188 protein-coding genes and 1 pseudogene (2 of these 189 running past the window's edge) are annotated in these 230,686 nt (G+C 30.0%); 84 read left to right on the top strand and 105 right to left on the bottom strand.

Annotation, left to right across the window (positions count from 1 at the left end):
• Together CXF68_RS10845 and CXF68_RS10840 are read right to left on the bottom strand one after the other, a co-directional pair.
• Positions 1–575: the 5' portion of an ABC transporter ATP-binding protein gene (locus tag CXF68_RS10845; protein ID WP_101044587.1), read on the bottom strand. The gene continues 190 nt to the left of window position 1, outside the view; only the first 575 of its 765 coding nucleotides appear in the window; its start codon is at positions 573–575; the stop codon falls past the left edge of the window.
• Entirely contained in the window at positions 576–1,316 is a 741-nt protein-coding gene (locus CXF68_RS10840; RefSeq protein ID WP_101044585.1) for an ABC transporter permease, read from the bottom strand. It abuts the gene before it with no gap.
• A gap of 117 nt (positions 1,317–1,433) precedes the next feature.
• Between CXF68_RS10840 and pafA the strand changes: the two genes are divergently transcribed.
• Positions 1,434–3,074 carry an alkaline phosphatase PafA gene (gene pafA, locus CXF68_RS10835; protein WP_101044583.1) on the top strand — a complete coding sequence of 547 codons (1,641 nt, stop codon included), beginning with the start codon at positions 1,434–1,436 and terminating at the stop codon, positions 3,072–3,074.
• Between the two features lie 183 nt (positions 3,075–3,257).
• Here the strand turns inward: pafA and CXF68_RS10830 are convergent, their stop codons facing one another.
• From CXF68_RS10830 to CXF68_RS10785, 10 genes are all read right to left on the bottom strand, one after another.
• Positions 3,258–3,413, bottom strand: a complete 156-nt coding sequence (locus CXF68_RS10830) for a YqaE/Pmp3 family membrane protein (protein WP_081411203.1) — start codon at positions 3,411–3,413, stop codon at positions 3,258–3,260.
• A gap of 183 nt (positions 3,414–3,596) precedes the next feature.
• The gene (locus tag CXF68_RS10825; RefSeq protein ID WP_101044581.1) at positions 3,597–7,274 is read right to left on the bottom strand and encodes a reprolysin-like metallopeptidase; all 3,678 of its coding nucleotides are present in this window, start codon (positions 7,272–7,274) and stop codon (positions 3,597–3,599) included.
• Between the two features lie 91 nt (positions 7,275–7,365).
• On the bottom strand, positions 7,366–9,870 hold the full coding sequence (locus CXF68_RS10820; RefSeq protein WP_101044579.1) for a M14 family metallopeptidase: 2,505 nt from the start codon (positions 9,868–9,870) through the stop codon (positions 7,366–7,368).
• Positions 9,871–10,114: 244 nt separating this feature from the next.
• Entirely contained in the window at positions 10,115–10,942 is an 828-nt protein-coding gene (gene lgt / locus CXF68_RS10815) for a prolipoprotein diacylglyceryl transferase (protein WP_101044577.1), read from the bottom strand.
• Positions 10,943–11,033: 91 nt separating this feature from the next.
• Positions 11,034–11,270, bottom strand: a complete 237-nt coding sequence (gene yidD / locus CXF68_RS10810; protein ID WP_101044575.1) for a membrane protein insertion efficiency factor YidD — start codon at positions 11,268–11,270, stop codon at positions 11,034–11,036.
• Between the two features lies 1 nt (position 11,271).
• Positions 11,272–11,787, bottom strand: coding sequence for a GNAT family N-acetyltransferase (locus CXF68_RS10805; protein WP_101044573.1), 516 nt, complete (start codon positions 11,785–11,787; stop codon positions 11,272–11,274).
• Between the two features lie 7 nt (positions 11,788–11,794).
• Positions 11,795–13,276, bottom strand: coding sequence for a cysteine--tRNA ligase (gene cysS / locus CXF68_RS10800; RefSeq protein ID WP_101044571.1), 1,482 nt, complete (start codon positions 13,274–13,276; stop codon positions 11,795–11,797).
• A gap of 93 nt (positions 13,277–13,369) precedes the next feature.
• Positions 13,370–14,887, bottom strand: a complete 1,518-nt coding sequence (locus tag CXF68_RS10795) for a hypothetical protein (RefSeq protein WP_101044569.1) — start codon at positions 14,885–14,887, stop codon at positions 13,370–13,372.
• Positions 14,844–15,389 (bottom strand): hypothetical protein, encoded by a 546-nt coding sequence (locus CXF68_RS10790; protein WP_101044567.1) that lies wholly within the window; start codon positions 15,387–15,389, stop codon positions 14,844–14,846. Before CXF68_RS10790 ends, CXF68_RS10795 begins: the two co-directional genes overlap by 44 nt.
• Entirely contained in the window at positions 15,382–15,930 is a 549-nt protein-coding gene (locus CXF68_RS10785) for an RNA polymerase sigma factor (RefSeq protein WP_101044565.1), read from the bottom strand. The genes CXF68_RS10790 and CXF68_RS10785 overlap by 8 nt, the downstream gene beginning before the upstream one ends.
• A 100-nt stretch (positions 15,931–16,030) precedes the next feature.
• Here CXF68_RS10785 and meaB point away from each other — a divergent pair, with 100 nt between their 5' ends.
• From meaB to CXF68_RS10745, 8 genes are all read left to right on the top strand, one after another.
• Positions 16,031–17,113, top strand: coding sequence for a methylmalonyl Co-A mutase-associated GTPase MeaB (meaB, locus tag CXF68_RS10780; protein ID WP_101044563.1), 1,083 nt, complete (start codon positions 16,031–16,033; stop codon positions 17,111–17,113).
• Complete coding sequence (locus CXF68_RS10775; protein ID WP_101044561.1) at positions 17,103–17,444, top strand: tRNA-binding protein; 342 nt, start codon at positions 17,103–17,105, stop codon at positions 17,442–17,444. The genes meaB and CXF68_RS10775 overlap by 11 nt, the downstream gene beginning before the upstream one ends.
• A gap of 84 nt (positions 17,445–17,528) precedes the next feature.
• Entirely contained in the window at positions 17,529–18,050 is a 522-nt protein-coding gene (locus tag CXF68_RS10770) for a GNAT family N-acetyltransferase (protein ID WP_101044559.1), read from the top strand.
• Between the two features lie 155 nt (positions 18,051–18,205).
• Positions 18,206–19,429, top strand: coding sequence for a hypothetical protein (locus CXF68_RS10765; RefSeq protein ID WP_101044557.1), 1,224 nt, complete (start codon positions 18,206–18,208; stop codon positions 19,427–19,429).
• Positions 19,430–19,447: 18 nt separating this feature from the next.
• The gene (locus CXF68_RS10760; RefSeq protein WP_101044555.1) at positions 19,448–20,224 is read left to right on the top strand and encodes an alpha-ketoglutarate-dependent dioxygenase AlkB; all 777 of its coding nucleotides are present in this window, start codon (positions 19,448–19,450) and stop codon (positions 20,222–20,224) included.
• A gap of 25 nt (positions 20,225–20,249) precedes the next feature.
• Positions 20,250–20,753 carry an endonuclease V gene (locus tag CXF68_RS10755; RefSeq protein WP_101044553.1) on the top strand — a complete coding sequence of 168 codons (504 nt, stop codon included), beginning with the start codon at positions 20,250–20,252 and terminating at the stop codon, positions 20,751–20,753.
• A gap of 207 nt (positions 20,754–20,960) precedes the next feature.
• A complete protein-coding gene (locus CXF68_RS10750) occupies positions 20,961–21,752 on the top strand; it encodes a DUF6597 domain-containing transcriptional factor (protein WP_101044551.1) in 792 nt (263 codons plus the stop codon).
• 72 nt (positions 21,753–21,824) lie between these two features.
• Positions 21,825–22,199 (top strand): VOC family protein, encoded by a 375-nt coding sequence (locus tag CXF68_RS10745; protein WP_101044549.1) that lies wholly within the window; start codon positions 21,825–21,827, stop codon positions 22,197–22,199.
• A 141-nt stretch (positions 22,200–22,340) separates the two neighbouring features.
• On the opposite strand, the gene CXF68_RS10740 is transcribed toward CXF68_RS10745, so the two are convergent.
• Positions 22,341–24,869, bottom strand: a complete 2,529-nt coding sequence (locus tag CXF68_RS10740) for a DEAD/DEAH box helicase (RefSeq protein ID WP_101044547.1) — start codon at positions 24,867–24,869, stop codon at positions 22,341–22,343.
• 61 nt (positions 24,870–24,930) lie between these two features.
• On the opposite strand from CXF68_RS10740, the gene CXF68_RS10735 reads away from it, so the two are divergent.
• The gene (locus tag CXF68_RS10735; RefSeq protein WP_101044544.1) at positions 24,931–26,142 is read left to right on the top strand and encodes an RsmB/NOP family class I SAM-dependent RNA methyltransferase; all 1,212 of its coding nucleotides are present in this window, start codon (positions 24,931–24,933) and stop codon (positions 26,140–26,142) included.
• A 323-nt stretch (positions 26,143–26,465) separates the two neighbouring features.
• Here the strand turns inward: CXF68_RS10735 and CXF68_RS10730 are convergent, their stop codons facing one another.
• Positions 26,466–29,486: a glycosyl hydrolase family 18 protein gene (locus tag CXF68_RS10730; protein ID WP_198553797.1), complete on the bottom strand. Its 3,021-nt coding sequence runs from the start codon at positions 29,484–29,486 to the stop codon at positions 26,466–26,468.
• A 288-nt stretch (positions 29,487–29,774) separates the two neighbouring features.
• On the opposite strand from CXF68_RS10730, the gene CXF68_RS10725 reads away from it, so the two are divergent.
• Entirely contained in the window at positions 29,775–30,176 is a 402-nt protein-coding gene (locus CXF68_RS10725) for a hypothetical protein (RefSeq protein WP_198553796.1), read from the top strand.
• 187 nt (positions 30,177–30,363) lie between these two features.
• Here the strand turns inward: CXF68_RS10725 and CXF68_RS10720 are convergent, their stop codons facing one another.
• From CXF68_RS10720 to CXF68_RS10710, 3 genes are read right to left on the bottom strand one after another with little or no spacing between them, the layout of a single operon-like run.
• A complete protein-coding gene (locus tag CXF68_RS10720; RefSeq protein ID WP_101044540.1) occupies positions 30,364–30,984 on the bottom strand; it encodes a trimeric intracellular cation channel family protein in 621 nt (206 codons plus the stop codon).
• A complete protein-coding gene (locus CXF68_RS10715; protein WP_101044538.1) occupies positions 30,985–32,103 on the bottom strand; it encodes a DEAD/DEAH box helicase in 1,119 nt (372 codons plus the stop codon).
• 30 nt (positions 32,104–32,133) lie between these two features.
• A complete protein-coding gene (locus tag CXF68_RS10710) occupies positions 32,134–32,526 on the bottom strand; it encodes a thioesterase family protein (RefSeq protein WP_101044536.1) in 393 nt (130 codons plus the stop codon).
• A gap of 101 nt (positions 32,527–32,627) precedes the next feature.
• On the opposite strand from CXF68_RS10710, the gene CXF68_RS10705 reads away from it, so the two are divergent.
• Genes CXF68_RS10705 through CXF68_RS10695 form a run of 3 tightly spaced genes read left to right on the top strand, consistent with a single transcriptional unit; the run spans position 32,628 to position 35,413 of the window.
• A complete protein-coding gene (locus tag CXF68_RS10705; RefSeq protein ID WP_101044534.1) occupies positions 32,628–33,974 on the top strand; it encodes an MATE family efflux transporter in 1,347 nt (448 codons plus the stop codon).
• Positions 33,975–34,034: 60 nt separating this feature from the next.
• Positions 34,035–34,613, top strand: a complete 579-nt coding sequence (locus CXF68_RS10700) for a TetR/AcrR family transcriptional regulator (protein ID WP_101044532.1) — start codon at positions 34,035–34,037, stop codon at positions 34,611–34,613.
• A gap of 50 nt (positions 34,614–34,663) precedes the next feature.
• Complete coding sequence (locus CXF68_RS10695; protein WP_101044530.1) at positions 34,664–35,413, top strand: SDR family NAD(P)-dependent oxidoreductase; 750 nt, start codon at positions 34,664–34,666, stop codon at positions 35,411–35,413.
• A 114-nt stretch (positions 35,414–35,527) separates the two neighbouring features.
• Here the strand turns inward: CXF68_RS10695 and CXF68_RS10690 are convergent, their stop codons facing one another.
• Positions 35,528–36,202 carry a DUF2461 domain-containing protein gene (locus tag CXF68_RS10690; protein WP_101044528.1) on the bottom strand — a complete coding sequence of 225 codons (675 nt, stop codon included), beginning with the start codon at positions 36,200–36,202 and terminating at the stop codon, positions 35,528–35,530.
• A 96-nt stretch (positions 36,203–36,298) separates the two neighbouring features.
• Complete coding sequence (locus CXF68_RS10685; protein WP_101044526.1) at positions 36,299–37,198, bottom strand: DMT family transporter; 900 nt, start codon at positions 37,196–37,198, stop codon at positions 36,299–36,301.
• Between the two features lie 457 nt (positions 37,199–37,655).
• On the opposite strand from CXF68_RS10685, the gene CXF68_RS10680 reads away from it, so the two are divergent.
• Positions 37,656–40,826, top strand: coding sequence for a T9SS type A sorting domain-containing protein (locus tag CXF68_RS10680; RefSeq protein WP_101044524.1), 3,171 nt, complete (start codon positions 37,656–37,658; stop codon positions 40,824–40,826).
• A 66-nt stretch (positions 40,827–40,892) separates the two neighbouring features.
• Here the strand turns inward: CXF68_RS10680 and ychF are convergent, their stop codons facing one another.
• Complete coding sequence (gene ychF, locus CXF68_RS10675) at positions 40,893–41,984, bottom strand: redox-regulated ATPase YchF (RefSeq protein ID WP_101044522.1); 1,092 nt, start codon at positions 41,982–41,984, stop codon at positions 40,893–40,895.
• A 173-nt stretch (positions 41,985–42,157) separates the two neighbouring features.
• Between ychF and CXF68_RS10670 the strand changes: the two genes are divergently transcribed.
• The 5 genes from CXF68_RS10670 (at position 42,158) to CXF68_RS10650 (ending at position 53,210) form a co-directional block, all read left to right on the top strand.
• Positions 42,158–45,127, top strand: coding sequence for a TonB-dependent receptor (locus CXF68_RS10670; protein WP_101044520.1), 2,970 nt, complete (start codon positions 42,158–42,160; stop codon positions 45,125–45,127).
• Positions 45,128–45,403: 276 nt separating this feature from the next.
• A complete protein-coding gene (locus CXF68_RS10665) occupies positions 45,404–45,970 on the top strand; it encodes an RNA polymerase sigma factor (protein WP_101044518.1) in 567 nt (188 codons plus the stop codon).
• Between the two features lie 79 nt (positions 45,971–46,049).
• Complete coding sequence (locus CXF68_RS10660; RefSeq protein WP_101044516.1) at positions 46,050–47,039, top strand: FecR family protein; 990 nt, start codon at positions 46,050–46,052, stop codon at positions 47,037–47,039.
• Between the two features lie 102 nt (positions 47,040–47,141).
• On the top strand, positions 47,142–49,979 hold the full coding sequence (locus CXF68_RS10655; RefSeq protein ID WP_232771638.1) for a TonB-dependent receptor: 2,838 nt from the start codon (positions 47,142–47,144) through the stop codon (positions 49,977–49,979).
• Positions 49,980–50,231: 252 nt separating this feature from the next.
• Positions 50,232–53,210 carry a TonB-dependent receptor domain-containing protein gene (locus tag CXF68_RS10650; protein WP_101044514.1) on the top strand — a complete coding sequence of 993 codons (2,979 nt, stop codon included), beginning with the start codon at positions 50,232–50,234 and terminating at the stop codon, positions 53,208–53,210.
• Between the two features lie 136 nt (positions 53,211–53,346).
• On the opposite strand, the gene CXF68_RS10645 is transcribed toward CXF68_RS10650, so the two are convergent.
• The gene (locus CXF68_RS10645) at positions 53,347–53,697 is read right to left on the bottom strand and encodes a 4Fe-4S dicluster domain-containing protein (RefSeq protein ID WP_101044512.1); all 351 of its coding nucleotides are present in this window, start codon (positions 53,695–53,697) and stop codon (positions 53,347–53,349) included.
• Positions 53,698–53,768: 71 nt separating this feature from the next.
• Between CXF68_RS10645 and CXF68_RS10640 the strand changes: the two genes are divergently transcribed.
• The 10 genes from CXF68_RS10640 (at position 53,769) to CXF68_RS10595 (ending at position 63,264) form a co-directional block, all read left to right on the top strand.
• The gene (locus tag CXF68_RS10640; RefSeq protein WP_101044511.1) at positions 53,769–54,830 is read left to right on the top strand and encodes an acyl-CoA reductase; all 1,062 of its coding nucleotides are present in this window, start codon (positions 53,769–53,771) and stop codon (positions 54,828–54,830) included.
• A 54-nt stretch (positions 54,831–54,884) separates the two neighbouring features.
• Entirely contained in the window at positions 54,885–55,949 is a 1,065-nt protein-coding gene (serC, locus tag CXF68_RS10635; protein WP_101044509.1) for a 3-phosphoserine/phosphohydroxythreonine transaminase, read from the top strand.
• A gap of 86 nt (positions 55,950–56,035) precedes the next feature.
• The gene (locus CXF68_RS10630; RefSeq protein ID WP_101044507.1) at positions 56,036–56,992 is read left to right on the top strand and encodes an NAD(P)-dependent oxidoreductase; all 957 of its coding nucleotides are present in this window, start codon (positions 56,036–56,038) and stop codon (positions 56,990–56,992) included.
• Between the two features lie 10 nt (positions 56,993–57,002).
• The gene (locus CXF68_RS10625) at positions 57,003–58,241 is read left to right on the top strand and encodes a DUF1015 domain-containing protein (protein WP_101044505.1); all 1,239 of its coding nucleotides are present in this window, start codon (positions 57,003–57,005) and stop codon (positions 58,239–58,241) included.
• A 30-nt stretch (positions 58,242–58,271) separates the two neighbouring features.
• Positions 58,272–58,931, top strand: a complete 660-nt coding sequence (locus CXF68_RS10620; protein WP_101044503.1) for a YggS family pyridoxal phosphate-dependent enzyme — start codon at positions 58,272–58,274, stop codon at positions 58,929–58,931.
• A gap of 29 nt (positions 58,932–58,960) precedes the next feature.
• Positions 58,961–60,058: an exonuclease domain-containing protein gene (locus CXF68_RS10615; RefSeq protein ID WP_101044501.1), complete on the top strand. Its 1,098-nt coding sequence runs from the start codon at positions 58,961–58,963 to the stop codon at positions 60,056–60,058.
• 24 nt (positions 60,059–60,082) lie between these two features.
• Positions 60,083–60,901, top strand: coding sequence for an ion transporter (locus CXF68_RS10610; protein ID WP_101044499.1), 819 nt, complete (start codon positions 60,083–60,085; stop codon positions 60,899–60,901).
• The gene (miaA, locus tag CXF68_RS10605) at positions 60,902–61,804 is read left to right on the top strand and encodes a tRNA (adenosine(37)-N6)-dimethylallyltransferase MiaA (protein WP_101044497.1); all 903 of its coding nucleotides are present in this window, start codon (positions 60,902–60,904) and stop codon (positions 61,802–61,804) included.
• A gap of 130 nt (positions 61,805–61,934) precedes the next feature.
• The gene (locus CXF68_RS10600; RefSeq protein ID WP_101044494.1) at positions 61,935–62,438 is read left to right on the top strand and encodes an OmpH family outer membrane protein; all 504 of its coding nucleotides are present in this window, start codon (positions 61,935–61,937) and stop codon (positions 62,436–62,438) included.
• Between the two features lie 10 nt (positions 62,439–62,448).
• A complete protein-coding gene (locus tag CXF68_RS10595) occupies positions 62,449–63,264 on the top strand; it encodes a DUF1853 family protein (protein ID WP_101044492.1) in 816 nt (271 codons plus the stop codon).
• Here the strand turns inward: CXF68_RS10595 and CXF68_RS10590 are convergent.
• From CXF68_RS10590 to CXF68_RS10570, 5 genes are all read right to left on the bottom strand, one after another.
• Positions 63,239–64,162 (bottom strand): EamA family transporter, encoded by a 924-nt coding sequence (locus CXF68_RS10590; RefSeq protein ID WP_101044489.1) that lies wholly within the window; start codon positions 64,160–64,162, stop codon positions 63,239–63,241. The two genes, CXF68_RS10595 and CXF68_RS10590, sit on opposite strands and share 26 nt — an antisense overlap.
• A 338-nt stretch (positions 64,163–64,500) precedes the next feature.
• Complete coding sequence (locus tag CXF68_RS10585) at positions 64,501–65,283, bottom strand: type 1 glutamine amidotransferase domain-containing protein (protein ID WP_101044487.1); 783 nt, start codon at positions 65,281–65,283, stop codon at positions 64,501–64,503.
• Positions 65,284–65,354: 71 nt separating this feature from the next.
• Positions 65,355–66,011 (bottom strand): NAD(P)H-binding protein, encoded by a 657-nt coding sequence (locus CXF68_RS10580; protein ID WP_101044485.1) that lies wholly within the window; start codon positions 66,009–66,011, stop codon positions 65,355–65,357.
• Positions 66,012–66,015: 4 nt separating this feature from the next.
• Positions 66,016–66,588, bottom strand: a complete 573-nt coding sequence (locus tag CXF68_RS10575; protein WP_101044483.1) for a Crp/Fnr family transcriptional regulator — start codon at positions 66,586–66,588, stop codon at positions 66,016–66,018.
• Positions 66,589–66,842: 254 nt separating this feature from the next.
• The gene (locus CXF68_RS10570; RefSeq protein ID WP_101044481.1) at positions 66,843–67,994 is read right to left on the bottom strand and encodes an SAM-dependent methyltransferase; all 1,152 of its coding nucleotides are present in this window, start codon (positions 67,992–67,994) and stop codon (positions 66,843–66,845) included.
• A 178-nt stretch (positions 67,995–68,172) separates the two neighbouring features.
• On the opposite strand from CXF68_RS10570, the gene CXF68_RS10565 reads away from it, so the two are divergent.
• The 4 genes from CXF68_RS10565 (at position 68,173) to CXF68_RS10540 (ending at position 72,010) form a co-directional block, all read left to right on the top strand.
• On the top strand, positions 68,173–68,640 hold the full coding sequence (locus tag CXF68_RS10565; RefSeq protein WP_101044479.1) for a hypothetical protein: 468 nt from the start codon (positions 68,173–68,175) through the stop codon (positions 68,638–68,640).
• Positions 68,641–69,159: 519 nt separating this feature from the next.
• Positions 69,160–69,906, top strand: a complete 747-nt coding sequence (locus tag CXF68_RS10560; protein ID WP_101044477.1) for a hypothetical protein — start codon at positions 69,160–69,162, stop codon at positions 69,904–69,906.
• 491 nt (positions 69,907–70,397) lie between these two features.
• Positions 70,398–71,030 (top strand): hypothetical protein, encoded by a 633-nt coding sequence (locus CXF68_RS10550; protein WP_101044473.1) that lies wholly within the window; start codon positions 70,398–70,400, stop codon positions 71,028–71,030.
• Positions 71,031–71,452: 422 nt separating this feature from the next.
• Positions 71,453–72,010, top strand: a complete 558-nt coding sequence (locus CXF68_RS10540; RefSeq protein ID WP_101044471.1) for a lipoprotein — start codon at positions 71,453–71,455, stop codon at positions 72,008–72,010.
• A gap of 65 nt (positions 72,011–72,075) precedes the next feature.
• Here the strand turns inward: CXF68_RS10540 and hisIE are convergent, their stop codons facing one another.
• From hisIE to CXF68_RS10485, 11 genes are all read right to left on the bottom strand, one after another.
• Positions 72,076–72,660, bottom strand: a complete 585-nt coding sequence (hisIE, locus tag CXF68_RS10535; protein ID WP_101044469.1) for a bifunctional phosphoribosyl-AMP cyclohydrolase/phosphoribosyl-ATP diphosphatase HisIE — start codon at positions 72,658–72,660, stop codon at positions 72,076–72,078.
• The gene (gene hisF, locus CXF68_RS10530) at positions 72,657–73,409 is read right to left on the bottom strand and encodes an imidazole glycerol phosphate synthase subunit HisF (RefSeq protein ID WP_101044467.1); all 753 of its coding nucleotides are present in this window, start codon (positions 73,407–73,409) and stop codon (positions 72,657–72,659) included. Before hisF ends, hisIE begins: the two co-directional genes overlap by 4 nt.
• A gap of 82 nt (positions 73,410–73,491) precedes the next feature.
• Entirely contained in the window at positions 73,492–74,211 is a 720-nt protein-coding gene (gene hisA / locus CXF68_RS10525; protein WP_101044465.1) for a 1-(5-phosphoribosyl)-5-[(5-phosphoribosylamino)methylideneamino]imidazole-4-carboxamide isomerase, read from the bottom strand.
• An 11-nt stretch (positions 74,212–74,222) separates the two neighbouring features.
• Positions 74,223–74,804, bottom strand: coding sequence for an imidazole glycerol phosphate synthase subunit HisH (gene hisH / locus CXF68_RS10520; RefSeq protein WP_101044463.1), 582 nt, complete (start codon positions 74,802–74,804; stop codon positions 74,223–74,225).
• A gap of 4 nt (positions 74,805–74,808) precedes the next feature.
• Positions 74,809–75,942 (bottom strand): bifunctional histidinol-phosphatase/imidazoleglycerol-phosphate dehydratase HisB, encoded by a 1,134-nt coding sequence (gene hisB, locus CXF68_RS10515; RefSeq protein WP_101044461.1) that lies wholly within the window; start codon positions 75,940–75,942, stop codon positions 74,809–74,811.
• A gap of 59 nt (positions 75,943–76,001) precedes the next feature.
• Positions 76,002–77,033, bottom strand: coding sequence for a histidinol-phosphate transaminase (gene hisC / locus CXF68_RS10510; protein ID WP_101044459.1), 1,032 nt, complete (start codon positions 77,031–77,033; stop codon positions 76,002–76,004).
• Positions 77,026–78,312 carry a histidinol dehydrogenase gene (hisD, locus tag CXF68_RS10505; protein ID WP_101047462.1) on the bottom strand — a complete coding sequence of 429 codons (1,287 nt, stop codon included), beginning with the start codon at positions 78,310–78,312 and terminating at the stop codon, positions 77,026–77,028. Before hisD ends, hisC begins: the two co-directional genes overlap by 8 nt.
• A 10-nt stretch (positions 78,313–78,322) precedes the next feature.
• Positions 78,323–79,180 carry an ATP phosphoribosyltransferase gene (gene hisG, locus CXF68_RS10500; RefSeq protein ID WP_101044457.1) on the bottom strand — a complete coding sequence of 286 codons (858 nt, stop codon included), beginning with the start codon at positions 79,178–79,180 and terminating at the stop codon, positions 78,323–78,325.
• A gap of 301 nt (positions 79,181–79,481) precedes the next feature.
• Positions 79,482–81,011, bottom strand: a complete 1,530-nt coding sequence (locus tag CXF68_RS10495; RefSeq protein WP_101044455.1) for a tetratricopeptide repeat protein — start codon at positions 81,009–81,011, stop codon at positions 79,482–79,484.
• Between the two features lie 557 nt (positions 81,012–81,568).
• Complete coding sequence (locus CXF68_RS10490; protein ID WP_101044453.1) at positions 81,569–82,969, bottom strand: aminotransferase class V-fold PLP-dependent enzyme; 1,401 nt, start codon at positions 82,967–82,969, stop codon at positions 81,569–81,571.
• A gap of 29 nt (positions 82,970–82,998) precedes the next feature.
• Entirely contained in the window at positions 82,999–83,559 is a 561-nt protein-coding gene (locus CXF68_RS10485; protein ID WP_101044451.1) for a cysteine dioxygenase family protein, read from the bottom strand.
• Between the two features lie 263 nt (positions 83,560–83,822).
• Here CXF68_RS10485 and CXF68_RS10480 point away from each other — a divergent pair, with 263 nt between their 5' ends.
• Positions 83,823–85,361, top strand: coding sequence for a sodium/proline symporter (locus CXF68_RS10480; protein WP_101044449.1), 1,539 nt, complete (start codon positions 83,823–83,825; stop codon positions 85,359–85,361).
• Between the two features lie 128 nt (positions 85,362–85,489).
• Here the strand turns inward: CXF68_RS10480 and CXF68_RS10475 are convergent, their stop codons facing one another.
• From CXF68_RS10475 to CXF68_RS10460, 4 genes are all read right to left on the bottom strand, one after another.
• Positions 85,490–85,867 carry a hypothetical protein gene (locus CXF68_RS10475; RefSeq protein WP_101044447.1) on the bottom strand — a complete coding sequence of 126 codons (378 nt, stop codon included), beginning with the start codon at positions 85,865–85,867 and terminating at the stop codon, positions 85,490–85,492.
• 65 nt (positions 85,868–85,932) lie between these two features.
• Positions 85,933–87,705 (bottom strand): translational GTPase TypA, encoded by a 1,773-nt coding sequence (gene typA, locus CXF68_RS10470; RefSeq protein WP_101044445.1) that lies wholly within the window; start codon positions 87,703–87,705, stop codon positions 85,933–85,935.
• A gap of 67 nt (positions 87,706–87,772) precedes the next feature.
• Positions 87,773–88,075 (bottom strand): LETM1 domain-containing protein, encoded by a 303-nt coding sequence (locus CXF68_RS10465; RefSeq protein ID WP_101044443.1) that lies wholly within the window; start codon positions 88,073–88,075, stop codon positions 87,773–87,775.
• Complete coding sequence (locus CXF68_RS10460) at positions 88,075–89,238, bottom strand: proline dehydrogenase family protein (RefSeq protein WP_101044441.1); 1,164 nt, start codon at positions 89,236–89,238, stop codon at positions 88,075–88,077. The genes CXF68_RS10465 and CXF68_RS10460 overlap by 1 nt, the downstream gene beginning before the upstream one ends.
• Before the next feature lie 105 nt (positions 89,239–89,343).
• On the opposite strand from CXF68_RS10460, the gene aroB reads away from it, so the two are divergent.
• Positions 89,344–90,402, top strand: a complete 1,059-nt coding sequence (gene aroB / locus CXF68_RS10455) for a 3-dehydroquinate synthase (protein ID WP_101044439.1) — start codon at positions 89,344–89,346, stop codon at positions 90,400–90,402.
• Positions 90,403–90,437: 35 nt separating this feature from the next.
• Here aroB and bshA read toward each other — a convergent pair whose 3' ends face one another.
• Positions 90,438–91,568, bottom strand: coding sequence for an N-acetyl-alpha-D-glucosaminyl L-malate synthase BshA (gene bshA, locus CXF68_RS10450; protein WP_101044437.1), 1,131 nt, complete (start codon positions 91,566–91,568; stop codon positions 90,438–90,440).
• Between the two features lie 187 nt (positions 91,569–91,755).
• Positions 91,756–92,601: a transketolase gene (locus CXF68_RS10445; protein ID WP_101044435.1), complete on the bottom strand. Its 846-nt coding sequence runs from the start codon at positions 92,599–92,601 to the stop codon at positions 91,756–91,758.
• A 319-nt stretch (positions 92,602–92,920) separates the two neighbouring features.
• Here CXF68_RS10445 and CXF68_RS10440 point away from each other — a divergent pair, with 319 nt between their 5' ends.
• Positions 92,921–94,636 (top strand): helix-turn-helix domain-containing protein, encoded by a 1,716-nt coding sequence (locus CXF68_RS10440; RefSeq protein WP_101044433.1) that lies wholly within the window; start codon positions 92,921–92,923, stop codon positions 94,634–94,636.
• 6 nt (positions 94,637–94,642) lie between these two features.
• On the opposite strand, the gene CXF68_RS10435 is transcribed toward CXF68_RS10440, so the two are convergent.
• Together CXF68_RS10435 and dnaB are read right to left on the bottom strand one after the other, a co-directional pair.
• On the bottom strand, positions 94,643–95,902 hold the full coding sequence (locus CXF68_RS10435; protein ID WP_198553795.1) for an asparagine synthetase B: 1,260 nt from the start codon (positions 95,900–95,902) through the stop codon (positions 94,643–94,645).
• 70 nt (positions 95,903–95,972) lie between these two features.
• On the bottom strand, positions 95,973–97,499 hold the full coding sequence (gene dnaB, locus CXF68_RS10430) for a replicative DNA helicase (RefSeq protein ID WP_101044431.1): 1,527 nt from the start codon (positions 97,497–97,499) through the stop codon (positions 95,973–95,975).
• Positions 97,500–97,626: 127 nt separating this feature from the next.
• Between dnaB and CXF68_RS10425 the strand changes: the two genes are divergently transcribed.
• The 4 genes from CXF68_RS10425 to lysA all read left to right on the top strand — a co-directional run bounded on the left by CXF68_RS10425 (position 97,627) and on the right by lysA (position 102,002).
• Positions 97,627–98,697: a DUF3810 domain-containing protein gene (locus CXF68_RS10425; RefSeq protein ID WP_101044429.1), complete on the top strand. Its 1,071-nt coding sequence runs from the start codon at positions 97,627–97,629 to the stop codon at positions 98,695–98,697.
• An 11-nt stretch (positions 98,698–98,708) separates the two neighbouring features.
• On the top strand, positions 98,709–99,263 hold the full coding sequence (locus tag CXF68_RS10420; RefSeq protein ID WP_101044428.1) for a hypothetical protein: 555 nt from the start codon (positions 98,709–98,711) through the stop codon (positions 99,261–99,263).
• A 29-nt stretch (positions 99,264–99,292) separates the two neighbouring features.
• Positions 99,293–100,531, top strand: a complete 1,239-nt coding sequence (pepT, locus tag CXF68_RS10415; RefSeq protein WP_101044426.1) for a peptidase T — start codon at positions 99,293–99,295, stop codon at positions 100,529–100,531.
• A gap of 262 nt (positions 100,532–100,793) precedes the next feature.
• Entirely contained in the window at positions 100,794–102,002 is a 1,209-nt protein-coding gene (gene lysA, locus CXF68_RS10410; protein ID WP_101044424.1) for a diaminopimelate decarboxylase, read from the top strand.
• Positions 102,003–102,185: 183 nt separating this feature from the next.
• Here lysA and rplI read toward each other — a convergent pair whose 3' ends face one another.
• The 3 genes from rplI to rpsF are packed head-to-tail and all read right to left on the bottom strand — an operon-like array spanning position 102,186 to position 103,298.
• Positions 102,186–102,635: a 50S ribosomal protein L9 gene (gene rplI / locus CXF68_RS10405; protein WP_101044422.1), complete on the bottom strand. Its 450-nt coding sequence runs from the start codon at positions 102,633–102,635 to the stop codon at positions 102,186–102,188.
• A 15-nt stretch (positions 102,636–102,650) separates the two neighbouring features.
• Complete coding sequence (gene rpsR / locus CXF68_RS10400) at positions 102,651–102,953, bottom strand: 30S ribosomal protein S18 (protein WP_028889754.1); 303 nt, start codon at positions 102,951–102,953, stop codon at positions 102,651–102,653.
• Between the two features lie 3 nt (positions 102,954–102,956).
• Positions 102,957–103,298 (bottom strand): 30S ribosomal protein S6, encoded by a 342-nt coding sequence (gene rpsF / locus CXF68_RS10395; protein ID WP_101044420.1) that lies wholly within the window; start codon positions 103,296–103,298, stop codon positions 102,957–102,959.
• A gap of 132 nt (positions 103,299–103,430) precedes the next feature.
• Between rpsF and CXF68_RS10390 the strand changes: the two genes are divergently transcribed.
• Positions 103,431–104,327 carry a sterol desaturase family protein gene (locus CXF68_RS10390; protein WP_101044418.1) on the top strand — a complete coding sequence of 299 codons (897 nt, stop codon included), beginning with the start codon at positions 103,431–103,433 and terminating at the stop codon, positions 104,325–104,327.
• A gap of 17 nt (positions 104,328–104,344) precedes the next feature.
• On the opposite strand, the gene CXF68_RS10385 is transcribed toward CXF68_RS10390, so the two are convergent.
• The 4 genes from CXF68_RS10385 to mqo form a co-directional block, all read right to left on the bottom strand.
• Positions 104,345–105,406, bottom strand: a complete 1,062-nt coding sequence (locus CXF68_RS10385) for a hypothetical protein (protein WP_101044416.1) — start codon at positions 105,404–105,406, stop codon at positions 104,345–104,347.
• A gap of 68 nt (positions 105,407–105,474) precedes the next feature.
• Positions 105,475–106,281, bottom strand: coding sequence for a hypothetical protein (locus CXF68_RS10380; RefSeq protein WP_101044414.1), 807 nt, complete (start codon positions 106,279–106,281; stop codon positions 105,475–105,477).
• Entirely contained in the window at positions 106,262–106,822 is a 561-nt protein-coding gene (locus tag CXF68_RS10375) for an RNA polymerase sigma factor (RefSeq protein WP_101044412.1), read from the bottom strand. Before CXF68_RS10375 ends, CXF68_RS10380 begins: the two co-directional genes overlap by 20 nt.
• Before the next feature lie 155 nt (positions 106,823–106,977).
• Positions 106,978–108,453: a malate dehydrogenase (quinone) gene (gene mqo / locus CXF68_RS10370; protein WP_101044409.1), complete on the bottom strand. Its 1,476-nt coding sequence runs from the start codon at positions 108,451–108,453 to the stop codon at positions 106,978–106,980.
• 144 nt (positions 108,454–108,597) lie between these two features.
• On the opposite strand from mqo, the gene CXF68_RS10365 reads away from it, so the two are divergent.
• From CXF68_RS10365 to CXF68_RS10355, 3 genes are all read left to right on the top strand, one after another.
• Complete coding sequence (locus tag CXF68_RS10365; protein ID WP_101044407.1) at positions 108,598–110,814, top strand: bifunctional (p)ppGpp synthetase/guanosine-3',5'-bis(diphosphate) 3'-pyrophosphohydrolase; 2,217 nt, start codon at positions 108,598–108,600, stop codon at positions 110,812–110,814.
• Positions 110,815–110,889: 75 nt separating this feature from the next.
• Entirely contained in the window at positions 110,890–111,339 is a 450-nt protein-coding gene (locus CXF68_RS10360) for a Fur family transcriptional regulator (RefSeq protein ID WP_101044404.1), read from the top strand.
• Between the two features lie 30 nt (positions 111,340–111,369).
• Entirely contained in the window at positions 111,370–112,641 is a 1,272-nt protein-coding gene (locus CXF68_RS10355; RefSeq protein ID WP_101044402.1) for an adenylosuccinate synthase, read from the top strand.
• Between the two features lie 60 nt (positions 112,642–112,701).
• Here CXF68_RS10355 and CXF68_RS10350 read toward each other — a convergent pair whose 3' ends face one another.
• Positions 112,702–114,129: an aspartate aminotransferase family protein gene (locus CXF68_RS10350; protein WP_101044400.1), complete on the bottom strand. Its 1,428-nt coding sequence runs from the start codon at positions 114,127–114,129 to the stop codon at positions 112,702–112,704.
• 138 nt (positions 114,130–114,267) lie between these two features.
• On the opposite strand from CXF68_RS10350, the gene CXF68_RS10345 reads away from it, so the two are divergent.
• Positions 114,268–115,902, top strand: coding sequence for an OstA-like protein (locus CXF68_RS10345; protein WP_101044398.1), 1,635 nt, complete (start codon positions 114,268–114,270; stop codon positions 115,900–115,902).
• Between the two features lie 11 nt (positions 115,903–115,913).
• Positions 115,914–117,092 (top strand): aspartate aminotransferase family protein, encoded by a 1,179-nt coding sequence (locus tag CXF68_RS10340; protein ID WP_101044396.1) that lies wholly within the window; start codon positions 115,914–115,916, stop codon positions 117,090–117,092.
• Here the strand turns inward: CXF68_RS10340 and ilvA are convergent.
• From ilvA to CXF68_RS10310, 6 genes are read right to left on the bottom strand one after another with little or no spacing between them, the layout of a single operon-like run.
• Positions 117,089–118,351: a threonine ammonia-lyase IlvA gene (ilvA, locus tag CXF68_RS10335; RefSeq protein ID WP_101044394.1), complete on the bottom strand. Its 1,263-nt coding sequence runs from the start codon at positions 118,349–118,351 to the stop codon at positions 117,089–117,091. The two genes, CXF68_RS10340 and ilvA, sit on opposite strands and share 4 nt — an antisense overlap.
• A gap of 4 nt (positions 118,352–118,355) precedes the next feature.
• Positions 118,356–119,861, bottom strand: coding sequence for a ketol-acid reductoisomerase (gene ilvC, locus CXF68_RS10330; protein WP_101044392.1), 1,506 nt, complete (start codon positions 119,859–119,861; stop codon positions 118,356–118,358).
• A 3-nt stretch (positions 119,862–119,864) separates the two neighbouring features.
• Positions 119,865–120,389 (bottom strand): acetolactate synthase small subunit, encoded by a 525-nt coding sequence (gene ilvN, locus CXF68_RS10325; RefSeq protein ID WP_198553794.1) that lies wholly within the window; start codon positions 120,387–120,389, stop codon positions 119,865–119,867.
• A gap of 2 nt (positions 120,390–120,391) precedes the next feature.
• Positions 120,392–122,125 carry a biosynthetic-type acetolactate synthase large subunit gene (gene ilvB, locus CXF68_RS10320; RefSeq protein ID WP_101044388.1) on the bottom strand — a complete coding sequence of 578 codons (1,734 nt, stop codon included), beginning with the start codon at positions 122,123–122,125 and terminating at the stop codon, positions 120,392–120,394.
• A gap of 11 nt (positions 122,126–122,136) precedes the next feature.
• Positions 122,137–123,816, bottom strand: a complete 1,680-nt coding sequence (ilvD, locus tag CXF68_RS10315; RefSeq protein ID WP_101044386.1) for a dihydroxy-acid dehydratase — start codon at positions 123,814–123,816, stop codon at positions 122,137–122,139.
• Position 123,817: 1 nt separating this feature from the next.
• Entirely contained in the window at positions 123,818–124,705 is an 888-nt protein-coding gene (locus tag CXF68_RS10310) for a branched-chain amino acid transaminase (RefSeq protein ID WP_101044384.1), read from the bottom strand.
• An 872-nt stretch (positions 124,706–125,577) separates the two neighbouring features.
• On the opposite strand from CXF68_RS10310, the gene CXF68_RS10305 reads away from it, so the two are divergent.
• From CXF68_RS10305 to argH, 9 genes are all read left to right on the top strand, one after another.
• A complete protein-coding gene (locus CXF68_RS10305; RefSeq protein ID WP_101044382.1) occupies positions 125,578–126,198 on the top strand; it encodes a GNAT family N-acetyltransferase in 621 nt (206 codons plus the stop codon).
• Entirely contained in the window at positions 126,195–127,373 is a 1,179-nt protein-coding gene (locus CXF68_RS10300) for an argininosuccinate synthase (protein WP_101044380.1), read from the top strand. Before CXF68_RS10305 ends, CXF68_RS10300 begins: the two co-directional genes overlap by 4 nt.
• A gap of 3 nt (positions 127,374–127,376) precedes the next feature.
• A complete protein-coding gene (gene argC, locus CXF68_RS10295) occupies positions 127,377–128,354 on the top strand; it encodes an N-acetyl-gamma-glutamyl-phosphate reductase (RefSeq protein WP_101044378.1) in 978 nt (325 codons plus the stop codon).
• A 94-nt stretch (positions 128,355–128,448) separates the two neighbouring features.
• Positions 128,449–129,249: a pyrroline-5-carboxylate reductase gene (proC, locus tag CXF68_RS10290; RefSeq protein WP_101044376.1), complete on the top strand. Its 801-nt coding sequence runs from the start codon at positions 128,449–128,451 to the stop codon at positions 129,247–129,249.
• A complete protein-coding gene (locus CXF68_RS10285; protein ID WP_101044374.1) occupies positions 129,246–130,376 on the top strand; it encodes an aspartate aminotransferase family protein in 1,131 nt (376 codons plus the stop codon). Before proC ends, CXF68_RS10285 begins: the two co-directional genes overlap by 4 nt.
• Before the next feature lie 118 nt (positions 130,377–130,494).
• Complete coding sequence (locus CXF68_RS10280; RefSeq protein ID WP_101044372.1) at positions 130,495–131,430, top strand: acetylornithine carbamoyltransferase; 936 nt, start codon at positions 130,495–130,497, stop codon at positions 131,428–131,430.
• A gap of 92 nt (positions 131,431–131,522) precedes the next feature.
• The gene (gene argB / locus CXF68_RS10275; RefSeq protein WP_101044370.1) at positions 131,523–132,299 is read left to right on the top strand and encodes an acetylglutamate kinase; all 777 of its coding nucleotides are present in this window, start codon (positions 131,523–131,525) and stop codon (positions 132,297–132,299) included.
• Complete coding sequence (locus tag CXF68_RS10270; RefSeq protein WP_101044368.1) at positions 132,299–133,369, top strand: M20 family metallo-hydrolase; 1,071 nt, start codon at positions 132,299–132,301, stop codon at positions 133,367–133,369. Before argB ends, CXF68_RS10270 begins: the two co-directional genes overlap by 1 nt.
• 100 nt (positions 133,370–133,469) lie before the next feature.
• A complete protein-coding gene (gene argH / locus CXF68_RS10265) occupies positions 133,470–134,744 on the top strand; it encodes an argininosuccinate lyase (protein WP_101044366.1) in 1,275 nt (424 codons plus the stop codon).
• A gap of 113 nt (positions 134,745–134,857) precedes the next feature.
• Here the strand turns inward: argH and CXF68_RS10260 are convergent, their stop codons facing one another.
• From CXF68_RS10260 to CXF68_RS10240, 5 genes are all read right to left on the bottom strand, one after another.
• On the bottom strand, positions 134,858–136,993 hold the full coding sequence (locus tag CXF68_RS10260; protein WP_101044364.1) for an OmpA family protein: 2,136 nt from the start codon (positions 136,991–136,993) through the stop codon (positions 134,858–134,860).
• A gap of 13 nt (positions 136,994–137,006) precedes the next feature.
• Positions 137,007–137,927 carry a type IX secretion system membrane protein PorP/SprF gene (locus CXF68_RS10255; RefSeq protein ID WP_101047458.1) on the bottom strand — a complete coding sequence of 307 codons (921 nt, stop codon included), beginning with the start codon at positions 137,925–137,927 and terminating at the stop codon, positions 137,007–137,009.
• Between the two features lie 52 nt (positions 137,928–137,979).
• Positions 137,980–154,440, bottom strand: a complete 16,461-nt coding sequence (locus CXF68_RS10250) for an Ig-like domain-containing protein (RefSeq protein WP_198553793.1) — start codon at positions 154,438–154,440, stop codon at positions 137,980–137,982.
• Positions 154,441–155,032: 592 nt separating this feature from the next.
• On the bottom strand, positions 155,033–156,172 hold the full coding sequence (locus CXF68_RS10245) for a cysteine desulfurase family protein (protein ID WP_101044360.1): 1,140 nt from the start codon (positions 156,170–156,172) through the stop codon (positions 155,033–155,035).
• Positions 156,173–156,187: 15 nt separating this feature from the next.
• On the bottom strand, positions 156,188–156,736 hold the full coding sequence (locus CXF68_RS10240; protein WP_101044358.1) for a Smr/MutS family protein: 549 nt from the start codon (positions 156,734–156,736) through the stop codon (positions 156,188–156,190).
• An 82-nt stretch (positions 156,737–156,818) separates the two neighbouring features.
• Here CXF68_RS10240 and CXF68_RS10235 point away from each other — a divergent pair, with 82 nt between their 5' ends.
• On the top strand, positions 156,819–157,451 hold the full coding sequence (locus tag CXF68_RS10235; RefSeq protein WP_101044355.1) for a hypothetical protein: 633 nt from the start codon (positions 156,819–156,821) through the stop codon (positions 157,449–157,451).
• Between the two features lie 9 nt (positions 157,452–157,460).
• Here the strand turns inward: CXF68_RS10235 and ppk2 (CXF68_RS10230) are convergent, their stop codons facing one another.
• Positions 157,461–158,240, bottom strand: a complete 780-nt coding sequence (gene ppk2 / locus CXF68_RS10230; protein ID WP_101044353.1) for a polyphosphate kinase 2 — start codon at positions 158,238–158,240, stop codon at positions 157,461–157,463.
• Between the two features lie 3 nt (positions 158,241–158,243).
• The gene (gene ppk2 / locus CXF68_RS10225; protein ID WP_101044351.1) at positions 158,244–159,101 is read right to left on the bottom strand and encodes a polyphosphate kinase 2; all 858 of its coding nucleotides are present in this window, start codon (positions 159,099–159,101) and stop codon (positions 158,244–158,246) included.
• A 66-nt stretch (positions 159,102–159,167) separates the two neighbouring features.
• Between ppk2 (CXF68_RS10225) and CXF68_RS10220 the strand changes: the two genes are divergently transcribed.
• Together CXF68_RS10220 and dnaN are read left to right on the top strand one after the other, a co-directional pair.
• Complete coding sequence (locus CXF68_RS10220) at positions 159,168–160,118, top strand: lipid A deacylase LpxR family protein (protein WP_101044349.1); 951 nt, start codon at positions 159,168–159,170, stop codon at positions 160,116–160,118.
• 84 nt (positions 160,119–160,202) lie between these two features.
• Positions 160,203–161,321: a DNA polymerase III subunit beta gene (dnaN, locus tag CXF68_RS10215; RefSeq protein WP_101044347.1), complete on the top strand. Its 1,119-nt coding sequence runs from the start codon at positions 160,203–160,205 to the stop codon at positions 161,319–161,321.
• 74 nt (positions 161,322–161,395) lie between these two features.
• Here dnaN and CXF68_RS10210 read toward each other — a convergent pair whose 3' ends face one another.
• Positions 161,396–162,358 (bottom strand): hypothetical protein, encoded by a 963-nt coding sequence (locus tag CXF68_RS10210; RefSeq protein ID WP_157821905.1) that lies wholly within the window; start codon positions 162,356–162,358, stop codon positions 161,396–161,398.
• A gap of 346 nt (positions 162,359–162,704) precedes the next feature.
• Here CXF68_RS10210 and CXF68_RS10205 point away from each other — a divergent pair, with 346 nt between their 5' ends.
• The 8 genes from CXF68_RS10205 (at position 162,705) to CXF68_RS10170 (ending at position 169,459) form a co-directional block, all read left to right on the top strand.
• Positions 162,705–163,469 (top strand): ParA family protein, encoded by a 765-nt coding sequence (locus CXF68_RS10205; protein WP_101044343.1) that lies wholly within the window; start codon positions 162,705–162,707, stop codon positions 163,467–163,469.
• Positions 163,470–163,478: 9 nt separating this feature from the next.
• On the top strand, positions 163,479–164,366 hold the full coding sequence (locus CXF68_RS10200; protein WP_101044341.1) for a ParB/RepB/Spo0J family partition protein: 888 nt from the start codon (positions 163,479–163,481) through the stop codon (positions 164,364–164,366).
• A gap of 42 nt (positions 164,367–164,408) precedes the next feature.
• A complete protein-coding gene (locus CXF68_RS10195) occupies positions 164,409–164,945 on the top strand; it encodes a DUF5683 domain-containing protein (RefSeq protein ID WP_232771637.1) in 537 nt (178 codons plus the stop codon).
• A 1-nt stretch (position 164,946) separates the two neighbouring features.
• Positions 164,947–165,648 (top strand): 4-hydroxy-tetrahydrodipicolinate reductase, encoded by a 702-nt coding sequence (gene dapB, locus CXF68_RS10190; protein ID WP_101044337.1) that lies wholly within the window; start codon positions 164,947–164,949, stop codon positions 165,646–165,648.
• 79 nt (positions 165,649–165,727) lie between these two features.
• On the top strand, positions 165,728–167,311 hold the full coding sequence (gene lepB / locus CXF68_RS10185) for a signal peptidase I (protein ID WP_101044335.1): 1,584 nt from the start codon (positions 165,728–165,730) through the stop codon (positions 167,309–167,311).
• Positions 167,311–167,925, top strand: a complete 615-nt coding sequence (locus CXF68_RS10180) for a WbqC family protein (protein ID WP_101044333.1) — start codon at positions 167,311–167,313, stop codon at positions 167,923–167,925. The genes lepB and CXF68_RS10180 overlap by 1 nt, the downstream gene beginning before the upstream one ends.
• Before the next feature lie 144 nt (positions 167,926–168,069).
• Positions 168,070–168,642, top strand: coding sequence for a Crp/Fnr family transcriptional regulator (locus tag CXF68_RS10175; RefSeq protein ID WP_101044331.1), 573 nt, complete (start codon positions 168,070–168,072; stop codon positions 168,640–168,642).
• A gap of 229 nt (positions 168,643–168,871) precedes the next feature.
• Positions 168,872–169,459 (top strand): Crp/Fnr family transcriptional regulator, encoded by a 588-nt coding sequence (locus tag CXF68_RS10170; RefSeq protein WP_101044329.1) that lies wholly within the window; start codon positions 168,872–168,874, stop codon positions 169,457–169,459.
• Positions 169,460–169,506: 47 nt separating this feature from the next.
• On the opposite strand, the gene CXF68_RS10165 is transcribed toward CXF68_RS10170, so the two are convergent.
• Genes CXF68_RS10165 through CXF68_RS10140 form a run of 6 tightly spaced genes read right to left on the bottom strand, consistent with a single transcriptional unit; the run spans position 169,507 to position 176,192 of the window.
• Entirely contained in the window at positions 169,507–171,006 is a 1,500-nt protein-coding gene (locus tag CXF68_RS10165; protein ID WP_101044327.1) for a lipopolysaccharide biosynthesis protein, read from the bottom strand.
• 1 nt (position 171,007) lies between these two features.
• Positions 171,008–172,093 (bottom strand): non-hydrolyzing UDP-N-acetylglucosamine 2-epimerase, encoded by a 1,086-nt coding sequence (wecB, locus tag CXF68_RS10160; protein WP_101044325.1) that lies wholly within the window; start codon positions 172,091–172,093, stop codon positions 171,008–171,010.
• Positions 172,090–173,370, bottom strand: a complete 1,281-nt coding sequence (locus tag CXF68_RS10155) for a glycosyltransferase family 4 protein (protein ID WP_369800499.1) — start codon at positions 173,368–173,370, stop codon at positions 172,090–172,092. The genes wecB (CXF68_RS10160) and CXF68_RS10155 overlap by 4 nt, the downstream gene beginning before the upstream one ends.
• Position 173,371: 1 nt before the next feature.
• Positions 173,372–174,586, bottom strand: coding sequence for a glycosyltransferase (locus CXF68_RS10150; protein ID WP_101044321.1), 1,215 nt, complete (start codon positions 174,584–174,586; stop codon positions 173,372–173,374).
• Positions 174,583–175,671 carry a non-hydrolyzing UDP-N-acetylglucosamine 2-epimerase gene (gene wecB, locus CXF68_RS10145; RefSeq protein WP_101044319.1) on the bottom strand — a complete coding sequence of 363 codons (1,089 nt, stop codon included), beginning with the start codon at positions 175,669–175,671 and terminating at the stop codon, positions 174,583–174,585. Before wecB (CXF68_RS10145) ends, CXF68_RS10150 begins: the two co-directional genes overlap by 4 nt.
• 2 nt (positions 175,672–175,673) lie before the next feature.
• Complete coding sequence (locus CXF68_RS10140; RefSeq protein ID WP_101044317.1) at positions 175,674–176,192, bottom strand: methyltransferase; 519 nt, start codon at positions 176,190–176,192, stop codon at positions 175,674–175,676.
• A 464-nt stretch (positions 176,193–176,656) separates the two neighbouring features.
• Here CXF68_RS10140 and CXF68_RS10135 point away from each other — a divergent pair, with 464 nt between their 5' ends.
• Positions 176,657–178,246, top strand: a complete 1,590-nt coding sequence (locus CXF68_RS10135; RefSeq protein WP_198553792.1) for an AraC family transcriptional regulator — start codon at positions 176,657–176,659, stop codon at positions 178,244–178,246.
• A 4-nt stretch (positions 178,247–178,250) separates the two neighbouring features.
• On the opposite strand, the gene CXF68_RS10130 is transcribed toward CXF68_RS10135, so the two are convergent.
• Together CXF68_RS10130 and CXF68_RS10125 are read right to left on the bottom strand one after the other, a co-directional pair.
• Complete coding sequence (locus CXF68_RS10130) at positions 178,251–180,653, bottom strand: YfhO family protein (protein ID WP_101044313.1); 2,403 nt, start codon at positions 180,651–180,653, stop codon at positions 178,251–178,253.
• A 2-nt stretch (positions 180,654–180,655) separates the two neighbouring features.
• On the bottom strand, positions 180,656–180,937 hold the full coding sequence (locus tag CXF68_RS10125) for a DUF4834 family protein (protein ID WP_232771636.1): 282 nt from the start codon (positions 180,935–180,937) through the stop codon (positions 180,656–180,658).
• Positions 180,938–181,073: 136 nt separating this feature from the next.
• On the opposite strand from CXF68_RS10125, the gene CXF68_RS10120 reads away from it, so the two are divergent.
• The 7 genes from CXF68_RS10120 to CXF68_RS10090 all read left to right on the top strand — a co-directional run bounded on the left by CXF68_RS10120 (position 181,074) and on the right by CXF68_RS10090 (position 188,365).
• On the top strand, positions 181,074–182,468 hold the full coding sequence (locus CXF68_RS10120) for a transporter (RefSeq protein WP_198553791.1): 1,395 nt from the start codon (positions 181,074–181,076) through the stop codon (positions 182,466–182,468).
• Positions 182,469–182,486: 18 nt separating this feature from the next.
• Positions 182,487–183,605 (top strand): GNAT family N-acetyltransferase, encoded by a 1,119-nt coding sequence (locus CXF68_RS10115; protein ID WP_101044311.1) that lies wholly within the window; start codon positions 182,487–182,489, stop codon positions 183,603–183,605.
• Positions 183,605–184,315, top strand: a complete 711-nt coding sequence (locus CXF68_RS10110; RefSeq protein ID WP_101044309.1) for a 16S rRNA (uracil(1498)-N(3))-methyltransferase — start codon at positions 183,605–183,607, stop codon at positions 184,313–184,315. Before CXF68_RS10115 ends, CXF68_RS10110 begins: the two co-directional genes overlap by 1 nt.
• A 41-nt stretch (positions 184,316–184,356) precedes the next feature.
• Positions 184,357–185,517 (top strand): AraC family transcriptional regulator, encoded by a 1,161-nt coding sequence (locus tag CXF68_RS10105; RefSeq protein WP_101044307.1) that lies wholly within the window; start codon positions 184,357–184,359, stop codon positions 185,515–185,517.
• Positions 185,518–185,776: 259 nt separating this feature from the next.
• Positions 185,777–186,418, top strand: a complete 642-nt coding sequence (locus tag CXF68_RS10100) for a DUF4159 domain-containing protein (RefSeq protein ID WP_101047454.1) — start codon at positions 185,777–185,779, stop codon at positions 186,416–186,418.
• On the top strand, positions 186,402–187,319 hold the full coding sequence (locus CXF68_RS10095; RefSeq protein WP_101044305.1) for a bile acid:sodium symporter family protein: 918 nt from the start codon (positions 186,402–186,404) through the stop codon (positions 187,317–187,319). Before CXF68_RS10100 ends, CXF68_RS10095 begins: the two co-directional genes overlap by 17 nt.
• A complete protein-coding gene (locus CXF68_RS10090; protein ID WP_101044303.1) occupies positions 187,319–188,365 on the top strand; it encodes a lysophospholipid acyltransferase family protein in 1,047 nt (348 codons plus the stop codon). The genes CXF68_RS10095 and CXF68_RS10090 overlap by 1 nt, the downstream gene beginning before the upstream one ends.
• 41 nt (positions 188,366–188,406) lie before the next feature.
• Here the strand turns inward: CXF68_RS10090 and CXF68_RS10085 are convergent, their stop codons facing one another.
• The 4 genes from CXF68_RS10085 to CXF68_RS10070 all read right to left on the bottom strand — a co-directional run bounded on the left by CXF68_RS10085 (position 188,407) and on the right by CXF68_RS10070 (position 193,614).
• On the bottom strand, positions 188,407–191,325 hold the full coding sequence (locus CXF68_RS10085; protein WP_101044301.1) for a glycoside hydrolase family 3 N-terminal domain-containing protein: 2,919 nt from the start codon (positions 191,323–191,325) through the stop codon (positions 188,407–188,409).
• Positions 191,326–191,360: 35 nt separating this feature from the next.
• Positions 191,361–191,846, bottom strand: a complete 486-nt coding sequence (locus CXF68_RS10080) for an ABC transporter ATPase (RefSeq protein ID WP_101044299.1) — start codon at positions 191,844–191,846, stop codon at positions 191,361–191,363.
• Positions 191,847–191,917: 71 nt separating this feature from the next.
• Positions 191,918–192,745, bottom strand: coding sequence for a 3'-5' exonuclease (locus CXF68_RS10075; RefSeq protein ID WP_101044297.1), 828 nt, complete (start codon positions 192,743–192,745; stop codon positions 191,918–191,920).
• A 14-nt stretch (positions 192,746–192,759) separates the two neighbouring features.
• On the bottom strand, positions 192,760–193,614 hold the full coding sequence (locus CXF68_RS10070) for a PPK2 family polyphosphate kinase (RefSeq protein WP_101047452.1): 855 nt from the start codon (positions 193,612–193,614) through the stop codon (positions 192,760–192,762).
• 147 nt (positions 193,615–193,761) lie between these two features.
• Between CXF68_RS10070 and CXF68_RS10065 the strand changes: the two genes are divergently transcribed.
• Entirely contained in the window at positions 193,762–194,271 is a 510-nt protein-coding gene (locus CXF68_RS10065; protein ID WP_101044295.1) for a flavodoxin family protein, read from the top strand.
• 40 nt (positions 194,272–194,311) lie between these two features.
• Here CXF68_RS10065 and CXF68_RS10060 read toward each other — a convergent pair whose 3' ends face one another.
• From CXF68_RS10060 to CXF68_RS10030, 7 genes are all read right to left on the bottom strand, one after another.
• Positions 194,312–195,235 carry a GyrI-like domain-containing protein gene (locus tag CXF68_RS10060; protein ID WP_101044293.1) on the bottom strand — a complete coding sequence of 308 codons (924 nt, stop codon included), beginning with the start codon at positions 195,233–195,235 and terminating at the stop codon, positions 194,312–194,314.
• Positions 195,236–195,364: 129 nt separating this feature from the next.
• Positions 195,365–196,366 carry an NADP-dependent oxidoreductase gene (locus CXF68_RS10055; RefSeq protein WP_101044291.1) on the bottom strand — a complete coding sequence of 334 codons (1,002 nt, stop codon included), beginning with the start codon at positions 196,364–196,366 and terminating at the stop codon, positions 195,365–195,367.
• Between the two features lie 93 nt (positions 196,367–196,459).
• Complete coding sequence (locus CXF68_RS10050) at positions 196,460–197,197, bottom strand: AraC family transcriptional regulator (RefSeq protein ID WP_101044289.1); 738 nt, start codon at positions 197,195–197,197, stop codon at positions 196,460–196,462.
• A 247-nt stretch (positions 197,198–197,444) separates the two neighbouring features.
• Complete coding sequence (locus tag CXF68_RS10045) at positions 197,445–197,861, bottom strand: DUF2147 domain-containing protein (protein ID WP_101044287.1); 417 nt, start codon at positions 197,859–197,861, stop codon at positions 197,445–197,447.
• A 290-nt stretch (positions 197,862–198,151) separates the two neighbouring features.
• Positions 198,152–200,170: a T9SS type A sorting domain-containing protein gene (locus CXF68_RS10040; protein WP_101044285.1), complete on the bottom strand. Its 2,019-nt coding sequence runs from the start codon at positions 200,168–200,170 to the stop codon at positions 198,152–198,154.
• A 346-nt stretch (positions 200,171–200,516) separates the two neighbouring features.
• On the bottom strand, positions 200,517–201,200 hold the full coding sequence (locus tag CXF68_RS10035; protein WP_101044283.1) for a hypothetical protein: 684 nt from the start codon (positions 201,198–201,200) through the stop codon (positions 200,517–200,519).
• A gap of 208 nt (positions 201,201–201,408) precedes the next feature.
• Positions 201,409–202,284, bottom strand: a complete 876-nt coding sequence (locus CXF68_RS10030; protein WP_101044281.1) for a LysR substrate-binding domain-containing protein — start codon at positions 202,282–202,284, stop codon at positions 201,409–201,411.
• A gap of 108 nt (positions 202,285–202,392) precedes the next feature.
• On the opposite strand from CXF68_RS10030, the gene CXF68_RS10025 reads away from it, so the two are divergent.
• Both CXF68_RS10025 and CXF68_RS20985 read left to right on the top strand, forming a co-directional pair.
• Positions 202,393–203,022 carry a LysE family translocator gene (locus CXF68_RS10025; RefSeq protein ID WP_101044279.1) on the top strand — a complete coding sequence of 210 codons (630 nt, stop codon included), beginning with the start codon at positions 202,393–202,395 and terminating at the stop codon, positions 203,020–203,022.
• An 83-nt stretch (positions 203,023–203,105) separates the two neighbouring features.
• A pseudogene (locus tag CXF68_RS20985) lies at positions 203,106–203,242 on the top strand (IS110 family transposase); the annotation flags it as partial.
• On the opposite strand, the gene CXF68_RS10015 reads toward CXF68_RS20985, so the two are convergent.
• The 9 genes from CXF68_RS10015 to CXF68_RS09975 form a co-directional block, all read right to left on the bottom strand.
• Positions 203,239–203,682, bottom strand: a complete 444-nt coding sequence (locus tag CXF68_RS10015) for a hypothetical protein (protein WP_157821904.1) — start codon at positions 203,680–203,682, stop codon at positions 203,239–203,241. The pseudogene CXF68_RS20985 and the gene CXF68_RS10015 overlap by 4 nt on opposite strands.
• A gap of 70 nt (positions 203,683–203,752) precedes the next feature.
• Complete coding sequence (locus CXF68_RS21095) at positions 203,753–203,881, bottom strand: hypothetical protein (protein WP_255398686.1); 129 nt, start codon at positions 203,879–203,881, stop codon at positions 203,753–203,755.
• 44 nt (positions 203,882–203,925) lie between these two features.
• A complete protein-coding gene (locus CXF68_RS10010; protein WP_101044275.1) occupies positions 203,926–204,558 on the bottom strand; it encodes a hypothetical protein in 633 nt (210 codons plus the stop codon).
• A 121-nt stretch (positions 204,559–204,679) separates the two neighbouring features.
• Positions 204,680–206,188 carry a type VI secretion system tube protein TssD gene (gene tssD / locus CXF68_RS20570; RefSeq protein WP_157821903.1) on the bottom strand — a complete coding sequence of 503 codons (1,509 nt, stop codon included), beginning with the start codon at positions 206,186–206,188 and terminating at the stop codon, positions 204,680–204,682.
• A 731-nt stretch (positions 206,189–206,919) separates the two neighbouring features.
• On the bottom strand, positions 206,920–208,083 hold the full coding sequence (locus tag CXF68_RS10000; RefSeq protein ID WP_101044273.1) for a hypothetical protein: 1,164 nt from the start codon (positions 208,081–208,083) through the stop codon (positions 206,920–206,922).
• Positions 208,084–208,652: 569 nt separating this feature from the next.
• Positions 208,653–209,174, bottom strand: a complete 522-nt coding sequence (locus tag CXF68_RS09990; RefSeq protein ID WP_101044271.1) for an alpha/beta hydrolase — start codon at positions 209,172–209,174, stop codon at positions 208,653–208,655.
• The gene (locus CXF68_RS09985) at positions 209,171–209,530 is read right to left on the bottom strand and encodes a hypothetical protein (protein WP_101044269.1); all 360 of its coding nucleotides are present in this window, start codon (positions 209,528–209,530) and stop codon (positions 209,171–209,173) included. Before CXF68_RS09985 ends, CXF68_RS09990 begins: the two co-directional genes overlap by 4 nt.
• 1 nt (position 209,531) lies before the next feature.
• Positions 209,532–209,840 carry a hypothetical protein gene (locus CXF68_RS09980; RefSeq protein WP_101044267.1) on the bottom strand — a complete coding sequence of 103 codons (309 nt, stop codon included), beginning with the start codon at positions 209,838–209,840 and terminating at the stop codon, positions 209,532–209,534.
• Positions 209,841–209,843: 3 nt separating this feature from the next.
• Positions 209,844–211,139: an NAD(P)/FAD-dependent oxidoreductase gene (locus CXF68_RS09975; protein WP_101044265.1), complete on the bottom strand. Its 1,296-nt coding sequence runs from the start codon at positions 211,137–211,139 to the stop codon at positions 209,844–209,846.
• A gap of 110 nt (positions 211,140–211,249) precedes the next feature.
• On the opposite strand from CXF68_RS09975, the gene CXF68_RS09970 reads away from it, so the two are divergent.
• Positions 211,250–211,681 carry a hypothetical protein gene (locus tag CXF68_RS09970; protein WP_101044263.1) on the top strand — a complete coding sequence of 144 codons (432 nt, stop codon included), beginning with the start codon at positions 211,250–211,252 and terminating at the stop codon, positions 211,679–211,681.
• Positions 211,682–211,685: 4 nt separating this feature from the next.
• Here CXF68_RS09970 and CXF68_RS09965 read toward each other — a convergent pair whose 3' ends face one another.
• Both CXF68_RS09965 and CXF68_RS09960 read right to left on the bottom strand, forming a co-directional pair.
• Positions 211,686–212,216, bottom strand: coding sequence for a hypothetical protein (locus tag CXF68_RS09965; protein WP_101044261.1), 531 nt, complete (start codon positions 212,214–212,216; stop codon positions 211,686–211,688).
• Positions 212,217–212,972, bottom strand: coding sequence for a helix-turn-helix domain-containing protein (locus CXF68_RS09960; protein WP_101044259.1), 756 nt, complete (start codon positions 212,970–212,972; stop codon positions 212,217–212,219).
• 239 nt (positions 212,973–213,211) lie between these two features.
• On the opposite strand from CXF68_RS09960, the gene CXF68_RS09955 reads away from it, so the two are divergent.
• From CXF68_RS09955 to CXF68_RS09935, 5 genes are all read left to right on the top strand, one after another.
• Complete coding sequence (locus CXF68_RS09955) at positions 213,212–213,607, top strand: molecular chaperone Tir (RefSeq protein WP_101044257.1); 396 nt, start codon at positions 213,212–213,214, stop codon at positions 213,605–213,607.
• A 5-nt stretch (positions 213,608–213,612) separates the two neighbouring features.
• Positions 213,613–214,326 carry a PspA/IM30 family protein gene (locus CXF68_RS09950; RefSeq protein WP_101044255.1) on the top strand — a complete coding sequence of 238 codons (714 nt, stop codon included), beginning with the start codon at positions 213,613–213,615 and terminating at the stop codon, positions 214,324–214,326.
• 2 nt (positions 214,327–214,328) lie between these two features.
• The gene (locus CXF68_RS09945; protein ID WP_101044253.1) at positions 214,329–215,051 is read left to right on the top strand and encodes a hypothetical protein; all 723 of its coding nucleotides are present in this window, start codon (positions 214,329–214,331) and stop codon (positions 215,049–215,051) included.
• An 18-nt stretch (positions 215,052–215,069) separates the two neighbouring features.
• Positions 215,070–217,139: a flotillin gene (locus CXF68_RS09940; protein WP_101044251.1), complete on the top strand. Its 2,070-nt coding sequence runs from the start codon at positions 215,070–215,072 to the stop codon at positions 217,137–217,139.
• 155 nt (positions 217,140–217,294) lie between these two features.
• Entirely contained in the window at positions 217,295–222,154 is a 4,860-nt protein-coding gene (locus tag CXF68_RS09935; protein WP_101044249.1) for a DNA repair ATPase, read from the top strand.
• An 83-nt stretch (positions 222,155–222,237) separates the two neighbouring features.
• On the opposite strand, the gene CXF68_RS09930 is transcribed toward CXF68_RS09935, so the two are convergent.
• The 8 genes from CXF68_RS09930 to CXF68_RS09895 form a co-directional block, all read right to left on the bottom strand.
• Positions 222,238–222,669 carry a secondary thiamine-phosphate synthase enzyme YjbQ gene (locus CXF68_RS09930; protein WP_101044247.1) on the bottom strand — a complete coding sequence of 144 codons (432 nt, stop codon included), beginning with the start codon at positions 222,667–222,669 and terminating at the stop codon, positions 222,238–222,240.
• A 107-nt stretch (positions 222,670–222,776) separates the two neighbouring features.
• On the bottom strand, positions 222,777–223,094 hold the full coding sequence (locus CXF68_RS09925) for a hypothetical protein (protein WP_101044245.1): 318 nt from the start codon (positions 223,092–223,094) through the stop codon (positions 222,777–222,779).
• A gap of 125 nt (positions 223,095–223,219) precedes the next feature.
• On the bottom strand, positions 223,220–223,960 hold the full coding sequence (locus CXF68_RS09920; RefSeq protein WP_101044243.1) for a LytTR family DNA-binding domain-containing protein: 741 nt from the start codon (positions 223,958–223,960) through the stop codon (positions 223,220–223,222).
• Positions 223,953–225,182, bottom strand: coding sequence for a sensor histidine kinase (locus CXF68_RS09915; protein WP_101044241.1), 1,230 nt, complete (start codon positions 225,180–225,182; stop codon positions 223,953–223,955). The genes CXF68_RS09920 and CXF68_RS09915 overlap by 8 nt, the downstream gene beginning before the upstream one ends.
• A gap of 129 nt (positions 225,183–225,311) precedes the next feature.
• Positions 225,312–225,626: a sensor histidine kinase gene (locus tag CXF68_RS09910; RefSeq protein ID WP_101044239.1), complete on the bottom strand. Its 315-nt coding sequence runs from the start codon at positions 225,624–225,626 to the stop codon at positions 225,312–225,314.
• A 138-nt stretch (positions 225,627–225,764) separates the two neighbouring features.
• Positions 225,765–228,194 (bottom strand): histidine kinase, encoded by a 2,430-nt coding sequence (locus CXF68_RS09905; protein ID WP_101044237.1) that lies wholly within the window; start codon positions 228,192–228,194, stop codon positions 225,765–225,767.
• A gap of 112 nt (positions 228,195–228,306) precedes the next feature.
• Entirely contained in the window at positions 228,307–230,196 is a 1,890-nt protein-coding gene (gene dnaK, locus CXF68_RS09900; RefSeq protein ID WP_101044235.1) for a molecular chaperone DnaK, read from the bottom strand.
• Between the two features lie 130 nt (positions 230,197–230,326).
• On the bottom strand, positions 230,327–230,686 hold the 3' portion of the coding sequence (locus tag CXF68_RS09895; protein WP_232771635.1) for an NUDIX hydrolase. 249 nt of this gene lie beyond the right edge of the window; 360 of the gene's 609 nt are visible here — the last part of the coding sequence; its start codon lies beyond the right edge, outside the window; the stop codon is at positions 230,327–230,329.

The raw sequence follows: 230,686 nt of genomic DNA, 5'->3' as shown, positions 1-230,686 counted from the left end.
ATTGTTGTTATTTTATACTCATCCGTAATTTCTTGGATTAAATTATCTATTACGATTGATGTTTGTGGATCTAACCCTGAGTTAGGTTCATCACAAAACAAATATTTAGGATTCATAACAATCGCCCTTGCAATAGCAACCCGTTTTTGCATTCCTCCTGATAATTCAGCTGGAAATTTTTTATTCGAATTTTCTAGATTTACACGTTTTAAAACAAAGTTAACTCTATCTAGCATTTCGCTCTCTGGCTGCTTAGTAAACATCTTTAAAGGAAACATTACATTTTCTTCAACAGTTTGTGAATCAAACAATGCACTTCCTTGAAAAACCATCCCTAATTCTTTACGAAAGTTCCTTTTATCTTCAATAGTCATTTCTGTATTCACACGACCATCATAAATAATAGTTCCTTTTTCAGGGATATGCAATCCTATTAGGGATTTTAAAAAAACTGTTTTACCCGAACCACTTTGCCCAATAATTAAACTTGTTTCACCAGGTAAAAAAGAAGTTGTAATTCCTTTTAAAATTTCAACACCACTAAACCCTTTATGTAAATTATTTACTTCTATCATTTATGTTAACAACATTTGAGTTAATAAGTAATTAGCGATAACAATAAGAACCGTTGTCCAAACTACCGATTGCGTACTAGCCTTACCTACTTCTAACGACCCCCCTTTTACATAATATCCATGATATGAGGGCACAGTAGCTATTAAAAAAGCAAAAATTAATGTTTTTATAATTGCATAGGTTAATAAAAAGGGATCAAACTCCATCTGCACTCCTGTTATATAATCAACACCAGAGAACAATCCTGAAAGTACACCAGCTATCCATCCTCCAAAAATCCCTAAAAACATTCCAAGAATGATTAAAAAAGGATAAAAAAATACGGTTGCTATTATTTTAGGTAACACTAAATAATTTAAAGAATTAATTCCCATTACCTCTAACGCATCTATTTGTTCTGTAACCCGCATAGCACCAATACTAGAAGTAATGTATGAACCTACTTTACCTGCTAAAATAATAGAACAAAATGTAGGAGCAAACTCTAATATAATAGACCGCTTCGCTGCAAAACCTATTAATGATCTTGGTATAAAAGGGCTTTCTAAATTTAAAGCTGTTTGTAAAGCAATTACTCCACCAATAAAAAATGAAATAAAAGATATGATTCCCAATGACTTAAGCCCTAGTTCATCTATTTCTCGAAACAAAGCTTCTCTAAAAACACGTGCTCTTTGTGGTCTGGTAAAAACTTGTTTTAACATAAAAAAGTACTTACCTATATGCTCAATGTAATTCATTAAACTAATTTATTTTTTCTTTTCTGCTAAAGTATTAAAAAACCATTAACTCTTCGCTTTATTATATCTTTTAGTATACGTTTCCTTACCTTTGATTTTATAATTTTAAAATTTAGAATGAAAAAAATCATCCCTTTAATAGCTTTAGCTATAATTTGTTTGTGTAGCTTTATCCCTAATAATAAAAAGAATATTAAAAAACCTAAACTAGTTGTTGGTGTTGTTATAGACCAAATGCGTTATGATTACCTTGCACGATTTGCTAGCAAATATGGTACAGATGGCTTTAATCGTTTATTAAATAATGGATTTTCATTAGAAAACGCTCACTACAATTACATACCTACATATACTGCTGTTGGTCATACATCTATTTTCACAGGTACAACACCTACAAACCACGCCATTATTAGTAATAACTGGTATGATAAATACTTAAAAAAAACTATTTATTGTGTTGATGATAGTAATTACAAAACTGTTGGTAATAATGGTGGTGGCGGTAAAAAATCACCTAAAAGAATGCTAACCACAACTATTACAGACCAATTAAGGTTAGCACAAAATATGAATGGAAAAACCATTGGTATAGCTATTAAAGATCGTTCTGCTATTTTACCTGCTGGCCATACCGCAAATGCTGCATATTGGTTTGATGGTGGAGATCAGGGAGATTGGATCACTTCTTCTTACTATATGAATGAACTTCCTAATTGGGTTAAAAAATTTAACAACGCTAAAATTGTAGATACTTATTTAAAGCAACCATGGGAAACATTATATGATATTAACACGTATAGTGAAAGTATTGCTGATGACAATAATTTTGAAGCTCCTTTTAAAGGTGAAGATAAACCTGTATTTCCTCACAATATACCTAAATTAAGAAGTAAGAATAACAATTACAGTATTATAAAAGCCATTCCTGCCGGAAACTCTTTAACTACAGATTTTGCTAAAGCGGCTATTATTGGAGAAAATTTAGGAAAATCATCATATACCGATTTCTTAACTGTTAGTTATTCGTCTACAGATTATGTTGGACATCAGTTTGGTGTTGCTTCTAAAGAAATTGAAGATACTTATTTACGTTTAGACAGAGATTTAGCTAATTTATTTCAATTTTTAGATACTCAAGTTGGCAAGAATAATTATACATTGTTTTTAACAGCAGATCATGCAGCTGTACAAGTACCTTCCTACTTACAATCGGTTAAGATTCCTGCAAATTATTTCAGTTATAAAAAATTTAAAGATTTTGTAAATAATATCACCAAAAAATATTTTAACTCTGACGCTTTAGTCGAAAACATTTCTAATTTTCAGATTTTTTTAGATAAAGAAAAAATAGAATCGTTAAATTTAAATTCAAGTAAAGTTGCTCAAAAAATTGCTGATGAAGTTATTAACTATAAAGGTATTTATAAAACTGTAACCGCAAGAACTTTACAAACAACTTCTTTTACTTCTGGTATTTTAAACTCATTACAAAATGGGTATAATCAAAAATTTTCAGGGGATGTTTTGTTAATTCCAAATCCTTCAACTATTAGCCATCCTAAAAAAGGAACAACTCATGGGTCGGGGTACTCTTATGACACACATATACCTATTATTTTTTATGGTAATGGTATTAAACAAGGTTCATCTAAAGAAAAATATGAAATTATAGATATTGCTCCTACTATTTCTAATTTACTTCAAATAGAGTTTCCTAATGGTGCTACTGGTAAAATTATAACAGAAGTTTTAAACTAAAGAAAGGCGCTCAATGAGCGCCTTTTTTATTCAAACAATATACATCATAAGGCGAGTTATATTTTTTATTTACTCTAAAATAAATATTATTTCATTTTAAAGTTTATAAACTATAATATATAATTAAAAACATAAAACTATCCTCTAAAAAATTAGAAACATTTATCTATAAAAAGTCACTTTTTAATTCGGGTTATTTAATATTATAAGTGCTGCAATAACACCAGGAACCCAACCACAAAGGGTTAATAAAAAAACAATTATTACTGATCCACATCCTTTTCCTAAAACGGATAATGGTGGAAAGAAAATTGCTAATAAAACTCTTAATAAACTCATAGTATTTTTATTGGTTAATATACTATAAAGACGAGTTTATTAATAATTTGTTACAGAAAATTATTGTCATAACTAATTAAACTACCAATAATTAAACAAGCGTTTAGAAATTAATTTCTAAACGCTTGTTTTTTTAAATGTAATTTCACTAAAAACATAAAAAATTAGTGAGAACTTATTTTATTATTTTTTAATGAACCTAATACTTTTAGCACTTTTATATTCTTTAAAAATAATTGTATAAATAGAAGATTGTAAATCACTCACATCAATACTATTGAATGTTTTTCCTTTTTTCACTTCCTGTCCTAAAGAATTATAAATACCATAATTAACAGTTTTTAAACCTACAGGCTTAATAATATTAATTTGATTACTAACAGGGTTAGGATAAACAGAGAATCTTATAACTTCTTCGTTTTTTTCGTTTTCTCTACTTACAATTGATGCAGTATTTACTGCAGTAATTTCAAATTTATCTATAGCTATATCAGCTTTCCAACTACCACCTGTTACACGGTTAAAACGTAATTGAACTCCTTTTTCTACATAATCATTTAAACTAATTGAAGCCGACAACCATGAGTTTCCTTTATTCCCTGACTGATTCCAAATAGAATTCCAACTTACTCCATTATCTTCACTAATTTCTAAAGCAATTGTTCCCATATCATCCGCTCCATACATATGGTATTGAAAAGAGATAGTCGCCGAACTTAATCCTGATAAATCATAACATGGTGAGTTTAAAATAGCTTTTTTATTAGGGTAGCCTGTCTTTCTTACTGAAGCTTCAACATAAATATAACGTGCTCCATCTGTTGCAGATGTGGGCCCAGTTCCTCCTGACGGAGTAGCTCCTTTTTTTCTTCTCCAATTTACGTCATCATTAGATGATTGTGTCCATAAACCAAAAGAATTATCAAAAGATTCTGCATATGGGTAGCTATTTATTCCATTAACACACCCAGTAAATACTTCATTTACATTAACTGTTCTAATTATTGAAACTGCTACATTATCTGCTGCATCAGAAACATTATAAGTAAGTGTATACGTTCCTGCCGCGTTTACATCTACTGCCCCTGTTGTAACAATATTACCACTTATATCTCCATCGATATTATCTAATGCTGAAGCACCTAAATCGGTGTAGGCATCTCCAATATTTAAGCTTACAACACTATCTCCTAACAAGGTTAAAACAGGTACTTCTGTATCCACAATTGCATCCCCTGTAATATTTACCGTATAATCTTCAACTTCTCCATAATTTAAATCTCCACAAGGGCTTGGTATTGCATCATATTGCATTGCTACTCTCATTCGAGTATCTCCCAATACAGCTGTTGTTGGTACTGTGAAGTTACCCACTACTGGAGTATCTTTTGATTGGCTTTTACTCCATACTAATTCTCCTGTATCACTAAAACTACCATTCTTATTATAATCTATCCAAACAGCATAGCCTTCGTTATAACTACCTCCTGTCCATGTAGGAGTTATCGTAATTTCCTGTACCGCTCCTCGAGCAACAGTTGTAGATATACTAGTAAAGTCTGAGTAAAATTGCCCACTTGAAGTATTATCAATAGTATTTAACTTTACACTACCAATAAATTCATCATTTATATTAGTACTTTTTGCGTCGCAATACGTTATTTGAACTTCTGTCGTTGTAAAATCAACTATACTCGTAAAATCAGACATATTACCGTCGCTACATACCGCTTTCACTCTTACTTCATAATTTGTAGTTGCCTCTAAATTCGCCATAACAAAACTTGTTCCTGAAGTATTACTAGAGCTCCAAGATGAATCTGTTATTTTTTTATATTCTATTTGGTAAGCGGCTCCTAAAACCTCATTCCAAGAAGCTATTGCTCCAATATCACTCACATTACCAACTAGTAAACCAGTAGGCACAACAGCCGTACAAGACTGAGGGCTACTAATTGTAAAATTAGCATTAGAAATATCAAAAAAGATATGATTACTTCCTTTTACCATGATTCTATTTTCAGTACCTAAAACATTAGGAATTATCACATTATGTGAACCATCATTTGTTACATTACTAGCTAATGTAATTGGATAAGTATCTCCACCATCGGTAGATAATAAAATATCTACCGTAGCAGCATTAATCCCATTTCCTGTTGTACCTGCAACACTCCACGCAACTGTTTCTGTTACTCCACTACTTAAAGTTACATTACTATTAGGAGAATTTACAACAAAAGGACCTGCACTTCCATTTACAGTCACTTTCATATCATCACTATTATTACTTCCTCCTCCTACTCTATTATCTCTAACTGATAACCTAAAATTTAAAACACGTGCTACACTTGGCACTGCTTCCCATTTCCATGAAGTATTTCCACTTTTTATTGTTTCCAACCTAGGGAAATAGCGAGAAGGGTTAGTTGTTGGTGAATATGACCTGAAAGCTACACCTGAAGTTGCTGTAGTACTTGGATATGTAGAACTTGCACCATTTTCGTCCATTTGTTCCCAAGAGTATGTTAATATATCAGCTGCATCCGCATCAGTTCCTACACCGTTCAACACAAATGAAGTTCCTTTAGGAATCGTATAATCACTCCCTGCATTCGCTACAGGTGTTGTATTTCCTGTTGGTGTATTTGTTTGACAAGATGTCGATTTTATATAATCTGTTACTTGCGCTATCGTAGCTGCATGAAAATACGGGTCACTATGCGGCTGTACGTCAGTAGCTCCTGTAATACCAGCATACCCCATAATAGTTGTTCCACTACCAGGTTCCATTTGTACATTTTTCCCTTCATTTCCTCCATGGGTCCAAGTATGGTTTCCACCAAACTGATGCCCCATTTCGTGAGCTACAAAATCAACATCAAAGGCATCTCCAGCAGGTATAGTATGTGAAGTAAAACCGCTTCCTTTATTTCCATCAACACAAACACAACCTATACAGCCTGCGTTTCCATTGTTTCCTGCTTTCGCAAATAAATGACCTATGTCATAATTTGCCTCACCAATTACACTTGTTAAAGTTGCCTGTAATTGAGAGTTAAAACTCCCCGTGTATGGATCAGTTGCTGCATCGGTATAAATAACAGCATCGGTATTTGCGATAAGAACCATTGTTACATTAAAATCAGATTCATATATTGCATTAACCCTTGTCATTGTTGCATTCATAGCTGCTAAAGCTTGCGCCTTTGAACCTCCATGGTACGCTGTATATTCACCTGTCGTAGAAATTGCAAGACGATACGTTCTTAACATTCCGTCATCTGCATTTTTTTCAGAAGTATTGGTACCTTTTCTAGATTTTCTATCACCTGGTTTTACATCACATTTAAACCCTTCTACATCTTTAGGTTTATCTAATCGTTTATATATAGTATATTTTTTTAAGTCTTTTGAATATGGCTCAATAAAGACTGCTGGTTTATCCGCAACCAAACGAATACTTTGCAATCCTTTTGGAGATATACTAAATCTAATTTTTTCTAACGGGTTATCAACACCTGTACCTGAATAAGATTTGATATTTGGGAATTTTTTTGCCAAATCAGGATGCAATACAGAGGCTTCAGAAACATAATAACGTTCTAACCTTCCTTCTGAATTTGGAAAGGAAATAATTAATGTTGACTTCTTATTAAAATTTCTTTTAGGAGCTTTTACTAAAGCTTTTTTAAGACCTTTTAAATCTAGGTTATAAATTTCTTTATCTGGTAATTTTTTTTCTAAAGCTGATTTACTAGCATTACTTCTTTGTGAATTGTCTTGCTTCCAAAAATTACTATTTTGAGAAAATAAAATAGTACTAGCCATGCACATGGCTAAAAATAACTTGTTTTTCATACTGAGGGACTTTAATTAATTTACCTAAAGGTAAAAAAAAACATCAACAAAAAAACAATAACACATTAAAAAACAATTAATTGCAAAAAAATTACATTATCCTTCCAAAAAATATTGAATTCATTAGCAACTTATTTGTACCGAACCAAAAACCTCTAAAATTTGTATTATCTGTAAAAACAATTACTCTACCACCCCCTAACCTTTCAACTTTAAACGGAACTGTATTTTTTAATTCGTTTAAATTTTCTTTAGATATATAACCACTCAACAAAGGATTGTTTGTATATTGAATTGGGTTATTATAACTCTTAACATCAGATTGAATAAACTGACGCGTGTTTCTAAATAATGCTATTTTATCGTTCTTATACCCAAAACTTACAGGATGTGAACGATCAATATTTGCTTCAAAAATAGCACCTCCAATTATTTGTGCTCCTGATTGTAACCCTTTATTCTCAAACGAAATATTTTCGATTTTATTAATCTTAGTTTTATTAAATTTTAAATTAATAAAATTCTTATTGGCTAACCAATTAACTGCATTTCTATATCCTATTAAAACTCCACCGTTACGAACCCATTTTTTTAACTTACCCTCTAAGTTCTTATGTATAGAAGAACTATTTGGTACAATAATCGTTGTGTATTTACTCAAATTAATTCGCGATGCATATGAAACATCTAACTTTGTTAGTTTCATATTAAAACGTTGATCTAATAAATGCCAAATTTCACCAGCATCATAACTCGTAATTCCATTACCTACTAGCATTGCTACTTTTTGAGGTTTTATTGCTCTAAAATTCCTACTTCCTAAATCAATTCCATCATTTAATCCTGTAGCAACACCTTTTATTTGAATATGATTTTCTAAAGCAATTTTATCTAAAAAATTAAACAACTCTAATTCTGTTAACTTTTGATTTTGTGCAGGAATAAAAATTGTTCCATAGTCAAATGATTCATTTTCATTTATAAATTGCTTCATTGCTACTTTTGCTCTCAAACCTTTTACTAAAATGCTATTTAATGCTTTTGGGGCTTCATATTCATTCCAAGAAAACAAATAGCCTACACTACTTCTATTCTTTATAACTCCTTCTTTTTTCTTTAATTCAACAACCTCTTTTCCTGCTTTTGACAATGAAATATTGTCAGAAAAATCTACTCCAAATGCATGATTAAATGTCCATGCAGAAACATCGTAAAACAAACTATCTTTAAAAGTTGTTCGAACATCGAACATTGCTTTTACCAATCGATTATTTTTCTGATTCATTGGTACAACATAACTATACCCTTTTTTAAATTTTTTTCCTTTAGATGAAAAATCTTCTTTTAGTTCATGTATTTTAATTTTATGTCTTTTTAAAACCTTTGCTAAATGATACGTTTTTACTGCATCTTTTTCATCACCAAAAATAATTGCTTTATTTTCACCTGAATTTCGTGAGTTCTTATAAAAGTCTTGCTGGTACTTTAATATTTTTACTCGCATGTTCTTAGCTGCCTCTAAAGTTGATAAAGTAGCTGTAAATTGATTACGAATGGTGAATGGAAATGTTAATATCCCGTTTTCACTTTCTTGTGCATGACCGCGAGAACTACCTTGTTCAAATAAAATTCCGATACTTCCATTTATATCTGGAAATGTTGATCCTTTTCCGTAATAAAAGTCATCAAAACTTTCTTCTGAATAATAAATAGAACCTATCTTATCAAAAGCTTTTGCATGATATGCTCCTATTTCCCTTGTTAAATCTTGATTTATTTGTGGTGTTAACGGATTCGTTCTACTAGGAATTCCTGGCTGAAAAAAGAACGTTGAGTTTGTTCCCATTTCATGATGATCTGTTAAAATATTTGGTAACCATTTATGAAATGATGCTATTCTTGCTTTAGATTCTGGCAATTGAACAGGTAACCAATCTCTATTCATATCAAACCAATAATGGTTTGTTCTTCCTCCGGGCCAAACTTCATGATATTCTCTATCATTCGGATCTGGATTAATATTATCTGCTTTATTTGTATTTGCCCAATATGCGAAACGCTGTAATCCATCTGGATTTAATGACGGATCAAATAAAATTATCGTATTAGCTAATAACTCATCTATTTTTTCTCCCTCAGCTGATGCTAAATAATACGCTGATGCTAATGCAGAATTTGTTCCACTTGCTTCATTTCCGTGAATAGAAAACCCTTGATACACAATTATAGGCTGTTTAGAAACATCTATAGCAGCATTATCAGTTGCTTTTATATGTTGTTTTCTAATTTCTTCTAAATTTTGTTGATTTTTAGATGAAGTAATTGTTAACAGTAATAAAGGTTTTCCTTCATATGTTTTACCCCTATTTTCAATAGAAATCCTATCTGAAGCTTTTGCCAAAGCCTTCATATATTCTACTAACTTATCGTGTGTAATATGCCACTCACCTATCTCATGGCCTATTACAGACTTTGGTGTTGGTATTTTTTTATTATAAGATACATCTTTTGGTAAATAATATGATAAATCTATTTTTTGTTGAGCAACTATTTTTATCGATGTAAAAATCAATAATAATAAAAAAACTTTCTTCATTAATTTAAGTTATTTGATAAGTTAACAAATGTATTAAAAACGTTATTTTATATAACATAGGCCTACAAAACAACAACTTAAAAATTCAGATAAAAAAGAGCTGTTAAAATAGCATCTAATTTATTAATCTAAACCTCAATTATACGTAAGTTAAAAGGTAAATTACAACTCTTTATACTACTATAGTTAACACTTAAAAACTATAAAATATTATTTTCTTTTATAAAGCATGTAATTAAAATAGTTATTTCGTTTTTCTAAACATTAACCAAAAACCGATTAAAACTAAAGGAATACTTAATACTTGCCCAGTATTTAATGAATTAAATACCCAATCTTCTCTTCCTTCAACTTGCGCTTGTTTTAAAAACTCGATGAAGAAACGTAGCGACCATAACACAACCATAAACAAACCAAATAAAAATCCTGTTTGATTTTTTTTATCTGTCTTCCAATAAAAATACCAAAGTGCAAAAAACAATGTTAAGTAGCTAAATGCTTCATACAATTGAGTTGGATGGCAAGCTACTGTTTCACCAGCTCTTTTAAAAACTACACCAAAACTACTTCCTGTAGGTTTACCATAAATTTCAGAATTAAAAAAATTACCTAAACGAATAAAGAATCCTGCTAAGGCAACTATTATTCCTAATCTATCTAAAATAAACAACCAAGATTTTTGTAAATGTTTTTTATTATAAAAATATAAGGCTATCGGAATACCAATGGCAGCTCCATGACTTGCAAATCCAGTAAAACCAGTAAATTTCCACGAACCATCAGCCATTTCTTTCATTGGTAAAAATATTTCCAATAAATGATTTTGGTAATAACCCCAACTATAAAAGAAAACATCTCCTAAACGCATTCCTACTAACATAGAAATAAATACGTACATAAATAGAGGGTCTAATTTTTCGACAGCTATTTTATCATTTATATAAATTTTCTTCATTAAATGAAGCCCTAACACAAAAGCACCTACAAACATTAAACTATACCAACGTATACCAAAGCTTCCTATTTTCAGGATTTCAGGATCTAAATCCCATACTATAGATAAAAAATTCATTTACTTTTAATTATATGTCAGGTCGATCGCAGTCGAAACCTATTTATTAATTTATTATTCTAAAACCTCTCGACTGCGCTCGAAGTAACGGTTACTTATTCTTTTTTTCTGGCACAGGATCATATCCGCTTCCTCCCCATGGGTGACAGCTAAATATTCTTTTTATTGCCAACCAGCCTCCATAAAACAAACCATGTTTTTGTAAAGCTTGAATTGTATAACCCGAGCATGTTGGGCTATACCTACACGTGGCTGGTGTAAATGGTGATATTGCTGTTTGATAAAAACGAACCAATAATATGAATGGATATGTTAGTGTTTTTTTCAAATTAAATCCAGTCTTTTTTTAATAACTCATACCTCTTATCAGTACAATCATCATTTTCGTTATAAAACTCTTTTACTGGTTTTAAAAACTTACTAAGCACTTTAATAGATGCAATATTTTTTACCCACACATCAGCAGTAATTTTCTCTATTTTTAAAATATTAAAAGAATAATTAATCATTTCCTCTGCTATTTCAGTTGCATAACCTTTTCCCCAATACGATTCTCTAAAACGATAACCTAACTCTCTATCTAAATCATTATTAGTTAAAAAAGCTGCTAAACCTATTAATTCATTTTTATCTTTTTCAAAAATTCCTAAAATCGTTTTTTTGTTAACTTTTATATTCCCTTCAAAAGAAAGTGCTTGCTGAAATTTTATTTCAACATTCTCATCTGATGGTCTTTTTTGAGGTATTGTTGCTATAATTTCATTAGCAGTTAATAACTCTGTAAATTCATTTTTATGAACCTCATCGATAGCTTTAACAAAAAGTCGTTTTGTTTGAAAAATCATCTAATTTTTAGTTTATAGAAAAACTTGTACCATCTTTACCATCCTTTAATTGAATATCTAATGTTAATAACCTGTCACGTATTTCATCAGATAATGCCCAATTTTTATTTTCTCTTGCTTCTTTTCGCATTTCAATTAACATTTCAACAACTCCGCTTAGTTTACCTGAATTGTTTCCTTCGGATTTTTCATTCATCAATCCTAAAACATCAAAAACAAAAGCATTCATTGTTTTAATAAACACTTCTAAATCTTCAGCAGTTAAACTAGCATTTCCTTCTTTTATTTGATTAATATTTTTTACAGCTTCGAATAAATATGAAATTAGTACTGGTGTATTAAAATCATCATTCATTGCCGCATAACAATCATTTTTCCAACTATTAATATTAAAGGTTGATGTTTTGCTTGCTTCAATTTTATTTAAATAATTAACAGCTTCCATTAGTTTTGTATGTCCTTTTTCTGAAGCTTCTAAAGCTTCTCCAGAAAAATCTAAAATACTTCTATAATTAGCTTGCATGTTAAAAAAACGAACTACACTTGCTGAAAATGCTTTTCCTAAAACATTATTTTCTCCTGTTAAAATTTCGTTTGGAAGAATGAAATTACCTGTTGATTTAGCCATTTTTTGACTATTTAACAGCAACATATTAGTATGCATCCAATAATTCACAGGGCTTACACCACTACATGTTTGAGATTGTGCGATTTCACATTCGTGATGTGGGAATTTTAAATCCATTCCACCACCGTGAATATCAAATTTCTCTCCTAAATATTTTGTACTCATTACTGAACATTCTAAATGCCACCCCGGAAAACCATCGCTCCAAGGAGAAGGCCAACGCATAATATGGCGTTCGTCTGCTTTTTTCCAAAGGGCAAAATCTTGTGGATTTTTCTTATCTGACTGTCCGTCTAAAACTCGTGTATTATGAATTGCATCTTCAATTTTTCTACCAGAAAGAATTCCGTAGTTACCAGTTTCATTATATTTTAATACATCAAAATATACTGATCCATTAACTTCATACGCAAAACCTTTCTCCATGATCTCTTTAATCATTTCAATCTGCTCTACAATATGGCCTGTTGCAGTTGGCTCTATACTAGGTGGTAAAAAATTGTAATTTTTTAAAACATCATGAAAATCTACAGTATAACGCTGTACTACTTCCATTGGCTCAATTTCTTCTAAACGGGCTTTCTTAGCGATTCTATCTTCTCCTTCATCTGCATCATTTTCTAAATGACCTGCATCGGTAATATTACGTACATAGCGCACTTTGTAACCTAAATGTAATAAATAACGATATACCACATCAAAGAACATAAATGTACGTACGTTTCCTAAATGGGCATTACTATATACTGTCGGACCACAAACGTACATACCTACATATCCGTCGTTTACAGTTTTAAAAAGCTCTTTGTTTTTTGATAAAGAATTATATACCTTTAATTGATTTTCTTTGTATAATTTCATAGGAAAAGTGACTATTTACAGATGCTAAAGATAGGCACTTTATAAGGAATAATGAAATGTAATTTTAGTGAAGTTTTTGTTAAAATATAAAACTTATTTTAGCTTTATATTGCTATAATTAGCAGTTAAAATAAATTTATTCTTAGATGTTTTTGATGGATGTGTAAACTTTACTGATAAATCTCGTTTTTTAAGTATTTTATTAAAATCCCCAATTACATCGTCATATTCAAATTTCCCTTTTTCACTATCAATACTTATTGTTGTATCTAAATCTGATACTTTAATCGTACTATTCGAATAATTTAAAAATATTTTTAATAAGTTAAAATCAGAGGCCACTTTATTTATTGACAACTCCCCAAATTCACTATCTATTTCTGTATTTTCACGAACAACATCAATAGTTAATCCTGATGAATTAGCTTTTAAAGTTGTATTAGCAACCGATGCTACATGAGCATCGGTTACGTTATTTAAAAACACAGTACATGTGTTTAATGAATTTATGTTTACTGGCGAAAACGAAATATTTAATTTACCTCCATTTAATACATCAGCTTTAAAAGTACCATAACTTACTTTTCCTGAAGCTTTTGTTTTTGGTAATTTAACTTTACAGTGACGTGTATTTAAATCGAAAGTAGCATTTTCGGGTACTTTAATAACAAGTTTCTTAGTTACTTTAACTTTTTTACCATCAACCATAAAATTATTACTACCTGTTGAATAAGAATAATGAACATTTTTAACTTCTTTTCTCACTCTCTTAATCTCCTCTCTAGCTTTTAACAATTCTCTTCTTACTTCCTTTCTATTCACTCTCTTAATCTCAGCTTTCGCTTTTGCTATTTCTCTTTTTAATTCTTTTTTATTTAGTGTAGCTCTAACTTCTTTTAATTCTTTTTTAAGCGCTATTTTTCTTTTTTCTTGTGCTTTTTTAAATTTCTTATATTTTTTTGTTTTTTTAAACTTCTCCCACTCTTTTTTAGATTTTATAGTAATATCATTAACGCCATCTTTCCATTGAAAAAAATAACTCCCTCCATCTTTTGCATATTTATCAAAATCGAATTCTATATGATCTAAACCAGATACTATTTCTTCAAAATTAATTTCAGGAATCACTATTTCTGGTAATTCGGGCATTTCTGGTATTTCAATTTCTGGTATCTCAGGTATTACAATAACCTGACGATCTTCTGTATTATACTGATATACGTTAGGATGATTGTTTTTGGATGAATTAAAAAACACAATATTATCATTACCAAAAGAATGAACGCTACTATTATTTGCATTAATTTGGACTTTATTCTTATTCCCTAAAGCTTCAAATCTCCAGTTTTTTAAATATTTTTCTGCTGCTTTTTTATCAAGTCCTTCAACTTCTATAATCGCCTCAACAGATACTTCATTTTTATTCCATGTTGTTACATCAATAGTTGCATTCGATGCATTTATGGTAACTACAGCATCTTTATTTGTTTTAAAATTTTCATTAAATTTCTTATCATATTTCTGAGCGAATACAACACTTGTTACAAGTACTAAAAAAGTACTTATTTTAAATTGCTTGAATGTCATTTTGGTTTGTGTTTTTAAGTTCATTTAATTGTTTTTGCATACGTTTTAACAGCTGTAAACGCAATTGCAGATTTCCAATCAATGCATTGATGGTATTGTCGTTAATTCCTTTGGTATTGAGCTCTTCGGTTAACGATTTATATTCTTTGGTTAATTCGCCAATTTTCGCAAAATAACCGTCAAAAAATTCTTTAGTATCATCAGTTAATTCTAACTGACTTAGTTCATAGTTTATAGTATTTATATAATATGATTCTATTGTTTTTAACTCGGGAGAAACACTTCCTAAACTAATTTCATTTTTATATTCATTTGGAGCAACACTTGTTGGATAAAATTTTACACATAAACCTAACAGCATTACAATTGATGCTGCAATATATAGCCATTGATATGATTTTTTATTTGATGGTTCGCTATGTAATTCTTTCATCAATTTTTGTTGAAATTTTTTTCGATGATCTTTAGATATCTCAACTGGTTTATCACTCCTATTTTTTAAAACTTCTCTAATATCTTTAAACATGATATACTACTTTTAATTGTTCTTGTAATTTCCTTTTTCCTCTTAACAAATGTGTTCTTGAGGTTGCTTCTGAAATTTCTAATATTTGAGAAATTTCTCCATGATCATATCCTTCTAACAAAAACAGGGTTACTACTATTCTATATTTATCTTTTAATTGCTGAATACAATTTATAATTTCTTTATGAGAAATTACAGGAGCTATACTCCAATCCTCTTCATCTACTATCGCGCTTGTTTCTTCATTTATAGAAACGAATGCTATTTTTTTCTTTTTTAACCAGTCAATACTTTGATTAATTACAATTCGTTTTAACCAAGCTCCAAATACTACTTCTCCTTTATAATTTCCTATATGCTTAAACGCTTTTAAAAACGCTTCCTGCATTATATCTTCAGCTAAAAATTTATCATTTACATAACGATACGCTATTGTAAGCATCGCTTCGCAATACAAATCATACAATTGCATTTGTGCTTTTGCCTCATTGTTTTTACATGCATCTATAATTGATTGATGTAACTGTTTGGTTGACTTCATTTTTTATTTCTTACACTAAAGACGATACTTTTTATGCTTCGTTGCACTTTGCTTAATTTTTTATTTTTAAATTTACCTTATTATTTCGTTTTCACTTTACATGACTCATAAAAAAAAATCTGCTCTTTCTGAAAAAGATGGTATTTCTCAACCAGAAACTACTAGCAAATCTTCTGCTGAAAAAATAAAATTAAGCAGAAAAAAAAGAATAACTACTCAAGAATTTGTTTCTCAAATATTAACAGGAAATATTACGTTTTTAAGTAGAGCTATTACCTTGGTTGAAAGCACCAATACAAAACACCAACAACAAGCTAATGAAATTTTAGAAGCTTGTTTACCATACGCAAACAAATCAATAAGAATAGGAATTACAGGTGTTCCTGGCGTTGGTAAAAGTACTTTCATTGAAGCTTTTGGTAAGCACTTAACCTCATTAGGTAAAAAAGTAGCTGTTTTAGCTGTAGATCCAAGTAGCTCTGTAAATAAAGGAAGTATTTTAGGTGACAAAACTAGAATGGAAGAATTAGTTACTGATAAAAATGCATTTATTCGTCCTTCTCCATCAGGGTCTTCACTAGGTGGTGTTGCTCAAAAAACAAGAGAATCTATTATATTATGTGAAGCCGCAGGTTACGATACCATTATTATAGAAACTGTTGGTGTTGGCCAGTCTGAAACAGCTGTACACTCTATGACCGATTTCTTTTTATTATTGAAACTAGCAGGTGCTGGTGATGAATTACAAGGTATAAAACGGGGTATCATTGAAATGGCTGATGCTATTGTTATTAATAAGGCAGATAGTGGTAATGAAAAGAATGCAAAAATTGCAAAAGTTGAATTTAATAGGGCTTTGCATTTATATCCGCCAAAAGATAGTGGATGGCAGCCAAAGGTTTTACTAGCAAGTGCACTTCACTACAAAGGTATTAATGCTATTCACAAAATGATTAATGAGTATATAAATTCAGCAAAAAACACTTCTTTTTTTCAACAGAAAAGAAATGATCAAAATAAATATTGGCTATTAGAAACCATTAATCAACAACTAAAAAACAATTTTTATAACAATTCTGATATAAAAGAATTATTAAAAGATGAATTTAAAAATTTAGAAGACGGGAAAACAACTCCGTTTACAGCCGCCACTCGATTACTAAACAAAAACTATGAACGATAACTCTTTAACTTGGAATGATTTTGCAAAAGTAGAAATGCGGATTGGTACAATTATTTCTGCAGACATATTTGAAGAAGCAAGAAACCCTGCTTATAAAATGCAAATTGATTTTGGTGAATATGGTGTTAAAAAAACTTCTGCTCAAATAACCAAACTGTACACTCCTAAAGAATTAATAGGCAACCAAATTGTTGCTGTTATTAATTTTCCGAAGAAACAAATAGCGACTATAATGAGTGAATGCTTGGTTTTAGGTGGTATTGGTGATAATAAAGAGGTTACACTTATTTCTCCTGAAAGGAAAATTAAAAACGGAACAAGGATTGGGTAATTTTTAACTTAATCTATAATTTTTTTATCTTATTTTTCTCGAAGCAAACCACACTATTTACTAACTCTTTTAATTACTAAATCAATGTATTTAAAATTTGAAACAGAAAGATTATTTATAAGACCAACTTCTGAAGAAGATGCTGAGTTAATTCAGCAAATAATGAGCACTCCTAAGTTTATTAAATATGTAGGAGATAGAAAAATTAATTCAATTGAAGATGCTAAAAAGTATATTCAAACTAAAATGCTCCCGCAATTACATAAGCTTGGATTTTCTAGTTATACATTAATTACAAAAACCGATGGTAATAAAATTGGTACTTGTGGGCTTTTTAACAGGGAGGGAATAGATGGTATTGATATAGGTTTTGGCCTTTTACCTCAATACGAAGGGGTAGGTTATGCCTATGAAGCATCAAACAGGTTAATGAAAGCAGCATTTGAAGATTTTAAACTTAAAGCTATTAAAGGTATTACATCAAAAGAAAACATTTCTTCTCAACGTCTTCTAGAAAAACTAGGCTTAGAAATGACAGGTACTACAAAGCTTCCAGATGAAAATGAAGAGATATTGCTTTATGTAAAAGAGAACAAATCTGTATAGTTTTAATTAACAATGATTAGAAAGTAATTAATAAAAAACAAACATCGAAGTTCCTTTTTTTAATAGAAAAACTAACTTTAGAATATAAATTGTTAAAACGAATTCATATTCCCAATAACATTAGTAATAAATTTAAAAATTAGACTCTAAACATAATGAATAAATTTAGCTTTGAAAATAGCATATCAAGAAATAAAAACTTCTTAATAAACTTATCAAATGAAAATAACAGTTCTGATGATTTAGATTACTTAATTAATAATTTTTGTGGTGCTGTAGTTCATAGTATTTCAGAAATTTCAAGTAATTATGGAATTAGATTGTATGTAATTGGAGATATCAAACATATAAAAGACGACACAAGGACGGTTTTCATAATTAAAGATTTATCTTCTAATTATGAAAACTTAACGAATGACAATTTTCATTTAATTCAACTTGGTCAAGTTCCGATAAATATTCATAATGCAGGAGTATTTTACAGAAGGTATTTTGATACTGATAACTTCTTTAGCAATATAGAATCTGAACATAAGTTTCAAAATTTAACAGAGTCAAATAAACAATCTACGGCTTTAAGAAAAGGAATTTATTTAAGTAATGTTATCAAACAAAAGAAAGGTGAAACAGAATTATTACATTTCCATTTATTAAGGTGCTCTAGTAACTTAACAGGACCTACTGATAATTTTAGACCAACAGACAATCAAATTATTGATTCTCTAAACGAAGCTATAAAATTTGATTTTGAAAAAGAAACAAAATTAAACCATGTTTTAGCACAAATTTATCTAAATAAAAAAAACGAATTAAATTCAAAAGAAATTAAAGCTAAAATTGGTGCACATTCTGATAAAACTAAAGACATGGCACAAGAGGGGCTTATTACTTTTTGTACTTTTTATGATAAAACAAATTTTGAACACTTAGCTCCTTCTAAAACAGTTAAGTTTGACTGGGTTTATAAAAAAAATAGTGGATTAACACGACTCCTTTTTAAATTAAAAAACACAGTTAATAATAATTCTTTAGTAAAGGAATTTAGTGTAACATTATATCCTAATTCTGTTTTTTCCATACCACTTTCTACTAATAGGCTATATACACATGAGATTAGACCTTCAGCACTAAATATCGATAAAATACCTGTTAGAATGGGCTATGTAATTCGTTGTTCAAATTTAGAAGCTGTATATGAAAATAACGAAACCTTCATTAAAGAAAACGGGTATTTAATCAAATTAAAGCAAATGAATAATGAAAATATGGAGAATTTAAGAGATTCTTATTATAAAGAAAATAAATTTGAGAAAAATGTAGATTATGGAAAAATTCATTTTAGTATGAATTCTGGGGATTATAAAGAGCCAATATTTTAAATAAAAAATATTTCACCAATGAACCTAAGTGAATTTACAAAAATAACATTGCCTTTTGAGCAGAACTTATTCAATGAATTATCTAACCAAATCAGTTTTGAAAATGTTGGAAAAGGAAGGTTTGGTAATCATTTAATTAAAATTAGCGATAATGGTATTCCTATTGTTAGAACAACCACTCAATATAATATTCCTGCTCATAATTTTTCTTCTACTCACAATACAATTATAAAAAGTATAAATGACAGTCTTGAGGATTTAACACCTATTAATTTCAATAATGCTTTAATAGAGATTTACGACTCAAGTTATACTAAAATGAAATATCATTCAGACCAATGTTTAGACTTAGCTCCTAACTCTTATATAGCTCTTTTTTCCTGCTATGAAAAACCGAATGAATTAACAGAACAAAGCATTAGAAAACTAAAAATTAAAGACAAAATAACTGATGAAGAATTTGAAATTCTCTTAACTCATAATTCTTTAATTTTATTTTCATTACCACTTAATTCTAGATTTTTTCATAAAATTGTTTTAGAACAAATTCCAAAACAAAAACCTTTGAAATCTGAAAATAAATGGCTTGGAATAACTTTCAGAGAATCTAAAATTTTTATTCAATTTAAAAATAATCAACCATACTTTACTAATGGCAAATTATTAAAATTAGCAAATGATATTCAAAGAAAAGAGTATTATACACTACGAGGAGAAGAAAACAGGAGTCCAAATTTTACTTATCCAAAAATTGATTATACGCTTAGTAAAGCAGATACTATTATGCCTAAATAAATTACAAAAAATAATAACACAACTTATGATTATTGCTTTTGATACTTACTACTACGAAAATAAAGCCAAAACTATTGGTGTTAGTTTTAATAAATGGGAAAATGATAAACCTATTGAAATTTATAGCGAAATAATTGAAGGAATAGCAGAATACGAACCTGGTTCTTTCTATAAAAGAGAAATGCCTTGTATAATAAGCTTATTAAAAAAAATAGATTTGAATGATGTTCAATTTATTATTGTTGATGGCTATGTTATATTAGATGACGATGGAAAGTATGGTTTAGGAGGACATTTGTATGAAAAACTAGGTGAAAAGATTCCGATTATTGGAGTTGCAAAATCAGGATACGATTCGAACAAACTTAATTCCAAAGCACTTTTAAGAGGAGAAAGTAAAAAACCTCTTTATATATCGGCAATAGGAATTGAACTAAACTTAGCTTTTGAGTATATAAAATCAATGCACGGAAATTACAGAATGCCTACGCTACTGCAAATAATGGATACAAAAACAAAAGAAAATTAACACATATAATAAATATAAAACACAGTATTACTTTTGCTTTTATCACCAAAACTAAAAGACTGAATTACATTAACTAATGAATAAAATTTAAACTTATCTATTTTAACTTATAGAAAGCCTTTAAGTAATAATTCTATTTTTATAGACTTTTTTAAAACGAATTCATATTCTTAATAAAATTGTGAGTTACCTGATAACAAAACCTAAATGAACCCAAAAATATTTAAACCCAAACAAGAATTAATAGAATTTGTTAAATCTTATTGGACGTTAGAAGGTACTAAAAACACAACACCAAAAAAAAACACGATTGTTCCAGACGGAACCATGAAGCTAATTTTTCATTATGGAGACTTGTATTGGCATCACCCTGAAAAAGGAAATTGTTTTTTACAACCAAGGTGTTTTTTAATTGGTCAACTTACCAAACCTTATATTGTAGAACCTGACGGAGATACTGGAACATTTGTTGTTCGGTTTCATCCAAATGGTTTTTTACCTTTTACCACAATTCCCATCAAAGAAATGGAAAACACACCTATTTCGCTAGAAAGGTTATTTGGAAAAGAAGGACAAAAGCTTGAATTTGAAATTTTGAACGCAAATGGTATTTTAAAAAGAATAGAAATCATTGAATCTTTTTTATTAAATATATTAAAAAATAAAGAATTGATGGACAAAGTTGTAAAATCGACTATTAAGACAATTACAACAGCTAACGGACAAGTTTCAATTAACGAGCTTTCTAAACAAGGTAATCTTAATAGAAGAGTTTTATTGCGGAAGTTTAATACAACCGTTGGATTAAGCCCTAAACAACTTTCAAAAATTATACGACTACAATCCTCACTTAAAACCTTATTAAATAAAGACATTTCTAAACTTACCGATTTAGCTTATGAAAATGATTATTTTGACCAAGCACACTTTATAAAAGATTTTAAAGAATTTTACAAAGACCATTTAAAAATGTCATTAATTTTCGAAAAACTAAATTAATACTGTCCCATTTTTACAATTTTAAAGATTAATCGATTTGCAACTTTGTACTCGAATTTAAAATAGTTTAAAATGAAGAATGCAAATCCTGTATGTTGGTTTGATATTAATGTAGCAAACCTAGAGCGAGCAAAAAAGTTTTATGAATCAGTTTTTAACATAACACTTGTTGATTTACCAATTGAATGGGAAAAACAGTCAACTTTTCCTTTTGAAAACAACGGAACTAACGCTACTGGTGCTTTAATTGAAAAAGAGAACTACATTCCTAATAGTAATAATACTATCGTTTATTTTTCTTCAAAAAATTGCGTTACAGAAGAGTCTAGAGTAGAAAAATTTGGTAGAAAACTAATTAAACAAAAAATGTCTATTGGAGAATTTGGGTTTGTTTCAATTTTACAAGACTCTGAAGGCAATACGATTGGACTTCACTCAAGAGAATAAAGATAAAAAGTAACAATAGCGGTTTAAAGATGGAATTAAACCGTTATTGATTTTAAGTTAATGCATCTTTTTCAGAAAAACAAGAGTCATTTAGTCTCAAATTACTTTTACTGTAAATCATTATAAAAACCTTATGCTATATTAACTAATATTGCTCCAAAGCCCACTCGTTTTTTGCAACTGCCTATATACCTTTAATAAATTAGCATTTTCTGGTTTAGAAAAAGCTGCATCTTCTTCTAAAACACTTATTGCAATTTGGCGTGCCTTCTGTAAAATACCTGAATCTTTTACAACATCTGCTATTTTAAGGTTTAATACTCCACTTTGTTGTGTCCCCATAATATTACCAGGTCCACGTAATTTTAAATCTACCTCAGCAATTTTAAATCCATCGGTAGTTTCAACCATCGTTTGTAAACGGGTTTTACTATCTGAAGATAATTTAAAACTCGACAATAAAATACAATAACTCTGTTCTCCTCCACGCCCTACCCTACCACGTAATTGATGTAATTGACTTAATCCAAAACGTTCAGCGCTTTCAATAACCATTACCGATGCATTTGGTACATTAACTCCTACTTCAATTACGGTAGTTGCTACCATAATTTGAGTTTCTCCTTTTACAAAACGATTCATTTCATACTCCTTATCCGCAGGTTTCATTTGTCCATGAACAATACTAATTTGATATTTTGGAGAAGGGAAATCACGTGAAATACTCTCATAACCATCCATTAAATCTTTATAATCCATCGCTTCCGATTCTTGAATTAACGGATACACTACATAAGCTTGACGTCCTTTGTTTATTTCATCTTTTAAAAACTTAAATACACTTAAACGATTGCTATCATAACGATGTACTGTTTTAATTTCTTTACGTCCTGGAGGTAATTCATCAATTACAGAAATATCTAAATCACCATAAACCGACATTGCTAATGTTCGTGGAATTGGTGTTGCCGTCATTACCAATACATGTGGAGGTACAGATTTTTTAACCTTTATTAAAGGAAGACTTTTTAATTTAGCTTCTATCCTTGCTATCGTGTTTTCTATAGCTCCTGAAACTTCCTCATCACTTAATCGAATAATCTCGTAACCAAACTCATTTAAAATTGTTGATCGTAAATTAGCTGCTTCTTTCTGCTCAGGTGTAGCGTAGTACTTTCCATTAACCTCTACAATCAGCTTTTTCTCTAAGCAAATAAAATCTACCATAAACTCATCAATAATATAATATCTTCTAAATTTAAATCCTGTTTGTTTTGTACTTAAAACCTCCCATAAAGCTCTTTCTTCTTTCGTTGTTTTATTTTTACGTTTTAATGCTATTTCTTTTAATAGTTTATATTCTGAAGGATGTGTTGTCATGTATTTTTCACGAACGACTTTTCCTTTTTCTTCAGAAACTCCTTGAACTGGATTTTTCTCCCATAATTTTGATCGCTGCGCAACTCCAAAACGATGTTGCTCATCAATAATCGAAATTCCTAAATTTTTAAACTGTACTTTATCCTCTAAAACTGCATGTGTACCTATTAAAATATGCAATGAACCATCTTCTAACCCTGTATGAATTTCACGTCGTTGTTTTATTTTACTCGAACCTGTTAATAGTGCAATTTTTAAGGGTGTTTCAGCTAATAATTCTACCATTCCGTTATAATGTTGAATTGCTAAAATTTCAGTAGGTGCCATAATTGTTGCTTGGTAGCCATTATCAATAGCTAACAACATCGTTAGTAAAGCAACTATGGTTTTACCAGAACCAACATCTCCTTGCAATAAGCGATTCATGTGCACACCAGAACCTATATCTTTACGTATTTCTTTTAAAACTCTTTTCTGTGCATTCGTTAATTCAAAAGGTAAATAATTGTTATAAAAGTTAGTAAAATGATCTCCTACTTTTTCAAAAATATACCCTTTAATTTTTGACTTCCGAATTAGTTTTTTCTGTAATAATTGAATTTGAATAAAAAACAATTCTTCAAATTTTAATCGATTTTGCGCCTTTGCTAATAATTCTTGACTTTTAGGAAAATGGATATTTAATAAAGCATCTTTTTTACTTAATAATTGATTTTCATTTAATAGATATATAGGCAGTGTTTCATCTATTAACCCAAAAGTTTGTTGAAACAAATTCTGAATAAAACCACGTAAAATCTTATTACTAATTCCCTTATTAGCTAACTTTTCGGTAGATGGATATACAGGTTGCATAGATGTTTGCAACTTACTTTTGTATTCTTTTACCGTCTCCATTTCTGGATGCGGCATACTTGCAGTACTGTTATACCAATTCAACTTTCCGTAAATTACATAAGGAACATCAACTTTTAAACTATCTTTTATCCATTTTGCGCCTTTAAACCAAACTAATTCTATCGAGCCTGTTGCATCAGAAAAAGTAGCGACAACTCTACTTCCTCTTTTTTGCTGTACTTCTTTTATCCCTGTAATCTTACCAACCACTTGAACTTCAGAAGAATTTTGCGCTAATTTATTAATCGTATAAAACTGTGTTTTATCAATATATCTAAACGGAAAAAGATGCAACAAATCATTGCATGTTTTTACACCTAACTCGGTATACAACAATTCTGCCCTAGCTACACTAACGCCTTTTATATATGTTACAGGATGATTTAAATTCATTGAGAACGAAAATACAAAAAGACATTAAATTGAACTATCTTTGCACTTTTAAATTCATCAAATGAGGTTACATAGAAATTTAGTTTATGCAGTAATAGATAGTTTACGCGACGTTTTTAACGAAGGTGTGTATGCAGATAAAGCTGTTCAGAAGGCATTACAAAGAGATAAAAGATGGGGAGCACGTGATAGAAAATTTGTTGCTGAAACTATTTATGACATTGTACGATGGAAACGTTTGTATGGTGAAATCGCTAATGTAAAAACTCCATATTCAAGACCTGATTTATGGCGTTTACTAGTAGTTTGGTGTGTTTTAAGAGGTATTAAATTACCCGATTGGAACCAAATTGAAGAAACTCCTACTAGAAGAATTAAAGGAAAGTTTGATGAACTTTCTCAAACAAGAAAATATAGAGAATCTATTCCTGATTGGATAGATGAATTGGGCGTTAAAGAATTAGGTGAAGCTGTTTGGACAAAAGAAATTGCTGCTTTAAATAAACAAGCCGATGTTATTTTACGTACCAATACTTTAAATGTAACAAAAGAACACTTACGAAACGATTTAAAAGCTGAAGGTATAGAAACTGAATTCATAGAGGGATGTGATGATGCTTTACGTTTAATTGAACGTGCTAATGTTTTTAAAACAGAAGCTTTTCATAAAGGTTTTTTTGAAGTGCAAGATGCTTCTTCTCAATTAGTAGCTGCATATTTAGATGTTGAACCAGGTATGAAAGTAATTGATACTTGTGCTGGTGCTGGTGGTAAAACATTACATTTAGCTTCTTTAATGAAAAATAAAGGGCAAATTATAGCGATGGATATTTATGAAAGTAAATTGAAAAAGTTAAAAGTTAGAGCTCGTAGAAACGGAGTTAGTAATGTTAACTTAAAAGTTATTGATTCTACTAAAGTAATTAAAAAACTACATGGTAAAGCTGATAGAGTTTTAATTGATGCTCCATGTTCTGGCTTAGGTGTTATTCGTAGAAACCCAGATAGTAAATGGAAATTACAACCTGAATTTATAGAAAACATCAAAAAAATTCAACAAGACGTTTTACAACAATATTCTAGAATGGTAAAACCTGGAGGTAAATTAGTATACGCTACTTGTTCTGTACTACCTTCTGAAAACCAAGATCAAGTTAAAACATTTTTAGCTTCTGAAGATGGTACAGATTTTACCTTTGTAAAAGACAGCAAAGTATTGGCTCATAAATTTGGGTTTGATGGTTTTTACATGGCTCAGTTAATAAGAAAATAATTTTTACTTTTTATATAAAACAAAAGGCTCGTGATTTTTAAATCACGAGCCTTTTCAATCAACTATTAAAAACTAATTAATCACTAAAACTTTTTGTTAAGTAATTACACTTATAAGACGATATATTTATTGATTCGTTACACCTACATTTCTAGTTTAACATTTTTTTATGATATTCTTTATTTAAAAAAGAAGTGCTCCTTGCTTTAAAAAATTAACTACCAAATAATTACCCCTTTTACTTAACCACATTACATTATTCCATAAAAAAAACCCCATACAACCAATACAGTTATATGAGGTTAGTAATAAGCTAAAAAAGATTATTTTACTTTAATAAATCTTCCTGTATGCTTTTTTCCATTTTTTTCAAACCCGTAAAAATAGATTCCATTCTTTAAAGAACGAACGTCAAATGTATTTTTCTTGTTACCTAGATTAATCTTTTTACTAAGAACAACAACACCATTAATATCAAAAATCTGTATTGTAGATTTTGATTGTACATTACCTCTTAAATTTAAATCACTTAAGTTAACAATAATCAAATCATCTACTACTGGGTTAGAGAATACTTTAATTTTATCTTTATTTTTTGTTACTATGTTTTGTTTTGGTAAAGAAGCTACCGTAGCACTACAAACACCTGTCTTTTTCCATGCTGCCTGCCAATGAGTTCCAGTTCCTGGCGCATATGCCCATGCCGCACTTGAAGAACACCAACCTGCTACACTACAACTAAACTGCTCTCCATTATTTTGTACTTCTGCATTTTGCTTATATGATGTTCCTACTACATATTGTACTACTCCATTACACTCCCCTGTATTTCCTGCAGATTCTACTGTAACAATTACACTACTCGATGTAGTTTTAGCCATATCATTATCTGTAGCAACAACCGATAACTCATAGGTACCAACTTTTAAATTATCTACAGAATAAGTATAAGGACTTGTAGTATCTTGTCCTAACTTTATAGTTCCTCTATAAAACTCAACTAAAGTAACTGTTCCATCACTATCCGCTGCATTTGCTGCTATATTTAATATGTTTCCTTCTGTGATAACACTATTATTAGTTGGTGCAGAAATACTTACTGTTGGAACGACATTTTTATCTCCACCTCCTGTATCACCTTCACATTTTTTAATTTTTTCCCAAACTCCTGATTTACCTGGAGTCTCATTTTTTGTCCACCATTTAGCTCTATAATGCACATTATTATACTGAACATCATCTTCGTTAGTATACACTTTTGTTGATGACCATACAGGGTAATTTACACATAAATCGGTACTAGCTTTTGTTATTGAAAATGCTACTTGGCTTTCACTACTTTTATTTTCACTATTAGTCGCTTTAACTTTAAATACATATTCTCCTACTGCAGAATCCGTATAGGTTGCCGTATAATTACCACCTGTATTTGTTGCTGAAACGATAACTCCATTTACATCAAAAACAACACTGGTTATATTTCCTATAGCGTTTGTTACCGTTGCTGCTAATGTTACATTTAAACCAATTTCTGAAGAATAATTATTCTCAGGACTTGTTATGGTTACCACTGGTGAAGCTGTATTAGCTTCTACCGTAATATTTACTCCTAAAGATACTGCTGAAGCATTATCATTGTCAAAAGCCTTTGCTGTAATTGTATGAGCTCCTAAACTTGGCGTTGCCCAATTATATTCATACGGAGAACTTGTATCCTGTCCTAATAAAACAGTTCCATCATAAAATTCTACTTTAGTAACAGTTCCATCAGAATCAGCTGCTTTTGCTGATATCGTTACTGCTGTTCCTGCTGTAAGAGTACTATTATTTACTGGTGTTAAAATACTTACTGTTGGAGCCTCATTATTTGGAGGTGTGGTAATTTCTGCAAAGACTTCATTAATTTTATTAACTAATGGAGATTTTACATTAGACCATCTTTTAAGTTTTCTACCAAAAGAAGTTACTGATCCTGAAATTTCAAGATCCCCAAAAACAGTCCATACAATAGTACCGCCTAATCCATTATCATTAATAAATTTAGCTTTTATAGCTATTGATTCCTCATCGTCATAACTAAGAAAAAAATTATCTTTTACCAAATATGGTACTTTAGCTTCATCATCCCATTTCCTTGTCCATCCACTATTTGCCGATAATGCTTTTTGTTTGATGAAAAAATAATTTGGAGTTCCATCATACACTTCTTTAGGCCAGTTAGTGTAATCTGCTGCTGTTTGAATTGGACCATCTGGCTGTAAATTTTCTGCTCTTTTTACTGTTTTTTTATTAAGAGCTGCAGGACCATCTGTAATTACCCCTCTTCCATAAAAAGGTGCTCCAAAACAAATTTGCTTTTTTGGAACCCCTACCTCTACTAATTTATTTAAAGTACTTTGCCAATTAAAAAAATCAACCTCAGCTCCTGAATAAGGATATACTGGTGAGTTATGTCCTGCTTTATTAGACCATCCACCATTATAATCATAAGTCATAATATTATAGTAATCCATATTCTTAGAAAGTTTTGTCCAGTTGAACCCTTCTAACTTTCTTGGATCTGCAGCCATCGCAGAAGTAATTAATTTGTCTGTTCCAATAGCATTTCTTATATCTTGTACTAAAGTTTCAAAATTTGCAAAATCTGCCTGTGAACCTGTAAAATTCATTCCTGCATATGGTCCTGGGTATTCCCAATCTAAATCAATTCCATCAAATCCAATAGCTATTAATTTTTTACAGCCTTCGATAAACTTAGCTTTTTTTACAGGATCTGCAGCCATTTCAGGAAAATGCTTACACATACTCCATCCACCAATAGATGCCATTACTTTTACACCATTCTTGTGTGCCATATCTAATAAACCAAGAGCTCCATTCTCTTTCTTAAGTGGTAATGGTAATCCTCCGCTTAGTCCCCAAACAGGGTGCGTCCAAGTACTAGCTCCTACTTCTACTTGAAATCCTTGTGCTTCTGCACGAACCTTTATAGATTCATTAACATAATTTACATATTCTAATTCTCCGAATAAAAGGTGTAAATCCCAGCTACTGTATAAATCTGTGTAAAATAAATCTGCTGGTTCTTGCGATTCACTTGCTTGGTAAATTTTCTTATTTCTATGATCTCCACTATGTAAAGAACCATCACGTGCTACTCCAAAAAAAGAATAGTTTAAAATAGTGTACTTAGAGTAATCAATATTTAAATGTGTTAAAGCGCCTGCTTGAGGAACACCTGCTTTTGTGTCTTTCCAAGCGTCCCAATTACTAATATAGCCAATAACTTGCTTTTGATGATCGGCTGTTGTTGCTTTTCCACCTGTATTTACCTGTGAAAACATAAATGCAGTGATAAAGAAAAAAACTATTTTCAGTTTTTTTCTAACGAATTTGAAGGGTGTCATAAGTTTTATTTTAAATTAATTAATTCTTTTTAAAATTATGACGAATATATTTTACCTTAAAAAAAAATAGCTAAACAACCAAAAAACAACACTTAAATACATTTTTCATCACTTAAACACACTTTTATAAGTTTAAAAAACATTAATTTAACCCATCTTTATAAAGTAATTTTTAGTTCTAATAATTTACAAGTATTTTTATAACTACTTAACTATATACAACTTATGTCTAATTCAAACAAACCGAATGCCTTATTCTGGATAATTGGTATTATCTCTTTATTATGGAATGCAATGGGTGTTAACCAATACATTCAACAAGCTTATAATACTGATGCCTTTAAAGCAATGTATCCTGATAAAAAAGTAATGGAACTAGCATTAAATACCCCATCATGGGTAATGGCAGCTTTTGCAATAGCTGTTTTTGGAGGCGTTTTTGGCAGTATTTTTTTATTACTTCGTAAACAAATAGCAAAACCTATATTTTTGGTTTCGTTAGTAGCCATTATTATACAAATGTTTTATAATGTATTTATGAGTCGTGCTATGGATGTTTACGGACCAGGCGTTTATAATGCCTATTATGGTTATTGGTTTTGCTCTATTTATACTTTGGTATACTAAAAAATGTAAAGTTAAAGGCTGGCTTTCTTAATATTTTTAAATCATAAAACCACTGTTTAGCTTATGTAGATTTAAAAATAATTAATCATTTTTTAACTAACCGTAAACAATTACCCTATTTTTAGCTATTTACCTTCTAAACTATGTAATGCTCTCAAATTTTTAAAAAAAATATTTCAACAATTAATTACTTACCAAGTACATCGTTTTTTACTTTAGGTAATTCTAATTTATATTTAACTACAACTGTTCTTATTATAAAAATAACAATAGCTGGAATAATAAAATGAAGGTTTTTATTTACATTAAAATTCATTAAAATAAGATATACAACTCCGCCTGCTAAACAAGCAGAGGCGTAAATTTCTTTTTTAAATATCAAGGGAACTTTTCGGGTAAGTACATCTCTAATTACGCCTCCAAAAACAGCAGAAATCATTCCCATAACTAAAGCTAAAAATGGATGTAAATCATATGTCAATGCTTTTTCTAACCCCGATAAAGTAAATACACTTATACCAATAGTATCGAATAAAAACATAGTTTTACGTAAAGGAGCTATTCTACTTCTAAATAAAAATGTAATTCCTACTGCAGCTAAAATTGTCCAAATATAATTTATATCACCAATCCAATTTATTGGATGTGCATTAATTAAAACATCTCGCATCATACCTCCACCTACTGCGGTAACAAAGGCAATAATAACGACTCCAAATATATCAAAGTCTTTTTTTATAGCAACCAACGCTCCGCTTATAGCAAAGGCAAAAGTTCCTGCGATGTCTAAAGCATAAATAATGTTCACCTATATACTTATTTCAGAAAATTTTATTTGTAATGTTTTTTCAACTTCTTTAATATTATTTCTTTCATTATTAAGAATTAACACCAATGAAACCCCTTTTTTACCTGCTCTTGCAGTTCTTCCACTTCTATGTGTGTAATATTCAATTTGTTCTGGTAATTGATGATGTACAACAAATCCTAAATTATGTACATCAATACCTCTTGCTGCAACATCTGTTGACACTAAAATTTGAAGGCTTTCATTTTTAAAAGCACGCATTACTTTTTCACGATCTCTTTGTTGCATATCTCCCTCTAAAGCTTCAACAGAAAAACCTTCTTCTTTTAACTCTTTCGTTAATTTTTGAGCTCCAGCTTTTGTTCTAGCAAAAATAATTCCTCTTTCGGAATGTCTTTTTTCTAAAAACTTAACAATTACATCAACTTTTTCTGGAATTGTAGTTTGCACAAACTGATGCGTAATATTTGCGTTTACCAATGAGTTTTTATTCACTTCAACCTGTTTTGCTGAAGCATCCATATATTTTTTAATAATACTTCTTATTTCATCTGGCATTGTTGCCGAAAACAACCATGTTTTTCTTGTACCTGAAGTATATTTTAAAATACGGTTTATATCTAATTTAAACCCCATACTCAACATTTCATCAGCTTCATCAAGTACCAAGGTGTTAATTTCTTTTAAATCAACTTCACCTCTTTCTATCAAATCAATCAAACGACCTGGAGTTGCTACTACTACATGTGTAGTTCTTTTTAAATTATTAATCTGACGATCAATTTTTTCTCCACCATAAACAGCTTCTATAAAAATCTTATCGTCTACATATTTTGTAAACTTAAATAATTGTTTTTTTATTTGTTGCACCAACTCTCTTGTAGGCGATAATATTAACGCCTGAATTGTGTCTTTTGAAGTGTCTATTTTATGTAAAGCAGGCAAACCATATGCAGCAGTTTTACCTGTACCTGTTTGTGCTAACCCAATAAAATCAGCATCATTTTCTAACAAATATGGTATCGTTTCTTTCTGTACTTCAGTAGGAGTTGTTATTCCTAACTCCTTCAATCCTTCAATATATTCCTTTCGTACTCCTAATGCTCTAAATGTTGTCATTCTCTTTATTTATAAATGCAAAGATATTGCTTATTTTTTGCCTAAAAGTAAGTTTGTTACTTCTTTAGTTATTCTTTTTGGTTTTTGTGAGGTTGCATCTAATAAGCAAAATGTGGTTTGTGATTTTACTAAAAGTACCTCTCCTCTATGCATTTCAAAGTGACGAATAGATTTTATTCCTGCCGTTTCTCCAACCCATGTTTTCACCGTTATTTCATCTCCTAAAACACCTTGCTTTTTATAATCTACTTCATGGCGAATTACAAACCAAACATAATCTAATTTAGGAATATCTTTTGTGAGTAACAACCAATGATCATTAGATACATTTTGCATCCATTGTACGTATACTACATTATTTACATGTTGGTATTCGTCAATTTCATTTGAAGTGACTATATATTTTTTTTCATAAAAATTCATGCTACAAAATTACATGAATGATGTTAATTATTACTTAAATCGACTGTTGATTTTGTCGTTGTAACATAATATTTCTGATATTCGAATGTTTAAAATTATTTATGAATAAAATTACTAGCAAATTTGGTACAGAAAAAATAAGTAAATTGCTTTTAAAGCAAGCAATACCTGCATCTATAGGTATTTTAGTAATGTCTTTAAATATGATTGTTGATACTATTTTTGTTGGACGCTGGATTAGCGTTATGGCTATAGCTGCTATTACTGTAGTATTGCCTATCGCTTTTTTAATTTCTTCTATAGGTATGGGAATTGGTATTGGTGGAAGTTCCATAATTTCCAGGAATTTGGGTAAAGGAAATACTTTAAAAGCCTTTAATGTATTTGGTAACCAAATTAGCTTAACTGTTGGTTTATCCTTACTATTTGTAGCAATGGGAACTTTATTCTGCTTTCCTATTCTTCAATTGTTTGGAGCTAATGGCAATATCGTAGCTCCAGCTACCGAATATTTTCATGTCATTATTTGGGGAGTTCCTTTTTTAGCATTTGCTATGATGGGAAACCCAGTAATAAGAGCTGTTGGGAAACCTAATTACGCCATGTTTACCATGATTTTACCAGCCATAGGTAATATTATTTTAGATATTATTTTCATAAAGTTCATGAACTTAGGAATGTATGGAGCTGGTTTAGCAACTTCAATTTCTTATGGAATAAGCGGGTTATTTGTTTTATGGTTTTTTCTATCAAAAAATACGGAACTTAAAATTATTCCAAAATATTTAAAAATTAATTTTTTAATTTTAAAAGAAATAATTGCTTTAGGAGGTATTACTATTGTTAGGCAAGGAACTATTAGTATTCTAATTATCATTCTAAATTATACATTATTTAAATATGGAGGAGAAGTATCAATAGCTGTATACGGAATTATTAATAGAGTAATGATGTTTGCTCTCTTTCCTGTATTAGGTGTCACCCAAGGTTTTTTACCAATTGCTGGATATAATTATGGAGCTAATGATTCAAAAAGAGTTAAAGAATCTATTAAAGTTGCCATCCTATTTGGAACAGTAATCGCAACTTTCATTTTTATTTTAATAATGGTATTTCCTACTCAATTGGTTAGTTTATTTACTAATGATAAAGAACTATTAAGTCGCACACCTAATGCTTTAATTATAGCATTTTTAGCTATTCCCGTAATTACAACTCAATTAATTGGTTCAGCTTATTTTCAAGCAGCAGGAAAGGCTTTACCTGCTTTACTATTAACATTATTAAAACAAGGTTTTTTCTTAATTCCATTGGTATATATTTTACCCAAATATTATGGAATAAACGGCGTATGGATGTCTTTTCCCATAGCTGATATTTTATCGACTATCGTTACTTTTTTTTTCCTACAAAAAGAAATCAAATTAAACCTAAAATGTAAAATTTAACATTTCTTTTTAATTGTCTATTAAAAAAAGTTATACATTTGAAACGTTCATTCCAGTAAGATGCCAAAAGTAGAAACATTTAATAAAGAAGCTGTAATAAAACAGGCAACTGAAGTTTTTCATCGTAAAAGCTACAGTTTAACATCTATGCAAGATCTAGTAGATGCCACTGGTTTAAACCGTTCGAGTATATATAATTCTTTTGGTAGCAAACTTGACCTTTATATGGTTTGCTTAAAGGATTATCAAGCTTCTTTTAAATGTACTGTTGAAAAAGTATTAAGTAATGTAAATTCTCCTATTCAAGCAATAGAAGCTATTTTTAACTTAAATATTAAAAATAATAAAGTAAATAATAACATAGGTTGCTTAATTAATAATTGTACTTCAGAAATGGCCAATCAAGAAGTTACAATTAATAACTTTTTGAATAATAATCATAAAAATATGATTCAATTATTTCAAGAACTTATAGAAAAAGGACAACAAGAAGGTTCTATTAATAATAATAATTCTTCTCATGGATATGCATTATACTTACTAAACGCTATTCAAGGTTTAAGTATTTCTGGTATTTTAATGAACGATTATAATAAACTAGAGGGCATAGTGAAAACAACCCTTTCTATATTAAAATAATTTTTTTTAACTTAATTTGAAACGAACGTTTCAAATAAAAACAAATAATAATGAATAAATTACAAAACAAGGTAGCTGTAATCACAGGTGCAAATAGTGGAATTGGTTTAGCAACAGCTAAACTGTTTTTAAAACACGGAGCAAAAGTTGTATTAGCAGGCAGAAGAGAGAATGCTTTAAAAGAAGCAACAAAAAACTTATCTGGTGATTTTATAACTATTGTTGCAGATGTATCTATAGAGGAAGATAATATAACACTAATCCAAAAAACTATTGAGAAATATGGTAATATAGATATTCTATATTTAAATGCTGGAGTTGCTCCTGTTGCTCCTACTACTGACATTACAGCTGCGCATTATAATGAAGTTTTTGACATTAACGTTAAAGGACCAATGCTAGCGACAAAAGAAGCTTTACCACATATGAATGATAAAGGTAGTATACTATTTACAAATTCTATTGTTCATCAAAAAGGTTTTGATGGTTTATCTGTTTACTCTGCTAGTAAAGGTGCGTTAAGAGCGTATGCTAGAGTACTAACTTCTGAAGTAAAATCGAGAGGTATACGTGTAAATTCAATTGCACCAGGTCCTATAGATACTCCTATTTATGGAAAAATGGGGTTACCACAAGAAGTTGTTGAAGAAATGGGTAAAGGGTTTGCTAGCCAAGTACCTTTAGGTAGATTCGGAACTGCTGAAGAAATTGCTAATACAGCATTATTCTTAGCTTCAGACGATGCTTCATATATTAACGGGGTTGAGTTAGAAGTTGATGGAGGTTTAAGTCAAATATAATTTCAAATTAATGAAAACTATAAACCCTTGTGAATTTAAATTCACAAGGGTTTTATCAAAAAATAATATGAATAATTTTTAATCGATTCCTAATTATTCAGAAGATAAGTATCGTTACTCTATTAAACTTTCTCCATTTAAATTAGTAGTAAGTATATCGCTCATTAAATTAAAATAAGGTCGGAGTGCTTTAAATGAGGCGTCAATTTCATTTACAAAATTTTTAGACATTACTTCTTTATCTGTAAACCTACGAATAGCTATAAAACCTTTCTTCTTTATTAAATCGATAGATTTATGTTCTTTATCAAATCCTTTAGGAGCCGTTTTCAATTCATCTCCTTCTAATTTCCCACCAAAGTGCTTCACAAAATCTTCCTCTGCTAATATCTCTCTTATTTCAGTAGCATCTAATTCAAATTCTTTACGAATACGAAGTAAATCTTCTTTTTCAGGCTGCCAAAACCCTCCTCCTAAAATAGTGTCTCCAGGTTTTATTTGTAAAAAATAGCCACCACGCAAATGCTTTCCTCCTCTTGAATATGAAACTGCAAAACGAGGGTTATAAGGAGTTTTATCTTTTGAAAAACGTACATCTCTGTATATTCTATATATTTTTTGTTTTTCAATTTCATCATGTAATTCTACATTTTGATGAATATTAGAAAAAACTTCTTTTGCATTAAGTAAAGAAAGATCATACAAACTCTTACTTTCTGCAAACCAATCACGATTATTATTTCCCTTTAAGTCTTTTAAAAATTGAAAAGTAGATTTTTCTATTTGCATTACTATTGAATTTTAGGAAGTGGAAGATACTAATTTTAGCGGAATAATAATATCGATTAAGTTTTAATAAAAGCATAAAACCGTATATTTATAAAACTACTTTTTCTTGCTTTTTGAAATTAATAAAATTCCTGATATGACTATTATAATCCCTCCTACTTGTAGCATCGTTACTGTTTCATTTAAGAAAATAGTAGCAAGTATAATTGTTGATATTGGCCCTACTCCTGCAACAATGGCAAAGTTTGACGAATTTATTAATTTTATAGATATTGAAACCAAAAATGACGGAATAACCGTCGCAAAAACGGCTATAAGAAAACCCAAAGCATATACCTGCCATGAAAAGCTAAAAATATTTACATTTGAGGTAATTCCAAAATGTATAAAAACGCAAATACATGATATTAACATTGCAAACGCCGTAAAACGCATAACACCAAATTTCGGAATTAACCAACCACTTCCTACCAAATATGAGGCATAAGTTATTGCACTTAACAACACAAAGAAACCTCCTAAATAAGTATTGCTTCCTGAAATACTTACTTCGCTTCCAAATGTAATTACGATACCTAAATAGGTAATAAAAATGGCGAGTCTTTGTTTTTTATTTATAGGTTGTTTAAAGAATAACTTATTAAACAACAATACAATTGTTGGGTATATAAATAAAATGATACGTTCTAAACTCGCTTTGATATATGTTAAGCCTACAAAATCAAAAAAACTAGCTAAGTAATAACCAACAAAACCGAAAAAAAAGATCCATAAATAATCTTTTCTTGTATTCGTTATCTCTTTATTTTCATTCCTATAATAATACGCAATTAGTATATAAAAAGGAAAAGAAAAAAGCATTCTCAACAATAAAGCACTAATTGCATCTACATCGTATCTATATACGAGTTTTACCATTACAGCTTTAGAAGAAAATAAAACGATTCCTAAAATCCCTAATAATACACCATACGTAAAGTTATTTTTTAATCTCATTATACAAACATAACACTACTTCTTTTTTTTTGATATATTAAAAAATTATTATTTACGATGGTCAACTTTCTTTTCTTTAAAAAATAATATATAAATAAAAAAGCTCCTATCAATACGCGATTTTAATGTGTCAGTATATGTTTTTTAGTTTTTTGATTCGTGTATGTCCCCCTATTTGTCCACCTATTCTCCCCTTATTTGTCCACCTTTAAAAAATAGCTAAAACATAGTGATAATGTATTTTTGACAAAAATATCATAAGGTTTAAAGAGCATCGTAGTTAAGGTACTCAAGTGAGTACTGCAATAGGTTTTACGTATCGTATTTTTTGTGAATTAACAGAACGCTGATTCTTAAAAAGAACGTAAACACAATGGTTAATTTAATAATGATTCTCTAAGTCTTATAAGATATTGTTAAAACAATCAATTAGCAATAGCTAATTAAACACCCTCTTATGTACAAAAAACTACACCTTCAGTTAATTTTATTCCTCTTTATTACTTCAATAAGTTTTGCTCAAAACACCAATCATTTTTCTGGGGACAACACAGGTCAAGGCGCGGAGTACAATACTTTTTACGGCGATTCTATAGCAAATGGTGCTGGAGGTACTGGAAGTAAATACAATACATTTATGGGTTTTGCTGCTGGTAAAAAAATAACAACATCATCACTTTGGAATACTTTTATAGGCTATAAAGCTGGTTTTAATAGTACAACTGCAGATGGTAATATTTTTATGGGATATGAAGCTGGTTATAATAATACAACAGCTGTAGATAATATTTTTATAGGTTTTAGGGCAGGTTATGCTACTGTAAATAGAAGTGACAATACATTTATAGGTGATGCTGCAGGGTTTTCTAATTTTGAAGGGGACGATAATACTTTTCTAGGTGAAGTTGCTGGAGCACAGAATTACTCAGGAGATGATAATACATATATAGGTCATAAAGCAGGTGCAGGAGGAGTCTATGATATTTCATCAACTAAAGCACCGAATACAGATACTGAACACTCAGGATCAGATAATACATTTGTAGGTTCAGAAGCTGGTTTTAACATAACAAGTGGTGACAGAAATACTGCTATTGGTAATCAAGCTGGTTATGATCTAAATAGTCGCTCAGGTGTTACTCTTGCCCTTAGAAAAGAAGCCAGTTATAATACATTTGTAGGAGATTCTTCTGGTGTTGATGTTGGTAGTGGCTCTTATAATACTTTTATTGGTCAAGCAGCAGGTGCAGCTACTGAATATGGTAGTTACAATACATTTGTTGGTGCCAGAGCGGGATGGGATAATAATAGAACAAATGATGTAGGAGGAGCCAATTACAATACCTATTTAGGTTTTGAAGCTGGTTTTTCGAACAGAAAGGGCCACGATAATATAGGAATTGGTTCTAAAGCAGATTATATTTATAGTGGAAGTTCTATCAATGTTAGTAGAGCTTTGTTTATTGGTACCAATACTAAAGTTAAACGAGATGATGCTATTTTAATTGGGCATGAAGCTAAATCAGAACATTATAGAAATATGACTATTGGTAATTATGGGTATAATAATGGGCTAGAAACCATAAGTATTGGTCATAAAAATTACGCGCCAAATGGATCACATTATTCCGTTTTAATAGGTGCTAATGATACCATTACTAAGGCTAACTCCGTCGGTTTAGGATATAAAGTAAGTGTTAAAGGAGATTTTTCTACCGCTATTGGTAACAATGTTCGTATTGAGGATGGCTTAAGTTATGCCTCTGCTATAGGTGCAGGATCTAAGGCAACACTAAGTAATACCATGATTTTAGGTGGTATTACAGCTACCGATAGAGTTACTGTAGGAATTGGAACGAATGCTCCAAATATAAAATCGAGTATTCATTTAGCTGATACTGATAAAGGTTTTTTACTAAATAGATTAACAACCGCTCAAAGAACCACATTAACAAGTAGTTTAAGTCTAGTCGAAATTGGTATGTTAGTGTATGATTCTGAAGAAAAATCGCTCCTAGCATGGAATGGTACAGCATGGGAATCTGCAATTAATACCGATAATCAAGATTTAACTATTAATACAACTTCTAATGTATTAAGTTTAACAAACGATACTTCAACCATTGACTTGTCTGCTTATAAAGACAATACGGATACCCAAAATTTAAGTTTGTCTGGAAATAACGTTTTAATCTCTGGTGGAAATTCTTTAGACCTTTCTGATTTTAAAGACAATACGGATAATCAAGATTTAGCTATCAATACAACTTCTAATGTATTAAGTTTAACCAATGATGCTACAACTATTGATTTATCTGCTTACAAAGACAATACGGATAATCAAGATTTAACTATCAACACAACTTCTAATGTATTAAGTTTAACCAATGATACTACAACTATTGATTTATCTGCTTACAAAGACAATACGGATAATCAAGATTTAACTATCAACACAACTTCTAATGTATTAAGTTTAACCAATGATGCTACAACTATTGATTTATCTGCTTATAAGGACAATACGGATAGCCAAAACTTAAGCTTCTCTGGAGATAACATTGTAATTTCAGGAGGGAATTCTTTAGACCTTTCTGATTTTAAAGACAATACGGATAATCAAGACTTAACTATTAACACAACCTCTAATATATTAAGTTTAACTAACGATGCTACAACTATTGATTTATCTGCTTATAAGGACAACACAGATAGTCAAAACTTAAGCCTCACTGGAGATAATATTGTAATTTCAGGAGGGAATTCTTTAGACCTTTCTGATTTTAAAGACAATACGGATAATCAAGACTTAACTATTAACACAACTTCTAATATATTAAGTTTAACTAACGATACTACAACTATTGATTTGTCTGCTTATAAAGACAATACGGATAATCAAGACTTAACTATTAACACAACTTCTAATATATTAAGTTTAACTAACGATACTACAACTATTGATTTGTCTGCTTATAAAGACAATACAGATAATCAAGACTTAACAATTAATACAACCTCTAATATATTAAGTTTAACTAACGATGCTACAACTATTGATTTATCTGCTTATAAGGATAATACAGATAATCAAAATCTTACTTTAACAGGAACATCATTAAGTATTGCTGATGGAAACTCAATTGACTTAGCTGTTTTAAAAGATGGTATTGGAACAGATAATCAAGATTTAACAACTGTTTTAACAGGTAATATACTACAAATAGATATTCAAAATGGAAATTCAGTTTCAGTAGACTTATCTCCTATTTTAGCAGCTCATGAATCTAAAATAAATAACTTAATAGAAAGAATAGAAAGAATAGAAAGCTGTGCTTGTGATGGTAATATCCCTCAAAATAGAAATCCAGAAGCAGCTCTTTATCAAAATGTTCCTAATCCATCTTCACTAGAAACTAAAATAGCTTTCTATATTCCTGAAAACGTTACTACAGCATACTTGAAAATACATAATAATATTGGTCAATTCATCCAAAAAGTAATGATTAATAATAGAGGTGAAAATAGTATTATCTACGATAATGAATTTTTATCTTCAGGTGTTTATATATACACATTATATACTGATGGAGTAAAGATTAACTCTAAAAGAATGATTGTAAAATAATAAAAAAAACGCTCCATTGAATATAATTCAACGGAGCGTTTTAATTTTGAATCTTTATTTATAATATTACACGTTGAATCTAAAATTCATAATATCACCATCTTGAACGATGTATTCTTTTCCTTCTACGCCTAATTTACCAGCTTCTTTTACTTTTTGCTCTCCCCCTAAAGAAGTATAATCCTCATATTTAGTTACTTCTGCACGAATAAATCCTTTTTCAAAATCCGTATGAATAACTCCAGCTGCTTGCGGCGCTGTATCACCAACATTTATAGTCCAAGCTCTTACTTCTTTTACTCCTACCGTAAAATAGGTTTGTAGATTTAATAATTTATAAGCAGCTCTAATTAAAACAGAAGCACCAGCTTCTTTTAACCCCATATCGGCTAAAAACATTTCACGCTCTTCATAATCATCTAATTCAGTAATATCAGCTTCTGTACCTACAGCTAAAACAATTACTTCTGCATTTTCATCTTTTACAGCTTCTCTTACTTTAGTAACATAGTCATTACCGTTAACAGCAGCACCTTCATCAACATTACAAACATATAATACTGGTTTTGCAGTAATAAACTGTAATGATTTAACAATTTCATTATCTTTTTCTGAAAACTCAATAGCTCTTACAGAAACTCCTTGTAATAAAGTTTCTTCAACTTTTAATAAGATTTCTAGTTCTATTTGCGCTTCTTTATTCCCTGTTTTAGCTGTTCTTTTTACACGTTCTAAACGTTTTTGAACAGTTTCTAAATCTTTTAATTGTAATTCAATATCAATAGTTTCTTTATCTCTAATAGGGTCTATTGAAGCATCAACATGAATAATATTATCATTATCAAAACAACGTAATACGTGAATAATTGCATCTGTTTCACGAATATTTGCTAAAAATTGGTTTCCTAAACCTTCACCTTTACTTGCTCCTTTTACCAATCCTGCAATATCAACAATCTCAACTGTTGCCGGCATTACTCTTTCAGGATTAACCATCCCCTCTAAAACCTGAATTCTAGGATCAGGTACATTTACAACACCGATGTTTGGCTCAATAGTACAAAACGGAAAATTTGCACTTTGCGCTTTTGCATTTGATAAACAATTAAATAATGTTGATTTTCCTACATTTGGTAACCCTACAATTCCTGCTTTCATTCTATTCTTTTATTGAAAATTTTGCGAATGCAAATATAATGTTTTGATTTCTAAAAATATTAGAAATTAAAATTTTTAAAGAATTACCTAATTAGATACTAATTAGGTATTTTTATTACATTTTATATTTGATTTCACTACTTTTAGTAAATATTAACAAAAAAACTCTTCATATGAAAAGACAACATTTTTTTTTAATTTGTTTTTTATTCTTAGGCATACAACTAATAAGTGCCCAAGTACAAATTAAAGGAACAATCAAAGACATCAGTAATAATCCTTTACCAGGCGCCAATATCCTAGAAAAAGGGACTAACAACGGTGGTTCATCTGATTTAGATGGTAATTTTAACATTAGTGTAGCTCCTAATGCAGTATTAATTATTAGTTTTTCTGGTTTTGAAACTCAAGAGGTTGCCCTTAATGGAAAAATAAATTTTAGTATTATTCTTAAGGAAGGCTTAGAGCTAGATGAGATTGTAATTATAGGTTCTAGAAACCCCAGTAGATCAGCCATTGATTCTCCAGTACCTATTGACATTGTCGATATAAAAGAATTAGCGGCTTCCTCGCCACAAGTAAATTTAAACCAAATTTTAAATTTTGTAGCTCCTTCATTTACCTCTAATACACAAACAATTTCAGATGGAACAGATCATGTTGATCCTGCTTCATTAAGGGGGTTAGGGCCTGACCAAGTATTAGTCTTAATAAACGGAAAAAGAAGACACACTTCTTCTTTAATAAATGTAAATGGTACTTTTGGTAGAGGTTCTGTGGGTACAGATCTAAACGCAATACCTGCTTCTGCTATTAAAAGATTAGAAGTATTAAGAGACGGTGCTGCTGCACAATATGGTTCTGATGCTATTGCGGGTGTTATTAACATTGTTTTAAACGAAACTGTCAATGAATTATCTATGTCTGTTACTACAGGTGCAAACTTTAGTAAAAACGCGAATTCTCAAACAGGTGGTGTAGATGGTGAAACGACTAACGTTAGCGCTAGCTACGGATTACCTTTAGGTGAAAAAGGTGGTTTTATTACTTTCTCTGGGGATTTTGATGTACGTAAATCATACAACAGAATGAAAGAATGGGAAGGCGGTATTTTTAATGGATTCAATGCTGTTGAAAGATTAGCAAATACAACTGGTTACAATTCTTCAGATTTTTTATCTTTAGGAACCATACCTTCTAGAGGATCAGACTTAACAATACCTGATTATGTTATGAATAGTGATGAATTAGCTTTGTTTTCTGACCTACAAGGATTTGCTAGTACAGCAGGATACGTAACACCAACTACAGGAACAGATACAGAAAGATTCAGAGCTTTACAAAGTTTATTAGAAACAGATGCTACCTCTTCTGAATTAGCAGCAAGAGGTTTACAAAGAACTGATTTTAATATGAGAGTAGGTCAATCTAAAGTACGTGGAGGTCGATTCTTTGCGAACTTTAAACTCCCTTTAGATGACAATGCCACAGAATTATATTCTTTTGCAGGGATGAGCTCTAGAGATGGTAATTCTGCTGGTTTTTACCGACTACCAAGCCAAAGTAGAACATTTACCCCTGCGTATATTAATGGTTTTTTACCAGAAATTAACTCAACGATTTCTGATCAATCATTAGCTATAGGTATTAAAGGTAAAATTGGTGAATGGAGTGTCGATTTTTCAAATACCTATGGTAAAAATGCTTTTAATTTTATAATTGGTAATACGTACAATGCTTCTCAAGGAAATGCATCAAGAACAACTTTTGATGCTGGTGGATTTGCTTTTTCTCAAAATACGACTAATTTAGATATAGCTAAGTTTTACGAAAATACCTTTGATGGTTTTGGTGTCGCTTTTGGTGGTGAATATAGGCTTGAAAATTACGAAATTATTTCTGGTGAAGAAGCTTCTTATACACAATATCAAGCTGACGGTTCGGCCTTTAATGGTGTTACTGGTACAACTCCTTTAAAAGACTTTTTTGGAAACTCAAGACCAGGAGGCTCTCAGGTATTTCCAGGATTTGGTCCAAAAAATGAATTAGATAGAGCTCGTAGTAGTGTTGCTACCTATGTAGATTTAGATGCTAAGTTTTCTGACGTATTCTCAACTACTTTTGCAACACGTTATGAAAATTATTCAGATTTTGGTTCTACGCTGAACTTTAAATTAGCCTCTATATATAAAGCTTCTGACAATTTTAGAATTAGAGCGTCTTTTAATACTGGCTTTAGAGCTCCATCATTACATCAATTAAACTACAATTCTACTTCTACGATTTTCCAAGACGGTGTACCTGTTGAAGTTGGTACTTTTTCGAATGATAGCAAAGCAGCGCAATTATTAGGGATTCCTAAATTAAAAGAAGAAACATCAAATAGTTTTAGTGCAGGTTTTACAGCGAAGTTACCAGAATCTAATCTTTCATTTACCGTAGATGGTTATATTGTAAATATTGCTGACAGAGTAGTATATACAGGTCAGTTTAAACCGACACTTGATGCTAGCGGTGTACCAGTTGATGCAGCAAATGCAGAATTGCAAACTTTACTAACTCAAGCAAATGCAACAGCAGCTGCATTCTTTGCAAATGCTATAGATACAAAATCTACAGGAGTAGATGTTGTAATTACGCACAAAGCAACTTTTGGAGAAAACACAAAATTAAAAACTGACTTATCAGGAACTTTTTCTCAGACAAGACAAGAAGGCGGAATTAACTCTTCACAAATTTTAAAAGATGCAGGACAAGAAAGTACTTATTTTCCTGAAGATAGTAGAATTTATTTAGAAGAAGCAGTACCAAGAGCTAAAGTAAACTTAACCAATAATTTAACTACAGGTAAATTTAATATTTTCTTTAGAAATGTGTATTTTGGCAAAGTATCTGAAGCAACAAGTTCAATAGCTAATCAACAAGAATTTAGTTCTAAAATTGTTACTGATTTATCCGTTGGTTACAAAGCTACAGAAAACTTAACGTTAACAGTAGGTGCTAATAATTTATTAGATATTTACCCAGATAGAGCTATTGAAGCTAACCGTAGTGGAGGTCGTTTTGATTGGTCTAGAAGATCTCAACAATTTGGTATTAGTGGTCGATTCTTATTTGCTAGAGTTAGCTTTAATTTAAAATAAAATTACTAAAAATAAAAAATGAAGACGTCTAAAATAATTTTAGACGTCTTTTTTATATACAAAACTAGTTCCTCTAACTAAAAAAGTAGATGCAAATAACGTGCACACAATTTTAAGTTAACATCTAAATTTAAAGCAAGTGATAACTTATCATTTAAATTTTCATTTTTAACTCAATTTAAGTTGAATTGCATTAAACAAAAAGGAAATAAAAAAACATTTAAATATTTTTTATTATATTTCAAGAACATTTAAACCAAACATTCTCTTTTGTTTATGAAAAAATTGTCTGATGAAATTTTATGGAAATCCTTAAAAGAGGGCGATTTAAAAGCTTTTGGGGCCCTTTTTAAAAATTATTATTCTAGTTTATTTAATTATGGATTAAAAATTTCTGGTAACAAAACAGTTACAGAAGATTCTCTTCAAGATTTTTTCATGTACATTTATGAACATCGAGAAAACTTAAGTAATTTAGATCATATTGCTCCATATCTATTTACTTCTTATAGAAGATTTATTATTAAAATAATTCAGAAAAATCAAAAAACAAAAATGGTACGTAATATTAACGAGAATATTGTTGATATTCAATTTACTCCTGAAGAACTTATTACCCATCAAGAATCAACTACTTTTAGAAACAAAAACTTAACCATCTTATTAAATAAACTTCCCAAAAGACAACGTGAAGTTTTATATTTAAAATATAATTGTAATCTTAAAACTCAAGAAATAGCAGATGTAATGGATATCAACTACCAAAGCGTAGTAAATAACATACATAAAGCTATAAAAGGATTAAGAGATGAAATTAAAATATTACAATTATTTAATTCTTAAATTTGCAATCTTAAAAGAGTATATATTCTAATTTAAGTACTTATAAGTATATAAGCATACGTTTTTCCTACATTAAATAATGACGAATAAAACATACAATAACATTAACGACTTTTTAAACGATACCTCTTTTAAAAATTGGGCGTTGAATACAAAATTGAGCGATGTATCATTTTGGAATTATTGGTTAGAAAACAACCTTGATAAAAAAGAACTTATTAAAGAAGCAAAAGATATTATTATTGGCCTCCAATTTAAAGAGAATCTTGTTCCTGAAAAAAAAATAAATTTTGAATGGAATGCTTTTGAGGAAAAAGTTTTAGAAAAACAAAAAACACCTAAAAAAATTTCTTTTAAAAAAAGTAAATGGATTGGAATTGCTGCAACTATTGTTTTATTTCTATCTATTGGTTTTTATGCTTCTAATAATACAATCACAACATATACAACTGGTTTTGGAGAAACATTAAACTTAAAACTTCAAGACGGAAGTACTGTTACCTTAAATGCTAATTCAACCCTTTCTTACTCAAAAAATAACTTTAGAAAAGTTTGGTTAAAAGGTGAAGCGTATTTTCAAGTAGATAAGAAAAAATCTACAAATGCAAAGTTTTGGGTACTTACGAACGATCTAAAAGTTGAAGTTTATGGTACTATGTTTAATGTAAATTCTAGAAAAGAAAAAACTCAAGTTTTCTTAGAAGAAGGCAATATTTGGTTATCATTAAAAAATGGAAAGTCAAAAAAAATGCTTCCAGGTGACTTTATCTCTTTCTCTGCAAAACAAAATAAAATTTTAGAAGATCATACCAAAGTAATAGCTATAGAAAAAACTTCTTGGAAAAATGGTACCTTAACTTTTAATAACACCACATTAACTAATGCTTTAAAAAAAGTTACCGAAACCTACGGTTATAAAATTATTTTTAAGAACACAAAAATTAAGAATACCATAATTACAGGAACAGTACCGACTACGAACCTAAATATTTGTTTGAAAGCTATAGAAAAGTCTGCAAATGTTATAATTACAAAAGAAAACACTAAATTAGTTGTTTCTAAAAAATAACTTATACCATTCATCAAACTATTAAAACTACTAAAAAACCGCTTTTCATCTAACATAATTATCTTTGGATTCTTATGCTTTTTTACTACAGTACATAGCCAAGTGTTTAAAAAAAACAAAACACCTATTATACAACTTATCAATCATTTAAGTAAAAAGCATAATATATACTTTACATACAACCCTACCGACTTAAAAGAAAAATTCATTAATAAAACGAATTTTGAAACGCTCTCTCTAAAAAAAGCTTTACGTCTTTTAAAAAAAAGCACCTCTTTAAAATTAGATTACCTAGGTAACAATTATTATGTTATTTATAACAATACAAAAACCGAAAAAACAAGAATTACAAACACTTTAGATTCGGTAAATAATTATATAAAAATTACTAAGAGAATAGTTACTGGAGTTGTTTTAAATACTAATTATAGCCCTATAAAAGGAGCAAGTATTATAGAAAGTGAAACTAATAACGGTACTGTTACTTTATCTGATGGTTCTTTCTCTTTAAAACTAAACAAGAATAACCCTATAATCATAGCACATGTTGGTTACGAATCTCAAACTATTACCTCTTTTAATAATCAACTAAAAATAATATTACAATCAGGTTTACAATTAGATGAAATTCTAGTTGTAGGTTCTAGAAATAGCTTAAGAAAAAAGAAAGATGCCGCCATTGCTACCGATATTATTGATATTAATAAAATTTCATTAAAAAGTGGGTTATTAGAAGTTAATCAATTTTTACAATATAGTATTCCGTCTTTTAACGCCACAAAGCAATCTGGAGCCGATGGGGCCGATCATATTGTGCCTGCTACTTATAGAGGTTTAGGTCCTGATCAAACATTGGTACTTATCAACGGAAAAAGAAGACATCAAGCATCGCTTATTAATTTATACGGAACAAGAGGAAGAGGTAATTCTGGTACAGATTTAAACACAATTCCTGTTTCTGCTATTAAAAGAATTGAGATTTTAAAAGATGGTGCTTCTGCTCAATATGGTTCAGATGCTATCGCTGGAGTAATTAATATTATATTAAAAAAAAATAAAAATTCTCTTAAAGTAAATACAACTTTAGGTTTTAATAATGCTACGGTAAACAATAAGCCAAAAAGAAACAATATTGATGGACTTACCTACAAGATTGACATAAACTATGGTACAAAAATACTAGAAAATGGTTTTTTAAATATTTCAACTGATTTTTTATCTAAAGATCATACCTTTAGAATAGGCACAAATTTAAGAGAAAAGTTTGGAGATGCAGCTATAAAAAACATGAGTACTTTTTTTAATTCTGAAATCCCTATTACAAGTAAATCTGTTATTTATACAAATGGAGGTTATAATTTAAAAAACACAAATGCTTATGCTTTTACAAGAAAACCAAACGGAGAAAGAAATATAACTGATATTTATCCTAATGGGTTTAACCCTTTAATTACTTCACAAATTTCAGACAAATCTTTTTCTATAGGACTAAGGTCAAACTATAAAAACTGGAATATCGATTTTAACAATACTTATGGGGCTAACAACTTTCATTACTTCATTAAAAACACATTAAATGCGACATTAGTTAATAAATCTCCAACCGAATTTGATGCAGGTGGCCATTCATTAAGTCAAAACACAACTAGTATTGACCTTTCTAGAAACTTCAAAAAACCACTTAAAGGAATAAATGTAGCTTTTGGAGCGGAACATAGACTAGAAAACTATGAAATTTTTGCAGGAGAAAAAGCTTCATACAACTCCTATGATATATACGGTAATACTGTTACTCCTTCTACTCCTATAACAGATTTGGTTACTTTAAACAACAAAATTCGTCCTGGAGGTTCACAAGGTTTTCCTGGATACTCTCCTAATAATGAATTAAAAAGGGTTCGTACAAACTCAAGCTTGTATATAGATAGTGAATTTGATTTTACAAAAAATTGGATGATTGCTACTGCTTTAAGATATGAAAACTATAGCGATTTTGGAAGTACTCTTAATTCTAAATTGGCTACCCGGGTAAAACTTACCCCTAGCCTTAGCTTAAGAAGCTCATTTAGCACTGGTTTTAGAGCCCCTTCATTAGCTCAAATATATTACAATTTAGCCTTTACAAATTACATGGGTAACAAACCTACAGAATCTTTATTAATTGCCAATAACAACCCTATTACAAGGCTATTTGGTATTGGTAAATTAAAAGAAGAAAAAGCTAAAAACATAAGTATTGGTCTTGCTTATACTCCATTTACTAATTTTAACTTCAGTATTGATTCTTATTATATTTCTATAAAAGACAGAATTATATTGAGTGGAAACTTTACCCCTTCTACATTAGGGTTGAATGTTGAAAATATACAATTCTTCGCAAATGGAGTAAATACAACAACTCGTGGTATAGATCTTAAAATAAATTGGTTTAAAAAATTTAACAAGTCTAAATTTTCGATTAGTTTTTTTGGGAATATTAATTCTATGAAAATAGATAATGTAAATAACAAAAACTTAGATAAAGAAACCTTTTTTGGAATTAGAGAACGTCATTTTCTATTAGCATCTGCCCCTAAAAATAAATTTAGCTTAAACTTTAATTATCAGAAGGAGAAATTTAATTTAAACGCAAACATTACCAGATTTAGTAGTGTTCAACTAATAGATTGGCAAATAAGTAAAGACCTTAGTTTTTTTAACAATTCAGAAGCTAATCGTATTACAGCTGCTACTGATACTTATGAATCAAAATACACTGTTGATTTACACTTAAGATATCATTTTTTAAAAAATATAAGTTATCAAACAGGAGTTACCAATCTTTTTAATACCCATCCAACTGTACAAGATAAATTTACCGATAGCGGTGGCTTGTGGGATGCTACACAAATGGGAACTAGTGGTGCTTTTTACTACACAAAAATTCAGATTTCATTCTAAAAACCCTAGTTCGATACATTTAAATCTCCCATTTATAAAAGTTTTGATTTTGCTTAAAAACTTTAAATAAATATTTTTTATGTTATAAAACAGCTATCCAAAATAGCTTTTTTTTATTTTTTCTAAAAAAAATGTTAAAATTAAAGAGTATAAAAAAGCAACCTATCCCTTATTAATAATATACCCAGTAATCTACATAACCAAATTAACTGTAAATTATTGACTTAATAATTATTAATTAAATGATTTTTTATGAAAAAAATTAAACTTTTACTTATTGCAATATTATGTACTAGTGCTATGTGGTCACAATCACAAATCTCTGGTACTATTGTAGATAGCGATAATCAGCCTTTACCTGGTGCCAATATTATCGAAAAAGGCACTTCTAATGGTGCAAACTCCGATTTTAATGGGGCTTTTAAACTAACAGTTAAAGCAGATGCCACATTAATCGTTAGCTTTTCTGGTTTTGAAACTCAAGAAATAATCGTAAACGGAAAATCAAAATTTAAGATCACTTTAAAAGAAGGTTTACAGTTAGATGAAGTTGTTATTACTGGATCAAGAACCCCTTCTAGAAGTAATACAACAAGTGCTTTACCAATAGACATTGTATCTTCAAAAGATTTACAATCTACAGGACAAGCTAGTTTTGATAAAGCTTTACAATACAAAATACCATCGTTTAACACAGTACAAACACCTGTAAATGATGCAACTTCTTTACTAGATCCATACGAAATTAGAAATATGGGACCAAGTAGAACTTTAATTTTAATTAACGGTAAACGTAAAAATTTAAGTGCATTACTGTATACACAAACATCTCCTGGGCGTGGTGAAACAGGTTCTGATATTTCTGGTATACCAACAGATGCTATTAAAAGTGTACAAGTACTTAGAGACGGAGCTTCTGCTCAATATGGTTCTGATGCTATTGCTGGTGTAATTAATATTATTTTAAAGGATGATTACAAAAATGGCTCTGCAACTTTTAGATCGGGTATTACAAGTGAAGGAGATGGAGAAATGCTTGGGGTAGCCATTAATAATGGATCTACTATTGGTGATGATAAAGGTTTTGTTAATTATACTGCTGATTTTTCTAAAACAGCGATATCAAATAGGCCTGGAAAAGTAGATGCTGATGGGGATTATGCCGATTTCGTACACACAAACCCTAACAGTTATAGTAGTTATCTTAATGGTAGCTCTCTAGGAGGTACAGATTTAACAGGAATGAGTGAAGATCAAGCAAATGCTCTTTTTACAAATTCGTATGTTGGTACCCCTGAGTATAACACTAAATTATCTACTATTACAGCTGCAAATACGGCAGGTAAAGCAGATGTTAATGAATTTCTTGGAAGAAGGCCTGATGCAGGTAACATTAATGGTTCTCCCGAAAATGCTGTTGCCAAATTTTCTATAAATGCTGGTTTTAATATTAGTGATAATACCGAAATGTATGGAAACGCAGCCTATGTATATAAAAAAGTAAATTCTTTTGCTAACTATAGAACTCCATATTGGAGAACAGTAGAAAGCATGGATTATTTAGCAGATTTTTTCCCAGGTAATAACCCTAATAATCCAGGAGCAAAAAAAGGATATGATGGTTATGTTCCAACCTTTGAAGGAGAATTAAATGATTATAATGCTACTATTGGTTTTAGGACTAAAAAGAATGAGTGGAATATTGATGTAAGTTTTACAACTGGAGGTAATTCACAAACCTATAAAGTAAGTAATTCTCACAACAGAAATGTAGTATACTCTCCTTCTACATGGATTGATTCAAATAATAACGGAACAGTAGATACAGGTGAAATTACTCAAGGATCTCAATTATATAGAAAAAACAGTAAACGTTCTTTTGATCCAGGAGGAACTTCTTTTTCTCATAACGTTGGTAATATGGATATTTCAAGAATACTATCAGAAAAAGTAAGTATTGCTTTTGGTTCTGAATTTAGAGCAGAACTTTTTGAAGTAATTGAAGGAGAATTAGGTTCTTATGATGGTGGAGGAGCAGATTCTTTTGCTGGAAATAGCCCTGAAAACTCAGGAAAGTTTAGTCGTTATAATTTAGGAGGGTATGCTAGTTTAGATTGGGATATTTCAAAAGACTTCCTTGTTAGTGGAACAATAAGAGCTGAAAACTATTCTGACTTTGGTAGTACATTTATATGGAAACTAAGTTCTAGGTACAAGATTTCAGATAAATATACCTTAAGAGGGTCTGTATCTACAGGATTTAGAGCCCCAACATTACATCAAATTTATACGCAAAAAGCACAGTATAGCTTTATTCCTGGTCAAGGAATACAAGTTGGTGGTTTAATAAATAATGTATCATCTCAAGCTGAACTTTTAGGAATTCCTAAATTAGATGCTGAAGAATCTACAAACTTTACAATAGGTGTAGGTGGAAAAGTAAACAAGCACTTAAGTTTTACGGTAGATTATTATAATATCGCCGTAAAAGATAGAATTGTTTTAAGTACTGAAATAGGTAAAACGGCAACGGATGCTGTTGGAAATAGTATTGGTAATACTGCATTAGATCAAGTTTTAAATGCAAATAATTTAAGTGACCTGAGTTTCTTTGTAAATGCTTTAGATACTAAAACATCAGGTTTAGATGTTGTGGTTGGTTATAAAGCTATTGAATTAGGTTCTGGCAAATTAGGCTTTAATTTATCTGGTAATTACACTATTGAAAATGAAAGAGATGGCGCTGTTAAAAACCCGAAAATAGTTTCTGATGCTGGCCAATCTGTAGTGAATGACACACAAGAAGCTTTATTTTTCACTTCTAGACCAAAAACAAAATGGATCTTAGGAACAACTTATGATATTGGTAAATTCGGTGTATCTTTAAACAACACATACTTTGGTAAAACTACATTTAAACAACAAGGAATGGATTCTAATTTAAGAACAGAATTTACACCTAAAATTGTTACAGATTTAGGAATAAACTTTAACGTAGATAGTCACTGGACAGTTGCTTTAAACGTAAATAACTTACTTAATGTATTACCAGAGTGGTCTTTTAAAGCAGAAAATGCAGCTGGTTCAGCAATATTAGCAGATCCTGTACAAGTTAAAAACCAATCTAACTTAATTACATTCAATCAGCGTTATTCTCAAATGACATATGATGGATATCATTTTAGTCAATTAGGTACAATGTTTAATTTGTCTGTTAATTACCAATTTTAAATTATAAACTCTCGTTTATTTTTATTTGAAAATTGACCGAAACGTATACGTTTCGGTCTTTTTTTTACAGAAAAATTAAACAAAAAAACCGAGCTCTAGCTCGGTTTTTAATATTTATTTTTTAAAAAAATATACCTTATTCGTTATGCATAAAACGTTGCTTAGCAAGTAACTCTTCTTCTGTTTCTACATTATCATCATCAGGTACGCAACAATCTACAGGACATACTGCTGCACATTGAGGCTCTTCATGAAAACCTTTGCACTCAGTACATTTATCTGCTACAATATAATATATCTCATCAGAAATAGGCTCTTGAACATCCTCTGCATTGGCTTTTTCACCATTAGGTAAAACAACATCTCCTTTTAAATCGGTTCCATCTTCATATTTCCAATCATCCGCCCCTTCATATATTGCTGTATTCGGACATTCTGGTTCACACGCCCCACAATTTATACATTCATCAGTTATTATAATAGCCATAATTAATCTGTTTCAGTTTTGTAACTTTGCAAATGCAAAAATAGTTCCAAATTAATTTAGAAACAAAATAAATGGATACAATCCAAAATAGAATTTCAGCTTTTATAGAATTAGGGAAGTTTTTAAGTCAATTTACTGAAACAAATACAATTCAAAAAGACAATATTCAATTTAATGATTTGTTTTTTGATGGATTTAACCATCAATTAAAAATTTCTGAAGAGAATAATAGGTGGTTTACTAAACAAAATTTAATGTTTGCCATAAAAAGCTGGTCTGAAGCATTAACAAAAGAAAACATTCAACAATGGGTTTCTAGTGAGAGTTTAGGTAATAACAACTCGAAAAAAGTTGCTATCATTATGGCTGGAAACATACCTCTTGTTGGTTTTCATGATTTTTTATCTGTTTTAATATCAGGACATGCTGTTTTAGTAAAACAGTCATCAAACGATAAACATTTATTACCTTTTTTAGCAAAATATTTAGAATATGTTGAACCTAAACTAAAAGGAAACATTGTATTTACTGAAGAAAAACTAGAAGGTTTCGATGCTGTAATTGCTACAGGAAGTAACAATACAGCTCGTTATTTTGAATATTACTTTAAAAACAAGCCTAATATTATTAGGAAAAGTAGAAATTCAGTTGCTGTTTTAACAGGAAATGAAACTAAACAAGATCTTGAAAACTTAAGTAACGATATATTTCGTTATTTTGGTTTAGGTTGTCGTTCTGTTTCTAAATTATTTGTTCCTAAAAACTATGATTTCGATGCCTTTTTTAAAGGAATGTATAATCAACATGAAATTATTAACAACGCTAAATACGCAAATAATTACGATTATAATAAAACCGTGTATTTAATGAGTGAATTTGATATTTTAGAAAACGGATTTTTAATGATTAAAGAAGATGAAAGTTATACTTCACCTATCGCCTCTATTTTTTATGAATATTACGACAATATTGATGATTTAAAAATAAAACTTTGGGAAGATAGAGAAAAAACGCAATGCGTTGTTGCTCGTAATTGTATTGAAAGCGAAATAGCTTTCGGTCAAACTCAGCATCCTCAATTATGGGATTATGCAGATAGCGTAAACACTTTAGCTTTTTTATCAAAAATTTAAAGATGAACTCCCTATAAATTTTGCACCTTTGTTCTAACGAAATACCACTTACTAATGAAAAAGCACAACTTTAGCGCAGGTCCTTGTATTTTACCAGAAGAAGTTTTAAAAAAAGCTTCTGAAGCCATTATAAACTTTAATAACGATGATCTTTCTTTAATTGAAATATCACATCGTAGTAAACCTTTTGTTGATGTAATTGAAAACGCAAGAAGTTTAGCTTTAGAATTGTTAGGTTTAGAAAACAAAGGTTATACTGCCTTATTTTTACAAGGTGGAGCTAGTGCTCAGTTTTTAATGACTGCCTATAATTTATTAAATAAAAAAGCGGCATATTTAAACACAGGTACTTGGAGTTCTAAAGCGATTACGGAAGCTAAATTATTTGGAGAACTAGTTGAAGTCGCTTCGTCAAAAGATAAAAATTTTAATTATATACCTAAAGGATATCAAGTTCCTAGTGATGTTGATTATTTTCATTGCACAAGTAATAACACTATTTACGGAACACAAATGAAGAATTTCCCAAAAGTTAATGTTCCATTAATATGTGATATGAGTTCTGATATTTTTTCACGTCAGTTAGATTTTTCAACGTTTGATTTAATCTATGCAGGTGCACAAAAAAATATGGGTCCTGCAGGTACTACCCTAGTCGTTATTAAAAATGATATTTTAGGAAAAGTAGAACGTGTTATCCCTTCAATGTTAAACTATCAATCTTTTATAGATAAAGATAGTATGTTTAACACTCCTCCTGTTTTTGCAGTTTATACTTCAATGTTAACGTTAAAATGGTTAAAAGATTTAGGTGGAATTAAATTTATAGAAAAAGTAAACGAACAAAAGTCGGCACTTTTATATAATGAAATAGATAGAAATTCTCTTTTTAAAGGAGTAGTTGTTAAAGAAGACAGAAGCCATATGAACGCTACGTTTAACTTAACTGACACTAATTTAAAAGATAAATTCAATACGATGTGGAAAGAAGCCAATATTAATGGTTTAGATGGTCATAGAAGTGTTGGTGGATATAGAGCAAGCATGTACAACGCATTACCTTTATATAGCGTACAAGCTTTGGTAGATGTAATGCAAGAACTAGAAAGAAAAGCATAAAAACGTCATTCCGAACAAAGTGAAGGAATCTGTTTATAGAGATTGCCTCGTCATTTTATTCCTCGGAATAACATTATAAAATAAAAATGAAAATATTAGCAAACGACGGAATATCAGAAAGTGGAAAATCTACTTTAGAAAATGCAGGATTTGAAGTAATAGCAACTAAAGTTGCTCAAGAGCAACTAGATAATTTTATTAATGATGAAGGAATTAACGCAATCATTATTAAAAATAACACAGAAATTCATTCTGAACTTATAGACAATTGCCCAAGTTTAAAATTAATTGCAAACGCAAGTAGTAACAACGATAATATAGATGTTGCCTATGCCCAAGAATGTGGTGTACAAGTAGTAAATATTTCTGATGCTAGTGCCAATGCTGTTGCAGAACTTGTTTTTGCACATTTGCTAGGTATGGCTCGTTTTTTACATCAAGCAAACCGCGAAATGCCTTTAGAAGGTGATATGAATTTTAATAACCTTAAAAAGCAATTCTCTAACGGTACTGAATTACGAGGAAAAACATTAGGTATTATAGGAATGAGTACCTCAGGACAACAAGTTGCTAAAATAGCCTTAGGTTTAGGAATGAAGGTTGTTGGTTACGACGTTAATTATGAAAATACGATAACAATTCCTGTTGAATTTTATAACGGACAAATACTTGATTTTGAAATTGATTTAATTAGTTCAGATGAACTTTTAAAAGAAGCACATTTTATAAGTTTACATTTAGAAGCTCAAGAAAACCATTTAATTGGAGTTAAAGAATTTGAAAAAATGAAAGATGGTGTTGGCTTTATTAATGTTGCGCAAAGTGGTTTAGTAGATGAAATTGCTTTAATAAAAGCTATCGAAAGTGGAAAAGTACAATATGCTGCTTTAGATACTTTTGAAAATCAGCCAAAACCTGAAATTCAGTTATTAATGAATCCTGAATTATCTTTAAGTCCCAATATAGCTGCAAATACAATCGAATCACAGCATAAAACAGGTGTAGAGTTAGCTAACAAAATCATAGAATCGTTACACATATAAATACATTTTAATGGCTATTGTAAAACCTTTTAAAGCAGTAAGAGCTACTAGAGATAAAGTAGCCATGGTTTCGTCTAAATCATATGAAATTTATTCCCAAGAAATGTTAAATGCAAAATTAGCATTTAACCCATATACATTTTTACATGTTATAAACCCTGGTTATAAATATCATAAACAAGACATTACAGGCGATCAACGTTTTAAACTGGTGCACAATCGTTATTTAGAATTTAAAGAAGATGGTATTTTTACAAAAGATAAAACTCCTGGTTTTTATATTTATCAAAAAACAACACCAACGAATTCTTTTTGCGGAATTATTGCTGCGACTTCAGTAGAAGATTACCATAACAATAATATTAAAAAACACGAAGGTACACTTAAAGAAAGAGAGTTATTATTTGAAACCTATTTGAAAAACACAGGGTTTAACGCAGAACCTGTACTACTTACCTACCCTGACAATGATAGCATTACTTCAGTTATTGAAAAATATCGAGCTAATAGAGCTGAATACGAATTTTCAACTACCGATAAAGATGCTCATTTACTTTGGCTTGTTGATGATAAGAATGATATTGAACAAATAACAAACGCTTTCGCTGAAATAAACACCTTATATATTGCCGATGGGCATCATCGTTCTACCTCTTCTTGTTTATTAGCTAAAAACTTAGCTAAAGAAAATTTAAAACACACAGGTAATGAAAATTATAACTTTTTTATGAGCTATTTATTACCCGAAAGTCAACTAAGTATTTATGAATTTAATCGTTTTATAAAAGATTTAAACGGACTAACTCCTGAAGAGTTTTTAATTGAATTAGATGCTTTTTTTAGAATAGAAAACAGAGGGCAAGAGTTATACAGACCTAAAGAGAAACATCAATTCACCATGTATTTAAATGGTGAATTTTACGCCTTGCATTTACGTAAATCAGCTTATGAATTTACAGATACTTTAAGTAAATTAGATGCTCAAATTTTATATCAAACAATTTTAAAACCAATATTAGGTCTTAAAGATATAAGAAACGCATCTAAAATACTATACTCACAAGACAAGTCTGATAGTTTAGAATTAAAAACAAAAGTTGATAGTGGGGATTTTAAAGTTTCTTTTGGAATGCTACCAACAACAATAAATGAACTGAAAGAAATTGTTGATGCAGATATGTTAATGCCTCCAAAAACAACCTATATAGAACCTAAGTTAAGAAGTGCTTTAACTATTTATGAATTTTAGTACAACCTTTGTACTCACATACAACCTACTATGATTGCTCAGAATTTACTTACTATAAAAAACGAATTACCAGAAAACGTAACACTAGTTGCTGTTTCTAAAACCAAACCTATTGCTGATATTCAAGAAGCATACGATGCAGGACAACGCGTGTTTGGTGAAAACAAAATTCAGGAAATGGTTACAAAGTTTGATGCTTTGCCAAAAGATATCAAATGGCATATGATTGGGCATTTACAACGTAACAAAGTAAAATACATGGCCCACTTTGTTAATTTAATTCACGGTGTAGATAGTTTTAAAACACTTAAAGAAATTAACAAACAAGCAAAAAAACACAATCGAGTAATAAACTGCTTGTTACAGGCTCGTATTGCTAAAGAAGAAACTAAATTCGGATTGTCCTTTTTAGATATTGATGAAATTATATCTTCTGAAGAATTTTCTGAATTACAGCATATAAAAGTTGTAGGCTTTATGGGAATGGCCACTTTTACTGACAATCAAGAACAGTTACAGGACGAATTTACCTCATTAGCTAACTTTTTCAGTAAAAACCAAGAAAAAAATTCAAAATTATCTATTCTTTCAATGGGAATGAGTGGTGATTATCAATTAGCTATAAAAAATGGTAGTAATATGGTAAGAATTGGTAGTGCTATTTTTGGAGTTCGAAATTATATTGTTTAAATTTACATTAATCAGCTAAAAAAAAAAAATTGTACGCAGTTTTAGATATTGAAACAACAGGAGGTAAATTTAATGAAGAAGGAATTACAGAAATTGCTATTCATAAATTTGATGGTCATCAAGTTGTTGACCAATTTATTAGTTTAGTAAATCCTGAGAGAGAGATTCAAGAGTTTGTTGTTAAACTAACAGGTATTAATAGTAAAATGCTTCGAAACGCACCTAAATTTCATGAAGTTGCAAAACGAATTATTGAAATTACTGAAGGCTGTATTATCATTGCTCACAATGCTAGTTTCGATTATCGAATTTTGCGGACAGAATATGATCGTTTAGGTTTTGATTTTCAAAGAAATACGCTTTGTACCGTAGCACTTAGTAAAAAACTAATTACTGAAGCTCCTTCACACAGTTTAGGTAAATTATGTAGATTCATTGGAATTCCTATGTCAGATAGGCATAGAGCAAATGGCGATGCCCTAGCAACTGTGCAATTATTTAAATTACTTTTAGAAAAAGACGTTGATAAAAGTATTGTTCAACAATCTATAAAATATTCAGACGGTAGGCAACAAAAGCAACGTTTAACAAAAATATTAGACAAATTACCAGAAAAACAAGGACTCTTTTATATACATAGTGAACATGGTACTATTATATATGTAGGTAGAGGTAAAAACATAAAACAAGAAGTAAATAAGCTCTTTTTAAAAAGTACTCCTAAAGCTCTAAAAATAATAAAAAGAGTTAATGAAGTTACTTATGAAGAAACAGGAAACCCTCTTTTTACGAGATTAAAATATCATTTAGAACTTACGAACTTAAAACCTAAATTTAATGTTATTCGTAAACGAAAAATTTCTGATAAAAATTTTAATCATGATAATTTATTAATTATAGATAAAGGAAGAACACCTGAAGAGCATGCCGTTATTTTAATCGAAAAAAACATCGTTTTAGGATACGCTTATACCAGCTTTGCTTTTCAAGAAAATCAGTTAAACATCTTAAAACCGATGTTAACTCCTATTGAAAATGCTGATTTAGCTAAAACAATAATTAAGAATTACTTACTTAAAAATAAAGTAGGGAAAATTGTACGCTTGCAAACTGAAAATGATTTATAACAGTATCTAAACAACTTTCTTTACTTGAAAAAAAACACTAAAAATTGGAAAGAAAAACTTCATGAGGTAATTTATGAAGCCGATACACCTGCTGGTAAGTTATTTGATGTTATTCTATTAATTGCAATAATAGCAAGTATTGTATTAGTAATGCTCGAAAGTGTTAATAGTATTAACTCACAATATGGTGCTATTTTAAATATATCTGAATGGGTAATTACTCTCCTATTTACAGTCGAATATATTGTTCGTATCGTTTCAATTAAAAAACCTACTAAATACATTTTTAGCTTTTATGGTATTATTGATTTATTATCAACCTTGCCAAAATATTTAGCTATTTTCTTTACAGGAACGCACAGTTTAGTTGCCTTAAGAGCTTTACGTTTATTGCGTGTTTTTAGAATTTTAAAACTAGCTCGTTTTGTAGGTGAATCAAACAATTTTATGAAAGCCTTAAAGGCAAGTAAAGCCAAAATTGCTGTCTTTTTATTCTTTGTACTAATTTTATGCATCATATTAGGAACTATAATGTATTTAATTGAAGGTGGTGAAAACGGTTTTACAAGTATTCCTAGAAGTGTATATTGGGCAATTGTAACACTAACAACTGTTGGTTATGGTGATATTGCACCTCATACACCATTTGGCCAGTTTATAGCTAGTATTGTTATGATTTTAGGATATGGTATTATTGCTGTTCCTACAGGTATTGTTAGTTCAGAAATGGTAAAAGTAAATGACATTAATTTAAACACTCAATCTTGCCCTAATTGTTCTTATGAAGGGCATGATGATGATGCTATTTTTTGTAATCACTGCGGAAATAAACTACACGATTAAATGAAAAACACATTAATTACCATTGTTGGAGCAACAGCCATAGGAAAAACAGCGCTTAGTATTAAGCTTGCTCAACATTTTGGTTGTGATATAATCTCATGTGATTCTCGTCAATTTTATAAAGAAATGAGCATAGGAACTGCTGTTCCCGATTCTGAAGAACTAGCAGCTGCTACACATCACTTTATTCAAAATAGAAGTATTTTAGAAGACTATTCCGTTGGTCAGTTTGAAAGAGATGCTTTAGCCAAATTAAATGAATTATTTGCCAAAAACCCAATTCAGATTATGGTTGGTGGTAGTGGTTTATATGTCGATGCTGTTTTAAAAGGCTTAGATTATTTTCCTGAAGTAGATCCAGTAATAAGAGCTACGCTTACCCAAGAACTTGAAGAGAAAGGAATAGTACCTCTTCAAGAAAAACTAAAAGAGTTAGATATTGAAACCTATAATTCAATAACTATTGATAATCCTCATCGAGTACTTCGTGCCTTAGAAATTTGTATTGGTAGCGGAAAAACCTATGCTTCTTTTAAAAATAAACCAAAAACACCTCGTAACTTTCAATCCATTAAAGTTGGATTAACTGCTGATAGAGAAATTATGTACGACCGCATTAATCGCCGTGTAGATATTATGATGCAAAATGGTTTATTAGAAGAAGTTAGAAGTTTTTATTCTCATAAAAAACTGAATGCTTTAAAAACGGTTGGTTATCGAGAATTATTCGAATATATTGATGGTAATTTTACCAAAGAATTTGCGATTGATGAAATTAAAAAAAATACCCGACGTTTTGCTAAACGACAAGGTACTTGGTTTCGAAAAGATAAAGATATTATTTGGTTTGATTTTAAAGAAAAAACTGAACACATTATCAAATCAATAGAAAATAAATTTTAACGCTTTTTAAAGAGTTCTTTTTTTCCGTTTTCTATATTTGCCGCCACTCATTAAGTTTTTATAAAACTAAGATAATCCCTTATATTTGAGTTCTTAAATTATACTGTACTATTTTAACTAAATAATAAACATGAAATCAAAAATTACATTTTTAGTAGCCATTCTATTAACAACGATATCATTTGCGCAAACAAAACTAGGTACTGTAGATACCGATTTTATTATTGGTAAAATGCCACAAATGAAAAATGTTATGCATAGACTTGATAAGTATGCAAAGAGATTAGATTCGTCTTTTCAAGTAAAAGCAAAAAATTATCAAACAAAAATTAAGGCATACAAAACAGTAGAAAAAACAATATCAGATGCAGATAAAAAAACTAAAATACAAGAAATTGCTGTTTTAGAACAAGAGATGGCTAAATTTCGTAAAAATGGTAGTACAATGATGCAACTTCAAAAAGATGATAATATGCGTCCTTTATATAAAAAATTAAGTGAAGTTATAGCCGAAGTTGCCAAAGCAAATGGATATACACAGGTTTTAACCACCAACGGAAATCAGTTTGGATATATCGATGAAAATTTTGATATCACTAAATTGGTTTTAGCTAAGTTAGGTATTAAAGAATAGTAACGCTTTGATGGACAAAAAATCAAAAGATTTACAATTACAATACGAAGGATATTTAAAAACACCTTTTCTATGGAATGGAAAAGGTGTTTTTGGTTTGCAACAATTTAGCAATAGCATACCTAAAACAACTTCTTATTCCAATAAAACACCGCAAAAACTTCGTTTAGGTAAACTTGTTGAACGTTTTGTATCTTATGAATTACAACAAGACTCATCAATTGAAATCATTGTAGAGAACATTCAAATTCAGCAAGAAAAAATAACATTAGGCGAGTTAGATTGCATTTTATTTAAAAATAGAAAACCAATTCATTTAGAAATTATTTATAAATTTTATTTGTACGATAGTACTGTTGGCAACTCAGAAATTGAACATTGGATTGGACCTAATAGACGAGATAGTTTACTTCAAAAACTAACTAAACTAAGAGAAAAACAACTCCCACTACTCTACACGAATGAATGCTTAACGTACTTAGAAAGTTTAAAATTAATTGCTTCTGAAATTGATCAACAATTATTTTTTAAGGCACAATTATTTGTTCCTTTAAAAGATTATGGAAATGAATTTCCTTTGGTAAATAATGAATGTATAAACGGGTTTTACATCAATTTAAAAGAGCTCAATGATTTTAACGAATCTAAATTTCACATTCCTAACAAACATAATTGGTTAGTAGAACCTCATACAAATATTGATTGGCTAAGTTTTACTGATTTTATTACTGAGCTTCAAATTTATTTGGATGCTGAAAAAGCGCCACTCTGTTGGTTAAAAAAATCGAATGGAGAACTTTTTAAATTTTTTGCGGTTTGGTGGTAACTTTATTTTTAGATATTCTTTTTCTTGATGTTATAAAATAAACACCTGTTAATAAAACAATAGACGCTACTACTGATTGCGTTGTTAATTGCTCATTTAAAAATTTCCAACCTAATATTAAAGCTATTACCGGATTTACATAAGCTGATGTTGCTACTTTTTCTGGTGATACTACTTTTAATAAATAATTAAAGGCCGTAAAAGCAATGATTCCTCCAAAAATAATTAAAAATAATACTGATCCTTGTATTTTATATGCCCAATTTAATGGAGAAACCCATGTTTCTTTAAATATCAAACTTGATATTCCTAGTAAAAACCCCGCAATTAACATTTGATAGCCAGTACTAACCAAATAATTTTTAGGTAAATCGGCTTTCGATACAAAAACAGTACCGTAGCTCCAACTTAATACACATGAAAGAATCATAAAAATACCTAAAACACTTCCCTCAGATGTTGAAATTTCATTTTGACTTACCAATAAATACATTCCGAAAATGCCAAATAAAACTCCAATAATAGATTTTCTTTGCATTTTTTTTCCATCTATTAAGCGTAATAGAAATAATACAAATAATGGTTGTGTTGACGCTAATAAAGCAGCAAAACCACTATCAACATACTTAAGAGCCCATACAAAAACGCCGTTTCCATATACTAAAAACAAAAAAGCAGCTATTATCGAATTTATAAATTGACGCTTTGTTAATTTTATAGATATTTTCATTGCTTTTGCAATCATCATAATTAAGGTACCTGCTGTAAGAAAGCGTATCCCTCCTAAATATAATGGAGGAATCTCAGTAACTGCTATTTTATTAAATAAATAGGTAGATCCCCATATTACATATATAGATAAAAATGCTCCTACAATTAATAATTTTGAATTTTTCATACTGCTTTTTATTTCTTCGATAAAAGTACGATAATGTTTTAGTTTTAGTCACAAAAAAAAATCGTCTAAAATAATTTTAGACGATTCTTATATAAATAATATGGAGGTCAATAAGTAATTACGTATTGTAAACATATCTAATACGTTTATTTCTAATACATAATAAATAAATTACTTGTCTGTTCAAGCACTGTTGAAATCAAATGACAATTTGATTGAAAGTAGTAAACGAACTTTCGAGAACTTTTAAATTATAATGAAGAGATCTCGACTACGCTCTACCTGACATAGTTAGTTTAAAAATACGTATTTATATACTGACCTCTAAAATAATTTTTCTACAATTTAGCAAATAACTTTTCTGCTACTAATTCAGATGAAGCAGGGTTTTGACCAGTAATTAAATTACCGTCTTCAACCGCGTGAGGTTGCCAATCTAATCCTTTAGTGTAAACACCTCCGTTAGCCTTTAACATATCTTCCACTAAAAAAGGAACTACGTCTGTTAATTTAACTGCAGCTTCTTCAGAATTTGTAAATCCTGTTACTTTTTTACCATTTACTAACGGTTTCCCATCAGTTCCTTTTGTGTTTTTAAATATTGCTGGGGCATGACAAACTGCTGCTACTGGCTTATTATTCTTGTAAAAAGATTCAATCAAAGTAATAGAATTCTTGTCTTCAGATAAATCCCATAAAGGACCGTGACCTCCTGGATAAAAAACAGCATCGTAATCTGCTTCGTTTATATCTGCTAATTTTAATGTTTTTGCTAAAATAGCTTGTGTTTCTTTATCATTATCAAAACGTTTTGTCGATTCAGTAGCTGCAGTTTCAGCGGCACTGTTTGGGTCAATTGGTGGCTGTCCTCCTTTTGGAGATGCCAATGTAATTTCTACACCTTTGTCTTTTAAAGTATAATATGGTGTTGCAAATTCTTCAATCCAAAAACCTGTTTTATGTCCTGTATCTCCTAAATTTTCATGAGATGTTAAAACGAATAATACTTTTTTAGTTTTGGTAGCTTTTTCTATAGTATCGCTAACTTTTTTAACTTCTTTTTTATTTCCGCAAGATGCAAGTAAAGTAATTGCAAAAATTGCTGTTATAATTTTTTTCATTTTTAATATTTATAATTCTTGTCAAAAGTACTACAACTACTAAACGTAAAAATTGATGTATGGTAAGAAATTTACAACTTCGAAATTTCTTTGATTTTATTAGAAAAAATTATAGTTTCTGCTGGTTTTAACACCACAATATTTTTCAAAGCAGTAGCTATTGTTTCCCCTTTTATACTTCTATATTTTCTTAAACTACCAATTAAAAAAAGGTTCATAAAATTGGCTATAAAATTACCGATATCTTCTCCTAACCTACTTTCTTGTCGATTTCCTTTTATTAAAGATGGACGAAGAATATAGGTGTGTTTTATTTTTTGTTCTAAAACTGAAGCTTCCATTTCTCCTTTGGTTTTATTATAAAATACGCTGCTTTTTAAATTTGCTCCCATAGCCGAAACAACAGTAAAAACTTCTATTCCATTCGCTTTTGCTAATTTTGCAGCAGTAACCGGAATACCATAATCTATCGATTTATAAACAGTCTTATCTTTCGTTTTTTTCGCCGTTGTACCAATACAACAAAACACTTCATCTGCAATAAAATCGGTTGTAAACTGATCTAAAAGAAGCAAATCAATTATAAATTCTTTAACCTTTGGCGATTTATTACCAGTTGTTCGTCTCGTAAAAACTTTAATAATTTTATAATTATCGTCTTTTACCAACTTATCTAACAACAAACCTCCTGTTAAACCTGTTGCTCCTAATACAATTGCCGTTTTCATAAAGTTATTTTGCTATTTCTTTTCGTATTCTACTTAAACTTTCGGTTGTAATTCCTAAGAAAGAAGCAATATGATAATTTTTTACATGCTGTTCTATATTAGGATATGTTTTTATAAAATTCTGATATCGTTCTTTAGCCGATTGAGATAAGTTAGCTAAAATTCTCTTTTGAAAACTTACAAAAGAGCGTTCCATCTTCTTTCTAAAAAAACGTTCTATTTTAGGTATTTGATTGTAAGTATCTTCTATACTTTTCTTTGATACTCTTAGTAAAACAGCCTCTTCTATACATTCAATCGTTAACACCGATTTTGTCTCAGAAAAGTAGCCTATATAGTCACTAATCCACCAATCATTAACAGCAAACTGTACTGTATGTTCTTTCCCTTTTTTATCAATAAAAAATGCGCGTAAACAACCACTTAAAACATAGTATTGATATTTTACATCTTCATTGTTTCTTAAAACAATAGCTCCTTTCTTAAAAGTAACCTTCGTAAAACCTGCTTGAATACTGTTTATTTCTTCGTTAGAAATTTCTAAACCTTTAAAAACTATTGATAATTCATTTTCCATTACTTGTAAAATTAAACTAAAAAAATCACCAATATTGGTGATTTTTATTATTTATAATAGAGTTCAGTAAATAGTTACTTCTATTTTAATTGAAACATCTTAAAAATGTCTGGTTGAGCGCAGTCGAAACCTATCTTTAACAAGCTAATAGTTCTCGGCTGCGCTCGAACAGACAATAAGAATTATTTTAAACTTCATAAAATTAAATACCCATTAGCATTTATTGATAGATACCTAACTTCTATATCATACCCCTATAAAAGCGTTTCTAAATAATGATTCTCAATTAAATATGCATCTTTTAAGCTTGATATTCTATCATCAATTTTAGAAATATCATTCTTTTTTGAAGACTTACTTCCCACCAACATTACATTTTTACGTGTATGTTCGTTGCTTATAAATTCAAATACTTTCGTATTGTAATTGTTCTTTTCTAAAATTAAAGCTCTAATGGTATCTGTTACCATTTCAAACTGACGTTCTTTAAAAATTCCGTATTTTAAAAGTGGACTTTCCTGCTCTTTCCCTTTTACTTGCTGACGAATTTGTTTATGACAACACGGTGCACAAATTATTAATTCAGATTTTGCTGATAAACCTTTATAAATTGCATCATCGGTTGCTGTATCACAAGCATGTAATGCAATTAGAATGTCTATTTTATTATTATCATATTCTTGAATTGGTTGAGCAACAAATGACAGTTTTTCAAAGTTCGATTTCTCTGCGATGTCATTACAGTAATTTACCAATTCTTCACGTAACTCAATACCAGTAACAGTAGCACTGTATTTTTTTTGATTTACTAAATAATCATATAAAGCAAATGTTAAATACCCTTTACCTGAGCCCATATCAACAATATTAATATGTTTTGGCAATTTTGTCGATTTTAATAAGCCTTCAATAATCTCTAAATACTTATTAATTTGACGGTACTTATCTGCCATTTTATGAATAACCTTTCCTTCTTTATCGGTAATTCCTAAATGATGTAAATAACTTCCCGCTTCGGCTAAACGCTCTTTTGGTTTATCGTGTGTTACAGGTAATTTATTTTTAAAACTTGCAGCATTTTCACGGTAAGAAACTTTTTTCTTTTTTGAAATAAAAATCAACAAATCTTTAGATAAAGTAAACAAGGTTGCAGCTCTAAAATTGTCCATCAATAAGATTTCTAATTCAGATAAGGCATCTGTTATTGTGTAATTTTTAACCTTATCATTTGTTGTATAATGGTACGTAAACTGAAACATTTCTGTTCCTTTTATTGCTACTAAACGAATATATATATTTGGTAAACCATCGCTCTTTTTGATAGGCTTACTTAAAGTCATTTTTACAAAATTGGTATCTAAAACACTTTTACTTAGTGTATCTCTTAATTGCTGGAATTCATTCATACTGCAAAAATAAATAAGATTGTTTTTAAAAACACCATAATTAAAAATTAGTTTTTCTCCTCTTGATTTTCAACCTAAAAAAAACGAACTTCGCTAACGCTGGATCTAAATCATAAACGGATTCATATTCTTAAAAAAAGTTGACCATCATTCCAAAATTAAATTACTAATTAAATACATGGAGTATAGAATTCCTACGAATAAACTGTTTAGTCTAACAATAATCTCTTTCATTATTTTTTTTCTTGCTGGGCGAGATGCCTCAAAATATACAAAGCTATACAATGAAATAGATTTGAATAATAATCTCACATTTAAGATAATTGATAAATACAATAAAAAGAGCCCTAATGAAAAATTTCCTGATTTAAATTTTAATGGTCAGATAATTGAAAATAACGAACATATTGAAATTAAAATTAGTAGAGGTGATTTTGATAAGCATCAAATTGAGCAAATAATTAAAATCTATAAATCTCCCAACAATGAATATATGACAGAATATGAAATAAATAATCAAATGATTATTCATATTGGAAAAAAAGGATATTCATTTGTATACATTCCTGTTATGATATTTGTAATTATCGGGTTATTTTCTGGAATAAGTTTATTAAAAAGATTTTATTTAGTATACTTTATATAAAAAAAACGCTCAACACCTTATAATCTTAATTTGTTTATCTCAAAACCGATTCTATTTCTACTAACCTAAAACCTTTTGCTTCTAAAAGCAATTATAACATGATAAAACAAATTCGCTGCTTCATTTTTATCTTTTTAGTAATGAATTTTAAGTATTTCTTTAAACCCACCAAGTAATTAGCACTTTTATTTTGTACAATACAAAAAAATTAAATTCTAGGATTGTACATGCTCGTACAATATTAAAAATAAAATTTAAAAACTGTACAAGCTTGTACAATTCTAGAAATACACAACTTAAAACTGTACAAAAAAAGCATTGTATATAGTTACTTATTTTTTAATTAAAATATATTTAAAATGTCTAGTTAGGTATTGCTTTAGTTAAGATAGAACAAAAAAATTGCGTAACATAGGTGTTATAGTTTTACTATCTTAGCACACATATGATACATATATCGTTAATAGTAACTATATGTATTTGTTGTAGTACATTAGAAAAACACGAAAATAATTATTTATGAATTTACTTTTAGTAGAAGCCGCTAAACGATTAGGTTCTGATAAAGAAATTATGGATTCCTATTGGGCTTATCACGAGCGAGAACAAAATTGGTTTTTCTCACCTAATTCAAACTTAGAAGGTCGGACATCAAAACCTCATGATCTTCCAAATAGTGATTCTTGGAAAAAGAAAACATCTAAAGAAAGAAAACAAATATGGAGCAGATTGTCTCTCAAACAGCGAATGACTATTTCTACTTTGGCTGGTTTTGGATATGAAGGAAGAGGAATTAATTTGGATAGTTCCACTCACTTTTCAAAATTACGAGAAGCTCTTGTAAGTAGACGGAGAAGTGATTTGTATAGTGTTTTTTGGAGTGATGCTAGTAATGGGAAACGTTGGTTGTGTAATGTTTTTGTGGGGGATGCAATTTATTTGTATAATCGTAAAAATTTCACTTCTGGAAATAACCACTATTACGACCCATCACAAATTTATATGGGTAAATCCTCTCTAAGAAAGCGAAATAATTATAAAGATGTACAAAAAGGCGATATAGTTGTCTTTGGTTCTTCACATGTAGAAATTATAACAGATATCGAAAATAATTGGATAGCTGACAATGGTTTTTGTTCCATAGGAGCAGGTAGAGGAGGCAATAGATATGATATGGGTGATGTTAGATGTGATAGTCATAAATGGTACATAGGTGGCAGTAGAGAATTAAAAGATTCTAATAACACATATTACAGTATATTATGACAGATAAAGTGAAATTTCATTTCTTAGCTAGCCTATTAAATATTTTTTTAATTTTCTTATTAATGAATCTCCATGAATATGTAATTGAAAAATATATTGATTCTCATGCTTTTTTTGCTAGAATAGGAGATTATTTTTATAAGATATATGCGCTGTCATTATTTTTTATTTCATGGGTTGCTCCTTTTTCTATATATAAGTTTAAAAATTATAAAAAACATTTTTATCTTTTTATATCCTTTTTTTTATTGGTGATAATACTATTAATAGTGTATAACATCTTGTTACACATTACATCATATCAAGAATACTATAATGATATTTCGCATTATATTATTGAAAGAAGTATTTTTATAGGGATAAAAGAAGAGACTTTAATTGCGTCTTTTTTTATTTCTATTATAATATACTTTAGTCAAATGATAATTGGAAAAAAACTGCTACCAAAACGCTATAACAATCATTTACACTAGCTATTACTTAATTTGAAAATGATCAAAATTTTAAAAAAATATTTAGTTATTAAATGGTGGATTCCACTTCTACTACTTGGAGTATCATTCATACTTTTTATAAAAGATACAATACTACCAAACACTAATTTTTCGCTTTACCTCCTACTATTTTCTGCACTAATTCTATTTATATCTTCTATTTGGCAATTATTTAAAGGAAGTAAAATAATTGGTTTTTTACAATTTTCTGTTTTGATAATACCTACTCTTTTTTTTGGGTTTATGATTTATCTTTTTGCAGAAATGATGTATAAACCAGACAGCAAGTTAGCTTTAAAAAATATTGAACCAGTAATTAAGGAAAAAACTGATTTAACTATTCCAAAAGAATTTGAGATTTTAAAGAACCTAATAAAACATACAGAAGAGGCTTTAGATTCTGATTACTCTATTCAATTGACAATTAAATATAAAGAAGCTGAAGAAAAATATATAACGGAACAAATACTCGAAAAAATGGATTCCAAATCGGAAAAAGGAATTTGGAAATATTGTGAAAACGGATTTGACTTTGAGCCTAGCGAAAACGAAAATAATCGTGCTGAACCTTTTTACTTTAAAGTTGATACTTTGTCGAATAAAATTGAGTTGAACTTATTTCATTTATGAATAAAAACTACAGGAAACAAAGAACTGAGGTAAAAAACCGAACAAATTCTTCATTAAATTTACGCAATACTAAGTTTCATATAATTACTATTTATTTGGGAAATATAGAAACGTTACGTTTCATTATATACTAACTCCGATTTTTCAATTACAAAACTTTGCTTTATTGTATTTACACACATTAAATGAGTACAAAAATAAAAGGTCTCGAAGCTTTCTATTTCCTACTAAACTTATGCTACTTTTTCCTCTTACACTACTCCAAGATTATCGTTTGTAGATTTTACACCAACATAATTAAAAATTAGTTTTTCTCCTCTTGATTCTCAACCTAAAAAACACGAAATTTGCTAACGTTGAATATAAATCATTAAAACGGATTCATATTCTTAAAAAAAGTTATAAGTAATTTAAAAGAGCATATGAAAAAAACATTTATTTTCTTTATTATCACAGCTATACTAACAAGCTGCAGTGTATTAGGCACAAGAACAATTTACAAATCAAATTCAGGAATTGAAAAAGCAACTAGAATTGGATTTAGTCAATTAGCTCATGAGGATGTAATTGAACAAATAGCTAAGGGAAGTTCACTTGTTTATAGAAACATAATGTCAAGTGAATTAAGTAGTCGCAACATGCTTTCTAATGTAATATTAATCAAGGATTTTAATAGACTTGAATCTGTTAATCCAAATATTATTGAAAAAATTTGCCGTGAAAATATGCTAGAAGGAATAATAATTACTCAGCTAAGATTTTTAAATATAAAATATAGTAATCTATTTATTCAACCAGGAAAAAGTTTCGATACAGAGGTAGAAATGCAATACTATAACTCTAATGGAAAATTATTATTACATACAAAACATAATACAAAAAAAGGAAATGCATATTTTGACTTTCCTAAAGTTGAGAGAACGGTAAAAGACGGAATAGTTGGTGCCTTGACAAGAATCACGGAAGAATTAGACAAATAAAACAACTTATAACAGCTCATAAACCCCATTAAAAATGGGATTTATGAGCTGTTAGCAAAGAAACTCTAATTCCTCTCTCTCAAAACTGCTTCTATTTCAGCTAACGTAAACCCTTTTGCTTTTAAAAGAATTATAATATGATAGAACAAATCGGCAGCTTCATTTTTAAATAAATCAGCATCATTATCTTTTGCTTCAATAACTAACTCTACGGCTTCTTCCCCTACTTTTTGTGCTACTTTATTAATACCTCTTTTATACAATTTGTTTGTATATGATTTTTCATCGTTAGTATCTATACGATCGCTAACAATTCGTTCTAATTCATATAAAAATCCTTTTGGAGTTTCATCTGCAAAACAAGAAGTAGTTCCTTTATGACAAGTTGGTCCTGCTGGTAACGCTTTTATTAAAATAGTATCGTTATCACAATCGATTTGAATATCTTTTACTTCTAAAAAATTACCAGATTCTTCTCCTTTTGTCCATAACCTATTTTTACTTCTACTAAAAAAAGTTACTTTTTTTTCCTCTTTTGTTTTTAAGAAAGCTGCTTCATTCATATACCCCAGCATTAAAACTTGTAATGTGGTATTATTTTGAATTATTACAGGTACTAATCCGTTTCCTTTTGTAAAATCTATATTCATCGTACTGGTATGTTTTGTTCTTTTAAGTATTCTTTTAATTTTGGTACTGGTATTTCTGCAAAGTGAAAAATACTTGCTGCCAAACCTGCACTTGCTTCTGTTTTTGTAAACACCTCTTTAAAATGCTCTTCCTTCCCTGCTCCGCCTGATGCTATTACAGGAATATTTATCGCTTTACTAACATTGTTTGTAATATCAATTGCAAAACCTGCTTTGGTACCGTCATTATTCATTGATGTTAGTAAAATTTCACCTGCTCCTAGTTTTTCAACTTCTTTAGCCCAAGCTACCGTTTCTAAAGTAGTTTCATTTGTACCTCCTTTTGTAAACACTTTCCATTCATTATTTACATTTTTAGTATCGATAGCAACTACTACAAACTGACTTCCGAAACGATTTTTTAAATCGGTTATTAGTTGCGGATTTTTAACTGCAGATGAATTAACACTAACCTTATCTGCCCCTGCTTTAATTAAAGCCAACGCATCATCAACAGAACTTATACCTCCACCAACGGTAAAAGGGATGTTTATCTCTTGCGCTATTTTTTCAACCAAGTCAACAAGTGTTTTTCTATTTTCTAATGTTGCAGTAATATCTAAAAAAACCAACTCATCAGCGCCGTCTTTTACATACTGCTTTGCTAACTCAATAGGGTCTCCTGCATCTTTAATATCAATAAAATTGACACCTTTTACAGTTCTTCCGTTTTTAATATCTAAACAAGGTATTATTCTTTTTTTTAACATGTTTAATAATTATTGCCATTATGAATGAAACAATCTTTAATTATAGAAAGATTACTTCGTTATTCTTCCTCGTAATGACGTATTAGTTTATTATAAAATTTTTTAGTTGTTTTAATGAAATTCTATTTTCATAAATAGCTTTTCCTAAAATAGCACCTTCACAACCTATTTCTTTCAATCGAAGTAAGTCTTCTATTTTAGAAACACCTCCACTTGCTATTAAATTTATAGCGCTTTTATTTAAAATTTCTTGGTATAAATCAACTGAGGCACCTTGTAACATTCCGTCTTTAGCTACATCTGTACAAATAGTGCTTTTTAAACCTATTTTTTCATATTGCTTAATAAAATCAATAACATCTACTTCTGATGTTTCTAACCATCCGTGGGTCGCTATTTTTCTATTAATACAATCAGCTCCTAAAATAATTTTATCAGCTCCGTACTTAGCAAACCATCCTGTAAATACCTCAGAATTTTTAACAGCAATACTTCCTCCTGTTATTTGATTTGCTCCGTTATCAAAAGCAATACGTAAATCTTCGTCAGATTTTAATCCGCCTCCAAAATCAATTTTTAAATTGGTTTTAGCAGCGATCTGTTCTAAGATTTTATAGTTTACAATATGTTGCGATTTTGCACCATCTAAATCTACTAAGTGTAAATATTCAATTCCGTTGTCTTCAAACTCTTTAGCTACTTCTACAGGGTTCTCATTATATATTTTTTTGGTTGCATAATCACCTTTTGTTAAGCGTACACATTTTCCTTCAATAATATCTATAGCGGGTATAATTCTCATTTTTTCTAGTTTTATAACTCTAAAAAGTTTTTTAATAATTTTTCTCCTATGCTTGCCGATTTTTCTGGGTGAAACTGCATTGCATAAAAATTATTTTTTTGCATAATTGAACTAAATGGCTGAATGTAATTACAGCTTGCAATGGTGTTTTTACAGATATCAGCATAATAACCATGTACATAATATACATCATCAGAGATGGTTAAATTTTCTGTTATTTTTGATGCTTTTATTTCCTTAAAATTATTCCACCCCATGTGTGGCACTTTTTTTAATGGTGGAAACTGTTTTGTTTGCGTATCAAAAATTCCTAGACATGTTGTATTTCCTTCTTCTGAAGAGTTACACATAAGCTGTAACCCTAAACAAATTCCTAAAACAGGTTGTTTTAAAGATACTAAAAGTTCGTCTAGTTTTCGTTCTTTTAAATATGCCATTGCCGAACTAGCTTCACCAACACCAGGAAAAATCACTTTTTCTGCTTGCTGTATTTCAAGAGGATCATCTGTAATTATACTCTCATATCCTAAACGAGTAATGGCATTTTGAACCGACCGTATATTACCAGCATTGTATTTTATAATTGCAATCATCTTATTATAAAGTTCCTTTAGTTGATGGTAAAATCATTTTACTACTATCTCTTTTTACTGCTACTTTTATTGCTTTTGCAAATGCTTTAAAAATCGCTTCTATTTTATGGTGCTCATTTGCACCTTCTGCCTTAATGTTTAAATTACACCTAGCTCCATCAGTAAACGATTTAAAAAAGTGAAAAAACATTTCAGTTGGCATTTTACCGACCATTTCTCTTTTAAAATCAGCTTCCCAAACTAGCCAATTTCTACCTCCGAAATCGATAGCTACTTGTGCCAAACAATCATCCATTGGCAAGCAAAATCCGTATCGTTCAATACCTAATTTATTACCTAACGCTTTATTAAAAACTTCCCCTAAAGCAATCGCTGTATCTTCAATTGTGTGGTGTTCGTCAACCTCTAAATCTCCTTTAACTTGTATGTTTAAATCCATCTGTCCGTGACGCGCAATTTGATCTAACATGTGGTCAAAAAAAGCGATTCCTGTATTAATAGTACTTTTACCTGTACCATCTAGATTTAATTGAATATCAATTTTAGTTTCATTAGTATTTCTAACAATTCCTGAAGTTCTTTCTTCTAATTTTAAAAACTCGTAAATAGCATTCCAGTCACTACTTTCTAAAGCGATAAATTCATCTAATTCACTTCTTTTTACAGTTATTTCGTCTGTTCCTAAAAAGGTTTCATCATTAATATAAATTCCTTTAGAACCTAAATTTTTAGCTAGTTCAACATCTGTTAAACGATCTCCTATTACAAATGAATTCGCTAAATCATATTCCTCAGAAAAAAACTTCGTTAGCAAACCTGTATTTGGTTTTCTAGTAGGTTGATTGTCTTTTGCAAAAGTTCTATCAATAATTTCTTCTGAAAAAATAATTCCTTCTTCTTTTAAAGTTTTCATTACAAAATTGTGAACTGGCCAAAAAGTTGTTTCAGGGTATACTTTTGTTCCTAAACCATCTTGATTTGTTACCAATACCAATTCAAAATCTAACTCGCTTGCTATCTTACTTAACCCTTGAAATACCTTCGGATAAAATTCTAATTTTTCAAATGAATCTGTTTGCTCATCTGCTGGTTCTTTAATTAAGGTTCCATCTCTATCTATAAATAATACTTTTTTCATGTTTCTTGTTTTAAATCAAATACTTGTTAAAAATCTCTTATTTGCTCTAGAGATAACTATTAACTTGATATTGATTTTAATGCTTTAATTAGTTGTGCGTTTTCTTTTGAACTACCAACAGTAATTCGTAAACAATTATTTACCAGCGTATTTCTATTACGAATTATAATTTTTTCAGCAACTAATTGGTTATATATTAAATCTGCTTCTGTTACTTCTATTAAAATAAAATTAGCTCCTGATGGGTATATTTTTTTGACCAATTCAATATTTCCCAACTCACTGATCAACTTTTCTTTTTCGTTGATAATACTGTTTTTATTTATCTCAAATTCAGCTAAATTATTTAATGCTATTAATACAGCTTCTTGATTTAAAGTACTTACGTTGTATGGTGGTTTTACTTTATTATACAAATTAATTATAGCTGAATTAGCATATGCTGCTCCCACTCTAACACCCGCTAATCCCCAAGCCTTACTAAAAGTTTGGCTCACAATTAAATTTGGATATTTAGCTATCTTTTTTATAAAAGATTCTCTTGAGCTAAAATCTATATATGCTTCATCTATAATTACGATTCCATTATAATTATCTAAAATATATTCGATGCTTTCATCTTCAAAACAATTACCTGTAGGATTATTAGGAGAGCAAATGAAAATAATTTTTACATCGTCCATATCTAAATATGGTTCTAATTGGTTTAAACTTATTTGAAAATCGTTTACCAAAGGTTGCTTAATTAATTCAACATCGTTAATATTTGCTGATACATCATACATACCATAAGTAGGAGAAAAAGTTAACGCTTTATCTTTTCCAGGCTCACAGAAAATTCTGAATGCTAAATCAATTATCTCGTCACTTCCGTTTCCTATAAAAACTTGATTTTTAGCAATGCCTTTTATCTCAGTTAATCGCTCTTTAATTTTTGTTTGCTTAGGATCGGGATACCTATTTAATAACCCAAAAGGATTTTCATTTGCATCTAAATATACTTCAGCAGTTCCTTTAAACTCATCTCTTGCTGATGAATATGCTTGAAGTTTTTGAATATTTGGACGAACTATTTTATTTAAATTAAACATTATTAATTTCTTTTAATCTTAGTGTAACTGCATTTTTGTGAGCTTCTAAACCTTCTGCTGTCGCCATTAACTCAATTGTTTTACCTATATTTTGAATACCTTCTTTAGATATTTTTTGAAACGTAATACTCTTCGTAAAACTATCTAAATTTACACCTGAATAGGCTTTTGCAAATCCGTTTGTTGGTAATGTGTGGTTTGTTCCCGAAGCATAATCTCCTGCACTTTCAGGTGTGTAATTACCTATAAATACCGAGCCCGCGTTTATTATTTTATCAATAAAAAAATCATCATTTTCTGTTGCTATTATTAAGTGTTCTGGCGCATAATCGTTCACAAAATTAATTGCTTCCCCTTCATCTCTAATTAAAATAGCTTTTGTGTTTTTTAAAGCTTCTTCAATAATTTCTTTTCTTGGCAGGTCTAAGACCTGTTTTTGTATCTCACTAGAAACGTTATCAATTAATTCTTTAGAATCAGATACTAAAACTACTTGACTATCTGCTCCGTGTTCTGCTTGACTTAGTAAATCTGAAGCTACAAATGTTGGATTCGCTGAATCATCAGCAATAACCAATAATTCGCTTGGTCCGGCAGGCATATCAATAGCAACTCCGTATTTAGTTGCTAATTGTTTTGCTACAGTTACATATTGATTCCCTGGTCCGAATATTTTAGACACTTTGGGTATTGTTTCTGTACCAAATGTTAAACCTGCTATCGCTTGTATTCCGCCAACTTTATAGATTTTAGTTACTCCGCAAATACCTGCTGTATATAAAATAGCTGGATTTATTTCTCCGTTTTTATCTGGTGGAGAGCATAGAACAACTTCTTTACATCCTGCTATTTTTGCAGGAACTGCCAACATTAAAACGGTAGAGAATAAAGGAGCTGTTCCTCCAGGAATATATAATCCTACCTTTTCAATTCCTCTTTTTTCTTGCCAGCACAATACGCCACTTGTTGTTTCGACTGCTACTCTTGCCGTTTTTTGAGCTGTGTGAAATACTTCAATATTATTTTTTGCTTGTTCAATCGCTACTTTTAATTCTTCTGATACGAACTTACTTGCATTTACAACTTCATCAGAAGTAACTTCTATCGTTTCTAAATTAACACCATCAAAAAGAGAAGTGTATTTATTTATAGCAACATTCCCACTAACTTTAACTTCTTTGAATATTTTATTAACAGTTTCTTCTATATCTTCTACCGTCTTTGTTGGTCGCTGTAATAATGACTTCCAATTATTTTTATTTAATTCTATCGCTTTCATCTCTCTTTTTTTAAACAACCATTTTTTCTATTGGACAAACTAAAATACCTTCTGCTCCGTTATTCTTTAACTCATCAATAATTTCCCAGAATTCATTTTTATCTAATACTGAGTGTACCGAACTCCAACCTTCTTCTGCCAATGGCAATACAGTTGGACTTCTCATTCCTGGTAAAATATCTATAATTTCAGCTAGCTTATTATTTGGAGCGTTTAAAAGAATATATTTTGATCTTCTTCCTTTTAAAACCGATTGAATTCTAAACTGTAATTTATTTAAAATTTCTTGTTGTATTGTACCTAATTTAGGTGAAACAGCTAAAACAGCTTCCGATTTTAAAATTACTTCAACTTCTTTTAAGTTGTTTTTAAATAGTGTAGAACCGCTAGATACAATATCACAAATACCATCTGCAAGTCCAATATTCGGAGCTATTTCTACAGAACCATTTATAATGTGTAATTGAGTTGTTATATTTTTTGAAGCTAAGAAATTTTGAACAGTATTCGGATATGAAGTTGCTATTCTTTTATCTTGAAAATATGATAACCCATTATACTCTTCTCCTTTAGGAACGGCTAAAGATACTTTACATTTAGAAAAGCCTAGTTTTTCTATAAATTTAATATCTCCTCCTTTTTCTACTAATAAATTTTCTCCAATAATTGCTGCATCAACAACACCGTCATTTAAATACTGAGGAATATCACCATTTCTTAAATAAAAAATTTCTAATGGAAAATTACTTGCTGAAGCTTTTAATTGGTCTTTTCCATTGTCTATAGAAACTCCACAGTCTTTTAAAAGTTGTAATGAATCTTGATTTAATCTACCTGATTTTTGAATTGCTATTCTTAATTTACTCATATTGTTTGTTAATTAATTTGAGTAAACCGTAGCGTGAAGATAATTTCCTTTTATTTGGAAATAAAAAACCCGTTTGATTTACTCAAACGGGTTTAAAATATATTTTGATTTTATTCAATACATCTTCAGTTCGCTTGAGTGCAAATATGATGATGATGGTGATGTAATTGATTAAAATTCATGTTCTTACTTTTATTACTGCAAATGTTTGTCTTTTATTTTAAATACACAACCTTTTTCATGAAAATTTAAAAATAAATATTTTTAGTAGTTTATTTATGCTTAGAATTCTAATATATGCCTATAAGTCAATTAAAAAATCATACAAACTATCTTCTTTTTCTAAGCCCATTTTTTTCTTCAACCTATACCTCGTAGTTTCAACACTTCTTGGTGATACACTTATTAATTGTGAAACTTCTTTACTCTTTAAATTAGATACAATATAAGTACAGTGTTTTAAATCGTTAACTGATAAATTAGGAGATATTTTTTTTAATTTACTAAAAAAATTTGGTCTGATTTTCTCAAATTGAATTTTAAAATCATTCCATAATTCTTCTTCAGAAATTAAACTTAATAATTTTGTATTTATGTTAATTAAATAACTAGATGCATTTGGAATATTTTCGATATCATCAGTAATTTTTCGAATAGCATCATTATACGTTGATACTTTTAAAACTCGAGAAAACAATGCTTGCTCATTTAAATTTAGAAGAATTTCAATTTCATTTTTTTTATCAAGTATAACTTCATTATTTATCTTTAAATCAGTTATTAACTGGTTTAAATCGGTATTTAAATTTTCAATTTGTTTATTTTTTTTGTTATTATTTCTACGTAAGAAAATAAAAAAAATGGTTAATCCAATAAAAAAAATCGCGATTATACCACTTACAATAAGTTTCGTTTTTTGATTATTAATAATAAGGTTTTGTTTATTCTTTAATTCACTTTCTAGTTCCAATTCATTTACAAAAGATTCTTTGATTCTTAAATTATCACTAATAATCTTTTTTTCTAAATCATTATTTACCTCTTTATATTTTTGTAAAGCTAATATATAATCTCCTTTACTTTCATAGTATTTTGCATACGCACTGTTAATTAAACTATGGAATTTACTATTATCTGTAGGAACAAATTTTTCTGCATTTTCTAAATTTATTAAAGCTTTTTCACTCATTCCTAGTTCAAAATAACTGTCTGCAATAAAGTAATATATTTGACCTATCCCATCAGTTCTTTTACTGTCTTTTAAAATTAACTTTAAAAAACTTTTTGCATAAGTTATAGATTCATCCCATTCCCCACGTAACCTCGCATTTATAACTAAATTATAATATGTGTTAATTAATTGTAATAAGTTACCAACCTCACTATAATTTGCAATTGCTTTTTTATAATACAATGCAGCTTTAACAACATTTTTATATTCTGATGAAAAAATAAGCCCTCTAGCATTATATATAGAACCGATTAAAAATATATCGTTTGTGTTTTTTGCTAATTCAAATGATTCAATGAATAAATTTTCCGCCTTTTTAAATCTTTTTAATTCAAGATTATTAACTCCTTTTAAGTATAATATTTTACTATTGATTGAATCTTCCTTTACAGTAAACTTATTAAGTTTTATGATTGTTAATAAGCTATCTAAAAACTGTGATTTTTCATTATTTTGAAATTTATAAAAGCCTTTAACGATTATTTTCTCGTATTCTTTTTCTGAAATATTTTCTTTTTGCTGCCCATTTATGTTTATAACAGAAAACAGAAAAAATACAAATACTAAATATCTTTTACTTTTAAAAAAAATGCTCCTCATACACTTCATAATATTTTCACGTAGAAATTCAATTAAATTCCTCGTATAATAACCCTCTAAATATACGTCAAATATACTACATAAAGTATAAATACCTCTTTAGTGGTTTTATAAAGAAAAAACAGTAACAAAATATTTTTTTAAAAAAAATGACAATTTAAAAACACACAAAACACTCTAAAACAAAAACATAGACTCGTTCATATCTATAATTACATATTAGTTAATTGGCATAAAATATACATCAAAATCACTACAATCAATTTATGAGCTCTTTACCCTTATATATTTGCACCGAAGTTATTACCCCCTTAATTAAATAACTTCTTTAATTAATCCCCCTTTTATTAATTATACCCTTCCTTATTAATTAATTTTTATAAACTACCAAAAACATTATTCCCTATAGATGTTATGGTAGTTTTTTTATTTAAAACAAACACAACAACACACTTTTTTAAAAAAAATAAAACCACCTTTAAAGGTGGTTTTATTTTTTTTAATTTAAATTATTAAGATTATTTATCTTAATAATTTAAAAGACAAATAGTAATTTTTTATGAAGTAACTTTTTCCTTTTGTGTTGTTAAAATCATTGTATTCTCCACAAATTCTTCTAATACTTTAAAGAAATTCAATATATCTATTTTTTCGTTATTTGCATTAATAGTTACCAACCTAATAAAACTATTTTCTTTAAAAGCTCCAAAACCTACAACTGTAATTTGATGTTCATACAATGCTGTACAAAGTACTGTTGGATCAATATTCTTATAATTAAAACAGATAGAAATGGAATCATCAAAACTATACAAAGTATAATCAGGATTATTTTTAAGATAATCAAGTGCTACATTTGCTAAACTAAATTGTTGCTCTACAATTTTCTTTAATCCGTTTGTTCCAATAGACTTCCATAATGTCCAAAATTTTAAAGCATCATTTCTCCTTCCACATTGAAAAGATGTTTTTCCTAAGTTAAAATCATCTCCGTCTGTTTGATATAAGTACTCAGCATCATTACTAAATGAATCGTATAAATGCTTTTTATCATTCACTAAAATAATCGAACAAGTTAATGGTGTGCCTAGCATTTTATGCGCATTATAGCTAAAAGAATTAGATCTTTCAACTCCTTTTATAAGGTGTTTATATTTTTCGCTAAAAATTACACTACCGCAATACGCTCCATCTACATGAAGCCATACTTTATATTTTTCTGTAATATCTGCAATTTTATCTATTGGATCAAAAGCTCCTAAAACAGTTGTTCCAGCAGTAGCATTTACATAGGTTGGAATACCTCCCTTTTGTATATCTTCTTTTATTTGTGCTTCTAATTTTTCAGGAATCATTTTCCCTTTGTTATCAGCTTGAATATAACGAATATTATTTCTTCCAATTCCTGCAAAACTAGCGTTTTTTGCATTCGAATAATGTGATTCTTTAGAAGTATAAACAATCAATGGTTTGGTCATCCCGTCAAACCTACAAGTTGGGTCCTTAGCATCACGAGCCATTATTAACGCCATATAGTTACTCATAGAGCCTCCTGTAGGAAATGTACCATTGCTATCTAACCCGTACCCCACTAAATCACAAGATTGTCTTATAATTTCTTGCTCAATACCAACTTGCGGACCTGCGACTTTGTAAGTATACATACTATTGTTAAGTAAAACAGCTAATAAATCTCCTAAAACAGCTTTACTTTGTCTGCCTCCAAAAAGTTGGTTAAAAAATAAATTTGTTGCTGTTTTTGGTGTTGAAGCAAGTATTTCTTTTAATAAAAATTTAAACTCATCATCAATCATTGCTGAATCATTTAGCGAAAGATCAATAGTATCGTACAATTTATTTGAGTCTATTCTTTTAGCTACAGGATTTTTTTCTTCTTCAGTAATTAAAGCTTCTGCAAGTTCGTTAAACAAAGCTAAATCGTTACTTATATCAGACATTTTTTTTATTCTTTTAAGTTTATTACTAATTACACTGTCGTACAATAAGTAAGTTTTCTATTTATAAATGTTTTTGTCTTCTCGTCGAACGCTCTACACTTACGTATCGGTTTTGCATACAAATGAAGAGACATACTTCTTTTTTTTGATATATTTTCTAAACTATGAAACCCCATAAAGTCCTTCATGTAAGTAACTCCATTCGTTTTTGAAATAGTAGACTTAACAAAATTAAGCTCTCCCATATCATCTTCTTTATAAATCGTTTCTCTAAATTCTCCTTCAACAACTTTTACCCAACACTCTTCACCTCCATGATCGTGAATTGGTGTGATTTGTCCTTGCTCCCAACAAAGCAGTATTAATTCAAACTTTTCATTATTAATTATGCAATTTCGAGTATAACAGTCGTTAGACCATGAACTATAACCTTCAAAAACGTTTGCTGGAAATTTTATTGAGTGTATTATGTGATTGTAAGTCGTCCTCTCTCCTTCTGAAAGGGCTGTGACTAATTCGTCTAGTGATTGAAGTGTTGTAGGTGTGTGTTCGTTTGAATTTAAAATAATGTTTTGCTTTTTTTTATTCATTTAATGTACAAATCCAAGGTCAATCCCTAAATCCAACTAAAGAACTTGATATGATTATTTCAATCATACAAGTTTTGCAAATATAAGTTTTTTATGCCGTTTTTGAACCATTTTCGAACCATTTTTAAGCTTTTTATCATAAAAAACACCCTTTATCACATATTATTTAGTACTTTTAAAATCATTAAAACTCTTTATTTTTCGATTTATTTTAGATTATAGACCAACAAAATTGCCTTAAAACGAATCAATAATCAACCACTATGCAAGACCAAAACTTTATAATAAAAATAGCTGTATTAGCTGTTTATGTTGCGATTTTATTTCTAATTGGAATTTTTGCTTCTCGCCGAATTAAAGGAATGAGTGATTATTATGTAGGTGGAAAAAAAATGGGCTTTTGGGCTGTTGCTTTTTCAGCAAGAGCAACTGGTGAATCTGGTTGGTTGCTGATTGGTCTTACCGGAATGGGTGCTATCGCAGGTTATTCTGGATATTGGGTTGTTGCAGGAGAATTACTTGGAGTATTTGTTTCCTGGCAATTTATGGCAAAACGTTTTAAAAGAAGATCTGATGCATATGGAGCTATTACAATTCCTGATTACCTTCAAAGTCATTTTAAATCATCAACACACACACTAAGAATTATAGCAGCATCTGTTCTCGTAATTTTTATTGTAATATATGTTGCTTCACAAATAGATGTTACTGGCGTTGCTTTTAAATCGATGCTTGGAATCGACTATAAAATAGGAGCTTTAATCGGTTTTTTAATTGTTCTTACTTATATATTTATTGGTGGTTTTGTTGCTGCGGTTTGGTCAGACTTATTTCAGGGGTTACTTATGTTTTTCGGATTGGTCTTATTACCTATCGTTGTATGGTTTTCTATGGATCATGGCGCAGGAATTACTGAAGGGTTAAATGCTATAGACCCAACACTAACACAAATTATGGGTAGAAGTACTGATGACTGGATGAATCTTTTTACAATTTTAGGGTTCTCAATGATTGGTTTAGGATTTTTAGGTTCTCCGCAAGTATATGTTCGATTTATGTCTATAAAAAATGAACAGGAAGTAGACAAAGGTAAATGGGTAGCCACTGCTTTTACATTACTAACAGATGCTGCTGCTGTTACTATTGGAATACTTGCTCGTATTTATTTCACAAAAGAAGGACAAAACCCAGAGGCAATTTTAGGTAATAATGGAGAGAATGTTTTAAGTATGATTACTGAAAGTTTTTTACCTACAATTTTGGTAGCGATTTTTGTAGCCATCGTTTTATCTGCTATAATGTCTACCATTGATTCTCTTTTAATATTAGCTTCAAGTGCCATTACAAGAGATTTTTATCAGAAAATATTTAGACCAGAAATAAAAGATGAAAGCCTTACCAAAATATCTAGAATATCAACAGTTATTATGGCTTTTACAGCTTTAATAATTGCCATGATTATGAATTATGTATCTCCAGACAGGCAAGTCTTTTGGGTCATAATTTTTGGTTGGTCTGGAATTGCAGCTACATTTTGCCCTGTAATTATTCTATCGCTCTTTTGGAAAGGTTATTCTGAAAAAGGAGCTATTGCCTCTATGATATCAGGATTTATAGCTGTGATATTATTCAACTTTGTTTTTAAAGAAATGGATAGTGTTGGTGAATATTTCGTTGCTCTTGATGTACTCGCGCCTTCTTTTGCGGTGGCAATGATCGCTGGTTTAATCGTATCTAAAATGTATCCTCCAAGGATTGAGGCTATAAAAATGATTGAAAAAATTGATGCAGAAACCGAATGATAAATTCATCTTAAATTGAGAATACTTATTAATCATTTAATTTTGCCATAAAGCCACAATAGTTTAAGTATGAAGTAATCTTTAGGTTCAAAATAAGATTACTTCAATGATTCTACCAAAATTAATTATTATGATTCTAATGGAACTTCTGGTAATTTATTTTTAAAACTAGGAGCATTATCTCTATAAGAAACTAATTTCTTTTTAGAAACTATAACTAGTAAGTCTTCATTTAAAGTAAATAACGTTGCTCCCCTAAATGTTTCTAGTAATAGTTTTTCTATTTCAGCTATTGCTTCGCTTAAAGAGAATTGTTTATATATCTCTTCCTCAGTATAACGGTATTTGAATTGAAAAATTTCTCTTCCTTCAATCAAAAACAAACGCATATATACGTTTTTTAAGCCTTCACTTTTTCTAAGAGGTTTACTTAATGTTAGTTTAACAAAGCCATCGTTCGTTAGGCTTTGTTGTAATATTGTAAAAAGTTGTTTAAATTCACTCATATTGCAAATATAAAAAAAGCTCAAGTTTAAAACTTGAGCTTTTTAATTTATATATAATTTAAAGCTTATGCTTTAAAATTAATTTTACGCATACGTAAGCTTAATGGAGTAACTTCTAAATACTCATCCGCTTTAATATATTCCATATTTTCTTCTAAAGAAAAATCTACTTTCGGTGCAATTTTCATAGCTTCATCTGTACCAGATTTACGCATGTTAGTTAATTGCTTTCCTTTAACTAAGTTTACAGCCATTTCATCAGATTTACTGTTCTCTCCAATTACTTGGCCAACATAAATCTCTTGGTTAACATCGATAAAGAATTTACCTCTATCTTGTAAACGGTTTAATGCATATGCAGTTGCTTTACCAGCTGCTGCAGAAACAATTGCTCCTTTTACTTCTTCCGTAAAGTCTCCTTTATAAGGACCGTATTCACTAAATCTGTGGTTAATAATAGCTGTACCTGCAGTTGCAGTTAAAATTCTGTTTCTTAAACCAATTAATCCACGAGAAGGTATTGTAAACTCTAAGTGTTGTAAATCTCCTTTAGGCTCCATAATCATTAAGTCTCCTTTACGTAAAGAAACTAAGTTTACAGCTTTAGAAGCAACATCTTCTGGCACATCAATAGACAATGTTTCCATTGGCTCATGTTTCTTACCATCAATCATTTTAATAATTACTTGTGGTCTTCCCACTTGTAATTCATAACCTTCACGACGCATTGTTTCAATTAATACAGATAAGTGTAATACTCCACGACCGAAAACATTAAATTTATCTTCAGAATCTGTAGTTTCAACTTTTAATGCTAAGTTTTTTTCTAATTCTTTAAACAGACGATCACGAATGTGACGAGATGTAACAAATTTACCTTCTTTACCAAAGAAAGGAGAGTTGTTAATTGTAAACAACATACTCATTGTAGGTTGGTCAATTTCTGTTCTTGGTAATGCTTCTGGGTTTTCTAAATCAGCAATAGTATCACCAATTTCAAATCCATCAATACCTGTGATAGCACAAATATCTCCACAAGGAACTTTTTCTACTTGAACTTTACCCATTCCTTCGAATATGTGCAATTCTTTAATTCTTACTTTTTTAGTAGAACCATCTGCTTTACATAACATATAGTCTTTACCAGCTTCTAAATCTCCTCTAAAAACACGTCCAATAGCAATTCTTCCTGTAAAAGAAGAAAAATCTAAAGAAGTAATTTGCATTTGTGGAGTTCCTTCGTTGTATTTAGTAGCAGGAATAGATTCTAATACAGCATCTAATAAAGGTATGATGTTATCAGTTTCATTTTTCCAATCAGTACTCATCCAGTTGTTCTTTGCAGAACCATAGATTGTAGCAAAGTCTAATTGCTCTTCAGTAGCTTCTAAAGCAAACATTAAATCGAAAACTTTTTCATGAACAATGTCAGGAGTACAGTTTTCTTTATCTACTTTATTAACAACTACAATTGGTGTTAACCCTAATTCTAAGGCTTTTCCTAATACAAAACGAGTTTGTGGCATAGGGCCTTCAAATGCATCAACTAATAATAAAACACCATCAGCCATTTTTAATACACGCTCTACTTCTCCTCCGAAATCGGCGTGACCAGGTGTATCAATAACATTGATTTTTGTATTCTTATAATTTACAGATACGTTTTTAGAAAGAATCGTAATTCCTCTTTCACGCTCTAAGTCATTGTTATCTAATAATAAGTCAGTACGTTCTTTACGATCGTCTAAAACTTTTGCCTGATCTATAATTTTGTCTACCAAGGTAGTCTTACCGTGATCAACGTGTGCTATAATAGCGATATTTCTAATTGGTTGCATTCTTGCTCGTTTTTTAAAGCTGCAAAAGTAGTGTTTTAAAAATGAAAACAATAAAAATGAAGCTGAATTATTTTTCTTCTTCTAAAGGTTCATCGTCTGCTCTAAAGGCACTTGGCAAAATATCTGGAATTAATTTTATCAATAAAGGGAGTAATAATGCGCCTCCGGGTAGCATAAATACAGTAAAAGCAGGAATTGCTTTACAAATATCTAAAAGTTGTTCTTTTACCTTTCCCTTTTCTTCATCAGTCAATTTTGTGGTAATAGATTTTTTAACCAAAAAAACTAATTCTTTACTTTCTTGAAGTTCTTTTGCTACTCTTTTTTTATTTTTTTTTATTACTTCCTTTATTTCATCAACCGCATTCATTACAATTTACGTCGTTTTCTTTCTGTTTTTAATAAATTAAGTTCTCTAGAAGTTTGTCCTTCTATTGAAGTATTTTCTTCTGCTCTACGAATTAAATAAGGCATAACATCACGTACAGGACCAAATGGAACATACTTTGCTACATTATAGCCTTGTTCTGCTAAGTTAAAACTTATATGATCACTCATACCATATAACTGACCAAACCACATACGATTATCATTTGATTTAACATTATACTCTTTAGCTAAATCTATTAATAAAGAAGAACTCTCTTCATTATGAGTTCCTGCAAAAATAGCCATACTTTTATGTTCCATCATAAATCGAATTGCTTCGTTATAATTAGTATCAGTAGCCGGTTTATCTTTACAAATTGGAGAGGCATATTCGTTCTTTTCCGCTCTCTCACGTTCCTTCTCCATATACGCACCACGTACTACTTTCATACCTATGTGGTACCCTTTTTGATATGCTTTTTGATGTAAACCTCTTAAATAATCCATACGATCATGACGATACATTTGTAATGTATTGAAAACAATCGCTTTCTCTTTATTATATGTCTCCATTAATTCTTCAACCAAATTATCAGCTGCATCTTGCATCCAACTCTCTTCAGCATCAATTAATAAAGGAACATCTTTTGCTACAGCTAATTTACAAACTGTATGAAAACGTTCTACTACTTTAATCCATTCAGATTTTTCTTCTACCGTTAATTCTTTTTTCTCTGTTAACTTTTGGTACAAAGCAAAACGTCCAAATCCGGTTGGTTTAAAAACAGCATAGGGTATCGATTTTTTTTCTTCAGCAAAATCAATTGTTTTTAATGTCATTCTTAATACATCATCAAAACTTTCTTCTTCTTCTTTTCCTTCTACAGAATAATCTAACACACTATGTACTTTACCTTTTGTAAACATTTTATCTATTACAGGTAAACAATCATCTTCTGTTACACCTCCACAAAAATGATCAAAAACCGTAGAACGAATTAATCCTTCAACAGGCAAGTGTGCTTTTAATGCAAAATTAGTTACCGCTGTACCAATACGAACCATTGGTTGGTTTTGTATCATTCTAAATAAAAAATAAGCACGCTCTAACTCTGAGTCTGATTTTAATTTAAAAGCCGTTTCTGTATTATTAAAAAGTGTCATTACTAAAAAAATTTAATCTATAGTTTGTAAAGACAAATATAACTGACTGTAATCATATTATTTTAATTTTTTCTATTTATTTTCGCCTCTAAATTATAGATTACAATGACTACTATTCAAGCTGTAACATACCCTATTCATTTTAATGAAAAGGCATATAACGAGTTAACGAACTTAATTCGTAAAAACAATTATTCATCTATCTTTATGCTGGTTGATGACAATACTCTTGAACATTGTTATCCTCGATTTATACAATTATTAGAAACAGATAAACCAATAGAAGTAATTCAGATTGAGGCTGGTGAAATTAACAAAAACATAGAAACTTGTGTTGGTGTTTGGAATGCCATGACCGAATTAGGTGCCGACAGAAAAAGCTTATTAATTACCTTAGGGGGTGGTGTTATTACTGATTTAGGTGGTTTTGTTGCTTCTACTTTTAAACGTGGAATCGATTTTATTAATATTCCCACTACCCTACTTAGCATGGTTGATGCTTCTGTTGGTGGTAAAACTGGAGTTGATTTAGGTGTTTTAAAAAATCAAATTGGTTTGTTTGCTAATCCTGAAATGATTGTACTTGATCCAGAATATTTACAAACACTTATTGCTCGTGAAATTAGATCTGGTACTGCTGAGATTATTAAATACGGGATGACACATGATATTCGCCTTTTTAATGAGATTAAAGATAATGCAGATTTGAATATTATTGACTTAATTCATCGTTCTATTGAAATTAAAAACGAGGTTGTTTTAGAGGATCCTACAGAACAAAGTATTCGTAAAGTTTTAAATTGGGGGCATACAATTGGGCACGGTATTGAGTCTCATTTTTTAGAAAGCTCAGCTAAAGAAAACTTAACTCATGGTGAAGCTATTGCTATTGGTATCGTTTGTGAAGCCTATATTTCTGCCGAACTTCTAGGTTTTCCTTCTGATAATCTTCAAGATTTAAAGAAAGCTATTATCGCTATTTATGGCAAAGTAATCATTTTAGAAGAAGATTTTTCTGCAATTATGGAGTTAATGAAGCATGATAAGAAAAATGTAGCCGGAGAGATTAATTTTGTTCTCTTAAAAAACTATGAAGATTTTAAAATAGATTGTAAAGTTCCGAGTGAATTAATTATTGATAGTTTAAAATATTACAATTTATAAAATGTAAAAAGCGCAACTTAGGTTGCGCTTTTATATTAAACCACCTCTGAACAACTTTTATAAATTGCTTCATAAACAGGCAATATATTTTCTAAAGAGAATAACTTAATATGCTCCTTAGCATTCATTTTAAATTGATTTAAAACGGTAGTATCTCTTAATATTTTAATTGCGTTTTTAGCCATATCATCTACATCACCAAGATTACTTAAATAACCTGTTTTACCATGAATATTTACTTCTGGTAAACCTCCACAATTTGTTGATATCACAGCCGTACTTGCTGCCATTGCTTCTAAGGCTGCTAAACCAAAGCTTTCAGTTTCTGAAGGCAATAAAAACACATCAGAATAACATAGAATTTTCTCAACTTCTCTACTATTCCCCATAAACAATACTTTATCTTGTAGTCCAAATTTGTTTACTAAATTTTCTGCCTTTAAACGCTCTGGTCCATCCCCCACCATTAATAATTTTGATGGAATTTCTTTTTGAATCTCATTAAAAATCTTAATCACATCATCGGTACGTTTCACTGGTCGAAAATTACTTACATGTGTTAAAATTTTCTCTTCTGGTTTAGCCAATGCAATACGTTTACATTCTGTTTGATGTGCATTGTCATATTTTACACCATCAATAAAATTATAGACCACTTTAATGTCTTTTTCAATATTAAATAAACGTAACGTATCTTCTTTTAAACTATTAGATACGGTTGTTACTTCATCTGATTTATTAATACTAAATTCTACTGCAGTTTTATAAGTAGGGTGACTTCCTACCAAAGTAATATCTGTACCATGTAAAGTAGTAACTACCTTTACATTTATACCTTTATCTTCTAACATTTTTTTTGCCATATACGCAGCATACGCATGTGGTATAGCATAATGTACATGTAAAACTTCTAATTGGTGCTTTTCAACTACTTCCACCATTTTACTAGACAAAGCTAATTCATAAGGTTGGTATTGAAACAACGGATACTCTTCTAAAACAACTTCATGAAAATGTAAACGATGTGAAAAAAAGTCTAATCGAACGGGTTGGTTATAGGTTATAAAATGTACTTCATGACCTTTATCTGCCAATGCCATTCCTAACTCAGTTGCTACTACTCCACTTCCTCCAAATGTAGGATAACATACAATTCCTATTCTCATATTTACGCTTGATTATTATAGTATCGTTATTGACGTAAATCTACAATTTTACTTACGTTTTTTTGTGAATAAAAGCATAAAAAAAACGTCATTACGAAAGAAGTGAAGTTCTCTTAATATTTTAAGATTACTTCGTCATACTTCTTCGTAATGACGTTTATAATATATTGTTACTAAAATTTAACTTTTAATAATCTCCTAATGTCTCAGGGTTTTGAGCTAATGACTCAGCTAACTGCTCATCATTTGGTGCTTTACCATGCCAAGCATGTGTATTCATCATAAAATCGATACCATTCCCCATTTCTGTATACAATAATACACAAACTGGTTTTCCTTTACCTGTACGAGATTTTGCATCTGCCATTCCGCTTAAAATAGCTTCAACATTATTTCCTTCTCTTACTTCTAATACATCCCAACCAAAAGCTTCAAATTTAGCTTTTAAGCTTCCCATTGCTAATACTTGATCTGTAGTACCATCAATTTGCTTTTCGTTTACATCAATAGTTGAAATTAAATTATCAATTTTTTTTCCTGATGCATACATTGCTGCTTCCCAGTTCTGCCCCTCTTGTAGCTCACCATCACCATGTAATGTGTATACAATTTTATCATCTCCATTTAACTTCTTAGCTTCTGCTGCACCAATAGCAACACTCATACCTTGTCCTAACGATCCTGAAGCGATACGAATACCTGGTAATTTTTCATGTGTTGTTGGGTGTCCTTGTAAACGAGTATTTAACTTTCTAAAGGTTGCTAACTCAGCTACTGGAAAAAATCCACTACGAGCTAAAACACTGTAATATACCGGTGAAATGTGTCCGTTAGATAAAAAGAATAAATCTTCTTTATTACCGTCCATTTCAAAATCAGTAGAATACTCCATGATTTCTTGATACAGACATGTTAAAAATTCTGCGCATCCTAAAGATCCTCCTGGATGTCCTGAACTAACTGCATGTACCATTCGAACGATATCTCTACGAACCTGTTGTGTAAAATCTTGAAGTTGTTGTGTTGTTGGCATTGTTGTTTTGTTTTGTGTGAGCAAAAGTAACGGTTTATAAAACAATTGCCAATTTCTTTTTTTAATTCTTAAAAGAAAAAGGGTTCGTGGTTGTAAAATTTCTTTTTCATTTAATTTCCCCTTTCTAAATAATTTAGTATTCGAACCCTTTTGTTTACGTAGCTCAAAGAACCTCTATGTTTTATTAACACGCAATAAAAGGTAGTCTACTTTCATGAAACCCGAGTAAGAAAAAACATAAATACCTCAATATCAACACAAAAAAAAAGACTTATTTTAACAACGTAAACAGTAAATTTGAGGCTTATAATATTTACACATGTCCTTTTTTTTAAAAAAAACACTTATTTTTTCTTTATTATTCATAATTAATTTAACTATTAATAGTCAAAACACTGCTTTTTCTTTAGATTCTTTATCTCAAAAAGGCTATAACGAGTTGTCCGATTTATTTTACGAAAGTAAACCCGACACCTTAAAAGCAATTACATATGCAAATGCTTATTTTTCAAAAGCCATAAAAGAAAAAGACACTATGGAAATGGTTAATGGCAAATATTATTTAGCTGATATAAAAAATGATGAAAATATTTATTTAAATTATTGTGATTCATTAATAAAACTAACAGAAACAAAACCTAACAAAAATTTTCCCAGTTGTATATATATTGACAGAAGTAAATACTATCTTCATAAAAATGTAATTAACAAATCATTAACCGATGTCTTAAAAGTAATAGAAATTACAAAAAAAATAAAAAATGATAGTCTGTTAAACATAAGCAAAATGTTCTTGGCACTATTAAAAAGTAGACAAAAAAAACATAAAAAATCCAATATTCTATACAAACAAGTATATAATTATGTCTTAAAAAATCAATATTTCAATCCTAAATCTGATTTTTATTCCATTATTGTTAATATGCCTTTTTCTTATATTCACTTAAAAAAATATGATTCTGCTTATATCTATTGTAATAAAGCAAAGTCTATTTATAAAAAAAGTATGGACTCATCTTTTTACTTAGGTAATTTAAATAAAATATATGCCACTATTAATTTTAAACAAAAAAACTTTAATAAAGCTATATCCTATTACAATAAAGTAACACCTTTCTTAATTGATGATGAAAATTACTATGCTCTTAGAAATAATTTTTATTTAATAGCTAAATGTTACGATTCTTTAAAAAATCATAATTCAGCATTAAAACACTATTTAAAAGTAGATTCTTTACATCAACTACATAAATCACCTTCAGAAAACTTACAGTTCACCTTTAAATATTTAACTAAACATTATAAATTAAAAAGTAATTTTAAAAAACAACTTTATTATTTAGATAAATTATTAAAAATTAAAAATGCCCTAAATGAACAACACAAATCACTAGATAAAACTTTTACTGAAGAATACGACATCCCAAATCTTTTAGCTGAAAAAAAAGCGATTATATATACGTTAGAAAAACAAATTCAAAAATCTAAAAGAAATAAACTTATCTACCTATCTCTTCTTTTTATAACTACCTTATTAATTCTTTACCAATTAAAAAAAAGAAATATCTATAAGAAACGTTTTTTAGATTTAGTTAATCAAAGGGAGTCTATTAAACATATAACTATACAAAACACAAAGAATACTGTTACAAATAAACATAATATACCTAACAATATTGTTACTTCAATTTTAAAAGAACTAGATATTTTTGAAAAAGAAAAAGCTTTTTTAAATAGTGATAACAGTTTACAAGCTTTAGCTAATAAAGTAAATACGAACACTAATTATTTATCTAAAGTAATAAACCATCATAAAAACACTACTTTTTCTAATTACATTAATAACCTAAGAATTAATTATACTGTTAAAAGGTTAAAAACAGATTCTTTATTAAGAAAATATACTATTAAAGCTATAGCAAATGAAGTTGGCTTTAAAAATGCAGAATCTTTTTCAAAAGCTTTTTATAAGTTCACAGAAATTAAACCTTCTTATTTCATTAAAGAATTAGAGAAAACGGAAATTAATATTTAAATATAATTATGTTTTTTGCTTCTTCTTTTTTGCTGCAGGAAAAAGCACATTATTTAAAATTAAACGATAACCTGGTGATGTAGGGTGTAAATCTAATTCTGTCTTTGGATCACCTATTCTATGCTGATAATCTTCAGGGTCATGACCACCATAAAAAGTAAACATTCCTTTCCCTTTCGTTCCATGTATATATTTACCTTCTTTGTTGGTACTATTTTCTCCCAGAACAATAACAGTAGATTTCATTGTATTGTAATCAAACGAAGTCGTTTGTCCCATAAAACCTTTTACCAACTGTGTATGGTTTTGTGTTAACATGGTTGGTACTTGATCCCATTTTGCAGAGAACTCCTTTAAAGTAAAATAATCCACCTCTTTTTTTATTCTTCGTTTTCTTGTCATATCTATTGATGAAAACTCGTATGTTGTTGGGTTTCTAATTAATTGAAAATCTTTAAACGCAAATGTTTTATTAAAATCTATTTTTGATTGATAACTAGGTTCAGATGCATCACCATCAAACATCCCTTCACAAATATCAATACCATCGGCAGCCAAAGAAATATCAAAACTATCAGTAGCTGAGCACATTGCAAACATAAAGCCTCCACCAACTACATAATCACGTATTTTTTTGGCTACTGCTCTTTTTTCTTCAGAAACTTTAGTGTATCCTAATTTTGTAGCCAATGCTTCTGCATCTTTTTTCTGTTGAATATACCAAGGTGCAGTTCTAAACGCACCATAAAAACGTCCATATTGCCCTGTAAAATCTTCGTGGTGCAAGTGCAACCACTCGTACAGTAATAATTTATCATTCAGTACTTCTTCGTCATAAATTACATCAAACGGAATTTCAGCATAGGTTAATACCATGGTTACGGCATCATCCCAAGGCATTTTGCCTTTTGGTGAATACACTGCTATTTTTGGTGCTTTTTCTAAAGTTACTGCTTCTTGATTTTTAGAGGGTGAAGAAATTTCTTCTAAAATTAATGCCGATTTAGCATCTGTAATTACTTGATATGAAACTCCCCGTATTTTACATTCTTTTACTATCGATTCATTATTTTCTATTAAAAAAGCGCCTCCATCATAATTTAACAACCATTTTGCTTTTAAACCATTTTGTAGCGCGTAATAAACAATTCCGTATGCTTTTAAATGATTCTTCTGATTTTCACTACTCATTGGCACATAAACAAATGATGCCAAAATTGAGTTTGAAAGAAATAAAAATAATAGTAAAAATAGCGTTTTCTTCATATTAAAAACTAAAATACACAATTACTAAGTAGCAATTGTGTATTCTTTTATTTTTATAGTTATTTAAGTTCTAAAACGGAACATCATCATCACTAGGTCCAAATGCATCTTCTGGCGACACAAAATCACTAGAAGCTACATCTGTATTAAAACCAGATTCTATACCTGTGTTCATACTCGACTGAAACTCACTACTAATTCCTTCTTCTAAATCTGAGAATAAAGCTAAGTGACCTGTAAATTTTAGACGAATATTATCCATTCCACCATTACGGTGTTTTGCTACAATAAATTCACCCTGACCTTCACACGGACTATGATCATCATCATCCCATTCTGTCATTCCGTAGTATTCTGGTCTAAAAATAAACGATACAATATCGGCATCCTGCTCAATTGCTCCAGATTCACGTAAATCTGATAGTAACGGACGTTTAGATCCTCCACGAGTTTCCACCGCACGAGATAACTGAGATAAGGCAATTACGGGTATACTTAATTCTTTTGCTAGTGCTTTTAAGTTACGAGAAATGGTTGATATTTCTTGCTCACGATTCCCTCCTGCTCCACCAGCTGTCATTAACTGTAAATAATCAATAACAATTATTTTCACATCGTGTTGCGATACTAAACGTCGTGCTTTTGCACGTAAATCAAAAATTGAAAGCGCTGGAGTATCATCAATAAATATTGGGGCATCAGAAAGTTTTTTAACTTTTACATTTAACTGTTCCCATTCATGTGGTTCTAAATTTCCTTTACGTAATTTCTCTGATGTTAATCCTGTTTCCGAAGAAATCATACGTGTAATTAACTGTACCGATGACATCTCTAATGAAAAAACAGCAACACCATGTCCAAAATCAATCGCCATATTTTTAGCCATTGAAATTACAAATGCTGTTTTACCCATACCCGGACGTGCAGCAATAATAATTAAATCGGATGGTTGCCAACCCGAAGTTAATGCATCTAATTTCGTAAATCCGGTAGCCAAACCACTCATCCCCTCTTTACCTGAAATTTCTTGTATTTTAGTAATAGATTGTTGTACTAACGAATCTGCTCTTTCAGCTCCTTTTTTAAGATTCCCTTGGGTTACTTCAAATAATTTACCCTCGGCATCATCTAATAAGTCAAAAACATCTACCGTCTCATTATAAGCACTTTCTATAATCTCAGACGAGATTGTAATTAACCTACGTTGTATATATTTTTCTAATATAATTCTGGCATGAAACTCAATATGCGCAGAAGATGCTACTTTTTGAGTTAAACCGATTAAATAAAAATCACCTCCTGCTAAATCTAAGGTACCGTCTTTTTTTAACTGATTTGAAACCGAAAGTAAATCAATCGGTTCTGAATTTTGAAACAATGTATAAATAGCTGCATATACTTCTTGGTGCCTTTTATCATAAAAAGAATCAGGACTTAGAATATCAATTATTTCATCAATCCCTTTCTTATCAATCATCATAGCACCTAAAACAGCTTCTTCTAATTCTAAAGCTTGTGGTGGTAATTTCCCTTTTTCAAGGCTAATAATTTTAGATTTTTCTGCTTTCGTTCCTCTGAGAGATTGAGTTCTTTCCATAATTGCAAATGTAAAATTTTAAGATGATACTTACAGGGGCTACCCTTAACTTTCTTTATACAAAATTTTGTAAACAAAACTGTTATTAACTTGTTGATAACCTACTAACTTTCTTATTTTTGAATTTATGCAGTACAATAAAAAACAAATAATATTCGCCTTAACCTTACCTTTTCAATTATTGATTGTGCAATTTTTAAGTCAAAAACCTCAATGGGTAGAGCAATATTACAGTAATGGACTATACCCATATATCTCTTCTTTTTTTAGATTTATTTTTGGATGGATTCCATTTTCCGTTGGTGATGTTTTAGGTTTTGTTTTGCTATTTTCATTAACAAGAGCTATTTATCGTTTGATTAAAGATCGATTTAAAAATAGTATTACGCTATTAATAAGACTTACGGCAACTTTAGCTATAATTTATTTTTGTTTTTATACTTTTTGGGGATTGAATTATTTTAGAGAACCTTTAGCTAAAAATCTTGGACTACAACAATCCAATTACACCACAGAACAATTAATACAAACAACTAAAAAAATTGTTTTAGAACTAAATAAAATCCATCTAAAAATTACAGATAACGATACTATTAAAATTGAATCACCGCATACCCAAAAAGAAATTTACACGTTAGCACCTAATGGTTATAAAAAATTAGCAGTTATTTATCCGCAGTTAACATACAAAACCTCTTCAATAAAAAACTCTTTAGTTAGTTTATTTCAATCTTATAATGGTACTGCTGGTTACATAAATCCAATTACAGGCGAAGCTCAAATAAATGATATGATTCCAAAAACAGGATATCCCTCAACAACCTGTCATGAAATGGCACATCAAATTGGTTGGGCTGCTGAAAATGATGCTAACTTTGTTGGTTTTCTTGCATCAATTTATAATGATGATATCTACTTTAAATATTCAGGATACCGCATGGCTTATAATTATTGTATTAGTCAGGTTTATAAGCATGATAAAAAACTAGCTAAAGAAATAAAACATAGTGTAAACAAAGGAATATATAAAGATTATAGAGGCAGTTATTTACATTGGAAAAAATTTGACAATCCTATTGAGCCTTATTTTAAAAAAGGTTACAATTCTTATTTAAAAGCAAACAATCAATCAAAAGGAATTAAATCTTACAGTTATGTAGTAGATTTGTTAATTGCTTACTTTAAGCAAAAAAAATAAAATTATTATCTATGAAATATTTTTCTGCTGTTTTTGTTTTTTTTTTATCTATTTCCTGCAATTCACTTCCTGATTTAAAAGATGAATTTAATTGTAAAATCTTAAGTACAAACGATGATTTAAAGATACATAATGATGTTAGAAACATGTTTAGCACTCAACTTCCAAACAACTGGAAGGTAAATTTATATTACGACAATACAAAAACATCTATTTATGCTGCTGACACAACTCTTAGCTTAACAAAAACGACACTTATTGATGTTACTTTAGTGCATAAAACTGCTTTTATTGACAATACTTTTAAGCAAAAAATTACGGATGATAATAAGAGAATGCAATTATCAGAAGTAAAAACGAATGCTATAAACTTATTAAACAAACCTTCATACTTCAGTTATGCTAAAGGTAAAAAAAACAATTATACATATCATATTTTAAATACATTTACCAAAATAAACTCTGAAAATTTCTTACATATTAAAACTGAAGTTTATGGAGATTCTTTAGTTGATAAACGAATATGTAACGCCATAAAATTAATAGACAAAATACAATTGAATTAGTTATTTTTGAAACGCTTAAAATTATAACAATGAACAAACAACATATCATCGATAGATTTATAAAATATGTAACTATTGATACTGAAAGTGATCCTAACAATCCTGCTTTTCCTAGTACAGAGAAACAATGGGATTTAGCAAGAGTTCTGGAAAAAGAATTGAAAGAATTAGGAATGGAAGATGTTGACTTAGATGAAAACTGCTATTTAATGGCTACGTTACCTAGTAATTTAGATTACGAAGTACCAACTATCGGTTTTGTTGCTCATATTGATACAAGCCCTGATTTTACTGGAGCAAATGTAAAACCTCAAATTCATGAAAATTATGATGGTAAAGATATCCTTTTAAACAAAGAACAAAACATTGTACTTTCTCCTGATTATTTTGATGACTTATTGCAATACAAAGGGCAAACAATTATTACTACAGATGGTACTACTTTATTAGGTGCTGATGATAAAGCTGGTGTTACCGAAATTGTTTCAGCAATGGAATATTTAATTCAAAACCCAGAAATTAAACACGGTAAAATTAGAGTATGCTTTCCTCCTGATGAAGAAGTTGGTAAAGGAGCTCACATGTTTGATGTAGAAAAATTTGGTGCACAATGGGCTTACACGATGGACGGAAGCCAAATTGGTGAGCTAGAATATGAAAATTTTAATGCAGCTGGTGCAAAAATTACTATTAATGGTAAAATAGTACACCCTGGATATGCAAAAGGAAAAATGATTAATTCAATGACTATCGCTAGTGAATTAATCAATGCTTTACCTGAAGATGAAGTTCCTGAAAAAACGACTGGTTATGAAGGTTTTTTTCATTTACATCAAATGGAAGGAAAAGTAGAAAAAACAGTTTTACAGTATATTATTAGAGATCATGATATGGAATTGTTTAAAAACCGTAAACAAGCTATGTTAGATTTAGTTTCTGTAATGAACACTAAATTAGGAAAAGATCTTATTGAAATTGAAATAAAAGATCAATACTACAATATGAAAGAAAAAGTAACTCCTGTTATGCATATTGTTGATATTGCTGAAGAGGTTATGAATGATCTTGGCATAAAACCTTTAATTAAAGCGATTCGTGGTGGTACTGATGGGTCACAATTATCATATAAAGGGCTACCTTGTCCGAATATATTTGCTGGTGGCCATAACTTTCATGGGCGTTATGAATACGTTCCTGTAGAGAGTATTCTTAAAGCTATTGAAGTAATTGTTGGTATTACTGAAAAGGTAGCTACAAAATTTAAATAAAAGATTATTTCTTATAAAAAAAACTCTAGCATATGCTAGAGTTTTTTTTTGATATTCCTGCCCCCTACAGAAAACACCCTAAATATAAAGTAAAACCCCTTTCTTTAATTTCAATACAAAGATGATTTATTTTTACACCATGCATTACAGGAAAAACACCTTATTTTTTCACAAAAAAACTAGATTTGTATATTTCTTATAAATAATTTGTCAAAAAAAAATGCTTATCTACATTTGACACTTATTAATACATAGACAAAAAATGAATAGAGAAGAGTTATTAAATTTAGCCAATAAGTATGGTTCGCCACTTTATGTATATGATACTGAAAAAATAATAAATCAGTATAAAAATATGACGGCTGCTTTTTCTAAAGTTAAAAACTTAAAGATAAATTACGCTGTTAAAGCACTATCTAATATAAATATTTTAAAAGTATTTAAAACCTTGAAAAGTGGTTTAGATACGGTTTCTATTCAAGAAGTAAGATTAGGTTTACTTGCAGGTTTTGCTCCAAAGGATATTATTTATACTCCAAATGGTGTTTCGCTTCAAGAAATTGAAGAAGTTGCCAAACTAGGAATACAAATTAATATTGATAATTTATCTATACTAGAATTGTTTGGGCAAAAACACCCAAAAACACCTGTTTGTATTCGAATTAATCCGCATATAATGGCAGGAGGAAATAGCAATATTTCTGTTGGACATATCGATTCTAAATTTGGAATTTCAATTCATCAAGTACCTCATATAAAGCGAGTAGTTGAAAATACTGGAATGCGTATTAACGGCATACATATGCATACAGGTTCTGATATTTTAGATATTGATACATTTATAAGAGCCTCTGATATATTATTTGATGTTGCTAAACAATTTAAAAATATTGACTTTATTGATTTTGGAAGTGGATTTAAAGTTCCTTATAAAAAAGACGATATCTCTACAGATATCATTGAATTAGGAGATAAATTATCTGACAGATTTAATAAATTTTGCAAGGTTTACGGAAAAAACGTTACGCTAATGTTTGAACCAGGTAAGTTTTTGGTTAGTGAATCAGGTTATTTTTTAGCTAAAGTAAATGTAATTAAACAAACAACCTCTACTGTTTTCGCTGGTGTTGATAGTGGAATGAATCATTTAATACGTCCAATGCTTTATAACTCACATCATACTATCGAAAATTTATCAAACCCTAAAGGTAGAGAACGTTTTTATAGTATTGTTGGTTACATATGCGAAACTGACACGTTTGGATCTAATAGAAGAATTAATGAAATATCAGAAGAAGATATTTTATGCTTTAATAATGCGGGTGCTTATTGTTATTCAATGGCCTCTAATTACAACTCAAGATTTAAACCAGCTGAGGTTATGATCTATAAAGGAAAGGATTATTTAATTAGAAAAAGAGAAACAATAGAAGATATTCTTAGAAATCAAGAAGATATTAAAATTATGTAGTCTTAATAATAACGAATTACAAAATGTTAAACCTGAACAATATTAATTATTGTTCAGGTTTTTCGTTTTATTTTTTAATAAATTGTATAAACTAAGTATTCTTTTTAGCATAGTATTTTTATAATTAAACAAAAAAAAACCTATTCAAAATGAATAGGTTTTTATAAATGTATTTTTTAATTCTTACTTTTCAGCAACAACTTCAAAAACGATATCAGCAACAACTGCTCTGTGTAAACGTACAGCTGCATTGTATTTACCTAATCTTTTTACACTACCTCCAGTAACTTTAATAAATTTCTTATCAATTACAGTACCAGCTTTAGCTAAAGCTTCAGCAACATTAATATTGTTTACTGAACCAAATAACTTATCTCCTGAACCTACTTTAGAAGTAATTTTTAATTCATACCCTTTAACAGCTTCTGCTATTTTAGTAGCATCTTCTATTAATTTAGCTTCTTTAAAAGCACGTTGCTTTAAATTTTCAGCTAATACTTTTTTAGCTGAAGAAGTAGCTAAAATTGCATATCCTTTAGGAATTAGGCTGTTACGACCATAACCATTCTTAACAGTTACAACATCGTCTTTAAAACCTAAATTTTCTACGTCTTGTTTTAGTATCAATTCCATGTCTCTACTTCTTTATTATTTTAATAAATCACCAACATATGGCATTAAAGCTAAATGACGAGCTCTTTTAATAGCTTGTGCAACTTTACGTTGATATTTTAATGATGTTCCTGTTAAACGTCTTGGTAAAATTTTACCTTGTTCGTTTACTAAATACATTAAGAAGTCTGCATCTTTATAATCGATGTATTTAAAACCGTTCTTTTTAAAACGACAATATTTTGCTTCTTTTTTTGTTTCAATATCAAGCGGAGTTAAGTAACGTACTTCTCCCTGCTTGTTTCCTTTTGACTGTTGTTCTATTGTTGTTGACGCCATTTCTTACTTTTTTGCAGATTTAACACGTTCTCTTCTTTTTTCAGCCCACGCTTCAGCATGTTTATCTAACCTTACAGTTAAATAACGCATAACACTATCATCTCTTCTGAATTCTAATTCAAAAGCAGTAATAGCATCACCTGCCACTTTGTAGTCTAATAAGTGGTAAAATCCACTTTTTTTCTTTTCGATTGGGTAAGCTAATTTTTTTAAGCCCCAATCTTCTTTAGAAATCATTTCTGCACCTTTAGAAAGTAAATAGTCCTCAAACTTCTTTACTGTCTCCTTTATCTGAGTTTCAGATAAAACGGGATTCAAAATGAAAACAGTTTCGTAATGATTCATAATTAGATTGTTTAAAATTTATTTTAAGCCTGCAAATATAAGTGTTTTTAACCTATAAAAAAATGATTTCCCTTTTTTATTAACTTGCTTGTTTTTAGTATTTTTACACTTCAATATTAATCGATCTTATTTATGAACATCCCTGAACTACCAAATATAATTCATTATGCTATTCCTTTTTTTGTTTTAACAATAATCATTGAAGTAACTTTAACTGTTAAAGTAAAATTGGAGGATTATGAATTTAAAGATGCAATGACATCAATTACAATGGGCTTAGGAAATGTTTTTATTGGCTTATTTACAAAAATACTTGCTTTAGCTTTTTTCACCTTTTTATACAACTATCGTTTTTTTACAATACCTTTTATTTGGTGGTCATGGATTTTATTACTCTTTGCTGATGATTTTGTTTATTATTGGAACCACAGAATTGCACATGAAAGTAGACTTTTTTGGGCAAGTCATGTGGTGCATCATTCTTCTACAAAATATAATTTAAGTACTGCTTTACGACAAACATGGTCGGGTAGTTTTTATACTTTTATCTTTTGGGCACCTTTAGCTCTTTTAGGCTTCCATCCTCTAATGATTTTAATGCAAATGAGTGTTAGTTTATTATACCAATACTGGATTCATACAGAACTAATTCAAAAAATGCCTAAATGGTTTGAAGCAATTTTTAATACCCCAAGCCATCATAGAGTACATCATGCTACAAACCCACAATACTTAGATAGAAATCACGCAGGTATTTTTATTATTTGGGATAAACTCTTAGGTACTTTTGAACCTGAAATAGAAAAACCTGTTTACGGTTTAGTTAGCAACATAAACACGTACAACCCTATTAAAATCGCTTTTATTGAATGGTACAATATGTTAAAAGATGTTTCTACAAGTAAAGCTTCTATAGGGAAAAAGTTTTTATATTTTTTAAAACCTCCAGGGTGGAGACATGACGGAACAGGCAAACTTTCTGGTGATTTACGTCAAGAATGGGAAGAAAACAAAAAAGGAGAAGTTTAAAACTGCTCCTTTTTTGTTTAATTAATATCAAATCGTAAACCTAATGAAATATTTCTTGTATCAGTATTTTTAAATAATGGGTTTAAATCATATTTTACATATAACCCACACCCTTCATAAGCAAGATAAGCACTTAACCCATAATTAATTATATTCGTATTAAAACTTGCTTTTTGCAACTCTTCTACATTTACACCTTCTGCATTATTATATTCTAGATATTGTCGTGTTCCTAATTTAAAACCAAAGAAACCTCCTAGTCCAAAACGAATAGACTCATGTGTTCTATCAACGATTCTATCATCTGAATACTTTTTATTTTTTGAAAAATCAAATTCTAAATGCATCGGAAAATTCATTTGAACATGACGTAACCTACTCTCTGAAAGCCCATTTTGATGTACTTTTAAGATCGTTTCTTTTCCGTTTACAACATGGTACTTATTATTTTTTGCTCTTAAATTATTCCAAAGAAAAGAAACACCGTATTTAAAATATGCTTTTGAAGGTTGTTTAGAAATACGTGTTTTCCATGTTAAACCTAATTCATAAAAATGTGATTTCCAAAACTTATAGTCAGAATCGTTTAATGAATTAAATTTATTATTAGTTAAAACATTATTTACTCCTAGCGCAAAAACAATTTGAGAAGTTGTTCTTTTATCTCTTTCCCTTTTGTTCTTCTTTTTTTCATCATTATTTGCATTTACATGAAGAATTCTTCTATTAAAAATTGTAATATCAAATCCATCTATTTCTGATGAACTCATTATTTTTCCATCAATTTTATCTTGAACTAATTGTTGTAATTTTTGCTCTTGAATGCTTACTAATTTTTCAATTTGAGTTGCATGATAAAGTGCTGTTATTTTTTTTAATGGAATGGCCTCATCGCTAGTAAGCTCATTTTTATCAATTTTTAAATTAATTTCTTTCACTTTATCTTTTAAAGAATCTTTTTGTTGTTTAGTAATCTTATCAATTTTTTTTGATATTTTTTTCACTTCACTTTCAAATGTTCTCTCTTGAGATTGGGCAACAGTTGTTACTAACAACACTAATAATAGTATTCTTTTCATTTTATAAATTTTTAAATTAAACAGGTAATTAGCTTGGTCAGTTTACTTAATCAATAATTGGTAAGCGCTTATTTATTTCTATCAGCAATTGCAACAATTACATCAGATAGTTTTAACTTGAATTTTCGCATAAAATTTTTCTTAAAATCAGCTTCTTCTAAATCATACTCTACTTCTGCCAAAATAGTTTCTGGGTTAATTTTAAGATTAGACCTCATCAGTTCTTTTTTAATCGTTTCTAAAACTTTTTCCCTTTTAACTTTATATTTAGCGTAATACTCTTTTACTTCTTGTGGCGAATGTGTTACTGCGAACAATAAATCATCGCTATTAACCTTTACCCTCGAAATAAGTACTTGTTTTTTTTGTGTATTAATATTTAACAAGCTAGTATTTTCGTTCGCTATTTTTAATACTTCTATTTTAATAGTTTCAGTTATTTTAACTGGCTCATTTATTAAACTAGCTATTTTTTCTTTTTTAGACTCTTTATAATTTTTAAAATCAGAGTTTTTAGCCGTTTTATGGTTATTTTTATTCTTTACATGTAATGTCTTTACAATTGCCTCTTCTGTTGATAAAATATCTTCTAAATTAATCTTCTTTATTTTTACTGTATCTAAAGAAGTTTCAACTATAATAGTATCAATAGCATTTTCACTACTGTTAGTTACTTGATAAAAAACACCAAGGCTAATTAATATAGCGACACTAGCTACATACCCTAAATAAAGCATCCCTTTTTTCTTCTTTTTATGCTGCTCATTATCTAACTGAACATTTAAACGTTCCCAAGCAGATGAAGATGGTTTTAACTCTCTATCTTTTAATTTACTTGCTATATGTTTATCTATATTATTTATTTGCTTTTTCAATCTTATTCATTTTTACGTAATTATTTTGCAACCACTTTCGTGCTTTAAATAATTGTGATTTAGAAGTACCTTCAGATATATTTAATTTTTCTGAAATTTCTGAATGCTTATAACCTTCAATAGCATATAAATTAAAAACTAGCTTATATCCTTCGGGTAATTTATCTATTAATGTTTGTATATCTTCTACTGAAGTATTTTCTAAACTCTCGGTAGCTACACCATTAAAAACATAATCTTCATCTGTTAATTTAATTGGATTTTTTTTATTCAAATATGTTAGACAAGTGTTTACCATTATTCTACGAATCCAACCTTCAAAACTTCCTTCACTTTTAAATTTTTTCAAATTGGTAAAAACCTTCAAAAAACCTTGTAACATTAAATCTTCTGCATGGTGTAAATCTTTTACATATTGCCTACAAACTCCCAACATTTTAGGAGAAAACTGCTCAAACAATTGTTCTTGTGCCTCCCTATTATTGTTTATTGCTTTTTTAATGAGCAACTTTTGTTTGTTATGCAATGGTATAATTTTCAAGCCTTTTGCTCTGTTTTTGTTGTCTTACAAATATATAGACTATGATTCTTTAAAAAAGGTTGCTTCTTAAGCAAAAAGAATCTCCATCTTTATAAAAATGGAGATTCTAACATTCTATTAAATAATTTTATAGAGTTTATAAAAAATACAATTGTTTATAATTTCAATGCTTTTTTACTTATTTTTAACTGTTCACTAAACAACTCTTTCGTAATTTCTGTTTTATAAAACGGAATTATCTTTTTTAATTTCATTTTACCCTCTTCTGACTCTAGTAACTCTGGAAATGCTTTTTCTAACACTTCTAACATAATTGCCGTTGCTGTTGATGCACCTGGCGATGCTCCTAATAAGCAAGTAATACTACCGTCTTTATTACTAATTACTTCTGTTCCGAATTGCAATTTCCCTCCTTTAAATTCATCTTTTTTAATAATTTGTACTCGCTGCCCCGCTTTTACAACCTCCCAATCTTTACTTTTAGCATTTTTCACAAACTTCCGTAAAGAATCCATTCTATCTTCTTTACTCATCATTACCTGTTCTATTAAATACTTTGTTAAAGGTAAATTATGCCAAAAAGCACCAAACATAGAGGGTATATTATTTGATTTAATCGATTTAAATAAATCTAAATTAGACCCTTCTTTTAAAAACTTTGGACTAAACCCTGCAAAAGGGCCAAAGATTAATTGACGTTTTCCATCAATATAACGAGTATCTAAATGCGGAGTTGACATTGGTGGATCTCCAATACCAGCTTTACTATACACTTTCGCATTATGCTGCTTTATAAGCTCTTCATTCTTACATACTAACCACTCTCCACTTACAGGAAAACCTCCATAACCTTCCTTCTCTTCAATTTCTACTTTTTGAAGTAATAACAAACTTCCACCTCCTGCTCCAATAAACACATGCGCTGCTTCTACTTGATGTATTTCTTTAGTTATAGCACTCTTAACTTCAACTGTCCAATCTAAATCGGTATCAGGGTCAACATCTAAAACTTCCATATTACAATGAACAGGCGTGTCAAACTCAGTTTCTAAAATATCAAATAATTTCTTTGCTAAAGCCCCATAATTTACTTCAGTACCTCTATCAATTCTTGATGCTGCCATAATTTCACCATCTTCCCTATCATCCATAATTAAAGGAAACCATTCTTTCATTTTGCTTTTATCTCTAGTAAAATCAATTGAATCAAACATAAAACACTCTTTAAAAGCGTTATACCTCTTTTCTAAATAATCACTATTATCTTTTCCTGTTACCCAACTATGATGTTTTACTGAAGATACAAATTCAGCAGGATTATCAATTAAATCTTCATTAACTAAATAAGACCATAATTGCTTAGACATTTCATATTGTTTGCAAATATTAATCGCTTTCTTTATAGAAATATTACCATCTTTCTCTTCTGGACAATAATTTAATTCACATAAAGCAGAATGTCCTGTACCTGCATTATTCCATGCAGCAGAACTCTCTTTAGCAACACCTTCTAAACGTTCTAAAATTAAAATATTAATTTCAGGATTTAAAACCTTTGCTATTAAGGCTAAATTAGCACTCATAATTCCACCTCCTACACAAATTAAATCATACTCCTTTTTAATATTCATTGCTTATTTATTTTAGCTTCAGAGGTAAAAATAAGTTTTTTTTCATTTTTTAACAAGTGTTAAAGATTTCTTAATAAAACTTGCTCAGTAAAATTCTTTAGACTATTTTTATTTTGAAACATCTAATAAAAGATCTTTAAGCGTATGAGTTATAATGCAACGATAGAAGAAGAAAATAAAGAAATTGCAAACAGATATAAAAACTTATTAAAAGGTACTTACCAAACATTATCTGAAGATGATAAAAAGCTGATACGCAAAGCTTTTGACATTGCTGTTGAGGCACATTCTGAACAACGTAGAAAAACTGGTGAACCATATATTTTTCATCCAATAGCTGTTGCTAAAATTGTTGCTGATGAAATTGGCTTAGGAGCAACATCTATTGCCGCTGCCCTACTTCATGATGTTGTTGAAGATACGCCTTATACAATTGATGATATGGAGCGCTTGTTTGGAGAAAACATAGCACGTATAGTTAGTGGTCTTACTAAAATTTCAAGTTTAAAAAAAGAACAAGACTATTCTATACAAGCTGAAAACTTCAGAAAAATGCTACTCACCTTACATGATGATGTTAGGGTAATTCTTATAAAAATTGCCGATCGTTTGCATAACATGCAAACAATGGATGCAATGCCCCCTCATAAGCAAGTAAAAATAGCTTCTGAAACCTTATATATTTATGCTCCTTTAGCACACCGTTTAGGTTTGTATAATATTAAAACAGAATTAGAAGACTTAGGTTTAAAATATACAGAACCTGAAGTTTACAAAGATATTCTTACCAAAATAAAAGACAGTAAAGAAGATCAACAAAAATATATTAACAGCTTTACAGGCATATTAAAAGAAGCTTTAGATAAGGAAGGCTTTAATTATGATATTAAAGGACGTTTCAAATCTATTTTTTCTATTAGAAAAAAAATGCAAAAGCAAAATGTAACTTTTGATGAAGTATACGATAAATTTGCTATCCGAATTATTTACGAACCAACCTCTGGCGATGAAAAATTTGATGCTTGGAAAATATATTCTATTGTAACCGATTTTTTTAAACCAAACCCTGCCCGTTTACGTGATTGGATTTCTCAACCAAAATCAACGGGATATGAAGCATTACACATTACTGTTATTGGCCCTCAAGCAAAATGGGTAGAAGTGCAAGTACGTTCTGAAAGAATGGATGAGATTGCCGAAAAAGGATATGCCGCTCACTTTAAATACAAACAAAATGACGTTAAAGAAAATGGTCTTGACGGATGGTTAAATCGTTTAAAAGAAACTTTAGAAAATCAAAGTATTAATGCTATTGATTTTGTTGAAGACTTTAAACTTAATTTGTACGCTAAAGAAATATATGTTTTTACACCTAAAGGTGATTTAAAATCATTGCCCAAAAATGCAACTGCTTTAGATTTTGCATTTTCTGTTCATACCGATGTTGGTTTAAAATGTAGAGGTGCTAAGGTAAACGGAAAGTTAGTTCCCTTAAGTCATGCACTTAAAAGTGGCGATCAAGTAGAAGTACTTACCGCTAGCAATAATAAACCTAATGTACGCTGGCTAGATTTTGTTTTAACAGCTAGAGCTCGTACCAAGATTAAATCAGCCTTAAAAGCAGAAGAAAAGATAATTGCTGAAGAAGGAAAAGCTATTTTACTTAGAAAACTTCGTCATTTAAAAATTGGTTCAGGTGAAAAAATAATTCACGAACTCGCTAATTACTTTGGTTTAAAAACAAGTTTCGATTTATTTTTTAGAGTAGGTAATGGTGCTATTGACAACACTCAATTAAAAGAGTTTGTTGCGCAAAGAAGTGGATTAATTATGGGATTCATAAAGAGTACATTTCGACGAAGTCCTTCTAAAGGTTTTTCGGAAAAAGAAGAAGTTACTCACAAATACGATGCATTAGTTTTTGGTAAAGATGAACAAACTTTAGATTATACACTCGCTAAATGCTGCTCCCCTATTCCTGGAGATAAAGTTTTTGGCTTTGTAACCATTAATGAAGGTATAAAAATACATAAAAATGATTGTCCAAATGCTATTTCTTTGCAATCTAATTATGCATATAGAATTATGCCTGCTAAATGGATAGACTCTACTAAGCAAGATTTTACGGCTATTTTACATTTATCTGGAATTGATAATAAAGGTATTGTAAACAATATTACTCGTATTATTTCGAATAGTATGGATGTATTTATACATAGCATTAATATCTCTGGAGACCACGGTGTTTTTGATGGAAAACTTTCTTTAAGTGTTAAAAACAAAGCGCAATTAAATAAGTTAATTGACAATATGAAAAAGCTTGAAGGGGTACAAAAAGTAGAACGTGTTAATACATTGTAAATATCATTTTAATTTACTTGTTTTTTTATCAATAAATAACTGTAAATTTGTCTTTTGTAAAAAATTTAAAAGTAAATGGGTAATTCAGTCGAAAATCAAGAAATTGTAAAAAAAGTTTTCACTACTTTTTTAGAAGAAAACAAGCATCGTAAAACACCTGAACGCTATGCTATTTTACAAGAAATATACGTAGCTGAAGAGCATTTTGATATAGAATCTTTATATATTAAAATGAAAAACAAAAACTATCGTGTAAGTAGAGCTACGCTTTATAATACGATGGATCTACTTATAGACTGTGGATTGGTTAGAAAGCATCAGTTCGACGGTCAATCAATGGCCCGCTATGAAAAAAGTTACTTCGATAAAAATCACGATCACGTAATATTTACTGATTCGGGAGAAGTAAAAGAATTTTGTGATCCTAGAATTCAAGTTATCAAAAAAACTATTGAAGAGGTTTTTGATATTGATATTCAAAATCACTCACTTTATTTTTACGGAACAAAACGCAACAAAAAATAACAACAACAAATATACTTAATAACACACTAGATGGCAGTAGATTTATTACTCGGATTACAATGGGGAGACGAGGGAAAAGGTAAAATCGTAGATGTTTTAACAGGAAATTACGATATTATTGCACGATTTCAAGGAGGTCCAAACGCAGGACACACATTAATATTTGATGGTAGCAAACATGTTTTACACACAATTCCTTCTGGAATTTTTCATAAAACCGCTTTAAATGTAGTTGGTAATGGTGTTGTAATTGACCCAGTTATCTTTAAAAAAGAATTAGAAAATTTAGATGTACATAATATAGATTACACTTCTAAATTATTAATTTCTAGAAAAGCGCACTTAATATTACCAACACATAGATTATTAGATGCTGCTTCTGAAACATCTAAAGGTAAAGCAAAAATTGGTTCTACATTAAAAGGTATTGGTCCAACTTATATGGACAAAACTGGTAGAAACGGAATGCGTGTTGGTGATTTAGAACTTGATAACTGGAAGGATAAATATAGAGCTTTAACTCAGAAACATCTAAGTATGCTTGCTTATTTTGATGTTCAAGTAGAGTATGATTTAGATGAATTAGAAGCTGAATTTGACTTAGGTATCGAAAAATTAAGAACCCTTCAATTTATAGATTCTGAAGAGTTTTTAAACTCAGCTATAAAAGATGGTAAAACCATTTTAGCTGAAGGAGCGCAAGGTTCTTTATTAGATATTGATTTTGGTACATATCCTTTTGTAACATCTTCAAATACTACAGCTGCTGGTGCTTGTACAGGTTTAGGAATTGCACCTAATAGAATTGGTGATGTATTCGGAATTTTTAAAGCCTATACAACTCGTGTTGGTTCTGGACCATTTCCTACTGAATTATTTGACGAAGATGGTGCAGAAATGGCTAAAGTTGGTCATGAATTTGGTGCTACAACTGGTCGCCCTAGAAGATGTGGTTGGTTAGATTTAGTTGCTTTAAAATATGCTGTTGATGTAAACGGTGTTACACAATTAATGATGATGAAAGGTGATGTACTTTCTGGTTTTGATACTTTAAAAATATGTACATCTTATAATTATAAAGGTAAAGAAATTACACATTTACCTTACAATATTGAACCTGAAAACATATCAGTAAACTATACTGAGTTTAAAGGATGGGAAGATGATTTAACTAAGATGACTAGTGCAGATCAATTACCAAAAAACTTACTAGACTACGTGGCTTTTATTGAAAAAGAAACAGGAGTTCCTGTAACCGTTGTATCTGTAGGGCCTGACAGAAAACAAACAATTAATAGATAGATTATCATTTTTATTTTATAAAAAAGCCTTCATATTTATGAAGGCTTTTTCTTTTTATAATTATTTTGATAAAATCTCTTGTCCAAATTTATGACACAATGCTAATGTTTCATTTACATCATCAATTGTTGTTTTCGGATTAATCAAACACATTCGTAATACAACTTGTTTATTTAAAATTGTAGTGACCAACAATGCTTCTTTAGAATCCATTACTTTTTTAGAAATCTGTTGATTTAAAACATCAATTTCTTTTTCTGATAAGTTTAACCCTATAGGATTATATCTAAAGTTAATAACTGCTAAAGTTGCAGGAGAAATAATTTCCCAATATCTACTCTTACGTAAAACCTTTTCAACATCATCAGCTAACTGAATATTATAAGTTACAGCCTTCTTAAAAGTATCTAAACCATACGTTTTTATAGACATATAAAATTTTAAAGCTCTAAATCTACGAGTTAATTGAATTCCATAATCATAAAAATTAATCTCAGACTCATTCCCCTCAATATCTCTTAAATATTCTGGTTTTTCACTAAAAGTACTACTTAACCAAGATGAATCTTTCACCAATAAACATCCAATTTCATAAGGTTGATAAAACCATTTATGCGGATCAACAGTTAAAGAATCTGCTCTTTCAATTCCTCGTAGTGCTTTTGCTCCTTTTTTTGATAAAATTGCTGCTCCACCATAAGCTCCATCAATATGAAACCATAAGTTTTCTTCTTCACAAATATCTGCAATTTCATCTAACGGATCAACGGTTCCTGTGTTTGTAGTTCCTGCCGAAGCAATAAAACAAAAAGGATGTAAGCCTTCTAGCCTATCTTTTGCTATTGCATTTTTTAATTTATTTATGCTTATTCTAAATTCAATATCAGTTGGTAAAACACGTATTTGCTCTTTCTTAAATCCTAATACACGAATTGCTTTAATGTTTGAAGAATGTGCTTGATCTGATAAATAAATAACTGCTTTCGAAAAATCATCTCCACATTTAATTCTACGAGCAGTAACTAAAGCTGTTAAATTAGCCATAGAACCACCGCTTGTAAATATTCCTCCTCCTTTTTCAACAGGAAAATTAAACATTTTCAACAACCAATTCATTGTTACAATTTCTAGTTCTGCTGCGGCAGGAGATGCAACCCATCCACCTGAAAAAATATTAAATCCCGTAGCCAAACTATCTGCCATTGTACTAATAAAATTACTCGGTCCTGGTACAAAAGAATATGCTTTTGGATGTGAAATAACCGTACTATTTGGTATTACATTATCCATTACAAAATCTAAAACTTCATTTGCATTCATACCTTCGTCAGGTGCTTCTTGCAAAAACAAATTATCCATTTCTTTACGTGTAGCAGAAGTAACAGGTTTTTTATCGTTCATAGTATCCCAATGCTCAGCAATAAGGTCAACTATTTTATAACCATAAGACTTCATTTCTTCTAGAGATAAATCAAAATGGGCGCTCATAAAAATATTTTTTTAATGTTTTTGCAAAATTAATCATTAAAAAAACGACACCCTCTCTTTTCCTTCTATAATTTTATTGGTTTATTAAGAAATATGGTACGTTCTTTTCATTATTTTTGCTAACTAAACACTGTTACTTTGAAAAAATTATTTCTTTTAACTTTTTTATTATTCTCTATAGGAAGTTCTTCCCAATCAAAAAGAATAAAAATACTTTCTACGCAACTAAGTACTGCTGATGAAGAAAAATACCCTGGAGCCACTATACTTAGCGGTAAAGTAAAAATGGAACATGAAGGTGCCACCTTAGATTGTCAAAGAGCTTTATTTTATAAGAAAGAAAATATTTTTAAAGCAGTAGGAGAAGTTGTTATAGAGCAAGGTGATAGTATTATTCAATATAGTGATTTTGCTATTTATAATGGAGCTACTAAAAAAGCAAAATCTTGGGGAAATGTTGAAATCAACGATAAAGAAATGAAAATGAGTACTGACACGCTTCATTTCGATAGGGTAAATCAAATTTTATATTATCCAAACGGAGGAACAATTCGTGATAAAAAAAACACCTTAAAAAGTATTAAAGGAACTTATTTTTTAAAAGATAAAAAATTTACTGCTAAATCTAGAGTTACCGTAGTAAACCCTGATAATAATTTAGAATCTGATCATTTAGATTATTATACAAATTCTAACTTAGCTTACTTATACGGACCAAGTACTGTTACTAATTTAAAAGACAGTACTAGAATTTATTCTGAAAGAGGTTTTTACGATACAAATACAGATATTTCATACTTTGTAAAAAATGCTAAGCTTTTTTTAAAAGAACGAACAATTTCTGCCGATAGTTTATACTATGATAAACGTAAAGGTTTTGCTTCTGCAACAAACCGAATAAAAGTTGTTGATACGCTTCAAAAAATGGTTACTAAAGGTAATTATGCTGAATTATACGAAAAAAAAGATTCCCTTTTTATTATTGATAGAGCTGTTGCTATTACCGTATTAGATAAAGATTCTATGTATGTTGCTGGTGATAAAATTTTATTAACAGGTAAACCAGAAAAAAGAATTGTAAGAATTTTTAAAAATGTAAAAATTTTTAAATCTGATTTACAAGGAAAATGCGATTCTATTCACACAAGCCAAACAACAGGTTTAACACGATTATTTAATAATCCTATTTTATGGTCTGGTAAAAGTCAAATTACAGGAGATAGTATTCAACTATTAACCAATAAAAAAACAAATAAACTAGACTCTTTAAAAGTATTACAAAATGCCTTTATGATTCAAAAAGACTCTTTATCTGATGATAATTTTAATCAAATAAAAGGTAGAAACATTTATGGTAAGTTTGAAAAAAATGACTTAAGAAACATGCTTGTTAAGGGTAATGCGGAGTCTTTATATTTTAATAGAAATGATGACAGTAAGAAGCTAGAAACTATCACTAAAGAAATTGCAAGTGATATTGAATTTACTTTAGAAAAAAATGAAATCATTGAAACAAAGTATTTTAAAGAATCCGAAGGAAAAACGTTTCCCCCTTCTAAATTCCCTTCCGAAGAGAAAAAATTTAAAGGTTTTATTTGGAGAGAAAATGAACAACCTAAAACAGTTGAAGACATTTTTGTAAAAGATAAAAATGCCGTTATATCTAATGATAAAAAAAATAATTTGACGGTAAAAAAAGCAAGAGAAAATTTAATTAGAGAAAGTGTAAAAAAACAAAAGAGCAAAAAACTAGAGCTTCCAAATTTCAAATAACTATAACTAAAGTGAAAGACGATTTTTTAAAATATCAAGGGCAAACAACACCACATCCTTTAGCAATTGAAATATCACATGCTAATGGTAGCTACATATATAATACTAGCGGAGAAAAAATGTTAGATTTTGTTGCTGGTGTATCTGCAAATACCTTGGGGCACAATCACCCCAAAGTTACTACTGCTATAAAAAATCAATTAGACTCTTATACACATGTTATGGTATATGGAGAGTTTATACAAAGACCTCAACTAGAGTTGTGCAAGGCACTAGCAAAAACATTACCTGAAAACTTATCTTCTGTTTACATCGTTAATTCAGGAACTGAAGCTACCGAAGGTGCTTTAAAATTAGCAAAACGCTTTACAGGTAGAAGTGAAATGATTACTGCTAAAAATGGATATCATGGTAATACGCAAGGTGCAATGAGTGTTTGTGGTGCTGAACAACAAAATCGTGCATTTCGCCCTTTAATTCCTGGTGTTAAATTTATTGAATTTAATAATGAGGTTGATTTAACCAAAATCACCACAAAAACAGCAGGTGTTATTTTAGAAACTATTCAAGGTGGTGCTGGTTTTATTGAACCTAAAAACAACTATTTAACGAAGGTAAAAGAACGTTGTGAAGAAGTTGGTGCTTTATTAATTTTAGATGAAATTCAAACCGGTATTGGACGTACAGGGAAATTTTGGGGCTTTGAGAATTACAATGTTACTCCTAATATTATTATAACGGGTAAAGGTTTAGGTGGTGGAATGCCAATTGGTGCATTTATTGCTTCTTTTGAAATTATGAATTGCCTTAAAGAAGATCCAAAATTAGGGCATATTACTACTTTTGGTGGGCATCCAGTAATTGCAAGTGCTGGTTTAGCTACAGTAAAAGAAATTACGGAATCAAACCTCATCGAAGAAACACTAAGAAAAGAGAAATTAATTAGAGCTAAATTTAAAAATCATGCGGCTATTAAAGAAATTAGAGGACGCGGATTAATGTTAGCTTTATTAGTTGAATCTCCTGAAGCAGCATCAAAAATTATTTTAAATTGTTTAGATAAAGGTTTAATTTTATTTTGGTTACTTTTTGAAGGAAATGCTATAAGAATCACACCTCCATTAACTATTTCTGATGAAGAAATTAACGAAGGATGTAATCTTATTTTAAATGAATTAAATAATCTTTAAACTAAAAATTCAAATAAATTCGGTTTATCATTTAAGTATTCACCGTAAAAATTTAATGTTTTCATTCTAGCTATTAAAGGTGCTAAGTCTTCACTCTTAACAAGCTCAATACCTACTACAGCTGGTGCATTTTCTTTACTCGTTTTCTTTGAGTATTCAAAATATGTAATATCATCGTTCTCTCCTAAAACGTCTATTACAAATTCTTTTAATGCTCCTGCTCTTTGCGGAAAACGAATGATAAAATAGTGCTTTAATTTACCATATAATAATGCGCGTTCTTTAATTTCTGCAGTTCTTGTTATATCGTTATTACTGCCGCTTATAACACAAACAACATTTTTACCTTTAATTTCATCAGCAAAAAAATCTAAAGCTGTTATTGTTAAAGCACCTGCTGGCTCTACTACAATAGCTTCTCTATTGTATAAATCTAAAATGGTTTGACATACTTTTCCTTCAGGAACCGTTATCATATCATGTAAATTTTCTTTACAGATATCAAAAGTTAAATTTCCTACTTGTTGTACTGCTGCACCGTCAATAAACTTATCTATTTTTTCTAACCTAACATTTCTATTGGCTGAAATAGATGTTTTCATAGATGGTGCTCCTTCTGGCTCTACTCCTATTATTTTTGTACTTGGAGACAGTAATTTGAATACACTAGACAGCCCTGAAGCTAATCCTCCTCCTCCTACAGGAACAAATACATAATCTATAGTTTCTTTAGATTGGTTTATCATCTCTAAACCAACAGTTGCCTGACCTTCTATAATTTTTTCATCATCAAAAGGGTGTACAAATGTTTTACCTAAAGTATCACATACATGTTTTGCAAACTTATAAGCATCATCAAAAGTATCACCAGATAATTCGATATCAACATAATCGCCACCAAACATTCTAACTTGCTCTACTTTTTGTTTTGGTGTAGGAGCTGGCATTACAATAGTACCATGAATTTTAAGTTTCTTACAAGCAAAAGCAACACCTTGCGCATGATTTCCAGCACTTGCACAAACAATTCCATTACGTCGTTGCTCTTCAGTTATCGAACTAATTTTATTATATGCTCCTCTAATTTTATAAGATCTAACCTGTTGTAGGTCTTCTCTTTTAAGGAAAATATTTGCCTTAAACTTTTCTGAATAAATATAATTTTTAAATAAAGGAGTTTCTATAGCTACACCTTTTAGTGTAGCTACAGCCTCCTTAATTGCCTTTATTGTTGGTGAATATGTGGTGTTTACTTGCATATTATTAATGAAAAACTACTGCTTCTTTTTCTTCTTCTTGATCTATTGTTTTCATGGCTGTCATTGACGCTCTTAATGTTTTACCAATAGCCTCAATTGGATGTCCTTGAATTGTATTGTTTACAGCAATTAAATCTAAATTATCTACTTCATTAGAAGATGTAAATGATTTACCTATAACAGAAGTATCAACATCTTTCATAAAATCAACTAACATTGGTTTAGCTGCATGATCAAATAAATAACATCCATACTCAGCGGTATCAGAAATAATACGATTCATTTCATATAATTTCTTTCTTGCTACGGTATTCGCTATTAATGGTAATTCGTGTAAAGATTCGTAATAAGCTGACTCAGCCTTAATACCTGATGCCACCATGTTATCATAAGCTAACTCTACTCCTGCTCTTACAAAAGCAACCATTAAAGTACCGTGATCAAAATATTCTTGTTCACTAAACTCTATTTCTGTAGCTGTTGTTTTTTCAAAAGAAGTTTCTCCTGTAGCTGCTCTCCATGATAATAAATTAACATCATCATTAGCCCAATCTTCCATCATTGTTCTTGAAAAATGACCTGACATAATATCATCCATATGCTTTGTAAATAATGGTGCTAAAATAGTTTTCAATTCTTCTGAAATTTCAAAAGCTTTAATTTTAGCTGGGTTTGATAAACGGTCCATCATGTTTGTTATTCCTCCATGCTTTAAAGCTTCAGTAATAACTTCCCATCCATATTGAATCAATTTAGATGCATACGTAGGATCAATTCCTTCTTCAACCATTCTTTCAAATGATAAAATAGAAGCTGTTTGTAACACACCACATAAAATAGTTTGTTCTCCCATTAAATCAGACTTAACCTCTGCAACGAATGATGATTCTAATACTCCTGCTTTATGACCACCTGTTGCAACTGCATATGCTTTTGCTTGAGACCATCCTTTATTTTCAGGATCATTTTCTGGATGTACAGCGATTAAAGTTGGCACTCCAAAACCTCTTTTATATTCTTCTCTTACCTCGGTACCAGGACACTTAGGCGCAACCATAATTACTGTTAAATCTTCACGGATTTGCATTCCTTCTTCTACAATATTAAAACCGTGAGAATAAGATAATGTAGCACCTTTTTTCATTAAAGGCATTACTGTTTTAACAACTCTTGTATGCTGTTTATCTGGTGTTAAGTTTAAAACTAAATCTGCTGTAGGGATTAATATTTCAAAAGTATCTACATTAAAATTGTTCTCAGATGCATTTTTAAAAGAAGCTCTTTTTTCTTCAATTGCAGCACCACGCAAAGCGTAAGAAACATCTAAACCAGAATCTCTCATATTTAAACCTTGATTTAAACCTTGAGCTCCACAACCAATAATTACTACTTTTTTACCTTTTAAAGCGCTAACTCCTTCAGAAAATTCTGAAGCGTCCATGAATCTACATTTTGCTAGTTGCTCTAACTTTCCTGCTAATGATAATGTATTGAAATAATTTGTTGCCATTTTTTAGTTGTTTATTGATAATAATGTTGATATTTTCATTTCGTCTTTAGTAATTGCAATTCGTCCTGATCTAACAAATTGCATAATACCATGTTGATCTAACGTATGGTATAATTCTTCTATTTCTTCTTTAGCCCCTGATTTTTCAAGTACAAAAAAATCTTTATTTATATTAATTACTCTAGACTTACTACTATTTATTATAGTCTGAATTTCGTCATTTTCTGTTAATAAATTAGAACTCAATTTAAATAAGCAAGATTCTTGATATACCGTATTTTCATCAGTATGGTAATACGCTTTAATAACCTCAACTTGTTTTTCTACTTGACCTATAATCTTTTTTATTTGACTTTCTGTTACTTTAACTAACAGTGTAAATCTTGAAACACTTTTTATTTCTGATTTAGAAATATTCATGCTTTCAATATTAATATGTCTTCTTAAAAAAATCCCTGAAATTCTATTTAACAATCCAACATTGTTTTCTGTATAAATAGAAACTGTATATGTTTGTTTATTTTCCATAATTATTCTAATCTTATATCTGAAACAGATGCACCTGTTTCTATCATAGGAAATACGTTATTTTCTTTTTCTACACAAACCTCTAAGAAATAAGCTTCTTTAGATTCCATCATTTCTTTAACAGTACTCGCTAATTCTTCTCTTTTCGTAACTCTTTTTGCATCTATACTATATCCTTTTGCAATTGCTACAAAATCTGGATTGGTCATCTCTGTTGATGCGTATCTTTTATCAAAAAATAATTGCTGCCACTGACGTACCATTCCTAAAAACTCATTATTAAGCACTACTATTTTCACTGCTGTTTTATTCTGCAAAATAGTTCCTAACTCTTGAATTGTCATTTGATAACCTCCATCACCAGCAATCATCACAACCTCTCTTTCTGGCATTCCCATTTTAGCTCCAATTGCAGCAGGTAACGCAAACCCCATTGTACCTAAACCTCCAGAAGTAATATTACTTTTAGTTTTATTAAATTTAGCATAACGACAAGCAAACATTTGGTGCTGTCCAACATCAGAAACAATAATAGCATCTCCCCCAGAAGCTATATTTATTTCCTTTAAAACTTCCCCCATTGTTAAACCATCTTTCGTTGGATACAGATCTTCTTTCTTTACTTTTTCGAATTCAATAGCTTCTAGCTTCGTGAACTCTTCTAACCATTGATCGTGTTTATTTTCATTGATTAGTGGTAATATTTGAGCTAAACTCTCTTTTACATCACCTAAAACAGCAACATCTGCTTTTACATTTTTATCAATTTCGGCTGGGTCTATTTCAAAATGAATAATCTTTGCTTGTTTTGCATATCTACTTAAATCTCCTGTAACACGGTCATCAAAACGCATACCTACTGCTATTAGCAAATCGCACTCATTTGTTAATACATTAGGTGCATAATTACCATGCATTCCTACCATCCCCACATTTAATTCATGATCTGTCGGTAATGCTGACAAACCTAAAATTGTCCATGCTGATGGAATATCTGCTTTTTCAATAAATGCTCTAAATTCTTCTTCTGCTTGCCCTAAAATAACACCTTGACCAAAAACGATCATTGGTTTTTTAGCTCTATTAATTAAGGATGCTGCAGATTTTACGTCTTCTAAACTAACTTCTGGTTTAGCTTTATAACTACGTACCGAAGAACATTTTTCATATTCAAAATCAAAAGTTTCAAACTGAGCGTCTTTTGTAATATCTATTAATACAGGTCCTGGTCGACCTGATTTTGCGAGATAAAATGCCTTTGCAAAAATTTCGGGTATTTCAGAAGCTTTTGTTATTTGATAATTCCACTTAGTTACTGGTGTAGAAATACCAACAATATCAGTCTCTTGAAAAGCATCTGACCCTAATAAATGAGATGCGACTTGTCCTGTTATGCACACCATTGGTGTAGAGTCTATTTGTGCATCTGCGATGCCTGTAATTAAATTTGTAGCCCCAGGACCTGAAGTTGCAATTGCTACACCTACCTTACCAGTTGCTCTGGCAAAACCTTGTGCAGCATGTGTGGCTCCTTGCTCGTGTCGAGTAAGTACATGGTTAATTTTATCTTGGTATTTGTATAACTCATCATATACAGGCATAATTGCTCCACCGGGGTATCCATAAATTAAATCTGCTCCTTCTTCAAGTAAGCATCTTACAACAGCTTCTGCTCCAGAAATATGTATTTTCTGCTTTGAAGCTATTTCAGGTTTTGTTTGCGTTTTTGTATTCATAATTTCAGCTATTAAAATGCATCAGTTACACATCCTTTAGATGCTGATGCTACTGTTTTTGCGTATTTGTATAATATTCCTTTTTTATGCTTTAATGCAGGTACTACCCATTGTGCTTTTCTTTCTGCTAATTCCTCATCAGAAAGTAATACATTTATAGAATTGTCTTCTGCACTAATTTTAATTTTATCTCCAGTTTTAAGTAAACCAATTGTTCCTCCAGATTGTGCTTCAGGTGTAATATGCCCTACTACAAATCCGTGAGTTCCTCCTGAAAAACGACCGTCAGTAATTAATGCTACAGATTTTCCTAAACCTGCACCCATAATAAGTGAAGTTGGCTTTAACATTTCTGGCATTCCTGGCCCTCCTTTTGGTCCAACATATCTAATTACAACCACATCACCTCTTTCTACTTCTCCGTTAGAAATACCTGTATTTGCTGCCTGTTCTCCATCATATACAACTGCTTTCCCTTCAAAAAGTAATCCTTCATTCCCTGAAATTTTAGCAACAGCTCCTTCAGTAGCCAGGTTTCCATAAATTATTTGAATATTTCCTGATGTTTTTAGAGCTTTATCTTTTGGATGAATTACATCTTGATCTTCAAATTCCATCGCCTTAACATTTGCTAAGTTTTCAGCCAATGTTTTTCCCGTAACAGTTAAACAATCACCATGTAAATAACCATTCTCTAATAAATACTTCATAACGGCTGGTGTACCTCCTACTGCATGAACATCTTCCATTAAATATTTCCCTGATGGTTTTAAATCAGCAATTAATGGAGTTCTATCACTTACTTTTTGAATATCTTCTAAAGTAAAGTCAATATCAGCAGCATGTGCTATTGCTAAAAAGTGTAATACCGCGTTGGTAGAACCTCCTAAAGCATTTACTAATGCCATTGCATTTTCTAAAGATTTTTTAGATATAATATCTAAAGGTTTTAAATCTAATTCTAATAAGGTTTTAATAGCTAAAGCTGTTCTTTCTGCTTCAGATAATTTATTAGGGTTTTCTGCTGGTATTGATGAGTTATAAGGTAATGCAAACCCCATACATTCTATTGCCGACGCCATCGTATTTGCGGTATACATACCACCACATGCGCCTGCCCCAGGGATTGCTCTTTTTATAATTTCTCTATACTCATCTTCTTCTATTTCTCCTGCTACTTTTTGTCCTAAAGCTTCAAAAGCAGAAACAATATTTAGTTTCTTTCCTTTATAGTTTCCAGACGCAATTGTTCCTCCATACATCATAATTGATGGACGGTTTAAGCGTAACATTGCTATTACTGCTCCTGGCATATTTTTATCACAACCAACTACCGACACTAATGCGTCATAACTTTGCGCATTCATAACCGTTTCTATAGAGTCGGCAATAATATCTCTTGACGCTAACGAGTAATTCATTCCTGAAGTTCCCATCGAAATTCCATCAGAAACTCCAATTGTATTAAATCCTAAACCAACTAAACCTGCAATTTTTGTTTCAATTTTAACTTCTGCAGCTAAATTATTTAAATGCATGTTACATGGGTTACCATCATAGCCAGTACTTGCAATACCAACCTGGGCTTTACTCATGTCTTCATCTGTTAAACCAACTGCGTACAACATTGCTTGTGATGCTGGTTGAGATTCATCTTGTGTTAACCTACTACTGTGTTTGTTTAATTTCATTTTAACTTGCTTTACGTTTATTACGTAATCCTACTACTTCGTTTTTATATAATTTCATTAATTGATATCCGTGTGATTTTTCCCATGCTAATGGAAACTGATACTCATCTAATGATTCTAATCCTACAACTTCTGCCGCTGTTCCTGTAAAAAAACAAGCGTCCATATTTTTTAATTCTTCTAAAGTCACATGCTTTTCTTCTAATGGAATCCCATTTTCTTTACATAAATCGATTACTGTTGATCGTGTAATACCTGCCATAATATGACCTTTAGGAGGTGTATATAATTTCCCATCTTTCTCCATAAATATATTTGCCCCAGAACATTCCGCAACATTGTTATTCATATCTAACAACAAAGCCTCATCGTAACCTGCCGCTTTTACTTCATTTGACGCTAAAATAGAGTTGGTGTAATGCCCTGTTACTTTTGCTTCAACAAAGCATGATTTAGGATTTGGGCGTTGAAATTTAGATGTTTTAACTTTTAATAGTTTATTCCCCATTAACTTACCCCACTCCCAACATTGTATAATTAATTGAGAATCTTTAGCTGAAAATACACCCATATTTTCACCTACTACAATTAGAGGTCGTATATATGCATCTTGTAAATTATTTTTTTCCAACAACTCATACGTTAATCGTGTTAGCTCTTCTTCAGTATAATTAAACTCAATACTCATTACTTCGGCTCCATATTTAAGTCGTTTATAATGTTCTTCAGATTTAAATACTTTAGTTCCTTCACTCGTTTTATAAGCTCTTATACCTTCAAATACTCCATTACCATAATGCAAGCTTTGACTGTATGGATTTGATGTAGCATCTTTTGCTTTGATAAATTCTCCATCGTAAAAAATCACACTTTCCTCGTTATAATACATCTTCTCCTTTTTTAATATTCAAAATTATTTTATTGTTTCTTTACTAATTCTATTTACTTTTCATTTTAATGATGCCTATCTCACAACAAAAACACATAAATACTTAATTATCAATAATTTAAAAAATAACATCTATACTATTCAACGTATAAAAAAAACCTGTGTCAAAATTGACACAGGTTTTTTTATTGTATAGCAATAAACATCTGTATCAACTCGGTGGTGAGCTAATAATGACAATAATTAAGACTATGACTATGTTATAAATTTTATTCATTTTGCTGTAACAAAAAAGGCTTCCTAAAAATTTAGGAAGCCTTTTAATATTTATTTTTTTTAAATATACTTCCTTTATCCTTGTAAAATAATTACAATGACTACAATAGAAATAATATTTAAAATTTGTTTATTCATTTTTTGTTTTAATCTCCGTTTATAAAAAACCGATAGGCAAATATTAAATTATTTTTTTAAATAATCTAAATTATTTTCTAATAATTTAAAATTATTTTATATGTTTGCAATATGATTACACAAAAAAATAAAATACGTAGTACTGTTCCCAGTACATTTGTTCGCTTTCGCCGTCGCAGCTAAAAGCAAACAAATATTTCTTTATACGTAACTTTTATTTTTTATTCTTTGTACAATTTCAAATTCATATCAATAGTATCTGTAGTTATTCTTTCGAATAGCCCCGCAGTTGTACGCCCTATTTTCCGCCGTCGCCCTTTGGGTGCTATCTAATTTATTGAACCTAGGTGAGTCCGGTTCTTCTTTCCAAAAAATCAATTCATTTCAAATAACACAATACCTATCAAACACTTAAGTGTTTATAAAATTCATATAGGTATTCTTTAAATTCAAGAACAATGGAAATTGTTATTGCTAATAAATCACATAGTATATACGCAAAAATTATCTGTGACACTATTGCAGAGTCTGCTAATGTTAGAGGTACAGGGATTGCTAAGCGTACACCTGAATATATCATAACTAAAATAGAAAATGGCAATGCTGTTATCGCTTTAGAGAATGAAAAATTCGCGGGGTTTTGCTATATCGAATCTTGGGGGCATGGAAAATTTGTTGCCAATTCAGGCTTAATTGTACATCCAAATTTCAGAAAACAAGGGCTGGCTAAAAGAATAAAAGCAACCGTTTTTGAACATTCGAGAACAAAATTTCCTTTTGCCAAAGTCTTTTCAATAACAACAGGTTTACCTGTAATGAAATTGAATAGCGATTTAGGATATAAACCAGTTACTTTTTCAGAATTAACAAATGATCAATCTTTTTGGAAAGGCTGTCAAACCTGTCAAAACTATGATGTTTTACAAAGAACAAAACAACAAATGTGTTTATGTACAGGAATGTTATACGATCCATCAATCAAAGAAAAAAACAACACTAAAATAAAAATTAAAGAGAAAGTTTTTCAAAGATTAAAGAGAATTAAAGAAAGCCTTTTCTTAAAAAAATATAAAAAATGAAAAAATTAGTCATTGCATACAGCGGAGGTTTAGATACATCATATTGTGCCGTTAGTTTATCAAAAGCTGGATATGAAGTTCATGCTGTTAGCGTAAATACAGGTGGATTTACAGATAACGAAATTCAAGATATTGAAAAAAATGCTTATAAAATGGGAGTTACTACTTATCAGAATATTGATGCTGTCGCTACATTTTATCAAAAAGTAGTAAAATATTTAATCTACGGAAATGTATTAAAAAACAATACATATCCTTTATCTGTAAGCGCAGAAAGGATTATTCAGGCAATAGAAATTGCAAAGTATGCTAAAAGTATTAATGCAAAATATATTGCTCACGGAAGTACTGGAGCGGGAAATGATCAGGTACGTTTTGATATGATTTTTCAAACTATTGCTCCTGAAATTGAAATTATTACACCAATTAGAGACCAACAACTATCTAGACAAGAAGAAATACAATACTTAAAAGATAATGGGATTGACTTGTCTTGGGAAAAAGCAAAATACTCAGTAAATAAAGGTTTATGGGGAACAAGTGTTGGCGGAGAAGAAACATTAACTTCTGCTAAAGCATTACCTGAAAAAGCATATCCGTCTCAACTAGAAAAGAACGGAGAAGAAAAAGTAAAAATGACTTTTAAAAATGGAGAATTCATTGCTATGAACGCTATAGTTGATTCACCACAAAATAATATTCAAAAATTAAATGAATTAGCATCTAAATATGCTATTGGTAGAGATATTCATGTAGGTGATACCATTGTAGGAATAAAAGGAAGAGTTGGTTTTGAAGCAGCGGCTGCTCTAATTACAATCAAAGCACATCACTTATTAGAAAAACATACACTCACAAAATGGCAGCTACAACATAAAGAGTATCTCTCTAGTTTTTATGGAATGCATTTACATGAAGGTCAATATTTAGATCCTGTAATGAGAGATACGGAAGCTTTTTTAGAGAGTAGTCAATCAAAAGTTACAGGTGATGTGTATGTGACGCTTAAACCATACCATTTTCAGTTAGATGGTATTGCTTCTAAGCATGATTTAATGAATGCAAAATTTGGGAGTTATGGAGAAGAAAATAAAGCATGGACAGCTAATGATGCTAAAGGATTCATTAAAATTCTTGGTAATCAAAACAAAATATATCAACAAGTTAATTCTTAAAAAATGATACAAGCAGGAATTATTGGAGGAGCTGGTTATACAGCAGGTGAATTAATTAGATTATTGATACATCATTCAAGAGTTGAAATAAACTTTGTGTTTAGTACTTCAAACGCAGGAAATAAAATAAGCAATATTCATCAAGATTTAATTGGTAGTTTAGAGTTGAATTTTACGAATACAATTAATCCTAATGTTAACGTGTTGTTCTTATGTTTAGGTCATGGAAATTCTAAGAAATTTTTAGAAAGTAATACTTTTTCTGACGCTACAAAAATTATCGATTTAGGAAATGATTTTAGACTAAAGAAAGAGCAAATTTCTCAAGAAAAAACCTTCGTTTATGGTTTACCTGAGCTACAAAAAAATGCTATTATAGATGCAAAACATATTGCAAACCCAGGCTGTTTTGCTACTGCTATTCAATTAGCACTGCTTCCATTAGCTAGTGCCAATTTAATTACTAAAGATGTACATGTAAATGCTGTAACAGGTGCTACTGGTGCAGGTACTTCTTTATCTGCAACAACCCATTTTACTTGGAGAGATAATAATTTTTCGTACTACAAACCTTTTACGCATCAACATTTAGGTGAAATCAATCAATCTGTAAAAAATTTACAAACTAGTTTTGATTCTCAGATTGTATTTATGCCAAATAGAGGTGATTTTTCTAGAGGAATTTTCGCTACGGCTTACACCTATTTCAAAGGAACATTAGAAGAAGCAAAAACACTTTATAAAACATATTATAAAGAAGCAAAATTCACATTTGTGTCTGATAATGAAATACATTTAAAGCAAGTGGTAAATACCAACAAGTGTTTAATTCACTTACACAAACATGAAAATAAATTACTCGTAACAAGTGTTATTGATAATTTATTAAAAGGAGCTTCAGGACAAGCAGTACAAAACATGAATTTGATGTTCGGGTTTGAGGAAACAGCTGGACTGAATTTAAAAGCAACTTATTTTTAGAAAACGAAATGTCAGTTCAAGAGAAACGAAGCAATCCTATAAACAGATTACTTCAATCATTCTTCTTTCGTAATGACTAAAAACTAATAAAAACATGAAAATAGCAATTATAGGTACCGGAAATTTAGGTAAATCTATTGCAAAAGGATTAATAACAACCAATGCAATAACTTCTTTGTATTTAACAAGAAGAAAACTAGATACCATTAAAGAGTTTGAAGGGTATAAAAATGTTAGTTTAACAACTAATAATTCAGAAGCTGTTCAAAATTCAGACATTATTATTTTAGCTGTTCAACCAGCGCATTTAAAAGAAGTTTTAAATGAGACTCAACCTTTATTAAAAGAAAATCACATTATTATTTCTACCATTACTGGTTTTTCAATTACTCAAATTGAAGAGATTGTTGGAGTAAATAATTTTATTATTAGAGCAATGCCTAATACTGCAATTGCAGTTGGTAAATCGATGACTTGTTTGTGTGGAAACACCAAAGGATTGGAAAGAATAAAAGTAGCCGAAGCTGTTTTTAACAGACTAGGTACTTCTATTGTTATTCCAGAATCTAAAATGCAAGCTGCAACCGTAGTTTGTGCAAGCGGAATTGCTTTTTGGATGCGGATGATAAGAGCAACAACTCAGGCTGCTATTCAATTAGGTTTTGATGCCAAAGAAGCACAAGAATTAGCCATGCATACTTGTGATGGTGCTGCAAACTTATTAATTACAACAAGAAATCATCCAGAACAAGAAATAGATAAAGTTACAACGCCTAAAGGCTGTACTATTGAAGGGCTGAATGAAATGGAACACCAAGGATTGAGTTCTTCATTAATACAAGGAATGGTTACCTCATATAATAAAATTAACACCATAAAAACGGAGCAATTATGAGTTTATTTAATGTATATCCGCTATTTAATATTACTCCCGTAAAAGCAAAAGATATTAATGTGTATGATGAAAATGGTACAGAATATTTAGACTTATACGGAGGGCATGCTGTTATTTCTATTGGACATTCTCACCCAACATATGTAAAGAATATCAGTAATCAAGTAAGTAATTTGGGCTTCTACAGTAACTCAATTCAAAATCCGTTACAAACAAAATTAGCTGATGAGTTAATAAAGCAATCTAATTGTAAAGATTATCAATTGTTTTTATGCAATTCAGGAGCTGAAGCAAATGAAAATGCCTTAAAACTAGCTTCTTTTCACACCAATAAAAAGAAAATTATTGCTTTTAAAAATGGTTTTCATGGTAGAACATCTGCTGCGGTTGCTGCAACAGATAACACTAAGATTGTTGCTCCAATTAATGCACAGCAAGAGGTTGAATTTTTCGAGTTAGGTGATTTACAATCTATAGAAAAAGCATTACAAAAAGAAGATGTTTGTGCTGTAATTATTGAATGTATTCAAGGAGTTGGAGGTTTAGATGAAAGTACCACTACTTTCTATCAGGGCTTAGATAAATTATGTAAACAATACAAAGTAATGTTTATAGTAGATGAAGTACAATCTGGTTTTGGAAGAACAGGTGATTTTTTTGCTTTTCAAAAGCATAATATTACCCCAGATGTTATCTCAATGGCAAAAGGAATGGGAAATGGTTTTCCTATTGGCGGAATTTTAATTCATCCTTCAATTGAAGCTTCTTATGGTTTATTAGGAACTACTTTTGGTGGGAATCATTTAGCTTGTGTAGCTTCTTTAGCTGTTTTAACTGTTTTAAAAGAAGAGCGTTTACTCAAAAACGTAAACCTAATTTCTGAATACTTTATTGAAAAAGCAGCAGAAATTCCAGCAATAAAAAAAATAAAAGGAAGAGGTTTAATGCTTGGAATAGAATTTAATTTTCCAATTGCATCGTTAAGAAAAGAACTAATTTTTAAACATCATATTTTTACAGGAAGTGCTAAAAATCCTAATTTACTAAGGATTCTTCCTCCATTAACAATCAAAAAACAACATGTTGATCAGTTTTTTGATGCCGTAAAAAAGGAATTGAGTAATTAAAAACCTCTCGACTGCACTCGAGGAGACATTGATTTGTCTGATTGATCATTACTGAAATTAAAATATTTTTTAATTGAAAGTAGCAAACGCAGTTTGTCGAGACCTATAGAATTATAGTATGAAAAAATATACCAATATAAACGATATAAAAAATGTTTCTAAAATTATTCAAGAAGCAATTCAATTAAAAGAAACCCCCTTTCTATTTGAAAATTTAGGAAAACATAAAACATTGGTAATGTTGTTTTTCAATTCTAGCTTAAGAACAAGGTTAAGTACAGAAAAGGCAGCGAAAAATTTAGGTATGCAAGTAATGATATTAAATGTTAATGATACTTGGAATTTAGAATTTGAAGATGGTACAGTTATGAATTTAAATTCATCTGAACATGTAAAGGAGGCTGCTCAAGTAATTTCTCAATACGCAGACATTATAGCTATAAGAGCATTTTCATCCTTAAAAAATAAAGAAAAAGATGAATCTGAATTTATATTAAATAGCTTTATAAAATATGCAACAGTTCCGATTGTAAATATGGAAAGTTCAACAGCGCATCCTTTACAAGCTTTAACAGATGCAATTACCATTGAAGAGTTAAAAACAAAACCAAAACCAAAAGTTGTATTGTCTTGGGCTCCGCATCCTAAAGCATTACCTCATGCTGTTGCTAATTCGTTTGTTAAAATGATGCAAAAAACTGCTGTTGATTTTTATATTACGCATCCGAAAGGTTATGAACTGAACCCTGAAATCACAAGAAATACGCCTATTAATCATAATCAAGAAGAAGCTCTTAGAAATGCTGATTTTGTGTACGTAAAAAACTGGAGTAGCTACACAGATTATGGTGAAATTATTTCTCAAGACCAGAATTGGATGCTTACAAAAGAAAAAATAGGCACAGCAAAGTTTATGCATTGTTTACCTGTAAGAAGAAATGTGGTAGTTGAAGATAGTGTGTTAGATAGTAAAAATTCTGTCGTAATTCATGAGGCAAATAACAGAACGTACGCAGCTCAGATTGTGCTAAAAAAAATAATAGAAAATCTTTAAAAAGAACGTCATTCTTAATTTATTTCAGAATCGCATAAATAGAATAATGAGAAGCTGAATCAAATTTAGCTTGACGATATAAAATTTTAAATATGGAAACATTAAAAATCATAAAAATAGGAGGAAATATTATAGACAATCCAATAGCATTAGATAATTTCCTAATTGAGTTTTCTAAAATTGAAGCTCCAAAAATATTAGTACATGGTGGCGGTAAGTTAGCTACAAAGCTAGCGCAACAAATGAATGTAAAAGTTGAAATGGTTGATGGCAGAAGAATAACGAACACAGAAACATTAGATATAATTACGATGGTATATGCAGGAAAAATCAACAAAACAATTGTGGCTTCTTTACAACAAAAATCAAACAATGCTGTAGGTTTTACAGGTGCTGATGGCAATACAATTCTTTCAGTAAAAAGACCTGTAAAAGAAATAGATTATGGATTTGCTGGCGATATAATTAATGTAGACACTACTGTCTTAAACACATTATTAAACATAGGCGTTACACCTGTTTTTTGCGCTATTACTCATGATAATAATGGGCAATTATTAAACACTAATGCAGATACAATTGCTTCAGAATTAGCCATTGGTTTTGCTAAGAAATATCAAACAGAATTGTATTACTGTTTTGAAAAAAATGGTGTTTTATTAGATATAAACAATGATGATTCTGTAGTAGAAAATATTACTACAAAAAAATATGAAGAATTATTGGCAAAGAACATTATTGCAGACGGAATGTTACCAAAAATGAATAATTGCTTCCATGCAATCAATCAGCAAGTGCATAAAGTTTGTATCGGAAAATCAGAAATGTTATACAATCATAATTCAAAATTTACAACAATACAAGCTTAATGAAAACACAACAAGAATTAACGCTTGAAGCGATCGAATTATTAAAAAACTTAATAGAAACGCCTTCTTTTTCATCAGAAGAGAACCAAACAGCATTGCTTTTAGAAAACTGGTTTATCAGCAATACTATTCCTTTTAAAAGAAACGTACATAATATTTGGGCTGTTAATAGATATTATGATGAAAGTAAACCTACCTTACTTTTAAATTCACATCACGATACCGTGAAGCCTAATAATGGTTATACGAAAGATCCTTTTAAAGCAATTATTGAAGATGGAAAACTATATGGCTTAGGAAGTAATGATGCTGGTGGCTGTTTGGTTTCACTATTAGCTACTTTCACTCATTTTTATCATGAAAAAGACCTAACATATAATTTAGTAATTGTAGCGTCTGCAGAAGAAGAAAGTAGTGGTGATAATGGTTTAAATAGTATGCTATCTATCATTCCGAATATTGATGTTGCTATTGTTGGCGAACCAACTTTAATGAATTTAGCAGTTGCAGAAAAAGGATTGGTTGTTTTTGATGCTATCGTAAAAGGTACTCCAAGTCATGCTGCACACCCTAATACAAATAATGCCATTTATAATAGTATTAATGTTTTAAAGTGGTTTGAAAATTATCAGTTTAAAAAATCATCTGATGCTTTAGGCGATGTAAAAATGACTGTTACACAAATAAATGCAGGTAAGCAACATAATGCAATTCCTTCAGAAGTAAAACTAGTTGTTGATGTGCGTGTTAATGATAAATATACAAATCAAGAAATTGTAAATATTCTACAACAAGAATCTCCTTGTGATACTATTGAACCACGTGGAATTAAATTGAGCTCTTCTTCAATTCCGATTAATCATGAATTGATAAAAGCAGGAATTTCTTTAGGAAGAAAAACTTATGGCTCTCCTACCCTATCAGATCAGTCTGTATTAAGTTGTCCTTCTTTAAAATTGGGCCCTGGTGATAGTACACGTTCTCATACAGCAGATGAATTTATTTATTTACATGAAATTAAAGAAGGTATTAAAATTTATATCAATCTATTAAATAAAGTAATTGTTTAAAAAATAAGTAATCGTCATAACGAAGAAGTATAGAAAAGTTATCTCTTAATTAATTATGAGATTGCTTCGTGCCTCGCATTGACAATAAAACATAAAGAATATGAAACTTTGGGATAAAGGATTAACCATAGACAAAAAAATAGAACAGTTTACTGTCGGAAACGATAGAGAGATTGACATGCATATAGCAAAATACGATGTGCAAGCATCTTTAGCACATGCAAAAATGTTGCATAAAATTGAAATAATCAATTCAGATGAATTACAAAAACTAGAAGAAGGGCTTGATGAAATGAAACATCAAATTGAAAATAATACGTTTGAAATTGAAAATTATTTTGAAGATATACATTCTAAAATAGAATTTGAATTAACTAAAAAATATGGAGATGTTGGTAAGAAGATTCACACTGCCCGTTCTAGAAACGACCAAGTTTTAGTTGCCTTACATTTATATTACAAACAAAACATAGCTGACGTAATTCAACAAACGAATACTTTATTTAATACTTTATTAGATTTATCAGAAACATACAAAGATAATTTATTACCAGGTTATACACATTTACAAGTAGCAATGCCTTCTTCTTTTGGTTTATGGTTTTCAGCTTATGCCGAAGTATTAATAGACGATGTATATTTGTTAGAGGCCGCTTTTAAAGTGGTAGATCAAAACCCTTTAGGCTCTGCTGCTGGTTATGGAAGTTCTTTTCCGATTGATAGAGATTTTACAACCCAAGAATTAAATTTTTCTACATTAAAATACAATGTCGTTGCTGCTCAAATGAGCAGAGGAAAAAGCGAGCGAACAATTGCAGCGGCTTTAGGAGGATTATGTAACACTTTAGCTCGTTTTTCGATGGATATCTGCTTGTATATGAGTCAAAATTTTGGCTTTATTTCCTTTCCAGATGAGTTAACTACAGGAAGCAGTATTATGCCACATAAAAAGAATCCTGATGTATTTGAATTGATTAGAGGTAAATGTAATAAAATACAGGCATTGCAAACTGAAATGATTTTAATTACTAATAATTTACCGAGTGGTTATCATAGAGATTTTCAATTATTAAAAGAAAATATGATTACTGCTTTTGAAGAAGTTAAAAACATTTTAGAAATTTTTAATTTTTCAATCAAACAAATTATTGTTAAAGATGTAAATCCAAATGATGAAAAATACAAATTTTTATTTACGGTTGATAATATGAATACATTGGTAGAAAACGGGATGACCTATAGAGATGCTTATAAAAATATTGGTGCTAAAGTTGAAAATGGAACATACAAACCAGATACTTCAAAGAAGCATTCTCATATTGGAAGTATTCATAATTTAAGTTTAAATAAGATTCGAGATAAGTTTCCAAGTTAAAAGAGAAACAAAAAAACTAGGGTTAAATTATATAATTTAACCCTAGTTTTTAAAATATGAAAATTTACAGAATAGTATGTGTCCCTTTTACAAAACACCATATTTGACTTAAATTAGTTTCCGTAAATTATTTTCTTTTTATCACACTTTTCTTCTTCTCCAATAATACATTTTTCAGTTGCACTACTATTCTTTCTTCTCTTCTTAAAGTTTTTTCTTAAAAAGAGTAAAAAATTATTTCTTTTACTTAGCTTTCTTTGTGCTTTTTTTTCAGCTTCTTGTCTTACTTTAATACTCTTTTCACCCCCAACAATATAAAAATAAGACCTCCTATTTTTTTGATGCTCTTCTTCTGTACACTTATTTTTATTAGCATTAGTACAATCATTAAGTAATCTATCTTCACCGTATCCTACAGCTTCTTTAATTCTCTTTTTAGAAATACCTCTTAATAATATGTAATCTCTAGTAGCTTTTGCTCTCTTATCAGATAATATTCTGTTGTAATTACTACGTCCTCTACTATCAGTATGAGATTCTATTCTAATAACTATCTCTGGGTGGTTATTCATGACAGTTACAATATTCTCTAATTCATATTCAGCATCGGCTCTAATAACTGATTTATTGAAGTCAAAAAATATAGGGTTAATTACTATTTGATTACCTATAATTAAAGGGATCAATTCTAAATCTGCTTTAGTAATTTTTTCTCTAATAACATTAACCTTCTTTTTACTAGTTGATTTATGATCTAATTTACTTGCAAAAACAGTATACGTATTATCGCATAAAACTTCTTTAAATAAATACTTTCCATTGCTATCTGATATTGCTTCTTTCTGAATTTCTCCTTTGCTATTAAATAGCTTTACAAGTGCTCCGTCGATTGGTTTGTTAGTTTTAGTAGCTCTAACTACTCCTTCAATTGACTGAGTACATATTTTTAGTTCGGTATATAAATAGAAACTATAAATATCGTCATCACCTTTTCCATTTTTTCTATTTGAAGAAAAGAAACCTTTTTTACCTTCTTCATTTATATAAAATGAAAAATCGTCTCTTTTACTATTAAACGGATGCCCCATATTTTTAGGGATTGAGAATATTGAATCTTTATTTATTTTTGATTTAAAAATATCTAAAAGCCCTAATCCTAAATGTCCGTTTGATGAGAAATACAAAGTACTATCAGCCCCTATAAAAGGAAACATTTCTTTATCTGAAGTATTTATTGTTTTTCCTAAATTTACAGGAGTTCCATAATTATTACCCTCTTCAACAGAAACTTTATAAATATCTGTACTTCCAAAACCTCCAGGCATATTAGATACAAAATATAACGTTTTTTCATCTAAACTTAAAGCAGGGTGCCCAACAGAGTACTCATCATTATTAAATGGTAATTCTGTTACATTAACCCAATAACCGTTTACAAAACTTGCTTTAAAAATTTTTAAATTTGATGTATTTTTCTTATCCCTCTTTACCTTTTTTCCATTTACATTATTTCGTGTAAAATAAATAGTTTTTCCATCTTTTGTAAAAACAGGTGTAGACTCGTGAAACTCTGAAGTAATAGGTATTTCTATTAAACGGTGGTTAACCAAAGTTAAAACAGTATCTTTTTCATTTTCTTCTAAGCTTTTAATATCCTCATCAGCTTTATAAATATTTAAAAAAGGTTGATTGTTCCATTTATAAATACGTTCTTTTTTTACACCCTTTGGAACTGCTGAAGTATAATAAGATTTTCCATTGAGTATAAATCCTCCGAAATCAGAATACTCTGTATTAATTGCTAAATTTCGAACCCCAATACGTGCCTTATTATTAGAAAAATCTGATAAATAATTTTCTCTTTTTAATTCTTCTTTTCTATTATTTTTGTCTGAAGAAGTTAATTCTAAAAAAATAGAATCTGATTTTTTATATTTACCATTACTTCTTAATACTTGAGCATATTTAAATAAATGTTTATCTTCTAAATCTTTTTTATACTTAAATAATAACTCTTTGTACCAAAACTCTGCTTCTTCTGTATCAGCATTATTATAATACGATTCTGCTAAACGACTTAAAATATGTTTAGAACTATCAGCTTTTTTTTCTATTAAGGCTTTGTATAGTTTAGCTGATTGTAAGTATGAAAATTCTTCAAAATATCGATCTGCAACCTTCTGTTTTTGCCCGTAACTTTTTACTGTTATTACTAATAGTATTAGTAATATCATCTTTTTAAAATTCATTGAATGTGTTTTTTTAGAAAAATCTAGGGGATCTATATTTTATATCTCTTAAGAGTTGATACTGTAACATAATTTCATGTGTTCCTGTATTTGTTACATTATAATTAGAAGTTGTTAAGTCATATGAATAACCAATAAGTAATTCATCAGAAACTTGAAAACCTAAAAGAGCACTTATAGAGTCATCCCATCTCCAACCTAAACCTATTCTAAATTTTTCATTAAATAATAAATTTGCAGATACATCTAATGATAATGGCGCCCCAGATACTGCCTTTAGTAAAGCGGCTGGTTTAAATTTTAAATCTTCATTTATATCATATACATAACCTGCTATTAAGAAAAAGTGCATTCTCTCAACCGCAGTTATTTGTTTAGTTGATAAATCTTCATCATAATGTTCTTTTCTTAAAATATTTGGTACTGATAATCCAACATACCATTGTGGTTCATGGTAGTAAATTCCGGCTCCGATTGTTGGCAAAAATTTATTAATGTTCTCTTTAAAAGCTAACTCATCTTGATTTGCTTTTCCTTTAGACCAGTCAATATTTAACAATCTACCTCCTAAACGTAAACCAAAAGCTAAATTACCTTCTTCACCTGTTTCAATAGTGTATGATAAATTAGCGTCTAAATAAATTTCTTTAGATGGCCCTATTTCATCGTTCATTAAGTTAATACCTAACCCCAATCCAGAATAACCCAAAGGAGTGTCATAACTTAAATTTTGAGTATTTGGCGCACCATCAAAACCAACCCATTGCGTTCTACCTATTGCTGTAATAACAGCATTACCTCTAGAACCTGCATATGCAGGATTAACACTTGTTGTATTATACATGTACTGCGTATATTGTGGGTCTTGCTGTGCTTGTATTGTAGTAATAACACTAAATACACTTATCAAAATTAAATTTAAAACTAATTTCATTTTATATAAACTTTTAGACATCAATTTATTCTACTGTAATATTACTAAATTTTTATCTATTAATATAGATCCATCCTTTTCTTATTGCTGTTCCATTACCTAAATCAAGTATATAAAAATATGTACCTACTGGTAACTCATCATCTACATTAAAATTAGCACGTCCATTAGAAATACCTTTAAAGACCTTATCATCGTTATTATATCCACTAATTTTAAATACAGTATTACCCCATCTATTGAAAATTTCTATTGTATTATTTTCAAATTTTTCAATACAGTCAATTTTTAATTCATCGTTAACATTATCTCCATTTGGAGTAAACTCATTATAAACAACTACACAAGTATCCAAACTATTTATATTATTTACAGTTAAATAAACAGTTGCTTGGTCACAAACTGGTACTGTAGCATTATCACAAATCTCATAAACAAAACTATCTGGCCCTACATAACCTGTATTTGGTGTGTATGTAAATGTTCCATCTGCATTAATTATTACAACTCCATTAATAGGACCTGTGATTGCTGTTGTATTTATTATTTGATCATCCCCCTCTGGATCTGTATCATTCAATAATAAATCACCTCCTATAATTGTATTTATGTTTCCATTAAATGCATCGTCATTTGCATAGGTATCGTTTAATCCATTATTTGCATTTACATTTATAGTTACAACTGCTGTATCACATAATGATGGACTTCCATTATCACAAATTTCATATTCAAATGTATCTACTCCTATAAAACCTGATGTTGGTGTATAAGTATACGTTCCGTTTGCACCTATTATTACTGTTCCGTTTGTTGGGTTCGTAACTGGTGTAGTATTAATAGTAATTAAATCTCCGTTTGAATCAAAGTCATTTGAGGTTAAATTTCCATTTACCGGAACATCTACTTCTGTTGTTCCTGTATCATTATTCGCTACTGGTGCATCATTTTCATCTGTCCCTATTACTGGCAACACAGTAATTGTTACTGTAGCTGTATCACATGCCTGTGGCGCTCTATCATCACATACTGTATATGTAAAGCTATCATTTCCTACAAAGTCTTTAAATGGTGTATATACATAACTACCGTCTGCATTAATTATTACTACTCCGTTTGTTGGATTTGTATTTGATGTTACAGTTTGACCATCTCCTTCTTTGTCTTCATCATTTGTTAACACATTTCCACTTACTTCAGCACCTGTATAAGTTGTTACAATATCTGCTACTGCTTCAGTCGTGTTTATATTATTTACTGTTAAATAAACAGTTGCTTGATCACAAACTGGTACTGTAGCATTATCACAAATCTCATAAACAAAACTATCTGTCCCTGCATAATCTGTATTTGGTATGTATGTAAATGTTCCATCTGCATTTATCGTTACAACTCCATTAGTAGGACCTGTTACTGCTGTTGTATTTATTATTTGATCATCTCCTTCTGGATCTGTATCATTCAATAATAAATCACCTCCTATAACTGTGTTTATGTTTCCATTAAACGCATCATCATTTGCATAGGTATCGTTTAATCCATTATTTGCATTTACATTTATAGTTACAACTGCTGTATCACATAATGATGGACTTCCATTATCACAAATCTCATATTCAAATGTATCTACTCCTATAAAACCTGATGTTGGTGTATAAGTATACGTTCCGTTTGCATCTATTATTACTGTTCCGTTTGTTGGGTTCGTAACTGGTGTACTATTAATAGTAATTAAATCTCCGTTTGAATCAAAGTCATTTGAGGTTAAATTTCCATTTACCGGAACATCTACTTCTGTTGTTCCTGTATCATTATTCGCTACTGGTGCATCATTTACAGTTGGATCTGTTACTGGTAATACTGTAATTGTTACCATAGCTGTATCACATGCTTGTGGTGTTCCATCATCACATATTGTATACGTAAAACTATCGCTTCCTACAAAATCTTTAAATGGCACATAAACATAACTACCGTCTGCTTTAATTGTTACGATTCCGTTTGTTGGATTTGTATTTGATGTTACTATTTGAGTATCTCCCTCAATATCTTCATCATTTGTTAACACATTTCCAGTTACTACCGCATCTATATAAGTTATTACAATATCTGCTACTGCTTCAGTCGTGTTTATATTATTCACTGTTAAATAAACAGTTGCTTGATCACAAACCGGCACTGCTGCATTATCACAAATCTCATAAATAAAACTATCTGGCCCTACATAATCTGTATTTGAGATATATGTAAATGTTCCATCTGCATTTATCGTTACAACTCCATTAGTAGGACCTGTTACTGCTGTTGTATTTATTATTTGATCATCTCCTTCTGGATCTGTATCATTCAATAATAAATCACCTCCTATAACTGTGTTTATGTTTCCATTAAACGCATCATCATTTGCATAGGTATCGTTTAATCCATTATTTGCATTTACATTTATAGTTACAACTGCTGTATCACATAATGATGGACTTCCATTATCACAAATTTCATATTCAAATGTATCTACTCCTATAAAACCTGATGTTGGTGTATAAGTATACGTTCCATCTGCATTAATTATTACTGTTCCGTTTGTTGGATTCGCAACTGGTGTAGTATTAATAGTAATTAAATCTCCATTTGAATCAAAGTCATTTGATGTTAAATTTCCATTTACTGGAATATCTACTTCTGTTGTTCCTGTGTCATTATTCGCTACTGGTGCATCATTTACAGTTGGATCTGTTACTGGTAATACTGTAATTGTTACTGTAGCGGTATCACATGCCTGTGGTGTCCCATTGTCACATATTGTATACGTGAAACTATCTTCTCCTATAAAACCTGGGTTTGGTGTATATGTATAAGTCCCTGTTGAACTGATAATTACCATTCCATTTGTTGGATCTGTATTTGATGTTACTAATTGACTATTTCCTTCTTTATCTTCATCATTCGTTAACACATTTCCACTTACCGCTATATCTGTATAAGTTGTTATAATATCAGCTATTGCTTCAGTACAATTTTGATTATTAATTGTAATGGTTGAACTTGTTAATGATGTACATCCTGAACCATTAATATCTTTTACTGTAAATGTATAGCTTGTTCCTGCTACTACTGTTACCAGTCCTGTTGCTGAAATATTCGTCGCAGCTATTGATGGTGTAAACTCATAACTATCTCCTGCATCATATCCTGCTATTTGAAAACTTCCTGTTGCTACTGAACATGTCGGTTGTGTTATCGCTCCTATTGTTGGTGGTGCTGGCTTTGGAGTTACTGTTAAGTTTAAAATCTGATCGGCAGTACATCCATCATTGCTGATTGTTACCCCTGCTTGATCTGTTGTATAAACAGTTCCGTTTGCTAACCATGTATACGATTCTCCTGAACAAATTGTTTCAGTGGTTGTTACCGTGCTTGGCTTTGGAGTTACTGTTAAGTTTAAAATCTGATCGGCAGTACATCCATCATTGCTGATTGTTACCCCTGCTTGATCTGTTGTATAAACAGTTCCGTTTGCTAACCATGTATACGATTCTCCTGAACAAATTGTTTCAGTGGTTGTTACCGTTGCTGGCTTTGGAGTTACTGTTAAGTTTAAAATCTGATCGGCAGTACATCCATCATTGCTGATTGTTACCCCTGCTTGATCTGTTGTATAAACAGTTCCGTTTGCTAACCATGTATACGATTCTCCTGAACAAATTGTTTCAGTGGTTGTTACCGTGCTTGGCTTTGGAGTTACTGTTAAGTTTAAAATCTGATCGGCAGTACATCCATCATTGCTGATTGTTACCCCTGCTTGATCTGTTGTATAAACAGTTCCGTTTGCTAACCATGTATACGATTCTCCTGAACAAATTGTTTCAGTGGTTGTTACCGTGCTTGGCTTTGGAGTTACTGTTAAGTTTAAAATCTGATCGGCAGTACATCCATCATTGCTGATTGTTACCCCTGCTTGATCTGTTGTATAAACAGTTCCGTTTGCTAACCATGTATACGATTCTCCTGAACAAATTGTTTCAGTGGTTGTTACCGTTGCTGGCTTTGGAGTTACTGTTAAGTTTAAAATCTGATCGGCAGTACATCCATCATTGCTGATTGTTACCCCTGCTTGATCTGTTGTATAAACAGTTCCGTTTGCTAACCATGTATACGATTCTCCTGAACAAATTGTTTCAGTGGTTGTTACCGTGCTTGGCTTTGGAGTTACTGTTAAGTTTAAAATCTGATCGGCAGTACATCCATCATTGCTGATTGTTACCCCTGCTTGATCTGTTGTATAAACAGTTCCGTTTGCTAACCATGTATACGATTCTCCTGAACAAATTGTTTCAGTGGTTGTTACCGTGCTTGGCTTTGGAGTTACTGTTAAGTTTAAAATCTGATCGGCAGTACATCCATCATTGCTGATTGTTACCCCTGCTTGATCTGTTGTATAAACAGTTCCGTTTGCTAACCATGTATACGATTCTCCTGAACAAATTGTTTCAGTGGTTGTTACCGTGCTTGGCTTTGGAGTTACTGTTAAGTTTAAAATCTGATCGGCAGTACATCCATCATTGCTGATTGTTACCCCTGCTTGATCTGTTGTATAAACAGTTCCGTTTGCTAACCATGTATACGATTCTCCTGAACAAATTGTTTCAGTGGTTGTTACCGTGCTTGGCTTTGGAGTTACTGTTAAGTTTAAAATCTGATCGGCAGTACATCCATCATTGCTGATTGTTACCCCTGCTTGATCTGTTGTATAAACAGTTCCGTTTGCTAACCATGTATACGATTCTCCTGAACAAATTGTTTCAGTGGTTGTTACCGTTCTTGGCTTTGGAGTTACTGTTAAGTTTAAAATCTGATCGGCAGTACATCCATCATTGCTGATTGTTACCCCTGCTTGATCTGTTGTATAAACAGTTCCGTTTGCTAACCATGTATACGATTCTCCTGAACAAATTGTTTCAGTGGTTGTTACCGTGCTTGGCTTTGGAGTTACTGTTAAGTTTAAAATCTGATCGGCAGTACATCCATCATTGCTGATTGTTACCCCTGCTTGATCTGTTGTATAAACAGTTCCGTTTGCTAACCATGTATACGATTCTCCTGAACAAATTGTTTCAGTGGTTGTTACCGTGCTTGGCTTTGGAGTTACTGTTAAGTTTAAAATCTGATCGGCAGTACATCCATCATTGCTGATTGTTACCCCTGCTTGATCTGTTGTATAAACAGTTCCGTTTGCTAACCATGTATACGATTCTCCTGAACAAATTGTTTCAGTGGTTGTTACCGTGCTTGGCTTTGGAGTTACTGTTAAGTTTAAAATCTGATCGGCAGTACATCCATCATTGCTGATTGTTACCCCTGCTTGATCTGTTGTATAAACAGTTCCGTTTGCTAACCATGTATACGATTCTCCTGAACAAATTGTTTCAGTGGTTGTTACCGTGCTTGGCTTTGGAGTTACTGTTAAGTTTAAAATCTGATCGGCAGTACATCCATCATTGCTGATTGTTACCCCTGCTTGATCTGTTGTATAAACAGTTCCGTTTGCTAACCATGTATACGATTCTCCTGAACAAATTGTTTCAGTGGTTGTTACCGTGCTTGGCTTTGGAGTTACTGTTAAGTTTAAAATCTGATCGGCAGTACATCCATCATTGCTGATTGTTACCCCTGCTTGATCTGTTGTATAAACAGTTCCGTTTGCTAACCATGTATACGATTCTCCTGAACAAATTGTTTCAGTGGTTGTTACCGTGCTTGGCTTTGGAGTTACTGTTAAGTTTAAAATCTGATCGGCAGTACATCCATCATTGCTGATTGTTACCCCTGCTTGATCTGTTGTATAAACAGTTCCGTTTGCTAACCATGTATACGATTCTCCTGAACAAATTGTTTCAGTGGTTGTTACCGTGCTTGGCTTTGGAGTTACTGTTAAGTTTAAAATCTGATCGGCAGTACATCCATCATTGCTGATTGTTACCCCTGCTTGATCTGTTGTATAAACAGTTCCGTTTGCTAACCATGTATACGATTCTCCTGAACAAATTGTTTCAGTGGTTGTTACCGTGCTTGGCTTTGGAGTTACTGTTAAGTTTAAAATCTGATCGGCAGTACATCCATCATTGCTGATTGTTACCCCTGCTTGATCTGTTGTATAAACAGTTCCGTTTGCTAACCATGTATACGATTCTCCTGAACAAATTGTTTCAGTGGTTGTTACCGTGCTTGGCTTTGGAGTTACTGTTAAGTTTAAAATCTGATCGGCAGTACATCCATCATTGCTGATTGTTACCCCTGCTTGATCTGTTGTATAAACAGTTCCGTTTGCTAACCATGTATACGATTCTCCTGAACAAATTGTTTCAGTGGTTGTTACCGTGCTTGGCTTTGGAGTTACTGTTAAGTTTAAAATCTGATCGGCAGTACATCCATCATTGCTGATTGTTACCCCTGCTTGATCTGTTGTATAAACAGTTCCGTTTGCTAACCATGTATACGATTCTCCTGAACAAATTGTTTCAGTGGTTGTTACCGTGCTTGGCTTTGGAGTTACTGTTAAGTTTAAAATCTGATCGGCAGTACATCCATCATTGCTGATTGTTACCCCTGCTTGATCTGTTGTATAAACAGTTCCGTTTGCTAACCATGTATACGATTCTCCTGAACAAATTGTTTCAGTGGTTGTTACCGTTGCTGGCTTTGGAGTTACTGTTAAGTTTAAAATCTGATCGGCAGTACATCCATCATTGCTGATTGTTACCCCTGCTTGATCTGTTGTATAAACAGTTCCGTTTGCTAACCATGTATACGATTCTCCTGAACAAATTGTTTCAGTGGTTGTTACCGTGCTTGGCTTTGGAGTTACTGTTAAGTTTAAAATCTGATCGGCAGTACATCCATCATTGCTGATTGTTACCCCTGCTTGATCTGTTGTATAAACAGTTCCGTTTGCTAACCATGTATACGATTCTCCTGAACAAATTGTTTCAGTGGTTGTTACCGTGCTTGGCTTTGGAGTTACTGTTAAGTTTAAAATCTGATCGGCAGTACATCCATCATTGCTGATTGTTACCCCTGCTTGATCTGTTGTATAAACAGTTCCGTTTGCTAACCATGTATACGATTCTCCTGAACAAATTGTTTCAGTGGTTGTTACCGTGCTTGGCTTTGGAGTTACTGTTAAGTTTAAAATCTGATCGGCAGTACATCCATCATTGCTGATTGTTACCCCTGCTTGATCTGTTGTATAAACAGTTCCGTTTGCTAACCATGTATACGATTCTCCTGAACAAATTGTTTCAGTGGTTGTTACCGTGCTTGGCTTTGGAGTTACTGTTAAGTTTAAAATCTGATCGGCAGTACATCCATCATTGCTGATTGTTACCCCTGCTTGATCTGTTGTATAAACAGTTCCGTTTGCTAACCATGTATACGATTCTCCTGAACAAATTGTTTCAGTGGTTGTTACCGTGCTTGGCTTTGGAGTTACTGTTAAGTTTAAAATCTGATCGGCAGTACATCCATCATTGCTGATTGTTACCCCTGCTTGATCTGTTGTATAAACAGTTCCGTTTGCTAACCATGTATACGATTCTCCTGAACAAATTGTTTCAGTGGTTGTTACCGTGCTTGGCTTTGGAGTTACTGTTAAGTTTAAAATCTGATCGGCAGTACATCCATCATTGCTGATTGTTACCCCTGCTTGATCTGTTGTATAAACAGTTCCGTTTGCTAACCATGTATACGATTCTCCTGAACAAATTGTTTCAGTGGTTGTTACCGTGCTTGGCTTTGGAGTTACTGTTAAGTTTAAAATCTGATCGGCAGTACATCCATCATTGCTGATTGTTACCCCTGCTTGATCTGTTGTATAAACAGTTCCGTTTGCTAACCATGTATACGATTCTCCTGAACAAATTGTTTCAGTGGTTGTTACCGTGCTTGGCTTTGGAGTTACTGTTAAGTTTAAAATCTGATCGGCAGTACATCCATCATTGCTGATTGTTACCCCTGCTTGATCTGTTGTATAAACAGTTCCGTTTGCTAACCATGTATACGATTCTCCTGAACAAATTGTTTCAGTGGTTGTTACCGTGCTTGGCTTTGGAGTTACTGTTAAGTTTAAAATCTGATCGGCAGTACATCCATCATTGCTGATTGTTACCCCTGCTTGATCTGTTGTATAAACAGTTCCGTTTGCTAACCATGTATACGATTCTCCTGAACAAATTGTTTCAGTGGTTGTTACCGTGCTTGGCTTTGGAGTTACTGTTAAGTTTAAAATCTGATCGGCAGTACATCCATCATTGCTGATTGTTACCCCTGCTTGATCTGTTGTATAAACAGTTCCGTTTGCTAACCATGTATACGATTCTCCTGAACAAATTGTTTCAGTGGTTGTTACCGTGCTTGGCTTTGGAGTTACTGTTAAGTTTAAAATCTGATCGGCAGTACATCCATCATTGCTGATTGTTACCCCTGCTTGATCTGTTGTATAAACAGTTCCGTTTGCTAACCATGTATACGATTCTCCTGAACAAATTGTTTCAGTGGTTGTTACCGTGCTTGGCTTTGGAGTTACTGTTAAGTTTAAAATCTGATCGGCAGTACATCCATCATTGCTGATTGTTACCCCTGCTTGATCTGTTGTATAAACAGTTCCGTTTGCTAACCATGTATACGATTCTCCTGAACAAATTGTTTCAGTGGTTGTTACCGTGCTTGGCTTTGGAGTTACTGTTAAGTTTAAAATCTGATCGGCAGTACATCCATCATTGCTGATTGTTACCCCTGCTTGATCTGTTGTATAAACAGTTCCGTTTGCTAACCATGTATACGATTCTCCTGAACAAATTGTTTCAGTGGTTGTTACCGTGCTTGGCTTTGGAGTTACTGTTAAGTTTAAAATCTGATCGGCAGTACATCCATCATTGCTGATTGTTACCCCTGCTTGATCTGTTGTATAAACAGTTCCGTTTGCTAACCATGTATACGATTCTCCTGAACAAATTGTTTCAGTGGTTGTTACCGTGCTTGGCTTTGGAGTTACTGTTAAGTTTAAAATCTGATCGGCAGTACATCCATCATTGCTGATTGTTACCCCTGCTTGATCTGTTGTATAAACAGTTCCGTTTGCTAACCATGTATACGATTCTCCTGAACAAATTGTTTCAGTGGTTGTTACCGTGCTTGGCTTTGGAGTTACTGTTAAGTTTAAAATCTGATCGGCAGTACATCCATCATTGCTGATTGTTACCCCTGCTTGATCTGTTGTATAAACAGTTCCGTTTGCTAACCATGTATACGATTCTCCTGAACAAATTGTTTCAGTGGTTGTTACCGTGCTTGGCTTTGGAGTTACTGTTAAGTTTAAAATCTGATCGGCAGTACATCCATCATTGCTGATTGTTACCCCTGCTTGATCTGTTGTATAAACAGTTCCGTTTGCTAACCATGTATACGATTCTCCTGAACAAATTGTTTCAGTGGTTGTTACCGTTGCTGGCTTTGGAGTTACTGTTAAGTTTAAAATCTGATCGGCAGTACATCCATCATTGCTGATTGTTACCCCTGCTTGATCTGTTGTATAAACAGTTCCGTTTGCTAACCATGTATACGATTCTCCTGAACAAATTGTTTCAGTGGTTGTTACCGTGCTTGGCTTTGGAGTTACTGTTAAGTTTAAAATCTGATCGGCAGTACATCCATCATTGCTGATTGTTACCCCTGCTTGATCTGTTGTATAAACAGTTCCGTTTGCTAACCATGTATACGATTCTCCTGAACAAATTGTTTCAGTGGTTGTTACCGTTGCTGGCTTTGGAGTTACTGTTAAGTTTAAAATCTGATCGGCAGTACATCCATCATTGCTGATTGTTACCCCTGCTTGATCTGTTGTATAAACAGTTCCGTTTGCTAACCATGTATACGATTCTCCTGAACAAATTGTTTCAGTGGTTGTTACCGTGCTTGGCTTTGGAGTTACTGTTAAGTTTAAAATCTGATCGGCAGTACATCCATCATTGCTGATTGTTACCCCTGCTTGATCTGTTGTATAAACAGTTCCGTTTGCTAACCATGTATACGATTCTCCTGAACAAATTGTTTCAGTGGTTGTTACCGTGCTTGGCTTTGGAGTTACTGTTAAGTTTAAAATCTGATCGGCAGTACATCCATCATTGCTGATTGTTACCCCTGCTTGATCTGTTGTATAAACAGTTCCGTTTGCTAACCATGTATACGATTCTCCTGAACAAATTGTTTCAGTGGTTGTTACCGTGCTTGGCTTTGGAGTTACTGTTAAGTTTAAAATCTGATCGGCAGTACATCCATCATTGCTGATTGTTACCCCTGCTTGATCTGTTGTATAAACAGTTCCGTTTGCTAACCATGTATACGATTCTCCTGAACAAATTGTTTCAGTGGTTGTTACCGTGCTTGGCTTTGGAGTTACTGTTAAGTTTAAAATCTGATCGGCAGTACATCCATCATTGCTGATTGTTACCCCTGCTTGATCTGTTGTATAAACAGTTCCGTTTGCTAACCATGTATACGATTCTCCTGAACAAATTGTTTCAGTGGTTGTTACCGTGCTTGGCTTTGGAGTTACTGTTAAGTTTAAAATCTGATCGGCAGTACATCCATCATTGCTGATTGTTACCCCTGCTTGATCTGTTGTATAAACAGTTCCGTTTGCTAACCATGTATACGATTCTCCTGAACAAATTGTTTCAGTGGTTGTTACCGTGCTTGGCTTTGGAGTTACTGTTAAGTTTAAAATCTGATCGGCAGTACATCCATCATTGCTGATTGTTACCCCTGCTTGATCTGTTGTATAAACAGTTCCGTTTGCTAACCATGTATACGATTCTCCTGAACAAATTGTTTCAGTGGTTGTTACCGTGCTTGGCTTTGGAGTTACTGTTAAGTTTAAAATCTGATCGGCAGTACATCCATCATTGCTGATTGTTACCCCTGCTTGATCTGTTGTATAAACAGTTCCGTTTGCTAACCATGTATACGATTCTCCTGAACAAATTGTTTCAGTGGTTGTTACCGTTGCTGGCTTTGGAGTTACTGTTAAGTTTAAAATCTGATCGGCAGTACATCCATCATTGCTGATTGTTACCCCTGCTTGATCTGTTGTATAAACAGTTCCGTTTGCTAACCATGTATACGATTCTCCTGAACAAATTGTTTCAGTGGTTGTTACCGTGCTTGGCTTTGGAGTTACTGTTAAGTTTAAAATCTGATCGGCAGTACATCCATCATTGCTGATTGTTACCCCTGCTTGATCTGTTGTATAAACAGTTCCGTTTGCTAACCATGTATACGATTCTCCTGAACAAATTGTTTCAGTGGTTGTTACCGTGCTTGGCTTTGGAGTTACTGTTAAGTTTAAAATCTGATCGGCAGTACATCCATCATTGCTGATTGTTACCCCTGCTTGATCTGTTGTATAAACAGTTCCGTTTGCTAACCATGTATACGATTCTCCTGAACAAATTGTTTCAGTGGTTGTTACCGTGCTTGGCTTTGGAGTTACTGTTAAGTTTAAAATCTGATCGGCAGTACATCCATCATTGCTGATTGTTACCCCTGCTTGATCTGTTGTATAAACAGTTCCGTTTGCTAACCATGTATACGATTCTCCTGAACAAATTGTTTCAGTGGTTGTTACCGTTCTTGGCTTTGGAGTTACTGTTAAGTTTAAAATCTGATCGGCAGTACATCCATCATTGCTGATTGTTACCCCTGCTTGATCTGTTGTATAAACAGTTCCGTTTGCTAACCATGTATACGATTCTCCTGAACAAATTGTTTCAGTGGTTGTTACCGTGCTTGGCTTTGGAGTTACTGTTAAGTTTAAAATCTGATCGGCAGTACATCCATCATTGCTGATTGTTACCCCTGCTTGATCTGTTGTATAAACAGTTCCGTTTGCTAACCATGTATACGATTCTCCTGAACAAATTGTTTCAGTGGTTGTTACCGTTGCTGGCTTTGGAGTTACTGTTAAGTTTAAAATCTGATCGGCAGTACATCCATCATTGCTGATTGTTACCCCTGCTTGATCTGTTGTATAAACAGTTCCGTTTGCTAACCATGTATACGATTCTCCTGAACAAATTGTTTCAGTGGTTGTTACCGTGCTTGGCTTTGGAGTTACTGTTAAGTTTAAAATCTGATCGGCAGTACATCCATCATTGCTGATTGTTACCCCTGCTTGATCTGTTGTATAAACAGTTCCGTTTGCTAACCATGTATACGATTCTCCTGAACAAATTGTTTCAGTGGTTGTTACCGTGCTTGGCTTTGGAGTTACTGTTAAGTTTAAAATCTGATCGGCAGTACATCCATCATTGCTGATTGTTACCCCTGCTTGATCTGTTGTATAAACAGTTCCGTTTGCTAACCATGTATACGATTCTCCTGAACAAATTGTTTCAGTGGTTGTTACCGTGCTTGGCTTTGGAGTTACTGTTAAGTTTAAAATCTGATCGGCAGTACATCCATCATTGCTGATTGTTACCCCTGCTTGATCTGTTGTATAAACAGTTCCGTTTGCTAACCATGTATACGATTCTCCTGAACAAATTGTTTCAGTGGTTGTTACCGTGCTTGGCTTTGGAGTTACTGTTAAGTTTAAAATCTGATCGGCAGTACATCCATCATTGCTGATTGTTACCCCTGCTTGATCTGTTGTATAAACAGTTCCGTTTGCTAACCATGTATACGATTCTCCTGAACAAATTGTTTCAGTGGTTGTTACCGTGCTTGGCTTTGGAGTTACTGTTAAGTTTAAAATCTGATCGGCAGTACATCCATCATTGCTGATTGTTACCCCTGCTTGATCTGTTGTATAAACAGTTCCGTTTGCTAACCATGTATACGATTCTCCTGAACAAATTGTTTCAGTGGTTGTTACCGTGCTTGGCTTTGGAGTTACTGTTAAGTTTAAAATCTGATCGGCAGTACATCCATCATTGCTGATTGTTACCCCTGCTTGATCTGTTGTATAAACAGTTCCGTTTGCTAACCATGTATACGATTCTCCTGAACAAATTGTTTCAGTGGTTGTTACCGTGCTTGGCTTTGGAGTTACTGTTAAGTTTAAAATCTGATCGGCAGTACATCCATCATTGCTGATTGTTACCCCTGCTTGATCTGTTGTATAAACAGTTCCGTTTGCTAACCATGTATACGATTCTCCTGAACAAATTGTTTCAGTGGTTGTTACCGTTGCTGGCTTTGGAGTTACTGTTAAGTTTAAAATCTGATCGGCAGTACATCCATCATTGCTGATTGTTACCCCTGCTTGATCTGTTGTATAAACAGTTCCGTTTGCTAACCATGTATACGATTCTCCTGAACAAATTGTTTCAGTGGTTGTTACCGTGCTTGGCTTTGGAGTTACTGTTAAGTTTAAAATCTGATCGGCAGTACATCCATCATTGCTGATTGTTACCCCTGCTTGATCTGTTGTATAAACAGTTCCGTTTGCTAACCATGTATACGATTCTCCTGAACAAATTGTTTCAGTGGTTGTTACCGTGCTTGGCTTTGGAGTTACTGTTAAGTTTAAAATCTGATCGGCAGTACATCCATCATTGCTGATTGTTACCCCTGCTTGATCTGTTGTATAAACAGTTCCGTTTGCTAACCATGTATACGATTCTCCTGAACAAATTGTTTCAGTGGTTGTTACCGTGCTTGGCTTTGGAGTTACTGTTAAGTTTAAAATCTGATCGGCAGTACATCCATCATTGCTGATTGTTACCCCTGCTTGATCTGTTGTATAAACAGTTCCGTTTGCTAACCATGTATACGATTCTCCTGAACAAATTGTTTCAGTGGTTGTTACCGTGCTTGGCTTTGGAGTTACTGTTAATACGACCGTATCTTCTTGTGGACAACTATTATTTGTTGATGTTACTTCAACCCTATAATTATTTCCTGACAAACTTGTTGTTGCATTTGTAATGACTAAAGAAGCTGTAGATGTTCCACTATATGGAGCTACATTTGTTAAAGGAATAGTACTAGCTCCTAAATACCATTTATATACATAATCTCCTGAAGGAATTGCAATTGTTGTATCGTCTCCTGTTGCTCCAGTTGTTCCAAAATTAGTTATTCTAAGCCCAGTTGGAGTAGCTGTTAATGTTATATTGTTTCCTTCACAAACTGAAGCTGGATCTGGAGTTACAGTAACATTCGAAATCACATCACTAATAATTTCAGTTCCATTAGCTCCATTATAACCTCCAATTCCTCCAGTTACTCGTCCACTACTATCAAAACCTGTTCCATCTAAAACTCCATCTTTAGTTGCATCAGTTCCTCCAGATTCTACTGAATCAGGACATCCGTCATTATCTGAATCTGTATCTAAATAATCAGGTATTCCATCTTTGTCCGTATCTGTACATGAAATTAAATTAGCAGTACCATCTATTGCATCTAATCCACTTCCATTTTGATTTATTACGCTAAAGTTGTTAACTCCTGAAACAAAAGAAATAGTGTTAAAAGAAGAATTATCTGCTGTCTCCATTAACGCTAAACTTACTGAATTAACATTACGAGTTCCATAAATAGAAACTCCTCCTCCTTCATCAACAATAACCCTTATTCTAGGTAAGCCATTATTGTTAGTTACCCAAGGTGTAGCTATAGGAGCATTATCAGATGCAAACCTTATAAAAACCTGACCAACAGTAGCTACTCCTTCTAACTGAAATACATTATTGGTATTCAAGGGACCACCATTAACGAGTATTTCAAAAGAATTATCAACAAAAGCCAAGTCTACAATCGCAGATACAACCCCTTCTTCAGAAAAATTCGTTGTACTACCTCCATTTCCTCCTGTAATATTAAAGCTAGAAGAAGTCCCACATTCTACGGTATCTAAAATTCCATCATTATCATCATCTAAATCACAACCATCAGGAATACTATCACCATCTGCATCTACTGCATCATCGAAACCTTCACATTTGTCATCTTTATTAGGTATTCCATCTCCATCATCATCACATTCACTTCCAGTAATACTTGAATTAGTAGAACTAACATTTATTTGTCCAGTTCCTACTGAAATAGGAATACCAGTCTTATTATCAACACCTCCTATTAATCTACCATTACTATCTATACTAGCTAGTGTTAATCCTGTATTACTACCTTCTAATGCATCATAACATCCATCATTGTCTGAATCAGAATCAAGATAATCTGGTGTACCATCATTATCTGTATCTAATTGTGTGTTACAAAAAGTGAAATTACCTAATGCTAATACTTGATATTGTCCAGCAGATGGAGCTGTTGTTAAGTTTTTATATTTAAGTTCAATTTTTGTTATCCATGCCTGAATACCATTAATTACTACGTTATTATTATTACTAGCAGCTGTACCTGTAAAAGCATTCCCTACAACACTTTGCCCGTTTAATGTGTATTCTGAAGCACTTAATGTGTGCAGCGTACCATCTATTTTTGTTATAACAAACTCAACTTCATCTATAAAAGTAGTACTTCCTGATGCATTATCAAGATCATATATTGTAAAAGCTAAATTATAAATAGGCTCATCAAACTCAAAAATATGTGTTGATTCCCCTCCATTTTCAGCTTTTTGATATAATGTATATGAAGAATTTGTTGTTACCGCATCATTTACCTTAAACTCTTGAGTTGATAACCCTCCATCATCTCTGGTTAGTTTAACTCCCGTACCATTAATAGTTAAATTAGGGTTCGTTAATGGATCTTGACCTGATGCATAGGTAGTAGCTCCTTTGGTATATTCACCATCCCAATTAAGAGTAGAATCACTTGTATTACAAGATATTAATTCATTTACATCTAAGATACCATCGTTATCATCGTCTAAATCACATACATTATTTATCCCATCTCCATCAGAATCTGAAGTAGTAGGATTACCATCCGTACTAGCGTTATCTGTACAAGGACTAAGGGTACATATTTCTATAGAAAAATTATCTATAGTTCCAACATCTCCACCAGCAATATCAAAAACAGTTAACGTCCAATTTCCATTTGGATTTTCCCCTATAAAATTACTTAGTGGGGTTTCTGGCCTAAAAGTACCTGTAAAAGGAGCTACTCCTGAACCGATTGGATTTGCTGCAGAATCATCAAAAATGGTATTCGTATAATTATTACCAGAAGAACCTCTTAAGTTAGAAAGAGAAACAGATGTTCCATTGGGACTTGTTAACCGTATTCTTAAATCTTCATCGTAGCTATGAGTAATATTCAGTGTAACATTTACATCCGTTATTGGGTCTGATATAGAAAAATTAACTGTTTCTGAAGCTAAACTAAAACCATCTGGTATAACTGAATTACTACTCTTAAATCTTGTTGTACAAGTTTGTGCGTATGAAAAACACGTAAATACTGTAAAAAAAAGTAATGCTAAAAATAACCTATTACTACTTAATCTTTTGTTTAATTTAACAAAATTGTAATTTCTCTTCATTTTATTATATATAGTTATAAACCTTATTAAAATAAGGTTCATTTTTAATCAATTTTAAAAATATATTTGAGAAATTTCACCCCAAATTACGATACATTCAACACGTATTAATATGTGTTAAAATAAATAGATCGGGGGGGGATACTAAATTAAGTTTGCGAATGTAATTATAATTATAATATATAATAACATTTAAAATTATTATTTAAAAAAAAAAAAAATAAAAAGAAAAAAGCTCAATCCTTATTAAGGTAAAAACATGCCCCACATACTTTCACTTCAGAAACAATTATTTTATGATCATTTTCATAAAAATATTTGAAAGAAGTAACGCATATTACGGCTTTATAATTAATATGTTTAACAGGTTTTTAAGGATAAAACTCTAAATTAAATCACCAGAAATCTACTACTTCTAGAATTAGCATTAATTTTCATTATAAATAAGTGAAATCAATATAAATAATTCCTATACATAAACAAAAAAACATAAGATAAATCAATTGAAAATACAATTAAAAAACAAGCTTTAAGGCGTTTTAAAAAAATAAAGTACAAACCTAATAAGCTTCATAAAAAAAACACATATACCCTATCTTAAAATGAATTCTTTTAATTTACTGACAGTAAAATCAACTTCTTTTAATGTTGTTAACTTACTAAATGAAAATCTGATTGATGTTTTTGTTACATCCTCTTCTTTTAAAAAACTCATTAAAACATGCGACCCTTTACTAGCTCCACTTTGACATGCGCTTCCACCAGAAACTGCTATTCCTACTAAATCTAGATTAAATAATAACATCTTGTCTTTTAATTGAAAACGAACATTTAATATAGTGTAACTACTTTTTTCTAAATTATCAGACTCTCCATTAAACTGAACATCCTTAAAATTAGTTTTTAACTGCTGAATAAAATAACTTTTTATTGCTACTATATGCTCTCTATCTTCATCTAATTTTTTATACGAAATTTCTAAAGCTTTTTCCATTCCTAAAATAGCATGTACATTTTCAGTACTAGATCTTACACCATTCTCCTGTCCTCCTCCATGTAATATTGGCCTAATAGAAATACCTTTTCTTACATATGCAAAACCAATTCCTTTTGGCCCATGAAATTTATGACCGCTAGCTACAATAAAATCTATTGGTGTTTTTTGTAAATCTAATTGGTAACGACCAATTACCTGCACAGTATCCGAATGAAAATAAGCATCATGTTTTTTACACAAAACAGCAACATTTTGAATAGGCAATAAATTACCTATCTCATTATTAACATACATTAAACTAACTAAAGTTTTTTCGCTTGTACTTTTTAAAACAACCTCTAAATCATCCAATTGAATCACCCCTTGCTCATTCACATTAACATAATCTACATCTATATTATATGTTTTCTGCAAGTACTCTACAGTACGTAAAACGGCATAATGTTCTATTCTAGAAGTTACAATTCTTTTCACACCTAAGTTCAAAACCGCATTGTACAAAATTAAATTATCAGCTTCCGTACCTCCAGCTGTAAAGAAAATTTCTCTTGCAGATACATTAAAATGCTTTGCTATTTTTTTTCTTGCTGTTTCAATAGCCGCCCTTGCTTTTCTACCAAACTGATGCACAGAGGAAGGGTTTCCAAAATTACTTAACATTGATTGTTGCATCACTTCCACAACTTCGAGCAACATAGGTGTAGTTGCGGCATTATCTAAATAAACAGCTTTCATAGTACAAAAATACAATTAATTAGCGTTCTGATATATATAAACTTCGGTTGCTCCTTGACCATATTTCTGATATGAAGCGTCATAATATTTCACAGGATAATTATTTAATAAGTAGTATAATTCAGTTTTTAAAACACCTTCACCTTTACCATGAATCAATACTAATTTTGATATACTTTTTGAAATACAATATTCTACTTTATGTTTTGCCGTTTCTAATTGTAATGATAAAATATCGTAATTATCCATCCCTCTAGTAGATTTAACCAACCTATTTACATGTAAGTCAACCTCCATTACCACCTCTTTTTTATCTTTTACAAAAAATGATTTTTCCTTTTTTTTTACCTGTCTTACCTTCTCTTTTAAGAACGGATTATTAACATCTATATACTTGCTCAATTCATTTTGATCTACATGTATTTTCACTAATTCAGCAGCAAAAAAAGAATACTCCATTCCACCTTCATCCTTAACAAAAAACATATTATTTTCTTTTCTTGTTATAACACCCCTAATATCAGCATCTAAAACCGCTACTTTATTACCTATTTCTAAACACATTCTTAACCTTTACTTAATTAACTAAAAGAGTTTTACGGTGTATTTTTGCAGCAAATACACGCTGCAAAAGAACTGTAAAAAAATGATAAACACTAAAAATATTAGCACAAAAATATTCTTCGAAGAAGCAAAAAAAGAAATAACCATTAGTAATGACCGTAAAGAACTACTTACGGATATTGCCGATGTAATTATTAGCGAATACCTAGACCGAGAAAAGATTAACTTAAACTTTATTTGCACACATAATTCTAGAAGAAGTCAATTTGCACAAGCTTGGAGTTTTTTTGCTGTTGAATATTTTGAATTGAACAATATTTTCACCTATTCTGGTGGTACAGAAACCACTGCTTTTCATAGAAATACTGTAAAATCTTTACAAAAAACAGGTTTTACTTTTAATGTTATCGATTTTTCTCATCAAAACCCACGATACCTAATCTCATTCAAAGATTCTAAAAAATCTATTTTAGGCTTCTCTAAAACATACGACAACCCCGACAATAGTTACCCATATATTGCTATCACAACTTGTGATAACGCTGATGAAAACTGCCCATTTATCCCTGATGCCATCAGTAGATTCCACCTACCGTACTCAGACCCTAAAAGTACTGACAATACCGATTTAGTTTCTGAAACTTATTTAAACACCAGTAAACAAATTGCAGGAGAGATTCATTTTATTTTCGATATCATAAAAGACAGCATTTAATTTAAAAAATCACACAACTGTATCCTTATCGTAAGGAATACTATCTAACACATGATTTATAACATTAATACGTGCTATTGTTTTTCGATTAGCACGTATTACTTTCCATGGTGATATTTCAGTATTTGTTTTCGAGAACATCTCTCGTTTATATCCTGTGTAATCATCCCAAAGTTCTTGCGCTTTTTTATCAACAGCAGTCATCTTCCATTGTTTTAAAGGATTGTCTTTAATATCTCCGAATCGTTTTGCCTGCTCTTTTTTATTAATAGACATGTATATTTTAACTAACCGAATACCCGACTCTAAAATCATTCTTTCAAAATCATTAACTTGATTCATAAACACCTGATACTCTTCTTGAGTACAAAACCCATTTACAGGTTCTACAACAGCTCTGTTATACCAACTTCTATCAAAAAAAACAATTTCACCTGCTTTAGGAAATTGCTCTACATATCTTTGAAAATACCATTGTGTTTTCTCATCTTCATTCGGCTTTGGTAAAGCTATAATTCGCATATGACGCGGATTAATTCTTTCTGTAATTCGACGTATTGCACCACCTTTCCCTGCTGCGTCTCGACCTTCAAAAATAATAATTATGCGCTCATTTTGATTTATAGCCCAAGTTTGCAAACGAATTAATTCAACTTGTAATTTTTTTAGTTTACGCTCATAATCAACATACCTAACCGCTCTCTCTAAATTAAAAGGCTTTGATAAAATTGCTTTTAATCCCTTATTCGAATTAAGCTTATCTACATCTTTTTGTGTTAATTTCTCCATAATTTAGTCTGAATGTTTTACTGAACGATAATAACGCATTACAATATTAGGATCAGGGTTTGTCATTATTTTTTGCGTTTCACTTCCCTGATAATCAAACTGCGACAATACATGACGTATACACTCCACTCTCGCTTTCATTTTATCATTTGTTTTTACAACTATCCACGGGCTGTATGTAGTATGCGTTTTACTAAACATTTCATCCCTATAAAAAGTATAATCATGCCACAACTCTTGCCCTTTTTTATCTACCGGACTAAATTTCCATCTCTTTAAAGGATCATCGTTTCTAGCATCGAATCTACGCATTTGCTCATCTTTAGATATCGATAACCAAAATTTAATAATAACTACACCATCTTCATATAACATATGCTCAAATTCTGGCACTTGAACTAAAAATTTCTTATACTCTTCTTTTGTACAAAACCCCATTACCGGCTCAACAACAGCTCTATTATACCAACTTCTATCAAAAAAAACAATTTCACCTGGATTTGGCAATTCTTTAATATATCGCTGAAAATACCACTGCCCCTTCTCTATCACAGTAGGTTTATTTAACGCCACCAAACGCATAGAACGAGGATTTAAATGCTCCATAAATCGACGAATATTCCCTCCTTTCCCTGCAGCATCCCGCCCTTCAAAAACAATAGCTACACGTTTATTTTTTTTAGCCACCCATTGCTGAAGTTTAACCAACTCAACCTGAAGCTCTTTTAACTCATTTTCATATGCTATTTTCTCTTTAACCTTATCTATAGAAACTCCTTTTTTATCAATTAACGCCAACAATTCTTCATTTGTTGAAACGCTTTCGAAGTCATCAATTGTAAGTTTTGGTTTATTCCCCATGTAATTTAAGTTGCATTACTAATAATTTAAGCTTAACATTGCTAAAATAAGACGATATTAACTGCTATGAAACAAAAAATATTATTTTTATTTATCATACTATTCACCTCTATAAATATTTTCTCTCAACGAAAATACAGTAAAGAGTTTAGTTTTTTAAATGATAATGATTTATATATATCTACATCTCAAGATAGATATTATACTAACGGTATGTTTTTTACTTATCGATATTTGAGTAGTAAAAACGCTAAAAATATAGAAAAAAAAATATTCGATATTCAAATTGGTCATCATATGTACACGCCTTTTAAAGCAACTGTTCAACAACATGGTGATCACGACAGACCTTTTGCTGGATACGCTTTTGGGAACTTCGGCATAAATTATTTTTATAAAAATGAATCTATCTTAAAAATAGCTATGCAAATAGGTACTCTTGGTCCTTCTGCGGTAAGTAAAGAACTACAAGATTTCATTCATGATATTTATGGCTACAAAAAAGCTATTGGTTGGAAATATCAGATTGCAGATGCCTTTGCCCTGAATTTAAACCTTGACTATATAAAAAACTTAGCAAACGATAATTACTTAGATGTTAATTGGGTAAACAACCTAAAAATAGGAACTGTATACAGTGACTTTTCTACAGGTTTTTACGGTCGTATTGGGTTAAAACCTTTACAAAAGATAATAAACTCTATTGCTTTTAATGGAAATTTAAATAGTAACTCTACAAATTTCAATAACGAAATTGAATCTTTTATATACATAAAACCGATGCTTAGTTATACTGCTTATGACGCGACTATTCAAGGAAGCTTCTTAAATAACAATAGCCCGATTACCTTTGAAATTGAACCTTTTAAATTTACCGCTGAGATAGGCATACGCTTTACTTTAAATCGATTCAATTTTGGTTACGCAATAAATTACCACACGAAAAAACTAAAAAGCATACGTGTACCTAAAAATAATTTTTACGGTACAATACAGTTAAATTATCAATTTAATTAATTATTTATTATGGTTAAAAAAATAATTTTTAAAACCATCAAATTAAGATATATTTGTAAATATAATAAACAGAAACTATACTAAATGAAATTTATCGTATCTAGCTCTCAGTTATTAAAACAACTACAAGTTTTAGGAGGAGTTATAAACAGCAACAATACATTACCTATTTTAGACAATTTCTTGTTTGAATTGGCTAACAATGAACTTAAAATATCTTCATCTGATCTTGAAACTACGATGACTTCGGTTATAGAAGTAGAAAGTACAGATTCTGGATCGATTGCTATTAATGCTCGTTTATTATTAGACACCTTAAAAACATTTCCTGAACAACCTCTTACTTTTAAAGCTGAAAGTGATAGTACTATTGAAATTATTTCTGAACAAGGTAAATACGACATGGCGTATTTTAGTGGAGAGGAATTCCCTAAAGCGGTTGAATTACCTTCACCTAGCAGTACTGAAATTCCATCACAAATTTTAGCTACCGCAATTTCTAAAACAATTTTCGCTGCTGGTAATGATGATTTAAGACCGGTAATGAGTGGAGTATTTTTTCAGTTCAATTCAAAAGAATTAACTTTTGTTGCTACCGATGCTCATAAATTAGTAAAATATACACGTACAGATGTTACCGCAGATAAATCAGCAGAATTTATCATGCCTAAAAAACCTTTAAACTTATTAAAAGGTATTTTAAATGGATCTGAAGAAAATGTTATTATCGAATATAATGACACTAATGCTAAATTTAACTTTGGTAATGTTGTTTTAGTTTGTCGTTTAATTGATGGTAAGTACCCTAATTACGAAGCTGTAATACCTAAAGAAAACCCAAATAAATTAACTGTAGATAGAGCTTCATTTTTAAACTCAGTTAAACGTGTTTCTATTTTCTCTAGTAAAACAACACATCAAATTCGTTTAAAAATGGCAGGAACAGAATTAAACATCTCTGCTGAAGATTTAGACTACTCTAATAAAGCTGACGAACGTTTACAATGCGATTATCAAGGAGATGATATGCAAATTGGATTTAACTCACGTTTTTTAAGCGAAATGTTAAATAACTTAAGCGCTAATGACGTTTTAATTGAAATGTCTTTACCAAACCGTGCAGGAATTTTAACTCCTATTGATGGTACCGATGAAGGTGAACAAGTTACAATGTTAGTAATGCCGGTAATGCTGAATAGCTAGACCTTAAAAATATAAATAAGAAAGACCGTTTAAATTATGTTTAAACGGTTTTTCTTATTAAAAAAATGCCTTTTCTAGTAGTTTACAACCTTAAAAGCAGTATTTCCATACCATTCTGCCCAATGTTCAGTATAACCTTCTACTGCTGTATAATGAAATAAGGCAGGAGCACCTACACAGAATTCATAAATTTTCATCACTTCATTTGTATGATTTGATATATTATCAAATAAAGGACTTCTGTTCATTCTGATATTAGTCCCAACAATTTTTGCCTGATAAGCTACTCCAAACTTTAACCTATTGTTTGTTTTAACGGTTACCCAAGCATTCCAAAACCACACTTTCCTATATTGTTCTGTTTTTGTTTTTGCACCAATAGAACTATAAAAGTACCAATGCTGATCAAATTGTTCAAGTCTCATTTTCACACTTCTATCATTTGAAAACGACTCATGACGAACAATTCCTCTTGAGGAAAATTCTTTTTTATTATTACCATGTTTATATACTTTTAAGAATTTATTATATGTAATCATTTTTTGATCAGAAACTTTAATCTTTCCTACTTTGTAATCTAACAAAAATGATTCAATTACATTTTCATTACCATGTTTGTAAGTATAAACAAACTCTCCATCTATTCTATAAATAGCCCCTTCAATACTAATTTCTCCATTTTTATTTAATAGATATAATAGCATACTATCACTAGAATTTACTTCTACAATTTCTTTTTTATTCAATTGATATCTCTCAGCTTCTTCTGCCTCAATATTATACGCTAACAATAAAGAAACCCTGCCACTTCTATCAAAATCTGATTTAGACAACTCTATCAAATCTTGACCAGACTCAATTGATTCTTTAATAAAAATTTCTAATTCTTTAAACGATGAAAAAGAGAGTATTCTTCCATCTGCTCTAGAAAGAACTTCATTAGTTAACTTTTCTTTTTCTATAATATTCTCATCTTCATTGCTTTGACATGCTACAGTTAGAATACTTAACATTAATAATAATAAATACCTATTCATAATAATTCATTTTAAATTTAAATCCCCCCTACTCTTTCGCTTTTCGGTTTACGCGATACATTCTTACCCTTTTTTTTTAGCAGATAAAACTATATTTACTTCTTTTAACTAGTATTAAAAAGAACTTCTACAAAACTATCTTCTTCTTAATATAAAATAGGGGTGCAAAAAATGGGGATTAACAGGTGGTAAAGACGGAGATTAATAGGGGAAAAAAACATAACAGATTTGTTTTTTCTGTAAAATTTAAACACTATTAATTAAATTATAGTTTTTGTTAACATCTTTCGCTTTAAAAAATGATAAATAATTGTAAATTTACCTCTTTCAAACTTTTTAAATTACAATGGGTAAAATAATAGCAATTGCAAATCAAAAAGGTGGTGTAGGTAAAACTACGACTACTGTAAATTTAGCAGCATCATTAGGTGTTTTAGAAAAGAGAGTCTTATTAATTGATGCCGACCCACAAGCAAACGCTACTTCTGGTTTAGGAATAGATGTAGATAGTGTCGAATTCGGGACTTATCAAGTTCTGGAGCACACTATATTGGCAAAAGAGACCATTTTAAAAACTGACTCTCCAAATGTTGATTTAATTCCTGCTCATATTGACCTTGTTGCTATTGAAATAGAATTAGTAGATAAGCAAGAAAGAGAATACATGCTAAAGAAAGCATTACAAGAAATAAAGAACGATTATGATTATATTTTAATTGATTGTGCTCCTTCTTTAGGTTTAATAACTTTAAATTCTTTAGTTGCTGCAGATTCAGTTATAATACCTATTCAATGTGAATATTTTGCTTTAGAAGGTTTAGGTAAATTATTAAATACTATTAAAAGTGTTCAAAAAATACATAATCCAGATTTAGATATAGAAGGTTTATTACTTACCATGTTTGATTCTCGTTTACGTCTTTCTAACCAAGTAGTAGAAGAAGTAAAAAAACACTTCAGTTCAATGGTTTTTGAAACAATTGTTCACAGAAATATTCGTTTAAGTGAAGCACCAAGTTACGGTGAAAGTATAATTTCATACGATGCAACCAGTAAAGGTGCTGTAAATTACTTAAATTTGGCAAACGAAATCTTAACAAAAAACGCATAATTACTGTAAATGGCAAAAGCAACTAAAAAACGAGCTTTAGGAAGAGGTTTATCAGCTTTATTAACAGAAACTGCTGAAGTAAATTCAGCGGAAGATAAAAACGCAGATAAATTAGTAGGAAATATTATTGAAATCGAATTGAGTTCTATAGAAGTAAACCCTTTTCAACCTAGAACTTATTTTGATGAAGAAGCTTTACGTGAATTAGCAAATTCAATAGAACAATTAGGTGTTATACAACCTATTACAGTTAGAAAACTAGCTAACAATTCGTTTCAATTAGTTTCTGGAGAACGTCGTTTTAGAGCATCTAAATTAATAGGTAATAAAACCGTTCCCGCATACATTCGTTTAGCAAACGATCAAGAAATGCTAGAAATGGCATTGGTTGAAAATATTCAACGTAAAAATCTTGACCCTATTGAAGTTGCACTTTCTTACCAACGTTTAATTGACGAAATTCAATTAACTCAAGAAGAACTAAGTACCAGAGTAGGTAAAAAACGTTCGACTGTTACCAATTATTTACGTTTATTAAAATTAGATCCTATTATTCAAACAGGAATGCGCGATAGCTTTATATCTATGGGACATGGTCGTGCACTTATTAGTGTTGATAGTAATTCTGATCAATTAAATATTTACGAAAAAATAGTTCGAGACAAATTATCTGTTCGCCAAACGGAAGAATTAGTTAAAAATATAAAAGCAGGTACCGTTGCTAAAACAGCAAAAAAGAAAACACTACCGAGCTTTGTTTCTGAAGGAGTAAAAGACATTAGTAACTATTTTGGTAATAAAATAGATGTTAGTGTTAACAATCGTGGTAAAGGAAAAATTTCTATTCCTTTTGACTCTGAAGAAGATTTTAATCGCATTAAAAACTTATTAAAATAAGTGAATAATCGTACTATCATACTTTTTTTATTTAGTTTTTTTTTGAGTCAAATTTTATTTGCTCAAAAAGATCCTACAGCTCTAAAAACAAAACAATTACAAATAGTAACCAATAAATACAACCCTTTATCGCCAAGTAAAGCAGCTTTTTATTCTGCTATTTTTCCTGGCGGAGGGCAGATTTACAATAAAAAATACTGGAAAGCTCCAATTGTTTGGGCTGCTATGGGTACTAGTGCTTATTATTATATAAACAACAGCAACGAATACGATAGATACAGAACTGCTTTTAGACTAAGAAAACAAGGATTAAAAGATGAATTTACTGATGTAGACGGAAAAACCTTAATATCTACACCTGGTTTAGAAAATGCACAAAAAGTACTTCGTAAAAACAGAGATCTATCGCTTTTAACAGGTATTTTATTATATGTCTTACAAATTGTTGAAGCTAGTGTTAACGCACACCTATTACAATTTGACACTACTGATAATTTATCTTTAAAACCAATGGTATATCCAGACCCGCTTTTTATAGAATCTCCTAAAGTAGGTTTAACACTTAAATATTCTTTTTAAAATGAAAATAGCCTTACTTGGTTATGGTAGAATGGGTAAAGAAATTGAAAAAATTGCTTTACAAAGAGGCCATGAAATTATAATAAAAACTTCTGATAAAGAAGGTTATGACATCTCTAAAGCTGATGTAGCAATTGATTTTAGCATTCCTTCTTCAGCATTTAATAATATTAGTAATTGTATAAATAATCAAATTCCTGTAATTTCTGGAACAACAGGTTGGCTTGATAGATATGATTCTATAGTTGAATTATGTAATCTTAAAAAAGGTGCTTTCATTTATGCTTCTAACTTTAGCCTAGGAGTAAATGTTTTCTTTGAGCTAAATAAACAATTAGCTAAAATGATGAATGCTTTAGAACAGTATAGTATTTCTATAGAAGAAATTCATCACACAAAAAAACTAGATGCCCCAAGCGGAACAGCAATTACATTAGCTGAAGGAGTTATAGAAAATACTAATAAAGAAAATTGGGAATTAGAGACTTTAACTTCTGAAAGAAACATCCCTATTACTGCTATTAGAACTCCAGATGTACCTGGTACGCATACCACCACATACAAATCAGTCGTTGATACTATTGACATTAAGCACACAGCTCATAATAGACAAGGATTTGCTTTAGGTGCAGTTATTGCTGCTGAATGGCTAGTTAATAAAACTGGTGTTTACACCATGAGAGATGTGTTAAACTTAGGTTAATTACGTAACAATCTAAAAAAAAAGACACTAATAATATTGAATTTCATTCCTTAATATAGGAAAACAAAATATACGCATTATGACATTTACCGAATGGTTTATATTCTTTTTAGTAATACAAGTAATTCACTTTTTAGGAACTTGGAAATTATATATTAAAGCAGGAAGAAAAGCTTGGGAAGCTGCTATACCTGTTTACAATGCCATTGTTTTAATGCAAATAATAAACCGTTCGAAATGGTGGGTTATTTTGTTGTTTGTTCCAATAGTTAACTTATTAATGTTTCCTATTATTTGGATAGAAACTTGTAGAAGTTTTGGCTTTAATCAACGAAAAGACACCTTATTAACAGTCTTTACATTAGGTTTATACATATACTATATTAATTATGTTACAGATACACCGTATATTGAAAACAGAAGCTTACAACCAAGATCTCCTTTAGGTGAATGGGTAAGTTCAATTGCTTTTGCTATTATTGCTGCAACCATAGTACATACCTATTTTATGCAGCCTTATACCATACCTACTTCTTCTTTAGAAAAAACATTGTTAGTTGGTGATTATTTATTTGTTAGTAAATTTCATTATGGTGCTCGTATACCTAGTACAACTGTGGCTGCGCCAATGGCACATGATACAGTTCCTCTTTTAGGTACAAAATCATTCTTATCAGATAACAAAAATAAAGATGGTTTTTTAAATAAACTCTCTTTACCATACATGCGTTTACCTGGTTTTCAAAACATTAAACGTAATGATATTGTTGTTTTTAGCTGGCCAGCTGATACTTTAAAAACAATGTGGGGTGATCGTTCGAGAGAAGCAACTTATAAACCTATTGATAAAAGAACCAATTATGTAAAAAGAGCAACAGGTATTGCTGGAGATACTTTAGAGGTTCGTGATGGCTATGTATTTATTAATGGGGAAAAAACAGTTTTACCGGATAGAGCAAAGCCACAATGGTATTTTATAGTTGATACTGATGGAAAACAACTATCAGAAACTGTAATAAGAGAATTCAATAAAAACAGAGAAGCTAGAATGTCTAATGACGGTGTTTATTTCTTTAATCTTACCGATAAAGAAGCAGCTATATTAGCTAAAAACCCTATCGTAAAAAGTATTAAAAAGCGCTTACATCCTAGTGGGAATTATGATAAAACTGTTTTTCCGCACCACCCAAAATACGCCTGGTCTCATGATAATTTTGGCCCTATTTATATTCCCAAAAAAGGAACTACTGTTGCTTTAAATGAGAATACCATTCCTTTTTATGAGCAAATTATTAGAAGATACGAAAACAACGATTTAACAATTTTTGGAAATGATATTTTCATCAACGGTAAAAAAGCTAAAAACTACACTTTTAAGCAAGATTACTACTGGATGATGGGAGACAATCGCCAAAATTCATTAGATGCAAGAAACTGGGGATATGTACCTTTTGATCACGTAGTTGGTAAACCTGTTCTTATTTGGTTAAGTTGGGATCCTAATGCACCTAGTTTTATGGCCAAAATGAAATCTATTCGCTGGGACAGAATGTTCACCACTGTAGGTGGTAGTGGTAAACCCAATTCATACTTGTGGTTAGCGTTACTTATAATCGGTGGCTATATTGTTTATAGTTTTTATAAAGGTAAAAAGAAAGCATAATGTCACTTTTTATACCAACATACTTTGCCCCTATTTCACAATATGCAGTGATTTATAAAACTAATGCCGTTGTTTTTGAATTTGAAGATAACTATCAAAAACAAACTTATAGAAATAGGTGCTATATTTATGGAGCTAACGGAAAATTAACTTTAAATGTACCTGTAAAACATTTACTCAACGAAGGTCGAAAAAAAACAAAAGATACTTTAGTTGAAAATGATATTCAATGGCAACAACAACACTTTAAATCATTGTTATCAGCATATCGTACATCTCCTTTTTTTGAGTTTTTTGAAGACGATATATCTAAATTATTTAGTAAAAAATATAAGTACTTACAAGATGTAAATATAGATACGCATCTATTTATCACTGACGCATTACAATTAAACACTTCTTTTTCTAAAACAACAACGTATGATGTAACGCCTAATATTACTGATTATAGAAACTTAGCACTTGCTAAAAAAGGTGTTGAGATTGAAATTGACACTTATATTCAAATGTTTGATGATAAACACGGCTTTATACCAAACTTATCTATTTTAGATTTACTTTTTATGGAAGGCCCCAATGCTATTAGTTTTTTAGAAGAAATTTATTTTAAATAAAAGATACTGCACATCAAAGAACAACTTTATTCTTTCCTCATTTTGTTTCACTCAATTAAAAGCTTAAATTTAATAGACTTTAATTTATTTTTTATTTTTGAGTAAAAAATGTAAATTTGAGAGAACTACAATACTTCTTTTATTATGGACTTCTTCAGAAATTTTGTTTTTAATATTCATCGCGTTTCAGAAAGTTCTTTTACAAAACTTAATAAACTAATACAACAAAAAAAACTTCTTAAAAACCAAGAACTTGTTCATTTAGGTCAAATACCAACTAATTTTTATATTTTAAGAAAAGGAATTGTAAGAGCTTATATTATAGACGAAAAAGGAAAAGAGCACACCAAAACCATATACACTCCTGTAGTTACTTCAGGAAACTTAGGTGCTTTAATTAAACAAGAACCTTCTAATTTAATTTATGAATGCCTCACAGAATGTGATGTTTTAGAGTGTAATTATGCTTCTTTTTATGACTTAACATTATCACATCATGATTTATCGATTTTTCATCATAGAGTTTTAGAAGCAATACACATTAGAGAAGAAAGGAAAATATTAGAACTTTTAATGTTAAATGCTACACAACGATATGAAAAATTGAAAGAAAGGTTTCCTAAAATTGATAATCTAATAAATCAATACCATATTGCTTCCTATTTAAATATAACGCCTGTTCAATTAAGTAGAGTTAGAAAAAATTACAGAAATTAATTTTTATAAACACATGTTAATGTAATACCTATAAATATGAAATATATTTGTAATGTAATTAACAAGTTTATATTTTAAAACTAACCTCTTTTACGTGGTTTTCTTAAAAAAATCAGACAAGTCTAAAACGAGTATGTCTGATTTTATATGTCTTTCATTTTCTTTTTTATAAAAAAAACCTTAAATTTAGCTACCTTACTTAAGGCTAACTTGTTAATTCCATTTTTTTATGAATAGTGATATTGAAAATTTTCTTTCTCAGTATATTGATTTGCCTGAAAACATAATTTCACTTTTCAAAGAAATAATTACCTATATAGAGTTAGAGCCTTTTGATTTCCTAACTAAAACAAATGAAAACTCTACTTCATTTTTCATTATAAAAACAGGTATCGTTAGATCTTATTTACAAACTGAGTGTGGTAAAGAAATTACTAGAACTTTTTTTCTTCCTGGTCAATTAACTGGAAATATAGCTGCCTTAATAAAAAAAACACCTTCAAATGTAAACTACCAAGCTTTAACAAAAATCACTGCTTATAAAGGTGATTTTATAAAGTTTAAAGAATTAGTTTTAAAACATCATAAACTTAGTTTGTTATATGTAAAAACGATGGAGAGTACTTATTTAAAAACTGAAAGCTTAATTTTAGAAATCTCTACTTATAGTGCTACTGAGAGATATTTAATGTTAAAAAAAATAATTCCAGATATAGATAATATAATTGCTCAACGCTACATAGCTTCTTACCTTAATGTTTCACCTGTACAATTAAGTCGAATTAAAAAGAACCTTAGCCTATTTCAATTAAAATAATTCTTAAAAACTAATTTAAAGGCTTTAATTAGACACTTCTTTTTATTTTATAAATATCTATTCATTAAACTATTTATTTGATCTGAAATAGTCAGTTTAAACACTACAAATAGGTATACGGGAATAATTATAAGACTCTTTAAAATTATATTAACAAGTGGGTCTACTCTAAAGTTTTTTATAGAAAATTCTGGTACTGAAAAATTCCAAAAATAAAAAGCTAAAAACAATACTACAATAATCAAACTCATTTGTAATGTTTTCATCGTGTACGGAAACATTTTTAACTTCTTATCTACAAACCAAAGTTTAAAAGCATTAAAAGTTACCACAGATAATAAGGTTGCTAAAGCTAAACCTTCCGTTCCCATACCTATATCATTGTAGAGAAAAATATTTAAATAGGTAACCATAAACGCCATTCCAACACCAATTGGCATGGTAATTCTATAAAATTTTGAGTTTTGAATAATTGCACCATTGTTTCCTAAAGACATCATAAATAATTTTCCTCCCGAAATTAATAGCACAACTAAACCACCTCCAGCATAATTTTTATTTGGCATTATTTTAAATAACTCATCAACATTACAGTTAACCAATATAAAAAACAAACCACCAACTAATAATAAATTGATAGCGCTTTTATGATACAAACTATTGGTTTCTTTATCATTATTTTCGTTAATAGCTTTTGAAGTTAATGGTTGTAAAATTTGCCCCATTGCCCTACTTGGCGCCTCAATAAAACTTCCTATAAACAAAGCTACTGCATAATATGCAGCTGTTGCAAAACCATCTTTACCAGGTATCATTATTTTATCGATATCTAAAACAAGTGCCCCTGCACTTCCTGCCAAAAGAATGTAAAAAGAGTAACGTAATACTTCTTTAAAATTATTAGGTAAAGTAAAACTTAACTTTGGTGTATATAATTTAAAAGCATAAACTAACATTAATAATGTTCGTACTACATAGGCAAAAGCCATATAATATAAAAACTCTTGTTTGCTGATAAGCTCAAAATGCACAGCAAATAATAATATCATAATAGCTGCTCTATTATAAAGTTCTTTTAAAACAGTACCAAAAACAGATTGCATTTGTACTTTTGCCCACGAATAAAAAACTTCAAAATACGCACAACATACTGCAATAACATAGATATAAATGGTGTAATTTTCAATAATTAAATTACCTTCAATATTACTTTTTGAAATATAACTCATAATTAAATTATGGAAAAAATCCCAACAAAAACCAATAGGAAAGGCTATGAATAAAGGCAAAAAAAGTACAGAACTTAAAAAGCTGTCTTTTTCTGTTTTAGTTTTATAGGCTGTAAAAAACTTAACAATAGTAAATTGAATTCCTAACGCCATTATTGGCATTAATAAATTTGATGCAGAAAATACGTAAGTTGCTAAACCGTAATATTCATCTTTTAAAAATCTTGAATATAAAACGATAGTGTTTATTCCACCAATTAAAAATCCTAAATAGATAATTATGGTGTTTTTAAGTGATTGCTTTAATACGATTCCCAATTTACGCGTTTATTAATTTAATGATTGATTGATATATTTTTTCGCCAACATTATTACCGTATAATTCTTCTTTAAAGTTTTTTGTTGCTTTTAAAAACTCAGCATATGCATTACTTATTTCTTGCGGATTTGTAGCGGTTATTTTAGCATAACCATTCGTTACAAGCTCTGTCCATTCAGTTTCTTCTCTGGCAATAATGCAATACTTCTTATTAAAAAAGGCCTCTTTTTGTAGTCCGCCACTATCGGTAACAACCAAGGCGCAATTTTTTAAAAGTTCTAACATATCAAAATAACCAACAGGATTTATAAATATAATTTTCGGTTTTAATCCATATAAATCAAGCATTTTTTTTGTCCGAGGATGCAACGGCATTACCACTTTTTTTGTTTTATTGATTTCTTCTAATCCTAAAAAAACATTGACAAGTTTTTGTTTATCATCCGTATTTTCTTGACGATGAATGGTTGCTAACACAAACTCATTTTTCATCAATTTTAAATCAGTAATAACTGTTGATTTTTCTTTAGAAAAAGCACCATAAAACTCTACAGCATCTTTCATAATATCACCATGTTGCTCAATTTCAATATTTAAGTTATCAAAACCTTCTTGCTTTAAATTAGCAATGGCTACTTGAGTTGGACAACTTAATAAATCGGAAATTCTATCTGTTACAATACGGTTAATTTCTTCAGGCATTTGCATATTAAATGATCGTAAACCAGCCTCAATATGTATTACTTTAATATGTAATTTCTTCGCAGCTAAAGCACCTGCAACAGTAGAATTTGTATCACCATAAACAACAATTGCATCAGGTTTTTCTGCTAGTAAAATTTCTTCAATTTTTTCTAACATCTGCCCCGTCATAGCGCCATGATTTAAACCATTTATATTTAAATTATATTTTGGCTTAGGTATTTGCATTTCATCAAAAAAAACTGCGCTCATATTAGCATCAAAATGCTGTCCTGTATGTACAATAACCTCTTCAATTTCTTTGTGACTATTTATCACTCTACTTAGCACTGCTCCTTTTACAAACTGAGGTCGAGCTCCTAATATGGTAACTATTTTTTTCAAGAATTTACTACTTGTTTTACTATTACTGATAATTGTTTGGTTAACTCCTTACGATGATATTGTTCAATATTTCTTGAAGATACTTGCAATGTATTTTCTTTGTAACTTTTATACAAACTTAAAACCGTTCTTTTAATTGCTTCTTTATCGTTAAAATCAACAATAGTTCCCGAATTTGTATTTTTTAAAATTTCTGCTAAATCACCATCTTCAGGTCCAATGGCTAAGATAGGTCGTTTTGCTTGTAAATACTCAAAAATTTTACCTGTTATGATTCCTTTAGCACTTGGCACATTATTTACAGCAAGTAATAATACTTGTGAATTACGCTGATATTGTTGTACTTCTTTATGTGGTACGTAATTTATTTTTTTAACATTTTTAAATTGATGTTTTTCTAAATCAACTACTACATCTTCCGATAATTTACCTATTAACTTTATCTCTAAATCGTTTTTAAAAGCATTATTTTCTTCGGATAATTCAGCCAATGCCTTCCATAATATTTTCGGATTTCTGTCCGAATTCATTAAACCAATATGTGTTATGGAGAATTTTGTATCTAAAACAGGTACAATTTTCTCATTTTCTTCTGAATCATACCCATTAGTTACTACGTGAATGTTATTTGAAAATGGCTTATAATTCACCTTCATTGTTTCACCAACAACCAAAGATGCATCAGCATTTTCCAAAACTTCTTGCTCTAATTGATTATGTTTTTTTATTGCTTTTTTGGTTAACGGTAACTGATGAAAATAGTCGATAGCTGTCCACGGATCACGAAAATCAGCAATCCACTTTACATTTGTTTTTTTCTTTAACGCTAAACCTATTAAGTGTAAACTATGCGGTGGCCCTGTAGTTATAATTGCATCAATTTTATTTTCTTTCAAGTATTTTTCTAAATATTTAACAGAAGGTTTTATCCAAAATTTTCTAGCATCTGGAATAAAATAATTTGCTCTAACGTATTGTAATATTTTCCCAAAAAAGGTAGGATTAGGATTCAAAAAACCAGCACTTGTTTTAGTTTCTTTCTTTTTAAATATTGATAAAAAATTATTAGGTTCCCAAATAGTTTTCTTTAAAACTTCTATATTTTTTGGTACATCACTTTTTAACGATTCATCAATAATAGGGTACTTAGCTTCATCAACCGTATACACAACTGGTTCTATATTAAAATCACGTAAATATTTTACAAATTTTAACCAACGTTGTACTCCTGAACCACCTGCAGGTACCCAATAATAAGTTATAATTAATACTTTCAAATTAAATATATGTATATAAACTATGTAATTTTAAGCTTTCCTCTTCCCAATTTTCTCCTTGATTCATTACTGCATCAAAAGCGTTATGCTTCTTATAATTTAGTAAATTATCTTTTTGATGAATCATAAGAACCTTATCAGTAAAATCATTAATATCGTCGGCTTTAAAAACGACTCCACAATCGTATTTTTCAACAATTCTTTTTAATGGTTTACAAGAACTTACTAACAACAAACTCTTACTCATCATTATTTGAAATAATTTATGAGGTATCGTATTGTCGGTATGCTCGTTTGATTTATGAGGAATTATATTAATGCTTGATTCTTGCATAATGGTTGAAACTTCGTTAAAAGGTCGGTAACCAACAAACTTTACATTACGCTCTACTTTATATTCTCTAGTAATTTCTTTTAATTTTGTTTCGACAGCAAAACTTCCTTTACCTATTAAGAAAAGAGTGGCATTAGGTATTTTAGCTACAATTTGAGGCATTGCTTTAATAGCGGTATCAATTCCTCTGTGAGGTCCAAATCCACCTACATATGTTATTGAAAAATCTTTGGGATTAATTATATTTTGTGCTACTGAATTTAAAAAATTACTAGCAAATTCTTTTTTCTCAAAATTAGAAATAACTACTAACTTAGTAGGATTAATATTAAAGTTAGTAATTAATTTTTGTTTCATTTCTGCCACTACACAAATAATAGTATCGTATTTTTTACAATATTTTCTTTCTTTATAAGACCACAAAATAGGGTTCATAAAAATAAAATTCTTTAGTTTTATTATTGGATTTTTCTTCCATAAAAACCAAGTTTTTAAAGCCTCTGGATAATTCTCATGCATATCTAAAATTAATTTTTTAACTTTAGATTTAAATAGATAACCTGTACCCGCTAATGGTAAATCATGAATATGAAGATATTCAATACTATATTGCTTCATAGCCTTCTTTATTCCGAAGAAAAAAAGAAGATTTATATTAAAAATGCTTTCAAAAATATCATGTAACCCTTTTTTAGAATTCGAATAATTAGTACCTATTCTAAAAATATTTACTCCATTAATATTTTCGATTTTATCATCATTTTTTTTATGTGGACAAATAACCACAACTTTATTACCGCTATTAACTAACGATTCAGCTTCTTTTCTTACCCTTATATCATTAGGATAAGAAGCATCTACAACCATAGCTATATAACTCATGATAAAAAATCAATACATTTTTTTAAAATACGACCTGTTGCATATCCATCCCATAAATTTGGAACTTCACCTTCTTTAAACAATTTATTTTCTATACTATTTAAATGATTTACAATCTTTTCATTATCAAAAGACATTAAAATATTTGTTCCTTTTGTTATTGTACTAGGCCTTTCTGTATTTTCTCTTAAAGTAATACATGGTATTTTTTGAAAAGTAGTTTCTTCTTGAATTCCTCCACTATCTGTAACTACACAAAAAGCATATTTTACTAATTTTTGAAACGCAAAATAATTTTGTGGCGGTATAATTTTTAAACCTTCAATAGTTTCTAAAGAATCAAATAATTTATTTTTAATAAAACTATTTTTTGTTCTAGGATGTAATGAGAATACTACATTATAGTTTTCAGTAACTTTCTTTAACAGACTTATTATTTTATGAAGACTTTCTTCACCATCTACATTTCTTGGTCTGTGCATGGTTATTAGAATATATTTTTTATGGTCAATTTCTTCTAATATTATTGATGCTTCAATTTGCTCTTCAAAATGAACAAGTGTATCAATCATTGTGTTACCAACATATGCTATTTGATCATCTGACTTTCCTATATTTTTTAAATTTTCAATACCACTCTCTTCTGTAACAAAACAAATATCAGAAATTTCATCGGTTATTATTCTATTAATTTCCTCTGGCATTTCTCTATCTAAACTTCTAAGTCCACTTTCTATATGGCCTAATTTCACATTTAGTTTATTTGCCGTAATTGACGCCGCTAAAGTTGAATTTACATCTCCTACAGAAAGTAATAAATCAGGTTTAAAATTATTAATTACCTCTTCTAATTTAATCATAATCTCTCCGATTAAACTATTAGGTGTTTTTCCATTTATATTTAAAAAATAATCTATTTCTATATTAAATTGTTTTAAAAAGATAGCAGACATTTTCTCATCATAATGTTGACCTGTATGTACTATTTTTAAATCAATATTCTGTAATGCTGCTTGTTTTTTAAATTGCGTAATTTTCACAAAATTGGGTCTTGTACCCACAACAATCAAAATTCTCTTTCTCATTTCTATTTCTTTTTTGCGTAAACTGCGTAATACCTAGGAGTGTATCTTCTTAAAATAGGTCGAAAACCTATTTGATTAATTGGACTTGTCCATTTTTCTGTATCTTTAATTTCCCATCCAGACTTTTCTAATAGCCAATCATACTGCCAATCTTCAAACTCATGATAATGTCTATCCCACATATCTGTCTTACTTCTATAGGCGCTTTTAAACCATAAACTTAATGGAACTGTAGTTATAATTTCAGTCGCTTCAATTGCTTTTAACACATTAAAAGGAGCTAATAAATGTTCAAAAATTTCAAAAGCTGTTACCACATCTACCTTATATTTTTTCACTAATTCAGGCATTAAATCTAAATCCTCACCGTTTGTGTTATAAACAGTATAACCATGTTTTTCCATAATTTCAGTAAAAGGGTTTCTAACGCCTAAATCTAAAATTACTGCCGGAGCTGGAATATTTTTTTGCAAAAACTCAATAGTATGCTTATATCTTTTTATTGGAAGTTTATTATACATTTATCCATTTTTAAGCAAATGTATTACTATTTCAGTATTACTAACAAAAAAAAGAATAAAGAGTTATATAGGTTAGTAATTATTTCTATATAATTGGGGTTTGATTCATTTTTCTTGTTATTTATAGTCTTATTATGAGCTTATTTAAAATTATATCCTTGCTTGTATGTCTATCAATTTTCTTAATGTTAAAAACCTACAAACTAAAAAAAACAGAAAACTAAAAACATTATTTATTCACCTTTTTATAAAAAATTTACTTTTTAAATAGTATTTTAAGAATAGAATAAAACACATCCTAATTCGAGTATCTAAAGCTTAATATTTATAGTATCTTTGGGTCTTGTACTCAAAAAAATCGAATTTTAATGAATCTGAGGATCTACGTACTTTTATTATTTTCATTAATTAGCCTAGAAGTTTTTTCTCAAAAAATCAACTTAGATTCGTTTTATTTAGAAAAAATGATTTTCTATAGAAATACAAATATCGACAGCTCTTTTTTTTACAGTAAAAAACTTAGTAGATCAAATGATTTATGTTATAAAATAAAAGCAATTTCAGGAAGATTTTACGGCCTGTATAGGTTAAAAAAATACAATGAATCTGAAAAATTAGTTAAACAAGTAATTACTACAATCGACTCTTTAAATAAAAAAACTATTTGTTTTATTGATTTAAAAAAATCTGCTTTAAACAGGTTGTTCTGGATTAAAGGAAACCAAGAAAAGTATGATGATGCTTATAAAATTCTTATAAAATTTGAAGACTTAATATTAAATTACCCTCTTAAAAACAAAAAAAATATTAGAGATAATTTGGGTTTAATTTTAAACAAAGCAACTATTAAAAATAAACTTAACTTACCTGAAGATGCTCTAAAAGTGTTACGTAACACATATTCTAAAATTAACACACCTATTACAAAGAATATAAAAAATGATTCTTACTACAAGCAATGGAAAGCCAACATTTTAAATTGCTTAGGAGATACGTTTATGAAATTAAATGTTAAAACGGATGAATCTAAATATCTTGATTCTGCTGCTTATTATTTTAACAAATCTTTTCTTGTAACAAAATCATTTGTACCTCTACATAAAGATTCTGAAATTTTTTATAGCCTAAGAAAAACCAGAGTTTTAATTGCAAAAAAAAACTATCAAGAAGCGCTTACTGAAATTAATAATTATTCAAAAGTAAGCAACGGGTATAGATATAAGCATAGAGAATATTTTCAAAAATCAGTATGTTATCATAACCTTAAAATAGCAGATTCAGCTATTTTTTATGCAAAAAAATTAATTAATGATCAAAATGAAAAATGCAGGAGAAGTAAACTAATTACTGTATCTACTATTTTATCAAATCAATACAATAAGTTAAATAAAATAGATAGTGCATATAAATATTCTCAACTTACTTTAAACCAATATAATTTAGCTAGAGCTGATAAGGAAAAAACATTCAATTCTTTATATAAAAATGATTACAATAAAGCACAGCAATTAAATACCCAGATAAAACAAAGAGAATCTAACAAGTACAAAAAACTAATAATTTATTTTATTAGTCTGCTAATTATCCTCTTTGTTCTTCTTTTTATTTTTTTAAAAAAGGAAAAAAAGCAAAAAGAAGAACTCTTATCTAAAATTAAAGATAAAAAACTTAATGAAGCAGAGAAAAAAGAATATAATATTGATCAAGTTTTAGAAACTAAAATTATTAATAAGGTTAAAGAAATAAACAAAGATTTGTCTTTTTTAAAATCAGATTTTTCAATATCAACTATTGCTGATAGTTTAAAAACAAACACTACCTATATCTCTTTTGTTTTTAATAAACACAACAAAGAATCTTTTTCTCAATATTACACCAAACGTAAAATCGAATATATTATTGATCAATTAAAAACCAATCCTACCTATAGAAAATACTCTATTCAAGCTTTAGCTGAAGAAATTGGTTATACGAATGCCTCAGCTTTTACTAGGGCTTTTAAAAAACAAATTGGTGTAACTCCTTCAATATTTCTTAAAAGCCTAGATAACTAACTTATTACTTGTTCTTTTTTTTACGAATAACAAACCAACCTATTGGTATTAGTAATAATAGAGCATATGAAAACAATGTAACTATATTACCTGTACTTATTATAGTTGGTTCATACTTAAAAATTACATTATGGCTTCCTTTTGGTATTTCCATACCTCTTAAAACATAATTTACGCTATAATGCGGCACTAATTTCCCATCTAAATAAGCATTCCAACCATCTTTATAATATATTTCTGAAAACACTGCAAATTGCTTTTCTTTCACATCAACATCATAAGTTAACGCTGTTATATCATTTTTCACTAAATTAATATACGAGGTCGCATCTTTTCTATATATTAATGATGGTAATTTTGCTGTTAACTTTTCTGAGTTTAAAACTGCCTCACTTTTTGTATTTAAACTATCTAAGGCTTTTATCTCTTCATTTGCCGTATTAACAATCTTTAATCTATCTATAAACCAAGCATTACCGTTCGCATCTTTATTTTCTTGAAATTTATCATCGGCCACAATAAAATACTTTGCATTTAACATGTTTAGTACTTCTATATTATTCTTTGAAATTTGATACTCAAATAATTCTTGATAACGTTTCATTTTTGCTGCATGATACCCTCCAATCGAATTATGAAAATACGATGTTCGACCATCTTGCATAGGATTTACACTAAAATTTGCCACACGGTAATGACTCTTATCTTTTAAAATTTCTTTATCAATCTTTGTTGGAGTAAATGGTTTTAAGACTTTTCTTGCAGATGTAAAATCTTCTTTATTTACATATTTAATATCTACTGATACTAAATCAAAAACAATAAATCCTCCTAAAACAATTAAAACCGGAACTTGTTTTAATTTTCCTTTTAAATAAAACCATAACAATGCTGCTGAACCTAAAACTAATAGAAACGAACGAACACTATCATTAAATAACATTGCTTTTCTATCAGAAATTAAGGCCCCTATTAATTCAGGTAATTGTTGATACTGTGAATCTCTTAGCCCTTCAAAAGCAAACAAACTAGATCCAAACAATACAAATACTAATGTAATTCCTCCTAAAATATAAAAAGCTTTTTTTAACGCATTTTCTTTTTCTTCTAGTGAAAATTTTGATGAAAAGAAATCTCGTAAAGCTATAATCCCTAATAATGGAACACATAACTCTGCAATTACTTGAATAGAAGAAACTGCTCTAAACTTATTATACAACGGCACATAATCAATAAAGAAATTAGTTACCCCTGCAAAATTTTTCCCCCAACTTAATACAATAGAAAAAATGGTAGCTGACACTAACCAATACTTCAATTTCCCTTTTACCAAGAAAACCCCTAAAAAGAATAAAAAGAATAAAATAACACCAATATACGCAGGTGCTTCTACAATAGGTTGTGTTCCCCAATAGGTTAATACACTATTAGAATAATCTTTCGCAACACTTTTACCCGCATTTTGCTCTAAAACTTGATAAAAATTAGAATCCTCCCCTAATTTCTCAACAGTTCCTCCTCCCATAAAACGAGGGATTATTAAATTAAATGTTTCTGCAATACCATAACTATATTCAGTTATGTAAGACTTATCTAATCCTGTTGATCTTTCTTTTGGTAAACCATCTGAGTTAATCGTTAATTCTGATTTACCTCTTGTACTAAAATCAGCATATTGTTTCATTGATAATAGTCTGGTAGAATTCACTCCTAAACCAATAAACATAGCCGCAAGTAATACAGCTGCTTGTTTTGCAAAAACGGGTAATATTTTAGTCTTAAAAGCCTCAATAAACTCTACAATTACTAATATTAACAAACAAAAACCAAGGTAGTAGGTCATCTGTGGGTGGTTTGTATATACCTCTAAGGCCATTGCGAAGGCAGTAATTACAAATCCTACTAAATATTTTTTTCTAAAAATATATAAAACTCCAGCAATTACCATTGGCATATAACCAATAGCATGTGCTTTTGCATTGTGTCCTGCTCCAAAAATAATTATCAAATACGTAGAAAAACCAAAGGACAAACTTCCTAAAATTGCTAATTTCCAATCAACTTTTAAAGCTATTAGTAATAAGAAAAAACCTAAGAAGTATAAAAACAAATAATCTGCAGGCCTTGGTAAAAACCGTATTACTTTATCAATATATCTTACAAAATCATTCGGATAATAAGCACTAACCTGATAGGCTGGCATACCACTAAAAGCATTTCCTAACCAATAAGGTTCTTCATTTTTTTCAATTCTATAATCTTTAACCTGCTTAGACATTCCTATAAACTGGGTAATGTCATTCTGTTTTATCTGCTTACCACTTAAAACTGGATTAAAATATAACAGTGATATAATTGCAAAAACAACAATCGTAATTGCATGCGGAATATATTTTTTAAAATTCATAGTTAATCTATTTCTTCAAAATCAACATATTCTCCTACCGAATTATTGCTTTGCTTGGTATTTTTAGGTGTTTTATCTACTACTGTTTTTCCTTCTTCTACAGTCGTTTCTCTTTGTTTGTTTTTATATTGCTGCTCAGCTTTTTTCTGAACTTTATCTACTGCTTTTTTCAATAAATATGGAGCAAACAGCTTAACAAAAAATTTAACTATATAATAGATTAGTACTATTATAAAAATAGTTTTTAAAAAATTCATAGGTCCAGCTTCATTTATATGTGTCATTGTAACTTTTAATAAAAATTAATCAAAAATAACAATTTGAACTAAAAATAAGCGTTAAGACTTTACAAAACTTATATTATATAATAATTTGTATTTTATGTATGTTTGTACTAATTCTATAATTTGAATTTATAACATGACTAAGAAACTTATTTTGCTTTTTGCTTTTTTCTCAACTTTCGTTGTAAAGGCTCAATATACTACGGTGATAAATTCAAATCGCCCAGGGTTTTCTGAAAGCCCATACAGTGTTGGTTCAGGCGTTTATCAATTTGAGAGCAGTTTGTTTTTTAGAAAAGCAAGCGCAACTCCTACTTTTAGCAATCCACAAGCTTTAGGTTTAAATTTATTATTTAGAACTAGTTTTTTTTCTGAAAAGTTAGAATTTAATCTTAATACATCGCTTCAATACGATAAAATTGCATTCAAAAATGTTTTTGAGTCTTCTTATAGTAAAACAGGATTAAGTAAATTTACATTAGGAGCTAAGTATTTGGTTTATGCACCAAAATACAATGATAAAAAAGAAGAAATAAGAAGTTGGAAAGCTAGGCATTCGTTTGATTATAAAAGACTCATACCTCATGTAGGTGTGTATGTTGGTGCAAACTTGGGGAGTTTTTTAACTGATTATCATAAAAAAGGAGGTATTAGTACAAAAGTTGGTATTTTACTTCAAAATGAAATTTCAAGTAAATTATATGTAATTACTAACTTATATTATGACAATATTGGTAGTGATTTTTCAGAATACTCATATATAATTACTGGTACTTATAATTACAATGATTATTGGTCTGGTTTTGCAGAACTACAAGGAATCTTTGAAAAATATCAAAAGAAAACAAATATAGGTGTTGGTGCTGCTTATTTATTTAACGAAAACCTACAATTTAACGCAACACTTAGAGGAAAATTACAACAAAAAGAAGTTGGTCTTTACACTGGGCTTGGAGTTTCTTACAGATTAAATAGACATGAAGATAAATTTGTTGAACTAGACGAGTTTGGAAATAAAATTGAAGAACAAGAACCAGTTAAATATGATGAAAACAAAGGTTTCTTCGGTCGTCTATTCAGTAAAGCAAAAGGTTTATTTAAAAAGAAAAATAAAAAAACCGTTATTATAAAAGAAGGTGATACAGAAGAAGAAATAACTATTAATAAGCCAAAAAGAGAACGCTCTAAATCGTTAGTTGATGTTATAATTAAGGAAGATAAAAAAGATAAAAAGAAAACTACAAAAGCTGAAAAGAAAGCTGCTAAAAAAGAAAAAAAGAAAGCTGAAAAGGATGTTAAAAATAAAGAAAAAGAACGTTTAAAATTTGAGAAAAACATAAAAAAAGAAGAAGAAAAAGAACAAAAACGTAAAGAAAAAGAACGTTTAAAGCTCGAAAAAAACATACAGAAAGAAAAAGAAAATGAAGCTAAACAGAAAGAAAAAGAACGTTTAAAACTTGAGAAAGAAATAAAAAAACTTGAAGAAGATTTAAAAAAGGAAGAAGAAAAAGAACAAAAGAAGGATAATTAAAAATCTTACATTTGCTCTATGATTAAAATTAAAGAAATAACATCTAAAAAGGAAATGAAACAATTTGTTAAATTTCCTTTTTCTCTTTATAAAAATAATAAATACTGGGTTCCTCCTATCATAAAAGATGAAGTTAATAACTTCGACAAAAATAAAAACCCTGTTTTTGAGCACGCAAAAGCTAATTTTTTTATTGCTTTAGAAAACGAAAAAATCGTAGGAAGAGTTGTTGCCATTATTAATACTTATGAAGTAAATAAACAACAGATTAAAAAAATACGTTTTGGTTGGTTTGATGTTATTGATGATATAAAAGTAACAGAAGCTTTACTTAATAAAGTTAAAGAGATTGGTAAAAAAAACAACTTAGAATACATTGAAGGACCTGTTGGTTTTAATAATTTAGATAAAACAGGCATATTGGTTGAAGGCTTCGACCATATAGGTACTATGATTACTTGGTATAATCACCCATATTATTCAAAACATCTTGAACAATTAGGCTTTAAAAAAGAAAAAGAATATTTAGAAAATAAATTTCTTTTTAAAAATGTTGATGCTGTAAAATACGGAAAAGCTAGTAACTTAATTCAAAGAAGATATGAATTAAAACCTTTAGACTTTACTTCCACAAAAGAAATAATGCCATATGTAGATGAAATGTTTGAATTATTTAGTCATACTTATTCAAAACTTTCAACATATGTACCTATTTCTAATGCTCAAGTAGAGCATTTTAAAGAAAAATACATTAGCTTTATTAACCCCGAATATATAAAATTTGTTGTAGATAAGAATAATAAGCTGGTAGCATTTGCTATTGTAATGCCTTCTTTCTCTAAAGCTTTGCAAAAAGGAAAAGGAAAACTTTTTCCCTTCGGACTCTTTCACTTACTTAATGCTAGAAAAAATTCTAAAGATGTAACATTTTATTTAATAGGTGTGCATCCCGAATATCAGAATAAAGGTGTTATTGCTATAATTTTTAAACAATATTGTAATACTTTTTCTGAAAGAGGAATAATTAACTGTATTAGGACTCCAGAATTAGAGGATAATGAAGCTATACATAAAGTATGGAAAGACTTTGATCCGACAACACATAAACGAAGAAGAACATATAAACTTGATTTATAATGCAATTATTTTTCAATCAAAATATTACCACAGAAACAAAGAAAATAACTTTTGAAAAAGAAGAAAGTAGACATATTGTTCGGGTTTTAAGAAAAAAAGAAGGCGACGTACTACATATAACAAACGGTAAAGGCTTTTTATTTTCTGTAGAAATTTCTATTGCAAACGATAAAAGATGTCTTGCAACAATTATAAAACAAGAAGAAAAACTCAATAATAGAGATTATTACTTACATGTTGCTATAGCTCCTACAAAAAACAACGATAGATTGGAGTGGTTTTTAGAAAAAGCTACCGAAATAGGAATTGATGAAATTACCCCAATTATCTGTGATAACTCAGAAAGAAAAGTAGTTAAGATTGAGCGATTATCTAAAATTGTGCAATCTGCTATGAAGCAATCGTTACAATTTACACTTCCTAAACTTAACAATCCTATAAAATTTTCTGATTTTATTAAGCAAGATTTTATTGAGGAAACATTTATTGCACATTGCGAAGAAGGATCAGAAAAAAAACTTTTAAAAAATATTGCAGCACCAAACTCAAAATACACAATTCTAATAGGGCCTGAAGGTGACTTTTCTACAAAAGAAATTGAAAAATCATTAACTTCTAAATTCATTCCTATTTCATTAGGTGAAAATCGACTTCGTACAGAAACAGCAGGTATTAATGTTGTACAAAGTATTGCTTTTATACATCAGTAAGTCATTTTTTGTATATTTATCTTTTTTAACTAACTAAACTTTTGGATATACCTGTTTTATTTAATTTCTTCTTGCTTTTAAGTGCCTTACATGGTTTTACTTTTAGCGTTATTCTTTTTTGTTCAAAAAACGGAAAAGAAAAAAGCATGCGTTATTTAAACCTATTAATACTAGCTATTTCTTTAAACAATATTCAATCATGGGCATTAGAAAAACATTTACTTCAGCATAAATTTGCTTTAGAATACTTACAAATACCATGGCACTTTTTAGCAATGCCTTTTTTATACATGTTTTTAATTCACTATTTAAACCTAGCTAAAAAGTCATATAATCTCTTAAAAATAATAACCCCTTTATTTATTGTAATTGTATTTACTCAAATAATTTTTGTTTATAACTACAGTGGTTCACCATCTAAACATAAACTAGATTATATATACGAGAGGTATACTTCTTTTGAAGAGATTTTTAGCCTAATTATATCATTAAGTATTTTCATTTACTCTTTTTATATACTTTATAAAAAAGAAAAACTTTTTCCTAAAATATTATCTTTTGATAATTTAAAATGGATTCATAGCTTTTTTAAACTAACTGCTATCGGGTATGCATTGTGGATAATAGCCTTAGCTGTAAAAGTAAAAATGAATTTTACAGGTTTTTTATTCTCATATTACCCTCTTAGAATATATACAACTGTACTTATATATTGGTTAGGTTACCAAGGATTAAGACAAATAAGAATTTTTAAAGAACGTAAACAAATAAGGGAATCTTTATTAATTGATTTAAATGGTGATTTTAGTGTTGAAACAATTAATTTAAACCACCAAGAAACATCCTCTGAAAAACACAAAGAACAATTTTTTGAAATAAATAACTTTATTAAAAAAAACAAAAAATTCTTAGTTCCAAAATATACCTTACAAAGCTTATCAAAAGATACTAAATTAAGTTCAAGCACCCTTTCTTTAATCATTAACAATATAGCGAATAAGTCTTTTACAGATTATCTTAATGAAATGAGAGTTGAGCAAGCTAAATTACTTTTACTCGACCCTAATTATTCCAATTACACTATTACCTCAATAGGCTTAGAATCTGGATTCAACTCTAAATCAACATTTTACACAGTATTTAAAAAACATTCATCTTGTACTCCTGTTCAATTTAAGAATACATCAATTTCAATAAATTAAGGTGTCTTTTTATAAATAGTTGACTAAAAAACGTCCTATTTGGACGATTCCGAACCCTTGTTCTTTTATTTGAAACTATATTTGTTCATATATCAACAACTTTTGAAAACCATATTTGTTTTTCAAAATATGATATTGAAAATATTTATTGAGATTATTTTTCAATAATGAAAAAGGAGAAGCCACAAAAAACATCAATAATCTTATTGGTGTTTTTTATTGTTCTTTTACTATCTTGCTTTTACAAAAGTATTTTTTAATGAAAAGCATTATCCTATTTTTATTTATCCTTAATTTTTCTTCTGTTTTCTCACAACAGATTGCTGTTTTAAAATACAAAGGAGGAGGTGATTGGTATGCTAACCCTACTGCTTTACCTAACTTAGTACAATTTAGTAACGCTAACACCAATACATCTATTAATAAAGATATCCAAACCATTACACTTAATGACGATACAGTTAATAATTACCCCATTGTATTTGCAACTGGTCATGGCAATATTTTTTTCACTAATGAAGAAGTTAAAAATTTAAAAAACTATTTAATTTCTGGAGGTTTCTTACATATTTCGGATAATTACGGTTTAGATAAATACATAAGAAGAGAATTAAAAAAAGTTTTTCCTGATATTCAACTTCAAAAAATACCAAATAATCACCCCATTTATCACCAAACTTTTTCTTTTCCTAAAGGTTTACCTAAAATACATGAACACGATAAAAAACCAGCACAAGGTTTTGGGCTTTTTTATAAAAATCGCTTGATTGTTTTTTATGATTATGAAAGCGATTTAAATGATGGATGGGAAGATGCAGTTGTACATAATAATTCTAAAGAAACAAGGGTAAAAGCTTTAAAAATGGGAGCCAATATTATAGAATATGCTTTTAAACATTAACGATATACAGATTGACAGTATTAAAATAAATTTTAATACTGATGCTTTATGGATGCTAAACATTGCTTTAGCAATTATAATGTTTGGAATTGCTCTAGATATTAAAGTTTCTGATTTTAAAATTCTTTTAAAAAAACCAAAGGCAATTCTAGTAGGTATATTATCTCAATTTATTTTACTTCCTTTTTTAACTTTTGTAGCTATTTATATAATTAATCCTTACCCTAGCTTTGCTTTAGCAATGATATTAATAGCTGCGTGCCCTGGGGGTAATGTCTCTAATTTCTTTAGTAAAATGGCAAATGGGAATACCGCTTTGTCTGTAAGCTTAACGGCTTTTGCTACTTTAATTTGCTTAGTAATGACTCCTTTAAACTTGCATTTTTGGGGCAGTTTATACGAACCTACAAACGTTATTTTAAAAAGTATTTCCCTAAATCCGTTTGAATTATTTAAGCTTGTTTTACTTATCTTAGGAATTCCTATAATATTAGGAATGGCTGTGAACCATTTTCATTCTGAAATGGCAAAAAAAATTAATAAAATACTCCGTCCTTTTTCAATTATATTCTTTGTTTTACTTATTGTAATTGCCCTGTACGACAATGCAAGTATTTTCAAGAATTACATACATTTAGTATTATTTTTAGTTATATTTCATAACATATATGCTTTCATTATTGGTTACGCTACAGCAAAACTATTTAAATTAAATAAAAAAGATACTAGAACTATTTCAATAGAAACTGGAATTCAAAATAGTGGCTTAGGTTTACTCTTAGTTTTTAGTTTTTTCGATGGACTTGGGGGAATGGCTTTACTTGCTGCTTTTTGGGGTATTTGGGATATGTTTTCTGGAATGATATTAGCTACTTTCTGGGGCTATAAAAAAAATAATTAATGAACGCATTACTGTATTTTATTTTTAAGGTCTATATAAAAATTGGTTTATTTTTTTATTCAAAAAAAATAAACATATTAGGTAAAGAAAACATTCCTAAAAAAGGAGCCATATTATTTACTGCTAATCACCCTAATGCATTAATAGACCCCCTTTTAATAGCTACAAACACAACAAGAAAAACTTACTTTTTAGTTCGCGCTGCCATTTTTAAAAAAAAGATAGTTGCTAATTTTTTAAATTTATTAGGGATGATGCCTATATATCGTATTAGGGATGGAGTAAAACAGCTATCAAAAAATGAAGAAATTTTTAACAACTGTCAAGAATTATTAAAGAGTAATGAATCTTTACTGATTTTTCCAGAGGGGGGGCATAGTAAAAAAAGAACTATTAGACCTATTAGCAAAGGATTTACACGAATAGTTTACAGAACACTAGATAAATACCCCGATTTAAAGATATATGTTATACCTGTTGGTATAACCTATCAAAACTCTTCTAAATACCCTTCAGAGGTTACTGTTGCATTTGGTAAGCCTATAATTGCAAATGACTTTTACAATACAAACGACTTAAACTCTTCGGTAAAGAGTTTAAAAAATCAAGTTAGCAACCAATTAAAAAAATTGACTGTTTATATTGAAGATGATGAGAATTACAATACTATTATATCTAAATTAAATAATGCAAAAACAGATTTCACAGCTATAAATAATGTGAACTTAAATATAAAGAATGAAGACTTTTCTATTAAAATAAGTTCTTCTAAAACAAGAAATCTTCCTTTGTTTTATCTAATCGTTGTAAATAGTTTTTTTCCTTATTTAATTTGGAAATTGATACATAAAAAAATAGATGAAATTGAATTTATTGATACTTTTCGTTTCGGATTAGGAATGGTTTTGTTTCCTTTATTCTATTTCTTACAAGGCTGGACTATTTATTTATTTTTTAATTTTAAAATAGCTTTACTTTACATTATAGCATCATTTTTATTAGTACTTATTCACACAAAAACATCAAATACAAAAGGCAGTAACTAGTTTAATAGCTACTGCCTTTTGTATGTTCTGTAATTGTTTTTTTACTGAATTATAGCATTTTGAATATCCTTTTGAATTTTGGTTCGCATATTGCTTTTAACCAAACCTCTATTTCTCATCGTAGGGTATACTCTGTTTGACAAAAACACATATAAAATTCCTGATTCTGGATCTGCCCATGTATATGTTCCTGTAAAGCCACTATGACCAAAACTTTCGTCTGATACACAACCACAAGTAGCTTTTACTTTAGGGTTTAGCTGTGGCTTATCAAAACCTAAACCTCTACGCACTCTTCTTTTTTTATAATATCTATGATTAAATTTATCTAGCGTTTCTGGGTTTAAATATTTTTTTCCTCCATATTCACCTTTTTGTAAATACATCTGCATTATTTTTGCTACATCATTTGCATTTGCAAATAAACCTGCATGACCTCCTACTCCACCTAACATTGCAGCTCCCATATCATGTACATAACCATGTACTAATTGGTTTCTGTAATAATTATCCCTTTCGGTAGGTACTATTTCAGATCTATCAAATTTCTTGAGTGGCAAATAAGTCATCCTATCAGCTCCTAAAGACTTATAAAACTCCTCATCAACTAACCTATTTAAAGGTGTTTTATATTTTTTCTCAAGAATTTCTTTAAAAATATAATATCCTAAATCACTATATTTATATCCTACTCTTTTTCTTTGGTCAATCTCTACAATGTGTTTATATATTGTATCTCTATAATCTTTGCTTAAATATAGATTTTTAGCTACTTTAATATTATATTTTTTTGTTCTTTTTTTTCGATAATACTTAATTGAATTTTTTCCTGTCTCTTCATCTCTTGTATTCATATAAAAAGGTATCCATGAAGGAAGGCGAGCAGTATGCGATAAAATTTCTTTTAAAATTAAAGTATCTTTATTTGATTTATAAAACCTTGGTAACACATCTCCTAAGCTAGAAAATAAACTAATTTTTCTATCTTCCTCAGCTTTCATTATCATAGGTAATGACGCTAAAATTTTGGTTAAAGAAGCAAGATCATAAATGTCCGTTTTTTTTACTTTTCTTTTTTTTAAATGTGTGTGATATCCGAAACTTTTATTAATAAAAACTTTTCCGTTTCGAGCAACTAAGATTTGTCCTCCAGGTGTCATTTTTTGCTTTAAAATAGTATCAATCCTTTTATTTATTATTGATAATTTCTCAGAAGAAATACCTGCCTCTTCAGGAATTGTATATTCAAAAACATGAAGTCCTTTTACTAAAAGTCCCTCTCCTTCTTTAAACTCATTATTAATTGATACTGGTAGTTTTCCTTTTAAATCAAAAGCTCCAAAAAGGGCTTGCGCAGAAAGTTCTTGTGATAATTTACTATTTTGATAAGAAACCACTACTCCTTCTATATTCTCAAACGATTTAAGCTTTAATAAACTATACGGACTTGCAAATACATCTAAAATAACCTTCTTTGTTCTTGCTATTTCTTGTAACCAAACTAAATCTTTGTTCGAAAATTTATAACCTTTCCATGGGTGCTTATTAGATTTATGAAATCCAATAATAACTAAATCATATTTTTTTAATTTCTGTGTTAAAACACTCAAGTGCTTGTCTGAAATTACATCTATTTTTTTATAATTTCTAAGCATTGTTAAAAACTCTTTTCCTTTAGAACTACCTAAAGAAACATATGCTATTTTCTTATCTTTAAGATCTTTAATAGGTAAGACGCTACCTTTATTCTTTACTACAGTAATTGAATTTTTAATCAACTTTCTGTGTAAAACCTCATCGTAAGGAGAATTTAAATCTTGTTGTAAATTTTCTATAGAAATTGGCACATACTTATTTAAACCTACTAAGTATTTTGCTTTTAATATTTTTTTTACCGAAAAATTTAATCGTTCTTCAGTTAAACTTCCTTTTAAAATAGCATCTTTTAGCAACTTAACAGAACCTGGAATATCTTGTGGTATTAACAATATATCATTTCCTGCAAGAATTGCAGCTAAATCAATTTCTGCCGGAGTTGAATAATTTGCAGCTCCTTTCATATTTAGCCCATCTGTTACAATCAAACCTTGAAAGCCTAGTTTGTTTTGTAATAAATTAGTAACCACATTTTTTGACAATGATGTTGGTAACTTAGCATTTGGTTCTAATGAAGGAACACTTAAATGTGCTGTCATAACACTTGCAACACCTGCTTTAAATATTTTTTTAAATGGGTATAGTTCAATTGAATCTATTCTTTCTTCGCTAAAATTTATTGTTGGTAAGGTGTGATGTGAATCTGTAGCGGTATCACCATGACCAGGAAAATGCTTTGCATTTGCCAAAACACCAACACTTTGCATTCCTTGACTAAAAGCTATTGCTTTTTGGGTAACGTTCTCTTTACGTTCTCCGAACGAACGATTTCCTATAATTGGATTGTTAGGATTTGTGTTAATATCTACTACAGGTGCAAAATTCATATGAATTCCAACTCTTTTACAATGCTCTCCTATTCTCTTTCCTGTTTCCTTTAATAACTCTTTATCACTAATTGCTCCTAAGGCCATATTCCAAGGAAAACGATATGTATTTTTAAGACGCATATCTAATCCCCATTCTCCATCAAAACCAATCATTAACGGAACTTTTGCTAATGCTTGATATTTATTATTTAAAACAACTTGTTTACTAGGTGTTCCTTGCATAAAAATTAAGTTACCAACATGATATTTCTCTATCATACTCTTTATAACTTGTTCATGCTTTTTATCTTTGTTAGAATACGCTTGTATCATAAAAAGCTGTCCTATTTTTTCATCGATAGACATCGAATCCATAAGACTATTTACCCAAATAGCTTGAGCTTTTTCGTCTTTTGCTAAAAGAGGATCAACCTGTTGTGCATTTGCGGATTGAGCAAAAGCAACTATAAAAAAAACTACTATCTTTTTCATCATATTTTCATCAACTATAGTTTAATAGAAATCAATTGTTATACCAAAAATCGTTTATGCCAACTTTTATCAGCTGTTACCTCCCAATTAGTTTCAAAATCTTCTTTTGTATTTATCATATTATTAAATACAATCGTTTCTGATGTTATCTTTTTATCTTTTGCAAATTGCTGAAAGTCCGATAATTTAACAACATTAATATCCTCTCCTTCTTTAAACGAAACGTTCATTTTATTCATTAAATCAACTTTTAACTCCTTTTCTAATTCTTTTACAAAACGAACTGAAGAATCTATAGAGCAGCCTGAAACGTTATTGAAACCTTCATCAACTCCTAACACTAAAAACTGATTATATTTAACTGTAAACGATCCTTTTAAATCATCTCCATGACGCGTCCAACTATCAATAAAAAGTATTGCTTTTGCACAAATATATTCTATCTCTTCTATAGTAAATTCTCTATCTGCTTGGTACACCCAAACTCTTGAATTATTTGGTAAATTATTATATTCTGTAAACATTATTCTTCTTTATTATATAATCTCTAAATTAAAAATTGATACGGTTATTTCTCTTAAACCGATGTTAAAGATTACCTTAAATTAAATTTTTGCTGTAAAGCTTGTAACTTTTCTTTATCAGTCATTTTCTTTTTAGGTACTGCCATTCGTTCTTTAATTTCGCCTAATACTTTTTTTGTATATAACGGAAAATCTGCATTTTGAATCCAAGCATTATATCCGGGGTTTTCTTTAAATACCTCCTCTACTGTACGTCCTTTATATTTTCCGAAAGAAAAGATTTCTTGATCTTTATCATTCATTAAAATAAAACCTGCAAAATCTGCTCTTTTACCGTGTGTTGAATATTCACTTAAAGCATCAACAGTATTTTCTATATCAGTATACTTATCTAGCTGTGCTAATAAAATTTCATACGTAGCATTTGTATCTGCTTCTGCACCGTGAGCTCCAATTAATTCTTTTCCACAATAAAATTGATATCCTGCACTTAATGTACGTTGTTCTTTTTTGTGAAAAATTACTTGAACATCTACCGCTTTACGATCATTCATATCAAAATCGATACCAGCACGCATTAATTCTTCAGCTAAAACCGGAATATCAAATCGATTAGAATTAAACCCTGCCAAATCGCAACCTGCAATCATTTCATTAATACTAACAGCTAACTCTTTAAAAGTAGGTTCATTTGCTACTTTTTCATCTGTAATTCCATGAATTTCTGATGATTCTTTTGGTATTTTTACCTCAGGGTTTACCAACCATGTTTTACTTTCTTTATTTCCGTTTGGAAACACTTTTAATATTGATATTTCTACAACTCTATCTTTTGCTATATTGATTCCTGTTGTTTCTAAATCGAAAAATATAATTGGTTTTGTTAAGTTTAATTCCATTTGTTTTTTTGCAATTATTCGTTGTTTAACTGAGCTTTAAACTCATCTAATTTATCTAAATCTTTTTGTGCGAGTGATGGTTCTTTAAAACCATACTTTTTTAACTCTTCACTAATTGTTTTTGCTACAATATGTCTTGCTGTTGGTTTATCATCAGCCGGCACTACATACCAAGGTGCATGATTTGTTGATGTTCTATTTAATAAATCTTCATAACACTCCTGATATTTATCCCATAGTTTACGTTCTTTTAAATCTCCTGAAGAAAATTTCCAATTTTTATCAGGAATATTTAAACGACGTAATAACCTATTCTTTTGCTCGTCTTTTGATACGTTTAAAAAGAATTTTAAAATAATAGTACCTGTATCCGACATATGCTTTTCAAATTTATTGATTCTATCCATTCTAGCATGGTAAAAATCATCATTTAAATCATCTAAACTTCTAACTGTAGGAATATTTTCTCCAAAAACATATTCAGGGTGTACTCTTGTTACTAATACATTTTCATAATGCGTTCTATTAAAAATACCTATTTTTCCTTTTGCTGGCAGCGCAATGTAATGACGCCATAAAAAATCGTGTTTTAGCTCTAATTCTGTTGGTACTTTAAAACTATGCACTACTACACCACGTGCGTTTACATCTTTAAATACCTCACGTATTAAACTATCTTTTCCTGAAGTATCCATTCCTTGCAAGCAAATAAGCATACTGTATTTACCCTCGGCATACATGGTATCTTGTAAACCACTAATTTCTTTCCTTAGTTTTTTAAGCTTCTTTTTAGCGTCTTCATCAACTTCTTTTGTCTCAAAATTACTAAACACTTCTCCCGATGAAAACTTATAGCTGTCTATATTCATTTGCATTACTTAATTAATAGTATAAAAATACAAAAAATATCCCCTTTTCTTATTGATTTTCTCTTGGGAATTATCAATTTTTACAATCAAAGATTAAATACACTTATAATTTAATTTCCGAAGTTTATAATCTAAACAAAATGACACATGAAAAAAACTGTTATCATACAAGCCAGCTCTAAAAGCAACGGAAATACAAATACCATTATTAACTATTTAAATACTGATAATCGTTTTGACATTATCGATTTAAAAACTAAAAACATTGGTTCTTTTGAATATGATTTTAGCAATGCTAGTGATGATTTTATCCCTTTAATGGAAATGATTATTGAGAAATACGATACCATTGTTTTTGCTACACCTGTGTATTGGTATGCGATGAGCGGAATTTTAAAAACTTTTTTTGATAGAATGTCTGACCTTTTGCATTATAAAAAAGAATTAGGCAGAAAATTACGAGGAAAAAATATGGCTATGATAAGTAACTCTGGCGCCAACGATTTAAAAAATGGATTTGAAATGCCTTTTATTGAGAGTGCAAATTACTTAAGTATGAATTACCTAGGAGCTACACATACATGGTTTACAGATAATGGTGAAGATATTAATTCGGAAGCTAAAAAAAATATTGCTGATTTTAGTAAGTTAATTTAACTAAAAAGGTCTTTCATAAATTATAAAAGACCTTTTTAGTTTATTCCACCGGTATACAAATATCTACAACACACTTTCCTTCTGGATGCTCTTGTGGATTGTTATAATAAATTTCAAAAGGGTCTTGATCTGCTTTTTTATAACCATGTTCACTCATCCATACAAAGCTACTTTCCCATGCTTCTTGAAAATCTTTTGATGCTATTTCTAATCGAGAAACAATACACCTCGTTTTTGGTAATGTTTTTAAATTTACCTCTCCTGCTGTTTTTATATCTTCTAATAAAGTAACACAAGCACTCATTCTTATTTTGTCTGGATCTGTAATTTTAGGACTATCATGATAAATAGTTAACATTCGTAAATTTTCTTGCGCCATTATCCCTTTCGGATGTGCCCACCTCATCAACTTATTATAAACATTATCAATTGCATCCATTTTTCCTTGATGACTGATATATGCTAATTTTAATGCTGGCATTATTTTAACTTCAGTTTTTGCATTCATTTTTAACCAATTTAAGTTGTTATTTACATTACAAATGTATTGCTCAAATGAAGTTAGTACTTGTCCGTTATTGCTTTCTGCTTTACAAATCTTGCTAAATTTATGCTTACTTTCTTTTTTAAATTCAACAGCACTCATACCATAGAATTTTTTAAATACTCTTGAAAAGGATGATAAACTTGTAAATCCCACTTTTTCTGAAACCTCTGTAACCGACATTTCTTTTTTGTGTAACAAAAATGATGCTGATTTTTCTATTCTTTTTCTTGTGATAAAGTTATTTAATGTTTCCCCTGTTACACTCGAAAAAAGACGGTGAAAATGAAATGGAGAAAAATGAGCTTTTGAAGCAATGTCATTTAACATCAATTTTTCATGTAAATGTTCTTCAATATAAGTAATTGCCTTACTTATTCTTATTACTGTTTTTGGTGTTACTTGCTCTGAAGATTTCATTTAGTTTACTAATTTTAAACACTTTTATTTAATTACTACTACTTTTCTGTAACGCAAATAGTAGCATTACGTTTTCCGCTAAGTCATAAATTTTTCTCAGGATTTCAACTCTTCTCTTTGTTGCGGTAGTTATTTTATTTTAATTGTTATTTTTCCTTTTACACGTCCAGATTTTTGATAAAGTAATGCACCTATTGATTCTGAGAATGGAAACGTTTTATCAATTACAGGTTTAATTAAGTTTGCTTCTACAAGTTTTTTAATCTCTATTAACTGATTTCTATCTGGTTGCATCAAAATAAGTTTATAAAACGCTGATTTACTCTTGATTTTCTTCGTTATCTTTCTCCTCTTAATAGATAATACAAAACGAATTATTCCATTAAGTTTCAATTCTATTGCAGTTTCTTTATCTACTTCTCCAATAGTACTAATCACTTTACCTCCTCTCTTTATAACATCAAATGCTTCCACTGTATAATTACCTCCTAACGTATCATAAACAATATCAATATCTTTTACAATATCTAAATAGTTCTCTGTTTTATAATCAATAACTCTATCTGCACCTAACTCTTTAACCCAAGAAACATTTTTAGTACTCGTTGTTGTATAAACATATGCACCTTTACTTTTTGCATATTGAATTGCAAAAGTTCCTACACCACCAGAACCTGCATGAATTAATACTTTATCACCTGATTTTAAATTAGCTTTATTAAAAGACTGAATTGTAGTCAGCCCTACCAAAGGTAAGCTAGAAGAATAATTAAAGTCTAAGTTTGATGGTTTAAGACTAACTACGTTAGCGTTTACCGCAATAAATTCAGCGAATGTACCTGGAAATTCTCTAGGTACTCTAGAGTAAACTTCATCTCCAACCTTTAAGCCTTCAACCTTAACACCTTTTTTTATAATAACCCCTGAAACATCAAAGCCAATAGAAGCTGGAAATGTTAATTTATGGATTCTTTTCAGGGCTCCTTCAGTGATTTTATAATCAATAGGATTCACACCAGCTGCATGTACTTCAAGAAGTACTTGATTATCTCCTATTGTTGGTATTTCTATTTCATTAAAAGATAAATTAGTCTCAATATCTCCATATCCTTTTATTTGCAAAGCCTTCATAAATTGTTATTTTTCAGTTCGTTATTACTCCCTCTACTCTTATTTAAAACACAAAAGTACCCACTACTTAAATAACAAATTTGTATCAACTGGCTAACTTTTCTGAATCAATTTAGGATTGAATCCAAATGTCTCCTTAAACACCTTCGAATAATGTGAACTATCTGTAAATCCGAATTGATGCGCCGTCTCTGTCAAGTTTTGTTTTCTTAACATACTAAAAGATTTACTTACCTTATTCCATTGTTGAACCTTTCGAAAGGTAATCCCTGTATTTTCTTTAAAAAGGTGTAAAAATCTACTTTCGGATAAAAAACAAATTTCGGTTATTTCTTTTAACGATATTACTCGATTAAAATTGGCTTCTAAATATTTAATCGCTTTTTTAATTCTCTCATCTTTATAAAGATTTTCTGTTTCGCACTCCCCTTTAAATACTTCTAATAAACTGCTAATTTGTAAAACAACATTTTCAAAATTTATTTTTTCATTTAGAAAATCTATACCGCATTTTCTTAACTCTTTCAAAATTGGATGTTTGAATTCTGAAATTTCATTATTTGATAATTGATTTAAATAATGTCCAATTGGAGAAGTTGGATAAAATAAAAGTAATAAGTGCTCTTTTTCACATGACAATTGATGAGTAACGTTGCTTTTTATTAGAAAGCTTTTAAACTCAGCTATTTCATTATTCTTTTTTGTTAAAATTATTTCGGTATTTAGCGAGATGTTTATTTGAATAGCATAATGTTTATGCAGCAAGTTATCATCAAATTGTCCGATCGAGAAACCCCAGTTATTTCCAAAATATATTTTGTTTTTTTTCATTGTTTCTTCAGGGTTTTATCTTCTATATAAGAAAAGTAATCTTTTAAATTTTGGTTAAAAATCATGATGCTATTTTAGCTCTCTAATACAAGTTTTAAGAGGTATAAACACCATCCATTTATCTATAAACAGGTGTCTTTTATATCAACTCTTTTTCTATAGTTACAAAACTATAAAAAAAGCACATACCAATTATTATTTGCACTTTTTCATCCATTATTTATGCACATTATTCTATAGCATTTTATTATTTTCTGTTCCAATATTGAGTTCTTCCCAAAATAGACGTACCAATAAAACCTCTAACTTTCAATTTATTATCCTTAATTAATTCTAGATAACAACTATACATTTTTCCCGTTTGTGGGTCAAGAATAGTTCCTCCCTCATATCTAGTGCCAGTATTATTAAGGTTTTCAATAATAATTAATCCAAGTATTGGTTTATCTTTTTTATCCCCTTTACATTCTTTACAGGTTGTATTTTTCTCTCCTCCATATTTTTTGACAATTTTTGCGAAATAGAGATTGTTCGTTTTATAAATTTTAACGACTCCTTTTTTTTCATTCGTTTTATCATCATAAGTTTCCCATTGCCCCACAATATTTTGTCCTTTGGCTGTCATACTTAATGCTAATATTGCCAATAAAAATAGATATTTCATTATTTTAAGTTGTTTTAGCTGATTATTTTTTTATTCTCATTAGAAATACAAAAATATCGACTACTTAAACAATAAAATTGTATCAACTAGCTAACTTTTCTGAATCAATTTAGAATTTAACTCAAAAATTTCCTTAAACACTTTAGTATAATATGAACTATCTATAAACCCGAATTGATTTCTATTTTTTATTCTTTTAAAACTGTACTGACTATGTATAGTTTTTTACCTTTATAAATTTGTAAAGCTTATTATTCTATGACAACTAAAAGAACTAATGGGAAATCTTTCTAATGAATTTGAATTTTTTCTACAATTAGTTTTTTGCCTACTTTAATTTTTACTAAATAAATTCCCCGTGTTAAAAAACGTATATCAATAGTGGATTGATTATTTTGAAAGGTTTTAATATGCTGCCCTTGAAGGTTGTAAAATGTCCATTCTATAGACTCATTGAATTGTGTTTTTCCTTTCAAATTAAAATGCAAAAGATCGCTCGTAGGATTAGGAAAAACACTATGAGCTTTTTCAGTATTATGATATGGCGGAGTTTCTTTATCAAAATTAACGCCAAAAAGAGGATAAGGTTGCCCAAACTCATAAGCTCCTCTGTCGGCTTGTCCATCAAAAACAAATGGCAAATTGAGGTTATCAATAGCTACCCCAGAATTGATCGCTGCTGAACCATCAGTTAGCCCTAGATCTCGCTGACCAGGAACAACACCTAATACATAATTGGTTGGTAAATTCGCATTCTTTAAATCAAACATTGTGATAGCAATCCCATTGGTTTCTATATCAGTTCCTGCCTGTAAAGCACCAATATTCTCATAACGAATATTAGACCATTTAAACCATTCGCTTTGGTTAGTTCCACTTCTTTCTGAAAAATAAGCATTATAATCCCAATCATCTGTACTACCCGATACTAACCCGAATTCCTCAAATACGTATTCTGTACCCATAATAATATTGTTTCTTAAATAAGTGTTCTGCCAACCACTTGGAGAAGATAAACCATTACCATTCTTATTACTTGTATTATGTACAATAATAAGACCTGCTGGGCTTCTATTCATTTTATGGGCAGAAAAACCGTCTTCTATGTTAAAAAACTCATTCCTGAAAATATAACAAGGACCTCCTAAAACTGGCGCTAAACTCGTACCTGTTCTACTATTATATACTCGATTCCTATATACTCGACTGTTAGCTATAGTAAAGTCTATTTCAATACCATCATCTACACAATATGCAATATCATTATAGTAAATATCCATGCTGTAAGAAACATCGACAGCTCTTCCGTCAGTAGAAATTCCGTCTCCAAAGTATTGAATAGTATTATATCTTACCACATTATTATTCCCTCGAATATCAATACATCTTTCAGATGGAATTCCTGATTGTGGCCAAGATGTAGTTCCTGTAAATTCATTATTTTCAATAGTTTGATCATGTTCCCATCCATTCTCTCTTCTGTTGTAATAACCATAACCTACATTTTTAATTTTGTTATTTTTAATAGTTACAAAAGCTGTATTTTCTGCATTAATTGCCCAATGCCCATTTTGAATAACAAAACCATCAACAATAAGGTATTCGGTAGTTTTTGAAAAATCACCAATATTAACAATCCCTACACTTGTATTAGCCCCGTCAATAATAGCCCCATGAAGGTTTTGACTTTTAAATACAATGGGGTTGCCTACTGTACCATCAGCCGTAATATTAAATGGTTTGTACAAACCATTTAATATTAAAAATAAATCGCCTGCTACAGCGTTATCAGCTGCTGTTTGCAATCCTAAAAAAGGAGTACTTTTTGTTCCATTTCCGCCACCGTCTCCAGGTGCTACATAATAGGTAGAACCAGTAGAAGAATGTTTTAGTGGCGTTTTAGTAGAGATGGTTCTAATTTCTGTTATGCTTCCGCCATCTGGATCAGTTATACTTAGTTTCAATTCATATGCTGTACCTGGTTCTAAAAAAAGAACACTCCCTGCAAGATAATTCTTATTTAAACTAGTATTATTTACTTTCATCTCTGGGTAAGCTCTCAACGTTTTCGCTCCTTGTAAATACGTTGCCGTTCCCAATTTCCGATACGCTATTTCAAGATTGCTATTATGATTATTATCATCACTAATTCCCCACAACACACTAATATGTTCATATGTAGCATCTAAACGAATGTCTTTTGGTGTAATTTTACTCTGAGAAAAAACAGTTCCTATCACAAACATTAAACCTGTAACAGTTATAAGTTTAATATTTTTAAAATTGATAGTTTTCAGCTTTTCATTCATCTTGTTTATTTTTTAGTAACTAAAATGTCTAATCTTAAAATGACTATCAACAATAATTATTTTACTATTAAATGTGCGTAGTTAGGTATTTTAAAAGTAAATGCAATATCTTGTTATTATATAATATAACAGCATTTTTTCTTGCTGTTTTTCACTTTAAAAGTCAATCAAAACGATCATAATTACGAGAAATAAATTACCTGCCAAAACAACAATTAGAAATCCGATTGCTTCGGTAATCAACTATAAATTGTTTAATTCTATTTTTTAGTATTTTTTACTTACTCACAAGGCTACTTTCTCTAAAAACTAAAATTTAATCGACTAATTTTGTTTAGTTTTTACATTATTCGTTATTAATAGTAGTATTTTTTATCACTTTTAAATTATTAAAATCCGAATTATCAATTACTATATCTGCAATTTTTTCTGGTTCATTTTCGACTAAATACATTCTCGAAGATTCGTGATAACGCTTTTCATATTTTTCTTTCGTTAATTCAACTCCTCCAAGAGAATTTTTATCTCTTTCAACTCCTCTTTTCATCGTTATTTCAAAACTTGTTTTTAGATAAATTTTTAAGTCCCAATGATTTCTATAATTTGGCTTAAATAGATAAGCTCCATCAGTTATTAAAATCGAATTATTTTCTAATTTTATAGGCTCTAAACTCAAATATTCATCAGTTTCTAAATTGTGAGTAGCAATTGTATAATTTGGAAAATCAGTTTGAGAAGATTTTAACACTTTTTCTACAAACACTATTTCGTCATATGAATTTTCGTAATAGCCTTTGGCTGAATTTCGACCTTGCTTATATCTAACTTTTTTATTAAAATGGAATCCATCTATTGAAACTTTAATTGCGTTCAAATTTTCTGAATTCAGATATTTAGTCAATTTTTCAGCCAAAACAGTTTTTCCTGTTCCCTTAATCCCGTTTATTGCAATTCGAATTGGTTTATCTTTTTTTTCTTGAATAGATAAAATACTCGTTCTTATTAACTCAAATGTTTCTTTCTCGTTCATATCATTATATATTACTACCGATGTTAAATATATGGCTAGTTTGACAGAAAATAAATGATTTTTTTCGGATTAAGGGGCAAGTCAAAAATTTTTACTTTCTTTTATCTTTTCATTTTATAACTAAATCAAAAGATTTGATAGACCTACTTAAAATTCTGGGTTAAGTACCAAAACCTGTATTAACTATACCCTATCCTACAACAACTCCTTACTCTACTCTTACAGTTTCAGCATATTTAACCACTTTCTTAACTGTTTTATTAGGTTCATTTTTTCTCCAATGAATGTATAAATCTATTTCTTCATCTAATTCAATAAATCTTATATTTTGAATCTTTGCAATTTTAAATGAAAGCGGAAGAATCGAAATTCCAAGTTCTTTAGATACAAGGTTTAAAATCATTCCACCAAAATCAGATTCAATAATTGTTTTCGGTTCAAAATCATGTTTTATGAAAAAATTTCTCAAAAGTGAAGAAAAGAAAGTTTTTTGATGCAATCCTGAAATAATAAATTTTTCATCTCTTAGCTCCTTTAGGCTATTTAAGGATTTTTCACCCAGCCAATGATTATTAGGAACAACCAAACAAATTGGTTCTGAAGATAATTTTAACGAATCAATATTTATATTTTTTATTTCATCCCTACTAAATGCGATATCAGTTTCATAGTTAAGTAATAATTTTTCATGATTCTCATCTACTGGTTCAGTTAGTTCTAATTTAAGTTCTGGTAAATTCGTATTTAAAATTTCCAAAAAGGTTGGTAAAAATTTAAAAGCAATAGAACCTGGATAAGTTATTGAAACTTGACCAGTTATTCCTTTATCAATTTTTCTTGCTTGTCGATGAACCTGATCTAACTCATTTATAATAACAGTCCATTTATCTTGAATAAATTTACCTGCATCAGTAAGCTTTACATTTCTTTTATCTCTTTCAAAGAGTTTAACACCTAATTCTTCTTCTAGAGATTGAATTTGCCTACTTAAAGTAGATTGAGATATAAATATCTTTTCGGCAGTTCTCCAAAAATGTAATTCGTTAGCAAGTATTAAAAAATATTTAATTTGTAGAATATTCATCATTAATGCATTTTATGCATTAGTACAGCTAAAATATGTATTTTTTAATTTGTATCAAACAATTTTCTTTGTTGCCTAGTTTTATTTAACTCTTAAAAGAAATAAATTATGGGAATAGAAAATTTTATCACTTTTATATTAACTGCGCTACTTTTTGTTATGACACCAGGGATTGATACATTTTTTGTATTAAACAAATCTATTGATCAAGGACGAAAATCAGGAATTAATGCAACACTAGGTATAAGTACAGGTGTTTTAACTCATTCTTTATTTGGAGCCTTGGGGCTGTCTTTTTTAATTGCTAAATCTGCATTTGCTTTTACAATTATTAAGTATGTAGGCGCAGTTTATTTAATTTATTTGGGTTTCTTAAAGCTTAAAACTAAAAATGAATTTTTATCTAAATCAGTTATAGGTAAAAAGAAACAGGAAAGTAAAAGTGATTTTTGGGCTGGGTTTTTAACTAACACATTAAATCCGAAAGTTGCATTATTCTTTTTAGCTTTTTTTCCTCAATTTATTAAGCCAGCTCAAATTCATAATCCTATTCCATTTATAATCCTTGGTTTAACATTTGCGATAATCGGAATTGTTTGGTACTTAGGCCTCACTTTATTGGCTAGTGTATTTTTTGAAAAAATTAAAAATAACCCAAAGCTTGGTTTGCGGCTAAATAAATTTAGTGGTTTCGCTTTTATATTAATGGGACTTAAAATAGGTTTAACAAAAAATTGAAATTTTATTTAACTCTTAGTTGGTTGTTTTTCTATGCATATTTTAGGATGGGGCAAAGTCAGATAATAATGTAATAATTAAAGAATAGAAAATTACGAAATCTTATGTTTTTATATTCATTTAATACGTGTAAACATAATAAACATGTAGAGATATTTATGAGCGTATTATAAACAATGGAAAGAGTAAAGAACTAGCTTTAATAGCAGTCTCTTCTTAATACTTTTCATACATTTTTGGCAATAGTTTCTTCCCTATTATATTCTGAAAGAAATTAACTAAAACAGAAATTATCAATAAAGGAATCATCGTTTCTAAAATTGCATCTTTAATACTTATAAATAAATTAAATATTTTAAACTGAACGGTAGTACTATTATTTATAAATAATACATATTTAAAAGTAGTGATTATTAAAAACAATAAAAGATTAATAAAAACAAAATAAAAATAGTGTGTTCTATATTTTTTGTTTTTATAAGTGATAAAAGTAGCCAACCAAGAAAAAACAAGGATAGAATAAGCAAAATAAGAATCAAAATATTGACCTTTTTTAACAAAATAACCAGCATCTAAAAATGTTACAAAAAAAGAATATAAATGCATTATACCAAATACTAGTATAATGTTTACAAGAATAGCTGTTATATGGAATTTCATTAGATATAAAAATATGTATTGTTATTATTTTCTAACTCTCTTGTGCCAATCGAGAAGAAAGAATCGCATTTTATGTTTCCATCTCCATCAATTGTTTCTGGGCTAGTTCCTCTTCCTGCTCCAATAGAACAAAAGCCATCATTTTCATCATAGAAAACAATTTTTCCATTTTTGTTTCTATCTTCTTCGTATTTTTCATTTCCCTTTTTTTATTTTAGTATTCTCAATCATTAACTAGATTATTTAATTTTCACTCCATTCATCAAATACTTGAGTGGTCCAAAAATCTTTTTTTCTATCATATTCATAATATATTTGTCTACTTCTAAAATCATTAGTCACGTGTATAATTGCACTTTTTAAGCCTTTACTTATCGTTATGCTTTTAATTTCAAATAGAAGGTCTTTATATTTGATTTTACCGCTTGGGTAATAAGCTACACCATTAAAAATAGCCAAAATATTTTTCTCTTTTTTTAAACCATAAACAGATTCAGTTGAAAATTGTCTTCTTTTATTAATGATTTTTTTATATTCTTCATTATGATAAAGTAATGTAATATCAGAATGTTTAGAACGTGGGTAGAGATTATATTCATTGGTTTTTTTGCTGTTTATTGGTTTGAAAAATAACCTTCCATAAGTATCTTTTGTTTTTATTATTGAATCACAAATAATAACGTCTACAGATTGATCAATAACTAAATATTTTATATTGGGTAATAGTCTATTTTTACCACTATCAATAGAGTCTATAAGCCTTTCGTAAAGATTATAAACTGTTTGTTCTATTGGGTTGAGGTTATTTAATCTTTCTTCAGTAATTGGTATAGAATTATTTTCCCAAGTAGAATAGAATTCTTGTGCTTTTATCATTTTACTCTTACAGGAAAGTGTAAGTAAAACTAAGAGAATTATTTTAAACCAAGAAATTTTAAGCGCGGAAGAATAGACTTTAAATAAAAAACTTAAAAATGAAAAATATAAATTATACATCTTATTTTAGTTTAGAGTATTTGTGTAAATTTTTCCATTGCCATTTGTAGGTGTGTTTTTTATTATTATGATAGTCCATATAATTATCAGTCTTGGTGTTTTTAAATTTATGTTTACTTTCAAAAGTATGTTTTAATCCTAAGGCGTGCATTATTTCGTGAATAATATTTTCTGATTTAATGTTACCGCCAGGATCTAAAACCAAATAGGCAATTCCTGTACCTGTGGGAGATATACCTCCTGCTACTTTAAATTGACCATCTTCAGTAATATCACTTTCTTTAATGCATTTTTGGTTAATAAAATATACCGTAAGTTTATTTTTGTCTTGCTGGTGTGTTGTAATAATTTTTTGTAAAACAGCAGCTCTTTTTATATTGCTTCGTTCTATATAATTTCCAATTCTATTGTTAGGATCTTTTTTTAAAGAACCATATTCTGTCAGTCTTTCTTTATACTCTCTAATATCTATTATAGTGGTTTCATTATTTGTTATAGTAATATCTATTAAAGCAGGGTTTAATCCTTTATTTAGATAATTTTCTAGTTTTGATTTGTTTGTTTCTCTAGCTAAGTTTTCTTTATCACCTTCATTAATTTCAACAAAACACCATTCGAGGTCAATAGTTTTAGGCTTTGGATAAAAGATATTTAAAGCACCAACAATTAAATCATTGTCAGCTTTTATTGCTATTTGAGCAGGTGTGACATTATTATTTTGACAAGTTATCTTTATTTTTTTAGCACCTTTTAAATTTTTAGGTTCAAAACTAAAATCAGGATGTTCTTCAAAAGCAATCGTATTATAATTTTTAGCATTGCTTTTTTTATCCCAATCTAACTCAAGTTCAACAGTTTGGTTTACTCGTATACTTAACCAACTAGGTATATATTGTTTGTCTAGTATTTTTGTAGGAAGTGGTTTGTATTCTCTTTTTAAATTTTCGTAGTCAGACACTACGATAGCCTCATTCGGAATCGTGTCAAAACCGAGTAAACCGTTTTTAATGTCACTATTTTTAGCTTCAATATTTATTCTAAATGCTTTTTTCTCCTTCTTCTCAGCAGCCTGCACAGGCGATTTGTAACCTTCCTCTTCAATAGGTGTTATATGCCAACTTCTATGAATTTTACAACCATAGTTTTGTATAGCAGGAGAAATTATCATTTCTACCCTCATTCCGCCACCGTTAGCATCAAATTTAAACTGATAATAAACAACAGGCGCATCTTTAAAATACCAATCTTTTAAATTCTCTCCATTTGCATCATAGAAAACAATTTTTCCATCATCAATAGGGCACCCTCGTTTATAAAGGTCATAATTAACAGTCTTCATACGTTCTAAAAAACGAAAATTTGCTTCGAAATCGAAAACAAATTTAAGCAAGCCGCCTTGATTATAGAGTATAGGAATACCTTTATATGTGTTAAAACCCTTACTGTAAACAGTTTCTACTGTTAATAGGTCTACTACATGCCCTAAAAAATGTAATTGTGATTTTGCCATAATTTTTTTCCTTGCAATTAATAAGTGTGTAAATCATATGTGTTTGGCTTGAGAGGTGTTGTTCTTTGTAAAAAGAACATTGCTTTTTTACAAATGTATTCCATGAAAAAGAGAAAAGGAATTAAAAAACCGTAAAAAAAGTAAGGTAAAACCATCTTTTTTGGGTTGTGTAGTTACTCTTTGCAATTGGTACGCTAACAATTGCAGTAAGGTAGTTGCTCTTTGCAATCGGTACGCTAACAATTGTAGCGAGGTAGTTACTCTTTGCAGTCGGTACACTAACAATTGCAGCGAGGTAGTTGTTCTTTGCGGGCGGTACGTTAACAATTGCAGCAAGGTAGTTGCTCTTTGCAGGCGGTACGCTAACAATTGCAGCAAGGTAGTTGCTCTTTGCAAGCGGTACGCTAACAATTACAGCAAAGTTTTTATTATTTTAACTCTAAGTTGTTAAAATTCTCTACTGAATCAATAGCTAAAGCAATTAAAAAGAACTCATAAGTTCTCAGCTTAGTAGTTATTTCATTTAAGGTTAATTACTATAATCTAGCTTAACTATCATTTTTACATATTTTATCTAAATATATCTTTAAAAACAAACAAGTGTTTGTTTTAAGCTCACTTAATTTTAGTTTTCAGAAAGGTTGTGCAAAAAATAAAAGCCCTAAGAAGGGCTTGTTTTATCGCTGTTTTTATTAAATTATAGATTTGTGCAACGGTTACTGTTGTTGTAGCTAGTTTTTCTTGAGTTTGTATCTAGGAGGTGTGAATATTTCTCCATTTCCATAGTGATCAGTTTCAAGTTTTACTAATTGTTCCAGTTCTTCATTAAATTCCCATTTTTTTTTAAACATTGTCCAATTTATATCTATAAAATCATCTTGTTTAAAACATACTACTCCAATTGCTTTTGTTGCTTTTCTTTTATATTTATACACCTCTGTAAAATTGTTTAAAGCTTTCTCCCAATTAAAAGCTAGATCTTTTGATAGTGGTAGGAAAATAAAAGCACAATCAGTTCTAATATTATAAAATCTTAAAGGCATAGAAAATTCATTTTTTTTAGCTAAATCAATCATTGAAAGATATCTTTCTTTGAAAGCAGGTAATTCATAACGTTTTAATTTGGCAATTTCTGTTATTAAAACATGATAATCATTTGATTTTTTTTGTTCAGTAATTCTAATTTTATGATGAAAATATTCCATAAAATTGTTGATAAAAAAACTACTTAGATCAATGTCAAATTTGGACATATTTAAAATAAAAGTAGGGTTAATCAAATCAGTGTTATCACTATTTATGAAATGAGCGATTATATATTCTTCCTCACAATGTTTAATGAAGTCATTGTGTTTTGAATAAATTTTTATTCTAAACTTAAGATATTCATCAAGTTCACTGGGAGTTATAAGAAGTTTACAAATATTAGAATAATCAGTAATATTGAAAATGTGTATAAATCCGTTTGTTTTACTTTCATAGAATTTTAAATTTTTATATTCTTCTTTTAACTCTGCATCACATTTATAAATAATCAAATTATTGATATCTTGTATTTGAATCTTAGATACATCTATTGTTTGACCTTTACAGTTTATAATTGGTATTATATCATATTTTTTAAGATAGTTTGATGTGTTTTTTATTTGCTTTTTTGCTACACTAAGTATTTTATTTTTAAACCAATCATTTGTTGATTTTTTAGCTTCTTCAATGTTTCTTTCTTTAACTTGAATAATGAAAAGTAAGTTGTCTAGAACTAATATATTATCAGCAAGTTCTTTTTTTCCATCTTTTGGATAAAAATCATTTTTAGAAAAAGTAAATTCTTTGAAAAAAACTTGTGAGTTAATTTCGGTTACTAATTGTTCTGATATGTTCTGATTTTTTTTCAAATTAGCTACAACGCATAGGTAAACACACTCGTGTGTTTATTTTTACTATATGAGCACTAAGATAGTAAACTTTAATCTCCCTAAAATAATTTGAGGCAACACATGTTTAAATCGTTGTAATTTTAATTAAAACACAACAACAACAACAACAACAACAACAACAACAACAACAACAACAACAACAACAACAACAACAACAACAACAACAACAACAACAACAACAACAACAACAACAACAACAACAACAACAACAACAACAACAACAACAACAACAACAACAACAACAACAACAACAACAACAACAACAACAACAACAACAACAACAACAACAACAACAACAACAACAACAACAACAACAACAACCTACAACACACCAAAAGCACTACATTCTCAACAAAATAAGGCTCTTAAAAAAGTTTATAATGCTCTTTCTAAAACCATCTATTATAACCTTTTTACTCCCTTTCGATTGCGCTATCTTGTATAAAATAACCGTATATTAAACGAATAATATCCGTTTAACACTCACTAAACATTTCTTAAATTGAAAAGAAAACCCACAGGTAAATTTAATTTACCAACCTTAAACACACCTCATTAATTATCGCTACTTCCTTATACATGGTATGATTTTTATTTAAAATTAATTGATAATCAAGCTCCTTAAAATTATTAAACCATGCTTTTTGGGGTTTAAAATCATCTAATTCGCCATAATACAACATAATATCGCAAAAAGGTTGCGCTACCTCGTGTCGTAGTCTTGTAGATGAAACTGCTATAAAATGAGTAACTTTTATTCCCTTTAAGGCTGCCTTCCACCCTATTACTCCACCAATACTAAAAGCAAGTATTGTAACTGCTGTTTTCTCTAATTCTAATAAATTAGTTACAGCCTCATTAATTCCTTTACCAACAAAATGCAAATGCCTTTCTTCTTCTGATAAATTTACGTTTGCTATGCCTGCCAACAAACAACTATCATAAAACTTTACTTCATATTTTACCGATAACTTTTTTATATATAAAGAAAGCCATTCAAGATTCTCACTTCCCCACAAATCTGATAAAATTAACAATCTAGGTTTCATAAACTTTTGTTGTTTTTTTGAAGTATAAAAAATACAAAACCGCTAACAAAATATAAAACCACATCTATTACATCTGCAGTATATCGTATGTTAATTTTAGGCAAAACATATTCATATAACAAAGCATACATGCTACATATGTATAAAATAATCCAAATAGGAATTTCATAACCCTTATTCCCCTTACTCCACCTTAAAACAACTAAGCTAACTGTTAATAGTATTGGTATTATTAAAAAATCATTTAGGTAAAACTGAACAATATCTGGGAGTTTAACATGAAGTTTCTGGGCAATATAAACACTTGTTCCTGTTATTAATGATAGTATAAAGTAAACAGGTAATACTCCTCTCATATTACCCTGCTGCTACCATTGTTATAAACCAAGCCAAAGCACCTCCTATTAAACTAACTAGCAAAAAGGCTGAATATAAAACCCACCCAACAACTCTATAAAGAAAAAAAGGATGCTTTTTTAAACGCTCTGTTAAGTTAGGGTTATCTATTTTATGTTTTGCTTTTTTTACTTCAGATCTTTTGAAAGCCTCCTGCTTTAAAGCTCGTTTTTTTTCATGAGAAATTAACGTATTACAATTTTCACAATACTCTTTATTGGTATTAAATAATCCACATTCTTGGCATTTAATATTTCTTGTAATACTCATTTCTTATGCTTTAAAACTGTATTTGTTTTTGTTTTTATACGGACGAATTATCAATCTTGTTTCCCTATCAAAACGGATATAATTGTACATCCAGTTCATAAACACAATCACCTTATTTCTAAAACCTATTAATGAGAATAAGTGTACAAACATCCAAACAAACCATGCAAAAACACCTTGAAACCTCCATCTAGGTAAATCTACGACTGCTTTATTTCTCCCAATAGTAGCCATAGAACCTTTATCGTTATACTTAAAAACCTTTTGTTTTTTACCTTTAAATTTTGCTAAAATGTTTTTTGCTAATAAACTTCCTTGCTGAATTGCAGGTTGCGCCATCATAGGATGCCCATATTCATACTCTTTGGTTTGCATACAAGCTACATCGCCAACAGCATACACATTATCATACCCTATTACCTTATTGTACTCATCAACCTTAAATCGGTTTGCTCTTTCTACCAAACACCGTTGTTGTAAACCATCAATAGTTTCTCCTTTTACACCAGCAGCCCAAATAACTGTTTCCGCATTAAAATTGTCATGGCCATTTGTTGTTACCGTTGTTCCATCATAATCTAAAACTCGAAGATCTTTCCAAACATCAACGCCTAATTTTATTAAAAAATCTTCTGCTTTTTCTGATGCTTTACTACTCATCCCTTTCAGCAACTCTCCTGAACTCTGAATAAGATTTATTTTCATCTGACGAATATCTAAATCAGGATAATCCTTTGGTAAAATCCCTTTTTTCATCTCTGCCAAAGCACCAGCTAATTCAACACCTGTTGGACCTCCACCTACAATTACAAAATTCATTAAAGCCCTACGCTTATCTAAATTTGTTTCTAGTAACGCTTCTTCAAAGTTTTCTAGAACTAAACTTCTAATATTTAATGCTTGCGGAACCGATTTCATTTCCATCGCATATTTTTCAATATTAGTGTTTCCGAAAAAATTAGTAGTTGATCCTGTAGCAATAATTAATTCATCATACTCTAAATCACCAATAGTTGTTTTAATCGTATTGTTTTGTTCCTCTACACTAACAACCTCAGCCAATCGAAAATAAAAGTTCTCAACATCGTTAAAACGCTTACGTAAAGGAAATGCAATGCTATCTGGCTCTAAACCACCTGTTGCTACCTGATATAACAAAGGTTGAAATGTATGATAATTGTGTTTATCTATTAAAACAACTTGAAGTTCTTGTTCTTCTAATCCTCTTGCTGCTGCTAGTCCAGCAAAACCTCCTCCAATAATTACTATTCGCGGAAAACTTGTTTGAGGTATATTCATATTGAATGATTTTATAATCAGAATAGCAAATTTAATTAAAAGTTGAATTTTATTCTTTAAATTTGCCAATAACTTAACAAAGTTATTTAGCCACCCAAAAACGCACTGCTATGTTTAAATTTTTCAGAAAAAAGAAAGTAATCGATTTAATTATTAAATGCGATACCGATCTTGTTGTTATTAACGAGAAACCAATTACTTTCCCTACAAATTACAATAGCTTAATTAGTATTTTAGGTAATCCTGACAGAGAACTTGAAAAAACAAATCATTATATGATTTGGGACAATTATGGTCTGTTTTGTGGCTATACAGACAAAGACAAAATATTGTCTTTAAATGTATATCAAAACAAAAAAGATAAAAGCGAATACAACACGAAGAAACAGTTTAAAGGTAAATTGTTATTAAATGAAGAGGAAATTACCAATAGTGAATTTAGCAAAATCCCTTTAGGAAAAGTTGCTATTCATAGACTAGGTAGTGAAAATGAAATTCGTTTTGGTTTTAGTTTAGGAATTAATAAAATTTATAAAAATTAACAACTTATAACTCTCTTTTTAACTGTTGCAGTGATTTATTGGTTGTTATTAGACTCGTTATTAACTCTTTTCTTAACACCTCAATACCTTCATCATAATACCTTGCCCACTTATACTCTTTAAACAAAATTTGAATTTGTTTTAAACGTTGGTGCGCAAATTCTGATGTAATTAAAAACAAATCGCTTTTGTTTTCATTTTTTAAACGTTTAATTTTTGCCTGTTTCGCTAAAAAATCTACCACTACATAAAACACCTTATCAGTATCATTTAACTGATAAAAAGTATCCCAATTAGCAAAACCTACGTAATAATTTTGACTCTGATACACTTCTATTCCCTTAATTTTCCAGCGACAATTAGCAACTCGACCCCAGTGATTTGAGTATCGATACACCCCTTTTTCTGTATAAAAATATAAGCTTCCTGATTTACTTTGGTAATGTGCTGATTTACCTTCAAAAAAATCTATAGGCAGCGATTCAAACTCGCAATAAGTATATTTAAAAAAATTAAATTTATGAAAAGTTTTCAATTATAAGCTATTTTTAAGTTTTGTAAATTCTTGCTCTAAAAACAACATTTTCTCCTCTAATAAATCATTAAACTCTGGTAATCTTTTAAAAAACACATACCGTATTCTCCACAACTCTTTAATATCTTTTAATTCATATTTTTTATCTTCTATATTCTTATGATCAGCTCTTAAAACAACCTCTTTTTTAGCAATATACAAGCGTCTAAGAATTAACGCATCTTCAACCAAAACCAACACAACAATTCCGTTGTTTAGTTTTTTTATTACTTCCTTAGGCACAAACTCCCCTACAACAACATCTTTAGGATACAAACCTTTATCATGATTTGTCATTTCTAAACTAGACACTGTATACCCTCTAAATACTTTATCTTTATTTATTGGTAACTGCAATACAGGCAAATCGCTTACAAAGTTTTTCTTATCATAAAACTGAATGTATTCTTTCATATTTTTTTCAGTAATACAGGGAACACTAGTAAACTCTTCTTTTTTTACAACCTCAGCAGCAACTGTTAAATCTCCTTTAAAACGCAAAAGTTCATTTACCGTTAATTCAGAAGTTAACATACTACCAATAGAAATACTAAAATGGTTAGCAATTTTAATAATAGTATCAATTTTAGGCTCGCTCCTACCCTCCTCATAAGCCCCTAAAGTAGCGCGTTTCAAATCAAAAACCTCTGCAAAAGCTTGCTGACTTAACCCCTTAACTCCTCTAATTTTCTTTATGTTTTTACCAAAAAAAGACATATTTTGCTAATTTTATTTGCAAATACTACATTTATTTGTATCTTTACACTAACAATATTAGCTAATATTTTCACTTATTGCTAATATTTTTAGATGAAATTGAAAAAAAATTAATAACTAACCAAAAAAAATATTTATGATACTATTTACACTCTACATTACAAGCGTAGTTTTCAAAACTTTTTCGTAATATTAGCATCGCTAAAAGAAAATGATACTAACTACTTAATTAATTGCTAATGAACCCATACTTTACCAAAACTAAAGATTTTTTACTTCAATTAAAGTTCAACATTACTAAAGAAAGTGAACAAGATGGAATTTTAATTATAGAAAAAGAAAATTTCGGAATTAAAAACTTAATTATCGGTGTAGCAGATCCAATAATTATTTTAGAACAATTTATCTTTAAAGTAAACCAACCTAGCGAAGAAATATTTAAAAGTTTACTTAAAAAAAATAGAGATATTATTCACGGTGCCTTTGTTTTAGACGAATCAGGTGAACGAGTAATTTTCAGAGACACTTTACAAGTAGAAAACTTAGATTTAAACGAGCTAGAAGGTAGCTTAAACTCTTTAAGTTTGTTACTAAGTGAATATTCTGAACAGATAATAACATTTTCAAAATATTAAAAGATATGAACATATTTAAACGATTATTTAAAATAGGGCAATCAGAAACTAATTCTGCTATTGATAAAATGGAAGACCCTATTAATATGACAGAACAAGGAATTAGAGATTTACGTGATAATTTAAAAGAAGGCTTAGAATCTTTAGCACAAGTAAAGGCCTTAGCTATTAGAGCCAAAAACGATTTAGAAGAACTCACCTCTAAAGCTGAAGATTATCAACAAAAAGCAATTTTAATACTGCAAAAGGCAAAAACAGGAAACCTAGATAGTAACGAAGCCGATCGTTTAGCTAAAGAAGCGCTTATTAAGAAAGAAGAAACTAATAAACAAGCAAGTAACTCGCAATTAGAAGCCGAAAAATTAAATACATCCGTTACTCAATTAGAACATAATGTTGATGAAATTAAAAACAACATTAATAAATGGGAAAATGAATTAAAAACATTAAAAGCTCGCGTAAAAGTATCTAAAGCAACCAAAAACTTAAATAAGCAAATGGCTGAAATAGATAATTCGAGTACAGTAGCTATGTTAGAAAGAATGAAAGACAAGGTTAACCAAGAAGAAGCATTAGCTGAAGCTTACGGAGACATGGCAAAATCTTCTAAATCTATCGACGACGAATTAAATAACGCTATTGATTTTACCGAGAATAATGCTGATAATGATTTAGCTAAATTAAAAGAACAATTAGGTTTAAATAATAAAGACATATAATATTGAACTCTATTACTGACATAATATTTTCGAGTGTAAATAGCACACTAACCATATTAGTAATCATCTTACTAATTTATTGGGTAGTTACTATGGTTTCAGGAATTGATTTCGACTTAGATATTGACGTTGATATCGATGTTGACGTTGATATTGACGCGGATATAGATATTGATACCGGTATTGAAGGTGGAAATGTTGATTTTCATGATGTAGCCAATACTGAAGTTAATAAAGAGGATATTCTTGGTAAAAGGAGAAAACCCTTAAAATGGTGGCAAATAGTATTAATATATTTCAATTTTGTTGGCCTGCCATTTATGTTTACGTTTACTTGCTGGATTTTTATTTGGTGGATTTTCACCGCTGCCAGTACAGTAATAACCCATAGTTTTAACAATAGCTTTGGTTTTGTATTAATGCTAGCAGGCTTTTTCCCCTCATTAATTATCACCAAAATATTTACCACTCCTTTTAAAAGCTTCTTTAAAAACTTAAATCAAGATGGAGATAAACCTACAGATATAATTGGACGAACTGGTGTTTGCTTATCAAATATTTCTGATACAAAACTAGGTTCTGCTGAAGTTTTTGCAGACGGAAATCACTTATCAATCAATATTAAATCTTTAAATGGAGAAGCTATAAAATTTAGAGAATCTATCTTAATTATCAAACAGAGTCAAGATAAAACATTTTATTACGCACAAAAATATACTAACTAAAAAAACTAATTAATTACTATGACTGATACATTAATACAAATAGCATCTATTGCACTAGGACTAGGTCTATTTTTAATCATTTTATACTTTGCTATTGTTGCAATGTTTTACAAAAAAGTACCACAAGGACAAGCCTTGGTACGTACTGGTTTTAAAGGAACCAAAGTTGCTACAGACAGAGGAATGTATGTAGTTCCTGTTTTCCACAGAGTAGAAATTATGGATATTTCAGTAAAGAAAATCCAAATTGAACGTTTAGGAAATGATGGTCTTCTTTGTAAAGATAATATGCGAGCAGATATTAAAGTAGCTTTTTTTGTACGTGTAAATAACGAAGTAGATTTTATAAAGAAAGTAGCACAAACTATTGGTTGCGAAAGGGCTTCTCATCACACTACTTTAGAAGAATTATTTGAAGCTAAATTTTCTGAAGCTTTAAAAACTGTTGGTAAGAAATTTCAATTTATTGAATTATACGAAGCGCGTCGTGAGTTTAGAGATGAAATTGTAGATATTATTGGCACCGATTTAAACGGATATACTTTAGAAGATTGTGCTATTGATTATTTAGAACAAACACCCGTTTCTTTCTTAAAAGCTGATAATATTTTAGATGCTGAAGGTATTAAGAAAATCACTGAATTAACTGCCGCACAAAACATTAAGTCTAATTTAATTATGCGTGATGAGCAAAAAGTAATTCGTAAACAAGATGTTGAAGCCCGTGAAGCTATCTTAGAATTAGACAAACAATTAGCTGAAAAAGAAGAGCAACAAAAACGTGAAATTGCAAACATTAAAGCACGTGAAGAATCTGAGATATTAAAAGTTGGTGAAGAAGAACGCTTAAAGTCTGAATCTGCACGAATTATTACAGAAGAAAAAGTAAAAGTAGCAGAAGAAAATATGGAGCGCCAAATTATTGTTGCTGCTAAAAATAAAGAAAGAACTGAAGCTGTTGAAATAGAGCGTGTAGAAAAAGATCGTATGCTTGAGGCAACCGAACGTGAAAGAGTAGTAACCTTGGCTCAAATTGAAAAAGAAAAAGTAGTTGAAGTAGAAAAGAAAAATATTCAAGATGTTATTCGTGATCGTGTAACCTTAGAAAAAGGTGTTGTTGAAGAACGAGAAAACATGAAAGATATTCAAGCTTTTAAAACTGCTGACAGAGATAAACAAGTAAAAATTACCGTTGCTGAAGGAGAGGCTGAAGAATCATTAATTAAAACAATTAAAGCTGCCGAAGCACAAAAAGAAGCTGCAAAACAAAAAGCAGAAGAAATTAATATTGAAGCACAAGCTCAAAAAGAAGCAAGTATTAAAGAAGCTGATGCTCGTAAAACATTAGCAGAAGCAAAAGCTAAAGAAGAAGCTACTATGGGTATGTCTGAAGCACAAGTTATGCATGCGAAAGCTGACGCTCATGAACGTGAAGGAATTGTAGATGCTTTAATTATTGAAAAAACAGCTAAAGCAGAAGCAGCAGGTATTGAAGCAAAAGCCATAGCTATTAAAACAGAAGGTTTAGCAGAAGCCGAAGTTATTAAAGAAAAAGCGGTAGCAGAGGCAGCAGGTATTGAAGAAAAAGCGGAAGCTATGAAAAAACTAGACGGTGTTGGTAAAGACCATGAAGAGTTCAAGCTACGTTTAGACAAAGAGTTACAAGTAGATATTGCTGAAATAAATGTTCAGAAAGATATTGCAGATGCACAAGCACAAGTTATTGGTGATGCATTAAGAGCTGCCAATATTGATATTGTTGGTGGAGAAACTATGTTCTTCGATCAAATTATAGGTCAAATAACAAAAGCGAAAGGAGTAGATAGATTGGTTAAGCATAGTGATAATATTCAAGATGTAAAAGATGCTATTTTAGGAAGTGACGATGTAAAAGGGAATTTATTAGAAAAAGTAAAAGGGTTTGCTACCAAATACGGTATTTCATCTGAAGATGTTAAAAATCTTACTATTGCTAATTTATTAATGGATTTAAAGAGTAAATCTGTAGATTCTGATGAGCAAACACTTTTCGGTAATCTATTTAACCTTGCAAAAGGCTTAGGTTTATCTGATAAAAAATTATCATAACTCATTGAAAAAAGCGCTTAAGTAAACCTTAAGCGCTTATTTTTTATCTTCATTTATTTGAAAATTCTCTTAACTAGGTTACTCAAGAAACGACTTCATTCTTCTATTTTAAATGTTTTTGTTGCTTGATTAAAAAATCTTGACTCAAAAAAAGCATGGAAAACCAAAATACAGCTCAACAATTAGACGGCGGAACGTATGAAATTATTCAAAGTAGACTGCAAAAACAAAAGCAAGAGCTACAAGAACGATTACAGCAATTAAACGATGCAAGAAAACATGTTTTTGGTACGATAGAAACCAAACTTATTTCTAACGACCGTATCAATACAGATAACAACTGTATTGCTAGAGATATTATTTCTTTAAGTAATATTTCTATTTTTGGTTACAACGTACATTTTGGTTTACGTACAGATATAAAACTATCTGACGTGTTTAGCGTTTACGAATATAAAGACAGTCATTTTCAATCAAAAAATCTTGATTTATTAAATGATCCTACATTTTTAGAAGATTTCACAAACCTATATAAATATTACAGAAACACTATATTTTCTAAGTTTGCTGTTGTCGATAATTACTTACACATGGTTTTTCAGCTAAGCGAAAGCAATAGCGATATTAAAACCTTTAAATGGCTAATTAACGACACCCAACTAAAATATATTGATAACCGAAGCGAACACGAATATAAGTACCCTACTCAGCACGAATTTCAATGGAAGGAAGTAACACGTGACATGCATCGCTATGGTAAGCATTCACATATTTCTATTTTAGATAAAATTTTTGTTGAAACTATTGGTGGCGATTTAACCATTAAAATTGAAGACAACACAGATGATGGAAAAGGAATCCTTTCCGAACCTGTAACTCAAATAGATCAAACATTAGATGATGGTCAATTTCGATATGCCGACCTAGGTAACCTTCTTGCTCTTGAGGTAAAACCTTTTCAAGAAGAAAGCAGGTATTTTGTGTATAACCATAAAATTAAAGAAGTAAAAAAAATTGACAGTATTAAAGATACTGCAGTTCAATTACCAGACGATCAGGGTATCATATTTCCTAACGGATATTACTTACAAACTGGTGAGTACAAATTATTTGAAAATGACACTAAAAACGTTAAATTTCAACAAAAATTAAGTTCACCAAATGGTGAAGATTACCTATACGTTTTTTACGCAACCATACGTGGTTTATACATCTTAATGTCTTACAACATCATTGCGCAAGAAGTAAAAACGCCTATTATTTGTAATGGTTTTACTGTTTTAGAAAATGGCGAGTTATGTTATTTTAAAACTGAAAACGAACAAACAAAACATCATGTCGTTCAGATTTGGCAGACTCCTTATTTAAAAGGAAATCTTATGCCTTCTCAACACGAAGACAGCTTACTTTATAAAATAGGAAATAAGGATATTGTAAAAGCCATGGCTGAATGTCATGAACTAATTACACTTCTTAACAAAGATGATAACTACACAGGGCTTTATGATGATATAGCAAAGCAATCTAAAGATATAAATGACACCTATTATTGGTTACCTGAAGCTGAAACACATCAATTAAATCTTCCTGTATTAGAAATAAATCAGGCAGCAAATGCCGCTATTGATGAATTTGAAAAAGTTGTACAATTAAAAAAACAAGCAACTAAAGAAACTCAAAACATCAATGAAAAATCAGATACGCTATTTAGTAAAATACGAAGTACTTCTTTTAAAGTTATTGATGATTTTGTACAACTCTTAAACCTACTTCGTTCTTTAAGAGGAGAGGTAATTAGTTTACATGATATTCGCTATGTAAATCCTGAGCAACTAAAAGCTTTAGAGGAACAAATTTCTGAGCAAAACACATTAATTTCTAAACGCTGTGTTCAGTTTTTATTAAACGACAAAGCTTTACAACCTTATCATAAAAGAGCAGAAGAAAAACAAGAAGAGCTTATTGCTATTAAAAAAGTAATTGAAGTAAAAAAATTAGAAAAAGAAGTATATCAAATAACTTCTGATTTAGAATTATTGATTGAAATTGTTTCGAATCTAGAAATTGAAGACACTTCACAATCAACAAAAATAATTGATAATATTTCTTTGATTTTTGCAACGCTAAATCAACTAAAATCAGGAATAAAAAATAAAATAAAAACACTTGGTAGTACAGAAGCTAAAGCTGATTTTATTGCCCAATTAAAATTAATAGATCAAAGTATCATCAATTACATAGACATGGCTACAACGCCAGAAAAATGTGATGAATACCTTACTAAAACCTCTATTCAACTTGAAGAGTTGGAAGGTAAATTTGCCGATTACGATGAATTTATCACTCAAATAATAGAAAAACGTGAAGAAATTCACAATGCTTTTGATGCACGTAAAAATGCGTTAATAGAGAAACGTAATAAAAAAACTACCGCTTTACAAACAGCTTCAGAACGTATTTTAAAAGGTGTTGCTAAAAAAGCACAAACATTTAATTCTAATGAAGAAATCAACGGTTATTTTGCTGCTGATCTAATGATTAACAAAGTAAGAGATATTGTTAATCAACTAAAAGAATTAGATGATATTGGTAAAGCAGAATCAATACAAACACAGTTAAAAGTTGCCAAAGAAGATGCCATTAGAAAACTAAAAGATAAACAAGAGCTTTATGAAGATGGCGAGAACATTATAAAATTTGGTAAACATAAATTTGGTGTAAACAGACAAGTATTAGATTTAACGATCGTTTACAAAAGCAACGATTTATATTATCACCTGACGGGAACCAATTTTTATGAGAAAATAAATAATGAAACACTTATAAACTCTAAAAAATATTGGAATCAAGAATTAGTTTCTGAAAATAAAACTATTTATCGTGCAGCATATTTAGCTTATAAAATATTTAAAAATTTCCCAGAAAAAGAATTAATCAATAAGACTGAAAAAGAATTATTAATTGTAATTCAAAAAGGAAGTAGTAATCTATATTCAGAAGGTTACATTAAAGGAGTTCATGATATTGATGCTAGTAAAATATTACACACGCTAGTACACAAACATAACGAACTTGGCTTATTAATTTACACTCCTGATACAAGAGCTTATGCTCAATATTTTTGGCATCATTTAAAACAAGAAGAGCAAGACTCATACAATACCGCTATAAAAACTTCTGGTGAAGTACTTCATGTTTTCCCAGAAAGTAAAGAATATGATTTTATAATCGATGAATTAACTAGTAAAATTGTTGCTTTTTCAGAAGTATCTCATTTATATGCAAAAGATGAAAGTAAAGAAATTTCAAACTACTTATTCAATGAATTGCAACAAGATAATTCTTTTCATATTAGCACCAATGCCTCTCTTATAAAAGAGGAGTTTATAAAAGCATTACAAAAACAAGATGCTTTACATACCTTTAAATCTGGCTTTCAAAAATTAACCAATTATGTTGCCAAAATTCAATTAATAAAACAATGGGTGAGTTCTTATATATCAGCAACAAACCTTGATAACGAAACCTATATTCACGAAATAGTTTGTCTTTTGTTTTTTGAAGACACCTCTGTTTCAAAAGTTAATAACATAAATCCTATTATAGTTTTAAAAGACGTAATAGGAGAACATTCAACACTAATTAATAGTGAATTTACATTTAACTATCATCAGTTTACAGCAAGCTTAAAGCATTTTACAAACATTGAAGTTCCTAATTACCTTAATTATAAAGAAACAAAACAATTAGTAACTGACGACTTAAAAAACGATTTAAAGCTAGAAGAATTTAAACCTCGTGTATTATCATCGTTTGTAAGAAATAAATTGATAGATCAGGTTTATTTCCCTTTAATCGGAGATAATTTAGCAAAGCAATTAGGTACTGTTGGCGATAATAAACGTACTGACAGAATGGGAATGCTTTTATTAATATCGCCTCCTGGTTATGGAAAGACCACATTAATGGAATATATTTCAAATCGATTAGGGTTGGTGTTTATGAAAATAAACGGCCCTGCAATTGGTCATGAAGTAACTTCTGTTGACCCAATGGCTGCAAACAATTCAGCTTCTAGAGAGGAATTAAAAAAATTAAATTTAGCACTAGAAATGGGGGATAATGTGATGTTATATTTAGATGATATACAACACTGTAATCCTGAATTTCTTCAAAAATTCATTTCTCTTTCTGATGGTACCCGTAAAATCGAAGGTGTTTACAAAGGGAATCCAAAAACATACGATTTACGTGGCAAGAAGTTTTGTGTAATTATGGCTGGTAATCCGTATACCGAAAGTGGTGATAAGTTTCAAATACCAGATATGTTAGCCAACAGAGCTGATATTTACAACTTAGGAGATATTATTGGTGATACTGCTCATTTATTTAAATTAAGTTTAATAGAGAACTCTTTAACTGCAAACCCTGTATTACATCAATTAGGTAGTAAAGCTTTTGAAGATATCTATACACTAGTGGATAAAATTGAAAATAACACACAAGAAGTTAATTTAAAAGGGAATCATACAAAGCAAGAGGTACAAGATTATGTAGCTGTATTAGAAAAAGTAATTATTGTAAGAAATACGATAATGAAAGTAAATCAGGCTTATATAAAGTCTGCCGCAATGGACGATTCTTACAGGACTGAGCCTTCTTTTAAACTACAAGGTTCTTATCGTGATATGAATAAATTGGTTGCTAAAATAGTACCTATAATGAATGATGACGAATTAAATAGTTTAATTTTATCTCATTATGAAAGTGAATCTCAAACCTTAACTTCTGCCGCTGAAGCAAATTTATTAAAATACAAAGAGCTTATAAATAAATTATCTGAAGAAGAATCTGTTCGCTGGAACACTATAAAACAAGTGTTTGTAAAGAATAATAAACTTAAAGGTTTTGGTAACGAAAATGAAATGGCACAAGTTTTAAGTCAAATGATGGCTTTTACCGAAAACTTGGAAGGAATTAAAGAAGTATTACAAAAAGGACTGGATAAAAGTTAATTTTTAGATTTACTATGCAAAAATCAATTAGATGATATATTAACAAACAAAGCATTATCTATAAACATGCTTTGTTTGTTTAATTATATATTAGAAGTTCCAAAAACTGTAATTACTATTTTCCTTCTTCCTCCAAAGTTTCTGTGTTCTCCTAAATAAATACCTTGCCAAGTACCTAAGTTTAATTGCCCATTAGTTATAGGTATTTGCACTTCACACCCCAATATAGAGCTTTTAATATGTGCTGGCATATCATCGGAACCTTCATAATCATGCTTATAATATGGCATATTTTCTGGAATCATTTTATTAATATGCGATTCAAAATCTAAACGAACTGTTGGGTCAGCATTTTCATTAATAGTTAAACTTGCTGATGTGTGCTTTATAAAAGCTTGTAATTGCCCTATTTTAATTTCATTAATTTCATGAATAACTTCGAGTATGCTATTTGTTATTAAATGATAACCTCTTGGATACTCTCTTAACTGAATTTCTTTTTGATAAAATTTCATGATTCAAAAATAAACAAAGTATTAGAGTTTAAATATGATTAATTTCCATAAAAAAAGCCAAAAACTCATATTCAGTTTTGGCTTTTAATAAAATTTAAAATTATAATTTAGAAGTTAGATAGCATTAACGATATACCACAATGACTACTTTCTATTATAAAAATGACATCTCCTTTTACACCACCATTATCAAAACTCACTTCTTGGCCTATTACACAAGAAATAAGAGTTCTTGATCCTCTTTTTAAAATTACAGGGTCTGGACCTATAAAAACAGGCACATCAGCTGCTGTATTATTAATTAAAAAAAATATACCATCTAAAGCCATTTCTTTTTTAGTATTTTCTTTAACCGTAACTTCACTTGATACGCTACTAAAAGACAGTAAACCTATCACTCCAATTAACACAATTACTTTTTTCATCTTTCATTAATTTAAATTAGTATTATTTTAATTTTAAGACTCACCACAAAACCAAAAATGATTGTTTTAAATAGTAATGAAGTAACGTTCTTTTCTTTTTACCTACTAAAAATAAGGAAAATTTTCTATATATAAAAAATTTGTTCAAAATTTTCTTTATAACTTTTACTTACTGGTACTTTAAATTTAGTACTTAAAACAACTTCTTTTTCTTTTTTTGAGTAGGTGTCTATCTGGTTTACATTAACAATCCATGATCTATGAATCCTAATAAATACCCTCTTTTCAGAAAAAAGGGTTTCATAATAATTTAGTTTTTTTGCAACTACAAATTCTTTTCCTTTAACTGTATAAATTACAGAATACATCCTATCAGCTTCAATACATAATATATCTTTAATATTAACAATAGCATAATCACTTTTATAAGGAATCGCAATTTTTGTTATCTCTTTTTTATTTTCTTTTAACAAGTTAATTCTTGAATCTTGCGTGTTTTTTTCTATATATTTTTCTGCTTTTTTTATAGCTTTTTCTAATAACGAAACATCTATTGGTTTTAAAAGATAATCTACAGCTGTAACTTGAAATGCTTTTATAGCATAACTATCATATGCTGTTACAAAAATAACATGAAAGTTTATTTCATCAAACTCTTCTAATAATTGAAAACCATTTTTCTGAGGCATTTCAATATCTAAAAAAACTATTTGTGGTTGATGCTTTCTTATTGCTAATACTGCTTCATCAACATTCGTTGCTTCTCCTAAAACATCTATATTACTACAAAAATTATTTAACAAAATCCTTAAATTTTCTCTTGCATTAATTTCATCATCTACTAATATTGCGCTTATTTTATTCATGTGAAAAAGTATACGGTATTTTTACAATTACTTTAGTTCCCAATGGTATTACCATGTATTCAAAACCAATATCAGTTTTATAATATTCTTTTAATAGAACAAGTCTTTTCTCTAGTATTTTTTTTGATGATATTTCTTGTTTCTTTTCTTTAACAAAGCCCCTAATTCCATTATCTAATATCTCGCAAACCAACACTTTGTCTTCTAAATAAAATCGGACTATAACCTTTTTATCCCCCTCTTTTAAATGTAATAATCTACATCTAATTGCCTCTTCTATGTAAGGCTGAATTATCATTGAGGGAATTTTAATTTCTTTATCAAAATTTAATTCTTCTATAGTAAATTTAAATGCTGCCCCAAACCTAAGTTTTTCTAACTCTAAATAACTTTTAACAATAGATAATTCTGTTCTTAACCTAACAAAGCTATTATCACTTGTTCTTAAATTTCTCCTCATTAATGATGAAAATTTTATAAAGAAATCATATGCTTCTATTTTATTGTCTTTTAAAATTAAATTCTGAATAGAATTCATTGTATTAAACATAAAATGAGGATTCATTTGTGCCTTTAATGTTTGCAACCTTAAAAGAGTTAATTCACTTTCTTTTTGCTTTTCTAATTTAGAATATGCCTCTTCTAGCTCTACTTTACGTTTTAAAAGTTTTTTTTCTTGTCTTTTATTTAACTGCTCTGAATAATTTAAAATAACAAATATTCCTGAAAAAACACAAAAAACCAACACTGGTAAAATCGTGTTTTTAGGATATATATTAAAAAACATATTTGGTAAAAAATACAAAAAAAAACAAAGGAATAAAAACAAAATATTTATCAATTTCTTATCTATAAACAATATTCCTATTAAAGGATAAACAAAATAAAAATTTTCTATTAGTGATTGAGTTGTAACAAAATTTGCAAAAATAAATGTAACCCCAATAATAGAAGTTATAAACAGAACTCTAGCTAATGTATATTTTTTCTTTTTTTGACAATAAAAAATAACACCTATAATAAAATAAGAAATAGTATGTAAGATTAAACTCTCTTTAATTTCTCTGTTAAATATTAAATCGAATATTGTTATAACAACAATCATTACCGACCATGTCATGCAAAAAGTATTTAAAAGTCTTATTTTCTTATATTCATTACTCATTTTAGAAGTAACTCCAACATTTAATAAGTAATGATATATTTTAAAAAACTTATGCATTTATTTAAAAGAATATTAAACAGATATATTTACAATTTAGTAAACCTAATTTTTAAATGTTCAGTTTTTATTTTTAAAAAGAGAGATATATTTTTCGAATACTATAAAATACTTTCCGAAAATTTTATTTTAATGTTTAAATGGTATTTTAATAACCACTTTAGTACCTTTTTCAGTACTTACATATTCAAAACCAATATCTGTTTTATAAAATTCTTTTAATATTTTAAGCTTATCATTTATTGCTTTTGTTGAAAAAGATACTGGTTTGTTTATTGCTTTTTTATTTATTTCAGAAGATGCTTTAAAACCTATTCCGTTGTCTGTTATTATGCATTTAAAAAGGTTTTCTTGAAAAAACTCAATCTTTATTTCTCTAATGCCTTTTATTTTATGATGCAAACCATGCTTTATTGCATTTTCAATAAATGGCTGAATAATCATTGTTGGTATTTTAATATCATCAATAAACTCTTCTCCTTTTATTTCATAAATAAAATTATCTCTAAACCTAAGTTTCTCTAATTCTAAATATTTTTAATTAACGATAGTTCCTCATCAAAAACACAAAGCTTTTAGTACTTAATAATAAATTTTTCTTAGTAGTAATGAAAATTTAGTTAGGTAATTATATGCTTCTTGTTTATTTCCTTTCAATACTAAATTTTGAATTGAATTTAATGCATTAAAGGTAAAATGCGGATTCATTTGAGATTGTAATGTTTCTAATTTTGACGCAACTAACTCCCTTTGCATTCGCTCTTTTTCAATGGCTTGCTTTTGATTTTTTTCTAGCTTATCGAATCTTTTTGTGAAAAAAATCCAGATTAAAATAAATAAAAATGTTATTATAATTAATAAAAACCACCATTCTTTATAAAATGGTAATTTCACTTCTAAAACAACTACCTTTTCAATTGTTTCTTTTTTTCCATTTAACTCTATTGCTTTTAGTTTTAAGATATATTTACCAGCAGCAAGATTATTAAATGTAACCTGATTTACTCCTTTATCAACTGTATTCCATTCACCTACATCTGAATTATTTATCAACTTATACTTAAACACAATGTTGTCTTCAGCTAAAAAACCATTCGTATGAAAGCTGAATTTTATTTTCTTTGCACTCGATGCTAATTCATATTTTTCTTTTTCACCAACTTCTTTATCATTTATTAAAACTGATGTAAAATAGAAATCTAAAATATTTCTATCTTTAAAAACATTCTCTTTATTTATTTTAAACAACCCCTTATTTGAGCTGAAAAATAGCACTTCTTTAAAAGGTAAAATCTCAGATATATTAAATGAATTTATCCCGTCTTTTTTTGTTATATTTTTAAACTCCCCTGTCTTAACATTTAATACCTGTAATCCTTTATCCGAAGCTATCCAAAGTAATTCGCCATCTCCTTTTATCTTGCCTGTTTGATTAGATAACAAACCGCTGTTTATAGTATAATTAAATACTACTTTATCATTCCTAACACCTATTACACCATCTTTAAAAGTTGATAACCAAACAGTACCATCTACTGTTTCAGTAATATCTATTGCAAATATTAACTTGTTATTTAACAATATTTTTGAAGCTATTTTTTGTTTATCATACTTCTCTACCCCATCAACATACCCTACATATATTTCTTTTTTATTACTATAATATGTTGTGTATGCTCTAGCTTTTTTTAAAAGGCAAATACTTTTGTTTTCAACATTTATAATTGTTGCCGAATTATGAGATGCATATAATATATTACTTTCATCAATTAACGATAAATCTTTAGCGTTTGCACAAAATCTATCTTCATAAATTATTTTTCTATTTTTATCATATATAAAAGAGCTTACTCCTAAACTTAAATAAACTTTATTCTTACTATCACAAATAGAATACACTTTATCATTATATACTTTTTTAAAAAATGTTAATTCATTTTTTTTCTTGTTTAAAATTCCTAGATGCCCTTTTGTTGAACCGATAATTAATGAATCTTTACCAATACGACTCATTGCACTAATATTCATTTTTTCTTCATCTATATCATACCTTTCTATATATAGATTTGGGATTATATATACTCCGTTTCTTAAAGTAGTAACCCAGTAATTATTATTTCTATCTCTTAAAACACTACTAACCAGCTTACCCTCAAAATAAGTTCTCTTATATATTAATTCACCGTTATTTAACTCATAAATAAACAACCCTCCTTTTGTACATAACCAAAGTTCTTCATTTTGCTCGTAAAATGTAAGAATTACATTGTTTTGTAATTCTTCAGGTAAAACAACTTCTTTTAAACGATTTTTTTGTTCGTAAAATAATTTTGGTTTTACTTTTAAGTCATTCGTATTATGAGCATAGATTAAATCTTTATTTTTAAATGATGTAATATCCCATTTATTAAATTCATATTTTTTATATGTATTTAAATTATACTTTATAATTGGTTTTTTTTTCTTTTTTGTAACCATTATTTCATGGTCATACAAATTTATTAAACTATTTCCTTTAATATTAAAAGGGTATGAACCTGTTTTTCTTTTAAATAACTTACGGCAAGACAAATCATCTACACTAATCTTATATAATCCTGTTTCAGTACTTGTTATTAGGTCATTTTGATAAAACGAGAACGCAGCTAATTGCCCTTTTACCTCTTCTTTTAAATCTTTAAAAAGAATTAACTCATTACTTTCTACATAAAAAAACTGTCCAGAAATATTATTACACCAAACTCTCCCCTTTGAATCTATTTTTAAACCAAAAACAGATAACCCTCTTTTTTCGGGATGTGTGTAATTTTTAAATTTTTTACCATCATAACGAAAAAGACCTTTATCGGCTCCTAACCATATATACCCCTTACTGTCTTCTATAATACTATAAAATTCTATATCAGGTAAATCGTCTTTCTCGGTTAAATGGGTAAAAACAGGGTGCTGAGCGACTGCTTTAATTGTAAAAATTAAAAGAATAAAAATTATATATATACTAATTTTCTTCAAAATTATTTCTCTTATCTATATAACCAAATGTAGTTATTATTAATAATAATGAAAATAAAAAATCCCATTACAATTTCTTGTAATGGGATTATAGTATGTATAACTTAATATATTACTTCACTTCTTCGAAGTCTACATCTTCAACATTATCTTCTTGAGCATTGTTTGCTTCTGGCTGAGCAGCTTGTTGAGCTCCTGCACCTTTATCTGCATACATCTCTTCAGAAGCAGCTTTCCATGCCTCGTTAATAGTAGTTAAAGCACCATCAATACTAGAAACATCTCCAGATTCATGAGCAGCTTTTAATTCAACTAAAGCAGCTTCGATTGGCGCTTTTTTATCATCAGATAATTTCTCTCCAAATTCTTTTAATTGCTTCTCTGTTTGAAAAATCATAGAATCAGCTTCATTGATTTTTTCAGCAGTTTCTTTTGCTTTTGCATCAGAATCAGCATTTGCTTCAGCTTCAGCTTTCATTTTTTCGATTTCTTCTTCTGATAAACCTGAAGAAGCTTCGATTTTAATATCTTGAGTTTTACCTGTAGCTTTATCAGATGCAGATACTTTGATAATTCCGTTTGCATCAATATCAAAAGTTACTTCAATTTGAGGAACTCCTCTTTGTGCTGGTGGAATATCTGTTAATTGGAAACGTCCAATTGTATTGTTATCTGCTGCCATTGCTCTTTCACCTTGTAATACGTGAATATCTACAGATGGTTGATTATCTACAGCTGTAGAAAATACCTGAGATTTTTTTGTTGGAATAGTAGTATTTGCATCAATTAACTTTGTAAATACGTTACCCATAGTTTCAATTCCTAAAGATAAAGGCGTAACATCTAATAATAATACGTCTTTTACATCTCCACTTAAAACTCCACCTTGAATTGCAGCTCCTAAAGAAACTACTTCATCAGGATTTACTCCTTTACTTGGTGATTTTTTAAAGAAATTCTCAACAGCCTCCTGAATTGCAGGGATACGAGTTGAACCACCTACTAATACAATTTCATCGATTTCATCAATCGTTAAATCAGCATTTTTTAAAGCAGTAGCACAAGGCTCAATAGTTCTTTTAATTAAATCATCAATTAAAGCTTCAAACTTAGCTCTTGTTAATGTTCTAACTAAGTGCTTTGGTCCTGAAGCAGTAGCAGTAATATATGGTAAGTTAATTTCTGATGAAGTTGTGCTAGATAATTCAATCTTAGCTTTTTCAGCAGCTTCTTTTAAACGTTGTAAAGACATTGGATCTTTACGTAAATCCATAGCTTCTTCAGCTTGAAATTCTTCAGCTAACCAGTTAATAATTCTTTCATCAACATCATCTCCACCTAAGTGAGTATCACCATCAGTAGCTAATACTTCAAATACACCGTCTCCTAATTCTAAGATAGAAACATCATGTGTTCCACCACCAAAATCGAAAACAACTATTTTTTTATCATCGTGAGATTTATCTAAACCATAAGCTAATGCAGCTGCAGTTGGTTCGTTAATAATACGACGTACTTTTAAACCTGCTATTTCACCAGCTTCTTTTGTAGCTTGACGTTGTGCATCGTTAAAATATGCAGGTACAGTAATTACAGCTTCCGTTACATCTTGACCTAAATAGTCTTCAGCTGTTTTCTTCATTTTCTGTAATACCATTGCAGAAATTTCTTGTGGTGTATATAAACGACCATCAATATCTACACGTGGAGTATCATTATCTCCTTTTACAACACTATAAGGTACTCTTCCTGCTTCTTTTGAAGAATCAGAAAACTTGTTCCCCATAAAACGTTTAATAGAATAAACTGTTTTTGTTGGATTAGTAACTGCTTGACGTTTTGCTGGATCACCAACTTTACGCTCTCCTCCTTCTACGAATGCTACGATAGATGGTGTAGTTCTTTTTCCTTCAGAATTAGGAATAACAACTGGTTCATTTCCTTCCATTACAGAAACACATGAATTTGTGGTTCCTAAATCAATTCCTATAATTTTACTCATAATTAACTATTTTATCTTAAATTTTTGATTCAATTTTACGATTAGTAATAGTCAAAGTGTGTGCCAACAAGTTTTTGCTTTTATTTTGGCAGAAAATTTATTCTAGCAGTGCATGTATAATGACATAGTGTCATAAATCAATTAAATTTTCGTGAGTTTTAAAAACCATAGTAATGTTATAAAACGTGTTTTTTAAAGCTTCTCTAGTATCTTCAAGATCTTTAAACATCACTTTAGTTATTCCTTCTTCAAGTTGGGGGGTTAATTCTTTATTACATGAAGAATTCATTAAATACCAGTGTGTTTCTTTTAACCTGTACTTTCCTTTTTCAATAAAAAAATGATATGTTTCTATCAGTTTTCTTTTAATCGTTAAGTTTGACACACCACATTCTTCTTCAACTTCTCTAAGAGCTGTTTCTTCAAGTTTTTCACCTTTTTCTCTCTTCCCTTTAGGTAAATCCCATTTATTACCTCTATAAATAAACAA

It is taken from the genome of Tenacibaculum sp. Bg11-29 (genome assembly GCF_002836595.1).
Classification (GTDB): domain Bacteria; phylum Bacteroidota; class Bacteroidia; order Flavobacteriales; family Flavobacteriaceae; genus Polaribacter.
This window is presented reverse-complemented; position numbering and strand designations above follow the sequence as displayed.

Bases quoted from the DNA above. Each gene is read 5' to 3' on its own strand.
- CXF68_RS10840 (WP_101044585.1), bottom strand. From the start codon at position 1,316: ATGAATTACATTGAGCATATAGGTAAGTACTTTTTTATGTTAAAACAA.
- pafA (WP_101044583.1), top strand. From the start codon at position 1,434: ATGAAAAAAATCATCCCTTTAATAGCTTTAGCTATAATTTGTTTGTGT.
- CXF68_RS10830 (WP_081411203.1), bottom strand. From the start codon at position 3,413: ATGAGTTTATTAAGAGTTTTATTAGCAATTTTCTTTCCACCATTATCC.
- CXF68_RS10825 (WP_101044581.1), bottom strand. From the start codon at position 7,274: ATGAAAAACAAGTTATTTTTAGCCATGTGCATGGCTAGTACTATTTTA.
- CXF68_RS10820 (WP_101044579.1), bottom strand. From the start codon at position 9,870: ATGAAGAAAGTTTTTTTATTATTATTGATTTTTACATCGATAAAAATA.
- lgt (WP_101044577.1), bottom strand. From the start codon at position 10,942: ATGAATTTTTTATCTATAGTATGGGATTTAGATCCTGAAATCCTGAAA.
- CXF68_RS10805 (WP_101044573.1), bottom strand. From the start codon at position 11,787: ATGATTTTTCAAACAAAACGACTTTTTGTTAAAGCTATCGATGAGGTT.
- cysS (WP_101044571.1), bottom strand. From the start codon at position 13,276: ATGAAATTATACAAAGAAAATCAATTAAAGGTATATAATTCTTTATCA.
- CXF68_RS10795 (WP_101044569.1), bottom strand. From the start codon at position 14,887: ATGAACTTAAAAACACAAACCAAAATGACATTCAAGCAATTTAAAATA.
- CXF68_RS10790 (WP_101044567.1), bottom strand. From the start codon at position 15,389: ATGTTTAAAGATATTAGAGAAGTTTTAAAAAATAGGAGTGATAAACCA.
- CXF68_RS10785 (WP_101044565.1), bottom strand. From the start codon at position 15,930: ATGAAGTCAACCAAACAGTTACATCAATCAATTATAGATGCATGTAAA.
- meaB (WP_101044563.1), top strand. From the start codon at position 16,031: ATGACTCATAAAAAAAAATCTGCTCTTTCTGAAAAAGATGGTATTTCT.
- CXF68_RS10775 (WP_101044561.1), top strand. From the start codon at position 17,103: ATGAACGATAACTCTTTAACTTGGAATGATTTTGCAAAAGTAGAAATG.
- CXF68_RS10770 (WP_101044559.1), top strand. From the start codon at position 17,529: ATGTATTTAAAATTTGAAACAGAAAGATTATTTATAAGACCAACTTCT.
- CXF68_RS10765 (WP_101044557.1), top strand. From the start codon at position 18,206: ATGAATAAATTTAGCTTTGAAAATAGCATATCAAGAAATAAAAACTTC.
- CXF68_RS10760 (WP_101044555.1), top strand. From the start codon at position 19,448: ATGAACCTAAGTGAATTTACAAAAATAACATTGCCTTTTGAGCAGAAC.
- CXF68_RS10755 (WP_101044553.1), top strand. From the start codon at position 20,250: ATGATTATTGCTTTTGATACTTACTACTACGAAAATAAAGCCAAAACT.
- CXF68_RS10750 (WP_101044551.1), top strand. From the start codon at position 20,961: ATGAACCCAAAAATATTTAAACCCAAACAAGAATTAATAGAATTTGTT.
- CXF68_RS10745 (WP_101044549.1), top strand. From the start codon at position 21,825: ATGAAGAATGCAAATCCTGTATGTTGGTTTGATATTAATGTAGCAAAC.
- CXF68_RS10740 (WP_101044547.1), bottom strand. From the start codon at position 24,869: ATGAATTTAAATCATCCTGTAACATATATAAAAGGCGTTAGTGTAGCT.
- CXF68_RS10735 (WP_101044544.1), top strand. From the start codon at position 24,931: ATGAGGTTACATAGAAATTTAGTTTATGCAGTAATAGATAGTTTACGC.
- CXF68_RS10730 (WP_198553797.1), bottom strand. From the start codon at position 29,486: ATGTTTTCACAGGTAAATACAGGTGGAAAAGCAACAACAGCCGATCAT.
- CXF68_RS10725 (WP_198553796.1), top strand. From the start codon at position 29,775: ATGTCTAATTCAAACAAACCGAATGCCTTATTCTGGATAATTGGTATT.
- CXF68_RS10715 (WP_101044538.1), bottom strand. From the start codon at position 32,103: ATGACAACATTTAGAGCATTAGGAGTACGAAAGGAATATATTGAAGGA.
- CXF68_RS10710 (WP_101044536.1), bottom strand. From the start codon at position 32,526: ATGAATTTTTATGAAAAAAAATATATAGTCACTTCAAATGAAATTGAC.
- CXF68_RS10705 (WP_101044534.1), top strand. From the start codon at position 32,628: ATGAATAAAATTACTAGCAAATTTGGTACAGAAAAAATAAGTAAATTG.
- CXF68_RS10700 (WP_101044532.1), top strand. From the start codon at position 34,035: ATGCCAAAAGTAGAAACATTTAATAAAGAAGCTGTAATAAAACAGGCA.
- CXF68_RS10695 (WP_101044530.1), top strand. From the start codon at position 34,664: ATGAATAAATTACAAAACAAGGTAGCTGTAATCACAGGTGCAAATAGT.
- CXF68_RS10690 (WP_101044528.1), bottom strand. From the start codon at position 36,202: ATGCAAATAGAAAAATCTACTTTTCAATTTTTAAAAGACTTAAAGGGA.
- CXF68_RS10685 (WP_101044526.1), bottom strand. From the start codon at position 37,198: ATGAGATTAAAAAATAACTTTACGTATGGTGTATTATTAGGGATTTTA.
- CXF68_RS10680 (WP_101044524.1), top strand. From the start codon at position 37,656: ATGTACAAAAAACTACACCTTCAGTTAATTTTATTCCTCTTTATTACT.
- ychF (WP_101044522.1), bottom strand. From the start codon at position 41,984: ATGAAAGCAGGAATTGTAGGGTTACCAAATGTAGGAAAATCAACATTA.
- CXF68_RS10670 (WP_101044520.1), top strand. From the start codon at position 42,158: ATGAAAAGACAACATTTTTTTTTAATTTGTTTTTTATTCTTAGGCATA.
- CXF68_RS10665 (WP_101044518.1), top strand. From the start codon at position 45,404: ATGAAAAAATTGTCTGATGAAATTTTATGGAAATCCTTAAAAGAGGGC.
- CXF68_RS10660 (WP_101044516.1), top strand. From the start codon at position 46,050: ATGACGAATAAAACATACAATAACATTAACGACTTTTTAAACGATACC.
- CXF68_RS10650 (WP_101044514.1), top strand. From the start codon at position 50,232: ATGAAAAAAATTAAACTTTTACTTATTGCAATATTATGTACTAGTGCT.
- CXF68_RS10645 (WP_101044512.1), bottom strand. From the start codon at position 53,697: ATGGCTATTATAATAACTGATGAATGTATAAATTGTGGGGCGTGTGAA.
- CXF68_RS10640 (WP_101044511.1), top strand. From the start codon at position 53,769: ATGGATACAATCCAAAATAGAATTTCAGCTTTTATAGAATTAGGGAAG.
- serC (WP_101044509.1), top strand. From the start codon at position 54,885: ATGAAAAAGCACAACTTTAGCGCAGGTCCTTGTATTTTACCAGAAGAA.
- CXF68_RS10630 (WP_101044507.1), top strand. From the start codon at position 56,036: ATGAAAATATTAGCAAACGACGGAATATCAGAAAGTGGAAAATCTACT.
- CXF68_RS10625 (WP_101044505.1), top strand. From the start codon at position 57,003: ATGGCTATTGTAAAACCTTTTAAAGCAGTAAGAGCTACTAGAGATAAA.
- CXF68_RS10620 (WP_101044503.1), top strand. From the start codon at position 58,272: ATGATTGCTCAGAATTTACTTACTATAAAAAACGAATTACCAGAAAAC.
- miaA (WP_101044497.1), top strand. From the start codon at position 60,902: ATGAAAAACACATTAATTACCATTGTTGGAGCAACAGCCATAGGAAAA.
- CXF68_RS10600 (WP_101044494.1), top strand. From the start codon at position 61,935: ATGAAATCAAAAATTACATTTTTAGTAGCCATTCTATTAACAACGATA.
- CXF68_RS10595 (WP_101044492.1), top strand. From the start codon at position 62,449: ATGGACAAAAAATCAAAAGATTTACAATTACAATACGAAGGATATTTA.
- CXF68_RS10590 (WP_101044489.1), bottom strand. From the start codon at position 64,162: ATGAAAAATTCAAAATTATTAATTGTAGGAGCATTTTTATCTATATAT.
- CXF68_RS10585 (WP_101044487.1), bottom strand. From the start codon at position 65,283: ATGAAAAAAATTATAACAGCAATTTTTGCAATTACTTTACTTGCATCT.
- CXF68_RS10580 (WP_101044485.1), bottom strand. From the start codon at position 66,011: ATGAAAACGGCAATTGTATTAGGAGCAACAGGTTTAACAGGAGGTTTG.
- CXF68_RS10575 (WP_101044483.1), bottom strand. From the start codon at position 66,588: ATGGAAAATGAATTATCAATAGTTTTTAAAGGTTTAGAAATTTCTAAC.
- CXF68_RS10570 (WP_101044481.1), bottom strand. From the start codon at position 67,994: ATGAATGAATTCCAGCAATTAAGAGATACACTAAGTAAAAGTGTTTTA.
- CXF68_RS10565 (WP_101044479.1), top strand. From the start codon at position 68,173: ATGGAGTATAGAATTCCTACGAATAAACTGTTTAGTCTAACAATAATC.
- CXF68_RS10560 (WP_101044477.1), top strand. From the start codon at position 69,160: ATGAATTTACTTTTAGTAGAAGCCGCTAAACGATTAGGTTCTGATAAA.
- CXF68_RS10550 (WP_101044473.1), top strand. From the start codon at position 70,398: ATGATCAAAATTTTAAAAAAATATTTAGTTATTAAATGGTGGATTCCA.
- CXF68_RS10540 (WP_101044471.1), top strand. From the start codon at position 71,453: ATGAAAAAAACATTTATTTTCTTTATTATCACAGCTATACTAACAAGC.
- hisIE (WP_101044469.1), bottom strand. From the start codon at position 72,660: ATGAATATAGATTTTACAAAAGGAAACGGATTAGTACCTGTAATAATT.
- hisF (WP_101044467.1), bottom strand. From the start codon at position 73,409: ATGTTAAAAAAAAGAATAATACCTTGTTTAGATATTAAAAACGGAAGA.
- hisA (WP_101044465.1), bottom strand. From the start codon at position 74,211: ATGAGAATTATACCCGCTATAGATATTATTGAAGGAAAATGTGTACGC.
- hisH (WP_101044463.1), bottom strand. From the start codon at position 74,804: ATGATTGCAATTATAAAATACAATGCTGGTAATATACGGTCGGTTCAA.
- hisB (WP_101044461.1), bottom strand. From the start codon at position 75,942: ATGAAAAAAGTATTATTTATAGATAGAGATGGAACCTTAATTAAAGAA.
- hisC (WP_101044459.1), bottom strand. From the start codon at position 77,033: ATGTTTAATTTAAATAAAATAGTTCGTCCAAATATTCAAAAACTTCAA.
- hisD (WP_101047462.1), bottom strand. From the start codon at position 78,312: ATGAAAGCGATAGAATTAAATAAAAATAATTGGAAGTCATTATTACAG.
- hisG (WP_101044457.1), bottom strand. From the start codon at position 79,180: ATGAGTAAATTAAGAATAGCAATTCAAAAATCAGGTAGATTAAATCAA.
- CXF68_RS10495 (WP_101044455.1), bottom strand. From the start codon at position 81,011: ATGAGGAGCATTTTTTTTAAAAGTAAAAGATATTTAGTATTTGTATTT.
- CXF68_RS10490 (WP_101044453.1), bottom strand. From the start codon at position 82,969: ATGTCTGATATAAGTAACGATTTAGCTTTGTTTAACGAACTTGCAGAA.
- CXF68_RS10485 (WP_101044451.1), bottom strand. From the start codon at position 83,559: ATGAATAAAAAAAAGCAAAACATTATTTTAAATTCAAACGAACACACA.
- CXF68_RS10480 (WP_101044449.1), top strand. From the start codon at position 83,823: ATGCAAGACCAAAACTTTATAATAAAAATAGCTGTATTAGCTGTTTAT.
- CXF68_RS10475 (WP_101044447.1), bottom strand. From the start codon at position 85,867: ATGAGTGAATTTAAACAACTTTTTACAATATTACAACAAAGCCTAACG.
- typA (WP_101044445.1), bottom strand. From the start codon at position 87,705: ATGCAACCAATTAGAAATATCGCTATTATAGCACACGTTGATCACGGT.
- CXF68_RS10465 (WP_101044443.1), bottom strand. From the start codon at position 88,075: ATGAATGCGGTTGATGAAATAAAGGAAGTAATAAAAAAAAATAAAAAA.
- CXF68_RS10460 (WP_101044441.1), bottom strand. From the start codon at position 89,238: ATGACACTTTTTAATAATACAGAAACGGCTTTTAAATTAAAATCAGAC.
- aroB (WP_101044439.1), top strand. From the start codon at position 89,344: ATGACTACTATTCAAGCTGTAACATACCCTATTCATTTTAATGAAAAG.
- bshA (WP_101044437.1), bottom strand. From the start codon at position 91,568: ATGAGAATAGGAATTGTATGTTATCCTACATTTGGAGGAAGTGGAGTA.
- CXF68_RS10445 (WP_101044435.1), bottom strand. From the start codon at position 92,601: ATGCCAACAACACAACAACTTCAAGATTTTACACAACAGGTTCGTAGA.
- CXF68_RS10440 (WP_101044433.1), top strand. From the start codon at position 92,921: ATGTCCTTTTTTTTAAAAAAAACACTTATTTTTTCTTTATTATTCATA.
- CXF68_RS10435 (WP_198553795.1), bottom strand. From the start codon at position 95,902: ATGAAGAAAACGCTATTTTTACTATTATTTTTATTTCTTTCAAACTCA.
- dnaB (WP_101044431.1), bottom strand. From the start codon at position 97,499: ATGGAAAGAACTCAATCTCTCAGAGGAACGAAAGCAGAAAAATCTAAA.
- CXF68_RS10425 (WP_101044429.1), top strand. From the start codon at position 97,627: ATGCAGTACAATAAAAAACAAATAATATTCGCCTTAACCTTACCTTTT.
- CXF68_RS10420 (WP_101044428.1), top strand. From the start codon at position 98,709: ATGAAATATTTTTCTGCTGTTTTTGTTTTTTTTTTATCTATTTCCTGC.
- pepT (WP_101044426.1), top strand. From the start codon at position 99,293: ATGAACAAACAACATATCATCGATAGATTTATAAAATATGTAACTATT.
- lysA (WP_101044424.1), top strand. From the start codon at position 100,794: ATGAATAGAGAAGAGTTATTAAATTTAGCCAATAAGTATGGTTCGCCA.
- rplI (WP_101044422.1), bottom strand. From the start codon at position 102,635: ATGGAATTGATACTAAAACAAGACGTAGAAAATTTAGGTTTTAAAGAC.
- rpsR (WP_028889754.1), bottom strand. From the start codon at position 102,953: ATGGCGTCAACAACAATAGAACAACAGTCAAAAGGAAACAAGCAGGGA.
- rpsF (WP_101044420.1), bottom strand. From the start codon at position 103,298: ATGAATCATTACGAAACTGTTTTCATTTTGAATCCCGTTTTATCTGAA.
- CXF68_RS10390 (WP_101044418.1), top strand. From the start codon at position 103,431: ATGAACATCCCTGAACTACCAAATATAATTCATTATGCTATTCCTTTT.
- CXF68_RS10385 (WP_101044416.1), bottom strand. From the start codon at position 105,406: ATGAAAAGAATACTATTATTAGTGTTGTTAGTAACAACTGTTGCCCAA.
- mqo (WP_101044409.1), bottom strand. From the start codon at position 108,453: ATGAATATTAAAAAGGAGTATGATTTAATTTGTGTAGGAGGTGGAATT.
- CXF68_RS10365 (WP_101044407.1), top strand. From the start codon at position 108,598: ATGAGTTATAATGCAACGATAGAAGAAGAAAATAAAGAAATTGCAAAC.
- CXF68_RS10360 (WP_101044404.1), top strand. From the start codon at position 110,890: ATGGGTAATTCAGTCGAAAATCAAGAAATTGTAAAAAAAGTTTTCACT.
- CXF68_RS10355 (WP_101044402.1), top strand. From the start codon at position 111,370: ATGGCAGTAGATTTATTACTCGGATTACAATGGGGAGACGAGGGAAAA.
- CXF68_RS10350 (WP_101044400.1), bottom strand. From the start codon at position 114,129: ATGAGCGCCCATTTTGATTTATCTCTAGAAGAAATGAAGTCTTATGGT.
- ilvA (WP_101044394.1), bottom strand. From the start codon at position 118,351: ATGCAAGTAAACACCACATATTCACCAACAATAAAGGCAATTAAGGAG.
- ilvC (WP_101044392.1), bottom strand. From the start codon at position 119,861: ATGGCAACAAATTATTTCAATACATTATCATTAGCAGGAAAGTTAGAG.
- ilvN (WP_198553794.1), bottom strand. From the start codon at position 120,389: ATGGAAAATAAACAAACATATACAGTTTCTATTTATACAGAAAACAAT.
- ilvB (WP_101044388.1), bottom strand. From the start codon at position 122,125: ATGAATACAAAAACGCAAACAAAACCTGAAATAGCTTCAAAGCAGAAA.
- ilvD (WP_101044386.1), bottom strand. From the start codon at position 123,816: ATGAAATTAAACAAACACAGTAGTAGGTTAACACAAGATGAATCTCAA.
- CXF68_RS10310 (WP_101044384.1), bottom strand. From the start codon at position 124,705: ATGTATTATAACGAGGAAAGTGTGATTTTTTACGATGGAGAATTTATC.
- CXF68_RS10305 (WP_101044382.1), top strand. From the start codon at position 125,578: ATGGAAATTGTTATTGCTAATAAATCACATAGTATATACGCAAAAATT.
- CXF68_RS10300 (WP_101044380.1), top strand. From the start codon at position 126,195: ATGAAAAAATTAGTCATTGCATACAGCGGAGGTTTAGATACATCATAT.
- argC (WP_101044378.1), top strand. From the start codon at position 127,377: ATGATACAAGCAGGAATTATTGGAGGAGCTGGTTATACAGCAGGTGAA.
- proC (WP_101044376.1), top strand. From the start codon at position 128,449: ATGAAAATAGCAATTATAGGTACCGGAAATTTAGGTAAATCTATTGCA.
- CXF68_RS10285 (WP_101044374.1), top strand. From the start codon at position 129,246: ATGAGTTTATTTAATGTATATCCGCTATTTAATATTACTCCCGTAAAA.
- CXF68_RS10280 (WP_101044372.1), top strand. From the start codon at position 130,495: ATGAAAAAATATACCAATATAAACGATATAAAAAATGTTTCTAAAATT.
- argB (WP_101044370.1), top strand. From the start codon at position 131,523: ATGGAAACATTAAAAATCATAAAAATAGGAGGAAATATTATAGACAAT.
- CXF68_RS10270 (WP_101044368.1), top strand. From the start codon at position 132,299: ATGAAAACACAACAAGAATTAACGCTTGAAGCGATCGAATTATTAAAA.
- argH (WP_101044366.1), top strand. From the start codon at position 133,470: ATGAAACTTTGGGATAAAGGATTAACCATAGACAAAAAAATAGAACAG.
- CXF68_RS10260 (WP_101044364.1), bottom strand. From the start codon at position 136,993: ATGAATTTTAAAAAGATGATATTACTAATACTATTAGTAATAACAGTA.
- CXF68_RS10255 (WP_101047458.1), bottom strand. From the start codon at position 137,927: ATGAAATTAGTTTTAAATTTAATTTTGATAAGTGTATTTAGTGTTATT.
- CXF68_RS10250 (WP_198553793.1), bottom strand. From the start codon at position 154,440: ATGAAGAGAAATTACAATTTTGTTAAATTAAACAAAAGATTAAGTAGT.
- CXF68_RS10245 (WP_101044360.1), bottom strand. From the start codon at position 156,172: ATGAAAGCTGTTTATTTAGATAATGCCGCAACTACACCTATGTTGCTC.
- CXF68_RS10240 (WP_101044358.1), bottom strand. From the start codon at position 156,736: ATGTGTTTAGAAATAGGTAATAAAGTAGCGGTTTTAGATGCTGATATT.
- CXF68_RS10235 (WP_101044355.1), top strand. From the start codon at position 156,819: ATGATAAACACTAAAAATATTAGCACAAAAATATTCTTCGAAGAAGCA.
- ppk2 (WP_101044353.1), bottom strand. From the start codon at position 158,240: ATGGAGAAATTAACACAAAAAGATGTAGATAAGCTTAATTCGAATAAG.
- ppk2 (WP_101044351.1), bottom strand. From the start codon at position 159,101: ATGGGGAATAAACCAAAACTTACAATTGATGACTTCGAAAGCGTTTCA.
- CXF68_RS10220 (WP_101044349.1), top strand. From the start codon at position 159,168: ATGAAACAAAAAATATTATTTTTATTTATCATACTATTCACCTCTATA.
- dnaN (WP_101044347.1), top strand. From the start codon at position 160,203: ATGAAATTTATCGTATCTAGCTCTCAGTTATTAAAACAACTACAAGTT.
- CXF68_RS10210 (WP_157821905.1), bottom strand. From the start codon at position 162,358: ATGAATAGGTATTTATTATTATTAATGTTAAGTATTCTAACTGTAGCA.
- CXF68_RS10205 (WP_101044343.1), top strand. From the start codon at position 162,705: ATGGGTAAAATAATAGCAATTGCAAATCAAAAAGGTGGTGTAGGTAAA.
- CXF68_RS10200 (WP_101044341.1), top strand. From the start codon at position 163,479: ATGGCAAAAGCAACTAAAAAACGAGCTTTAGGAAGAGGTTTATCAGCT.
- dapB (WP_101044337.1), top strand. From the start codon at position 164,947: ATGAAAATAGCCTTACTTGGTTATGGTAGAATGGGTAAAGAAATTGAA.
- lepB (WP_101044335.1), top strand. From the start codon at position 165,728: ATGACATTTACCGAATGGTTTATATTCTTTTTAGTAATACAAGTAATT.
- CXF68_RS10180 (WP_101044333.1), top strand. From the start codon at position 167,311: ATGTCACTTTTTATACCAACATACTTTGCCCCTATTTCACAATATGCA.
- CXF68_RS10175 (WP_101044331.1), top strand. From the start codon at position 168,070: ATGGACTTCTTCAGAAATTTTGTTTTTAATATTCATCGCGTTTCAGAA.
- CXF68_RS10170 (WP_101044329.1), top strand. From the start codon at position 168,872: ATGAATAGTGATATTGAAAATTTTCTTTCTCAGTATATTGATTTGCCT.
- CXF68_RS10150 (WP_101044321.1), bottom strand. From the start codon at position 174,586: ATGAGTTATATAGCTATGGTTGTAGATGCTTCTTATCCTAATGATATA.
- wecB (WP_101044319.1), bottom strand. From the start codon at position 175,671: ATGAGAAAGAGAATTTTGATTGTTGTGGGTACAAGACCCAATTTTGTG.
- CXF68_RS10140 (WP_101044317.1), bottom strand. From the start codon at position 176,192: ATGTATAATAAACTTCCAATAAAAAGATATAAGCATACTATTGAGTTT.
- CXF68_RS10135 (WP_198553792.1), top strand. From the start codon at position 176,657: ATGATTTTCTATAGAAATACAAATATCGACAGCTCTTTTTTTTACAGT.
- CXF68_RS10130 (WP_101044313.1), bottom strand. From the start codon at position 180,653: ATGAATTTTAAAAAATATATTCCGCATGCAATTACGATTGTTGTTTTT.
- CXF68_RS10125 (WP_232771636.1), bottom strand. From the start codon at position 180,937: ATGACACATATAAATGAAGCTGGACCTATGAATTTTTTAAAAACTATT.
- CXF68_RS10120 (WP_198553791.1), top strand. From the start codon at position 181,074: ATGACTAAGAAACTTATTTTGCTTTTTGCTTTTTTCTCAACTTTCGTT.
- CXF68_RS10115 (WP_101044311.1), top strand. From the start codon at position 182,487: ATGATTAAAATTAAAGAAATAACATCTAAAAAGGAAATGAAACAATTT.
- CXF68_RS10110 (WP_101044309.1), top strand. From the start codon at position 183,605: ATGCAATTATTTTTCAATCAAAATATTACCACAGAAACAAAGAAAATA.
- CXF68_RS10100 (WP_101047454.1), top strand. From the start codon at position 185,777: ATGAAAAGCATTATCCTATTTTTATTTATCCTTAATTTTTCTTCTGTT.
- CXF68_RS10095 (WP_101044305.1), top strand. From the start codon at position 186,402: ATGCTTTTAAACATTAACGATATACAGATTGACAGTATTAAAATAAAT.
- CXF68_RS10090 (WP_101044303.1), top strand. From the start codon at position 187,319: ATGAACGCATTACTGTATTTTATTTTTAAGGTCTATATAAAAATTGGT.
- CXF68_RS10085 (WP_101044301.1), bottom strand. From the start codon at position 191,325: ATGATGAAAAAGATAGTAGTTTTTTTTATAGTTGCTTTTGCTCAATCC.
- CXF68_RS10080 (WP_101044299.1), bottom strand. From the start codon at position 191,846: ATGTTTACAGAATATAATAATTTACCAAATAATTCAAGAGTTTGGGTG.
- CXF68_RS10075 (WP_101044297.1), bottom strand. From the start codon at position 192,745: ATGGAATTAAACTTAACAAAACCAATTATATTTTTCGATTTAGAAACA.
- CXF68_RS10070 (WP_101047452.1), bottom strand. From the start codon at position 193,614: ATGAATATAGACAGCTATAAGTTTTCATCGGGAGAAGTGTTTAGTAAT.
- CXF68_RS10065 (WP_101044295.1), top strand. From the start codon at position 193,762: ATGAAAAAAACTGTTATCATACAAGCCAGCTCTAAAAGCAACGGAAAT.
- CXF68_RS10060 (WP_101044293.1), bottom strand. From the start codon at position 195,235: ATGAAATCTTCAGAGCAAGTAACACCAAAAACAGTAATAAGAATAAGT.
- CXF68_RS10055 (WP_101044291.1), bottom strand. From the start codon at position 196,366: ATGAAGGCTTTGCAAATAAAAGGATATGGAGATATTGAGACTAATTTA.
- CXF68_RS10050 (WP_101044289.1), bottom strand. From the start codon at position 197,197: ATGAAAAAAAACAAAATATATTTTGGAAATAACTGGGGTTTCTCGATC.
- CXF68_RS10045 (WP_101044287.1), bottom strand. From the start codon at position 197,861: ATGAAATATCTATTTTTATTGGCAATATTAGCATTAAGTATGACAGCC.
- CXF68_RS10040 (WP_101044285.1), bottom strand. From the start codon at position 200,170: ATGAATGAAAAGCTGAAAACTATCAATTTTAAAAATATTAAACTTATA.
- CXF68_RS10035 (WP_101044283.1), bottom strand. From the start codon at position 201,200: ATGAACGAGAAAGAAACATTTGAGTTAATAAGAACGAGTATTTTATCT.
- CXF68_RS10030 (WP_101044281.1), bottom strand. From the start codon at position 202,284: ATGAATATTCTACAAATTAAATATTTTTTAATACTTGCTAACGAATTA.
- CXF68_RS10025 (WP_101044279.1), top strand. From the start codon at position 202,393: ATGGGAATAGAAAATTTTATCACTTTTATATTAACTGCGCTACTTTTT.
- CXF68_RS10015 (WP_157821904.1), bottom strand. From the start codon at position 203,682: ATGAAATTCCATATAACAGCTATTCTTGTAAACATTATACTAGTATTT.
- CXF68_RS21095 (WP_255398686.1), bottom strand. From the start codon at position 203,881: ATGAAAAATACGAAGAAGATAGAAACAAAAATGGAAAAATTGTTTTCT.
- CXF68_RS10010 (WP_101044275.1), bottom strand. From the start codon at position 204,558: ATGATAAAAGCACAAGAATTCTATTCTACTTGGGAAAATAATTCTATA.
- tssD (WP_157821903.1), bottom strand. From the start codon at position 206,188: ATGGCAAAATCACAATTACATTTTTTAGGGCATGTAGTAGACCTATTA.
- CXF68_RS09990 (WP_101044271.1), bottom strand. From the start codon at position 209,174: ATGAAACCTAGATTGTTAATTTTATCAGATTTGTGGGGAAGTGAGAAT.
- CXF68_RS09985 (WP_101044269.1), bottom strand. From the start codon at position 209,530: ATGAGAGGAGTATTACCTGTTTACTTTATACTATCATTAATAACAGGA.
- CXF68_RS09980 (WP_101044267.1), bottom strand. From the start codon at position 209,840: ATGAGTATTACAAGAAATATTAAATGCCAAGAATGTGGATTATTTAAT.
- CXF68_RS09975 (WP_101044265.1), bottom strand. From the start codon at position 211,139: ATGAATATACCTCAAACAAGTTTTCCGCGAATAGTAATTATTGGAGGA.
- CXF68_RS09970 (WP_101044263.1), top strand. From the start codon at position 211,250: ATGTTTAAATTTTTCAGAAAAAAGAAAGTAATCGATTTAATTATTAAA.
- CXF68_RS09960 (WP_101044259.1), bottom strand. From the start codon at position 212,972: ATGTCTTTTTTTGGTAAAAACATAAAGAAAATTAGAGGAGTTAAGGGG.
- CXF68_RS09955 (WP_101044257.1), top strand. From the start codon at position 213,212: ATGAACCCATACTTTACCAAAACTAAAGATTTTTTACTTCAATTAAAG.
- CXF68_RS09950 (WP_101044255.1), top strand. From the start codon at position 213,613: ATGAACATATTTAAACGATTATTTAAAATAGGGCAATCAGAAACTAAT.
- CXF68_RS09940 (WP_101044251.1), top strand. From the start codon at position 215,070: ATGACTGATACATTAATACAAATAGCATCTATTGCACTAGGACTAGGT.
- CXF68_RS09935 (WP_101044249.1), top strand. From the start codon at position 217,295: ATGGAAAACCAAAATACAGCTCAACAATTAGACGGCGGAACGTATGAA.
- CXF68_RS09930 (WP_101044247.1), bottom strand. From the start codon at position 222,669: ATGAAATTTTATCAAAAAGAAATTCAGTTAAGAGAGTATCCAAGAGGT.
- CXF68_RS09925 (WP_101044245.1), bottom strand. From the start codon at position 223,094: ATGAAAAAAGTAATTGTGTTAATTGGAGTGATAGGTTTACTGTCTTTT.
- CXF68_RS09920 (WP_101044243.1), bottom strand. From the start codon at position 223,960: ATGAATAAAATAAGCGCAATATTAGTAGATGATGAAATTAATGCAAGA.
- CXF68_RS09915 (WP_101044241.1), bottom strand. From the start codon at position 225,182: ATGCATAAGTTTTTTAAAATATATCATTACTTATTAAATGTTGGAGTT.
- CXF68_RS09910 (WP_101044239.1), bottom strand. From the start codon at position 225,626: ATGATTATTCAGCCATTTATTGAAAATGCAATAAAGCATGGTTTGCAT.
- dnaK (WP_101044235.1), bottom strand. From the start codon at position 230,196: ATGAGTAAAATTATAGGAATTGATTTAGGAACCACAAATTCATGTGTT.